The sequence below is a fragment of the Rhodococcus sp. AC861 genome (assembly GCF_979256035.1).
This window is the reverse complement of sequence record NZ_CEEDMW010000002.1, coordinates 1-230,686: the sequence shown is the minus strand read 5'-3', so window position 1 is coordinate 230,686 and position 230,686 is coordinate 1. Positions and strand designations below refer to the sequence as shown.

Sequence of the window (230,686 nt, the reverse complement as noted above, 5' to 3'; positions counted from 1 at the left end):
AGGTCTGGCCACGCTGCGCCACGCGGACGCCGACGTCTACGCCGCACTCGAGCGCAACTCCCACCGTCTGGGCACCATCCTCGGCGACGCCCTGACCGCGCAGGGCGTGACCCATCGCGTGCAGTACGCCGGCAGCATGGTCAGCGTCTTCTTCTCCGAGGATCCGGTGATCGACTACGCCGGCGCCAAGGCCGCCGACACCTGGCGGTTCCCCGCGTTCTTCCACGCCCTGCTCAGCCGCGGCGTCTACCCGCCGCCCAGTGCCTTCGAGGCCTGGTTCGTCTCCGCCGCCCTCGACGACCGCGCCTTCGAGATCATCGAGGCTGCCGCTCCCCACGCTGCGGCAGCCGCCGCCTCAGCCGAGCAGAAAGCACCGTCATGACCGACGCCACGTCAGCCGAGACCCAGCTCGGCGACCATCCCCACGCCGATACGCGCACGATCGTGCACGTGCTGCGCCACGGGGAGGTGCACAACCCCAAGGGCATCCTCTACGGACGACTGCCCAACTTCCGACTCTCCGTCAACGGTCAGGCACAGGCGCGCAAGGTTGCGGACGCCCTCGCCGGACACGACGTGACGCACGTCGTCGCATCCCCGTTGCAGCGTGCGCAGGAAACCGCGGCGCCCATCGCGTCGGCGTTCGGACTGACCATCGAGACCGACGAGAATCTCATCGAGGCCGGGAACGACTTCGAGGGCCTCAAGGTCGCCGTCGGCGACGGTGCGTTGCGACGCCCCCGTCACTGGCTCAAGCTGCGCGACCCCTTCACGCCGTCCTGGGGCGAGCCCTACCTGCAGATCGCGCATCGGATGTTGGCCGCCGTCAACACCGCGCGCGTCGCCGCCGTCGGGCACGAGGCCGTCTGTGTCAGCCATCAGCTCCCCGTCTGGACGCTGCGCCGCTTCCTGCAGGGTGACCGACTGTGGCACGACCCGCGTCACCGTCAGTGCGGTCTCGCCTCGCTCACGTCGCTGATCTATGAGGGCGACACCCTCGTCGACATCGTCTACTCCGAGCCCTCGGGGGCGTCGGACCCTCTCCAGACCGGCGCATGAGATTCGCCCGCCTGCTCGCGCCTCTGCTCGTGGTCGCCGCTGCCCTCACGGGCTGCGCCACGGGCAACGACGCGGTGGCTCAGGGCGGCACGTTCGAGTTCGTCTCCCCCGGAGGAAAGACCTCCATCTTCTACGACCCTCCGGCCGACCGCGGAACCGTCGGGAACCTGTCGGGTCCCGATCTGATGACCGAGGGCGCCACGACGTCGCTGTCGGACTACGACGGTCAGGTCGTCGTCCTCAACATCTGGGGACAGTGGTGCGGGCCGTGCCGCGGCGAGGCCGACGACCTGGAGCAGGTCTTCGAGGCGACGAAGGATCAGGGCGTCCAGTTCCTCGGGATCAACGTCCGCGACAACCAGCAGGACAAGGCGCAGGACTTCGTCGTCGACAACAAGGTGACGTACCCGTCGATCTACGACCCGCCGCTGCGCACACTGCTCGCCCTCGGATCGAACTATCCGACGACGGTCATCCCCACGACCATCGTGCTCGATCGTGAGCACCGGGTCGCCGCGGTGTTCCTGACGGAACTGCTGGCGAGCGATCTGCAACCGGTGGTGGAGCGCATCGCCGCCGAGACACCCGAGGCCTCCGATGGGTAGAACCTCCGATGGGTGAGGCGTTCCAGTCCGCGGCGGCGTCGGGACCTCTGTTCCTGGCGTTGGGCGCGTGCGTGCTGGCCGGGCTCGTGTCCTTCGCGTCGCCGTGCGTCGTACCCCTCGTCCCCGGCTACCTGTCGTACCTGGCGGGTGTCGTCGGTGCCGACGCCCCGTCCGTGACGGCCGACGAGGCAGCGACCAAGACCATGGTCCGCGGGCGCAGTCGCGTCGCGGCGGCAGCGGCACTGTTCGTGCTCGGATTCACGGTCGTGTTCGTCCTGGCGACGGCATCCGTCTTCGGGGCCATCTCCGTGCTGGCAGTCAACCGCGAGGTGCTGCAGCGTGTGGGCGGTGTGGTCACCATCGCGATGGGACTGGTGTTCCTCGGCCTGATCCCCGCGCTGCAGCGGGACACGCGCTTCGAGCCGAAGCGCATCGGGAGCATCCTCGGCGCGCCGCTGCTCGGAGGTGTCTTCGCGCTCGGCTGGACTCCGTGTCTCGGGCCTACGCTGGCGGGTGTCATCTCGTTGACCGCCGGTACCGAGGGGACGACCGCCGCTCGCGGTGTCGTCCTGATCATCGCCTACTGCCTGGGTCTCGGTCTGCCGTTCGTGATCCTCGCGTTCGGGTCGGTGAGTGCACTCCGCGGTGTCGGATGGCTGCGCAACAATGCGCGGGCGATCCAGATATTCGGTGGCGTGATGCTCGTGGCAGTCGGAATCGCCCTGGTCACGGGGGCATGGGACATGTTCGTGAGTTGGGTTCGAGACGGCGCGGTCACCGGTGTGACCCTGCCGATCTAGCACCGGTCGCACCGAGGACGAGAAAGAGTTCATGAGTACTGATCTGTCAGCCCGCCCGGACGCGGAGGCTCGCCCCCCGAGGCAGTCTCCCGCGGGCCGCGTCGTGGCGGCCGTGCGCAACACGTGGCGTGGGCTGACGTCGATGCGCACCGCCCTGGTGTTGTTGTTCCTGCTCGCCCTGGCCGCCGTGCCCGGTGCACTGTTGCCGCAACGCAGTCTCAACTCGGGCAAGGTCGACACCTACATCGCCAACCGTCCGAGTCTCGGACCGCTGATGGACCGGCTCGAGCTGTTCGACGTGTTCGGCAGCTTCTGGTTCACCGCCATCTACGTCCTGCTGTTCGTCTCGCTGGTCGGCTGCATCCTCCCGCGCTGCGTCGATCACGCGAGGGCTCTGCGCACCCCGCCCGTGGCGACCCCGCGCAATCTCGCCCGCCTCCCGCACCATCTGAGTACCGAGGTCGACGCGGATCCCGAGACGCTGATGAACGACATCGAGTCGCGCATGGGTGGGTGGCGCAAGGTCCGGCGCACCGAGGAGTCGGGCGCGCTGACGCTGTCCGCCGAGAAGGGATACCTGCGCGAGGCGGGCAACCTCGTCTTCCACCTGTCCCTCGTCGGGCTTCTGGTGGCCATCGCCGTCGGCAAGCTCTTCAGCTACGAGGGCAACGTCGTGGTGATCGCCAACGACGGCCCGGGCATCTGCACCACCTCACCGGCGCAGTTCGACTCGTTCCGCGCCGGTAACAGCGAGGACGGCACCGGCATGACGCCGTTGTGCGTGCGCGTGAAGAACTTCACGGCCGACTACCTCGAGAACGGGCAGGCGGAGCAGTTCACGTCCGACATCGAGTACCAGGCCGGCGACGACCTGGTCACGAACACCTGGCGCCCGGACACCCTGCAGGTCAACCACCCGCTGCGAGTGGCCGGAGATCGCGTCTACCTGCAGGGACACGGATACGCGCCCACGTTCACGGTGACGTTCCCGAACGGCGAGACCCGCACCGAGACGGTCCAGTGGGAGCCCACGGACGGGACGACGTTCCTCTCCAGCGGCGTCCACCGCTTCGACCCGCCCGGTGGTCTGTACCCGGACCCGGACGTGCGCCGTCAGAACCAGATCGCCATCGAGGGGCTGTTCGCACCGACCGCGTTCTTCCACGGCACCCTGCTCTCGTCGAGCTTCCCCGCTCCGAACGATCCGGCGGTGGCCATAGACATCTACAAGGGCGACACCGGCCTCGATACGGGTAATCCGCAGTCGCTGTTCTCGTTGAGCAAGGTCCTGGTCGAGCAGGGTCGTCTGGTCAAGCAGGATCGCGTGAATCTCACGCCGGGGGAGTCGACCACGCTGGCCGACGGCACGCAGGTCCGCTTCGACGGAGCCGAGCAGTTCGTCAATCTGCAGGTCTCGCACGACCCCGCGCAGACGTGGGTGCTGGTGTTCGCGCTGTCCATGATGGCCGGTCTGCTGGTGTCCCTGGTGATCAAGCGGCGTCGGATCTGGGTGCGCGTGACCGCAGGCGACGACCGACGACGTACCGTAGTAGACCTGGGCGGTCTCGCACGCACCGACCAAGCGGGGTGGGGCGACGAGTTCGACCGTCTGTCGACGAAACTCCTCGACTCGCCCACACCCGACAGTGCCCGTACAGGCAAGGAGTGACCATGCCGATCGATGCCACACTCGCACAGTTCAGTGACTGGTCGTTCCGGTCCGCGTTCGGTGTCTATCTGCTCGCGGCGGTGTTCCTGATCGCGCAGTACGCGACGCTCACCGTGACCGCGTCGGAGCGCAAGGCCGAGAAGCAGCTCGTCCCGGCAGGCAAGGCGCCGCTGCGGCCCACCGGGCCCGGCCGGATCGAGGAGGCGCCCAAGCGCCCGATGTCCGAGCGCTACGGCGGCATGGGCTACGCGCTCGTCGTGCTGGGTCTGCTGCTGACCGTCACCTCCATCGTGTTGCGCGGCTTCGCCACCGACCGGTTCCCGCTGGGCAACATGTACGAGTTCGTCACCATGGCGACTGCTGCGGCGACGGCCACCTCCGTGGTCGCGTTGCGCAAGATGCGCCCGACGCTGATCTTCGTCGTCGTGCCGGTGATGATTTTGATGTTCCTGGCCGCGACGGTTCTCTACGCGGACGCGGCCCCCGTCGTGCCGGCACTGCGCTCGTACTGGCTGCCGATCCACGTGACCATCGTCAGTATCGGCAGCGGCATCTTCCTCGTCGCCGGTGTGGCGTCGCTGCTCTTCCTGCTGCGGATGCGCTTCCCGGCAACCGAGGACGGTGCCGGTACCGGTGCGCTGGCGCGCTTCGCTCAGCGACTCCCCGACGCCCAGACGCTCGACCGACTCGCCTACAAGACCACGATCATCGGGTTCCCGCTGTTCGGGGCCGGTGTCATCCTTGGCGCGATCTGGGCGGAAGCCGCCTGGGGTCGCTTCTGGGGCTGGGATCCCAAGGAGACGGTGTCGTTCATCGCCTGGGTCGTCTACGCCGCATACCTGCACGCACGGGCCACGTCGGGATGGCGGAACACCCGCGCGGCATGGATCAACGTCGCCGGTTTCGTGGCGATGCTGTTCAATCTGTTCATCATCAACATGGTGGTCTCCGGTCTGCACTCGTACGCCGGCTTGAACTGAGTTCTACAGCGGGGGGCCGGACGTGACCGATGATCGTTGGGACGGATGGTCGGATCGACCGCACCTCGGGGAGCCGCACTTCGGGGAGCAGGACACCGACACGGCGCCCGCTGCCGGCTACACCCCACCCGATTATCAGGCCGCCGATTATGCGAGCCCGGACAGTCAGTACTCGGTTCCGCCGTCGGTAGCACCCATGCCGCAGGAGCCGGTAGTGCCGCCACCGTCGGCTCACGACCTGTCCACGTCTCGGTTGCTGCGTGCTGCGCCGCCCCCGCCGACCGGCGGGTGGCGTCGGGTGCTCTTCGACGTCACGGGCGGCCGGGTGAACGTCGGCAACAGCGCGAAGGAACAGCGTCGGCTCGCTCTGATTCGGCAGGTCGACAATCCGCTGCGTGGATGCCATCGGATCGCGATCCTGAGCCTCAAGGGCGGCGTCGGTAAGACGACGATCGCGGCGGCACTCGGCTCGACGTTCTCGGCAGTGCGGGGCGATCGTGTCATCGCGGTCGATGCGAATCCGGACCGTGGAACGCTGAGCTCCCGTGTTCCGCTGGAGACTGAGAAGACCGTCCGAGACCTGTTGCGCGATGCGCGGGATTCGAACAAGTACAGCGACATCCGAGCGTTCACCTCGCAGAACCACCATCGGCTCGAGGTGCTCGCATCGGAGTCGGATCCGGCGATGTCGGAGGCCTTCGACGCCTACGACTACGAGTCGGCCGTCGGCATCCTCGAACGGTTCTACAACGTCGTCCTCACCGATTGTGGAACGGGCCTGCTGCACTCGGCGATGCGCGCAATTCTTCGCAGCGCGGACAGCCTGATCATCGTCAGTTCGGGTTCGGTGGACGGCGCACGCAGCGCATCCGCCACGATGGACTGGCTGGATGCGCACGGCTATCGGAATCTGGTGGAGCAGTCACTCACGGTGGTCAACATGGTGCGCCCCGGTACGAAGGCCATCGACGTCTCGAAGATCGTCGACCACTTCGGGCAGCGATGCAGGGCAGTGCGCGTCATTCCGTACGACGAGCATCTCGCTCAGGGCGCAGAAGTGGATCTCGACGCGATGGCACCCGCGACGCGCACGGCGCTTCTGGAGACAGCGGCAGCCATGACCGCCGAGTTCCCGCTCTTCGTCAAGCGGTGACGGTCATGCGCTGTCCCTGCGGTGTCACTCGGTAGAGCTGGTGGTTCCCGCGTCGGGGCGGTCGGGGCCCGGTCCGCGAGACCTGTTGTTCTTGTTCATCTTCCACAGAAATTCGGGGTCGTCGTCCGGTCCTGTGACGCGTCCTCGGGGAGCTTCGGCAGCGGGGCCGAACGACTTCCAGAGGAGCACCACAACTACCGCGAGCCCGATCAGTGCCAACAGATAGATCATCTTCGTACCTCCACTACCGAGCGTAGTCGTGGTGGCGCGTCAGGGCACTCGGGTCGACATCGCAAGATCCTGAGAATCTTCCGACGATGCCCGAGTGGTCACTCGGGAGTGGGTGTGCGGACGACGATCGTCAGCGATGAGCCTCGGTGGTCAGCGAGGTCAGAAGCTGCATGACCTCGGACTCGCGGAAGCGGCGGTGACCACCCGGGGTGCGGAGAGATCCGAGACGGCCGGCGTGGGCCCACCGCGTGACCGTCTTGGGGTCGACATGGAAGAGTGCGGCCACCTGGCCCGGGGTGAGCAGGTTCTCCTGTGTGGGTGTGTATGCCGGTGCACTCATCGCGATCCTCCAAGGGACACAGTTCTTCGTCTCGATCGGCCGCGGGCGGTTCGTCCGCGTCCTCGGTGCCCATGGTGGCATCGAGACCCCCGGGTACTCGACTCTTCTCGTGTTGGTAAAGGGGAGGTAATGGACAAATCGGATACGACATGTGGCTCCCCGAGTGCCCGTGACCGCTGTCGACGACGTGCTCGGCGCGGCCGGTAGCCTGGGGCTATGACGGAATCAGTCGCCCCAGACAGCTCTCCCGGAGCCGGCTCACCCGGTGGCTCCGCCAAGGGCAAGCTCGCCCGCGACCTCGCGCTCTACACAGCGGCCCGGCTCGGGTTGATCGCGGTCGTCGCCGCGATCATCTTCTTCGGCGCGAACGCGATCGGTGTGGAGATTCCGCTGCTCGTGGCGATGGTGTTCGCTCTGGTCGTCGCGTTCCCTCTGTCGCTGGTGCTGTTCAAGACCCTGCGGCGCCGCGTGAACGAGGACATCGCCGCGGTGGACGAGAAGCGTCGCCGCGACCGCGAGGACCTGCAGTCCCGCCTGCGCGGCGAGTAGCCCTTACCCGGCGGCCCGCGCCCTGAGGGCGCGCGCCAGATGATCCCGCTGTTCGACGACGCATCGCCGGAGCGCTGCCGGAGCGGATTCATGCCCCGCGAGCCACGCGTCCGCGGCATCCGTGGACTCCGTCTGCGGGAACAGCCCGATGACGAGTCGTCGGGCGATCTCGATGCTGTTCTCGCGCCAGAACGTCTCGAGTAGATCGAAGTACTCGTCGTCGAAGCGCTCGATCGCATGCCGTGACGTGCCCGCGGTGAATCCGCGGACCATCGCGCCGACCTTCTCGTTGCTCGGACCCGCGCCGGCGCTCTTCTGCCCGGTCAGGGTCGCCCACACGTCGGCCTTGACCTCGGCGGAGGGCTGCGCCGCCACGGCCGCGGCGTACTGCACCTCGCCGGCGCCCGTGCGGTCCGACGCGAGTACCTCGTCCAACTCGGATACGTCGGCGTGACCCGTCGCCGCCAGCGCGAACCACAACGACCAGCGTTGTTCGGCGTCGAGAGCCAGTCCGTCGATCGTCGTGTCCCCGCTCAGAAGCGCACGTACGTCTGGCGCCGACGCGTCGTCGTGCGCGGCAGCTGCGGCGAAGGCGCGGAACCATTCGAGCTGCGCGTCGCTTCCCGCGGCGGCGGCGGAGAGCCGGTCGAGCGTCGTTGCCGTCCACGTCGGCCTCACCTGCTCGCGGTCGGCGCAGTAGCGCTCCACGGCGACGGCCGTGTCGGCCAGGACAGCGCCGAGGATGCCGGCGTTGCGTTCGGTCGGCGCGAACCGCGTCGCGAGCGACACGAACGTCGCGGCAGGCAGTTCTGCGTCACGCGTGGCGTTCCACAGCGACGACCAGATCAGTCCGCGACGCAGATCGTCGGGCACACGATCGAGCGATGCGGTCACGGTCTCGAGGGATGCCGGGTCGAGGCGGACCTTGGCGTAGGTGCGGTCGCCGTCGTTCGGCAGGATCACCGCCGCGTCGGGTAGATCGAGCGTGGTGTGCGCGTCGGTGATGTGCACCGAGACGGGGTCGGCGTCGACCAGGTGACCGTCGGCATCCGGCTGCAGGCAGGCGATGTCGAGTCGCTGCGGTCGCGGATCGGTCTGCGACAGGACGCCGGTAGCCCGGTCGTAGGAAATGGTCGAGACGCCGGTCGTCTCGAGCCAGGCGGCGGACCAGTCGTCCAGGGGCATGCCCGCTGCGCCGGACAGGGCGTCGAGGAGCGACGTCAACGTCGCCGTCCCGAACGCGTGGGCCCGGAAGTACGCGCGGGCACCGGCGAAGAACGCGTCGTCACCCACGAAGGCCGCCAACTGCTTGACGACGCTGGCGCCCTTCGCGTACGTGATGCCGTCGAAGTTCAACTTCGCCGCCTCGAGGTCCACGATGTCGGCGACGACAGGGTGCGTGGTGGGCAGCTGGTCCTGGGAGTACGCCCACGCCTTGCGACGATTCGCGAACGACACCCAGGCGCCGGTGAACTCCGTCGCCGCCACCGATGCGTACGCGCCCAGGTAGTCGGCGAGGGACTCCTTGAGCCACAGGTCGTCCCACCACGTCATCGTCACCAGGTCGCCGAACCACATGTGCGCCATCTCGTGCAGGATCGTGTTGGCGCGTCGCTCGTACTGGGCGCGGGTTGCGGCGCTGCGGAACACGTACGACTCGGTGAACGTCACGCATCCCGGGTTCTCCATCGCGCCCAGGTTGTACTCGGGAACGAAGACCTGGTCGTACTTGCCGAACGGGTACGGATAGTCGAACTTCTCGTGGAAGAAGTCGAGACCCGCGCGCGTGACCTCGAAGATCGTGTCGTGGTCCAGATGGTCGGCGAGCGACGCCCGGCAGTACGCGCCGAGGTCGATGACGAGGTCGCCTCCCTCGTAGCGTGATCGAGCCCGATGGTAGGGCCCCGCGACGACGGCGGTGATGTAGGTGGAGATCGGCTTCGTCGCGGCGAACACGCGGGTGGCGCCGTCCTCGGACTCGATCCGTTCGTTCGACAACACGGTCCATTCCGGCGGTGCGGTGACCCGGAAGGTGAACGGTCCCTTGAGGTCCGGCTGCTCGAAGTTCGCGAACACCCGACGCGCATCGGCCGGTTCGTACTGCGTGTAGAGGTACGTCTCGCCGTCCGCGGGATCGACGAAGCGATGAAGACCCTCGCCGGATCTGCTGTAGTTCCCCCGCGCATGCACCTCGACGACGTTGTGCGACAGAAGGTCCCGCACCGCGATGCGGGCGCCGTCGTACTCGACGGGGATCTCGGCGCCGTTGACGACGACGCGATCGACGCCGGCTCCCAGGAAGTCCAGCCACGTCCTCGACTCCCGAGACGCGAAGGTCAGGGTGGTGACCGTAGGGAACTCGGCGGCGGTCCGGGCATCGGTGAGGTCGAGCGCGACGTCGTACCGGACGTCGGACACCACGTCGGAGCGATGGGCGGTCTCGGATCGGGTCAGGTTGGCAGTACTCACCCGACCATTCCAACATCACTCGATCGGCCGCGCGCACCCCTGCCGTGCCTGACCGTCCACAACTCACCCGAATCGATGGGATCCCGTCGATCACCTCGACGTGTGGACGATCAGGCACGGTGACGGCCCCGAGATCGTCGACCCGCATGCGATCATGGCCGCATGATCCTGGTGCTCAGATTGATCGTCACGGCCTTCGCGATCTGGCTCGCCGCCGGGTGGGTGGACGGTATCGACATCGCCAGTTCGGGTCGGGGTCAGGGCTGGGACATCGTGGTGCTCATCGGCATCGCGGCGGTGTTCACGCTGGTCAACGCCGTCGTCAAGCCGATCGTCGCTCTGCTGTCACTGCCGCTGATCGTGGTGACGCTGGGGTTGTTCCTGCTCGTCATCAATGCCCTGATGCTGCTGCTGACCGCGGCGATCACGGACAGCACCGGGTACGGCCTGACCGTCGACGGATTCGGTGCCGCGTTCTGGGGCGCGGTGATCATCTCGCTGGTGAACTGGGTTCTCGGCGGCCTGGTCCCCGATCGGCGTCGCTGACCCGAGCTCAGGACAGTCGAGCGAGGAACGCGGTGAGGGTGGTGCGCACGCGCTCGACGCGCTCCTCCACGGGAGTGTCGTCGCGGTACTGACGGCCGAGTTTCGGCGATTTCAGCCGGCGCGCGTAGAGCGAACACGCCAGGTCGGTACACATGTAGATGCCGACGGTGTTGCCGCGACGACCGGACTCCCCGGTCTTGCGCGCCACCATCAGGGACACGCCTCCGCCCTGATGCGCCGTGGTGCAGACGCTGCACATCTGGGACGTGCGCGATCCGGTCTCCGAGCGCAACGCGACGCTGACGAGCCCCTCCGACTGCGGGACCGCCAGGTAGCTCCGACCCGCGTAGTCCGGATCGCTCCAGCCGAGGAAGTCGAGGTCGTCCCACGGGCGGCTGTCGAGGTCGTTCGGTACGGGGAGACGCTTGGCGTCACCCTTCGAGCAGTTGACGAACGACGCCCGGATATCCGGTTCGGTCACGGGGTCCATGCCTCGACCGTAGGGGATGGTCGTGAGCCGGAGCAACGGCTTTTCCGCTCAGGCGAGGAACAGGCCCACCGCGGTGGCCACGCCCCACACGAGCATCGCGAGTCCCGAGTCGCGCAGAGCCGGGATCAGCTCCATGCCGTGCTTGCGTGCCCGTACCGGCGCGTTGGCCCGCCATGCCAGCGGGAAGGCGACGATGCCGAGCACGGCCCACGGTGACGCGATGATCAGCACCAGGCTGACGACGAACGGGACGGCGAGGAGCGCGGCGTGCAGCCCACGGCTGCGCGCATCGCCCAGTCGGACGGCGAGAGTCAGCTTGCCGGACTCGGCGTCGGTGGGGATGTCGCGAATGTTGTTGGCCACGAGTACCGCACTGGAGAACGAGCCCATCCCGACGGCGCATCCGAGCCCGACCAGGTCGATGCGTCCGGTGAGCACGAACTGGGTGCCCAGTACCGCGACCAACCCGAAGAAGACGAACACGGCGACCTCGCCGAGACCGCTGTAGCCGTAGGGCTTCGAGCCGCCCGTGTAGTACCAGGCGCCGCCGATGCAGAGCGCGCCGATCAGGACCAACCACCATGCCGTCGTCAGGGCGAGGACGAGTCCGGCGACACCGGCCACGGCGAAACATGCGATCGCGGCGTTGCGGACGGACGACGGGGTAGCGACCTTCGAGCCGACCAGTCGCAGCGGTCCGACGCGGTCGTCGTCCGTGCCGCGGATGCCGTCGGAGTAGTCGTTGGAGTAATTGACTCCGACGATCAGTGCCACGGCGACGATCAACGCCACCGGCGCCTTCCACCACGTCACGTCCGCGAGTTGTGCCGCCGCTCCGGTCGCCACCACGACGGGTGCGATCGCGTTCGGCAAGGTGCGCGGCCGCGCCCCTTCGATCCACTGTGCTGCTGTCGCCATGAGGGGATCATCCCGCACCAGGAGTTCGGCGACGTGCTCGGTGCGGTTGTCGGGGGTCGGAACCGTGGCCTACACTTCCTCCAGCACCCTCGCCTCGAGGGTTACTCACAGGTCTGTCGTGGTCGACCGTGAACGTGGCACACGCGCGGAGCTGTACGAATGGCTCCCTGTCACACCCCGGGGATGACTCGATGGAGAGCTTCAGCACCACGGTCGCCGACGCAGTATCGGCCATGACCGCCGACGAACTGGATCGTTCGATCCGCGCCTTGACCGCCCGTCAGCGCACCCTGCTCCTCGACGGGGACCTCGACACTGCCTGGGCTGTCACCGAAGACCTCGAGCGGTGCCTCGCCGCACGGGTCGGTATCCCGAGACTGTAAGCACCGCAACCGCGATCACCGCTTGCGGTCGGACGGGCGGGGCCCCCTGCCGGGGTAGCCGGTGTCGGTGACAGGTACCGGATCCGGCTCGGACGAGAACCCGACCGGTTGGAACTCGACCATCAGGAATCGCTCGTGCGGAATGCGAGTGGCGCGAAGGTCGACCACGGTCCACCCGCCGTCGACGCGTCGCAGTCGCACGCCGGGGATCTCGACCTTCCGGTCCACCCACTCGTGCATGTGTCGATAGGCCGAGACGATCCGTGCGATGTCCTGGGGGTGCGGGGTGTCGCGCTGATCCACCTGGCCCTTCCACAGGATGTCGGGAACCGGTTCGGTCAGCCACCGTGTCAGACGCACTCTCTCCGCGTCGATCAGGGCGATAGCGGTCGGCGAGTCACGGGTCAGCGAGCGGAGGGCGAACGCCTCGAACGACGGTCCGGGGGAGACGAATTCGTCTTCCCGCAGTGCGATCGAGAGACCGTGCGTGATCCTGTCGTCCCGGGACGCCTCGTCGTGCACGGTGCGCAGGGCGATGCGGAGCGGTCGAGGTCCCCTCGACGTCCGCAGAGTGATGGCGCCGTCCCACCGCGTTCCGGGGTCGGCGTCGAACAGCGCGACCATCAGGTACATGGCGCTCTCGGCATCCTCGTTCCTGTCGAAGAACTCGAACGCCGTCGCCGACGGCCCGCGCCCGGACTCGCGAGGAACCATCCGGTCCATCTCGGTCGTGTACTCGAACAACCGGTCCGCGGACGTCCAGTCCCACCCGGTCACGTCGGGGGGCGAGGCATCCGCGTCGTTGCCGACGTAGAGGAGTACCCCGTGTACCGCTCTGCTGGGACCGGCGACGGGAACGGCGCGCAACGGAACGCGCATCCCGGGTACCGACACCGACGTCTCGACGCCGGTCTCGACGACCGAGGCCACGACGGCGCGTGCCGCGTCCGCGACACGTTTGTTGGGGACGGACCGTTGAAGGGCCGTCCATTCTTTTGCTCTGCCGTCCTTCGCGACGACGGTGCCCAGTGCTCCACCGTCGATCGGTTCGGCGAGAGTCTCCACGACGATCCATCCGTCGTGCGCGTCGGGAGGTGTCCCCGTCGCGCGCCCCGCCTTGTCCACGTGTGCCTCCGAACCCGACCCGGATGTACTGAACAAGCCTACCGACCGTGCTGTCCGAGGCGGGGTCCGCCTGCTCGGGTGGACACAGACGCTGACCTGCTGTCATTCAATCGAATGACCCCCAGTCAGGGGTTGCGTGACTCGCTGAGAAGGCGTCGGGCAGCGGTACGGTCGACTTTTCCCGGCCCGCGGAGCGGCAGCGCCGCGACCAGAACCACCTGCCGGGGCGCTGCTGCGGCACCGAGGTCGGCGGCGACACTCTCCCGTATCGACTCCGCCGTCGCGCTCGACCCGGGTCGCAGCACCACCAGCGCGCCGACGCGTTCGCCCAGTCGCTCGTCCGGCACACCGACCACGACACACTCCGCGACGCCGTCGACACGCGCTGCGGACTCCTCGACCACTCGCGGCACCACGGTGAGTCCACCCGAGGTGATGGCGTCGTCGAGGCGGCCCAGGATCTGCAGCCGTCCGTCCTGGAGTCGACCCAGGTCGTCGGTCCGGAACCATCCGGAATCGGCGAATGCGGGGTGATCGGGCAGACCTCGGTACCCGTTCGCCAGCGTCGGGCCGCCGAGAACTACCCGTCCGTCGTCGAGGCGTACGCGGACACCGTCCAGCGGCACACCGTCGTAGACACAGCCGCCACAGGTTTCGGTCATGCCGTACGTCCGGACCACCGTGATTCCCGCGTCGACCGCCCGCGCCAGCACCGGAGCCGGTGTGGCGGCGCCGCCGAGCAGGACCGCATCGAGGGATGCCAGTGCCGCCACCGCGTCCGGGTGGTCGAGCGCCTTGATCAGCTGGGTGGGCACCAGCGAGGTGTACCGGCGGGAACCGGTCATCGACGCGATCGACCGCGTCAGGTCGGCGGGATCGAAACCCGCCTGCACATCGACGACGGCGGGATCGAATCCTGCGGCCAGCGAGCGCAATACGACCTGCATGCCCGCGATGTGGTGAGCGGGCAGAGCCAGCAGCCATCGGCCGGGACCACCCAGTCGAGCGTGGGTCGCGGCGGCGCTCGCCCGCAACGCGTCGGCAGTGAGCAACGCGCCCTTGGGAACTCCCGTCGACCCCGACGTTGCCAGCACCATGGCCGTCGACGGATCGATCGGCGTGCCGGGCGCGAGCGCGTCGACGAGTCGGCGCTGCTCGCGGGCGTCGTCGGCGGGGACGGGAAGCGCCGGAGCCGCTGTCCCGTCGAGCACGGACCGCAGATGCGGAAGCAGTGCCAGCACTGCCTCGCCGCCGGGTACCGGCAGTACCGTCAGATCAGCCACGGCGTTGCGGGTGGCCGGGCGGAACCTCGACCACGACCAGGGAATTGCCGTCGGGATCGGCGATCCACATCTCCGTCAGTCCCCACGGCTCGGTCGTCGGGGGCCGCACGATGTCGACGCCGGCCGCCTCCAACTCGGCGCGTGTCGCCTCGACGTCGCGCACCTGCAGGAGGATCGTCGCTCCTTGCACAGGTTCCCCGTGCCCCGCCACCTCGATCAACGACTGCCCTGCGAAGAACACGACGCCGCCCGGGTACTCACGGAAGATGCCCAGTCCCAGCTGATCTCGGTAGAAATGCAGCGCCTCGTCGAAGTCTCTCGGGCGCAGAATGATTCGGCTTGCCAATACCTCCATGGCAGTGCGTCGCCTCTCAGAAGTACCAGGGGTAGGGAGACCAGTCCGGCTCACGCTTCTCGAGGAACGAGTCGCGACCCTCCACGGCCTCGTCGGTCATGTACGCCAGGCGCGTCGCCTCACCGGCGAAGAGTTGCTGCCCGACCAGACCGTCGTCCTGAAGATTGAACGCGTACTTGAGCATTCGCTGCGCCTGCGGGGACTTGCCGTTGATCGTGCGCCCCCACTCGATGGCGACGGTCTCGAGATCGGCGTGATCGACCACCTTGTTCACCGCACCCATCCGGTGCATGTCCTCCGCGGTGTAGGTGTCCCCGAGGAAGAAGATCTCGCGAGCGAACTTCTGGCCCACCATCTTCGCCAGGTACGCACTGCCGTATCCGCCGTCGAAGCTGCCCACGTCGGCGTCGGTCTGCTTGAACCGGGCGTGCTCACGGCTCGCGAGCGTGAGATCGCAGACCACGTGGAGGCTGTGTCCGCCGCCCGCGGCCCAGCCGTTGACGAGGCAGATCACGACCTTCGGCATCGTGCGGATCAGACGCTGTACCTCGAGGATGTGGAGCCGTCCGGCCCGTGCCTTGTCGACGGTCTCCGCGGTGTCACCGCTCGCGTACTGGTAGCCGCTGCGACCGCGGATGCGCTGATCGCCCCCGGAGCAGAAGGACCACACGCCGTCCTTCGGTGCGGGGCCGTTGCCGGTGAGCAGAACGGCGCCGACATCGGAGGTCATCCGCGCGTGATCGAGTGTCCGGTACAGCTCGTCGACCGTGCCGGGACGGAACGCATTGCGTACCTCGGGGCGGTCGAAGGCGATGCGCACGGTCCCATCGGTCACGTGGCGGTGGTACGTGATGTCCACCAGGTCCTCGAAGCCGGGGACCGCGGTCCACAGGTCGGGCTGGAACGGCGAGGTCTCATCGGTCACCTTCGACAGCCTAACGACGGGAGGATCCGGACTCCGCGTTACCGTCGTGCGATGACCGAGGATTCTCCGCAAGGCGGCTTCCCGAAATTCACGCCGGCCACGCCCGGGCCGGACTACGGCCGTCTGATCGAAGCCCTCCGCACGATCCAGGACCTGGCGGTGTCCACCGATCTGCCCGACGATCAGCTGGCACTGGCCGCTGACCAGGCCGAGAAGCTGGCGGCCACCATGGCGCCGTACGTCGTGCCCGAAGGCCGGTCTCCGGCAGGCCGCTCACTTCGACTCCCCGGCCGGGGCAGTCTGCTGATGCTCCCGTGGACGATCGAGAAGTACGGTCCCGACGGGGTGCGGTCCACCGGTGTCTTCCGACGGTTCCACCTCGGTGGCAACGGGGCGGCTCACGGCGGCACGCTTCCCCTGCTGTTCGACGACCTTTTCGGACTCGTCCAACGCGCGTACGGCCGGCCGATCAGCCGCACCGCCTTCCTGCACATCGACTACCGCGCGGTGACTCCGTTGAACGTGCCGCTGGTCGTCGAGGGCCACGTCACGAATGTCGAGGGTCGCAAGACGTTCATCGAGGCGACGCTGAAGAACACGGACGGGAAATTGCTGGCGGACAGCAACGCCCTGATGGTCCAACTCCTACCCGGCCAGCAGTGACTCTGCCGTCGTTCGAGGAGATCGCCGCCTCCGCTCGTGTGCTCTCCCTCCCGATGCGGACGCGATTCCGCGGCATCACCACGCGAGAGGTGATGCTGTTCGAGGGCCCGGCCGGATGGGGCGAGTTCGGTGCGTTCACCGAGTACGACGACGTCGAGGCGACGTCGTGGCTGCTCGCCGGCATCGAGATGGCGTGGCAGGGGCCGCCCACCGCGCTGCGGGAGTTCGTCGACGTCAACGCGACCGTCCCCGCCGTTCCCGCCGCGGAGGTCCCCGATGTGCTGGCCCGCTATCCCGGTGCCCGCACGGCCAAGGTCAAGGTGGCGGAGAAGGGGCAGTCTCTTGCCGACGACGTGGCGCGCGTCGAGGCGGTGCGCGACCTGGTCCCCACCGTGCGTGTCGACGCCAACGGCGGCTGGACCGTCGACGAGGCTGTTACTGCGCTGCGGGCGCTGACCGAGAACGGAGACCTCGAGTACGCGGAGCAGCCGTGCGCCAGTGTCGAGGAACTCGCCGAGGTGCGCGACCGGGTGCGCGGAGTGTCGATCGCGGCCGACGAGAGTATCCGGCGTGCGGAGGACCCCATGCGGGTCGTGCGGGCCGGCGCCGCGGACGTGGCCGTGGTCAAGGTTCCGCCGCTGGGCGGAATGCGCGCCGTCCTCGCGCTCGCCGAGGAACTGGCCGAGTACGGCGTGCCGGTGGTCGTATCCAGTGCGCTCGACTCCGCTGTCGGGATGAGCGCCGGCCTCGCCGCAGCGGCAGCGTTGCAGTCGGAGATGGCCTGCGGATTGGGAACGGGCGCACTGTTCGTCGACGACGTCGCCGAACCACGGGTGCTCGTCGACGGCCGATTGCGCGCCGACGTCGCCGTTCCGGATCCGGCCCGGCTCGATGCACTGGCCGCGTCGGAGGAGCGTCGTCGGTGGTGGATCGCGCGCCTCGAACGCTGTTGTAATGTCGCGGCCGACCGGTGACATACCGACTCCGTGACCGGTTCACCTCCTTTTCCCCGACGACAGGACTGTTTCGTGGCATCTCTGAAGACGACTCTCCTCGACGGCACCAACGCATCCGCCGTGCGTGCTGACGTGCGCACACTGATCGACGCGGAGGTGTCGGACAAGAAGGGCGCATCCGGCCTCGCGGTCAAGGGCGCGTACGGCGCCGTCAAGAAGATCAGCCCCAACGTGATCGACGACGCGGTGGCCAAGCTGTGGCCGAGCTTCGTCGACAAGCTCGACCCCTTCTGGGCGCAGTACTCGGCGAACCCGACGGGATCGTTCGGGGACTACCTCGTCGCCAACGGTGACGCAGCCTCCGACGCGCTGCTGTCCGTGACGGATGCGCGCATCGACGAGACCAGCAAGTCCACCATCAAGAAGGCTTACTCGTCGCTGCGTCCGTCGGCGAAGAAGAACGTCACCGAGGCCCTGCCCCGTGTCGGCGCTCTGGTGCAGAAGTACGTAGCCTGATCCGAACAGCGCCCGGTGCGCCGAACCGCGGTATCCGCGGCTCGGCGCACCGTCCTGCAGTCAGCGCCCGCGTGCTCGGGTGAACAGCGGGACGACCAGCAGCATCAGGAACACCCGCAGCACCTGGGCCGCCACGACGAACGTGACATTGACGTTGCTCGCCGCGGCGAGGGCCAGCACGGCGTAGATGCCACCCGGCGTCGTCGCGAGGTAGGCCTCGTACGGCGTGATGCCGGTGGTGCCGACCAGAATCAATCCCAGTAGAGCGCAGCCCACCGCGATCGCGACGATCAGCAGCACTGCCCACGGGATGATGCGGCCGATGGACTTCAGGCTGTCGAGGGTGAACTGCAGACCGGCCTGCCACCCGATGACGATGTAGACCAGTTGGAGCAGCAGGAAGGGGACGCCCGCACCGCCCGTCCAGCCGAGCAGGTCTGCGGCGCCCGAGATCATGAGCGGGCCGAGCAGCGCGGGTGCGGGGAGTCGAACGAGTCGCCCCAACGGGATGCCCACCAGCAGGCAGGCGGCGATGAAGAGAGCGTCGGCCCATAGCGGAGCCGACTCCGTCATCGGCGATCCGCCCTGGCCCGTGTCGGCCGAGAACACCACGGTGGCGACGAACGGCAGGGACGCGGTGACCAGCAGAACCCGCACGTACTGCACCACGGCGACCGCGCGCTCGTCGCCGCCCAGATCACGGGCGATCGCGACCATGCCCGACGCCCCGCCGGCCACCAGGGCGAGCGCGCCGGTCGTCGCATCGAGATCGCGATGCAGTCCGAGCAGCGCACCGGCCGCGATCGACAGCAGCAGCGTGCCGAGGGACACCACCAGAACCCAGATCCAGGCCGACCCGAGCGAGGACATGGTGTCCCGGTCGAGCAGGGTGCCGATCTCGACGCCGAGTATCGCCTGCGCACCCATCGACATCGGCCGGGGAACCTTGCCGGGACCTCGGTTGCACAACGCGAACACCGTCGCGACGGCGAGCGCGACGAACAGAGCAGCCGACGGCACCCCGACGCGATCCGCCAGCACGGCCACGACGGCCGTGACCAGCGCAAGTGCTGTCCAGCGGGCAGCGCGGGACCGGTCGACGGCCGGACTCAAGGCCTGTCGGGGCGCTGGATCCGTCGCACGGCCGGGGGCATGCCCCACTCGTCGCGGCCGAGCCGACTCAGGGGTGCGAGGGCGCCGAAGTCGGGCAACCCGTCCTCCGCGAGGAACTCCGGTCGCACCGTGATCATCGTGACCGCGCCCATGACGACGAACGAGTTGCCCACCTCGACCACCTGGTGCAGCGTCGCCTCGATCGAGAGCGGGGACGCGACGACACGCGGCGGGCGCACGGTCTCGCTGGGCTCGCTCTCGAGATCCACGGCCGTGTACTCGCTCACCGAGGCGTCGTAGTTCGCCGACGTCTGATTGATCTGCTCGAACAACGACTCGGTCGCGAGGTTGATGACGAACTCGCCCGTCTCCTCGATGTTGCGGAGGCTGTCCTTGCGGCCGACCGACGTGAACTGCACCACGGCGGGTGCGCTCGACGAGACGGAGAAGAAGCTGTACGGCGCCAGGTTCGGCACGCCGTCCGCGGAGACTGTCGACACCCACGCGATGGGTCTGGGCACCACTGACGTGGTGAGAAGCTTGTAGTAGTCGCCGGCGTCCATGGTCTGCGGATCGAAGTGTGTGCGCACCTGTTCATCCTGCCACCGCCCGGTGGACCGCTCTTGCGCCGCTGGAGGCCGGCCGATCAGTGAGGCGGGTGGAGCATTTGTGACACTCTGAAATGGTGAACCCGTCCACGTCTCAAGCCGTCGTCGTCGTCGACGAGATGATCCGCGGCGGCGTCCAGGACGTCGTGCTGTGCCCCGGGTCGCGGAACGCGCCGCTCGCGTTCGCGCTCGAGGCCGCCGACCGCGCCGGTCGCGTCCGCCTGCACATGCGTATCGACGAGCGAACCGCCGGCTTCCTCGCCGTCGGGCTCGCCGTCTCGGGGCGTCGTCCGGTGCCCGTGGTGATGACGTCGGGAACGGCGGTGGCCAACCTCGGGCCCGCCGTGCTCGAGGCCAATTACGCCCGGGTGCCGCTCGTGGTGCTCAGCGCGAACCGCCCCTACGAGATGTTGGGGACCGGTGCGAACCAGACCGTGGAGCAGCTCGGACTGTTCGCCGGTCAGGTGCGTGCGACCATCAGCCTCGGGCTTGCCGAGGAGTCCGACCAGGTCAACAGCCAGTGGCGATCCGCCGTCTGCCGCGTACTCGCCGCGGCCCGTGGAACTCGATCCGGCAACGCGGGCCCGGTCCACTTCGACATGCCGCTGCGCGAGCCCCTGACCCCGGACCTGTCCGACGGTCGGCCCGCGCCGGAGGGTCGCCCGGACGGCGCGCCGTGGACCACCACCCAGTACGCGACGCTCGACGTGCCGGTCGATCTGGATCTGACACCCGACACGGTCGTCATCTCGGGCCACGGTGCGGCCTACCGTCCGGAGCTCGCCGGCCTTCCCACGGTCGCCGAACCGACGGCTCCGATGCACGGTCACCCTCTCAACCCGCTGGCACTCGGTGCGTTGTCACCGCGTCAGGCGATCATCACCGGGCGTCCCACGCTGCACCGTCAGGTGTCGAAGGTGCTGGCCGACCCGGCGGTATCCGTCATCGCGCTCACCACGGGTCCGCGCTGGCCCGACGTGTCGGGCAACGTTCTCGCCACCGGTACGCGCGCACTCGTCTCGGGTGAGCCGTCCCCCGACTGGATCCGTCGGTGCGCCGAGGCGTCGTCGTCCGCCGACGCTGCCGTCCACTCCATGCTGGAGAGCGTCGGCACGTCGACCGGTCTGCACGTCGCGGCCGCGGTGTCGTCCGCGCGCCGCCCCGGTGACCTGCTCGTCCTGGGTGCGTCCAACCCGGTGCGCGACATGGCGCTGGTCGGATATCCCGCCGAGGACGTCCGAGTGCTGTCGAACCGCGGAGTGGCGGGTATCGACGGCACCGTGTCCACTGCCGTGGGTGCAGCGCTGGCCCACGACGGCCGCACCATCGCGCTCATGGGCGACCTGACGTTCCTGCACGACGCGTCCGGCCTGCTGATCGGCACCGGGGAGCCCCGCCCGAAGGACCTGACCATCGTCGTGGCCAACGACGACGGCGGCGGCATCTTCGAGTTGCTCGAGCAGGGCGATCCGCAGTACGCGGGCGTGTTCGAGCGAGTGTTCGGGACCCCGCACGGCATGGACCTCGCAGCGCTGTGTGCGGCGTATCGCATCCCGCATCGCCGCGTCGACACGGACGCTCTAGCGAAGGAACTCACCGGTCACGCCGAGGGAACTCGTGTTCTCGAGGTGACGACGGATCGGTCGGGGCTGCGCGACCTGCACGCGTCGATCCGCGCGACGCTCTAGATCTCGGCGAGGTACTCGCGTGCCTGCTTGCTCTCCGAGTGCACCATCTTGCCGATCATCTCGGTGACCATGCCCTCGATCTTGCCGCCGACGAACGGGACCTTCACCTCGGCCGTTCCCTTCAGGGTCAGGCGCGATCCGGTGCCGTGGGGAACCAGTTCGAAGGTCCCGCGCACCTTCGAGGTCAAGCCGGTCGATCCGCCCTCCAGGGTGCCGGATGCCCGGTCGCCCTTCAGCGGCCCCCAACTGTCCTTGCGGGTGATCACCAGATCACCGCGGATCACCTTGCGGACGAACCCGGGCAGCACCGACGCGCCGACTCCCTCCGAGATGACGACATCGAAGCCGCCGTCCGGACGGTGGGTGTACTCCACGCTCGCGTGATCGGACACCTCCTTGGTTCGCCTGTCCCACAACGCATCATCGGTCAGCGCGGCGTGAGCCCGCTCCGGTGTGACATCGAAGTCTTCGGTGAAATCGAATTTCCGCCCCATGGTGGACGAGGTTACCTGCCGCCGATCGTTAGCCTGTGCTGGTGAACCTCGCCGCCGAATCACGGGCTCCCGGCCCCTCGACCCGCACGCGGCGTCGACTGCCCACCGTGCTCGTGGTGATCGCGACCGTCGTCTCCGCTCTCGCGGTTCTGCTGGTGCTGGCGGCCTGGCGCAACGACCACACCATCTCCTCCGACGAGGGTGTCGCCACCGCCGAGGTGCTCTCCGCCGGACGACTGCGCTCCGCGGTCAGCTTCGTCACTCCCGACGGCGAGATGCACAACCCGAAACTCGGCGTGCTGTACCCGACCAACCTGATCGCCGGCCAACGCATCGACGTCGAGTACTCCCGGAGCGATCCGGATCTGGTGCGGGTCGCCGGTCGTGATGCGTCGGTGGCGGTGGTTCCGGCGCTGTCGGTGATCGTCGTGGCGTGGCTGATCGCGGGGCCGTCGGTGCTCCTGATCCGCCGACGAGAGCGCGCACAGACATAGGTTCGCCCGCGGTTCGCCCGTCCGTAACGTTCGCATCGCGTCGCGGTCGCCGCAGACCGGAACAGTGCACGGTGTGCGCATAGCCGTGATCGCCGAATCGTTCCTGCCCCAGGTCAACGGTGTCACCAATTCGATACTCCGGGTCCTCGAACACGCGGAATCCGCCGGACACGAGGCCATGGTCGTGGCGCCCGACACCCCGGCCGGTGTGCCGTCCGCACCCACCTCGCACGGGTCGTTCCCCGTGCTGCGGGTGCCGTCGGTGATGGTCCCCAAGGTCAGCTCTCTCCCGGTGGGCATGCCGAGCCCGGGGATGACGGCCGCGCTGCGGTCCTTCGGTCCCGACGTCGTCCACCTGGCATCGCCGTTCTCGCTCGGCGCCGGTGGGCTCGCGGCTGCACGACGGCTCGACGTCCCGGCTGTCGCCGTCTATCAGACCGATGTCGCAGGCTTCGCCGAGAGCTACGGGCTCGGACTGACCGCCCGCGCCTGCTGGGCCTGGACCCGGCGCATCCACAAGGGCAGTGCCCGAACGCTCGCGCCGTCGACGTCGGCGATGGACGCTCTCGCGGCGCACGGCATCCCGCGGGTGCATCGATGGGGCCGAGGAGTCGACACCGTGCGATTCGTCCCGTCGGCGAGAAGTGCGGAGCTGCGGGAGCGCTGGACCGGGGGAGCGGACTCCCTGGTCGTCGGGTTCGTGGGCAGGCTCGCACCGGAGAAGCACGTCGAACGTCTCGCCGTCCTCGACGGCATGCCGGGTGTGACGGTCGTAGTGGTCGGCGACGGACCGGAGCGCGCGCGCCTCGAGCGGGCGATGCCGTCGGCAGTGTTCCTCGGTCAACTCGGCGGCGACGACCTTGCACGGGCGTACGCGTCGTTCGACGTGTTCGCGCATCCGGGTGAGCACGAGACGTTCTGCCAGACCGTGCAGGAGGCTTTGTCGAGCGGTGTGCCGGTGATCGGTCCCGACGCCGGTGGCCCGCGCGATCTGGTCAGCCACTGCCGCAACGGGTACCTGCTCCCGGTCGAGCGCTTCGAGGAACTTCTTCCGAGCGCGATGCGGGCTCTCGCGGATCCCACGACGCGCGCGAGATTCGCCGCGGCCGCCCGCAAGTCGGTGCTGCATCGCACCTGGCCCGTGCTGTGCAACCAGCTCATCGGGCACTACGAGGACGTCATCGGCACGTCCGCGGTGAGCCGCCGCACTACCGCGGCCTAGGTGGGCGGAGCACACGTACTGTTCAGGTGTGGCAGCACATGGCTCCAGAGCTCAACTGGACAAGAAACCGCACGACGTCGCCTCCATGTTCGATGGAGTCGCCAAGCGGTACGACGTGACCAACACGGTTCTGTCCTTCGGGCAGGACCGCGGGTGGCGCCGTGCGACTCGTGACGCGCTGCGCCTGCGCTCCGGCGAGACGGTGCTCGACCTCGCGGCCGGAACCGGTGTGTCCACCGAGGAGCTGGGACGCTCCGGTGCATGGTGCGTCGCGACCGACTTCTCGAAGGGCATGCTCCGAGCCGGCCTCTCTCGCGAGGTACCGATGGTCGCGGGCGATGCGATGCACCTGCCGTACGGCGACGACGTGTTCGACGCCGCCACCATCTCCTTCGGACTCCGCAACGTCAGCGACCACGACGCCGGCCTCCGGGAGATCCTGCGCGTCGTGAAGCCGGGTGGGCGCCTGGTCGTGTGCGAGTTCTCGACGCCGGTGTTCCCGGTGTTCCGCACCGTCTACATGGAGTACCTGATGAAGGCGCTCCCGGCCGTGGCCCGGACGGTGAGCAGCAATCCGGATGCGTACGTGTACTTGGCGGAGTCGATCCGCGCCTGGCCCGACCAGGCCGAGCTTGCCGGTCGTATGAGATCTGCCGGTTGGGGACGCGTCCAGTGGCGGAACCTCACAGGCGGCGTAGTTACGTTGCACAGCGCTGTGAAGCCGATCGACTGACAAATGCACAAAACGTCCGCATAGGTCTCGATCAAGCGTGCTGATACGGCATGATTTGGCGCATGCCTGTTCCGGATTGGCTTCCTTACGCGACCCTCGCTGCATCGGCCGTCGCTGCCGGAGGAGCGGGGTGGGCCGTCGGCACCACGCGGATGCACCTCACCCGTGAGACGCGCCGGGCACGCGAACTGCGTACTATCCGCTCCGAGTTCACCCACGACGCCGGGCGCGACAGCGTCGAGGCGTCGTTGGTTCGTGACCAGGTCACCCAGCGGTACCAGGAACTCTCCGTCGCGTTGACGACGTTCCAGACCGCCTGGATCGAGGCCGTCCGTCGCCGCACGGCGGGCGTCGGTGCCGGGTTGCACGACGAGCTTCCCGCCGGCTCCGAACCCGACGACGGCCGACAGGCCGTCGAGGACGCGTACCGCGAACTCCTCCGGGTCTCGACCATCACCGTGGTCGTCGCCCGTCAACGCGTCGCACCGCTGCTCGAGATGCTGATGTCGCTCGATCTCCGCGTCCTGGTGCCCTACTCCACCACCGGTGCCATGCCCGGTCCGGCCGTGGAACGCCTGAACCGCGAACACGGTTTCCTCATCGAGATCCAGCGCCTGCTGCGCGATGCGATGCGCGCCGACCTGGGCCTGCTCGATGCCGGTGACCTCGGCCTGCTGATCATGGACACCAAGCGCGTCGTCGACACCCTGTCACCCGATCAGCGCTCCATCGGCTTCGGCGCGACCGAGCGCCGGATGGTCGAGTACCTCGTCGAATACGGGGTGAGCGTTCTCGCCGGCGGCAACGAGCGCGACTACACGATGGAAGCCGACCGGTTCACGTTCTACCAGTCGAAGGATCCGTCCCTCGCCGGTTCGGTGGAGGCCATCCTGGCGCTCTACGGAGCCGACCTCTCGCTTGCCGTCCACGCCGATCTGCGGGACGAAGCGCGGGTGCCGCTGCTGCAGCGGGTCGTCGCGACACTCGAGTGCGGCTTCCGGGACCGCGAGGGAGTGCGCCTCGACGACGGCACCGTCGTCTACGCCTTCCGTCGCTAGTCACCTCACATGAACGGCGGGCGGTCGTCGACCTTCACGGACGCGGTGCCGGCGGCGCGCCACGCACGCGCGACGACGTCGTGATCGGCGTCGGTGATCAGGTTGCCCATCACCCGCACGGCCACGGTCATGATCGCGCGTGAGCGCATGCCCACCGGTCCGGTGGCGGGCAGGAACCGCGGCACGGTGAGCAGCCCGGCCAGGCGTCGGGCGACGGAGAAACTCTGCCCGTAGTGCTCCCGGAGAACGGCGGGCCAGACCTCCGTCAGGTCGGCGTCGCCGAGGTGCTCGGCGATCAGTCTGCCGCCCTCGAGGCCGTAGTCGATTCCCTCTCCGTTGAGAGGATTGACGCAGGCGGCCGCGTCGCCGATCAGGGCCCAGTTGCGGCCCGCCACCGTGGACACGGCGCCGCCCATCGGAAGCAGCGCGGACTGCACGCGCTGGACTCCGCCGGTGAGACCCCACTCCGACTCCCGTTGCGATGCATAAAGATCCAGCAACGGACGCAGGGCTCCCGCGGCGGGACGCTTCGACGTCGCGAGGGTGCCGACCCCGACGTTGACCTCACCCGTCGCGAGCGGGAAGACCCACCCGTAACCGGCTTGCAGCACACCGCCCGCGTCCCGCAGTTCGAGGTGCGAGGTGATCCACTCGTCGTCGCTGCGGTCGCTCGTGACATAGGCCCGCGCCGCGACGCCGAAGGCCGTGTCGCGATGCCACGTCCGGCCCAGGATCTTGCCCAGGGGGGAGCGCACGCCGTCGGCGACGATCAGTGTCCGGCACGTGACGGACGTTCGTCCCGTCGACGTCTCGAAGATCACCTGTGCCACGCGGTCACCGCTCATCACCACGTCGACAGCCTTGGCGCCCTCGACCATCGTGGCGCCGGCCTCTACGGCGACGCGGCGGATGCGGTCGTCCAGTTCGGTCCGCGGGACCGCGCTGCCGACATCCGGGAGGGAGCCGCCCGGCCAGGGCAGCGTCAGTTCCTGGCCGAAGCCGGTGAGGCGGAGTCCGCGGTTGACCGCGCGGGAGCGCAACCACTCACCGAGTCCGAGGAGGTCCAGTTCGGCTACGGCGCGCGGCGTCAGACCGTCGCCGCACGTCTTGTCCCGCGGGAACACGGCGGCGTCGGCCAGCACGGTGTCGCGCCCTCCGCGGACGGCCCACGCCGCGGCAGCGCTCCCCGCCGGGCCCGCACCGACGACGAGAACGTCCGTGACCAGGTCCGAGCCGGCGGTGTCGGGCGCGGCGGACGTGTGTGCCGTCGGCGTCACACCTTGTCGGAGTCCATCGGTCATCCTTCCATCTTGCAGGCAGGATAGGTTGGGGGCGGACAGGGCGCCGTGCGCGGCGCAGCGTGGGCAATCGGACGACGGAAATGGGTGCGGGCACGGTGACCGACACGAGTGCGGGTACGACGAGTTCGACCGTGGTGGCGGGCGTCGACCTGGGAGATGCCGATTTCGCGGCGACGGTGCGCACATCCATGGCGGAGATCGAAGACCTCCTGGTTCGTGAGTTGTCCGACGGTGAGGACTTCCTCACAGAAGCCGCACTGCACCTCGCGAAGGCCGGCGGCAAGCGATTCCGCCCCCTGTTCACGGTGCTGACCGGGCAGCTCGGACCCAACGCGTCCAGTCCCGACATCGTCACCGCGGCCACCGTCCTCGAGATGGTGCACCTCGCGACGCTCTATCACGACGACGTGATGGACGAAGCTGCCATGCGGCGCGGCGTCGAGAGTGCCAACGCACGCTGGGGCAACAGCGTCGCCATCCTCGCCGGTGACTACCTCTTCGCCCACGCCTCGCGTCTGGTCTCGACGCTGGGGCCGTCCGCGGTGCGCACCATCGCCGAGACGTTCGCGGCGCTGGTCACGGGCCAGATGCGCGAGACGATCGGCAGCAAGCCCGACCAGGACCCGGTCGATCACTATCTGACGACGGTGTGGGAGAAGACCGGCTCGCTCATCGCGACCAGCGGCCGCTTCGGTGGAACGTTCTCCGGCGGAGACACCGAGCACATCGAGCGCCTCGAACGGCTCGGTGACGCCGTCGGTACCGCCTTCCAGATCTCCGACGACATCATCGACATCTCGTCCGTCGCGTCGGAAAGCGGGAAGACGCCGGGAACGGACCTGCGCGAAGGCGTCCACACCCTGCCCGTGCTGTTCGCACTGCGCGCCGAGGGCGACGACGGCGACCGCCTGCGGCACCTGCTCCGTGGCCCCGTCACGGACGACTCGGACGTCGCGGAAGCACTCGAACTGCTCAGCCGGTCGCCGGGTATGAGCCAGGCCCGCGCGACGCTGGACACCTACGCTCAGCGCGCCTTCACCGAACTCGACGCTCTCCCGCAGGGACCGGCGAACGACGCTCTCCGCCGGCTGGTGCAATACACCGTCGACCGCATCAGCTGACGGGAACTACCCGCGCCACCTCGTGCGTTGTCAGGGAGAACCCTGATATCGAGAGGTACGGCGAAAGACGATGAAGTTCGCGAACGGACTGAAGACGTTCGGCCTGATGGTCGGGATGTCGGCGCTGATCGTCTTCATCGGAGCCTTGTTCCAGAACTCGACGATCCTCGTGATCGCGGTCCTGTTCGCGGTCGGGATGAACGGGTACGCGTACTTCAACAGCGACAAGCTGGCGCTGAAGTCGATGCACGCGCAGCCCATCACCGAGGTCGAGTACCCGCAGATCTACGCCGTCGTCCGCGAGCTCGCGACTGCGGCGCACCAGCCGATGCCTCGCCTGTACATCAGCCCCACCAACGCCCCGAACGCGTTCGCGACGGGCCGCAATCCTCGTAACGCGGCGGTGTGCTGCACCACCGGAATCCTGGCGCTGCTGAACCAGCGTGAACTGCGCGCGGTGCTGGGCCACGAGCTCTCGCACGTCTACAACCGGGACATCCTGATCTCGTCCGTGGCCGGTGCCATGGCGGCAGTCGTGTCGGGGCTCGCCAACTTCGCCTTCTTCGCCAACATGTTCGGCGGCCGCGGGAACGGGCAGGGCGCCAACCCGCTGGCCCTGCTGCTCGTGTCGATGCTGGGGCCCGTCGCGGCGTCGCTGGTCAAGCTGGCGGTGTCCCGCTCGCGGGAGTTCCAGGCGGACCAGTCGGGCGCCGAGTTGACCGGCGACCCCCTGGCCCTGGCATCCGCGCTGCGGAAGCTGCAGAGCGGCACTCAGGCGGCACCACTGCCCCCCGAGCCTCAGTTGACCGCGCAGTCACATCTGATGATCGCCAACCCGTTCCGTGCGGGAGACCGGGCGAGCAAGCTCTTCTCCACACATCCTCCGATGGAGGAGCGCATCGCCCGGCTCGAGCGCATGGTCGGGCCCTACACCTGAGTCAGCGGTAGTTGACGTACTGCAGGGCGATGCCGAAGTCCTCGCCCTTGAGGAGCTGCTGAACGGCCTGCAGGTCGTCCCGCTTCTTGCTGCTGACGCGCAGTTCCTCGCCCTGGATCTGCGCCTTGACGCCCTTGGGGCCCTCGTCGCGGATCTTCTTCGAGATCTTCTTGGCGTTCTCGGTGGTGATGCCCTGCACCAGCGTGCCGGTGATCTTGTAGGTCTTGCCCGACTGCACGGGCTCGCCGGCGTCGAAGGCCTTGAGCGAGATGTCGCGGCGGATCAGCTTCTCCTTGAACACGTCGAGCGCGGCGACTGCGCGCTCCTCGGCGTCGGCGGTGATGACGATGGCTTCCTCGCCGGACCATTCGATGGAGGCCCCGGTGTTGCGGAAGTCGAAGCGTGTCGCCAGTTCCTTGCCCGCCTGGTTCAGCGCGTTGTCGACCTCCTGGCGGTCGACCTTGCTCACGACGTCGAACGACGAATCGGCCACGGGAAATCCTCCTGGATAAGCGATCGGTACTGCGACGACGGTATCGCGTCCTGCCGGTTTGCAATCCGGGGGTGCGGTCGTTGTATTCTGCCTATCGCACCTCGAAGGGGAAATCTCGCGGACTCACGAGAATCTTCGCCCGAGTCGTGCGATCACGGCAGATTGCCCGAGCGGCCAATGGGAGCGGACTGTAAATCCGTCGGCTTATGCCTACGTAGGTTCGAATCCTACATCTGCCACACCCGACGGACCCCGGTGAGAACCTTTGCCGGGGTTCGTCGCGTAGAACGAGGACGAAACGCCGAACGCAACGTCTGGACCAGCCAATTTGGTGCGAAGTTGCGGCACTGTGTAATGTCTTCGAAGGCTTCGACGCACGCCTGCCGTGCGCCGAACCTGCCCCCTTAGCTCAGTCGGTAGAGCGTTTCCATGGTAAGGAAAAGGTCAACGGTTCGATTCCGTTAGGGGGCTCGCGGGACCGAGCGCCTGCCGGCGTTCGGCACCGAGGCGGTGTAGCTCAGTCGGTAGAGCAAACGACTCATAATCGTTGTGTCGCCGGTTCAAGTCCGGCCATCGCTACTCGACAGGGACTCCGCCGCTGCTGCGCGCAGCGGGGTCCGGTACTCCACGACCTGCGCAGCACCCGCATCAACGTTCTACCGAAAGCAGGCATCGACGTGGCCTCCTCCACTGACGTTCGGCCCAAGATCACCTTGGCGTGCGAGGTGTGCAAGCACCGTAACTACATCACCAAGAAGAATCGCCGCAACGATCCCGATCGCCTCGAGATCAAGAAGTTCTGCCCGAACTGCGGAACTCACCGCTCGCACCGCGAATCTCGCTGATCGTTCGCACCTCGGCGCTGCCACACCCCACGGGGCGTGGCAGCGCTGACGCATGTTCGGGCGCAGTCCGCTTCGGCGCCGGTGATCCGAACTCCGCCGTGGCGATCTCGAATCCGATCGTCTCGACACCATTGTTCTCGAACTCGCCCGACAGACCCGTCAGGGAAATCGGCGGGGCCGTCAGGATCGCTGTCGGCCGACGCCCGCAGTCGCCCGTGGTGAGTTCCTCATCATCCTCGGGGGGGAAATCGACGTGACCGCCACAGCGTCCATCGAAGCAGTGTCCACGGAGTCGGGTGCAGGTCGTCCGGTCGATCCGGCAGCGCACACGGCCAGCAAGGTCGGCCATCACTACCGCATGCCCGACTTCTACGAGATCGGTCGCGAGAAGGTCCGTGAGTACTCCCGGGCCGTGCAGAACGATCACCCGGCCCACATCTCGGAGGACGCCGCAGCCGAGCTCGGGTACGAGCACCTGGTGGCGCCGGCCACCTTCATCTCCGTCGTCGGGATCATCGCGCAGAAGGCGATGTTCGACGAGGTCATCACCGGGTACGACCTGTCGCAGATCATGCAGGCGGATCAGCGGCTCGAGTTCCACCGTCCGATCGTCGCGGGAGACCGTCTGACCGTCGACGTGAGTCTGGACTCGTTCCGTCAGATGGGCGGCAGCGACATCATCATCACGAAGAACATCGTGACCGACGAGGCCGGCGACGAGGTGATGACGTCGTGGACGACATTGGTGGCACGCAGCGGCGGTGGGAGCGATCAGGATGCTCTCGACATGGCGAAAGGTGTGATGAAGCATGACGCGTAGACATTTCGACGAGGTCGCGGTCGGTCAGGATCTCCCGTCCCGGACCTACGAGCTCACGCGCGGCGATCTGGTGAACTACTCGGGCGTCTCCGGAGACCCCAATCCCATCCACTGGAGCGATCCTGTCGCGCGGACGCTGGCAGGCCTGTCCGACGTCGTCGCGCACGGCATGTTGACCATGGGTCTGGGCGCGGGATTCGTCACGGACTGGTCGGGCGATCCCGGTGCGATCACCGAGTACAACGTGCGCTTCACCAGTCCTGTGCTGGTGAAGGAGACGGAAGCGTCGAAGGTCGACTTCACCGGCAAGATCAAGTCCGTGGACGTCGAGGCGCGCACGGCCGTCGTCGCGATCACCGCGAAGTCGGCGGGGAAGAAGATCTTCGGTCGCGCTGTCGCCACCGTTCGGTTGGGCTGAGACGGCGTTCCTCGTCTGCTGATTTCGGGGGTGTCCCCGTGTGCAGTACACTGAGATTTCCGTCGGTCGTACGGCGCTCTGCGCTGTCCGTCCACGGGTCGAACCGGCTCCGGCCGGGTCGAAGGGGCGTAGCTCAATTGGTAGAGCAACGGTCTCCAAAACCGTAGGTTGCAGGTTCAAGTCCTGTCGCCCCTGCCACGTCCGGACGTTCCTCGTCCGGATCGCGGCGCAGATCAACCGAGTGCAGAAGACCTTCACGCGTAGACATCCTGGCGTGCAGCCCTGCCGATGACCGAGAGGAACGTTCGTGAGCGATCCGCGCGACAGCAGCTCCGACGGGTCCGAGGACCTCGCCGGGGGCGACGCAGTCGACGCCGGCAGTGCTGCCGGGAACGGTGACTCCGCGGCTCGTCCGTCCGGTAAGCGTGCGGCACGTCGATCACGTCCCGCCGGCGACTCGTCGCCGTCGAACACCACTGCCGGGAAGTCGGTGGCCACCGCGTCACGCGTGGCCGGTCGCACACGGGCCGAAGCGACGCCGAAGATGAACGTCTTCAAGCGCCTGCGGAAGTTCCTGCGCGAGGTCGTCGCCGAGCTGCGCAAGGTGATCTGGCCCAACCGCAAGCAGATGGTCACCTACACCGCAGTGGTGTTGGTGTTCGTGACGTTCATGGTGGCCTACATCAGTGGGCTGGACCTGGCGTTCATCAAGGGAGTCCAGTGGCTGTTCGGCTGATGCCGGACCTGCACGACGACGACCGCCCGAGAACGACCGGAACGAATACAGGAAGCGAGTGCCTTTCGTGAGCACGCCCCATAACGACGCCACCGAAGTGGCCGCCTACGACGCTCAGGTCGAGGCGACCAAGCAGGGCCTCGAAGCGGAGCAGGCCGCACAGGACCGCGAGACCGACGAGGCCATCGCGGCCGACGTGGCAGCAGCAACCGGCCAGGACGTCGACACCGACGCCGCCGAGGCTGCCGACACCGAGGATGCAGTCGTCGCGGACGACGCCCCCATCGATGCAGAGCCCGTCGACCCCGTCGCCGAGATGAAGGCTGCGCTCCGACGCGCGCCCGGCGACTGGTACGTCATCCACTCGTACGCCGGATACGAGAACAAGGTGAAGACCAACCTCGAGACCCGTGTCCAGAACCTCGATGTCGGTGACTACATCTTCCAGGTGGAAGTTCCCACCGAAGAGGTCACCGAGATCAAGAACGGCCAGCGCAAGCAGGTCAACCGCAAGGTTCTGCCCGGATACATCCTGGTGCGCATGGAACTCAACGACGAGTCCTGGGGTGCGGTCCGCAACACCCCCGGCGTCACCGGATTCGTCGGTGCCACCTCGCGTCCGTCCCCGTTGACCATCAACGAGGTCGTGAAGTTCCTCATGCCGCAGGAGGACAAGAAGAAGGCCACCGCGGGAGCCGGCACGTCCGGCGAGACCGGTGGCGACACGTCGTCGAAGCCGACCATCGAGGTCGACTTCGAGGTCGGCGAGTCGGTCACCGTCATGGACGGACCGTTCGCGACGCTCCCCGCCAGCATCAGCGAGGTCAACGCCGAGCAGCAGAAGCTCAAGGTGCTGGTGTCCATCTTCGGCCGTGAGACACCGGTCGAGTTGGGCTTCACCCAGGTCTCCAAGATCTAGCTCCGACGCCTTCCGGCGTCGAGGAGTCAAGGATCCGCGACCTCCCCGAAACTTGCAGCCGTACCGCAAGAAATCCGAGAATCACGCAACAACCTAGGAATTACAGATGCCCCCCAAGAAGAAGAAGCTAGCCGGGATCATCAAGCTTCAGATCCAGGCCGGTCAGGCCAACCCGGCACCTCCCGTGGGCCCCGCCCTCGGCCAGCACGGTGTCAACATCATGGAGTTCTGCAAGGCGTACAACGCCGCGACCGAGTCGCAGCGTGGAAACGTCGTGCCGGTGGAGATCTCGGTCTACGAAGACCGGACCTTCGACTTCAAGCTGAAGACGCCTCCCGCCGCCAAGCTGCTGCTCAAGGCAGCCGGCGTCGCCAAGGGTTCGGGCGAGCCGCACAAGACCAAGGTCGCCACGGTGACCATGGATCAGGTGCGCGAGATCGCCAAGACCAAGGCGGAGGACCTGAACGCCAACGACATCGACCAGGCCGCGAAGATCATCGCCGGTACTGCTCGCTCGATGGGCATCACAGTCCAGGGCTGATTGAGCCGACCAGCATTACGTGGGAGAGCCGGCCAGGCTCGTCAACCACGCTCGTACACAACGAACGGATATCACCATGGCAAAGCGCAGCAAGGCCTACGAGGCCGCAGCAGCGAAGATCGACCAGGACCAGCTCTACTCCCCGCTCGCCGCTGCCAAGCTGGCGCGCGACACGGCGTCGAGCAAGTTCGATCCGACCGTCGAGGTCGCGATGCGTCTCGGCGTCGATCCCCGCAAGGCGGACCAGATGGTGCGCGGCACCGTCAACCTGCCCCACGGCACCGGTAAGACCGCCCGCGTCATCGTCTTCGCCGCAGGTGCGAAGGCCGACGAGGCTGTCGCAGCTGGCGCGGACGAGGTCGGCGCAGAGGACCTGATCGAGCGGATCCAGGGCGGATGGCTCGACTTCGACGCTGCGATCGCCACCCCTGACCAGATGGCCAAGGTCGGCCGCATCGCCCGCGTTCTCGGACCGCGTGGCCTGATGCCGAACCCGAAAACGGGCACGGTCACCAACGACGTGACCAAGGCTGTCAACGACATCAAGGGCGGCAAGATCAACTTCCGCGTCGACAAGCAGGCCAACCTGCACTTCGTCATCGGCAAGGCATCGTTCGACGACGCCAAGCTGGTGGAGAACTACGGCGCTGCGCTGGACGAGATCCTGCGTGCGAAGCCGTCGTCGGCGAAGGGCCGTTACGTCAAGAAGATCACGGTCTCGACCACCACCGGACCGGGCATCCCGGTGGACCCGAACCGTACTCGCAACCTCCTCGAGGACGACGCGAACGCCTGATTCGTCTCCGTAGCCACGAAAGGCCGGTATCCCGTGAGGGGTACCGGCCTTTCGCGTTGTCGGGCCCGCCAGGCTCAGGCCTTGGCGGTGTTCTCCAGGATCGCCCCGATGACTCGGTCGACGAGGGCATTGGGGATGTCGTGAGCCATGCCGTCCACGAGCACGAGTGTGGAGCCCTTCACAGCCTTCGCGATGGCCTTGCCACCGGCCGGCCGGACGAGAGGATCGGCTGTCCCGTGGATGACGACGGTCGGGGCGGTGATCCGTTTCGCGTACTTCGCCAGGCTGCCCGTTCCCGTGATGGCGGCGAGTTGGCGCACGATGCCCGCGGGGTAGTAGCCGCGGTCGTATGCCTCGGTGGCGTCGGCGACGCGCTCCTCGCGGGTGGTGGGGAACTGCTTGCTGCCGATCGTCTGGAACGTGGTCGCCTGGTGCTCGATGATCTGCTGCCGCGTGGCGTTCTTGGGCGGCGGCTTCAGTAGCGGGGCGAGGGCGCGGATGTCCGGCGGCGGGAGGAACGGCTCGTTGGTGCTCGAGAACAGGATCGACACCGACAGGATGCGGTCGGGGTGCTGCCCGGCGACCACCTGCGTGATCATGCCGCCCATCGACGCGCCGACGATGTGAGCCTTGTCGATGCCCAGGTGGTCGAGGAGACCGACGGCGTCGCCGGCCATGTCGACGACGGTGTACGGAACCGTGCTGGGTCGCCCCAGTTCGTGGCGGATCAGGCGGAGGAGGGGGTTGCCGGTGACCCGGGCGCCCTCGATCTTGCTCGACAGTCCGATGTCGCGGTTGTCGAAGCGGATGACGCGGTAGCCCGCATCGATGAGCTTGCGGCAGAACGGCATCGACCAGGTCAACAGCTGGCAACCCAGGCCCATGACGAGCAGGACGGGCGGGTCGTTCACGTCGCCCATGTCCTCGTAGGCGATCTCGATGTCGCCCACCTGCGCTGTGCCGACTCGTACGTCGACGTCCGAATCGGCGTGGCGTCCTTCGGTCATGGTTCTCTCATTTCCTTACCAGCCGGGCTCACCGAGCAGCGGCAACGTGATGAAACTGGGGTTCTCCGGATCGATCGCGACGTCCTGTGCGCGCCACCGGGTGCGGAGGCGGTCGGGGAGTATCGGTACGAAACGCGGTGCATCGGCTGCGAAGATGTCGAGCCTCAGGCGGTGTCCGGGGTGCAGGACAGCTTCCGTCGACAGTAGTTCGATGTCCAGGACGATGCTGTCCCCAGGGACCACCGGAAGCAGGGATTCGCGGGTCAACGGGTGATGGGCGACGAGGTAGTCGCCGTCGTCCGTGAGGGTGCTCGCGTCGTCGTCGATGGCGCGACGGGAGGCGAGCAGCGCGCCGTTGGTCAGGACGGTCGGTGTTCCGTCGGGGGCGACGTCGCACAGCATCACCGCCCACATCGCCTCACGGGCGCGCGAGACGGTCCGGAGGTGGACGTTGGCCGGTCCCGAGTAGACGACCGTGTCGACGACGGGTGGTGTGGTGAACGTCAGTGCGTCGCCCTCCGCGAACCGGTTGTCGTAGGTGAATCCTCCGCCGAGCACCGCGGGCACACCGGCCAGGACCTGCGTGGTGTCGCGAGAGACGACGGTGCGGAACCCCGGTTTCACCGTCAACCGCGCCGTGTCGGTCGGCGCCTCGAAGTGCAGAGATCCGTCGTGCCGGCTGTGTGATGCGGTCCCGGACGAGTCGGCGCTCAGGTAGAGGCGCCGAGGCACGGCGGCGGGCGCCGGGAACCGGCCGTGGGCCTCCCATCCGCCGCCCTGCTGACGCAGCGTCACCGGGCCGTAGCGGTCGATGCCGTTGTCGATGCCGCGCAGCCACTTGTCGAACCATGCTCGTTCGAGCACGTCGAGACGCGGTGGGAACCCCGGTTCCCCGAAACCGATGCCCGGATTGCCGTGGTATCCGTCGCCGACGAGGAGTTGCTTGCGGCCGCGCTCCACGGTCAGCCGGTTGTACATGTCGGGGGCGGCGCCGCCGAAGATGTCGTGCCAGCACCCGTACAGGAAGGTGGGGACGGAGATGTCCTCGATGCGCGGGTCGATGGTGTCGAAGGACGGGTCGTCGTAGATCCGTGGGTCGGACCCGGTGAGGAAGCCGTTCACCAGATTGCTGATATTGGTTGCGGGAGAACGCAATCGGTCCGCGAGCCACGCTCGGCCGCCCCGTGCGAGCAGCCGCGGTGTCGGAACCCACTTGAGAGTGTTGACCGCGGTGAGCCACAGCGGGATGAACAGGGACGGAGCGCCGCCGGTCGCGAAGATCTCCCGGACGATGTCCTCGGACCCTTCTACGGCGAACACCGCGTCCGGCCCGGCGGACCCTGCGGACGCGGCCTGCAGCGAGTTGATCGCGGAGTAGGAGATTCCGGCCATCCCGACGCGGCCGTCACACCACGACGACTGACGGATCCACTCGAGGATCTCCAGGGTGTCCAGTTGCTCGCGGGGCCCGAGGGTGTCCCAGACGCCGCTCGACGAGCCCGTTCCACGCGCGTCGACGATCACCTGGACGTACCCGCTGCGTACCAGCAGGCGGTTGACCGTCAGAAGGTCGGCGGCGCCGCCCGCGATCACGCGGGTGATCTCGGAGATCCCGTCGAACGGAGTGCCGGTGAAGTCCACGGCACGCGAGGCCGACCGCAGCGCCCGGCCGATCACCGGAGCGGCGAGCACCGCGTCGACGGAGTCGAGAAGCACGGAGTTGTACGGGGTGATGTTGAGGACGACGGGAAAGCGGGAGTCCACGGCGCGGCCGGACGAATCGGCGGGCGAGATCACGATGGCTCTCAGAACCGCACCGTCGGTCATCGTGACGGAGGCGCCGCGGTCGATGTGGACACGGGCGAACTCCGGCGCAGCTGCGACGAGTTCCGCCCACGCACGACCGTCGGCGCCTCCGGAGGGGTCACGACGAGAAGGCTCGAGGGGTACGGCAGGGAGTGGGACCAGCTCGGGTTGCACGAGTGCATGGGCCGGTCGCGTCGTCATGACAGTCGAGTCAACCTCATGACCGTGACCGGCGCCCTACAACACGCCATTCCCTGCCATTCGACAACCGGCCTGCTCACCGGTCGTCGAATGTCACGAAAGGGTGCGGTATCTACTTTCCGCCCTCGGGTGTGCCCTCGCTGTCGCTGAAGAATGCCCACTCGCCGTCGTGTTCGACTTCGAGTCGCCATCCCAGTTCGGCGTCGTCCGACTTGCTCTCCTTGAACCAGGTGTGGGCATCGGTGGAGTTGGTGATCTCCTTCGTGTCGACTACGGATCCGGTGGGGTCGAGTACGCGGTAGTTGGCCATGCTCGTGGTGTTCCCGCGCGGCCGGTGTTCCAACCTCGGGAGCCTCGGCAGCGGTGATTTGGGCTGCTGTACGACCCCGGGGTACTCTTCTCGACGGACCTCACCTCGTGTGGGTTCCACCTGATCTGTTCCACCCAAGACCGTTGGTCATCGTCCGCTCTCCGGAGAAGGCGATTGAAGGTCCGGCCGAGCCGGCGACCCACGCAGGAGGACCGAGGACCAGGAATCCGTGCAGGCTTGCCCTGCATGCATTCTCACGCCCCGTGTGCCCTGCACCGGGGCGTTTCGTCTTTTCCGGGCCAGGCCGACTCGAAGTAACGAGAGGAGGCGAAGTATGGCAAAGGCTGAGAAGGTATCCGCAGTAGCGGAGATCTCCGAGCAGTTCAAGGGCGCCACGGCGGCAGTCGTCACGGAATACCGTGGACTGTCGGTCACCCGTCTGACGGAGCTCCGTCGGGCCCTCGGTGCCGGAGCTACGTACTCCGTCGCCAAGAACACCCTGGTCAAGCGTGCCGCAGCTGATGCGGGCATCGAAGGCCTCGACGACTTGTTCGTCGGTCCGACCGCCATCGCGTTCATCGATGGTGAGCCGGTCGACGCTGCCAAGGCGATCAAGCAGTTCGCCAAGGACAACAAGGCGCTCGTCATCAAGGGCGGCTACATGGACGGCCGCGCGCTGTCCGTGGACGAGGTCAACAGGATCGCGGATCTCGAATCCCGCGAGGTTCTGCTGGCCAAGTTGGCCGGTGCGATGAAGGGCAACCTGGCAAAGGCCGCAGGCCTGTTCAACGCTCCCGCATCGCAGGTCGCACGTCTCGCGGCCGCACTGCAGGAGAAGCGTGCCGCAGAAGAAGGCGCATCTGCGCCGGAAGCTGCAGCTGCCGAATAGCTGATCCGCAAGGACTGCACTCCCCGAAGGACGGCCGGTCCCCGGCTTTCCCTCATCCAACACCCTGTCCCCGGATCGGCGACAAGGACTCAACGGAAGGACCGCCACCATGGCGAAGCTCAGCACCGAAGAATTGCTCGACCAGTTCAAGGAGCTCACCCTCCTCGAGCTCAGCGAGTTCGTGAAGGCATTCGAGGAGACCTTCGAGGTCACCGCTGCTGCCCCCGTCGCCGTTGCTGCTGCCGGCGGAGCTGCTGCTCCCGCCGAGGCTGCTGAAGAGCAGGACGAGTTCGACGTCGTCCTCGAGGGCGCCGGCGACAAGAAGATCCAGGTCATCAAGGTCGTCCGTGAGGTCGTTTCCGGCCTCGGCCTGAAGGAAGCCAAGGACCTCGTCGAGAGTGCTCCGAAGGCGATCCTGGAGAAGGTGGACAAGGCTTCGGCCGACGCCGCCAAGGAGAAGCTCGAAGCTGCCGGCGCGAAGATCTCCATCAAGTGATCTAGCTCCACAGCGCGAGAGCGGCCGTACCCCTCGGGGGTACGGCCGCTTTTCTCGTTTCTCGGGACGGTGCGCCAGGTCAGCCCACGGTGGGCAGTGCGGCGCGGGCGAGAAGGTCTCCACCCGCAGCCCGGATCTCGATCTCCGCGACGTCGGGACGCAGGACCGCCGCGTTCATGCGGCAGTCGATGGTCACGGAGCTGCCGAGGAAGCTGCCCGAGGAACGATCCGCGCCGGTGCGGTCCACCAGAACCACCTCGAACGCTTCGTCGACCGGGACACCCTGCATGTCCAGGACCGTCTCGGTGCCCCACGTGTGAGCAACCAGGCCGCCGTCGACACTGACGCCGGGACTCGACGCGGTGAAGTCGATCGCCTCGAAGGCGCCCAGCTCGCCCGGTGCCCCCTCGACCTCGGGCGCGGCGACGGTGAGATCGGCGGATGTACCGGACTCCCCCACGACACTCTGTACACCGAACACCCCCGCGACCCCGACAGCGATGCCGGCGGCGACAGCGACCACGGTGGCGCGGCGTGGACGTGCCGACGACCGGACCACCCGTCGACGGAGCAGGTCGCCGGGGTGATCGTCTTCCCACACCAGTCCTGCTGCCGGGCTCAGCGATGCGACGGTCTCCCGCATGTCGCGGATCTCGTCGGCCACCGTCGGCTCGGCCGCGACCAGGGCGCGGAGTTCTTCCTTCTCGGAGTCGTCCAGATCGTCCGCCACCGCGGCCGCGATCAGTTCCTCTCGTCGCGGATGTCCCGGAGTCATCAGGTCTCCTGACCGTCGAAGTGCGCGCGCAGGGCACGCAGTGCGTAGTAGGCGCGGGTGCGCAGGGTGCCGATCGCGACGCCGGTGTCCGCCGACAGCTCCGCGTAGGACAGGCCGGTCAGGTGGATCGCCACCACCACCTGGCGATGTTCGGGCGACAAGGTGGCCAGGCCTTCCACCACCCGCATCCGGGTCAGAACGTGATCGCTGCGATCGGGTTCCACGGCATCGTTCTCCGCCACCGGGATCGACGCGACCACCGGAGTGCGGCCGCGCGCCCGCAGACTGTCCGTGACGACGTTGCGTGCGATGGCGAAGAGCCAGGTCCGGGTTCCGCCGCGAGCCTCGTCGAATCTGTCCCGCGCTCGCCACGCACGCACGAAGGTCTCCTGCACGCAGTCCTCGGCGGCGACACGATCGTGCAACACGTTCAGGGCGAAACCCAGCAGGGACGACCCGTGGGCGTCGTAGGCGGCGGCGAGGTCGAACGGTGTGCTCTCGCGTGACCGGAAGATCGTCAGCGTCGGCTCCCTCGATGTCGGGGGAGCGGTGTCGTCCGCCGGTGCCCGTGCAGGACGAACCCTACCCATCGTCGACGCCGCTGCGACCTCCATGGTGGGTGTACGTCGAGACACGCAAACTCGTTCGATCGACTTGAACGGATCGGACGTACCGGACGTATCCCCTCTCGAAGGACGTCCGCGCATCCCGATCGGAAGGTACGACCACCATGACGACACGCACTGCACGAGGAACGATCATCGTCGCCGGAGGCGCCGCGGCGTTCCTCGCGCTCACCGCGGCCCCCGCAGCAGCCGAGACACCGGTCGGCGAACCGTCGTCGTTCACCAGTGCCTTCACGGCCATGGCCACACCGGACCAGGTCCTGAACGCGGACGGCGTCGCGACGCCGGGTGAGCCCGGCGCGACCGGCACGTTCACGTTCCGCATCAACTCGGACGAGAACATCGTCTGCTACGACATCACCCTCGAGGGCGTCACCGGCGACTACATGTCGCCGGCGAAGACGGCGACGCACATTCATCAGGCAGCAGTGGGTGCTGCGGGCCCGCCGCGCATCGCATTCCCGAACCCGTCTCCGGTCGGCGACGGACCTCGCACCAGCAGCGGCTGCCTGCAGGGGCCGTTCACGACCGGCGTGATGGCGAACGGTGCCGACACCGGAACGAACTTCGATCTCGCGGCCATCGAGGCGAACGCCGCCGGGTTCGCCGCGGACAGTCACACCACCGCCTTCGCCGCCGGCGCGGTGCGCGGACAGCTGACCCCGATTCCCGTCGGCGGTGTGGAGACCGGTGCCGGTGGGTCGGTCGCCGAGTCGTCGACCGCGACCGTCGCGGGTGCCGGTGCCGCCGTGCTGGGTGTGGCAGCCCTCGTCGGGCTGGGCGTCGCCCGTCGGCGGAACTCCTGATCGACCGACGCGGATGAGATGGTCGACGCGCGCGAGCGCGTTCCTCCTGACGGGGCTGGTGGTCGCCTGCGCGCGACCACCGGCCGCACCGCCCACCGAGACAGCGGTGTCCGTGACGTCTCCCGCTGCCACCACTGCGTCCGAGACGGGGCCTCTCGTCCCGGCGCGGGTGTCGGCACCCGAGATGGGTCTGGACGAACCGTTGATCGAGCTGGGGCTGAACTCGGACAACACCATGGCGGTTCCCGAGGATTACGACGACGTCGGATGGTTCACCGGCGGCGGCCGCCCCGGGCGTCCCGGCGCGGCCGATCAGGTCGGACCCACGGTGCTGGCCGGTCACGTCGACTCGACCACGGGCCCTGCCGTGTTCTTCCGCCTCCGCGATCTGTCGGTGGGAGACGACGTCACGGTGACCACGACGTCAGGCGTCCCCGCGCGATATCGGGTCACGGATATCGGCGACTACGCCAAGTCCGAGTTCCCGACCGCACGCGTGTTCGGTGCCGTCCCGCGTGACGAGATCCGACTGATCACGTGTGCGGGAGTCTTCGACGACGACGCGGGGTCCTACGAGAACAACCTCGTCGTCTTCGGCACCCGCGTGGGGTGATGCGACACCTCAGGCCAGAGAGAAGTTCTCGCCGCGGTGGTAGGCCGCGAGGGACGATTCGGTCTCGCGGATCGACGGCGGGTGGAACGCGAACGCCGACACGACGGACTGCAGGTACGCGATGTCCGGGTCGGTGATGAACGCGATGCCGCCCAGTGCTGTCACGGCGGCATCGACCGCACGTCGCAGTGCGCCTCGGAGCGCGATGCGGCAGAACAGCAGTCGAGCCGAGATGTCGGCGCCGCGCTCACCGGAGTCCATCGCGGCCGCGACGGCCTCGAGAGCCGCGATCGACGACTCCAGCTCGGCTGCCGCCGACGTGTAGACGGAATCGGTGACCTTGGGGTGGCCGATGAGACGCTCCACCAATGCCGTTGCCGCACCGATGTATCCGGCGGAGGCGAGGATGCCGAACCACAGGAAACCCGTCAGTTCGTGTGCGCCGTCGGGGTCGTCGAGAGCGCCGACCATCGTCAGCGACACGGGAACTCGCACGTCCTCCAGGACGACTTCCTCGCTCTCGGCGCCGGCGAGCACGTGCGTGGTCCAGAACGGTCTGACCGAGACGCCGGGCATCGACGCGGGGATGAGCGCGACGGCCTTACGGGTCTTGCCGCCCTTCTTCTCCCGCGTGGCGACGCTGGCCGCGAGGAAGTCCATCGACTTCGACAGGCTGCACGGCTTCTTGCTGCCGTTGACCACGTAGTCACCGTCGTCGTAATAGGCGTCGACCGACGGGACGAGCGTGCTTCCCGCGCCTTCGGCGAACCCCGAGGCGATGATCGACTTCTGTTCGATGAGACCCGCCACGAGGGGCAGCTCGTCCTCCGGGCCCGCGAGAGCGATCTCGATGATGGTGGCGATCGACAGGTGGTGCATGGTCACGGCGGCGGCGAGGGACGGCGACAGCGCACCGATGGCGCGGTGTACCCGCAGAGCCTCGACGGCAGTGGCGCCGAGCCCACCGAGCGATTCCGGTGCGATCAGTCCGCAGCCGCCGGCATCGCGGAAGGTCGCGATCGCGTCGCTGCCGGGTGCCTCGAGGACGGACAGCGGGGTGGCCTCGAGATAGTCCGCGAGTGCGGGGAGCAGGCGCCGGAGCGTGGCACGCTCGACGAGCATGGATCGCGGGGACGTGACGTCGGAGCCGGTGCGAGGCTGCTCTGTGTCGACGAGAGTGGACATGTCGTGTCCTTTCGGGGGCTGAGAGAACGGTCGCTCGGGACGCGGCGAAGGACGCCGTCCGGCTGAGGACGTCTCTGACGTTCACAAGTATTCGGCGTCGGGATCGACCGCGATCGGGCCTTCCTCAACCGCTGTTGTATCCCACAAGAGGGCCTGTCATCGTTGGCCGCTACTCACAGTTGTCGGTGCCTTCCAGGAACAGCCCGGAACCGTAGGCTCGAACGGTAGACGACCACGCGGCGCACGAGCGCCGCGCAGAGGCGACAGCACTCGCACGTCACCTACCTCCCTCGGATCTTGGAGCGACATATGAGCTCGCAGAGAATGCTCGACAGAATCCGCCACGACAAGCGCATCTGGGCGCATCGTGTGCTGACCAAACACGATCAGAACCCGTTCTTCCGGGTCATGAAATCCGTCAACGCACCGGTGGTCGACGTCGAGGACCGTAGCGTCATCATGCTGGGGTCCAACAACTATCTGGGCCTGGCGGACCACCCCGTGGTGCGTGCGGGTGCCGCAGCGGCCCTGGACAAGTACGGCGCAACCGTCACCGGAAGCCGTTTGCTCAACGGCACCATCTCGTTGCACACCGAACTCGAAGAGGCCCTGGCCGACTGGCACGGCACCGAGCAGGCGTTGGTCTTCACCACGGGCTACCAGGCGAACCTGGGAGGCATCAGCGCGCTGTGCGGTGTCGGCGACACGATCATCGTCGACTCCGCCGCCCATGCGTCCATCTACGACGCGTGCCGGCTCTCCCGCGCGACAATTCGGGCATTCCGCCACAATCGCGTGGATCAGTTGGAGGAGAAGCTCTCTCGGTCCACCGGCGTCGTCATGGTGGTCGTCGACGGCCTGTACTCGATGCACGGTGATCTGGCCCCGCTCGACGAGATCGCGGCGGTGTGCGAGAAATACGACGCAGCGCTCTTCGTGGACGAGGCGCACAGCGTCGCCGTCATGGGCCCGAACCGCACCGGCGCCGCGGAACTGTTCGGCATCGAGAACGACATCGACGCTCGAATGGGTTGCCTCTCCAAGGGTCTCGGATCGTCGGGCGGATTCGTCGCAGGCTCCAAGGACATCATCGACGCGATGCGCGTGCATGCGCGGACCTTCCTCTTCACCACGGCAGGTGTCCCGGCGGCACTCGGTGCGGCCCTGGCGTCGGTCGAACTGATGCGCACCGACGAGGGGGCCGAACGCGCCACCCGCACGTTGGCCAACGCGCGGTATCTGCACGACGGTCTGGTGGCCGCCGGTGTCGACGTGCACGCTCCGAGCCCGCTTCCCGACGGCACGGACATGGTGTCGCCGATCGTTCCGGTGAACGTCCGCGACGATCTGCGCACCGTGAACACGTGGCGCAAGCTCTGGGACGCGGGCATCTTCGCCTCCGCCGCCATGTTCCCCGCGGTGGCTCGGGACGGCGCACTCTTGCGTCTGTGCGTGCAGCCCGACCACACGACGACCCAGCTCGACTACGTCGTGGAGCAGATGGGTCTGCTGTTGGGCGAGAACGCCGCAGGCGGCGACGAGACCCCCGCCGAGGTGGGTGCCGTCCTGGCTGCGCCCGCCGGAGTCTGACAGCGTGACTCGCCGTATCGCCGGGGGTCCGGCCGCATGACGGCGTCGGTGGACCAACGCACCACGTATCGGTGCTCGGCCTCGGTCCTGCACGCGACCTTGACGGATGCGCAGTACTGGCAGGACCGCGTGGCCGAGATCGGGGGCGGAAGCCGCGTGGTCGAGCACCGGGTCGAGGACGGGTCGGTGACGTCCGTCGTCGATCAGGCGCTCGATGCGGCTGCTCTGCCGAAAGCGTTGCAGCGCTTCGCCGGTAACTCGATGTCGGCTCGGTGCACGGAGTCCTGGAACTCGCCGCGTGACGACGGTTCCGCGGAGGGCACCTACACCCTGCGTGTCGCCAAGATGCCGGTGGTGATCGACGGCCGGCTGGAGTTGATTCCCGTCGGACCGCAGGAATGTGTCCTGCGGTTCGTCGGGACCGTCGTCGCGTCCGTCCCGGTGATGGGCCCGGTGGTGGAGAAGATCATGGTGGGCGAGATGGACCGCAGCTTCGAGACGGAGCGCGAGTTCACGGCCGCGTGGTTGGACCGCGACCGCGTCTGACCCGTCAGCCCTTCAGTGCTCGCAGGACGGCGTCGACGATCCGTCGTTGACCCCGTCCGGATGTGAGGGTGGCTCGCCGCGGAAGTCGCACCGAGGTGTAGTCCGACGTCGCGGCACACTCCAGTTTCTCGTCCCCTCGGAGGAATGCGGGGAGACGAGGTCCGCTACGTGCGGAGAGCAACCCGTCCACGCCCGGCACGGAGGACAGCGTGTCCACGCCGAGGCGGAGTCTGGACGCCGTTCCTCGGCGGCGTGTGCGGGGCACCCGGACCACGAGCACCGTCGACGGGCCGAAGTGACGGACGGCAGCCGCGATCGCGTCGGCACCGGCACGTCGGGTCGCCCGTCCACGTCGACCCGTGCTCAGTCCGTGGCCGGGTAGGTCCAGCAACGCCACGGTGGGGCCGGTGTCGGCGAGTGTGCGTGCCAGGGCGCTTCCGTAGCGAGCGTGCAGTCCGCGAGGAACGACGACGACCACGGTGGTCCCGTCGGCGCCGTCCCGAGCGTCGACCCCGTCGTGCACTTCGAGGTGGACCGATCCGGTGGGGGTGGCCACCTGGAGGTGCTCGCAGGTCTCGACGGCGCGATCGAGCTCGGCGGCGAACAGCTTCATGTCGGAATCGATGTCGCCCCAGGTCTTCACGCGCCGGGTGGAGCCGTCGACGGCGGCCTCGCACACATGGTTACGCAGCGGCGCGTGACGGCGCGCCAGAACGGGCCGCCCGCTCAGGAGCACCATGATCGACGCGGCTTCCGCGGATGTCATCGTCGGAACCCAACCGGTGGCCCTCTCGAACGCCGTCGAGTCGACCGCGGCCTCGCCGGACGAGATCCAGTGACTGGAGAAGGGCAGGATCCGTAGGGCGTAGGCGATGTCGACGACGGTGCGCAGCAGCCGGAGCGGAACGGGCAGCACGAGCTGACCCTGCATCGCGCCCAGTTCGCGGACACCCAGCCAGTCACGGGGTCCGAGATTGAACGGCCCGGTCAGAGGGATGGTGACGGCGCGGTGGAAGGCGTCGGCCAGATCGTCCTCGTGGATGAACTGGTAGCGGGACTGTGCGGGATCGGGAAACGCGACGACCGACCCGGTCAACGTATCGATACCGTCGTTGGAGAAATGGGTGCCCACGACGTAGGTCGGGCGCAGCATCGCGATCGACATCCCTCCCGGGTGCCGGCGCAGCCACCACTCGACGAAGTGCTCGACCTCCGCCTTGTCGAAGAAGTAGTAGCGCAACGGATCCGCGGTGGGGAACTCGTCCTCGGTCACCGGTACCGGCAGGTCTTCCCGACCGTAGGCGCTGACGCTCGACGCGATCACCATCGATCGGACTCCGGCGCGATGAGCACACTCGACGGTGTTGCGCGACCCCTCGAGGTTGACCTCGTGGATGGCGGCCTTGTCGCGCTGCTCCTCGACGACGAACGCCAGATGGATCACGACGTCACAGCCGGCAAACACGGTTTCGAGTTCGGGTGAGCGGATGTCCATCGAGACGGACCGCAACTTGGGGTGGCGCACCCGAGGGGTTCGTCGGCCCAGCCCGACGACCTGCTCGATTGCCGGATCCTCCAGCAACGCAGGGAGAATGACGGAGCCGAAGTCGCTGGTCGCTCCGGTGACGGCCACGACGAGGCCGCTCACGAACGATGTCGCGTCTGCTCGATCGTGCCGGACTGGTCGAGAGCGGACGGTTCCATGCGGATGACTCCTGATGTGCGGTGACGGCGGGGGAGCATGAGGGCGACGACGACGGCGCAGACGAGAACGGCCACAGCGGCGAGGTAGGACGACACCGAGGATCCCGCCATCGCGGCCTCCTTCATGGACTCCACGAGGTTGTCCCGGATACCGGCGAACATCTCGGGGATCGGGTATGCCTGGATCTGGTCGACGCTGAGGAAGCTGCCGTTCACGTACGCGCGGTCGCGATCGGACAGGATCTGATCCGGAATCGTCTCCACCAGTGGACCTATCGAGGACCGGTAGTAGGACCCGGAGATGGATCCCAGCACCGCGACGCCGAGGACACCGCCCAGTTCGCGGGTGGTGTCGTTGACCGCCGATCCGGAGCCCGCCTCGTCCGCCGGTACCGACGACATGATGGATTCGGTGGCCGGTCCCTGGATCACCGCGATCCCGACGGCGAGCACGATCATCGTCGGCAGGAGCAATCCGAGGTAGGAGGAGTCGATCCCGACCTGTCCGGCCATCACCATCCCGACGGCGACCAGGATCAGTCCCGTCACGATGACGGGCATGGTGCCGATGCGTTGCGCGATCGTCGTCGCCAGCGGCGCCGAGATGGCGAGAGCGACGGCGAAAGGGATGGTGGCGATGCCGAATTCGAGCGGCGAGTATCCGCGGACGCCCTGGAAGTACTGGGTGATCAGGAAGACGTAGCCGAACAGTGAGAAGTAGGCCACCGAGATGGCGAGTGCCGGCATCGCGAACGGGCGGACGAGGAAGAGGCGCACGTCGAGAATGGGACTGCGACTGTGGATCTGTCGAACGACGAACGCGCACAACAGAACCACGGCAACCGCGATGCCGCCGAGGGTGGTCGGCGTGATCCACCCGTGGCTCGGTGCCTCGATCAACGCGTACACCAGCAGCGAGACGCCGGAGAAGGACAGAAGCACGCCGATCACATCGAGCGAACCTACCGTCGCGGCGCGGGACTCCGGGACGACGAGCGAGATGCCGATCACCGCGATGACCGCGACGGGAACGTTGAGCCAGAACACCGCGTGCCAGTTGAAGTGCTCGATGAGCCAGCCACCCGAGACGGGTCCGATCGCGATGGCCACGCCCGCTATGGATGCCCAGATACCGATCGCCACAGCGCGATCCGCGGGAGTGCGGAAGATGTCGATGATGACGGCGAGGGTGGCGGGCAACGCGGCCGCGGCGAACACACCCATCAGTGCTCGTGAGGCGACCAACTGCGGCAGGTTGTCCGCCACGGCGCCGAGCATCGACGTGGCCGCCAATCCGACGACGCCGACGAGGAGCATGCGTCGGCGGCCGACGCGGTCCGTGACGTTGCCGAACGCCAGCAGCAGGCCGCAGAACGTCAGGATGTAGGCGTCGACGATCCACTGCAGGCTGCTGAAGTCGGCGCGTAACGCCGTGGCGATGTCCGGAAGCGCGACGTTGACCACCGTGTTGTCCAGCACGACGAGGAGTTCCACCAGACAGATGACGAGGAACGCGGCCGTTCGTCGTGGCGTCGAGAGAAGGCGCGACGACGACTCGGCCGATCGGAGCGCACGTTTCGCGGCGACCGCGGAATGGCGCCCCGTCACTGCGGGTCGGGCGTCGTCGCAGGCGTGTCGGGCGACGATGCGGTGTCCGACTCGGTCTCGGCCAGCATTCCCGTCGTGCGGTACTTCGCCGGGAACATGAAGAAGACGGCGGCGGCGCACACGAAGACCGCACCTGCCGCGACGTACGCGGCGATGGAGGATCCGCGCAGCGCAGCTTCCTTCATCTCCAGGATGAGCTGCGCGCGTTGGGGTTCGAACATCGAGGGCAGGTCGCGCTTCTGGATCTCGACGACGCTCAGCACGCTCGACTGCGCGTACCCCTTCTCGGTGTCGCTCATGATGGCCGACGGGATGGCGTCGACGAGGGGACGCACCGTCGACACGTAGTAGGAGGCGACGATGGATCCCAGCACGGCCACACCGAGGGTGCCGCCGATCTCGCGGGTGGTGTCGTTGACGGCGGCGCCCGCCCCGGCTTCGTCGAGGGGAAGCGAGGACATGATGGATTCCGTTGCGGGGCCCTGGATGATCGCGATTCCCACTGCGAGCAACAGCATCGCCGGCAGCACCAGGGTGAGGTAGGAGCTGTCGATCTCCACCCGTCCCGCGACCAGGAGCCCGGCGCCGATGAGGACGAGGCCGGTCACGAGGACGGGCATGGTCCCGATCTTCTGCGCGATGATCGTGGCGGCGGGTGAGCTGACCGCGAGGGCGGCGGCGAACGGCAACGTCGCGATACCGAAGGCCAGGGGCGAGTATTCGCGGACGCCCTGGAAGTACTGCGTGATGAGGAACAGGAAGCCGAAGAGGCTGAAGAAGCCCACGGCGATCGAGACGGCCGGCCACGCGAACGGCTTGATGGTGAACAGCCTGACGTCGAGCACCGGTGAGGTGATGCGCCGCTCGCGCTGGACGAATGCGACCAGGAAGGCGACGGCGAGCAGCAGCCCGAGCAGGGTGCGCCACGACGTCCATCCGAAATTGGGAGCCTCGATGACGACGAACACCAGGAGAGTCACGCCCGCGATCGACAGGACGACGCCGGGGATGTCGAGGGGACCCACCGACGCGGCCTTCGACTCGGGAACCACGAGGACCACGAGGACGACGGCGACGAGCGCGACGGGGACGTTGAGCCAGAAGACCGAGTGCCAGGAGAAGTGTTCGAGCAACCAGCCGCCCGACACGGGTCCGATCGCGACGGCGACTCCGGCGATCGAGGACCACACGCCGATCGCGAGGGCGCGCTCCTTGGGCGTCGGGAACAGGTTGGTGATCACGGCGAGCGTGGCCGGCAGCACCATGGCCGCGAAAACGCCCATGACCGCTCTCGACGTGAGGACGTGGGGGAGCGAGTCACCGACCGCACCGATCACGGACGCCGTTCCGAGGCCGGTGAGACCGACGACGAGAAACAGCTTGCGACCGTAGCGGTCTCCGAGATTGCCGAACGCCAGCAGCAAGCCCGAGAACGTCAGCGTGTAGGCGTCCACCACCCACTGCAGACCGGAGATGCCTGTCTGGAGCTCGATGCCGATGGACGGAAGCGCGACGTTGATGATCGTCATGTCCAGCACGATCAGCAGCTCGGCGATGCAGATGACCGCGAAGGCGCCGATCTGCCGCCGCCGCCCCGTCTGCTCGGCCATGGAGAAGCCGGTACCGGCTGCCGTCCCTGAATGAGCGCCCATGACGTGATTCCCCGTTTCCCCGACCCTGCTTCTCGTCGAAGGCTCCCTGCCCGAGAAGTCGTGCGGCGCATGTGACGGCCGAACGGCGTGCGCGAGCGCAACGCCGAGGCGTGACAACGACACATCGAACGCTATCCGCGCTCGAGCTGCGCGGGTCCGTATGTGGTCACAGAGTTGTCGCTCCGCAGCCATGATCGGGTACGACCACGCAGGTCAGCCGTGTACGAGCGTCGTAGGCGTCGGATACGTTTGCCCTCGCGTCCGTTCGGACGTCACGACCAATTCGATCGCGTCCGCTCTGTTCGGTCGTGAATCCGCCATTCATAGGTCACACTTCTACCGAAAGCTGCGGCCAGGTCGGGGGACGTGTTACTGGGCGGTAGGGTTCGTGGTCGTTGCGCCCACTCGTCTGAGTTAGAGTGACGCGACGCACACCGATGTCGACGCGTTGCGTCGTGTGCGACGAGCAGTGGGAGGGTCACAAGTGGGTGTCGAGGTTTCGGTCGAAGGATTGACCAAGTCGTTCGGTGTACAGAAGATCTGGCAGGACGTGACGATGACCTTGCCGACAGGCGAGGTCAGTGCTCTCCTCGGGCCGTCCGGTACCGGCAAGTCCGTCTTCCTCAAGTCGCTCATCGGTCTTCTCCGCCCGGAGGAAGGCTCGATCGTCGTCGACGGCACGGACATCATGGAGTGCTCCTCCAAGGAGCTCTACGAGATCCGGAAGCTGTTCGGCGTCCTCTTCCAGGACGGCGCGCTCTTCGGCTCCATGAACCTCTACGACAACACCGCCTTCCCGCTTCGTGAACACACGAAGAAGAAGGAAGACGAGATCCGTCGGATCGTCATGGACAAGCTCGAACTGGTCGGTCTGACCGGCGCCGAGAACAAGCTCCCCGGTGAGATCTCCGGCGGTATGCGCAAGCGCGCCGGGCTGGCCCGAGCACTCGTGCTCGACCCCGAGATCATCCTGGTCGACGAGCCGGACTCCGGACTGGATCCGGTGCGTACGACGTACATCAGCCAGCTGCTGCTCAACATCAATGCGCAGATCGACGCCACGATGCTGATCGTCACGCACAACATCAACCTGGCCCGCACCGTGCCCGACAACATCGGCATGCTCTTCCGCAAGAACCTCGTCATGTTCGGGCCGCGCGAGGTGCTTCTCACCTCCGACGAGCCGGCCGTCAAGCAGTTCCTCAACGGAACGATGATCGGCCCGATCGGCATGAGCGAGGAGAAGGACGAGGCGCAGATGCGCCAGGAGCAGGCCCTGTCCGACGCCGGCCACAACCTCGGTGGTGTCGAGGACGTCGAGGGCATCATGCCGCAGATGGATCCGACGCCCGGAATGCCGCGTCGTCAGGCAGTCGATCGTCGTCGCGAGCGCGTCCGCAGCATCATGCACACGCTTCCCGAGCACGCCCAGCACGCGATCCAGGAGAGCCTGGACGAGGCGGAGCGCGAGGACGGCGGTCGGCCTCAGCAGCCCGCGTACGCCGGTGCCCAGCACGGCGAGCAGACCGACCAGCAGGGTTACTCCCAGCAGGACTACTCGCAGCAGGGCTACTCCCAGCAGGATTACGGGCAGCAGGACTACGGGCAGCAGGACACGACCCGGCAGAACTACTCCCAGCAGGGCTGGAGCGAGCCCGGTCAGGACCAGAACTATGACGGATCTCCGTCGAGCGGACCTCGGGGCTAAGTACGACAATGGCTAAAACGAAGAACCCGATTCTCAAGTCGGGCACCGCAGCGCTGGCCCAAGCAGGAAACATCGTCGAGCTTCTGGTCGATGTCGCCCGCAATACCTTCCGCCGGCCGTTCCAACTCCGCGAATTCATCGAGCAGGCCTGGTTCATTGCCAGCGTCACCATTCTTCCGACCGCGCTGGTCGCCATTCCTTTCGGCGCGGTGGTGTCGCTGCAGACCGGTTCGCTGATCAAGCAGCTCGGCGCCGAGTCATTCACCGGCGCGGCCAGCGTGTTGGCGGTGGTGCAGCAGGGCAGTCCGATCGTGGTGGCGCTGCTGATCGCCGGTGCGGCCGGCTCCGCGGTGACGGCCGACCTCGGGTCGCGCACCATCCGCGAGGAGATCGACGCGATGCGGGTGCTGGGCATCGACCCGGTGCAGCGCCTGGTGGTTCCGCGCGTGCTCGCGATGATCCTCGTCGCGTTGTTGCTCAACGGACTCGTCTCGGTCATCGGCATCGCCGGTGGTTACTTCTTCAACGTGATCCTGCAGGACGGCACCCCCGGTGCCTACCTGGCGTCGTTCTCGACGCTGGCCCAGCTCCCCGACCTGTGGGTCGGTGAACTCAAGGCGGTCGTGTTCGGTCTGATCGCCGGCGTCATCGCCTCCTACAAGGGACTGCATCCCAACCCCGGGCCGAAGGGCGTGGGCGAAGCGGTGAACCAGACCGTCGTCATCACGTTCCTCATCCTGTTCTTCGCCAACCTCATCATGACGCTGGTCTACCTGCAGGTCGTCCCTGCGAAGGGAGGGTGAGATGACTATCGCTCGCGGTCGTGGAGACCGCACCCTGCTCCGACTCCGCAGTGCGGCGTCGGCTCCGCTCGGCGTCCTGGACCGTGCCGGCGAACAGATGTCCTTCTACGGACGTGCGATCGGGTGGATCCCGCGCACGGCCGTGCACTACAAGAAGGAGACTCTCCGTCTCCTGGCCGAGGTCACCTTCGGTTCCGGCGCCCTCGCCGTCATCGGCGGCACGATCGGCGTCATCCTGATGATGTCCGGCTTCACCGGTGTCGTCGTGGGACTGCAGGGCTTCGCCGCCCTGGAGCAGTTGGGCAGCCAGGTCCTGACCGGCTTCCTCTCGGCTTACGTCAACACCCGTGAGATCGCGCCCATCGTGGCCTCGCTCGCGTTGTCCGCGACGGTCGGCTGCGGCTTCACCGCCCAGCTCGGAGCCATGCGCATCTCGGAGGAGATCGACGCCCTCGAGGTCATGGCCGTTCCGTCCGTGCCGTTCCTGGTGACGACGCGCATGATTGCCGGCTTCATCGCCGTCATTCCGCTGTACATCGTCGGACTGTTGTCCGCCTATCTCGCCTCACGTCTGGTGAGCACTGTCTTCAACGGTCAGTCACCTGGCTCGTACGACCATTACTTCACGTTGTTCCTGCCGCCGGAGGACGTGCTCTATTCGTTCGCCAAAGTGCTGGTCTTCGCTTTCGTGTTGATCATGATCCATTGCTATTACGGCTACACGGCCTCGGGCGGACCGGCCGGCGTGGGTGTCGCGGTGGGTCGCGCCGTGCGCGCCGCACTGGTGACGGTCGCCGTGCTGAACTTCTTCCTGAGCCTCGCCATCTGGGGCACCACGACAACGGTGAGGGTCGCCGGATGAGCGCCACGCAACCATCGGCGACGCGTCGACGCCTTCTCGGCATCGGATTCCTTCTCGTCGTCGTCCTGTTCGTCGCGTGGAGCATCACGACGTTCAACAAGTCCTTCAAGAGTGTGGTGATGGTCGATCTGGTGACGGACACCGTCGGCAACGCGTTGCCTGCCAACGCGGACGTCAAGGCTCGCGGCATGATCGTCGGCGAGGTCCGCTCCGCCACCACCGAGAACGGGCAGGTCACGTCCAAGATCGCGTTGGAGCCCGGCATGATCGGCAAGATCCCGTCCAACGTCACGGCGCGCCTGCTGCCGAAGACACTGTTCGGCGAGCGCTACGTCGCTCTGCAGATCCCCGAGGACGCTGCCGGCGCCACACCGATCGCCGAGGGCGCAGTCATCCAGCAGGACAAGAGCGGCAACGCCGTCGAGGTCGGGCAGCTGCTCGACTCCCTCCTGCCGCTTCTCGACGCCATTCCGCCGCAGGACCTGGCCAACACGCTCGGCGCGTTGTCCCAGGCGCTGGAGGGCAACGGCGAGAAGCTCGGACTGACGATCGACCGTCTCGAGACGATCTTCGCCGGGCTGACCGACGAGCTGCCGAACATCCAGCAGGACCTCGTGGGAATCGCGGACCTGTCGGAGACGTACTCGACGGCTGCACCCGACCTGGTCGATGCGTTGGACAACCTGCGCGTCACCGGAAACACCGTGGTGGAGAAGCAGAACGACGTGACGACGCTGCTCGCCAGCGCCACCGCGTCGTCCGGCTCACTCGCCGACCTGGTCCAGACCAACGCCGAGTCCATCGTGTCCGTCGCGGCGGATTCCCGTGAGGCGCTCGAACTGCTCGCGGAGTTCTCCCCGTCCTTCGGCTGCACGTTCAAGGAGTTCGTCCGGGTCGCCGACGAGGCGAAGAAGATCCTGTCTGTCGACGCCCCGTACCCGGGTGTCCGCGCGTCGATCAACTTCGTCAATCCGAAGGGGCGCTACATCCCGAACCAGGACGAGCCGCGACTGCTCGACACGCGTGGTGCGTCCTGCTTCGAGCAGGTGACCACGCCCGGCAAGTTCTTCCCGCAGTACCCGGGCAGCGGTGTCAACGACGGCTCCTACCAGGTGCCGTCGCGTAACCCCGGCCCTGCGGTGGACCCCGGCGCGCTGCCCAACCCGCTGCAGTCGCCCGTCCCCGCGTCGTACGCAGGATCCGATATCGAACGGGACACGCTGGCCGTGGTCTACGGCGGAGGCTCCGGCATCTCCCCGGACCAGGTTCCTGCGTGGACCACCCTGGTGGGCGCTCCGGCGCTCCGCGGCACGGAAGTGAGTGTGCGATGAGAGGCCTTGCGGCACCGCTGATCAAATTGATCATCTTCGCGGTGGTGACCATCCTGGCGACGGCTGCGCTCGCGCTGACCATCGCCAACGGAGCGGGTTCGGGCAAGACGAAGTTCTCGGCGATCTTCACCGACGTGTCCTCGCTCAACGAGGGCGACGAGGTCCGTATCGCCGGCGTCCGGGTCGGCCAGGTCGAGAAGATCGCGATCGAGAACCGCGACCTCGCTCGCGTCGACTTCGCTCTGAGCGAGCGCGAGTGGCTCCCCGCCACGACGACCGCGACGATCCGATACCGCAACCTGATCGGGCAGCGCTACATCTCGCTCGACCAGGGATCCGGCGGACAGGGCGAGAAGATCACCGACGGAGCCACCATCCCGCTCGATCGCACCAAGCCGGCCGTCAATCTGACGACACTGTTCAACGGATTCCGGCCGCTGTTCCAGACGCTCACCGCGGACGACGTGAACAAGCTGTCGTTCGAGATCATCCAGGTGTTCCAGGGTGAGTCCGGAACCATCGGAGACCTCGTGCGTGACACGGCCAGTCTGACCAACACGGTCGCGGACAAGGACCAGGTCATCGGTGCCGTCATCGACAACCTCAACGGTGTCCTCGACACGGTGAACCAGCACGACAAGGAACTCGACCAGCTGATCGTCAACACCCAGCAGTTGGTGTCCGGTCTGTCGGCGGATCGGAACACGGTCGGATCCGCGGTCACCTCGCTCGCCGGGTTGACCGATGCGACCGCCGATCTGCTCGAGCCGACGCGTCCGTCGATCCAGTCGGCGATCACGTCCATCGACGGATTGTCGACCAAGATCAACAACCGCCAGGAGGACTTCGACGCCATCCTGAAGAACTTCCCGGTGAAGCTGACGAAGCTCATCCGAGTGGCCAGCTTCGGATCGTGGTTCCAGTTCTATCTGTGCGGCATCGACATCGTCGCCGGCCCCGGTTACGCACCTCAGCTCAACCTGCCGACAGGACTGCCGACCATCAATCAGCCTCTCTACACGAACTCGGCCAAACGTTGCGCGGCAGGAGGAATTCAGTGACCACGCACCGCTCGCCCGCTGTTCTGGGCGCACTCGGGATCTTCCTGATCGTGATGACCACGCTGTCCGCGTTCTTCCTCGACTCGCTGCCGATCATCGGAGCCGGGTCGAAGTACTCCGCCGACTTCTCCGAAGCCGCCGGGCTGCGCGCCAGCAACGAGGTCCGTATCGCCGGCGTCAAGGTCGGCAAGGTCACCGACGTGTCCCTCGACGGGGACAAGGTGAAGGTCGAGTTCACGGTCAACGACGCGTTCGTCGGCGACAACACCTCGGCGTCCATCCAGATCAAGACCCTGCTGGGCCAGAAGTTCCTCTCGCTCGAGCCCAAGGGCGAGGAGCGGCTGAACCCTCGCAACACGATCCCGGTCGAGCGGACCACAGCGCCCTACGACGTGATCGACGCGTTCTCGGACGCTGCGCGGACGACCGGCGACATCGACACCGCTCAGCTCGCGACGAGCATGGAGACGCTGTCGCAGGCGTTCTCGGAGACTCCGGAGAACATCCGCGCGTCTCTCGACGGAGTCACCCGCCTGTCGGAGACGATCTCCTCGCGTGACGACGAACTGAGCAAGTTGTTCGCCGCGACGAACAAGACCACCCAGGTGCTCGCCGACCGCAACCAGGAGTTCACCCGGTTGATCGGCGATGCCTCGGTCCTGTTGCAGGAGCTCAACAATCGGCAGCAGTCGATCTCGCAGCTCCTCATCGGCACGCAGCGCGTCTCCACTCAGCTGACCGGTCTGATCCGCGACAACGAGGCGACCATCGGGCCCGCCCTGCAGTCCCTCGGCCAGGTCATCGACACGTTGAAGACCAACAACCAGAACATCGCCGAGGCGATCAAGCTGTACTCGCCGTTCGTGCGGCTGTACACGAACATCGTCGGCAACGGTCGCTGGTTCGACCAGGTCATCGTCAATACATTCCCGCCCGGTCTCCCCGATATTCCGGGTTACCGTGAGCCGATCCGCACCCTCGGTGTGGATCCCGTCCGAAGCCCGGGAGCAGGCCAGTGACCGCATCCACCGCACAGGCCGAGGAGTCGAAGGGCGGCTTCTTCAGCAAGCGCAACCTCGGCATCATCGCCGCCGTCCTCGCGGCCGTCGTTCTGGTCGTCTTTGCACTGTGGTGGGCGTTCACCCGACTGGGCACCACGACCATCACCTCGTACTTCGACAAGTCCGTGGGCGTGTACGAGGGCACCGAGGTCCGTGTTCTCGGCGTCAAGGTCGGCACCGTGACCAAGGTCGAGGGTCTCGGTGACCAGGTCCAGGTCGACATGCGCGTCGATCGCGGCGTCGACATCCCGTCGGATGCCCGCGCGGTGCAGCTCGCCCCGTCGGTCGTCGCCGACCGCTACGTCCAGCTCGCCCCGGCCTACACCGGTGGCGAGAAGATGGAGTCGGGTGCGGTCATTCCGCGGGAGCGGACGGCCACCCCGGTCGAGGTCGACGAGCTCTACAAGAGTGTCGACGAACTGTCCGAAGCACTCGGCCCCAACGGCGCGAACAAGAACGGCGCGCTGTCGGATCTGGTGGCGACGGGAGCGGAGAACCTCGACGGCAACGGTGAGGCTCTCAACGATTCGCTCACGCAGCTCTCGGGTGCCGTCGAGACACTCGACTCGTACCGTGGCGACCTGTTCGGCACCATCCAGAATCTGCAGACGTTCGTCAGTGCACTGTCCGCCAACGACCAGCAGGTACGCGCGTTCAACAACCAGTTGTCCTCGCTGACAGGCTTTCTCGCCGGCGAGCGGGAGAATCTGGGGCTCGCGCTGAACCAGCTCTCCGTCACTCTCGGTGACGTCGCGACGTTCGTCCAGGACAACCGGGACCAGCTGACCACCGATCTGGACAACCTCGTCCCGACGACACAGTTGCTGGCCGACAACCGAGAGGGGCTGGCGGACACGCTGACTCTGCTGCCGTTGGCCGTCGCCAACGTCGCGAACTCGTACAACGCCGAGTCCGGCTCGCTGGATGCACGGTTGATCTTCAACGAACTGCAGGACCCGAAGACGTTCTTCTGCAGTCTCGTCGATCTGCAGAAACTGCGCCCGGGTGATCCTCAGTTCGAGGCTCTCGGACGTCAGATGCAGCCGATCGTCGACAACTGCGGCGCGATCATCGATCAGGCCGTCTCCGGTGTGAAGACGCCGACGCTGGTTCTGCCGTTCGGTCTGCTCACCGCCGACAACATCCAGCGCAACGTCGAGCCGGGCACGGTTCCCGGTGTCCAGTCGCCGCGGATCAGCGACCTGGAGCTTCCGGGCCTGTCCATTCCTCAGGAAGGGGAGTGACGATGAGAGTGCGCACTCGCGGTCTGACGGCCGCCTCCGGAGCGTGCGTCGTCGCCTTGACGCTCACCGCCTGCGGGTCCAGTGGCATCTACGGCATCCCCCTGCCGGGTGGCGCGGACGTGGGTTCCGATCCGCTCGAACTCACGCTGCAGTTCGACGACGTTCTCGACCTGGTGCCGCAGTCGACCGTCAAGGTCGACGGCGTCTCGGTCGGCCGGGTCACCTCCGTGAGCGTGCCGGGAGACTCGTGGATCGCCGACGTGCAGGTGGAGGTCGACCCGTCGGTCGATCTGCCGGCCAACGCGATGGCGTCGGTCCAGCAGACCAACCTGCTGGGTGAGAAGTTCATCCAGCTCAGCGTTCCCACCGACGAGGCCGCCGCGGCACGGTTGCAGAGCGGGGACACCATTCCCGTCGAGCGCACCCGTCACGCGACCGACATCGAGCAGGTCCTCGGCGCGTTGTCGATGCTCCTCAACGGTGGCGGCGTGGCGCAGCTGGCTCCCATCGTCAAGGAACTGAACACTGCGTTCAGCGGCCGCGAGGATCGCGTGCGCAGTCTGCTCGAGCAGGCGAACACGTTGATCGGTGGTCTCGAGGAGCAGAAGACCGACATCACGCGAGCCATCGACGGTCTCGACGTGCTCACCGGCACGCTGAACCAGCAGACGGAGAAGATCGACCGCATCCTCACCGATCTGCCGGTCGCGACCCAGGTGCTCGAAGAGCAGCGTCCGCAGTTGACGCAGCTCCTCGGACAGCTCGATCGTCTCGGCACGGTCGGCACCGATGTCATCGAGCGGTCGAAGGACGACCTGATCGCGGATCTCCGCGCTCTCCGTCCCACGCTGCAGGAGTTGTCCACCTACGGCGACGAGCTGGTCACCGACCTGGCATTCGTTCCCACGTTCCCGTTCCCGGACGGTGTGGAGAAGATCGCCCAGGGCAACGCGGTGAACCTCTTCCTGAGCGTCGACCTGCAGATCGGCAACCAGTTGACCGCGTTGGGTGTCGGACAGGGCAATCCGATCTACAGCGCACCGCGCAACGGCGATCCGAAGCCACGGGTCGATCCGTCGAACCCGTACTACAACGGCAACGGTCCGCGTCCGTCGTTCCCGACCATCTCGCTGCTGCCGTTGCCGCCGATCATTCCCTCTCCTACACCGCCGCCCGGCGTGCCGGCAGCGGCGCCGTCGGCGAATCCGCTGGACGGGATCCTGCAGCAGTTCGGTATCGCCACCCCGGGTACTCAGAATGAAGGTGGACAGTGAGATCAAAGCTGGTCAGTACGCAGCTGATCCTCTTCGTCGTGATCGCTGTCCTGGGCTTGGTCTACGTGGGCGCCAAGTACGTCCGCGTCGACCAGCTGTTCGGGTTCGGTCAGTACACGGTCACCGGTCAGTTCACCGACTCGGGCGGCATCTTCAGCAACGCCGAAGTGACGTACCGCGGTATCCCTGTCGGCCGTGTCGGCGCCCTGAACCTGACCGACGACGGCGTGGACGTCGAACTGAAGCTGGAGAAGTCCGCACCGGACGTGCCGGCCGACACCATCGCTGTCGTCGCGAACCGCTCCGCCATCGGCGAGCAGTACGTCGACCTGCAGCCGCGCACCGATCAGGGTCCGTTCCTGCAGGACGGTGACGTGATCGCCCAGCAGAACACGTCCATCCCGACACCGGTCGAGAGTCTGCTGAAGAACGTCAAGACTCTCGCCGACTCGGTCCCGGTGGACGATCTGCACACCGTGGTCACCGAACTGGGAACAGGCTTCGCCGGTACCGGTGACGCGCTGCAGGGTCTGGTCGACTCCCTCGACACGTTCTCCGAGGACGGCCTGACCAATCTTCCGCAGACGCTCACCCTGATCCGGGACAGCCGGGTCGTCCTCGACACGCAGTCCGAGCAGTCGTCGTCGATCCAGCAGTTCAGTTCCGACCTCGACCTGGTGACCGCTCAGCTGCGGTCGAGCGATCCGGACATCCGACGTCTCATCGACAACGGGATTCCGGCCAGCGATCAGGTCGGAGCGCTGGTGCAGCAGGCGGGACCGGCCCTGACGAGCAACCTGGGGAACCTGGCGGCGGTCGCGGATTCGCTCAGTCCCCGGACGTTCGCGCTGCGGCCACTGCTGCAGTTCCTGCCGGCGTTGGCGCAGGGCGCCAAGTCGGCGAGCCCGGGCGACGGCACGATCCACTTCGGTATCGCGCTCGAGGTCAACAACCCGCCGTCCTGCACGCAGGGCTACGAGGGGACTCAGGCCATCCTGGATGCCGAGTACGCGAAGAATCCGGACTTCGATCCGTCGCAGCAGGACTTCCCGATCAACCTCGACGCCAATTGCACGGTTCCCCAGGGATCGCTGACCAACGTTCGCGGAGCCAACAGCGTCCGCTTCGCCGATCCGCAGACCGTGCAGCCGTGGGACGACAAGCCGAAGGTGGCACCGGACCCCCTCGACCTGAACCCGATCGCCACACAGCTCGCAGCGCTGCTGGGTGTCACGGTTCGCCCCTGATACAGACGCTCGTCCGACAAGCCCGGCCCCGAGGCACCAGCCTCGGGGCCGGGCTTGTCCGGTGTGTCCGCGATGCCCCGCGAGGTGTACGGAGGCGTTGGCCGCGGGAAGTTACCTACCGGTACTGTGGCCGCTGTGACGCCAACCACCTCTCCCGACCCGGACGTGACCGACGACGCGAACGAGGGTGACGACACGGAGCTCACACCGTCGCCCGCGCCCCGTCGCACCTCGCCGATCGCTCTCGCCATCACGGCCGCCGCTGCGGCGATCGCACTGGTCGCGGCCATCGTGCTCGGTGTCTTCTGGTTCTTCGCGCATCAGGAGTCCTCCGCGGCATCTCTGCGTGACGACGCGCTCGCCGGTGCACGCCAGGCTGCGATCAACCTCAACTCCGTCGACTCGAACGACCTCGACAAGACGTTCGCGGACATCGAGTCCTCGATCACGGGCGACGAGCTGACCAACGGTCTGAACGACACGCGGGAGCAGTTCCGGCAGCAGTTCGCCGAGTCCGGAGTCGTCACCACCGCTGCGGTGCAGCACGCCACGCTGGTCGGCTTCAGCGAGGACGAGGGCACCGCCCAGTCGCTGATCGTCATCACGACCGACACGGCCAAGCCCGACGGCAACGAGCGGTACCAGAGCACGTTGCGTCTGGAGCTGCAGGACGTCGACGGCACCTGGAAGGCCACGCGCATCCAGCCCATCGGTCAGCGCATCCCTCTCGAGCTGCCCACGGACCCGAACGCCGCGACGGATCCCAATGCCGCGACGGATCCCGCTGCGCCCACGGATCCGGCCGCTCCGGTGGATCCCGCTGCGCCGGTGGACCCGGCCGCACCCGTCGATCCTGCCGCTCCGACCGACGGCGGTCAGTGACACGGCGTCGCCCGTGCCCACCGCCTCGTTCGTCACGCACCTCAGCTAGGAGAACCACAAGATGCCTCCCGCACGTCGTAGACCGCCCGTAGGCGCCGCCCGTCCCCCTGCCGGCAGCATCCGCCGTCCCAAGGTGGCAGGGAGGGCCGCGTCGGCACCCGGCGTCGAGAACGATGCCGTGGCGGACGACGCGACCTCCACGACGCCGACCACCGGCTCGGTCGACCTGGAGAAGTCGCCGACCGCCGCGACGACGGAGTCCGGAACGGATATCGCCGACACCGTCGAATCCTCCGAGGCGACCGATGCCGCGGAGCCGACCACCGGTCGGGACACCGCGTGGTGGACGCCGAAGACGATGCTCCTCGCGGCTCTCGCCGTCGTGTTCGCCGTCGTCGCGCTCCTGGGCATCATCCGCCCGGGAACGTCCGAGGTGAGCAATCAGGCGTGGGTCGACACGGCGGCCACCCAGGAGGTCACCTCGGCCGGACGAGATGCGTTGCAGACCGTCTTCTCCTACAAGTTCGACACCATCGATCAGGATCAGGCGGCGGCTCGCGCGGTGCTGAACGACGAACGTCGCGGTGAGTACGACTCGACGGCCGAACAGACCAAGCAGGGCGTCATCCAGACGCAGACCACGACCAACGCCGTCGTCACCGACATCGGTGTCACGCTGCTCGACGGTGACCGCGCCGAGCTCCTGGCCAGCATGGACATCGCCGCGACCCAGGACACGGTCGATCAGGGAACGGTGCAGACTCCGGTCTCGCTGACGATGGAACGCGTCGACGGAAAGTGGCTCCTGGCCACGATCGACAACCGCTGATCGTCGGCATCGACGGAACTATCGGAGACGAAACGCCGCTCGCGCTCTTGACGCGAGGGCTTCGGGAGTCCACTCTGATTACCGGATTCATCGAGTGCGGCCACGGTCTCGCTGTTCGATCGGATCCGACGCCGGAGCAAATGGAGGCACCGGGCGTCGGAGTGATCGTCGGTCGGCGGACTGTCCGTCGGTGAGTCCCGGCCCGTGGTCCGTCCGGGTCGACTGCGCTCTCCGCGCGGCCGCGGTTGCCATATCCGCCGCGTTGGGGTACTTTTGGACGTTGCGCTGGGTGCCTCCTGTCCACTTCCAGACTTTGCCTGAATCGACACGTGTGTCGATCTCTGCTGAGCGAGGACTTCGTACGGGTCGTGACCAGCGAAGTTCCCACACACAAAAGCAGATTAGCGACGGTCGCGCATCACGGTATGCGGCCCGCGTGAGGTGCTGGAAGGACGCATCTTGGCAGTCTCCACCCAGTCCAAGGAAAACGCCGGAACTCCCGGAGCCCCGAAGAGGGTGTCGTTCGCGAAGATTCGCGAACCCCTCGAAGTACCGGGGTTGCTCGATCTTCAAACCGATTCGTTCGAATGGCTCGTCGGTACGCCCGAATGGCGCGCACGTGCGGAAGCACGTGGCGACAACGCGCGCAGCGGTGGTCTCGAGGACATCCTGACGGAACTTTCTCCCATCGAGGACTTCTCCGGTTCGATGTCGCTGTCCTTCTCCGACCCACGCTTCGACGAGGTCAAGGCCTCGATCGACGAGTGCAAAGACAAGGACATGACCTACGCGGCGCCCCTGTTCGTCACCGCGGAGTTCATCAACAACAACACCGGTGAGATCAAGAGCCAGACGGTCTTCATGGGCGATTTCCCCATGATGACCGGCAAGGGCACGTTCATCATCAACGGCACCGAGCGCGTCGTCGTCTCGCAGCTCGTGCGTTCCCCGGGTGTCTACTTCGACCACGCTGTCGACAAGACCACCGAGAAGGACCTGCACAGCGTCAAGGTCATCCCCGGCCGCGGCGCATGGCTCGAGTTCGACGTCGACAAGCGCGACACCGTCGGTGTCCGCATCGACCGCAAGCGTCGTCAGCCCGTCACCGTGCTCCTCAAGGCACTCGGCTGGACCACCGAGCAGATCACCGAGCGCTTCGGCTTCTCCGAGATCCTCATGGCCACGCTGGAGAAGGACAACACGGCCGGCACCGACGAGGCGCTGCTCGACATCTACCGCAAGCTCCGTCCGGGCGAGCCGCCCACGAAGGAGAGCGCGCAGACCCTGCTGGAGAACCTGTTCTTCAAGGAGAAGCGCTACGACCTCGCACGCGTCGGTCGTTACAAGATCAACAAGAAGCTGGGCCTGAACTCGGGTCTGCCCATCGAGGCGTCGACGCTGACCGAAGAGGACATCGTCGCCACCATCGAGTACCTCGTGCGTCTGCACGCGGGCGAGAAGTCGATGACGGCACCCGACGGCGTCGAGGTTCCCGTGGAGGTCGACGACATCGACCACTTCGGCAACCGTCGTCTCCGCACGGTCGGCGAGCTGATCCAGAACCAGATCCGCGTGGGCCTGTCCCGCATGGAGCGTGTGGTCCGCGAGCGGATGACCACCCAGGACGTCGAGGCCATCACGCCGCAGACCCTGATCAACATCCGTCCCGTGGTCGCTGCCATCAAGGAGTTCTTCGGAACCTCGCAGCTGTCGCAGTTCATGGACCAGAACAACCCGCTGTCGGGTCTGACCCACAAGCGTCGTCTCTCCGCGCTGGGCCCCGGTGGTCTCTCGCGTGAGCGCGCCGGCCTCGAGGTCCGCGACGTCCACCCGTCGCACTACGGCCGCATGTGCCCCATCGAGACTCCGGAAGGCCCGAACATCGGCCTGATCGGTTCGCTCTCGGTGTACGCCCGTGTGAACCCGTTCGGCTTCATCGAGACGCCGTACCGCAAGGTCGTCGAAGGACAGGTCACCGACGATGTCGACTACCTGACCGCGGACGAGGAGGACCGCCACGTCGTGGCGCAGGCCAATTCGTCCATCGACACCTCGGGTCGCTTCGTCGACGAGAAGATCCTCGTTCGTCGTAAGGGCGGAGAGGTCGAGTTCGTCTCGTCCCTCGACGTCGACTACATGGACGTCTCGCCTCGTCAGATGGTCTCCGTGGCCACCGCGATGATCCCGTTCCTCGAGCACGACGACGCCAACCGTGCCCTGATGGGCGCGAACATGCAGCGTCAGGCCGTTCCTCTCGTGCGCAGCGAAGCTCCGCTCGTCGGAACCGGCATGGAACTGCGTGCCGCTGTCGATGCCGGCGACGTCATCGTCAACGAGAAGTCCGGTGTCATCGAGGAGGTGTCCGCCGACTACGTCACCGTGATGGCGGACGACGGCACTCGCAACACGTACCGGATGCGTAAGTTCGCCCGCTCCAACCAGGGCACCTGCGCGAACCAGCGTCCGATCGTGGACGAGGGTGCTCGCGTCGAGGCCGGCCAGGTCCTGGCCGACGGTCCCTGCACCGAGAACGGCGAGATGGCGCTGGGCAAGAACTTGCTCGTCGCGATCATGCCGTGGGAGGGCCACAACTACGAGGACGCGATCATCCTGTCGCAGCGCCTCGTGGAAGAGGACGTCCTGACCTCGATCCACATCGAGGAGCACGAGATCGATGCCCGCGACACCAAGCTCGGTGCCGAGGAGATCACTCGTGACATCCCGAACGTCTCGGACGAGGTCCTCGCAGACCTCGACGAGCGCGGCATCATCCGTATCGGTGCCGAGGTTCGTGACGGCGACGTCCTGGTCGGAAAGGTCACGCCCAAGGGCGAGACCGAGCTGACCCCGGAGGAGCGCCTGCTGCGCGCCATCTTCGGCGAGAAGGCCCGCGAGGTCCGCGACACGTCTCTGAAGGTTCCGCACGGCGAGAACGGAAAGGTCATCGGCATCCGCGTGTTCTCACGCGAGGACGACGACGATCTGCCTCCCGGCGTGAACGAGCTGGTCCGCGTCTACGTGGCCCAGAAGCGCAAGATCCAGGACGGCGACAAGCTCGCCGGCCGCCACGGCAACAAGGGCGTCATCGGCAAGATCCTCCCGCAGGAGGACATGCCGTTCCTGTCCGACGGCACCCCGATCGACATCATCCTGAACACGCACGGCGTCCCGCGTCGTATGAACATCGGTCAGATCCTCGAGACACACCTCGGTTGGATCGGTAAGACCGGATGGAACATTCAGGTTGCTACCGACGGAGTCCGTCCCGACTGGGCCGCGACCCTGCCCGAGGAGATGTTGGCCGCCGAGGCGGACACCAACATCGCCACCCCGGTGTTCGACGGTGCGAAGGAGGACGAGCTCACCGGCCTGCTGGCGAGCACGATCCCGAACCGTGACGGCGAGCGCATGGTCGGCGCCGACGGAAAGGCCACGTTGTTCGACGGCCGTTCCGGAGAGCCGTTCCCGTACCCGGTCTCCGTGGGCTACATGTACATCATCAAGCTGCACCACCTCGTCGACGACAAGATCCACGCTCGTTCGACAGGCCCGTACTCGATGATCACGCAGCAGCCCCTCGGTGGTAAGGCGCAGTTCGGTGGACAGCGCTTCGGCGAGATGGAGTGCTGGGCCATGCAGGCCTACGGCGCTGCCTACACGCTGCAGGAGCTCCTCACCATCAAGTCCGACGACGTGGTCGGCCGCGTGAAGGTCTACGAGGCCATCGTCAAGGGTGAGAACATCCCGGAACCCGGTATCCCCGAGTCCTTCAAGGTGCTCCTCAAGGAGCTCCAGTCGCTGTGCCTCAACGTGGAGGTGCTGTCCTCGGACGGCGCAGCCATCACGATGGCGGACGGCGACGACGAGGATCTCGAGCGTGCCGCGGCCAACCTGGGAATCAACCTCTCCCGCAACGAGTCCGCGACCGTCGACGATCTCGCGCAGTAATCGGTGACAGGCCGGCGCGAGGCGACTCGCGTCGGCCCACACCCGATCACTCGTAGCAGCAGAAAACTATCCCTGAGAAGGGGAAAGGAAGTACGACGTGCTGGACGTCAACTTCTTCGATGAACTCCGCATCGGTCTCGCGACCGCGGACGACATCCGCAATTGGTCCTACGGCGAGGTCAAGAAGCCGGAGACCATCAACTACCGCACGCTCAAGCCCGAGAAGGACGGCCTGTTCTGCGAGAAGATCTTCGGACCTACTCGCGACTGGGAGTGCTACTGCGGCAAGTACAAGCGCGTGCGCTTCAAGGGCATCATCTGTGAGCGCTGCGGCGTCGAGGTCACTCGCGCCAAGGTGCGTCGTGAGCGCATGGGCCACATCGAGCTGGCCGCACCGGTCACGCACATCTGGTACTTCAAGGGTGTCCCGTCGCGCCTCGGCTACCTGCTGGACCTGGCGCCGAAGGATCTCGAGAAGATCATCTACTTCGCCGCCTACGTCATCACGTCGGTCGACGAGGAACTGCGCCACAACGAGCTCTCCACTCTCGAAGCCGAGATGGAGGTCGAGAAGAAGGCTGTCGCCGATCAGCGTGACGCCGACCTCGAGGCCCGCGCCCAGAAGCTCGAGGCGGACATCGCCGAGCTCGAGGCCGAGGGTGCCAAGTCCGACGTGCGTCGCAAGGTCAAGGACGGCGGCGAGCGCGAGATGCGTCAGCTCCGTGACCGTGCGCAGCGTGAGCTGGATCGTCTCGAGGAGATCTGGACCACCTTCACCAAGCTGGCGAAGAAGCAGCTCATCATCGACGAGCTCATCTACCGCGAGCTGATCGACCGCTACGGCGAGTACTTCACGGGTGCGATGGGCGCGGAGTCCATCCAGAAGCTCATGGAGACCTTCGACATCGCGGCCGAGGCCGAGAGCCTGCGCGAGACGATCCGCAGTGGCAAGGGCCAGAAGAAGCTTCGTGCACTGAAGCGTCTCAAGGTCGTCGCCGCGTTCCAGTCCACGGGCAACTCGCCCATGGGCATGGTCCTCGACGCCGTGCCGGTGATCCCGCCGGAGCTGCGTCCGATGGTGCAGCTCGACGGTGGACGTTTCGCGACGTCCGACCTCAACGATCTGTACCGCCGCGTCATCAACCGCAACAACCGCCTCAAGCGACTGATCGACCTCGGTGCTCCCGAGATCATCGTCAACAACGAGAAGCGGATGCTGCAGGAGTCGGTCGATGCCCTGTTCGACAACGGCCGTCGTGGACGTCCGGTGACCGGACCGGGTAACCGCCCGCTCAAGTCGCTGTCCGATCTGCTCAAGGGCAAGCAGGGTCGTTTCCGTCAGAACCTGCTGGGCAAGCGCGTCGACTACTCGGGCCGTTCGGTCATCGTCGTCGGCCCGCAGCTCAAGCTGCACCAGTGCGGTCTGCCGAAGCTCATGGCACTCGAGCTGTTCAAGCCGTTCGTGATGAAGCGTCTGGTCGATCTGAACCACGCGCAGAACATCAAGTCGGCCAAGCGCATGGTCGAGCGTCAGCGTGCACAGGTGTGGGACGTCCTCGAAGAGGTCATCGCCGAGCACCCCGTGCTGCTGAACCGCGCACCGACCCTGCACCGTCTGGGCATCCAGGCATTCGAGCCGCAGCTGGTCGAGGGCAAGGCCATCCAGCTGCACCCCCTCGTGTGTGAGGCGTTCAACGCCGACTTCGACGGTGACCAGATGGCAGTGCACCTGCCGCTGTCCGCCGAGGCGCAGGCCGAGGCACGCGTGCTGATGCTGTCGTCGAACAACATCCTGTCGCCGGCATCGGGTCGACCGCTGGCCATGCCGCGTCTGGACATGGTCACGGGTCTGTTCCACCTGACGCGTCTCGACGACAAGGCTCTGGGCGAGTTCCAGGCCTCGACGTCCGATTCGGCAGAGCTGGGCATCTACGCCAGCCCCGCCGAGGCACAGATGGCCGTCGATCGTGGCGTCCTGACCGTGCAGTCGCAGATCAAGGTGCGTCTGACGCATCAGCGTCCGAGCCGCGAGATCGAGTCGGAGCTGTTCCCCGACGGGTGGACCCCGGGCGATGCCTGGACCGCCGAGACGACGCTGGGCCGCGTGCTCTTCAACGAGCTGCTCCCGACGAACTACCCGTTCGTCAACGAGCAGATGCCGAAGAAGCGCCAGGCGACGATCATCAACGATCTCGCCGAGCGGTACCCGATGATCGTGGTCGCGCAGACCGTCGACAAGCTCAAGGACGCCGGCTTCTACTGGGCCACGCGTTCGGGTGTCACCATCTCCATCTCCGACGTCCTCGTGCCGCCGGAGAAGCCGCAGATCCTCGAGGAGTTCGAGGCTCAGGCCGATCGTCTGGAGAAGCAGTACCAGCGTGGCGCTCTCGACCGGACCGAGCGCAACTCGGCCCTGGTCAAGATCTGGCAGGAAGCGACCGAGCAGGTCGGCAAGGCCATGGAGGCCCACTTCCCCGACGACAACCCCATCCCGATGATCGTGAAGTCCGGCGCCGCCGGAAACATGACTCAGGTGCGGTCGCTCGCCGGCATGAAGGGCCTGGTGACCAACCCGAAGGGTGAGTTCATCCCGCGCCCGATCAAGTCCTCCTTCAAGGAGGGCCTGACGGTCCTGGAGTACTTCATCAACACGCACGGTGCGCGTAAGGGTCTGGCCGACACGGCGCTTCGTACCGCCGACTCGGGCTACCTGACGCGTCGTCTGGTCGACGTCTCGCAGGACGTCATCGTTCGGGAAACCGACTGTGGCACCGAGCGCGGCATCACCACCACGATCGCCGAGCGCCTGGCGGACGGTTCCATGATCCGCGACGCGCACGTCGAGACCTCGACGTACGCCCGCACCCTGGCCGCCGACGCGGTCGACGCCGACGGCAACGTCATCGTCGAGCGTGGACACGACCTGGGCGACCCGGCCATCGACGCACTGCTCGCAGCGGGCATCACGTCGGTCAAGGTTCGATCGGTGCTCACCTGCACCACCGGAACCGGCGTCTGCGCCACCTGCTACGGCCGTTCCATGGCCACCGGCAAGCTCGTCGACATCGGCGAGGCCGTCGGTATCGTCGCGGCACAGTCGATCGGTGAGCCCGGCACGCAGCTCACGATGCGTACCTTCCACCAGGGTGGTGTGGCCGGCGACGACATCACCGGTGGTCTGCCCCGAGTGCAGGAGCTCTTCGAAGCTCGTGTGCCCAAGGGCAAGGCGCCCATCGCGGACGTCTCGGGTCGCATCCAGCTCGAGGACGGTGACCGTTTCTACAAGATCACCATCGTCCCGGACGACGGCGGCGAAGAAGTCGTCTACGACAAGCTCTCCAAGCGTCAGCGTCTGCGTGTCTTCAAGCACGACGACGGCACGGAGCGTCTGTTGTCGGACGGTGACCACGTCGAGGTCGGTCAGCAGCTCATGGAAGGTGCTGCCGATCCGCACGAGGTCCTGCGAGTCATGGGCCCGCGTCAGGTTCAGATCCACCTCGTCAACGAGGTCCAGGAGGTGTACCGCAGCCAGGGTGTGTCCATCCACGACAAGCACATCGAGACGATCGTTCGTCAGATGCTCCGCCGCGTGACCATCATCGATTCGGGCTCCACGGAGTTCCTGCCCGGATCGCTGACCGAGCGCAGTGAGTTCGAGTCGAGCAACCGTCGCGTCGTGTCCGAGGGTGGCGAGCCCGCGGCCGGACGTCCGGTGCTGATGGGTATCACCAAGGCATCGCTGGCGACCGACTCGTGGCTGTCCGCGGCGTCGTTCCAGGAGACCACCCGAGTGCTGACCGACGCGGCGATCAACTGCCGCTCGGACAAGCTCATCGGTCTCAAGGAGAACGTGATCATCGGAAAGCTGATCCCCGCCGGCACCGGCATCAACCGGTACCGGAACATCACGGTTCAGCCCACCGAGGAAGCACGTGCCGCGGCCTACGCGGTGCCGTCGTACGACGACCAGTACTACAGCGCGGACGGCTTCGGCCAGAACACCGGTGCTGCAGTGCCGCTCGACGACTACGGTTTCTCCGGCGACTACCGCTAGAGACGAGCAACACCGAGCCCCATCCCGCTTCGGCGGGGTGGGGCTCGTGTCGTTTCCAAGCTGCTCGCGCCGCTCGGCTGGGTTGCGCCGCGCGCTGCGCACGGTGGTGTGCGCAGGTTGCAGAGTGCGCTGACGGCCGGGCGCAGCGCACGGCCGTCCCGGTGCAGCAGCCGCGATGAGTTCCGGGCCACCGCGGAGTCCGCACCTGTATGACCGAGACTCCCAGCACCATCACGAACATCGGCGTGGCCATGTTCACCGTTGCCGACCAGGACAAGGCCCTCGACTTCTACACGCGTGTACTCGGATTCGAGGTGCGCGGAGATACGCGCTTCGGTCCGAACCAGGAGTACCGCTGGCTGGAGGTGGCGCCGCCGGGGTCCACAGCGCGCCTGGCGCTGAACCCGCCGATGTACGATCAGCCGGGCGGCTCGTCCATCGGTGTGGAGACGTCGGACGTCCGGGCCGAACACGCACGCCTGAGTGCCTTCGACGGGTTCGAGATGGAACCACTGGGTAGCGACGACGATCCGAACGTGCCGCCGATGTTCATGCTGAAGGATCCCGACGGCAACGTCATCACCGTCGTGCAGGCGTGATCCGTTCCCTCCCGGCTCAGCGCAGAGCGAGGGTCGGGAGGGACAAGCTCACCAGCATCAGTGCGAACAGCAGCCAGGCGGCGCCCTGCCAGACGGGCCACGTCCCGCCGTGGCGGTAGGAGCGGTAGCCGATCCACAGTGCGCCGAGCCCGCCGAGCAGACAGATACCGGGGACGAGCGCAGCGATCACGACACTGGACTCGCCCGCTGCGAGGAACACGGCCACCGCGACGGCAGCGATGCCGATCACTGCCCCGTCGTACGTGGCCGCGTGCCGGATCGCGCGCGGATCGCGCCACCGCTTCTCGACGTCGCGTCTGCCCATCTCTCGCTTGTCGTCCATGTCGTCTGCGTACCCGATTCGGGTGGCTTCAGCGCGAGTCCTCGCGCGCGTCGCCTCCGATCCACACGGAGTTTCCTTTCGAGGGGCACCGTTCGGTTCATGAGCCGTCGTGATCTCGTCATCGGTGCCGATCGTTCTCTGCGAGCCGGCACCACGCGTCGTTCGTTCCTCACGTGGACCGCACTGGTCGGTGCGCTCGCGATGACTCCGGAACTGTCGAGCGCGACGGCGCACGCGCAGCCGCAACGCGGCACCCCGGCCGACTACCCGTTCCGCCTCGGCGTCGCGTCGGGGGATCCGCTGCCGTATTCGGTGGTGCTGTGGACTCGTCTCGCGGTCGATCCCCTCGCTCCGGTCGGCGGTATGCGGCCGGGTGTGGTGCCGGTGCGGTGGGAGATCGCCGACGACGAACGGTTCGGGCGGACGGTGAGCCAGGGCATCGAACTGGCATCCGACGCGGACGGCTGGTCGGTGCACGTGGACGTGCGAGGTCTGGCTCCGGCGCGAGAGTACTTCTACCGTTTCATGGTCGGTCCACACGTGAGCACCGTCGGACGGACGAGGACGGCGCCCGCACCGGGATCACCCCTCGCGTCACTGTCGTTCGCGTGGGCGTCGTGCCAGAAGTGGGAGGACGGATTCTACGGTGCCTACGCCGATCTCGCGGCGAGTGACCCGGACGTCGTGTTCTTCCTCGGCGACTACATCTACGAGTATGCGATCCCCGGCACGGGCGCCCGCGCATCGCTGCCACGGCCCGAGTCCGCGGGACGAGAAACGTTGGTACTGAACGACTATCGCGATCGATACGCACTGTACAAGTCCGATCCCGACCTGGCGTCGGCGCACGCGGCGGCGCCGTGGATCACCACCTTCGACGATCACGAAGTGGATAACAACTGGGCCGGGGCGATCGGCCAGGATGCCGGCACCGCCGCTCCCGGCGATCCTGCGGGTGATCCGAGGTTGTTCCTCCTGCGCCGCGCCGATGCGTTCAAGGCGTGGTGGGAGAACACTCCTGTGCGGATGGCCCAGCGACCGACGGGACCGGATCTGACGGCGTACCGCCGCTTCAGTTTCGGTGACCTGGTGGACTTCTCGGTGCTCGACACCCGGCAGTACCGCAGCGATCAGGCCAACGGCGACGGCGAACACGCGCAGAACGCGGAGACCGCAGACCCGAGTCGCACCATCACCGGAGCGGCGCAGGAGAAGTGGATCCTCGACGGCTTCGGGTCCGGCGCCACGTGGAAGTTCCTCGCACACCAGACGGTGATCTCCGACCTCGCCCGCATCAGCGACGGCGAGCGGAAGGTCGGGATGGACCCGTGGAGTGGGTACGAGGCGTCACGGCACCGCATCCTCGACGGCGCCCGCGACCGGGGCATCACCCTCGCGTCCATCGTGGGCGACATCCACCGCACCATCGTGTCGGAACTGCGCCGCGACTATCAGGACGACTCCGCCCCGGTGGTGGGCGTCGAGATCGCGTCGACCTCCATCGCCTCGGGCAAGGACGGTGCCGACGTCGACGCGGCCGGTGCGGACATCGCGGCCGCGTCACCTCACGTCAAGTTCGGCAATGCCCGACGCGGCTACCTGCGTGCGACGCTGACGCCGACGGAGTGGCGGTCCGAGGTCCGGGTCCTGGACGCGATCTCGGTTCCCGGCGCGCCGGTCCGCACGGCAGCGACCGTGACGGTGCCGGAGGGTCGGCCGGAGATCGGCCTGGCCTAGATGACGACCGGGTACGCCTAGCCTCCGGCGGCGATGACGGCCGCGATGTTGCGCTCGGCGAGCGCGGTGATGGTGAGAGACGGGTTGGCGGCGCCCGTGCTGCCGGGAACGAGAGCTCCGTCCATGACGTACAGGCCGGGGTACCCCTTCACTCGTCCGTACGCATCGGTGACGTCGCCCAGGACCGCACCGCCGAGGGGGTGCGCGGTGAAGGTGTCGTCGACGTCGCGAGTGAACGGCTCGGCGGAGACGACGGTGCGGCCGGCCTGTGCCATCCGGTTCTGCACCGCGCGCAGTGCCTCCACGGTGTCGCGGCTGCCGCCCTTGGGCCAGGTCAAGCTCATCCCGTCGGTGGCACGGTCGTAGCGGAAATCGGCCCGCAGCGGGTCGATGGTCATACCGAGCGATCCGAGGAAACCCATCTCGGTGGGAACGCCCGGGACGTACCAGTTCTCGACGCTGAGAGGCAGGCCCGTGTCGTCGACGATGCGCGAGGCGCACGGCGCTCCCTGCGGTCCGCCGCCGATGGGGCCGAGCGAGCGGGTCATGAAGGCGTCACCGTTGGTGCCCCATCCGCGTCCGACGAACTCGTTGAGCTCGGGAAGCGCGCCGGTGGCCTGTGCGCGGACCAGCAGTTCGGTGGTTCCGATGGAGCCGGCGCCGAGAATCAGTGAGTCGCAGGTCAGCGTGCGCGTCTCGAGTGCGTTGCCCTCGGGATCGAGGCGCCGCACCTCCACGCGGTAGCGGCCACCGCTCTCGGTACCGATGGCGACGACCTCGTGGCTGTGACACACCACGGCGTTGCCCGTGGCCTCGGCCTGCGGGATGTAGTTCTGCGTCAGGTCGTGCTTCGCGCCGTTGGAATTGCCGAACGTGCTGCAGCCGACGGTGGCGGAGGGCCGGGACCGACCCGACATCTCGTCACGCAGCACGTTCCAGTTCCAGCCTCCGTCGACGCGCTGCGGGTCGAAACCGGCGCGGCGGGCGTGGTCGTCCCACGTCCTCGAGTGGGCGAACCCGGGGGAGGCGTAGATGTCGTCGGGCATGGTCGACGGCCGGAGCACCGAGCGAGCCTTCGGGTACCACTGCAACGCCATCTCGTCGTAGTCCACGCGGCCACCGAAGGAGAGGTCGAAGAAGCGTTTGTCCGGGGCGATGCTCACACCGGTGTAGACGACGGAACCGCCGCCCACCGCGGCTGCGCGCCACACCGACAGGTTCTCGTACCGGGTGGTGTCGAGGACGCCGTTGAACCAGTCGACGGGCCCGACAGGCATGCCGGTGAGGTTGGTGAACGAGCGCTGATGCCACAGGCCGCGCCCGTCGGCCGTCATGTCGGCGGTGAAGATGTCGCGGAACGGATCGCGCGGCCAGCGGAGTCCTCGTTCGAGCACGGTGACCGACGTACCGGCCTGCGCGAGCCGCAACGCCGCGGCGCTGGCTCCGAAGCCCGATCCGATGACGAGGGCGGGTGAGTGGTCCGGTGGACGCGGAGGGTCGGCGAACAGTTCGGGCAGGAGGTTCCGGATCGAGGGGACGCCGAGCGGGAGTGCGGACGCCGTCGACCGGGTGATCGCGGGCGGGACCGCGAGGCCCACCATTCCTGCTGCGGCCAGTTGCAGCAGTTGCCTGCGCTTCACGTGCACACCCACCATCGATCGAGAACAGTCGAATGGTCAGTGTCCCGTGAATGGTGCCCGTAGTGGAACCACTCGACCGGATTGTATGACTGTTACCAATCTCCGTGCTTGTTTCTCGGGAGTCAACGGAGCGGAACAGCGTGAAGCCCGCGGCGGTTGTGCAGAGTATGCGTCTGTCCCTTCTCGATCGCTCCCGTACCCGCACCGATCGGTCTGCCGCTACCGCGGTGTCGGACTCGATTGCGCGTGCACGGTGGGCCGAGGCGGCGGGCTACGAGCGGTTCTGGGTGGCCGAGCATCACGCCGTCCCCGGCATCGCGAGCGGCTCACCCGCGGTGCTGCTCGCCGCGATCGGCGCGGCGACGTCGCGGATCCGGCTGGGGTCGGGCGGCGTCATGCTGCCGAACCACTCGCCCATCGTCGTCGCGGAGCAGTTCGCGATGCTCGACGCGCTGTATCCCGGCCGGGTCGACCTCGGTGTCGGCCGGTCGCTGGGGTTCACGCCGCCGGTGCGCAAGGTGCTGCGGGCGGACACGGAGGACGCCGAGCGCTTCGCCGACGACCTCGCGGATCTGCAGGACTTCCTGCTCGGAACCGGTCCGGTGACCGTGCAGCCCGCGCCCGAGCGACTGATCCCGATCCACGTTCTCGCGACGGGTCACGGGCTCGCGATCGCCGCGCAGCGCGGGCTTCCCGTCGTGGTGGGCGGTCCGATGCTCACGGGTGACCTGGCTCCGCTGGCGGCGTATCGACGCGAGTTCGTTCCCTCGGCCTTCGCGGCGCAGCCGTCCGTGACGGTGTCGCTCGACGTGCTGGTCGCCGACACCGACGCCGAGGCCCGCGGGCTCGCCATGGCGGAGGCGGTGGCCATGGCGGACTCCCGCCGTACCGGGGAATTCCCACCGCTGCGGGCGGTCAGCGAGATGCCCGACGGTCTCACTCCGCGAGCTCGGGAGTCGGCTCAGCGCTCCCTCGACGGGAGCGTGCACGGCAGTCCGGCGACGGTGCGCCGCCGGCTCGAGGACCTCGTCGACCGCACCGCCGCGGACGAAATCCTGTCCTCGGCGTCGACGTTCGACCGCGACGCTCTGCGTGCGTCCGACGAGGCGTTGGCCGCACTGCTGCGCTGACGGGTCAGACCTGCAGGTCCACCCACACCAATCTGTGATCGCTCGCCGACAGCAATTCGGCGCCCGGCTCGCCCGGCGCGGGCCAGAAGACCCCCGATCCGGTGACCGTCAGATCGGTGCTCGGCAGGACGTAGTCCACCCGCAGATCACCCGGCACGGGATCGGCGAAGTCCGCCGTGTCGGTGCCGGCGGTCGGCGAGGTGGGCGTCGGGTCCTGCAGCGCCGGGCTGTCGAGGAGTTGCGCGATGGCGCCCGGGTAGGAGTCCCCGTCGACCGGATCGCTGTTCTGGTCCCCCAACACCACGAACGAGGAGCCGTTCGGCAGGCCGCCGGCCAGTCCGGTGTCGTCGACGAGGTAGTCGGCGCCGGCGACGTAGTCCGCGGTGAGCCGGATCTCGTCGTGATTGCGTCGGCCGTTTCGGTCCTCGGGCCCGTCGAAGGAGGGCGGCGTGGGGTGCGAGACGAGCAGGTGGATCACCCGCCCGTCGATGTCCACGGGCACGTCCCAGTGCGACTTGCTCGACAGGCGCAGCGCATCCGAGTTCGCGCCGTAGTACTCGCGCGGCAGCAGGTTGTCGGGCATGTCGGCCCAGCGGAAGGTCTGGAACGTGCGGACCGCGGCGGCGTCGAGCGGGAACTTGGAGAGGACGACCATGCCGTACTGGCCGGGGAACTGCCCGAAGCCCCAGGCGTCGTTCGGTCCGTCGGACCGCCCGTCGCCGTCGAGGTCGAGCCCGGACGGCTCGCCGGTGTTGACGGGCGCCGTGTATGCGAACGGGTAGTCGATCGGTGCGTCGCCGACGGCGAGGTAGTTGTCGCGGAAGAGGTCGACGGCGCCGTCGGAGTAGTCGAACTCGTTGAGCAGCAGCATGTCCGGGGCGTTGCGCTGAACGACGTCGGCCACCGACCGGATCTGCGGATCCGTTCCGGACCGCAGTGCGGCGACCAGATCGCCGGCGGCGGGGCGGTTCATGCTGGCGTTGTACGTCGCGACGCGGACGGTGCGTGGGTCACCGGGCGGCTCGTCGGCGGCAGGCGCGCTGCAGGCGGTGATCGTCAGGACGGACGCGGCGAGAAGCACGCGGGTGAGTCGCATGGTGCGGGACGCTATCGCGCCGTCCTGACAGACGGGCGAACACGAGGGGGCGGGCAGGGGCGCGTCAGGCCACGCCGTCCAGCACGCGCTGCGCGTCCGGCGACACGTACGGGTAGGCGCAGAGGGCGAGCACGCCCCCGATCAGCAGCAGGGGCAGCAGGGGCAGCATGCCGGTGGTGAGGGAGCCGTACGCGTCGGACACCGCGCCGACGAGGAGCGGTCCGACGGCGCCGCCCACCGTCGCGGCGATCTGCAGCAATCCGTAACCCAGTCCGCGGTCGCGCGGCGCGAGCACGTCGGCGACACACGAGGTGAGCGTCGGGATGGCCCAGGCGGTGAAGAACCCGAACACGGTGAGCAGCACGGAGAAGGGCAGCCAGCTCTCGGAGGCCAACGCCCCCGCCATGGCGGCGGTACCCAGCAGGATCCCCGAGCCGCCGACCAGGACTCGCCACTGGGACGGCGTCGCGATCGGAGTGCGTCGGGTGAGCAGCGAGCCCACGAGGGTGCCGCCGACGATGCCGACGAGCGTCAGTCCACCGCCCGCGGAGGCGGCGGCCGCCTCGCCCAGGCCGAAGCGACGTTGCAGCAGGCTGGGCACCCAGAACGTCAGGCCACCGACCGCGAGGCTCATGACGGTGAGAGCGCCGCCGGTGAACCACAGCGTCCGGATCGGTGCGACGCGGCGAAGTTGGACCGGCATCGGATCGGTGGTGGCCTCCGGCGCGGGCGTGTCCGCGCTGCCCGCGGCCAGTCTGTCGGCGTACCCCCGTTCGGGTTCCCGCACTCGCGACATCAGGACGGCGACCACCACACCGGGAATCGCCATGACGAGGAAGGCGCCGCGCCACCCGAGCCACTCGGCGAGTACGCCACCCAGCACGATCCCGGCGCCGCCGAGGTAGGCCGCGGTGCGCCACCAGCCGATGGCCGTCGGGCGGGTCGCGGGCGGGTGGAAGTCGGCGAGCATGCTGGCGCTGGCCGGGTTGTCGATGGCCTCGGCGGCGGCCAGGCCCATGCGCACGAGGTAGAAGATCGCGAAGGTCGGTGCGAGGGCCGATCCGACGGTGGCCAGGGCCCACAGGAAGACGACGACGGTGATGATGCGTCCGCGGTCGTGGCGGTCGGCGAGGTAGGCGGCGGGCATCGCGAGCAGGCCCGCGGCGACGGCGGCCGCGGTGGGGATCGAGCCGGCGGCCGTGTCGCCGAAGCCGAACTCCGCCTGCAGCTGCGGCAGCACGGCGGCGACCAGGCTGAACTCGATGCGGTCCACGAGCGAGACCAGCACCAGCACGATCGCGGGTCCCCACCCGTACGGGAGTGTGAAGGAGTCGCGCCGCGCGCCGATCGTGCGCCACCGCGGTGCTCGCGTCGCCGCCGTACCGCGCTCGGTCCGATTCTCGGTCTCCGTCACTGCCGCCCCCGTCCGACCGGCATGCCTGCCGACTTCGGCGCAGCCTAATCCGGCGAATCGCCCGGGAGCGGCCCTCGAGAGAAGGTTGGGCGGACCCACCATCGGGCCCGCCCGGACCCTTGCTCAGCCCACAGGCAACTGCTGCACGGACCACCTGTTGCCGTCCGGGTCGGCGAAGTAGGTGAACAGACCCCACCCCTCGTCCTTCACGGGGGTGGCCTCGACTCCGGCTGCCAGCAACATCTCCCGCGCGGCCTCCGCGTCCTGCACGACGACGAGCATCCCCTCGACGGAGCCGGGGACGGCGGTCGTGATGTTCTTCCCGATCGCGATCGAGCATGCGGAGCCCGGTGGGGTCAGCTGCACGTAGCGCATGTCAGGGAACGGGCTCGCGTCGTGGTCGGCGTGGAAGCCGATGCCGGTGTAGAACGCTTTCGCCCTGTCGACGTCGGCGACGGGAAGCATGACGAGTTGGATCTCCATGGTCAGCGTTGCGGTCATGACTGCTCCTGGCGGTGTGTGCGGGTGATGACGAGTACCTTGCCGCGGATAGAGGACAGCTACAGTCCTCTGGTCCGACATTCTTAGGTGCAAACCGGAGTAACAGGTACTGTGACCCGCACAACTCGTCACAGGAGGACTTCTCATGGTCAGCATCGGCAACAAGGTCGTACTCATCACCGGCGCAGGACGCGGTATCGGTGAGGCGACCGCACGGGCACTCGCCGCCAAGGGTGCTCGGCTGGTCCTGACCGATGTCGACGAGGCCCCCCTCGCTGCGCTGGTCGCCGACCTCGGAGACATCGCTGTCGGCGTCCGCGCCGACGTTCGTGATCTCGCACAGATGCAGCATGCGGTGGACACCGGCATCGAGCGTTTCGGTGGCATCGACGTCGTGCTCGCCAACGCCGGCATCTCGAGCTACGGATCGGTGCTGAACGTCGATCCCGAGACCTTCAAGCGCGTCATCGACATCAACACGACCGGCGTCTTCCACACCGTCCGGGCAGCGCTGCCGTCGCTGATCGAGCGCAAGGGATACGTGCTCGTCGTGTCCTCGCTCGCCGCCTTCACCGCCTGCCCCGGACTCGCCTCGTACAACGCGAGCAAGGCGGGAGCCGAGCACTTCGCCAACGCGTTGCGACTCGAGGTGAAGTACCAGGGAGTCGACGTCGGCTCCGCACACATGGCGTGGATCGACACCCCGTTGGTGCAGGACGCCAAGTCCGACCTGTCCGCGTTCCAGGATCTCCTCGCGGTCCTGCCCTGGCCACTGGGCAAGACGCTGCCGGTCGAGGCGTGTGTCGACGCGTTCGTCCGCGCGATCGAGAAGCGGTCACGCCGCGTCTACGTTCCCGGCATCGTCGGCGGTATCGGCTGGGCGCGGTCCGTCCTGACGACGCGCCTCGGCGAGTACACGACGCTGCGCCACGTTCCCCGCATCCTCCCGAAGATGGACGCCGAGGTGAAGGCCCTCGGACGCTCCGAGAGTGCCCGCAACCGAGCGGTGGTCGAGAAGGATCAGTCGACGCGGAGTGCGTGAGTCAGGCGAGCGCCGCCGCGGCCGAGGTCCGTCCAGTCGCCGGTCGTCTCGAGGACGGCCATCGCCGACGTCGGGAAACCCGACCTGATCCAGCGGCCCGCCTCGGAATCCACATCGTCCGCGAGTTCCAGTGCGGTGAAGGGGATTCCGGGTGCGTGCCCGACCACCAGCACGATCCTTGCCGACGCGTCCGCGGTGGTGATCTCACCGAGGATGTCGTCGGGCGATCCGCCGTACAGCGAGCCCTCGAACCGCACGTCCGCGGTGACACCGGTCCGCTCGAGGGTCTGACGTGTGCGGATGGCCGTCGAGCAGATGACGGCGTCGACGGTGCCCACAGTTTTCCGGATCCAGTCGCCCGCCGCCGCCGCTTGACGACGCCCACGATCGTCCAGCGGTCGGTCGTGGTCGTCCACCCCGTCGGGGTACGAGGACTTGCCGTGGCGCATCAGGATCAGGGTGCGGGTGTCGGGCATCGTCCGATCGTAGAACCTTCGGGTGTCCAGTCGAGGAGGCCGCGCTCGCGGAAGGCGGTCAGCCAGCCCAGCATCGGCCAGTGCCCCCAGCGGCGGTGGAAGACGGCGGCGTTGGTCACGATGTCGTCGAGGTGTTCGACCGGTGGCGACGACACCGGATGCCACTGGTGGTAGGCGTGGGCGCCGCCGATCCACAGCAGGTCGTGGCCGGACCGTTCGGCGACTCGGCCGAAGTCGGTATCCTCGCCGCCGTAGCCGGAGTACTCCTCGCAGAAGCCGCCGAGGGTGGTCCACGTGGTCGCGGTGACGGCGAAGGACAGAGACCAGAACAGGTCCCAGTTCGTGCCGCGCTCGACGTGCCCCGGCGCCGGATCCGGCCGGGCTGCATGGGGATGGGTCCACGGGCCCAACGCGTCGGCTCGAACGCTGGCGTCAGGCAGGTAGGTCACGGGCCCGCCGAGCACGGCGCCGTCACGCGCATGCTCGGCGTAGAGACCGATGAGGTCCGGCCCCGGTATGCAGTCGACGTCGAGGAACACCAGCACGTCGGCGCCCGCGTCGATGGCCAGCCGGGCGCCGGTGTTGCGTGCTTGCGCGAGGGGAAGAGGCCGGCCGGTGCGCGGAACGGTCACGGTCGCATCGAGCACCGAGGGGTCGCCCATTGAGACCACGACGTGCGCATCGGCCGGTCGGGAACTCAGGGCGAGTCCGCGGCGCTGCGCGGCCAGATGCTCTGCCCGCCCGGACACGATCGTGATGACTGCCGTCGTCATGCAAGAACCTCGTCGACGGCCGCTGCGGCACGGGCGGCTGCGCCGTCGATACGTGTGGCGGTTCGGATGTCGCCCGACATCGAGCGGACTCGGTCCATGATGTCGGGCCACTCGTCGGGAGCCGGCCAGGCCTCGAGCGCCACCGCGAGACCGGCCTGCCCGAGGGCGCGTGCCGTGGCGAGTTGCTCACCGTACGGGCGGTTCTCGGCGATCACCACGGTCGGTGCGCCCGATGCCGCCACGTCGGCGACGGCGTTCTGCCCGGCATGGGTGACCACGACCCCGGCCGATGTCAGCGTCGGCCAGACGTCGTCGACCCACGGCGTTCCGGGGATGCCGATGCCGCGCCACGACAGCTCGGGGGTGTGGTTCCCGACCAGATCGAGGTAGTCGGTGGTGACCTGCGAACCGCCGGCGCCGGCCAGGACGGCCACCGATGCGTCGTCACGCGTCGTCGCCCCGTCGGTGCGGTCGGCGTGCCGGCTGATGGATCCCGTGTAGGTCGTCTTGTCGTCGACGTCGGCGAGCCAGTCGGGGCGGTACACCGCGTCCGACCACGGAGCGACGATGCGATCGGCGATGCGGTAGGCCATGAGGTGCGGTGCATCGGTGCGCTCTCCCGGCATCGCGAACACGACCACGGGAATCCCCATGAGCCGCACGAACATCGACACCTCGACGGAGACGTCGACGACCATGGCGGCGGGACGATGGTTCCCGACCCACTCCGCAAGCAACGCCATGCGGGACGTCATGCCCGGCACGCGGGTGGGCGCCCAGTGCAGCACCCCGCCCGCAGTCGGATCCGACGCGTCGTCGCCGGTGTCCATCGGCAGGTCGACCCAGTCGGCGAACGGGGTGATGTCGGCCGGGCGCGGACGGGACGACAGCACCGTCACGGGCCCGGACAGGTGCTTCGCGACCGACCGCGCTCGGGTCAGGTGACCGACTCCGTGGTGGTGGACGTAGTACCCGATCACACCGGTACGCGCGCTGATTTGCTCGACGCGTCGAGCACGCTGCGATAGAGGTCGAGGTAGCTGTCGACCATCCGGATGTCCGAGCACACCAGCTCGGCGCGTGCCCGCGCCGCGGATCGCGGAAGAGCCGCAGCGGCGTCGATGGCGTGGGCGAGAGCATCGATGTCGTCCGCGGGCACCATGCGTCCGCAGGTCTCGTCGAGGATCTCGGGGATGCCGCCGCGCTCGAAGGCGGCGACGGGGGTGCCGCAGGCCAGGGCTTCGGCGACGACGAGTCCGTACGGCTCGTCCCACTGCGGCGTCACCAACGCCACCGAGGCGCCGCCGACGAGGTCGGCGAGTTCCTTCTGCACGAGGTGGCCCTCGTAGGTCACCCCGTTGCCCAGGCGCGGCTCGACGGCGGTGCGGAAGTAGTCCTCGTCGGACGCCGGACCGGCGATGCGCAGGTGGTATCCCGCGCGGCGCGCCGCGTCGATCGCGAGGTCGACGCCCTTCTCGGGCACCAGTCGGCCGGTCCAGACGGCGTAACCGCCGCTCCCGGATCCCACCGGCCACCGGTCGAGAGCGATGCCGTTCGGCACGACGGGTATCCGTCCGGCAACGGGGTGCCACTGCTCCGCGGTGTACTCGCTGACCGCGGCATATCCGGTGTCGGGGTTCAGCGGTACGGCGGCGGCGGACTCGAGCCAGGCGAGGGGCGGCGTGTGCAGGGTGGTGAGCATCGGGACAGGCACCATCGACGACATCGCGATCGGGAGGTAATGCAGGCTGTGGTTGTGGATGATGTCGAACGAATCACCCAGTGGCCCGGCCAGTTCGAGCATCACCGACAGGTACGCATGATGCTCGTGCACCACCCACGACGGACCCATGTGTTCGGTCCGGGCGTGGGGACTCATGCGGAAGGTGTGCACCTCGATGACGTCGCGCGCGACATCCGTGGACGTGCCTTCGGCCCCGAACAGCGTCACGTCGTGACCACGCTCGGTCAACGCGTGCGCAAGATGCCACACGTGCGCCTCGAGACCTCCGGCGAACGGCTGTGCGATAGGGAATCTGGACGAACCCAGGAGAGCGATCCGTAAGGGACGGTCGGAGGGCTGGTGCGTCACGCGAGCACCACTCCGTCCCAATGTCCGGAGGCCAGGGGGGAGGCGAGACGGCGATAGATCGCAGCGTGCTCGGCCGCGATCGCAGACTGCTGGTGCCGGCGGTAGTCGGCGAGTCCGCTGACGTCCGGGCGGGTCCGGACGGCCTCGCCCACCGCGGCTTCGAGCGTCGACGGATCGAGCAGGTCCGGACCGAAGACATAGGTCGGGCACGGGAACTGGTCGGCGAAGTGCCCGCTGTCGGGAACCACGGGGACGACCCCGAGATCGCGGCACGCTTCCATCCAGCCCGAATGCGTACCGAAGCGGTACGGGAGGACCGACACGTCGATCTCGGAGAAGTACTGCCACAGTTCGGCGTCGGTGAAGCGGCGATGGACCCGCACGTCGACGTCGGGATGATCGCGGAAGGCCAACAGACGCTCGCCACGTTCCGGCGCATACCAGTGGCTTCGGTGATCGAAGACGTCGTCGTCGATGTCCAACCGCACGACGGCGTCGTGAGCCGCAGCGGCCGCCACCACAGCGGGCATGACTGCTTCGGGGTCCATGTTGGCGCGCAGCGACTTCGCATGCACGGCCACGACACGCGGGTCGGTGCGCTCGCTCCGGTCGACGGCGGCGATGACGTCCAGCGGCGCGACGTGCGGGTGCGGGATCACCTGTGCCGACCGTCCCCACAGACGCTCGATCTCACGGGCGGCCCGGTCGGTCAGCGTGATCACGATGTCGGCGGCATGGATCAGCACGTCGAGCTGGGCGCGGTGCATGGCGTAGTCGGGGAAGTGCGGGTTGTGCAGGTCGTGCACCGTCAGCACGAGCGGGGTCGCCGACTCGTGCAGGACGGACACGACGTCTGTCAGGCGGTCCGGTGTGGCTGCGTCGAACCCGAAGTGCAGGTGCACCACGTCGATCTCGTCGATGTGGGCCCGCAGATAATCGGGCTCGAGGAATCGTGGGGGCCACCACTGGCCGGCGGTCGTCGCCTCGAGTGGTCGGGGGTCCTCGAGAAGGACGATGTCGTCGCCGGTGGGGGTGATTCCGACGACGTACGGGTGCGCAGCAGGGATGGAAGCGACGGCGATCACGGCTCGGGTCTTCCTCTCGGGAGCGGGCAGACGCACTCACCGTCGGATGACACGGGCGGCACGTATGCACAAGTGGTGACAGGCCGCCTTCTTGACCTCGACGCGATAAGGATGCCCCGGGGGGGCCCGACACAAACGCCGGTGTCGTGCAGGTCTCCTCCGCCCGGGGGCCTCCTGCCGCTTCGCCGACTCACCGTTCGGGTAGACGCTGGTATGTCCACGTCACACGCTCGGCAGCCGGACGGCCGCACTCGCCACTACGGCGAGTTCTACGGGCTCGATCCGGTGCCCACCGACCTGCCGCTGTGGCTCGTTCTCGGGAACTGCCAGGCAGAAGCCCTGCGGGTCATGCTCGACACCGTGCCGGACGTGCCGTTCCGCACCGTGCGGATGCCGCCGGTCCACGAGCTGGAGTCCGCGGATCTGGTGCACCTCACGGAGTTGGCCGGCCGGGCCTCGGTGCTTCTGGCGCAGCCGGTGCGGGACGACTACCGGGACCTGCCGATCGGGACATCGCAGGTCGCCGGGCTGCTGCCGGACGGGGCTCGGGTGGTCCGCTGGCCGGTCTTCCGGTACAGCGGCCTGTACCCGTTCCAGGTCATCGTCCGACATCCCAGCGACCCCTCGGCCACCCCGGCCGGCGCTCCGTACCACGACCTCAGGACAGTTCTTGCTGCTCACGTCGGCATGACGGACGCGGAGGTGCCGCCCGGCGCCGTTCTCGCCAACGCGGAGGCGAGCATCGCCGAACTCGCGCGACGTGAGCGCCGGGACTGCGATGTCGCGATCTCCGACGTCGTGACGCGCCATGGCGCCGAGGCCGCCCACACGATCAACCACCCCGGTAACCCCGTGCTTCTCGAGCTTGCGACGCGTGTGCTCGGCGCAGCCGGAGCGGATGTTGCGCCGACCGATCCCGGGCGGGTGCTGCTCGACTCGGTGCACACACCGCTGGAGGCAGATGTCGTCGAGGCGTTGTCCCTGGGTGTCCCGCCGCGTCCGGACTGGACCATCGGCGGCGAGACCGTCGCCGCGGAGGAGATCGAACGACAGCAGTTGCAGTGGTACGAGGAGCACCCGGTGTTCGTCGACGCGGCGCTGACCCGTCATGCCGACACCCTCGACCTGCTTTTTCCCGGAGCGGTTCGATGACCGCGGTGACGAACCTCGTGGTGGGTCCGGATCGCCACGGTGTCGTGCAGTTCGCCCTGCGGATCAGGGAGGGAGTGTCGGCCGCCGGTCTCGACACCGCGCTGGTGCGCGTCGAGTCGGCCGAGCAGGACACGCGGCTTCCCGACGCCGACGTCGTGCACCTGCACGTCACGGATCGCCTGTTCGGATCCCCTGCAGGAAAAGCGGCGGACGTCGTCGAGAACCTCGGAGCGCGGGTGCACGCGGCGGGTGCCGCGTTCGTGGTCACGCTGCACGACCTGCCGCAGCCGTCGGACGGGCGATCCGCGCAGGCCCGGATCGACTGCTACTCGCGGGTGCTCGGGTGCTGCGACACCGCGATCGTCAGCAGCGAGCACGAACGTGCGCTGCTGGCTGCCGCAGGAATCGCCGCGGCAGCACCGGTGGCGGTGATTCCGCTGCCGGTGGCGACGGGAACCGGTGTGCGCTCGGTGCCCGACGACGTGTCGGTCGGCGTCTTGGGATTCCTGTACCCGGGCAAGGGCCACGCCGAAGTACTCGACGCAGTGCCGGCCGGCGCACGGATGGTGGCTCTGGGCACTCCCTCGCCCGGCCACGACGACCTGGTCACCGACCTCGAGAAGGCCGCGGCCGACCGCGGGATCGGGCTGCAGGTCACCGGATACATCGACGACGTGGATCTGCCCGACGTGCTGAGCCGGGTGACGGTGCCGGTGGCGCACCACCGCCACATGTCGGCGTCGGGATCGATCAACACCTGGATCGAGCACGGCCGTCGGCCGCTGGTCGTGGCCGGTCCGTATACCCGGGAGTTCGCACGCAGGTCGCCGGGAACGGTCACGGTGTACGACGAGGGCGACCTGGCCGGGGCTCTGCAGCGCGCATCGCTGGACCCCTCGTCGACGTGGATCGAGGACGGCGTCGTCGCACATCCGACGCTTCTCGAGGTCGGCGTCGCGCACGTGGATCTGTACCGCACATCGACCGGTGGACGATGACGGCGCACGCGCTGTCCGTCGACGGGACGTACACCGTACCGGGCAATCGCTGGGACCTCGTGGCGAACGTCGGTGCACCGCCCCGCACGGTCAGTGTGGTGGTGCCGTACTACGAGCAACCCGAGCAACTGTCGATGCTGCTGACCGCGCTCGAGCAGCAGACGGCGGCGGTGACGGAGGTGATCGTCGCCGACGACGGATCCCCGACGCCGCCGGTGATCGAGTCGCCGTTGACCGTCGTCGTGGTGCGGCAGGAGGACGACGGGTTCCGCGCTGCCGCGGCGCGCAACCTGGGTGCTCGGGCCGCGTCGGGAGACATCCTGTGCTTTCTCGACGCCGATACGATCCCGGAACCCGGATACATCGAGGCTCTGGTGCGACTGCCCTCGCTGATCCCCGACGCGGTGACCGTCGGCAGGCGTCGGCACGCGGACCTGACTGCGCTGGGCCATCTCCCCGGCCCGGGGGACGACGTTCTCGACGAGCCCGGGTGGTTGGTCGACGCATACCGGGGATCACGGAACCTGCTCGACGCCGACTACCGGTCGTACCGCCACATCATCAGTGCCGTGATGTGTTGTACAGCAGCGTTCTTCGACGAGATCGGCGGATTCGACGAGTCGTTCACCCGCTACGGCGGGGAGGACTGGGAGCTGGCGAACCGCGCATTCCTGGCCGGTGCGGTGCTGGCCCACGTGCCGGACGCCGTTGCCTGGCACGACGGTCCCGACTGGGCCGGCCGCGCCACGGCCGAGCGCACGCAGCACAAGAACGCCGAGGCTCTGTCGCTGCTGCCGCTCGTCACCGATCCTGTGGCTCGGACACACGGCGTGCGCTACGCCGTCCCGGACGTCACGGCCGTCGTCCACGCCGACGGGCACAGCGCGGCGTCCCTGCTGGCAACGGTGGGATCAATTCTGGCGCACGGCGATGTGACGGTATGGATCGACGGCACGGATGCCGACGACCTTCTCGCGCAGTGGGGTCTGGACGACTCCCGCATCGCGCCGGGACGCCCGACCGAGGACGACGTGCGTCGCAGCCGATTCGGACTCGAGGTACACGGCAGAGTCGTCTTCGGTGCCGACGCGCTGCGCCGACTGGAGAGTGCGACGCCGGCGAACGGCCCCGCCTGCGCCCGTATCGCGCGTCCCGACGCGTCGGTCACGTGGTGGTCCTGGCGCGGCGTCCGCCGTGCGCGTAGATGGTCACCCTTGTTGAACGAACCCGAGAACGACGTACTGGCAACTCTTTTCGGCATCGTCGAGCCCGACGACGTCGACGTCACGATCGGGCCGGCGCAGCCGGACCTGTCGTGGTGACACCCGGACAACGAGGAGACCCCATGACACCCCAGCGAGACATCGTCGTCATCGGCGGCGGCAACGCCGGGATCAGCGCCGCGGCCCGATTCCTGAACAAGGGAATCGACGACGTCACAGTGATCGAACCGCAGACCGTGCACACCTACCGCCCGCTGCTGTCCTACGTCGGCGGCGGACAGGCATCGCTCCGCAGCGCGCAGCGGACACAGCGCAGCGTGACGCCCAAGGGGTGCCGGTGGATCCAGGACTCCGTCGTGTCCATCGACCCGGTGAACCGCACGGTCCGCTGCGAGTCGGGAACCGAGGTGGGCTACCGGGACCTCGTCCTGGGGCCCGGCCTGGTGCCGGACCACGACGCCCTGCCGGGAATCGATGCTGCCCTGGCCACGGCGTCGGTGGCCAGCAACTACCTCGACGAGGCAACGCGCACATGGCATCTGGTGCAGACGATGCCCGCCGATGGGCACGCTGTCTTCACGGTTCCGCGCGCGCCGGTCAGTTGCACGGGCACCACCCTGAAGCCGTTGTTCCTCGCCGCGGCGCACTGGCAGAAGACCGGGCGATCACCGTCGATCACGCTGGTGGTCGATCGGCGCGGGCTCGTCGACGTTCCGGCGCTCGACGAGCGCCTCGAGGTGCGGCTGCGTGAACTCGACGTGCGCGTCCTGCACGACACCGCCGTCACCGCGCTCGATCCCGGGGACCGCTCGCTGACGGTCACCGGTCCCGCCGGTGCGGAGTCGATCTCGTACGACATGCTCCATCTCGTCCCGCCGTATCGGGGACCGAAGTGGCTCGAGAACTGCGGCCCGGACTTCACCGCGGCGCACGGCCTGGTGAACATCGATTCCCGGACGTTCCGGCATCGCGTCCACGACAGCGTGTGGGCAGTGGGGGACGGCGCGGCCATCGACACCGATCCGTCGGGCGGCGGACTACGACAACAGGTGTCGATCATGGTCGACAACGTGCTGGCATCGCGGAACGGCGGCACCTTCGGCGAGTACGACGGTTACACGGTGGCGCCGATCCCGGTGCGTGCGCGTTCCTTGATCGCCGCCGAGTTCGACCGGACCGGCGAGGTGACGTCGTCGCTGCCGTCGTTCCTCGATCCGCTGAAGCCGCGCCTGCTGTCCTGGGCCGGTGACCGCTACGGCCTTCCCGTCGCCTACTGGAACCTGCTTCTGAAGGGGCATCTCTGAGTCAGCTGGTCGGGCGCAGCATTCCGGTGACGAAGAGCTGCGCTGCCGCGTCGACGATGTCCTCGGGCGTTGCGGCGACGTGGCCCTGCAGGAGGGCGGACACGAGCTCGGAGCACGCGCCGATGAACATCAGCGCCATCAGCCTGTCCTGCGGTGGGGAGGGCGCCCGGTCGGCCCACAGTTCGTGCGACTGCTCGAGGACGACGTCCGCCACCGCGTCGATCGTCGACTGACGTCGGGCGCGCAGCGTCGGTGACGCCATCGACTCGACGAAGGCGACTCGGCCCTTCCTCGGGTCGTCCACCAGGATCGACACGACCGCGGTCAGGGCTGCGTGCACACGGTCGGTGATGTCGCCGTCCGTGGTGGTGACCGCATGCAGCGCAGCGTGTCTGACCTCGGCGGCGACACCGTCGAGGACGGCGACGAACAGGTCGGCCTTGGTCTTGAAGCTCTCGTAGAAGTAGCGCTCGGTGAGGCCGGCCGCCGAGCAGACCGCGGTCATCGTGGTCTTCTCCGTTCCGGTCGACGCCATCAGGTCCAGACCCGCCTCGAGCAGTGCCGCGCGCCGTCGCTCGACGCGGTCGGTGGCGTCCATCCCGCCGTAGGTCCTGCGTGCGGGGTCCGTCATACGGCCAGTCTGTCAGGTCTTGACGCGGCGGCTCGTGTGACGCAGACTACATCTGACAGGACGCCCTGTCAGATACGAGGAGGCCTCATGGCTCGCGCTCTCGCCACCCCGCCCGCCGGCACCCACCTGCGGCCCGTCATGGGCGGCGGGGGGATCCCGTACGTGGGTCGGTCGATGGAGTACATCCGGGATCCGCTCGCACTCTGGCGGAGCCAGGAGCGTAAGTACGGCCGCGTCTCGTGGCACACGATGGCCGGGCGGCGCGTGGTGCTCGTGCTCGGTGCGGACGGATGCGAGGAGATCCTCACCAACCGTGACAAGGCCTTCAGCAACGCGCTGGGGTGGCGGCCGCTCATCGGACCGTTCTTCGACAACGGGTTGATGCTGATGGACCTCGGCGAGCACCGGCAGAACCGGCGGCTGCTGCAGCAGGCGTTCACCAAGGAACGGCTGGCGTCGTACGCGTCGACGATGGAACCGCTGATCGAGAAGCGTGTCCGCGCGTGGGAACCGGCCGACGCGTTCCCGGTGTATCCGGCGGTGAAGTCGTTGACTCTGGGGCTGGCCACCGAGGTCTTCATGGGCGGAGTGCGTGACGACGACACCCGTCTGGACGCCGTCAATGCCGCGTTCGTCGACTGCGTGCAGGCGGCGACCTCGATCGTGCGCGTCAACGTTCCGGGTGGTCGTTGGCGACGCGGTCTCGTCGGCCGTCGGTACCTCGAAGCCTTCCTCCGCGACTACCTGCCGGAGCGTCGACGCGGCGACGGGCACGACTTGTTCACCGTCCTCGCGCACCTCGAGGACGAGAACGGGGAGCGCTTCTCCGACGACGCGATCATCGACCACATGATCTTCCTGCTCATGGCGGCACACGACACGTCGACATCCACGATCTCGACGATGATCGACCAGTTGGGACGATCGCCGCAGTGGCAGGACGAGTGTCGCAGGCAGTCTCTCGCAGTGGGATCGGACATCTCGTCGCCGGAGGTCAGAGCGTCGTTGACGGCGCTCGACTGCGTCATGAAGGAATCGCTGCGCATGTTGGCGCCGCTACCCACGATGGCGCGATGGACGGTGCGCGACACCGTGATCGGCGGCCACCATGTTCCGGCCGACGTCATGGTCGTGGCCACCCCGCACTACTCCCATCACGACGCGGCGCTCTGGACGGACCCGGAGACGTTCGACCCCACCCGGTTCGACGGCCGGGCACTCCCGCACAAGTACGCGTGGCAGCCGTTCGGCGGCGGCGTCCACACGTGTCTCGGCCAGTTCTTCTCGGCCATCGAGATCACGATGGTCGTGCATCATTTGCTGCGGAACTACACGTGGACGGTGTCGTCCGATCGGCAGACGCCGATCGACTTCACCTCGCTGCCTTTTCCCAAGGACGGACAGCCCGTGAGGTTGCGGCGGCGCAACTGAAGGTGCCCAGACCCGTTGTCGCCGCGGCGATGCTGTGCACGAGCAGCACCATGCCCCACGGCCCGGCCACCCAGATCGGCCACGGGTACAGCATCGATCCCGAGGCGACGCAGGTCATCACGTAGATCACGCTGCACAGCGCGACGACCGCCGCCCATGTCAGCCACGACGCCGCCAGTCCCGCGCGGGCGGGACGCGGAACGGGTGAGGGTCGCGGGAGATCGCGGACGGTGGCGTCCAGTTCCTCGGCGGTGCGTGCGGCGACGACGGCCTCGGAACGGCGATCGAACTCGGCCAGCGTGAGGTGACCGTCCCCCACCGCGGCGGTGAGGACTGCGAGTGCCTGCTCGTGCGTCTGCGGTGCGGTCATCGATCACTCGATTCGTCAGGTGACAGTCCACTGTGGACTGTCCTGCCTCAGCGTGCACCGTCCACTGTGGACTGTCAAGATGTGCGACGATGTGGCCATGGCAGAGACGAACGCGACCGCGGCGTCGCTGCTGGGATTCCTGCACAAGGGCCCGATGTCGGGATGGGACCTCGTGGCCACCGCAGAACTCTGCATCGGAGGGTTCTGGTCCGTCACGCGATCGCAGGTCTACCGCGAACTGTCGAACCTGGCGGCAGCCGGGCTGGTCGAGGAACTCGAGACCGAGGCCCGCGACCGCAAGCCGTACCGCATCACCGAGGCAGGCCGGGCCGCGTTCGCCCGCTGGATCTCGGTGCTGCCCGAGCCCGAGGTCATTCGTCATCCGTTGCTGCTGATGATCTCGTTCGGCGAGCACGTGCCGGCGTCGCTGCTCGGGGAGGCGGTGGCGGCGCACCGGAAAGCCCACGAGGAGAACCTGCGCCGGTATCGCGAGCAGAAGGACGCCGCGCTCGACGATCCGTTCGCCGCAGCCACCCTCGACTTCGGCATCGCCTACGAGGAGATGGTGCTGAGCTGGCTCGACGAACTGCCCTGGCAGCGCTGACTACCGCGGGTTTCTTTGCTCCCCTCGCGCCGCCTGCGAACGGGATCCCGCCGAATCAGTCGGCGAGAGGAGCAGAAACGCCACCCACCACGCGGGCGATGGTCCGCACCGCGCCGTCGACCATGAACCACACCGTCACGGCTTCGGCACCGTCCACCAGGTGACGACGCCACCGCAGCGTCACGTGGTCCGGCGCCATGATGGGGGAGAGGTACTCGATGACGGCGCGGTGCGGTCCGCCCGTGATCTCACCGGGTGTCGACGACTCCGCCCGAGCCAGCACTTCCTCGACGGCCTGCCAGTACGCGGCATTGTTGACGTGGTTGAACGCGTCGATGTCGGTGATGCGCAGCGGGAAGAAGACGTCCGTCGGAGACTCTTCGGGCGCGGGGTCGCGCAGCCACTGCTTCCACTTGAGCCGTGTCTCCTCGGCGGTGCGGGTCAGCAGCGTCAGGCCCTCGTCGGAGATTCTGGTGGGCATGCCGGACGTCGAGGAGATGCTGATCCAGAATCCCTCGGTGCGGATGTCCGCGCCCTTGTCCCCGGTGATGTCGACACGCATGTTCGACCACCGCGTCGACAAGCCGGAGCACCAGCGGCGCAACGAGATCCGTTCGGGCCACACGGACGGTCGGATCACGTCGATGACGGTGCGGCGCACGATCCAGAAGGGATCCGTCTCGCCCAACCCCGACGCGTCGAGATTGTCGGAGCCGATGTCCTGGAGGTAGCGGGCGACCGAGTCGTACCGCAGTCGATTGGCGGTGTCGACGTCGCCGGCGCGGATCGGCCAGGCCGTCTCGAATCCTTCGCCTGCCGGCGGCTGGGAGCCGAGGGCGTACTCGGTGACGGGATGACGTGTCGGTTCGGTCATGAGCGCGCGCAGATCTCGTCGACGGCGTAGCCGTACCCGCGGATGCCGCACCCTGCGATCACCGCGACCGCGACGGGAGAGACGAAGCTGTGGTGCCGGAACTCTTCTCGGGCGTGGATGTTCGAGATGTGCACCTCGACGACGGGAATCTCGGGGATCACCAGGGCGTCGCGCAGGGCCACCGATGTATGGGTGAGGCCGCCGGGGTTGATGACGATTCCCGACGCCGTCCCGCGCGCCTCGTGGATCCAGTCGATCAACGCGCCTTCGTGGTTGGACTGTTCGGCGCGCACGGTGCGCCCGTGCCGTTCGGCGGCGGCGCGGCACAGCTCCACCACGTCGTCGATGCTCTCGTGGCCGTACACCTCGGGCTGGCGTGTACCCAACGTGTTCAGGTTGGGGCCGTTGAGGACCAGGATGGGAAGCGGGAAGGCCGGAGGCCGGTCGGCATCGTGCGGTGTGGCCGGACCATCTGTCATACGCCCGGACTCTACCCGGGAGACTGGGCACCATGCGCGCGTGGATCGTCTGGGGTACCGGTGTCCTCGCGTACGTGATCGGCGTTCTGCACCGCACATCGTTCGGTGTCTCGGGCCTGGATGCGGCGGATCGTTATGCGGCCGGCCCGTCGGTGTTGTCGTCGTTCGTGGTGCTGCAGGTGGTCGTCTACGCGGGGATGCAGATCCCGGCGGGAGTGCTGCTGGATCGAGTGGGTCCTCGGGCGATGATCGTCACGGGTGCGATGGTGATGGCGTCGGGCCAGTTGGTGTTGGCGTTCACCGAGTCGCTGCCGCTCGCCGTCGCGGCGCGCGCCGTGGTGGGCGTGGGCGATGCGTTGACGTTCATCTCGGTTCTGCGTCTGGTGCCCAAGTGGTTCGCTCCGCGACGGGTTCCGTTGCTCTCGCAGCTGACGGGCATCCTGGGGCAGATAGGACAGGTGCTGTCCGCGGTGCCGTTTTTGACGTTGCTGCACGGAGCAGGCTGGTCCGCGGCGTACGGCGCCGCCGCCGCGACCGGTGTCCTGGTGGCGGTGGCGGCGTTCGTGGCGGTGTCGAACTCGCCCGATACGGGTGTCGAGTCCGGTCCGGCGCAGCAGGCGTCGACGTTCCGGGAAACCGTGCGCGGCATCGGGGTCGTCTGGTCGAGGCCCGGAACCCGTCTCGGGTTCTTCTCGCACATGGGCACCCAGTTCTCCATCACGGTGTTCGCGCTGATGTGGGGAGTTCCGTACCTGACGTCGGCTCAGGGTGTGTCGTCGTCGGTGGTGGGCGCGTTGCTGACGACGTCGGTGGTGTCGGCGATCGTGTCGGGCATCGTCGTCGGCATCCTCACGGGTAGGTATCCGATGCGTCGGTCGTGGATGGTGCTGGCGATCATGGCGAGCAACGCCCTCATGTGGGGCATCGTGCTGGCATTGCCGGGCCCGGCGCCGACATGGTTGCTGTTCGTCCTCGTCGTCGTGATCTCGGTGGGCGGCCCCGGGTCCGCGATCGGGTTCGACTACGCGCGCACGTTCAACCCGTCGGTCGCCCTGGGCACCGCGCAGGGGATGGTGAATATCGGCGGATTCCTCGCATCGCTGCTGGTGATGCAGGCCATGGGCGCCATCCTGAACGCGATGGGCGGGTACACCTTCGACGCGTTCCGGGTCGCGTGGCTCACGCAATACGCGGTCTGGACGATCGCGGCGACGGGTGTGCTGGTGGCCCGCCGCAAGACCCGTCGCGACGCGGGGATCTCGCCCCGGACCTGGCGCGAGGTCAGGGAGCGGATGCGGTCGCAGGCTCGCTGACGCGGTCCTGACTCGGCGCGGTGAACGCGGAGCGTCCGAGCAGCACTCCGATCAGGGCCGCGAGCATCGACGCCGCGGCGACGATCAGCACCACCGTGATGGAGGAGGCGTCGACGATCCCGCCGCCCACGAGGGCGCCGGTCGCGATGGCGACCTGGAACGTGACGACGTAGACGGCGGACGCCCGGTCGGCTGCAGCCCCGGCGGGTGCCGAGTGCAGCACCGCCGACTGGATGCAGACCGGGATGGTCGTGAAGGCCATGCCCCACAGCGCGACGCACACGATTGCGAGGACGGGCGATCCCGTCGAGAGGGCGAGTACGAGCCCGACCAGTGCGGCCGTCACCGATCCGAGCACGACGATGGTCGACACCCACGGTCCCCGGTCGTAGGTGCGCCCGATCAGCCAGATCCCGGCGACTCCGGCCAGGCCGTAGACGAACAACATGGTCGACAGCACGACGCCGGACGTGCCGATGCCGTCCGCGACGATCAGCGCGAAGTACGTGTAGCCGGCGAAGTGCCCCAGCGCGGCGAGGAACGTGATGCCGCACAGCAGGGCCAACACGGGACTCACGCGCGCACGTCGACGCGGCGCGGCGGTCGGCGCCGGAACGGGCAGCGGGGGGAGCAGGCGCGTCAGGGCGATCGTGATCGCCAGCGCGACCAGTCCGAGCGTGGCGGCGGCGATGCGCCAGTGCGTCCACTGACCCAGTGCCGCGGTGAGCGGGTTGCCCGCGACCAGGGCGAGCGAGGTTCCGGCGTAGACGAGGGCGATGGCCTTCGCGCGTTTCCCCGGGGCGGCGAGCGACGCCGCGACGGGTGCCACGACGGCCCAGAACACGCCGTGGGTGGCGGCGCAGATCAACCGCGCTCCGACGAGCATCGGATATCCGACCGACACCGCGGACACCAGCTGGGAAACGGCGAGTGCGGCCGCGGTGATGACGACGACCTTCCGACGGTCCCACGTCGTCACGGCAGCCATCAGCGGGAGCGTGATGACGGCGACCGCGTAGGCGTAGAAGGTGAGCAGCAGGCCGATGGCCGATTCGCCGACGCCGAGGTCGGCCGACATCTCGGGGAGCAGGCCCACGGGCAGGGTCTCGGCCGTGACGTAGATGAACGCGGTGGCCCCAAGGACCAGCAGGGCAGGGGTGTTCGCGCGTTCCGTGGACATGGTGTGTAACGATACACACGTCGTCGATATCACGATAGAGTCGTCGGTGATGACCCAGCACACACGCGTCACCATGGCCGACGTCGCGGCCGCTGCCGGCGTCTCGGTCATGAGCGTCTCCTACGCCTACGGCCGCCCGGACCGTGTCTCGGAGGAGACCCGCGGCAAGGTCTTCGCCGCGGCCGAACGCCTCGGTTACACCGGCCCGCACCGAGGTGCACAGTCACTGCGCAGCGGGCGCAACAACAACCTCGCCGTCGTCCTGACCGAGAAGTTGACGTACGCGTTCGACGATCCCCAGGCACGCCGGTTCCTGTCGGGAGTCGCTGACGCCTGCCTCGACACCGACACCGGACTCGTCCTGCTCCCCAATCGGTCCGTCGATGCCGACGCCGACCGCGTGCGCGACGCTGCCGTCGACGGCTATGTCTTCTGGACGACCGTGACCGGCGACCCGCTGCTGGACGTCGCCGTCTCCACGGGACGACCGGTCTGCGTCCAGGGCGGCCCACAGCACGCCGGCACCACGTTGATCAGCATCGACGACGTCGCGGCCGCGGAGGCGATAGCCCGCGTCGCCCTGACCGGAGCCCGGCGACCTCTGGTGTCGGCCTTCCCGTCGGACAAGCACCGCGAGCGCCGGCTCGAGTACGGACCCGATCCCGAGGGGGTCGAGTTCCCGGTGACCCGGAACCGGCTCCGCGGATACCGGGCAGCGGTCATCGCGGCGGGTCTCGACTGGGCCGACGTCCCCGTGGCGTTCGGCACCGGTAGTTTTCGCGCCGAGGGTGTGCGGGCGATGCAGGACCACGGCCGTGCCCTGCGTGCCGACGCCGTGCTCGCGATGAGCGACGAGGTGGCACTCGGAGCACTCGAGGTGGTGCACGAGGACGGGCTCGTCGTGCCCGGCGACATCGCGATCGTCGGGTGGGACGACACCGAGGATGCCGCGGGCGCCGGCCTGACCACCGTGGCGCAGTCGCTGTACGAGCAGGGGCGCAGTGCCGCGCGCGCCGTGCTGGGCGGAGATGCGGTGGCGACGCCGCAGTGGCGCGTCGTGCGGCGGACCTCGACGCGGTGAGGCGTGCGCAAGGTGCACACGAGCTACTGTCGCGCGGCCTGATGTGTTGATTCGTCACGGCCTGTGTGCAACCGGGGTACAGCGCTTCTGACCGTGCAGTAAGTTGCGATGCATGAGTGGCCCCCATCACACCGATCGCCGGGATCCGGAACTGCAGGACCAAGCCGAACGCGTCGCGGCTGCCGCGCGGATGAAGATGAAGGACAAGCGCGACGACGCCGAGGGTGGCCTCGGCGGCATCGTCGCGTCACGTGCGGGCGACTGGGACCTCACCGATCAGGACGTCGACTCGATGCGTCGGCAGGAGAAGTTCTGGAACCCGTTGGTCGACAAGTACTTCCGAATGGAAATCGACGGGTGGGAGACCATCCCGCCGCCGCCCGTCCTGCTCGTCGGCGTGCACAGCGGAGCCCCGTTCGTGTGGGACGCATGGACGGTCGGGGCGCAGTGGTGGCGTCGGTTCGGGCCGAGCCGCACCCTGCACGGCACTGCCCACGACGCGCTGATGGCGTTTCCCGTCATCGGCAAGGTCTTCCGCTCCATGGGCGTCCTGCCGGCCGCACCCGACTCCATGTCGACGGCCCTGGCAGCGGGCCGCGATGTCATCGTGTGGCCGGGCGGCGAAGTCGACTCGCTGCGGCCGTGGAGCGAACGCGACGTCGCCACGCTCGGTGGGCGGACCGGCTTCATCAAGCTCGCCATCCGGACCGGGGTGCCGATCGTTCCCATCGCCACCGTCGGGGGTGCCGACGCCATGCCGGTACTCGTGCGCGGAGACCGCTTGTCGAAGGCGTTGAGGCTCGACAAGATCGCCCGGCTCAAGGTGTTCCCCATCGCCGTGTCGTTGCCGTGGATCATCGCTCCGGCGGCGCTGCCGCAGATCCCGCTGCCCGCCAAGATCCGCACCCGCTTCATGCCGCCGGTGGAGGTCGACCACGATCTTGCACTCGTCGACGACGACGCGTACGTGGAGGCGAAGTACGAGGAGGTGCGGGCTTCCATCCAGTCCGGCATGGATGCGCTGGCGACCAAACGGAAGTTCCCCGTCTTCCGGTGATGGCTACGCTGATCGGGTGAGCCACAGCATCGCGGAGGCGTCCGCGCAGACCGGGCTGAGCATCGACACGTTGCGGTACTACGAGCGTGACGGCCTGCTGCTGCGCCCGGTGCCGCGCTCGTCCACCGGCCAGCGTCGCTACGACGACGAGGACGTCACGTGGATCGTGCTCATCACCCGCCTCCGTGCGACGGGGATGTCGATCGCCGAGGTGCGTCACTACGCCGAGCTGGTCCGCCAGGGTGAGGGCACGCAGCAGGAGCGACTCGATGCGCTGCGCGCTCACCGCGAGCGGGTGCTGGCGCAGCTGGAGGAAGTGTCCGGCCACCTGCGGGCGATCGACGACAAGATAGCCCTCTACGTCGGCAGACTTGACCTGGAGCGCACTCCAGCACGTTGAGTGGAGGCATGACCCTCACTTCACGCACGCTCGGCACACAGTCACCGCTCACCGTGTCCGCACTGGGACTCGGCTGCATGGGCATGTCCGAGTTCTACGGCGACACCGATCGCGCGTCCGGCATCGCCACCATCCACCGCGCCCTCGACCTCGGCGTAACCTTCCTCGACACGGCCGACATGTACGGGCCGTTCGTCAACGAGGAACTGGTCGGCGAGGCGATCCGCGACCGTCGCGACCAGGTGGTCCTGGCGACCAAGTTCGGCAACGAGCGGCTCGCCGACGGCACGCGCCTCGGCATCAACGGCACTCCCGAGTACGTGCGCGCTGCCTGCGACGCGTCGCTGTCACGGCTCGGCGTCGACCACATCGACCTCTACTACCAGCACCGCGTCGACAAGTCGGTTCCGATCGAGGACACCGTCGGCGCGATGGCCGAGCTCGTCCAGGCCGGCAAGGTCCGTCATCTCGGCATGTCCGAGGCGTCGGCCGCCACGATCCGACGCGCGCATACCGTGCATCCGATCACCGCGGTGCAGACGGAGTACTCGCTGTTCACGCGTGATCTCGAGGAGACCGTGCTGCCGACGCTCCGCGAGCTGGGAATCGGCCTGGTGCCGTACTCGCCGCTCGGACGCGGACTGCTGACCGGTGCGATCTCGCACGAGTCGGAGCTGGCGGGACAGGACTCGCGTCGCACCGCCTACTTCCCCCGTTTCCAGGGTGAGGCGCTGAAATCGAACCTCGAACTGGTCGGCAGGATCCGGGCGATCGCCGACGGGTTGGACTGCACTCCCGGCCAGCTGGCGTTGGCGTGGGTGCTGGCGCAGGGCGACGACGTCGCACCGATCCCCGGTACGAAGCGGGTGAAGTACCTCGAGGAGAACGTCGCGGCGCTCGATGTCGCCGTCACACAGGAGATCCTGGACGAGCTGGAATCGGCCGTGCCGGCCTCCGCCGTCACCGGTGCGCGCTACGGCGATATGTCGAGCATCGACGAGTAGAGCGTCTCACCCCCGCGAGTACGTCCATATCGTCGTGAATCGTTCCGTGATCGCGACACTTCGGACGTACTCGCGGGGCGAGGGGAGGGTCAGGACTGGTCGAGCCGCACGGCGCGCACGAAGGTGTACAGCAAGGCGGGAAGGGCCACGATGAGCGACATCACCGGTGCCCACACGACCAGCGCGCCGAGCGGCGGGACGTCCTGGAACAGCAGGTTGTAGCCGATGATGGCCGTGACCAGGGTGCCCGTGAGCCCGATGTGGGTGAGCAGCATCCAGCGGTCCAGGAAGACGCCGGCGAACAGGCCGAGCACCACGAAGAACGCGGTCTTGCCGACGGCATAGGCGGGCGGCATGTTCGCGCTCATGTTCGCCGCCGCGATACCCAGGTCGGACAGGATGACGAAGCCGAACGCGGTGCGCAGCCGTGGCCACGAGGTCACGGTCCACCACAGTGCTGCGGTGAAGGCGAAGACGGCGGAGCCGATCTGCACGCCCAGGGCGATCGGGTTCGTCGCGCCGAAGCCGTACAGGATCTCGAGCGTCGCGCAGACACCCATGGACGCGGTGAAGAAGGCGATGATCCAGCGCACCAGGCGCTCGTCCGTGAAGGACGACATCAGCCCGACGATCCACTCGTAGCGGCGTTCGAGTTCGCCGAGGTCCTCGTCGGCGTCCATCTCGTCATCGGGGGAGTAGTAGTTCTCATCCGACGGTCGGCCGGGGGCGGCCAGGTGGGGCGAGTACTCCGCCCGCGGTCCCGATCCGGGTGTGAATGCCGTCGTGAAGGCTGCGCCGTATGCCTGTTGTGCCGGGTAGGTGCCGCTTCGGCCGTCTCGTGCAGTCGCCATGGTCCGGTCCTGTTCCCTTCGGACCCTCACGGATGGAGGGTCTTCCTCGTGTCACCCGGCGCGTCGCGGGCTTCGTGTCGGGTGGCGTGAGGTAAAGAGTCGTTCCCCCCGATGGGAACACCGTAAGCCAGGCTTTCGTACCTGAACGGCGGATGGATGGTAGCCCGTGCTTGTTTGTGCTGCATCACAAAGGGAACAAGCAAGCGTGCTTGCTTTTTTCTCGGGCTGATGCGACTGTTCTCGGCATGGCAGATCTGGATGCACTTCTGGCCGACCTCCGTGCGGAAGGCGACGCCCTCGATGCCCTCGTGACCGACGCCGGAGAAGAGGGATGGCGCTCCGACACCCCCGCGGCAGGCTGGACAGTCGCGCACCAGATCGCGCATCTGCACTGGACCGACCATGTCGCGGCCCTGACCACGGCCGGCGCCGGCGGTGACGAGGAGGCCACGACGGCCTTCGACGCGGTGATCGCCGACGCGTGGGGCAACCCCGCGTCGTTCGTGGACACCGCCGCCGCGGAACTGGCCGCCGAGCAGACCAGCACGCTGCTGTCCCGGTGGCGTCTGGGACGAACGCAGCTGCTCGACGTGCTGCCGCAGGTCCCGGCAGGGGTGAAGATCCGCTGGTTCGGTCCACCGATGAGCGCGGCCTCGATGGCGACCGCTCGCATCATGGAGACCTGGGCTCACGGCCAGGACGTCGCCGACGCTCTCGGCGTCGTCCGCGAACCCACGGACCGGCTCCGTCACGTCGCCCACATCGGAGTCCGCACTCGCGACTTCGCCTACGCCGTCCGCGACATCCCTGCACCGACCGCGCCCTTTCGCGTCGAGCTCGCCGCACCCGGTGGGGACGTGTGGACCTGGGGGCCGGAGGACGCGGAGCAGCGCGTCACCGGAACCGCGCTCGACTTCTGCCTCCTCGTCACCCAGCGGATCCATCGTGACGACACCGACCTGACCGCCGTCGGCGACGACGCGTCCACCTGGCTGACCCTCGCGCAGGCATTCGCCGGTGCGCCGGGCAACGGTCGCGCCAAGCGGGTCGCGTCATGACGGACGTGATCAGGGTCGGGAACTGCTCGGGTTTCTACGGTGACCGCCTGTCGGCGATGCGCGAGATGCTCGACGGGGGAGACCTCGACTACCTGACGGGCGACTACCTCGCCGAGTTGACGATGCTCATCCTCGGCCGCGATCGGATGAAGGACCCGGCCAAGGGGTACGCGAAGACGTACCTCCGCCAGCTCGAGGACTGCCTGGGCACGGCCATCGACAAGGGCGTCACCTTGGTGAGCAACGCGGGCGGTCTGGCACCGGCCCACCTCGCCGCGGAGATCCGCGCATTGGCCGAACGGCTCGGGCTCGAGGTGTCCGTCGCCCATGTGGAGGGTGACGATCTCCACGCCCGTGCCGACGAGCTGGGACTGGGATCGCCGCTCACCGCCAATGCGTACCTCGGAGCGTTCGGCATCGCACGGTGCCTCGACTCGGGCGCGCAGGTCGTGGTCACCGGCCGCGTGACCGACGCGTCCGTCGTGGTCGCCCCCGCGATATCCCGGTTCGGCTGGGGCCGCGAGGATCTGGACCCGCTCGCGGGCGCCGTGGTCGCCGGCCACGTCATCGAATGCGGCACCCAGGCCACCGGGGGCAACTACTCGTTCTTCACCGAGATCGCCGATCTGCGGCACCCGGGATTCCCGATCGCGGAAATTCACGCGGACGGCTCCTCGGTCATCACCAAACACGAGGGAACGGGCGGGGCGGTCAGCATCGGCACGGTCACCGCGCAGCTGATGTACGAGGTCACGGGTCCCCGCTATCTCGGCCCGGACGTCACCGCGCGGCTCGATACGGTTCGGCTGTCCGACGACGGGCCCGACCGCGTGCGTATTTCCGGTGTACGGGGTGAGGCGCCGCCGTCGACGCTGAAGGTCTCCCGGAACACGCTCGGCGGGTTCCGGAACGAGATGACGTTCGTGGTGACGGGCCTCGACATCGCCGCCAAGGCCGAGTTGGTGCGCGGCCAGATGACGGCCGCGATGACCGCGCCTCCGCGCGACGTCGAGTGGACCCTCGCGCGTACCGACCACGCCGACGCGGACACGGAAGAGGCTGCGAGCGCTCTGCTGAGAGTCGTGGTCCGGGACTCCGATCCGAAGAAGGTCGGCCGCGCGTTCTCCTCCGCCGCAGTCGAACTCGCACTGGCCAGCTACCCCGGATTCTGTGTGACGGCACCGCCCGCCGAGGGCTCGCCGTACGGCGTGTTCGAAGCCGGCTACGTCGATCAGGCGGTGCCGCAGCACGTCGCGGTGCTGGCTGACGGAACCCGCGTGGACATCGACCCACCGTCGGTGACAGTCGAACCCGCACCCGAGGAGTCCGTCCCGACGGAGCCGGCCGAACCGATCGTCGAGCCCACGCGCGACCTGCCGCTCGGCACCCTTGCGGCGGCGCGCAGTGGCGACAAGGGCGGTAACGCCAATGTCGGCGTCTGGGTCCGGACGGACGCCGAATGGGACTGGCTCCGCGCCATTCTCACCGGCGACCGCATCGTCGCCCTGCTCCCCGAGGCCGCGGCGTCGACCGTGCGCCGCTACGAGTTCCCGCACCTGTGGGCCGTCAACATCGTCATCGAGGGGATTCTCGGGGAGGGCGTCGCATCCGGCGCCCGCTTCGACCCTCAAGCCAAGGGGCTCGGAGAGTGGCTGCGCTCGCGCCACGTCCCGATCCCCGCATCACTGCTTCCCGTATCCGACCGTGCAGAAAGAGGAATCGCATGAGTGCCTGGGGTGGACCCGACCGTCAGCAACTCCGCAAGACGGTGCGCGGCTTCGTCGACCGCGAGGTGCTCCCGCATCTCGCAGAGTGGGAGCGCGACGGCGAGATCCCCCGCAGTCTGCACCGCACGGCCGGTGAGCTGGGGCTCCTCGGCGCTCCGTTCCCGGAGTCCGTCGGCGGTGGAGGCGGCACACTCGTCGACGCCACCGTCATCTGCGAGGAGATGCACGAGGCGGGCGCATCGGGCGGAGTGTTCGCATCTCTCTTCACCTGTGGAATCGCGTTGCCGCACATGGTCGTCGCGAACAACCCCGACCACATCGCGAAGTGGGTCACCCCGACGATCGAGGGCGAGTTGATCGGCTCGCTCGCCATCACCGAGCCGGGCGGCGGATCCGACGTGGGCCACCTGCGTACCCGTGCGGTCCGCGACGGTGACCACTACGTCGTCAACGGATCCAAGACGTACATCACCTCGGGCTGCCGGGCGGACTTCGTCGTCACCGCCGTGCGGACCGGGGGAGACGGCGCCGCCGGCGTCTCGCTGCTCGTCGTCGAGAGGGACACACCGGGATTCGAGGTGTCTCGCAAGCTCGACAAGATGGGGTGGCGGGCATCGGACACCGCCGAGCTGTCCTACACCGACGTGCGGGTTCCGGTCGAGAACCTGGTCGGCGCAGAGAATTCCGGCTTCGCCCAGATCGCGCAGGCGTTCGTGTCCGAGCGTGCCGGTCTCGCGGCGCAGGCGTACGCCTCCGCGCAGCGCTGCCTGGACCTCACCGTCGCGTGGACGCGGGACCGGTCGACCTTCGGCAAGCCACTGATCGCGCGTCAGGCAGTGCAGAACACTCTCAGCGAGATGCATCGCAAGGTGGACGTCGCACGGACCTACACCCACGCCCTGGTCGACCGGTACGTCGAGGAGGGCGACGACTGCATCGCCGAGGTGTGCTTCGCCAAGAACACCGCGGTCGAAGCCGGTGAATGGGTGGCGTCGCAGGCGGTACAACTCTTCGGCGGACTCGGCTACATGGCCGAGAGCGAGGTCGAACGCCAGTACCGCGACATGCGCATCCTCGGCATCGGCGGAGGTACCACCGAGATCCTGACCTCGTTGGCCGCGAAGAGGTTGGGGTACACCGCATGACGACACTCGTCTCACGTCTCGACACGGTCGGCGACGCCTACGCGTCCGCCGCCGAGACGATGACGTCCAAGCTCACCGAGGTCGAGGCCGAGCACGCGAAGGCACTCGGCGGCGGCGGCGAGAAGTACGTCGCCCGTCACCGCGGACGCGGCAAGATGACGGCCCGCGAGCGCATCGAGCTTCTCGTCGACGCGGACTCCCCGTTCCTCGAACTGTGTCCTCTCGCGGCATGGGGTACCGACTTTCCGGTCGGCGCCAGTGTCGTCACCGGCATCGGCACCGTCAGCGGCGTCGAATGCTTGATCGTCGCCAACGACCCCACCGTACGCGGCGGAACGTCCAACCCGTGGACCCTTCGTAAGACATTGCGCGCGAACGACATCGCGATGCAGAACCGGCTCCCGGTCATCTCGCTGGTCGAGTCCGGCGGCGCCGATCTGCCGACCCAGAAGGAAGTCTTCATCCCGGGCGGCCGCATCTTCCGCGACCTCACACGCCTGTCGGCGGCAGGTATTCCCACCGTCGCGCTGGTGTTCGGTAACTCCACCGCCGGCGGTGCCTACATCCCCGGCATGTCCGATCATGTCGTCATGATCGAGGAACGCTCGAAGGTGTTCCTGGCCGGTCCTCCGCTGGTCAAGATGGCTACCGGCGAGGAGACCGACGACGAGTCCCTCGGCGGCGCGCGGATGCATGCACGCACGTCCGGTCTGGCGGATCACCTCGCGGTCGACGAACGCGACGCGATCCGCATCGGCCGGAACATCGTGTCCCGCTTGAACTGGCGCAAGCAGGGTCCGGCGCCGCGCGCGGAGGTGCTGCCGCCGCGCTACTCCGAGGAGGAACTCCTCGGCATCGTGCCCGCGGATCTCAAGGTGCCGTTCGACCCGCGCGACGTCATCGCGCGCATCGTCGACGACAGCGACTTCGACGAGTTCAAGCCCCTCTACGGGTCGTCGCTGGTCACCGGGTGGGCCGAGTTGCATGGCTACCCGGTCGGCATCCTGGCCAACGCCCGCGGAGTGCTCTTCAGCGAGGAATCGCAGAAGGCGACGCAGTTCATCCAGCTGGCCAACCGCTCGAACACTCCATTGTTGTTCCTGCACAACACCACCGGGTACATGGTGGGCAAGGAGTACGAGGAGGGCGGGATGATCAAGCACGGAGCGATGATGATCAACGCCGTCTCCAACTCCACCGTCCCGCACATCTCCGTTCTCCTCGGTGCCTCCTACGGCGCCGGCCACTACGGCATGTGCGGTCGAGCATTCGATCCGCGCTTCCTGTTCGCGTGGCCCAGTGCCAAGTCGGCGGTCATGGGCGGGGCTCAACTCGCCGGTGTCATCTCCATCGTCTCCCGCGCCTCCGCCGAGGCTCGCGGACAGGCGTTCGACGAGGAAGCCGACGCCGGGATGCGTGCGATGATCGAGCACCAGATCGAGGCCGAGTCGGTGCCCATGTTCTTGTCCGGGCGTCTCTACGACGACGGCGTCATCGACCCCCGAGATACCCGCACGGTGGTGGGGATGTGCCTGTCGGCCATCGCTTCCGCCCCGATCGAAGGCACCGCCAACTTCGGTGTCTTCCGGATGTGACCGTCATGACCATTTCGTCAGTACTCGTCGCCAACCGAGGCGAGATCGCCCGCCGCGTGTTCACCACCTGCCGCGCCGAGGGCATCGACACGGTCGCCGTGTTCTCCGACCCGGACTCCGCCTCACCGCACGTCGCCGACGCCGACGTCGCCGTCCGGCTACCGGGGTCCGCGTCGTCGGAGACGTACCTGCGGGGCGACCTGGTCATCGAGGCTGCGCAGCGCGCCGGCGCCGATGCCATCCACCCCGGCTACGGATTCCTCTCCGAGAACGCAGGATTCGCGAGAGCCGTCATGGACGCGGGTCTGACATGGATCGGTCCGCCGGTGAAGGCCATCGAGATGATGGGCTCCAAGGTCGAGTCCAAGATCATGATGCAGAGGGCCGGCGTCCCGGTGCTCGACCGCCTCGACCCCGAGACCGTGACCGCCGACGACCTGCCGGTGCTGGTCAAGGCCTCCGCGGGCGGCGGCGGCCGGGGCATGCGCGTGGTGCGCGAGCTGGCGTCGCTGCAGGACGAGATCGATGCGGCGTCGCGGGAAGCGTTGTCCGCCTTCGGCGATGCCACCGTGTTCTGTGAGCGGTACCTCGAGACGGGCCGACACATCGAGGTTCAGGTCATGGCCGACCGACACGGAACGGTGTGGGCGGTGGGAGAGCGTGAGTGCTCGATCCAGCGTCGTCACCAGAAGGTCGTCGAGGAAGCTCCGTCACCCCTCGTCGAGCGGGTGCCGGGCATGCGCGAGAAGCTGTTCGACGCCGCGCGCCTGGCCACCGAGGCACTCGACTACGAGGGCGCCGGAACAGTCGAATTCCTCAGCGACGATCGAGGCAACTTCTACTTCCTCGAGATGAACACCCGCCTGCAGGTGGAGCACCCGGTCACCGAGTGCACCACTGGGCTCGACCTCGTCGCCCTGCAGATTCACGTCGCATCCGGGGGTGCCCTGCCCGCCGAGCAGCCGGAGTCCCGCGGTCACTCGATCGAGGTCCGCCTCTATGCCGAGGATCCGTCCAAGGACTGGCAACCGCAGAGCGGCATCGTCCATCACGTGGACTTCGGTTCCGCCGCGGAGTTCGAGGTGCTGGACCGCACCGGCATGCGGGTCGACTCGGGCATCGTGAGCGGCAGCGTCGTCGGAACGCACTACGACCCCATGCTGGCCAAGGTGATCTCGTTCGCGCCGACGCGCGAGCAGGCGGCTTCCATCCTGTCGAAGGCGTTGTCACGCGCTCGGATCCACGGTGTCCGCACGAACCGGGACCTCCTCGTGACGGTGCTGCGGCATCCGGCTTTCCTGGCGGGCGACACCGACACCGCGTTCTTCGCGACCCACGATCTGGCCGTCCTGGCCGAACCTCTCGTGGACGAGCGCGGAGTGCGACTGTCCGCGCTCGCGGCCGCCCTGGCCGACGCCGCAGGAGCACGCGCGAGCGCACCTGTCGGCCGGTCGCTTCCCAGCGGCTGGCGCAACATGCCGTCGGTACCGCAGCGGAAGGCCTACACCGTGAACGGGACCGAGATCGTCGCCGAGTACCGACTGGCCCGCACCGGCCTGGTCACCGACCTCGCGGAATGCGAGCTGGTGGAGTCGAGCGCCGATCACGTGGTGCTGGTCGCGGACGGGGTGCGCCGCACGTTCGACGTCGCCGCGTACGGAGGCGACGTGTTCGTCGATTCCTCGCTGGGGCCGGTACGGCTGGAGCGGGTGCCGACGTTCGTCGATCCGAGCGAGATCGTCGCGGCAGGGTCGCTGCTGGCGCCCATGCCCGGCAGCGTCGTGCGTGTCGGTGCGGCCGTCGGCGACACGGTCACGGCGGGGCAGCCCCTGCTGTGGCTCGAGGCCATGAAGATGGAACACACGATCACGGCCCCGGCAGCAGGTGTGGTGACGGAACTGAACGTCACGGTGGGACAGCAGGTGGAAGTCGATGCGGTGCTCGCAGTCGTGAGCGACGCTCAACCAGAGGAGAACGAGTCATGAGCTTCATCGAGACCGACGAGCAGAAGAGCCTCCGTGCCGCGGTTGCCGGGCTGGGCAAGCGTCACAACTACATCGACTATGTCCTGCCCAAGGCGCGCAAGGGCGAAGCCCTCACCGAGCTGTGGCACGAGGCCGGCAAGCTCGGCTTCCTGGGTGTCAATCTCCCCGAGGAGTACGGCGGCGGCGGTGCCGGCATCTACGAGCTCGCGCTCGTCCAGGAGGAGATGTCGTCCTTCGGTGCAGGTCTGCTGCTCGTCGTCGTCAGCCCGGCCATCTGCGGCACGATCATCGCGAAGTACGGCACGGCCGATCAGAAGCAGTCGTGGTTGCCGCGCTTGTCGGACGGGTCCGCGATCATGGCCTTCGGCATCACCGAGCCCGACGCCGGATCCAACTCTCACCAGATCACCACCACCGCGCGTCGCGACGGCGACGACTGGATCGTGCGCGGAAGCAAGATCTACATCTCCGGTGTGGACCAGGCGGACGCGGTGTTGATCGTCTCGCGCACCGAGGACTCCAAGACCGGCAAGCTGAAGCCGGCGCTGTTCATCGTCCCGACCGACGCGCCGGGGCTGAACAAGGCGCAGATGCGCATGGACATCATCGAGCCCGACCACCAGTTCACGCTTTTCCTCGACGACGTCCGGCTGCCCGCCGACGCTCTGGTCGGTGAGCCCGACGCGGCGCTGATGCAGCTGTTCGCCGGCCTGAACCCCGAGCGCATCCTCGGTGCGGCGATGGCCGTCGGAATGGGCCGTTACGCACTCGACGCCGCCGTGAAGTACGCCAACGAGCGCACGGTGTGGAAGAGCCCGATCGGTGCGCACCAGGGCATCGCCCACCCGCTCGCGCAGTGCAAGATCGAACTCGAACTGGCCAAGCTGATGATGCAGAAGGCCGCGGCGCTCTACGACAGCGGCGACGACTTCGGTGCCGCCGAGGCCGCCAACATGGCCAAGTACGCCGCCGCCGAGGCCAGCATCAAGGCCATCGATCAGGCGATCCAGACGCACGGCGGCGCAGGCCTCACCGAGGAGTACGGCCTGGCGTCGATGCTGGGCGCGGCGCGCATCGCCCGTGTCGCCCCGGTCAGTCGAGAGATGATCCTCAACTTCGTCTCCCAGCACTCGCTGGGCCTGCCGAAGAGCTACTGATGGCGGTAGATGCGCAGACGGTGGACGCCGTCACCACACTGACTCTCGACACTCCGCGCAACCGCAACGCCCTGTCGACGGCATTGGTCACCGAACTCACCGACGGGTTGAGGGAGGCGGGGGCGGATCCCGGCGTCCGAGCCGTCGTCGTTACGCACACCGGCGGAACCTTCTGTGCCGGAGCAGATCTGAGCGAGACCGGTTCGTCGGTCGAGTCGCGGACCGGTCTCATGGTCACCGTCATGAGAGCCGTCCTCGAGACACCGAAGCCGGTGATCGCGAAGATCGACGGCCACGTGCGCGCCGGCGGTATGGGACTCGTCGGCGCCTGCGATCTGGTCGTCGCCGGACCGAAGAGCACGTTCGCGTTGACCGAGGCGCGGCTCGGTCTCGCACCGTCGATCGTCTCGCTCACCCTGCTTCCGCGGATGACCTCGCGCGCGGCGAGTCGTTACTTCGTCACGGCCGAGACGTTCGGTCCGCACGAGGCGGAGGCCATCGGGCTTATCACCGAGGCGGCGGCCGACACGTCCGTGACGGTCGCCGAGCTTCTCGACGCGATCCGTCCGTCGTCGCCGCAGGGTCTGGCGGAGTCGAAGCGGCTCACCACCGCGCCGATGCTCGCCGATTTCGATCTCCACGCCGACCGCCTCGCGGAGCAGTCGGCCGGGCTGTTCGCATCCGACGAGGCGCGAGAGGGGATGATGGCCTTTCTCCAGAAACGTCCGCCCGCGTGGGCGGCGCCCCGTGCGGAAGGATCGTGAGACTCGCAGTGTCGACACTTCCCGCCAGCCGACGGACGAGTGACGCACGCGGTCCGAAGCAGGACCGCAGCCGGGCGACCAGGCTCAAGCTGCTCGAGTCGACCATCGATGCGCTCGCCCAGGACGGGTGGAGTGCCACCACGGTCGCGGTGGTGGCCGAGCGTGCCGGGGTCTCCCGCGGCGCTACGCAGCACCACTTCCCGACGCGGGAAGACCTGATCACCGCGGCGCTGGAGTACATGTTCGACACCCGCATGGCCCAGGCGCGGGCCGAAGCGGTGGCGTTGCCGCAGGGGCCCGGCCGCACCGAGGCCGTCGTCACGCGGTTGGTGGACTACTACACGAGCCCGATCTTCCGGGCCGCGCTGCAGGTGTGGACCGCGGCCGCCGCGGATCCGGAGATGCGGGCCCGCGTTCTCCCGCTGGAGGAGAAGTTCGGTCGCGTCGCGCACCGCACGGCGGTCGACCACCTCGGCGCCGACGACAGTGACCCCCGCACCCACAGGCTGGTGCAGGCCACTCTGGACCTGGCGCGCGGGCTCGGCCTCGCCGACGTGCTCAGCGACGACTCCCGTCGCCGCGGCGAGATCGTCAAGGTGTGGGCATCGGTTCTCGACGCCTCCCTGTCCGTCGACGCCCCCTGACCGGATCCCCTCTCGGATAGAGTCGCAGCCATGACCTCCGCCCGCCTCGCAGTTGCGATCGCGGGTGCGGTGGTCGCTCTCGCAGGCTGCTCGGGAGCGTCGGGAGACACGACGTCCGACACCCTGGCCACCACCGCGTCGGAAGGTCCCGGCCCGTTCTTCGGAGTGTGCGGCGGCCTCACCGACGACGAGGTGCTCGCCGCGTTCGCCGTGCCGGCTTTTGCTGTCGTGACCCGTAATTCGGTGGGATGCGAGTGGGAGACGTCAGGTCCGACGGGTCCGTCCGTCAGCTTCTCCTGGTACCGCGGCAGTCCCATCGGGCGCGAACGCATGGGCTCCGAGCTCATCGGTCGCCCGGCCGAGGACATCGAGATCGACGGCAAGCCCGGGTTCGAGGCCAGGTCGGAGAACGCGACGGGCGAGACCTATCTGTGCGAGAACGGGCTGCAGTACGGAGACGACTTCGTGCACTTCTCGGTGATGTACGCGGACAGCGTTCCGACGGCCGATCCGTGCGCCGTCGCACGGGGTCTGCTCGAGACCGTCGCGGAGCGTGCTCGGTGAAGAGGATCGCTGCGATGCTGGCCGGCGCCGCGCTGGTGCTGAGTGCATGCGGCACCACCATCGAGGGTCGTGCGGTGGCCGAGGGGATCGACACCGACGGCGGCGAGTTCCAGTCACTGCTCGAGGAGTGCAACACGGTCACGCCGGAGCAGATCGCCGACGTGGTCGGCGGCGACGCGATCGACCAAGGGTTCATCGGCGCCATCTGCCGGTGGGACCTGACCGGCCCGGGCGGCGCGGTGAAGGTGACCTTCGACTGGTTCGAGACCGGATCGCTGGCCGCGGAGAAGGACGCCAACGAGCGGATGGGGTGGACGGTGACCGACGTCGAGGTGTCCTCGCGGAAGGCCCTCGAGATCCGTCAACCGGACGACCTGGCGTCGTGCGGCGTCGCGGCGCAGTCGCCGAATTCCGGGGTCATCGGCTGGTGGGTGCAGTACCGGCCGGGCAATCCCACCGATCCGTGTCAGGCGGCGACGAAGTTGATGCAGCTCTCGCTCAACCTGTCGGCCTGAGAGTTCATACTGTCGACAGCGCGCACGCGTTACCCGATGCCGGGTCGTTTTGACCATCAGGCGCGCCGCCGGGTACCGTTACAGGTCGTGCCCGGCCTAGCCGGTACGTCTGTGTGCCTATGCGAGGTACAGCCGTGCTCGTGTTCCTATCGAGCAAGCAACAACGGCTGCCGTGTGGGGGTATGCGACACACCCGACCGCGGGGTGCACGATCCCGCGGAAGCACTACTGGGTGAGGGGCAGCGTTCTCTTGCCCCAACTGCTGGATCCCTGATCATCGACACGAAGAAAGCCGGTTCATGCCAACAATCAACCAGCTGGTCCGCAAGGGTCGCACCGACAAGGTCGCGAAGCTGAAGACCGCTGCCCTCAAGGGCAGTCCGCAGCGCCGTGGTGTGTGCACTCGCGTGTACACCACCACCCCGAAGAAGCCGAACTCCGCTCTCCGTAAGGTCGCGCGCGTCCGCCTGACCACCTCGGTGGAGGTCACGGCCTACATCCCCGGTGAGGGTCACAACCTGCAGGAGCACTCGATGGTGCTCGTTCGCGGCGGTCGTGTGAAGGACCTCCCGGGTGTGCGTTACAAGATCATCCGTGGCTCGCTCGACACGCAGGGCGTCAAGGCTCGCAAGCAGGCTCGCAGCAAGTACGGCGCCAAGAAGGAGAAGAGCTGACATGCCACGTAAAGGCCCAGCACCCAAGCGCCCGCTGATCAACGATCCCGTCTACGGGTCCCCGCTGGTCACGCAGCTCGTCAACAAGATCCTGATGGACGGCAAGAAGTCCACCGCAGAGCGCATCGTGTACCAGGCTCTCGAGCAGGCACGCGAGAAGACGGGCACCGATCCCGTCGTCACGCTCAAGCGCGCACTGGACAACGTCAAGCCGGCCCTCGAGGTCCGCAGCCGTCGTGTCGGTGGCGCCACCTACCAGGTCCCGGTCGAGGTTCGTCCGGGCCGCTCCACCACGCTGGCTCTGCGCTGGCTCGTGTCGTTCTCCCGCGCTCGTCGCGAGAAGACGATGGTCGAGCGCCTGGCCAACGAGCTCCTCGATGCCAGCAACGGTCTCGGCGCAGCAGTCAAGCGTCGCGAGGACACGCACAAGATGGCGGAAGCCAACAAGGCATTCGCGCACTACCGCTGGTGATCGCGTTTCGGGGGCGTCGGGAAACATCCGACGCCGCCCGAGCGTTGACACTTCGACTCACTTCTCTCAACACCAAGGCGGGATGAATTCGTGGCACAGGACGTGCTGACCGACCTGAACAAGGTCCGCAACATCGGCATCATGGCCCACATCGATGCCGGTAAGACCACCACTACCGAGCGCATCCTCTTCTACACCGGTATCTCCTACAAGATCGGTGAGGTCCACGACGGCGCAGCCACCATGGACTGGATGGAGCAGGAGCAGGAGCGTGGCATCACCATCACGTCTGCTGCCACGACGTGCTTCTGGAACGACAACCAGATCAACATCATCGACACCCCCGGGCACGTCGACTTCACCGTCGAGGTGGAGCGTTCGCTCCGCGTCCTCGACGGCGCTGTCGCGGTGTTCGACGGCAAGGAGGGCGTCGAGCCCCAGTCCGAGCAGGTGTGGCGTCAGGCCGACAAGTACGACGTGCCGCGCATCTGTTTCGTCAACAAGATGGACAAGCTCGGTGCGGATTTCTACTTCACCGTGCAGACCATCAAGGATCGCCTCGGCGCCAAGCCGTTGGTCATCCAGTTGCCGATCGGTGCCGAGGACAGCTTCGAGGGCATCGTCGACCTGATCGAGATGAACGCGAAGGTCTGGCGCGGAGAGACCAAGCTCGGCGAGACCTACGAGACCGTCGAGATCCCCGAGGAGCTCAAGGAGCGGGCCGAGCAGTACCGCACCGAGCTGCTCGAGACCGTCGCCGAGTCGGACGAGGCACTGCTGGAGAAGCACTTCAGTGGTGACGAGCTGACCATCGACGAGGTCAAGACGGCCATCCGCAAGATGACGGTCAACTCCGAGCTGTACCCGATCCTGTGTGGCTCCGCGTTCAAGAACAAGGGCGTCCAGCCCATGCTCGACGCGGTCATCGACTACCTCCCGTCCCCGCTCGACGTCGCCGAGACCATCGGTCACGCCGTCGGTGACGAGGAGAAGGAGATCAAGCGTCTCCCGTCGGCGGACGAGCCCTTCGCGGCTCTGGCCTTCAAGATCGCCACGCACCCGTTCTTCGGCAAGCTGACGTACGTGCGCGTGTACTCGGGCAAGGTCGACTCCGGCTCGCAGGTCATCAACTCGACCAAGGGCAAGAAGGAGCGTCTGGGCAAGCTCTTCCAGATGCACTCCAACAAGGAGAACCCGGTCGCGACCGCGAGCGCCGGCCACATCTACGCCGTGATCGGTCTGAAGGACACGACGACGGGTGACACGCTCTGCGATCCGCAGAACCAGATCATCCTCGAGTCGATGACGTTCCCGGACCCGGTCATCCAGGTGTCGATCGAGCCGAAGACCAAGTCCGACCAGGAGAAGCTCGGCACGGCGATCCAGAAGCTGGCCGAAGAGGATCCCACGTTCTCGGTCAAGCTCGACGAGGAGACCGGCCAGACCGTCATCGGCGGCATGGGCGAGCTCCACCTCGACATCCTCGTCGACCGCATGCGTCGCGAGTTCAAGGTCGAGGCCAACGTCGGCAAGCCGCAGGTGGCCTACCGCGAGACCATCACCAAGACGGTCGAGAAGCAGGAATTCACCCACAAGAAGCAGACGGGTGGCTCCGGCCAGTTCGCGAAGGTCATCATCGCCCTCGAGCCCTTCATCGGCGAGGACGGCGCGACCTACGAGTTCGAGAACAAGGTCTCCGGCGGTCGTATCCCGCGCGAGTACATCCCGTCCGTGGATGCCGGCGCGCAGGATGCCATGCAGTACGGCGTTCTCGCCGGCTACCCGCTGGTGAACGTCAAGCTCTCGCTTCTCGACGGTGCGTACCACGATGTCGACTCGTCGGAAATGGCGTTCAAGATCGCGGGCTCGCAGGCCTTCAAGGAAGCTGCCCGTAAGGCCGGTCCGGTCATCCTCGAGCCCCTCATGGCTGTCGAGGTGATCACGCCCGAGGAGTACATGGGCGACGTGATCGGCGACGTGAACTCCCGCCGTGGCCAGATCCAGGCCATGGAGGAACGCAGTGGTGCCCGTGTCGTGAAGGCGCTGGTTCCGCTGTCGGAGATGTTCGGTTACATCGGTGACCTGCGGTCTCGCACCCAGGGTCGCGCGAACTACTCCATGGTCTTCGATTCCTACGCAGAGGTTCCCTCGAACGTCTCGAAGGAGATCATCGCGAAGGCCACCGGAGAATAAGTCTCCGAAGCTGGACCAGGTACCACTCGTCACACCGCACCACCCGTAAGTACATCCGTAATGCTGCATAACGCAGGCAATAACAGTCCAGGAGGACACAGTGGCCAAGGCGAAGTTCGATCGGACCAAGCCGCACGTCAACATCGGCACCATCGGTCACGTTGACCACGGTAAGACGACACTGACGGCTGCAATCACCAAGGTTCTGCACGACAAGTTCCCGGACCTGAACGAGGCGTCGGCCTTCGACCAGATCGACAAGGCTCCGGAGGAGAAGGCTCGTGGTATCACGATCAACATCTCCCACGTCGAGTACCAGACCGAGAAGCGTCACTACGCACACGTCGATGCTCCCGGCCACGCCGACTACATCAAGAACATGATCACCGGCGCGGCACAGATGGACGGCGCGATCCTCGTCGTCGCAGCAACCGACGGCCCCATGCCCCAGACGCGCGAGCATGTCCTGCTCGCTCGCCAGGTCGGCGTGCCGTACATCCTGGTTGCACTGAACAAGGCCGACATGGTCGACGACGACGAGATCATCGAGCTCGTCGAGATGGAGGTGCGCGAGCTCCTCGCCGCACAGGAGTTCGACGAGGACGCTCCCGTCATCAAGGTCTCCGCACTCAAGGCCCTCGAGGGCGACGAGAAGTGGGGCGAGTCGGTTCTCGAGCTCATGCAGGCAGTGGACGACTCGGTTCCGGACCCCGTCCGTGAGACCGAGAAGCCCTTCCTCATGCCCGTCGAGGACGTCTTCACCATCACCGGTCGTGGCACCGTCGTCACCGGTCGTATCGAGCGCGGCTCGGTCAACGTCAACGAAGATGTCGAGATCGTGGGCATCAAGGAGAAGTCGACCAAGACCACCGTCACCGGTATCGAGATGTTCCGCAAGCTGCTCGACTCGGGCCAGGCGGGCGACAACGTCGGCCTCCTCGTCCGCGGCATCAAGCGCGAAGATGTCGAGCGTGGACAGGTCGTCGTCAAGCCCGGAACCACGACTCCCCACACGGAGTTCGAGGGCCAGGCATACATCCTGTCGAAGGACGAGGGCGGTCGCCACACCCCGTTCTTCAACAACTACCGCCCGCAGTTCTACTTCCGTACCACGGACGTGACGGGCGTCGTGACCCTTCCCGAGGGCACCGAGATGGTCATGCCCGGTGACAACACCGAGATGTCCGTCAAGCTGATCCAGCCGGTCGCCATGGACGAGGGCCTGCGGTTCGCCATCCGTGAGGGTGGACGTACCGTCGGCGCCGGACGCGTCACGAAGATCAACAAGTAACACCTGCTCCACACACCGAACGGCGCTCACCCTCGCGGGTGGGCGCCGTTCGGCGTTTCAGCGGTCAGGGCTGGACGACGAGATCCGCCGGGAACCGGGCGTCGATCTCGTAGTGGTCCTCGTACTGGCTGCTCATGCCCGTCACCTGGACCACCGACCCCACTTGCACGGCGGACGTGTCGATACCGGTCTGCGTGTTGATGTAGACGGTGGTCTCACCGCTCTGGTCGGCGATGGTGAACTTCCGACCGAACGGCAGGTCGTCGAGGACCGGGGAGGTCACCCGCCCGACGGTGGTGACCAGTGACGACTCGGTCGACTCTCCGATCACCCGCGTGACGACGCGTCGCGGGGCCACCGGATCGGCCGGCCCGATCGGCGTGATCGCGGTGGGCTTCACCACCAGCAACCCGGATTGATCGGCGAGAGTCCCCGTCACGGTGACGGCTGTTCCGATGGCGAGGGTCGATCTCTCGGCGGCGCTGATGTAGATGCCGGCCGTCCGGTCTTCGACGGCGAACCCGACGTCGAAGAAGCTGGACTCGAACGCGCCCGGGGGCGTCGTGATCGTCCCCGACACGGTGACCGTCGCTCCCACGCCCTGCGCGCGTGCCTGCGCGATGGGCGGAGCGCCCGGCGGAGCGGCGGTGGCGGTCGGCGCGAGCATCACCGCCGACGTCGCGACGACGGTGAGTGCAGAGCCGACGATGCGGCCTACGGACCCGATGATCATGATTGTCCTCTCGTCCGATGCGCCGATCCCGTTCGGCGCATCGGATCAACACTGGTCGTGAAAGCTGCTGTGCAGCAACCCGAGTTGGAGAGGTTCCAGTCAATCGACGGTGAGGTCCTCCACCGTCACGACGACGGGTGTGCGGACCGTGCGGGCGAGGGTTTCCTGGACCGCGAGTGCCACGGCATCGGGATTTCCGGGGTAGCGCACGATGATGTGCACCGAGCACGACTCGTGACCGACGACGACGCCGTCGATACGGCGGCCGGGCAGCACTGTCACGGCTTCGCCGAAGATGCCTGCGTGCAGTCCCGCGACACCGGGAACCTCGAGGACGGCCGCGGCGATCAGGTCGGCCTGTTCGGGTTCGAGCGGTGCAGTCATCGATACAGTCTGCGCGTTGCGCGGCCGCGGCGCTCACCTGCGCCGTTCCGGTGCGACGGGACCGGTAGATTGAGGGCCGTGAACGTCGCACTGATCGACTCGGGGCTGGGGTCGCTGCCCACGGCAGCGCACCTGCGTCGTCTGCGTCCGGGTCTCGATCTGCACCTCTACCTCGACCCGGACAACGCACCGTGGGGGCCCAAGCCCGCCCAGTGGACGCTGGCGCGAGTCGTGGAGACGGCCGTGCGGGCCGTCGCGGAGGGTGCGGACGTCGTGGTGCTGCCGTGCAACACGGCCAGCGTCATCGCGCTCGACGGGACCCGTGCAGCGTTGGGGTCGGTACCCGTGATCGGCACCGTTCCCGCGGTCAAACCCGCTGCACGCGATCATGACTCGATCGCCATCTGGGCCACGGCCGCCACGACGGCCTCCGCGTACCAGGCGCGGTTGGTGCAGGAGTTCGCCGGATCCGCATCCGTCGCGGCGATCGCCTGCCACGGTCTCGCCGACGCCATCGACCGCGGTGATCTCGACGCGATCACCGCGTCCATCGCCTCGGCCGCGGAGCGCACACCGGACGACGTCCAGGCCATCGTGCTGGGATGCACCCACTACCCGTTGGTCGCCGACCAGATCATGGCATCGTTCGACCCGTCGGTCCGCATGTTCGACAGCGCCGAGGCCGTCGCCGCGCAGACGCTCCGCCGGCTCGACGAGGTCGACACTCAGCATGAAGGATCAGGGTCGCTGTCGGTGACGCTGTCCGGCCGCGCCGGCACCCTCCCCGAGAGCGCCCTGCGGTTCGCCGCCGGCCGCGCACTGCTCGCACCCGCAGGAATCTGACCGAGTCGGGAATCAGGACGGGGTCCGGCCGGTTGACCCCGACGGTTACCCGAGCAAACGACTGCGTCGGGGTGCCGCCACGGAAGGGATTCTCGATGACGGTGCGTGACGAAGCAGTGGTCGACAAGGCCGACGTCGGCACGGTCGGACCTCGATGGATGACCAGGACACGCGGCTTCTGGGTCGTCGCGATCGTCTTCTTCGCCGTGATGGCGTCGTCCGCGGCTCCGTCCCCTCTCTACCCCGTCTACCAGGCGCAGTGGGGTTTCGGCGCCTCCACGTTGACCATCGTCTTCGCGGTGTACGTGTTCGCGCTGCTGGCCGCGTTGCTCACGGTGGGATCGCTGTCGGATCACCTCGGTCGCAAACCCGTCGTGGTCGCATCGTTGCTGCTGCTCGTCGCCAGCCAGGTCGTCTTCGTCGTCGCCGACGGCGTGGGGTGGCTGATCGCTGCACGGATCGTGCAGGGTCTCGCCGCGGGTGCGGCCATGGGCGCGCTCACCGCCGCCATCATCGACCTGCAGCCGACGGACACGCTCGGCCCGCTCGTCAGCTCGGTCGCCCCGGCGTTCGGTCTGGGCGCGGGCGGCATCGGCGCCGGACTGTTGGTGCAGTTCGCCCCGGCACCGACGACGCTGGTCTACGTGCTCATCGGCGCGGCGATCCTGGTGTTGACGGCGCTGATCGTCGCCGTCCCCGAGTCCGCTGTCCGGTCCGGCTTCACCGACCGTCGACACGTCGTGCGGGTGTTGACTCCCCGCGTCGGACTGCCCTTCTCGATCCGCTCACGGTTCTGGCCGGTGATTCCCGCGCTGGTGGCGACGTGGTCGCTCGGTGGCTTCCACCTGTCGCTGGGGCCCTCCATCATGGGGTCCGTCTTCGGATTCCGCGGCGCGGTCGTGGGTGGGTTGGACATCTTCGCCATGTTCACCGCCGGAGCACTCGGCGCCGCATCGGCACGCCGGCTGCGCCCTCGGACGGCGATGATCGCCGGAGCGTCGACCCTTGCCGTCGGCATCGTCCTCAACGTGATCGGACTGCACATCGCGTCCGCGCCGCTGTACTTCGTCGGAACCTCGGTATCCGGTTTCGGGTGGGGCGCGACGTTCCTCGGCGCCATGAGCATCATCGGACTGATCGCGCCCGCAGAGCATCGGGGCAGCGTCTTCGCCACGACGCTGGTCCTGAGCTACCTCGCCTTCAGCGTGCCCGCGATCGTCGCGGGTGTCGCCATCCATTCCGCGGGCCTGCTCGTCACGGCCACCGTGTACGGCTCGGCCGTCGTGGCGCTGGCTCTCGGCGCCGTCGTGACGACGACCCTGCGGTCGGACCGACCCGCCTGACCCCACTCGGCGAACGGTGCCCGGATAGGGAAGTATCGGGCCGGTGGATACGGACCTTGCGGTAGGTGACGTGACGGGTCGTGCACGCGTCACGCGCGACGAGATCCCCCGCCTGCTGGGTATGGCGAGCGTGCTGGTTCTTCTGCACGTGATCGGCTGGGGCTTCTTCCTCCATTACGACTCCATCCCGACGATCCACGGACTGACCGGTTCCGACGGTGCCGTGGTCTACGCGGGCGCCGGGGCGCTGGCCTACACGCTCGGCATGCGCCACGCGTTCGACGCCGACCACATCGCCGCGATCGACGACACGACGCGTTTCCTGTTGCAGAAGGGCAAGCGCCCTCTCGCCGTCGGGCTGTTCTTCTCCCTCGGGCACTCGACGGTCGTCTTCGTCTTCGTCGCGGCCATCGCGTTCGCGGCGTCCCGCGCGACGGCGTTCCAGGAGGCGTTCGCGGGAACGGGCGGCATCATCGGAACGCTCGTGTCGGGGACGTTCCTGTACGTCGTCGCCGCACTGAACATCGCGGTGCTCCTCGGCATCGTGAAGGTGTGGCGGACAGCGAGATCGGGGCAGATCTCCACGGAGACACTGGATCACCTGCTGGCCAAGCGTGGCCTGATGAACCGCATCTTCCGGGGTCGTTACGACACGATGATCGATCACTCGTGGCAGATGTACCCGCTGGGCCTGCTGTTCGGTCTGGGATTCGACACCGCCACCCAGGTGGGTCTCCTCGCCGTCGCGGGCACGACGGCCATCGCCGGCGGGCTGCCGCCGATGGCGATCATCGCGCTGCCGGTCCTCTTCGCTGCAGGTATGTCCACGATGGACACCCTCGACGGCGTCTTCATGTCCAAGGCGTACGGCTGGGCCTTCGTCACCCCGGTGCGCAAGATCTACTACAACATCACGATGACGAGCCTGTCGATCTTCGTGGCACTGGTCATCGGCAGCGTGCAGATCCTGACGTTGCTGGGCGACGAGTTCGGGCTCACCGGCGGTGTCTGGGACCTGGTCGCCGCCATCGATCTCAACCTCGCGGGACAGGTGGTCGTCGTCACGTTCGTGGTCGTCTGGATCGGATCCCTGACCTACTACAAGGTGGCACGTATCGACGAGCGGTTCCAGCGCGACACCTGACCGGGTCAGCGCAGGGTGGCCGGCGTGAGCGCGACGATGGCGTCGTGGAGTTCGGCGCGGTCGTCGAAGTACACCGAGGTGCCGCCGAAGTGCTGCCAGGTGTCACTGCCCCGGCCGGCGACGACCACCGTGTCGCCGTGGCCTGCCGACGCCACGGCATGCTCGAAGGCGGTGCGACGATCCGCGACCTCGACCACTCGCACCCCGCGGCCGACCGACCGCACACCGCGGAGGACGTCGGCGCGCAGCGCGGCGGGATCCTCACCGTTGGCACTCTCGTCGGTCACCACGATGTCGTCGGCGTACCGGGCTGCGGTCGCACCGATCTCGAACCGCTTGCCGACGTCGCGGTCACCGGTCGCACCGATGACCAACACCAGCCGACCCGCCGTCGTGCTGCGGAGGTAGGGGAGGATCGCGTGCTGGCCGGACACGTTGTGCATGTAGTCGACGACGGCGGCGAAATCCTGCCCGGCCGCGACGACCTCGCACCGACCCGGAATGCTGTGCAGCGCCGAGATTCCCGCCGCGGCGCGGTGGGTGTCGAGGCCGCCCGAGATGAGCGATGCCAGCGCGACGAGAGCGTTGGACACCTGGTGCGGACCGAGCACCTGGAGTGACATCGGAATGTCTGCGATGGGGGTGTGGGCGACGAACCGCGTCCGGTGGCTGGTGCAGTCGATGCGGTCGGCGACGTAGTCGGCACCCGGGTCGATCGTCGAACACGTCACCGACGGCACCGCGCACTCCGAGGCGAGACGGCGTCCGTGGTCGTCGTCGATCCCGATCACGGCACGCCGGGTGCGGTCGGGCGCGAACAGTGACGCCTTGGTCCGGTAGTACTCCTCCATCGTCGTGTGGAAGTCGAGGTGGTCGCGTCCGAGGTTGGTGAACGCTGCGACCTCGAACTCGACTCCGTCGATGCGATGCTGGGCGACGGCGTGCGAGGACACTTCGAGCGCCGCCGCGCTGCATCCGTTGTGCACGAAGGTCGACAGGGTGCGCTGCAGCACCGTGGCCTCGGGGGTCGTGCGGACGGGAGTCTCGTCCGTGCCTCCGCCGCTGACGGCGACACCGGAGATCACCCCGGCGTGTACTCCCGCTGCTCGTAACCCGGCGTGCAGGAAGTGCGTCGTGCTGGTCTTACCGTTCGTGCCGGTCACGCCGAACATCGTCAGCGCGGTCGACGGGCTGCCGTGGAACCAGGCCGCGAGCGGACCGACGACGGCGCGCGGGTTCGGCACGACGATGGTGGGCAGCGACGACGCCGGTCGATCGCTGAGCACCGCGACAGCTCCGGCTCGAACGGCGTCCTGTTCGAAGTCCAGGCCGTGCCACGTCGCGCCGGGCAGCGCCACGTACAGGTCGCCCGGCTGGACTGCGCGCGAGTCGTCACATAGATCGTTCACCGTGGCGGACTCGACAGGAGAGGTGAAGCGGCCGCCCGCCGCGTCGGCGACGGCGGTGAGAGATCTCTCGGGGCGTGCGCCGGACGGCCGCTCCGGGCGGCGTGACAGTGCGCTCACAACTGGGTAAATACCCGGAAGTGGACACGTCAACCATCGGAGCACCGCTCGTCGGCGCGTCGCGAGGCCACCCGGGACACTGGAACCGTGAGCAGCCCGAACCGCGCCGACGTGTCCTTGGCCCCGATGGCCGCCGATCGCCTTCCCGCATGGATCGAGGAGAGCAAGAGTGAGTACCGGGCCGACCGTGTGCGTTCCGGCGAGACGCTCGAGCAGGCCACCGACAATGCGGAGCAGAGTTTCACGGCGTACTTCGCGGCCGGAGAACCCGCTCCCCACCACCACGTGTTCGACGTGATGGAACGGGACGAGCGCGTCGGGTCGCTGTGGATCGGTCCGCAGTCTCTCGGCAACACCACCGACTGGTGGGTATGGGACATCGCGATCGACGAGCCCCACCGCGGACGAGGTCTGGGCCGTGCCGCCATGCTGCTGGCCGAGCAGGAGGTCGCCGCGTTCGGCGGAACCGTGTTGGGGCTCACCGTCTTCGGGTTCAACACGGCGGGTCGACGGCTGTACGAATCGCTCGGCTACGAGACCTCGTCGATACGCATGCAGAAGGTTCTCACCGAGGGCGCACGATGAGCGCAGCGGAGCCGGCACTGTCCGATCTCGTTGCTGCGCGTGAGGATTTCACCCGGTTCATGATGTCCTACCAGTTCGGCATGAACGAGCTGACCACCAAGATCGACATCCTGAAGGAAGAGTTCACGCATCTGCACTCCTACAGCCCGATCGAGCACGTGGTGTCGCGGCTGAAATCGCCGCGCAGCATGGTGCAGAAGGCCGTTCGCAAGAACATCCCGCTGACGTTCCCCGCCCTACGCGCGGGACTGTTCGACATTGCCGGCGTCCGGATCACCTGCAGCTTCATTGCCGACACCTACCGGGTCAAGGACATGCTGGCGTCGCAGAACGACGTCCGAATCCTCGACTTCGAGGACTACATCGCCGACCCGAAGCCCAACGGGTACCGGAGCCTGCATCTGACCGTCGAGATCCCGGTGTTCCTGTCCGACCGGGTCGAGCACGTCTACGTCGAACTGCAGATCCGCACCGTTGCCATGGATTTCTGGGCCAGCCTGGAGCACAAGATCTTCTACAAGTACGACGGCGAGGTGCCCCGGTCGATCCGCGACGAATTGCAGGACGCGGCCGACGTCGCCAATCGTCTCGACGTCACCATGGAGCACCTCCACGCCGAGGTGCGGGGACTCGATGCCCAGCCGCCGAGGACGACTCGGGGCGCACCGGGTGTCCAGGAGTTGTTCCTGCGATCACTCTTCGCCGGTGGTGAACCCGGCCAGTAGGCCGGTGTACGTCTTCGGGAGAGGCTGCGCGAACTCGCCGCGTCGGGACGTCCGCAGTCCCAGTGTCACCAGCGACTGGACGAACAGTGTTGCGGCGGAGACGCCGTCGACGACGGGGACGCCGATCTCGTCGGAGATGTGCCGACACAGGTCTGCCATCCCTGCGCATCCGAGGACCACCGCGTCGGATCCGTCGACCTCGACGGCCGTACGGCACGCTTCGGTGATGATCTTCAGGGCATCGGGATCGGTCTCGAGGTCCAGCACGGCGATCTCGCAGGCATGAATCCCGCGGCACGCCCGCGCGAATCCGTGGTGGTCGGCCAGATCCTGTGCGCGACCGACGGTGCGCCCCAACGTGGTGACCACGCTGAAGCCCCGCCCGAGAAAACTGGCGGCATGCATGGCGGCCTCGGCGATTCCGACGACCGGTCCGCTCGCGAGCTCCCTCGCTGCATCCATCCCCGGGTCACCGAAGCAGGCGATGACGTATCCATCGACTCCGTTCTTCTCGCCTTTCGCTATCTCGTCGAGAATTCCGGGGACGGACAGAGCCTCGTCGTAATGACTTTCGATGGATGCCGGTCCCATCGACGGGCTGACCGCCTCGACGCGTGTGCCCGGGCCGACGACGGCCCGGGCACACTGTTCGATCGTGGCGGTCATCGACCACGTGGTGTTGGGGTTGATGACCTTGATGAGCACGTCGTGATGCTAGCTCGACACGGGTGCGTCGAAGTTGGTGACCGCGAGCTTCGTCTTGGTCGCCAGCACGTAGTAGACGACGAATCCGAGGCCGCAGCCGATGAACCAGCTGTACTTCGACGCGGTGGACATGCCGGCGATCTCCATACCCTCGAGTGCGCCGTTGAACAGCACCGTGAACATGGCGACCACGGCGCCGACGACGGTGGCGTACACGGCAGCCGGGTTGTATCCCTTGGAGTACCAGTACTGTCCGGTCTTCTCCATCGAGAACAGTTCGTCCACGGTCACCTTCTGCTTGCGGACCAGGTAGTAGTCGGCGATGAGGATGCCGAACAGTGGTCCGATGAACGCCCCCAGCGTCTCGAGAGTCAGGTGGATGACGTCCGGGTTGTTGTAGAGGTTCCACGGCGTGATCAGCACCGACCCGACCGCGGCGATCATGCCGCCGGCGCGCCAGCTGATGCGCTGCGGATCGACGTTGGAGAAGTCGAAGGCCGGGGAGATGAAGTTGGCGACGATGTTGATGCCGATGGTGGCGATCGTGAACGTCAACGCGCCCAACACGATGGCGAAGGTGCTGTCGATACGGGCCACCGTCTCGACCGGGTCGGTGATCAGTTCGCCGAACACCGGCACGGTCAACGACGCCGTGACCACGACGAGAATGGAGAAGACGAGGAAGTTGACGGGCAGTCCGAGGAAGTTGCCGCGCTTGACCGCTCCGTACGACTTCCCGTACCGCGAGAAGTCACCGAAGTTGAGCATCGGACCCGAGAAGTACGACACCACCAGGGCGATCGCGCCGAGCATCACGGGCACCGAACTCCACCCCGTGTGGACGACACCGCCGAGGTTGAGGTCGATCGCGCTCCACCCTGCTTTCCAGATCAGGTATCCGCAGAGCAGGAACATGACGACGTAGACGGCGGGACCACAGAAGTCGATGAACTTGCGGATCGACTCCATGCCGCGCCAGAACACTGCCGCCTGGACCACCCACAGGAACAGGAAGCTCGCCCAGCCGAGCAGCGAGAGTCCCAGGAAGCCGTAATCGCCGACGACGGCATACTTTCCGAGGCTGGGAAAGAGTTTGATCAGCACGATGTCCAGCGCGGCGGACGCCAGGAATGTCTGGATTCCGTACCAGGCGACGGCGATCAATCCGCGGATGATGGCGGGAATATTGGCGCCGAGGACCCCGAAGACGCTGCGGCACATGACCGGATACGGCACTCCCGTCACCTGAGACGGTTTGGCGACCAGATTGCAGAAGAAGTAGACGATCGAGATACCCACGAGCAGCGAGATCAGAACCTGCCAGCTGGCGAGACCGAGCGCGAAAAGACTACCGGCGGTGACGTATCCGCCGACGGAGTGCACGTCCGACATCCAGAACGCGAACAGGTTGTACGAGCTCCACGTCTGCTTCTTCAGCGGCGCGAGATCGTCGTTCGTCAGGCGTGGGTGATAGCTGTCCTTGATCAGACCCCCGCCGACAGGGTGGCCGGCTGCTTCGACCAGATCATTGGCTCCCGGCTTCGCGCCGGGTGGCGGGTCGAAAGGACCCGAATGCGGAACGGTCTGCGTCATGTACTTCTCCTGATCACCGAAGATGCGGAGTGCGAATGACGTAAAAGTAGTGCCGAAGTATTTCGCATTCGTGACGCCGGCGATATATCTTCGCGACTGCCGTCAGGGGTCGGGACGCAGGCCGGCCTCGTCTCCGATCCGGGAGATCACCACGTTCAGGCGGTCGTGGTGACGCGACGCGGCGGCGAGCAGTGCCGGGGTGTCCCGCGCGACGAACGCGTCCAGCATGTCCTGGTGATCGGCGTGCAGAGCAGCCCTGTCGGCACCGGCCACGTGCACCATCGGCTGCAGCGGTTCGGTGATGTTCCATGCCGCACCGAGCATATGGAGGAGTCGACCCATTCCCGACGGGCGCGCGAGAGCCATGTGGAACTCGCGGCTGAGCCGGTGGTACTTCGACGGATCGTCGATGGAGCCGCGAAGTTCCGCGTCGACAGCGACGGCCAGCGCGTGGTCCTCCTCGGTGGCCGTCTGCGCCGAGGCCGCGAGTGCGGCAGTCTCCAACACCTCGCGGACGATGTACATCTCGCGGAGCTCCGCCGACGTCAACTGCGCCACCGTGTATCCCGCGTTCGGGCGGTGGTCGACCAGCCCTTCGCCGATGAGCGTCTTCAGCGATTCACGCACCGGGATCCGGCTGACCCCGAAGAGCTCGGCCACCTCACCGAGCGGGATGGGCGTCCCAGGCGGCGCGTCACCGGACAGCACGACGCGGCGGAGCTCGTCGAGAATGACGCTCTGGGACCCGCCGGGAGCATCGATCGTCAGCTGCGCGAGCAGGACTGATCGGCGGCGGGCGGGCACGCGTCGGACTCTAGGCCCAGTCCGTCGGCGCCGCAGGACGGACCGCTGTCCTCTGGTGAGTGCTCACGGTTGCGTCGGGTCGTCGTGGCGGACTTCTTCCGGGTGCCGGCGGGGTCCTCCGCGGCGGCCCGATCCGAGGGCGAGTCGTCACCGGGAATGCCGGCGGCGAAGGTCGTCACGGCCGCCGACCCCGGGGCCTGCTCGGCGCGAACCTCATGTCTCGCTTGAGAGTCGAGACACGCGGCGATACTCCTGCGCGTCCACGGACGTGTCGTCGATACCGTTCCTGCGTCGGTGTCGGTCGTTCGGGGGACAGCCCGATCCCGGGCCGGCGCCACGTGATCTGCGCCGACGATCGGGTTCACCACCGATAGTGGCCGACTTATGACAAATACCCGGGGCGCCCCTTACGATGACCCGATGCGCGACGGTCGTCTACCCGATGGATTCGGAGTGCGTATCGACCCACGGGTAAGGACCCTCTCGGGCGGTCGGGTTCTCATCGGCGGCTCGCCGACCCGGATGATCACACTCGCTCCCGCGGCGGCCGCGATGATCGGCGACGGGTTCCTCCGCGTCTCCGATCCCGACTCCGCCACCGTGGCTCGGCGCCTCCTCGATTCCGGTGTCGCGAACCCCCGGCCGATGAGCACGCCGTCGGCCGCCGATGTCACGGTGGTCGTGCCGGTCCGCAACAATCACGAGGGTCTGCTCCGACTCGTCCGGGCTCTGCGCGGTCTGCGCGTGGTCGTCGTCGACGACGGGTCCTCGGTGCCGGTTCGACTGCCCGAGACTGCGGGCACCGATCTGTGCGCGGCGGTGACGATCATCCGACACGAGATGTCGCGTGGGCCGTCCGCTGCGCGCAACACGGGCCTGGCCGCCGCCACGACCGACTTCGTCGCATTCCTCGACTCGGATGTGGTTCCACGCAAGGGATGGCTCGAGGTCGTGCTCAGTCATTTCTCCGATCCGTCGGTCGGCTTGGTCGCGCCCCGCATCGTCGCGCTCGAACCGGAAGGCAGTGCTCTCGCGCGCTACGAACGATCCCGGTCGTCGCTGGATCTCGGGCGCCGCGAGGCACCGGTGTCGGCGGGTGGCCCCGTGTCCTACGTTCCCAGCGCGGCCGTCGTCGTGCGTCGGCGCGCCATCCTCGACTCGCACGGTTTCGACGAGGCGATGCACGTCGCCGAGGACGTCGACCTGTGCTGGCGCCTCCAGGACGCGGGATGGCGGCTGCGGTACGAGCCGGTCGCGCGCGTCGCCCACGATCACCGTGTCACTCTTCGAGAGTGGTTCGGCCGCAAGCTCTTCTACGGAACCGGTGCCACCGCGCTGGCAGCTCGGCACCGCGGCAAGGTTCCCCCCGTCGCGATGTCGCGCACCACTCTGCTGGCCCTGCTGCTGACCGCGTCGGGAACCCGTGCGGGACTGCTCGGCGCGGTCGCCACTCTCGCCGTCACGATCGTGCGGCTGCGTCGACTGTTCGTCGGTCTCGATCACCCGACCCGTTTGGCAGCAGTCTTCGCCGCTCGTGGGTTCGTCGGTGGGGCGTGGCAGTTGGCGTCCGCCGCGGTGCGTCACTACTGGCCTGTCACGGTGCTCGCCGTGCTGTGCTCGCGGCGGATCCGGCGGCTCGCGATGGCCGTCGCGATGGCCGAGGGCGTCCGCGACTGGGCCGAGCATCGCGAGCCCGGCGGGCTGGGGCCACTGCGGTACTCCGCGTACAAGAGGATCGACGACGTCGCGTACGGCACAGGACTGTGGATGGGCGCGGTGTCGAACCGGGACGCCCGCGCGCTGGTTCCCCGGCTCGGGTGATCGAGGCCCCACCGAGCGGAGTGTGAGCTGAGTTACAGTGGACCTCACATCCTCCAGGAAGAGAAGTCGGGTGAACAGGTGAGTGCTGGTCGGCGCGAACGGGGACGGGCATGACGCTCAGTCCCTGGGTCGCCATGCGGAACGGCGACGATGCCGCGACACTCGCCCGGTCCGTCTCCCGCGCCCACGAAACGTTCGTCGGGCACCCGCTGCGTCGCCCCTCCGACTCCGACGACCCGGTCCGTTCCGTCGTCCTCGACTCGTGGCACCGCAGCCGTGACATGGGAGTCGACCCGGATCGCGGTGCCGACAACCTCCTCGACGACGTCACGCTGGCGCAGTACCGCGCCGACCACCCCATGTCGGTCATCCGGCCCGTCGTCCGGAAACTGCTCGTCGAGGATGCTGCGGACACCGGTCTGCTCGTGGCCATCACCGACGCGTCGGGACGCCTGCTGTGGGTGGAGGGCGACTCCGCCGCCAAGGACCGCGCGAACGTCATGAACTTCACCGAGGGCGCCGACTGGAGCGAGAGCCGGATGGGCACCAATGCTCCCGGCACCGCGCTGGCCATCGACCACTGTGTGCAGATCTTCGCCGCCGAGCACTTCTCGCGTCCCGTGCACGAGTGGAGTTGCAGTGCCGCTCCCGTGCACCACCCGGTCACGGGTCGCATCCTCGGCGCCATCGACATCACAGGCGGCCCCCGCGTCGCCGTTCCCGAGGTGCTCTCCCTCGTGCGTGCGACCGTCGCCGCGGCCGAGTCGGAGCTGCGCCTCCATCTGCTCGAGTCGCCGCGTACCGGCATCGACACGCGACTACGCCTCGAGGTGCTGGGCTCCGGGAGGCCGGCCCTTGTGCGCGGGGGAGAGCGGATCACGCTGTCCGGCCGTCACGCCGAGATGTTGCTGCTCCTGCATGCGCACCCGGAAGGTCTCAGCTCGGACCACCTCGCCGTACTCCTCGACGAGAACGACCTGGACTCGGTGACCGTCCGCGCCGAGATGTCCCGTCTGAGAAAGGTTTTCGGTGCCGACGGGCTCGCATCGCGCCCGTACCGACTGGTCGCCGAACTCGCGTCCGACGTCGAGGACGTCCGCGCAGCGCTCGATCGCGGCGACGTCGACTCCGCGCTGCGCTCGTACGTCGGCGTCGTGCTGCCGTCGTCCTACGCACCGGGCATCGAAGAGATTCGCGAGGAGTTGCGGGTGCGCCTGCAGGCGGCGCTGCTGCGGTCGGGCGACCCGGTACTGCTCGCGCGCTGGACAGCGTCGGTGCACGGCCGCGAGGACGCCACGGCGTGGTCGGCCTATCTCCGCACTCTCGACCCGTCCTCCGTCCTGTTCTCGCAGGTGCAGGCCCGTCTCGCGCTGCTGGGGCGCTGACGCAACGTAGTTGCAACTGTCCGCGTTCTAGTGTTCCGCATCACAGCCCCCGATCACTCGGGGGCGTATCACCGATGAAGGAGCACGTTCGATGACTGTCTACGCTCGCCCGGGTACACCCGATGCCGCCATGTCATTCGAGAGCCGCTACGACAACTGGATCGGCAACGAGTGGGTCGCGCCGGTCAAGGGTCAGTACTTCGAGAACCCGACTCCCGTCACGGGCCAGAACTTCTGCGAGATCGCCCGGTCCACGGCCGAGGACATCGACCTCGCTCTGGACGCCGCCCACAAGGCAGCGCCGGCATGGGGCAAGACCTCGCCCGCCGAGCGCGCTGTCATCCTGAACAAGATCGCCGACCGCATCGCGGAGAACCTCGACTCCATCGCGCTCGCCGAGGCCTGGGACAACGGCAAGCCGATCCGCGAGACGCTGAACGCCGACATCCCGCTCGCGATCGACCACTTCCGCTACTTCGCCGGATGCATTCGCGCGCAGGAGGGTTCGCTGTCCGAGATCGACAGTGACACCGTGGCGTACCATTTCCACGAGCCCCTCGGCGTCGTCGGCCAGATCATCCCCTGGAACTTCCCGATTCTCATGGCCGTGTGGAAGCTCGCGCCCGCACTCGCCGCCGGCAATGCCGTCGTCCTCAAGCCGGCCGAGCAGACTCCCGCGTCGATCATGTACCTGATCAGCGTCATCGGTGACCTGCTGCCTCCGGGCGTGCTCAACATCGTCAACGGCTTCGGCACCGAGGCCGGCAAGCCGCTCGCGTCGAGCCCCCGCATCAAGAAGATCGCGTTCACCGGTGAGACCACCACCGGGCGCCTGATCATGCAGTACGCCTCGCAGAACCTCATTCCGGTGACGCTCGAGCTCGGCGGCAAGAGCCCCAACATCTTCTTCTCCGACGTGCTGTCCCAGAACGACGACTACCAGGACAAGGCACTCGAGGGCTTCACGATGTTCGCCCTCAACCAGGGCGAGGTCTGCACCTGCCCGTCGCGTTCGCTGATCCAGGAGGACATCTACGACGACTTCCTCGCACTGGCCGCGATCCGCACGAAGGCTGTGCGCCAGGGTGATCCGCTGGACACCGAGACGATGATCGGCGCCCAGGCCTCGAACGACCAGCTCGAGAAGATCCTGTCGTACATCGAGATCGGCAAGGGTGAGGGCGCCAAGATCGTCACCGGCGGTGAGCGCGCAGAACTCGGCGGTGACCTCAACGGTGGCTACTACGTGCAGCCCACCATCTTCACCGGCAAGAACAACATGCGCATCTTCCAGGAGGAGATCTTCGGACCCGTCGTCTCGGTCACCTCCTTCACCGACTACGCCAACGCCATCGAGATCGCCAACGACACGCTCTACGGCCTCGGCGCCGGTGTCTGGTCCCGCGACGGCGGCGTCGCCTACCGGGCCGGCCGCGACATCCAGGCCGGTCGCGTGTGGACCAACACGTACCACCAGTACCCGGCCCACGCGGCCTTCGGCGGCTACAAGCAGTCGGGCATCGGCCGTGAAAACCACAAGATGATGCTCGACCACTACCAGCAGACCAAGAACCTGCTGGTGAGCTACGCCCCGAAGGCTCAGGGCTTCTTCTGATGCTCCCGAGACTCAAAGCAACCGCCGGGGCGATGGAGCTTCTCCGTCGCCTCGGTGGTCTTCACGGCGCGCTGATGATGCATCAGAGCGGTGGATGCTGTGACGGGTCGTCGCCGATGTGTTATCCCGCAGGCGAATTCATCGTCGGGGACCGCGACGTCCTGCTCGGCATCCTCGATCTGCGGGCGGAGGTCGGCACCGTGGCCGACGACCTCCCGACCGGCAGCGACCTGGTTCCCGTGTGGATCTCGGGGTCGCAGTTCCAGGCATGGAAGCACACCCAGATGGTGCTCGACGTGGTGCCGGGCCGTGGTAGCGGCTTCTCCCTCGAGACGCCGGAGGGGCTGCGGTTCCTCAGTCGTGGCCGCGCCTACACCCCCGAGGAGAACGCGGAACTCGAGGCTCAGGAACCCCTCACCGGTGCGCAGTGGGAGGAGGGCGCTCGCCCGCCCGTCCCCACCGAGTCCATCGTCGTCGCCGAGGCAGCGGACGCCTGCCCGGTGCCGGGGATGGCGATACAGGGTTGAGTCGGGTGCGCTGAGCCGCGGTTACCGCGGTTCAGCGCACCGTCCGAGCGTCGCTCGGACTTCGGCGATCACCTCGTCGGGTCTCTGTGTGAGGTCGCGCCAGGTGTATCGCAGCACCGTCCACTCCTGAACGACGACGTTCTGCCGAGTTCGGTCTCGGTGAAAGGCGGTGGGGTCCGAATGGAAGGCCCAGCCGTCGATCTCGATGCAGACGCGTTCGTCGAGGAACACGAAGTCCAGCACGTAGCCGCGCCACGGAAAGTTGACCAGGAACCCCGTGATGCGGCCGTCGCGCATCACGGCGACGAAGAGGCGCTCGGCTTCCGACCGGGTTCCTCCCTCCGCTGCCACGAGAAGCTTCTCGGCCGCGGGGGCGCCACGTCGCCGAGGGTTCCGATCGTGTGCGCGCCGGAGCACGGACGGCGACATCCGCCCACGCAGGGCGACGTCGACGATGCCCATCCCCATCTCCTCGGACGCTTCGAGAACCGTGAGACCCGTCGCTGTGACCCGGATTCCGCGGATCGCCACCACATCGGCGGGGTCGAGGTTCCGGCGCCGCACCCGAACACCCGACGGTGCCCTACTCCGTCCTCCGCGCGGGACCGTGACATCGACGATGCGTGGTGCAACCGAAACGAGTCCGTGCCAGTACGCGGCACTGACCGATGTCACCACGGCCCCGTCGCCGGCCCAGTACGCGGCGCACCGCACACGGGCGGCATCCGTCCACGGTCTGTCACAGGCGACGTAGACGCCTCGCGTGACGCGACGCCATCTGCCGGCTCGGACGCGTCGATCGATCGCGTCCTGGCTCACCCCGGCGTCGTGAGCTTGCTTCGCGGTGATGACACCGTCGTGGAGCGCGAGAAGTCGATCGATCACAGGCGTTGGACGGATGCGTCGGCACTCCTGGTTCCGCCGGGTGCGCGCAGCCGCGGTTCCCGCGGGTCAGCGCACCGTCCAGTGGAAAAACAATCGCAACGTCCCCGCAACACGGCAGTCCTAGCCTCACCTCACCACCCGCCCACACTCCGAAAGAGGCTCACCCATGGCCGTGAAGGAACCGCGCCCCGTAGCGTCCGATTCTCAGGCAGAATCGTCCGACTACCTGGCCAAGCGCACGCTCAAGACCGGCAGTGCGGGGTGGGTGCTGCTGGCAGGGTTGGGCGTCAGCTACGTCATCTCGGGTGACTATTCGGGGTGGAACTTCGGGCTCGAGCAGGGTGGTTTCGGTGGTCTGCTGATCGCGGGCATCCTGATCGCCGGCATGTACCTGGCGATGGTGCTGGGCATGGCGGAGATGTCGTCGGCGCTCCCGGCCGCGGGCGGCGGGTACACGTTCGCCCGGCGCGCGCTCGGACCGTGGGGTGGGTTCGCTACCGGCACAGCCATTCTCATCGAGTACGCGATCGCCCCCGCGGCCATCGCAACGTTCATCGGTGCGTACGTCGAGTCGCTCGGCTTGTTCGGGATCACCGACGGGTGGTGGGTGTACCTCGCCGTCTACGCCATCTTCATCGGCGTGCACCTCGCCGGTGTGGGCGAGGCGCTGAAGGTCATGTTCGTCATCACCGGCATCGCCCTCGTCGGCCTCGTCATCTTCGCCGTCGCCGCGGTCTTCCAGTTCGACGCCTCGAACCTCACCGACATCGCCCCGACGGACGCCGCGGGCGCGTCGAGCTTCCTGCCGATGGGCTACCTGGGAATCTGGGCCGCCGTACCGTTCGCCATCTGGTTCTTCCTCGCCATCGAGGGCGTGCCGCTCGCTGCCGAGGAAGCGAAGGATCCGGCGCGCAACGTGCCGCGCGGCATCATCGCGGCGATGGCAGTTCTGCTGGTCACCGCGACCGCGATGCTGATCCTCGTGACGGGCGCCGGCGGTGCCGACGCGATGCAGGCGTCGGGCAACCCGTTGGTGGAGGCGCTGGGGGACAGCGGCGCCGCGACGGTGGTCAACTACATCGGTCTCGCCGGTCTGATCGCCAGCTTCTTCTCCATCATGTACGCCTACTCCCGGCAGCTGTTCGCGCTGAGCCGCGCCGGCTACCTGCCGAAGTCGATGTCGGTGGTCAACAGCCGGAAGGCGCCGACGCTGGCGCTGATCGTGCCCGGCATCATCGGCTTCGCCCTGACGTTCACCGGCAAGGGCTCGATGTTGTTGAACATGGCCGTCTTCGGGGCAGCGCTGAGCTACGTTCTGATGATGGTGAGCCACATCGTGCTCCGTCGCCGCGAGCCCGACATGCCGCGCCCGTACCGCACCCCGGGCGGCACGGTCACGACCGGATTCGCGCTCGTCATCGCCGCCTTCGCCGTGATCGCGACGTTCCTCGTGGACAGTCAGGCGGCGCTGTGGTGCCTGGTCGTGTTCGCGCTCTTCATGGTCTACTTCGGCGTCTACAGCCGCCACCACTTGGTGGCCAACTCTCCGGACGAGGAGTTCGCGGCGCTCGCCGCCGCCGAGGACGAACTCGGGTGAGCACCTACCACCAGCAGATCTCGGGAACCACGTACACCTTTCACGGACTCGTCGAGGTGATGGCGAAGGCCACCCCGGCGCGATCGGGCGATCAACTCGCAGGCTGCGCGGCGGAGTCGGACGCCGAACGTGCCGCCGCCGCGTGGGTTCTGGCGGATCTGCCGCTCCAGACGTTCCTGGACGAGCAGGTGGTGCCGTACGAGAGCGACGAGGTCACCCGTCTCATCATCGACAGCCATGACGCGCAGGCGTTCGACGCGGTCTCGCATCTGACGGTGGGTGGCCTGCGCGACTGGTTGCTCACGGTCGCAGCGGAACCCGACCGTGCCCGCAGGTTGCGGGACGTCGCGCCCGGCCTCACCCCGGAGATGGTGGCCGCGACGAGCAAGATCATGCGTAACCAGGATCTGATCGCGGTGGCGAAGGCGGCGACGGTCATCTCGGCGTTCCGCACGACCATCGGCCTGCCCGGCACGATGGCGACGAGGCTGCAGCCCAACCACCCGACGGACGACCCGCACGGTATCGCTGCAGCCACTCTGGACGGTCTGCTGATGGGATCGGGCGACGCCGTCATCGGCATCAACCCGGCGACCGACTCACCCGCTGCGACAGCCGATCTGCTGTACCTGCTCGACGAGATCCGGCAGCGTTTCGAGATCCCGGTGCAGTCGTGTGTGCTGTCCCACGTCACCACCACCGTGGATCTCATCGGCAAGGGCGTTCCGGTGGATCTCGTGTTCCAGTCCATCGCGGGAACCGAGGGTGCCAACTCCAGTTTCGGGGTGACGGTGCCGATGCTCCTCGAGGCCAACGAGGCGGGAAGGTCGTTGCACCGCGGCACCGTCGGAAACAACGTCATGTACCTGGAGACGGGGCAGGGTTCGGCGCTGTCCGCCAACTCGCACTTCGGTGCCGGCGGCAAGCCCGTCGATCAACAGACCCTCGAGACCCGCGCGTACGGGTTGGCCCGCGCGCTCGATCCGCTGTTGGTCAACACGGTGGTGGGCTTCATCGGACCCGAGTACCTCTACGACGGCAAGCAGATCATCCGCGCCGGCCTCGAGGACCACTTCTGCGGCAAGATCCTGGGCCTGCCGATGGGTGTCGACGTCTGTTACACCAACCATGCCGAAGCAGATCAGGACGACATGGACACGCTGTTGACGCTGCTCGGTGCCGCGGGCGCCGCCTTCGTCATCGCCGTGCCCGGTGCCGACGACATCATGCTCTGGTACCAGAGCCTGTCCTTCCACGACGCCCTCTATGTTCGACAAGTGTTGGGCCTCAAGCCCGCTCCCGAGTTCGAGGCGTGGATGCACCGGCTGGGAATGACCGACGACGCGGGACGGGTGCTGCCCATCGACGCATCCACCTCACCCCTTCGAGCATTGACGACGCCGGCATGAGCACCCCGGACTTCTGGACCGACCTCCGCGTGACGACGCAGGCGCGCATCGGTCTCGGTCGGGCGGGGGATGCGTTGCCGACGACGCGGGTGCTCGAGTTCCGTGCCGCCCACGCCGCGGCAAGGGACGCGGTCCACATGCCGCTCGACACCGACAGCTTCGCTCGGGAGATCGCCGCGGTCGGACTCGGGGATCCGGTGGTGGTGTCCAGCAAGGCGTCCACCCGCGGCGAGTACCTGCGCCGCCCCGATCTGGGGCGGCAACCCGAGGACCTGTCCGGAATAGACACGGTCGACGCGGATATCGGAATCGTGTTGTGCGACGGGCTCTCCCCGCGTGCACTGATGGATCACGGCGCAGGGTTGCTCGCTGCGCTGAAGGACTCGCTGGGCACGTTCACGATCGCACCTCCGGTGATCGCCACCCAGGCGCGGGTCGCGCTGGGAGACCATGTTGGAGCAGCACTGGGCGTGTCGACGCTCATCGTCGTCATCGGTGAACGGCCGGGACTCTCGGTCGCGGACAGCCTCGGCATCTACCTGACGCACGGTCCGAAGCCCGGGCGCAACGACTCCGAGCGCAACTGCATCTCGAACATCCACCCACCCGGCGGCATGCACTACGACCATGCCGCGAGGGTGACGGCGTCGCTGGTGGCGGGAGCACGCACGCTCGGACGGTCGGGTGTCGATCTGAAGGATTCGTCTCGCGAACTGACCTGACTAGAGTTCCGGGCGTGCTTGTTCAGCGTGTGCGGGTCGATCCCGCGCGGGACGCCCTGTCGGACGTCCGTATCACCGGTGACACGGTCACCGAGATCTCCCGACCCGGCGAACGACTGCCGTCGATCACGGGGGAGGAGGTGGTCGACGGTCGCGGTGGTGTGCTTCTGCCGGGCTTCGTCGACGGGCACGTGCACATGGCGCAGTGGGCTCTCGCGCGGCGCCGTCTCGACGTCGGCGCGGCCACCGGGGCGCGTCACCTCGTGGACCTGCTGGTGGCGTCGGGTGCCACGGGAGATGTTCGTGCGCAGGGGTTCCGGGGCGCACTGTGGGCGGACGCGCCGCACAAGGATCTGCTGGAGTCGGCGCTGCCCGGTGTTTCGGTCGCGGTGACCAGCATGGACCTGCACACGGTGTGGTTGTCCCCCGCGATGATGTCCGAGCTCGGTGTCGACCACCCGACCGGAGTATTCCGCGACCACGAGGCCATCGCGATGGGGAGTGCTATCGACGCTCGGGTCGGGAGCGACGTGCTCGACGGCTACATCTGCGACGGGACCGTGGATCTGGCGGCGCGGGGTGTGACCGAAGTGCTCGACTTCGAGTTCGACGACAACATCACGGCGTGGACGCGACGGTTCGCGGCCCGTGAGCCCGCGGTGCGGGTCAGTGCGTCGACATGGCCCACGTGGCTCGAGCAGACGCTCGCGGCGGGACATCGCACGGGTGACGTCGCACCGGACACCGGCGGTGGGCTGCGGATGGGGCCGCTCAAGATCATGGCGGACGGATCGCTGAACACCAGGACCGCCTGCTGTCACGACGCCTACCCCGACTCGGTCGACGAGGAGGAATCGCACGGTCTGCTGCTGGTCGATCACGAGGAGCTGGTTCGGTTGATGACCCGCGCCGCCGCCGGCCACATCGCGTCGGCGGTCCACGCGATCGGGGATCGCGCGAACACTGTCGTTCTCGATGCGTTCGAGACGGTGCGGGACTCCGCGGCGGCGGGGCTCCATCCCCCGGTCGGTGGACGCGTGGAGCACGCCCAGCAGGTGCGTCCGGAGGATCTCGACAGGTTCGCCGAACTCGGTGTCGTCGCGTCGGTCCAGCCGCAGCACGCGGTCACCGACCGCGACGTCGCCGACACGTTGTGGCGTGGCCGACGCTCACGGGCCTATCCCTACGGTTCGCTGCACTCGCACGGCGCGAGACTGCAGTTCGGGTCCGACGCGCCGGTGTCGCCGCCCGACCCGCGCTCGGCGATCGCCGACGCCGTCTTCCGCACCGACGACGGGCGGCCGTCCTGGACACCGGCGGAAGCAGTACCGATGGACGTCGCGCTGGCGGCGGCGTCGGGTGGCCGGTCGGGTGTGTCGATCGGTTCACCGGCCGACCTGGTGGTGCTCGCCGAGTCGCCGTACGTGGTGTCCAATGCGGACCTGCGCGCCGTCCCCGTCGTCCTCACCGTCAGCGGCGGGCGCGTCACGCACCGGGGACACTGACCTTCGCGCGACGGCGCGGTGTCCCTACCCGGCGGTAGTGTCGAAGCGTGGTCACGGTCCAGGAGAACTTCCCGTTCGCAGGAGCGCGAATGCTGCGCACGCGAGGTCGTGGAAACGCCGCAGAAGCGGGTAGACGGACCGTTCCGAGCGTTGTTTTCCAGCGGTTCACCCCCTCTGACATGCGGTCCGAGCTTCGGTGCCGCGACACGAATTCGGATGCACCCGTCTGCGTCAACTAGCATGGAAGGCTGCCTGACAAACGAAGGGATCACTATCAACCTCGCCGGATCATCGTCACTACTCACAGGTGTGGCGCATGGGTACTGCATGTCCCTGTCCCGCGACGACGCGCTCTTCGGCGCCGGCGTCACGAGTGGATACCGGAGTGCAGACGCGGGGTGCAGCGACAGAATCAACGGCAGCAGTACCGAGTGTTCGGGGCGAAACGGGGGAATCGCACCGAACGGATCGTCGACGACGGTCGGCTCGGACAGCTGGGACCACGCGATCGTTCGCGGTGTCACGAGAGAACACGGGGAGTAGAACGTGGACGACGATTCGCGCTCGGGCGGCGACGATGCACGCCCGGACAGTGCCGAGGGCACCGAACCCGGACAGGTCGAGTCGACGCTTCCGGAGGGGGCTTTCCCTCTCTCCGGTGCCCAACGAGGAATCTGGTTCGCGCAGCAGTTGGCGGGCGACGTCCCCATCGCGATCGCGCACTACGTCGAGCTGAACGGTGAGCTCGACCTCCAGCTGTTGAACGACGCGCTCGATCGCGCCGGTCGGGAGTTCGGATCGGGCTACCTCCGTCTGACCGAGGTCGACGGCGAGCCGTTCCAGTACGTCGACCTGAGCATCGACGACCACGTCTCCTACCTCGATCTGCGGTCGGAGGACGACCCCGAGGCCGCGGCCATGGCCTGGATGACGCGCGAGTACAGCGCGCCCGTGGACATGCTGGTGGATCGACTCGTCGTCTCGCACGTCCTGCAGCTGTCCGACAAGCGCTGGTTCTGGTACTCCCGCATCCACCACGTCGCTCTCGACGGGTTCGGCGCGATGACGATGATCCAGCGCACGGCCGCGCTCTACTCGGCCGCTGTCGACGGCGTGGAGGTCGAACCGTCGAAGGCGGTCGATCTGCACAACCTGTACGAGGACGATGCGAAGTACCGCTCCTCCGAGCGCTTCGAGAAGGACGGCGCCTACTGGGCGGAGAAGGTCCGCAGCCTGCCCGACCCGCCGTCGCTCTCGCCGATCACGGCGCCGCCCACCTCGCCCGCCCTGATCGCCGGCGGATACGTGTCGGAGGACCTCGCCGAGCGGCTGGACGCCCGCGTGACCGAGCTCGGCACCGCGTCGGCACCCTTCGTCGTGGCCGCGTTCGCCGCCTTCGTCGCCCGGATGACCGGCACCGAGGACGCCGTGCTGAGCCTGCCCGTCTCCGCGCGCACCACCGCCGTGATGCGGCGCTCCGGCGGCATGGTGTCCAACGTCGTCCCGCTGCGTATCGCGCTGCCTCCCAGTTGCACGGTCGCCGAGTCCGCGTCGCGTGCCCAGCTCGAGCTGACCGGGGCGTTGCGCCGTCAGCGGTATCGGCACGAGGACATCCGCCGCGACAGCGGTGAATCCGTCACCCAGCGTGGACTGTTCGGCCCGTCCATCAACATCATGTTGTTCCACGACGATCTGCGCCTCGGCGACATGCACGGGTCGTACAACGTTCTGACCACCGGTCCCGTCGAGGACCTCGCGCTCAACATCTACCCGGGTGCCGACGGCCGCGAACTGCGTATCGACTTCGAGGCCAACCCGTTGCGTTACACACAGGAGCGGCTGAACGCGCACCGCGCACGGTTCGTCACCTTCCTCGATGCGCTGATCGAGGCGTCCCCGGATGCGCCGATCGGATCGCTCGATCTGCTCACCGAGGACGAGCGTGAACGCATCGTCCCGGCGCTGGGAGCCGAGAGCTTCCCGCAGATCACCTTCGCCGAGATCATCGCGCGCGCAGTCGATTCCGCACCCGACCGTGTCGCCGTCACGTGCGGCTCGGAGTCGGTCACGTACGCCGAACTGGACGCTCGCTCGAACCGTTTCGCCAGGTTGCTCACCTCGCGCGGAGTGGGCCCGGAAAGTGTCGTCGCGGTGGCACTCGGCCGTTCGGTCGAGATGATCCACGCGACGTGGTCGATCGTCGCCTCCGGTGGCGCGTTCCTCCCGATCGATCCCGCGTATCCGCTCGACCGCATCGTGCACATGCTGGGCGACTCGGGAGCCCGCGTCGGTGTGACGACGCGTCGGCACGTGGACTCGCTCCCCGACACCGTCGAATGGCTGGTCATCGACGATCCGGAGCTGTGCGGAGATCTCGAGGTCTGCTCTCCGGCGCGGATCACCGATGCCGACCGCTCCACCCCGATCCGCCCCTTCACCGCTGCCTGGATGATCTACACGTCGGGCTCGACGGGACTGCCCAAGGGCGTGGTCGTCGGCCACGACGGACTCTCCAACATCATCGGCGAGATGACGGTGTCCTACGGGGTCTCGTCCGACTCGGTGATCCTCGGCGTGGCATCACCGAGCTTCGACGCGTCCATCTTCGAGCAGCTCATGGCGCTCTCCGCGGGCACCACGCTGGCACTGGCTCCGTCCGGCGTGTTCGGCGGCGAGGAACTCGCGGACTACATCCGTGAGAAGAACGTCACGCACGTGGTCATCACGCCCGCCGCGTTGGGGTCGTTGGACCCGGACGGTCTCGAGCAGATCGAGAGCATCATCAGCGCCGGCGAGGCGCTGCCGTCGGAGGTCGCCGCCCGCTGGACACCGCGCACCGCACTCCGGAATGCATACGGCCCCACCGAGACCACGATGATCGGGTCGATCTCCGCCCCTCTCGAACCCGGTGCCCCCGTCACCATCGGATCACCCATCCGTGGCACCCGGCAGGTCGTGCTGGACAACAGGCTCCGTCCCGTCCCGATCGGCGTCGTGGGTGAGCTCTACCTCGCGGGCGTCGACCTGGCCCGTGGGTACGCCAACCGCGTCGGTCTCACGTCGACACGGTTCGTGGCCGGCCCGTGGGCGGAGCCGGGCGGCCGCATGTACCGCACCGGTGACCTGGTGCGGTGGACCGACGACGGCGACATCGTCTACGTGGGACGCGCCGATTCGCAGGTCAAGATCCGCGGCTTCCGCATCGAGCTCGGTGAGATCGACGCGGTGCTGGCGACCCATCCGAGCGTCCGGACGTCCGTCACCGTCGCGCACCGTCAGGCCTCGGGTGCCACCGTCCTTGCCGCGTACGTGGTGTTGCGGCCCGGGGTCTCGCTGGATCACACCGAGCTGCTGCGCCATGCATCGCACCAACTTCCGTCCCACATGATCCCGTCTGCGGTCGTCGTGCTCGACCAGCTGCCGGTCACGGTCAACGGCAAGATCGACCACCGCCGTCTGCCGGAACCGGTCCTCGCCACCCGCGAGTTCCGTGCTCCGACAACCGTTGTCGAGGAGATCGTCGCCTCCGTCTTCACCCAACTGATGGGTGTGGAGAAGGTCGGTCTGGACGACGACTTCTTCGCGCTCGGCGGCAATTCACTGATCGCGACGCGCGCGGTATCGCGGCTCGGCGCGGCGCTGGGAACCCAGGTCTCGGTCCGCACACTGTTCGAGGCTCCCACCGTGGAGTCGCTCGCGTCCCGTCTGCAGCAGGGCGGGCACGGAGTGTCGCGGGCGCCGTTGGTGCGCCGAGAACGCACCGGCCCCGTCCCGCTGTCGCTCGCGCAGCGCCGCATGTGGTTCCTCAACCAGTTCGATCCGTCGTCGGTGGCCTACAACATCCCGCTGGCGCTGCGACTCGAGGGAGACCTCGACATCGCCGCCCTGCAGGTCGCGATCATGGACGTCGTCGACCGTCACGAGGCGCTGCGCACGTCGTACCCCGACACGCAGGACGGCCCGGTGCAGGTGGTCCACGATCCGGAAGCAGTCGTTCCCGATCTGACTCCCGTGCCCGTCACCGCGGAGGACCTGCCCACGGCACTGTTGTCCTTCGCGATGACGACGTTCCAGGTGACCGAGCACGTTCCGTTGGTGGGCAGGCTCTTCCAGATCGACGAGACCCATCACGTGCTGGCCATCGTCGTGCATCACATCTCGTCCGACGGTGCCTCGCTCACGCCACTGGCCCGCGACCTCATGGCCGCCTACAGCGCCCGCATCGCCTTCTACGCGCCCACCTGGACGCCACTTCCGGTGCAGTACACCGACTACACGCTGTGGCAGCGCGAGGTGCTCGGCTCCGAGGACGACCCCACGTCGTTGATCGCCCAACAGGAGCGGTACTGGGTCGAGACGCTGCGCGATGCACCGGATCTGCTCCCGCTGCCGCTCGACAGGGCGCGCCCGACGCGGTCGTCGCTGAGCGGTGGACTGCACTCGTTCGACATCGACCCCGAGCTGCACCGCGCGATGATCGAGCTGGCCTCCCGGAACCGCACGACGCTCTTCATGGTGGTCCACGCGGCGCTCGCCGTGACGTTGGCGAAGATCAGCTCGACCGACGACATCGTCATCGGAACGCCCGTCGCCGGTCGTGGCGACGCCGCGATCGACGACCTGGTCGGCATGTTCGTCAACACGCTGGCGCTGCGGACGACGGTGCCCGGACGCCAACCGTTCGACGCGCTGCTCGAGCACGTCCGCGAACGGGATCTGCAGGCGTTCGCCAACAGCGACGTCCCGTTCGAGCGGCTCGTCGAGGTGCTGTCCCCGGCGCGCTCGGAGTCCCGCCATCCCATCTTCCAGGTCATGCTGGCCTTCGAGAACCTGGGCCGGTCGACGGTGGAACTCACCGGATTGCGGCTCTCCACAGTCGATCTCGACCTCCATGTGGTCAAGTTCGACCTGCAGCTGACGATGACCGACCGGATGGACGACGCCGGCCGCCCCGCGGGCATGCCGGCCACGTTCTCCTACGCCTCCACACTGTTCGACGCGTCCACCATCGAGGCGATCGCGCGTCGGTTCGAGCGCGTGCTCCGCACCATCGTCGCCGAACCGTCCACCCGCGTGGGCGACATCGACGTGCTGGACGACAGTGACCGCATCGTGGCCGAGCAGTCGGTGCAGCGTGTCGCGCAAGGTGTGTCCGTCGGCGACGACACCATCGTCTCGCGCGTGCTGGACCACGCCGCGTCGTCACCCGATGCGTGCGCGGTGCGCTTCGGCACGTCGTCGATCACGTACGGCGACATGGACATCCGCTCCGCTGCGGCTGCGGCTCGACTCCACGAGCTGGGTGTCGGCGTCGGTGATCGCGTGGCCGTCGTCGCGGATCGTTCCGTCGATCTGGTGGTCGTGCTGTTCTCGATCATGCGCGCCGGCGCCACCTACGTGCCCATCGATCCCGAGTACCCCGGTGACCGCGTCGACTACGTCGTCGCGGACTCGGGTGCGCGGTTCGCTGTGGTGTCCTCGCGCCTCGAGGAGCGGGTCCGCCGTGACGGTCTCACCGTCATCGTCGACACCGATCTCGCGGCGCCCCCTGCCGAGGGTGTCGTCCTCGATCCCGCTGCGCTGCTCCCGTTCTCGCAGCCCGGCGATGTCGCGTACATCATCTACACCTCGGGATCGACGGGTAACCCCAAGGGCGTCGCGGTGCCGCACACCAACGTCGTCACGCTGCTGAGCAACACCCAGCAGTACTTCGAGTTCGGTCCCGACGACGTGTGGACGATGTTCCACTCGTACGCCTTCGACTTCTCCGTGTGGGAACTCTGGGGCGCCCTCACCACGGGCGGCAGCGTGGTCGTCGTCGATCACTGGACGGCTCGCTCGCCCGGCGACTTCCTCGACATGCTCGCCGAGCGCGGCGTGACGGTGCTGAACCAGACTCCGTCCGCGTTCTACCAACTGGCCGAGGCGGAACGTGACCGCGCCGGCACGGCCCTGTCGCTGCGTCACGTCGTGTTCGGCGGCGAAGCGCTCGACCTCTCGCAGCTGCAACGGTGGTACGCACGGCATTCCGACGACAGTCCGCGTCTGGTGAACATGTACGGCATCACCGAGACCACGGTGCACGTGACCTACCAGGCGCTGACCGCGGCCTTCGCCGCGTCCGCCCAGGGCAGTGTCATCGGTACCCCCGTGCCCGGCCTCGGCGGCGTCGTCCTGGACAGCTCGCTGCGGCCCGTCCCGGTCGGTGTTCCGGGTGAGCTGTACGTCATGGGTGACCAGTTGGCCCAGGGATACGTAGGACGTCCGGACCTGAACGCCACCCGCTTCGTGGCCAATCCGTACCTCGGTGGGCAGCGCATGTACCGCTCCGGCGACGTCGTGCGCTGGAACCGCGACGGCGCGTTGGAATACCTCGCACGCGCCGACGCGCAGGTGCAGATCCGTGGGTTCCGCGTGGAACTCGGCGAGATCGAGACCGTCGTCGCCTCGGCGCCGGGCATCGCCGGTGCGGCCGCATCCGTGGTCCGCCGTCCCGCCGGTGACGTCCTCGTGGCCTTCGTCGTCCCCGAGTCGGGGTCGTCCGTCGACGCCGGTGAGATCACGTCCCACGTAGGAAACATGTTGCCGGCCTACATGGTCCCGGCTCGCATCGTCGAGCTCGACCGTCTGCCCCTGACCGTGAACGGCAAGCTCGACCGCAAGGCTCTGCCCGAGGTGTCCGACGACTCGGACCGTGAGTACCGCGCGCCGTCGACGAGAGTCGAGAAGGCCATCGCGGGAGTCTTCGAGGACATCCTCGACGTGACCCCGGTGGGGCTCGACGACGACTTCTTCGCCCTCGGCGGCAACTCGCTGATCGCCACCCAGGTGGCGTCTCGCATCGGCACCGAGCTGGGCGTCCACGTCCCGGTCCGTGCGGTCTTCGACGCCACCACCGTGCATCGCCTCGCCGCCGTGGTTGCCGACCTCGGCGCATCCGACCGCCCGGCGCTCGTGCCGATGCCGCGTCCCGACGAAATTCCTCTGGCGCTTGCGCAACAGCGGATGTGGCTGAGCAACCGGCTGGACCCCGCGTCGCCGATGTACAACCTGCCGTTGGGTATCCGGCTCGAGGGCGACCTCGACGTCGAGGCACTCCGGCAGGCCATCCGTGACCTGGTCACCCGCCACGAGATCCTCAGGACGATCTATCCGCACACCGACGGAGTTCCGCGGCAGGAGATCCTGACCGTCGAGCAGGCCGGGGTGGACCTCGCGGTCGAGTCGGTGCCGTCCGCACAGTGGATGGATCACTTCGTCGCGCTCGCGACGCGGGGATTCGACGTCACCACCTCGGTCCCGCTGCGCGTGGCGCTCCTGCGTGATCCGGCTGCGCCGTCGGAGGCGGTCCTCGCGATCGTCGTCCACCACATCGCCGCCGACGGTGTCTCACGCGTCGCGTTGACCCGTGATCTCGTCAGCGCCTACCTGGCGCGCGCGTCGGACACCGAACCGACCTGGGCGCCGATGCCCGTGCAGTACGCCGACTACGCCCTGTGGCAACGCGACGTCATCGGCTCGCCCCGGGACGCGGACTCGGTGGCCGCCGCGCAGATCGCCTTCTGGAAGCAGGCGCTCGAGGGAGTGCCGGCGGAACTTGATCTGCCCCGCGACCGTGAACGCCCCGCGGCGCCGACCCGTGAGGGAGCATCCGTCCACTTCGCGATCGACGGGTTCGCCGCCGACCGCGTCGAGGCGCTCGCCCGCGATCACAACGCGACTCGGTTCATGGTGGTGCACGCAGCACTGGCCGTTCTGCTCTCGCGCCTGTCCGGAAGCACGGACATCCCGATCGGAACGGCCCTCGCCGGCCGCGGGGAGCCCGCGTTGGACAACCTGGTCGGCATGCTCGTCAACACCGTGGCCCTGCGCGTGCGGATCGACGAGGACCGGACGTTCGCCGACCTGGTCGACGCCGTCCGCCGTGTCGACGTCGACGGATTCGCCAACTCGGAGGTGCCGTTCGAGACCGTCGTCGACGCGGTGGCGCCGCAGCGCACCTCCTCGGTGCCGCCGATATTCCAGACGGCACTGGCGTTCCGCAACATCACGCCCGCCAGGGTCGAGCTCGACCGGATCACCGTCTCCGAACTCGAGAACCCGTTCGAACCGGCCAACTTCGACCTGCTGCTCACCGTCGACGACGACGGGTCGCGCAAGCCGGGCGGCGACATGACGATGATGTTCACCTACTCCACCGAACTGTTCGACGCGTCCACCGTCGAGACGTTCGGAAAGCATCTGGTGTCGCTGTTGCGGGCCGGGGTCACCGAGCCCACGCGTCTCGTCGCGGACCTGCCGATGGCAGAGGTCACGGCCGTGGTCGTGCCCGAGACCGGCCCGTCCGAGACGGCCTCCTTCGACGGACCGTCCTTCGTGTCGTCCTTCGAATCCGCCGTGGAGTCCGATCCCGATGCGCCCGCCGTGGTCGTGGGGGACACCGACGTCACGTACGCAGAACTCGACGCCCGATCGAACCGCACCGCACGATGGTTGTCCGCGAACGGCGTCGGCGCCGGGTCCCGCGTCGTGGTCCGGTCGGCGTCGGCGGACGGCAACCCCGACGTGCTCGCGCTCTGGTGGGGCGTGTTCAAGGCGGGTGCGGCCCTCGACCTCAGCGGGCAGTCCGCCGACGTCGTGCTGCTGGCCGGCGCACCGCAGAACGGACAGGTCGCCCCGCTGGTCCTGTCCGTCGACGACGCGTCCGCCGAGATCGCGGCGCAGAACGCGCGCCCGGTCACCTACGCAGACCGCGTCCGACCGCAGCGCGGAGACGACCCTGCGTTGGTCCTGGCATCGGTCGACGGATCGGCACGCGTCCTCGGCCTCGACGAACTGTCCCGCGTGGTGTCCACCGAGGCCGAGCGTCTCGCCGTGGACTACGAATCACGGTTGTTCGCGACGCCGACGGTGTCCTCGACCTCGCGCGCCCTGCGGGCGCTGGTCGCGGGCATCGCCGGAGCCGCGGTGCTCGCTCCCGACGAGGCGGCACCGTCGCTGACCGACGTCCTCGTCGATCAGTGGGTGACGCACCTGTTCGCGACGCCGCCCGATCTCGAGACCGTGGACGTCGAGTCGTTGGAGGACCTGGCCGTGGTGGTCACCGACCCCGGTGCGGGATCACCGACAGCGGGAGTCGACGGCTCGGAGTTCGCCGACGGAACGGACATCGAGGTCGTCTCGATCTCGTCCACAGGAATGGGTATCCATGGTTCCGGACCTGCTGCGCGGAGCTCGTGACGACACCACCGGCCCGCACCCGGGTCCGCGATACGGCGCAGCGCGCTCTCGTTAAGGTTGATCGGATGGAGCGACGCTCCATGAAGCACGCGTGCACGCGCCCTCGGGGAGTGATGCGGGTACGCAGCGGGATCGTCGGCGGGCAACCGCGGACGAGGCTCGGTATTTACACACGAGGAGTACGACGATGACGGATAGCACTCCCACAGGTTCCGAGGATTCCGAAAACTCCAAGGGTTCCGAAGAGACCACCCCGAACGGTGGACGTGCACGGAAGGCGCGCCCGACGCGGGAGCGCCCGCGTCGCCGTCAGCGCCCGCGCGCGGCGACACTCCCGCAGATCCTCGCTGCCGCCGTCGAGGTCGACCCCGATCGCGACGCCATCGTTCTCGTCGACGCCGCCGGCACGTCGCACGCATGGACCTACCGTGAACTCGATACCGCGTCGTCGAAGCTCGCCCGTGAACTGATGGACCGCGGTGTGGGCGCCGAGGACGTCGTCGCCCTCGCCGTGACCCGGTCCGCGCAGTCCATCCTGTCCATCTGGGCCGTCGCCAAGACCGGCGCCGCCTACGTTCCCGTCGATCCGAAGTACCCGGCCGATCGCATCGAGTACATGCTCACCGACTCGGGCGCGAGCATCGGGATCACGACGGCCGAGTACCGGGACGCCCTCCCGGCGTCCGTCGACGTGCGCTGGCTCGTTCTGGGAGACTCCGACCTCGACGCTGCCGTCGAGGCTCGCTCGGGTGATCCGGTCACCTATGCGGACCGCGTGCGCGTCCTCGGACCCGCGAACACCGCGTACATGATCTACACCTCGGGTTCGACGGGTCGACCCAAGGGCGTCGAGGTCACGCACGCCGGTCTGTCGGGACTGGTGGCCGAACAGCGCGAGCGCTACGGCATCGACTCCTCGTCGCGGACCCTCGCCGTCGCGTCCCCGAGTTTCGACGCCTCCGTCTTCGAGCTGCTCATGGCCGTAGGTTCCGGTGCCACCTTGGTCGTGTCCCCGCCGGAGGTCTTCGGCGGCGACGACCTGACCGCACTGATGCGCGCGCAGCGGGTGACGCATGCCGTCATCACGCCGTCGGTGCTCGCGTCGGTGACGCCGTCCGAGCTCCCCGACCTCCGCGTCGTGGTCACCGCGGGTGAGGCCTGCCCTCCCGAACTGGTGTCCCGCTTCGTGACCGACTCCCGCCGGATGTTCAACGGCTTCGGTCCCACCGAGGCCACCATCATGACCAACGGCGCGGAACTGTTCCCGGACGCACCCGTCTCCATCGGCGGCCCGATCCGCGACTTCCGCACCCCTGTCCTCGACGGGCGTCTCCGCGACGTCCCTGCCGGGGTGGCAGGCGAGCTGTACGCCGCCGGACCGGGTCTGGCACGTGGGTATCACGGACGCCCGTCGCTGACCTCCGAGCGTTTCGTCGCCGACCCCTTCGGCGAGCCCGGATCGCGCATGTACCGCACCGGCGACCTCGCGCGCGTACGGGCCGGTGGCGCAGTCGACTATCTGGGCCGTTCCGACTTCCAGGTCAAGGTCCGCGGTTTCCGCATCGAGCTCGGCGAGATCGACGCCGCGCTGAGCGCACACCCGGATGTCCGCTTCGCCGCGGCAGCCGGCCACCAGTTGGCCGACGGGTCCACCGTCCTGGTCGCCTACGTCCAGCCGGAGCCGGGCCACGAGGTCGACGTCGCCGACGTCACCGAGTTCGTCGGCCGCAGCCTCACCGCCTACATGGTGCCGTCCGAGATCATCGTCATCGACGCGGTCCCGTTGACGCCGGTGGGCAAACTCGACCGTGCTGCACTGCCGCAGCCGACGATCGGTACCTCCACCAAGGAGTACCGGGCGCCCCAGTCCGCGACCGAGCGGACCGTCGCGGACGTCCTGTCCGACCTCCTCGCGGCCGAACGAGTGGGCCTCGACGACACCTTCTTCGAGCTCGGCGGCAACTCGCTGCTGGCCACCCAGGTCGTCGCGCGCATCAATCAGGCGGCGCAGTCCCGCATCGCGGTCCGCGACGTCTTCGAAGCGACATCCATCGCGGATCTGGCTGCACGAGTGGATCTCTCACTCGGTGCCCCCGAGCGGCCCCCGCTGGTCCGTCGTTCACGCGACGCCGAACTGCCGCTGTCCTACGCGCAGCAGCGCATGTGGTTGACCAACCAGTACGACGTCAGCTCTCCCGCATACAACCAGCCCGTCGTCCTGCGCATGACGGGAGCGCTGAACATCGAGGCGCTCGGCCGCGCGTTCGAGGACCTGATCACCCGGCACGAGACGCTCCGCACCGTCTACCCGCAGACCGAGAGCGGTCCGGTGCAGCGCATCGAACCCGCCTCGTCGGTGTCGGTGGTGCTCGAACCGGAGCGCATCGACGAGTCGACGGTGTACGAGCGACTCACCCCGGTGGTTCTGGACGGATTCGACGTGTCGTCCTCGGTCCCGTTCCGCGCCAAGCTGTTCCAGATCGCCGACCAGGACTACGTCCTCGCGGTGGTCATGCACCACATCGCCAGTGACGGCGGGTCGCTCGCCCCTCTCGTGCGCGACCTGACGACGGCCTATGTGGCGCGCAGCGCCGGCTCCGCGCCGGACCTGCCGGAGCTCGAGGTGCAGTACGCGGACTACGCCATGTGGCACCGCGAGCTCCTCGGCGACGAGAACGATCCGGAATCGCTGAGCGCCAAGCAGATCGCGTTCTGGACACGCGCGCTGGCGGGCACGCCGGAGGTCATCGAACTGCCGACCGACCGCACCCGCCCGGCCCAGCCGTCCTCGCGCGGCGCGACCGTGACCTTCCGTGTGGAGTCCGATGTCGCGGAGGGTCTGAACGAGCTGGCCCGTCGCACGAACTCGACGATGTTCATGGTGGTCCATGCCGCGCTGGCGGTCCTGTTGTCGCGCATGGCGGCGACGGACGACGTGTCGGTGGGTACGCAGATCGCCGGGCGCGGCGAGCAGGCTCTCGACCCGCTCGTCGGCATGTTCGGCAACACCCTCGTGCTGCGGTCCTTCGTCACCCCGGACGAGTCGTTCGAGGACTTCCTCGTCCGCACGCGCACCGCGGATCTGGACGCGCTCGGCAACTCCGACCTGCCTCTCGACCGGCTGGTGGAGATCCTGCGCCCGCAGCGGTCGCTGGCGTACGCGCCGCTGTTCCAGGTGCTGCTCATGCTGCAGAACTTCGAGCGCACCGAGATCGAACTCCCCGATGTCACCATCGGTCTGCTCGACTCGGACGTCCCGGTCGCCAAGCTGGATCTGACCGTCACCCTCATGGAGCAGGTCGATCCCGACGGCTCGCCCGGTGCGATCGACGGATCTCTGCTGTACGCGACCGATCTGTTCGACGAGGGCACGGCCGCCGCGATCGCCGAGCGCTATGTCGGCATTCTCGCCGCCGTCGTGGCCGACGCGTCGACACCGGTCGGCGATCTGCCGTTGACCACGGCGGGGGAGCAGGACCGTCTCGACTCCCTGCGGGGCGTGGATGCACCGTTGCCCTCCGAGACCCTCGTCGACATGTTCCGTCGCGGTGCCGCGATCGACCCCTCGGCCACCGCGGTGGTGTACGAGGGCGAGTCGCTGACCTACGCCGAGTTCTCCGAGCGGGTCAACCGACTGGCGCGTCACCTTCTCTCCTTGGGCGTGGGCCCGGATACCCGTGTCGCGGTCGGCATGCGGCGATCACTCGAAATGATGATCGGGATCTACGCGGTCCTCGAAGCCGGGGGCGCGTACGTCCCCGTCGATCCGGATCACCCGGCCGAGCGCACCGAGTACGTCCTCGACAGTGCCGCCCCCGTCGTGCTGCTGACCACATCGCGCGATCACCGGGATCTTCCGGAGCACAGCAACATCATCGACGTCGACACGGTCGACCTGTCGGGAGTGTCCGCGGATGCTCTGACCGACGACGAGCGCACGGCCGCTCTGCTGCCGTCGAACATCGCGTACATCATCTACACCTCGGGATCGACCGGACGCCCCAAGGGCGTTGCCGTGTCGCATCACTCGGTGATCAACCAGATGCTGTGGATGCACGAGACCTACGATCTGACTGCCGGCGACACGATGCTGCAGAAGACGCCGGTCACCTTCGACGCGTCGGTGTGGGAGTTGTTCCTGCCGCTGCAACTCGGCGCGACGCTGGTCGTGGCCCGGCCCGACGGCCACCTCGACGTGCAGTACCTGCTCGACCAGGCTCGGACGCACCGCATCGCGATCCTCGAGTTCGTGCCGTCCATGCTCGAGCTGTTCATGTCGGACGCCGGTCTGGCTCTGCCGGATTCGCTGCGGTACCTCTCCGTCGGTGGTGAGGCGCTGTCCGCGGACCTGGTCCGACGCTTCGCCGCCTCCTCCGCGGCCGAGCTCGACAACACCTACGGCCCCACCGAGGCCACGGTCACCTCGACCCTGCACCGGACCACCGAGGCCGACGTCCGCACCGTCCCGATCGGTCGTCCGATCCGCAACACCGGTGCGCGCGTGCTCGATTCGCGTCTGCACGACGTCCCGGTCGGTGTCCCGGGAGAGCTCTATCTCACGGGTGCTCAGTTGGCGCGGGGCTACTTCGGACGTCCGGACCTCACGTCCGACCGGTTCGTCGCCGATCCTCGCACCACCGGTCTGCGGATGTACCGCACCGGTGACCTGGTGCTGCGCACGGCCGACGGCGAGCTGGAGTTCCTCGGCCGCACCGACTTCCAGGTCAAGCTCCGCGGTCTGCGCATCGAGCTGGGCGAGATCGAGTCCGCCCTGACGGCTCATCCGGACGTGGCACGCGCAGTCGCCATCGTTCATTCCGACGAGCGCACCGGCGAAGCCTTGGTGGCGTACATCGTGCCGGAAGCCGGGCGCGCACCGGATCTGGCGAGCGTCCTCGACCTGGTGGGCGAACGCGTTCCCGCCTACATGGTCCCCTCGCACCTGACGATCCTCGACGAGATCCCGCTGAGCCCCAGCGGCAAGCTGGACCGCCGTGCGCTCCCCGAGCCCGTCGACGTGTCCGGTCCCCGCGAGTACCGCGCCCCCGAGACGGTGTCCGAGAAGGTCGTCGCCGACGTCTTCTCCGCGCTGCTCGACGCGCCGCGTGTGGGCATGGACGATTCTTTCTTCGAGCTCGGTGGCAACTCGCTGGTCGGCATGCGAGCGGTGGCTCGTGTCAACGAGGCGCTGGGCAGTTCCATCGGTGTCCGCGACCTGTTCGAGAAGCCCAGCGTCGCTGCGCTCGCCGCGCGGATCGACGCCGCGGCGCAGACCGGACGCACCCGCCCGGTGCTGGCACCGCGGGAGCGTCCCGAGCGGATCCCGCTGTCTCTCGCCCAGTCCCGCATGTGGTTCGTCAACCAGTTCGACACCGAGTCCGCGGCGTACAACATCCCGCTGGTGATCACGCTCCGCGGCGCCCTGGACGTCGACGTGCTCCGGGCTGCCGTCGGCGACGTGCTGGAGCGTCACGAATCCCTGCGCACGCTCTACCCGCAGGTGGACGGCACGCCGTACCAGGTCATCCTTCCGGCCGAGCAGGTCTCCTCGCAGTTCTCGGTCGTCGACGTGACGTCCGACGCCGTGCAGAGCCGCGTGATCGACATGGTCACGTCCGGGTTCGACGTCACCGCCGAGGTACCGCTGCGCGGCGCCCTGCTGCGGATGTCGGACACCGATTCCGTGCTGGCCTTCGTCGTGCACCACGTCAGTGCCGACGGCTTCTCGATGGGGCCGCTGGCCCGCGACGTGATGACCGCGTACGCGGCACGTCAGGCGGGTTCGCCGGCGTGGAGCGAGAACGGCCCGCTGCGTCCGCTCGAGGTGCAGTACGCGGACTTCTCCCTGTGGCAGCGCGAGATGCTCGGGTCCGAGTCGGACCCGGAGTCGCTTGCCTCGCAGCAGGAGTCGTACTGGGTGACCCAGCTGGACGACCTGCCCGAGGTTCTCACCCTCCCGTCCGATCGACCGCGCCCGGCCGTGTCCACCGGCGGCGGCGCCGCGGTGAACCACGTCATCGGAGCCGATGTCCACGCCCGCGCCGCGGATGTCGCGCGGGCGCACGACGCCACCCTCTTCATGGTCGTGCACAGCGCGTTGGCCGTCGTGCTGGCGAAGCTGTCGAACACCACCGACATCGCCGTCGGTGCGCCCATCGCCGGCCGCGGTGAGGAAGCGCTCGACGACCTGGTCGGCATGTTCGTCAACACCTTGGTGCTTCGCAGCCATGTCTCACCGCACGCGTCGTTCGCCGAGTTGCTCGCCGAGACGAAGTCCGTGGACCTGAACGCCTTCGGCAACGCCGACGTGCCCTTCGAACGACTCGTCGAGGTGCTCGCCCCCGAGCGCTCGACGTCGCACAATCCGCTGTTCCAGGTGGCTCTCGCCTTCCAGAACCTCGAGCGCACCACGTTCGAACTCGGCGGACTCGAGGTCGCGCGCTACGACGCCGGGGTGCACTCGGCCAAGTTCGACCTCTCCATCGAGATCACCGAGACCGTCGACGAGTCCGGCGCACCGGCCGGTCTCTCGATCGAGGTCACCTACGCCACCGACCTGTTCGACGCTCCGACCGTGTCGCTGTTCTGCGAGCGACTCGAGCGGGTCCTGGCGGCAGCGATCGATGCTCCGGATCGTGCGGTGGGCGACATCGCGTTGCTCGAACCCGCCGAGGCCGCCGCTCTCGCTCCCGTCACCGGCGACGACCCGGTCGACGAGCGGATCCTCGGCGACCTGCTCGTCGAGGCCGCGGAAATCAACCCGGACGGCCCGGCGCTGGTCTTCGACAGTGCCGTGCTGTTCGAGGGCACCTCGGCGACCTACCGCGAGGTCGCGGACTTCACCGCCCGTCTCGCACGCATCCTCATCGCCCGCGGTATCGGCAGCGGATCCACTGTCGCACTGTCGGTCCCGCGGTCGGCGGAGTCCGTCGCCCTGATGTGGGCGGTCACCCGCACCGGCGCGGCCTTCGTGCCGATCGACCCCAACTACCCGGCCGACCGTATCGAGCACATGGTCACCGACTCGGGTGTCCGCGTCGGTCTCACCCTGGGTGCCCACCGTGGATCTCTGCCCGACGACATCGACTGGCTCGTCGTCGACTCCGACGACCTGCGCCGCCAGGTTTCCGAGGCGTCCTCGGCACCGATCACCGACGCCGAGCGTCTGCGTACCGTGACGCCGTCCGATCGTGCGTACATCATCTACACCTCCGGTTCCACCGGTCTGCCCAAGGGCGTCTCGGTCTCGCACCGTGGCCTGAACCAGCTCGGAGTCTCGCAGCGCGAGCAGTACCGCGTCGAGCGTGACTCGCGGGTCATGCATTTCGCGTCGCCGAGCTTCGATGCATCACTGCTGGAGCTGCTGCTCGCGGTTCCCGCCGCGGCCGCTCTGGTGATCGTGCCGACATCCGTGTACGGCGGCGAGGAGCTGGCGCAGTTCCTGCGTCGTCACGAGGTGACGCACGCCTTCATCACGCCGGCCGCGCTGGCGTCGGTGGATCACACCGGTCTTCCCGCGCTGCAGACCATTTCGGTGGGCGGCGAGGCGTACTCCCAGGATCTGGTGACCAGGTTCGCCCCGGGCCGGCGCATGCTCAACGTGTTCGGACCGACCGAGACCACCATCGTCTCGCACATCGGCAAGCCGATGGTTCCGGGTGGCCCGATGCCGTTCGGCGGCCCGATCCGCGGCGGCCGGGCGATGGTCCTGGACGCTCGGCTCAACCCCGTCCCCGTCGGTGTTCCCGGCGACCTCTACACCGCGGGACCCGGTGTGGCGCAGCACTATCACGAGCGTCGCGCACTGTCCTCCGAGCGGTTCGTCGCCGATCCGTACGGCGACCCCGGTACGCGCATGTACCGCACCGGCGACGTGGTGCGGTGGTGGAAGCGTCCCGAGACGGGCGACCTCGAACTCGAGTACGTCGGTCGCGGTGACTCGCAGATCAAGATCCGCGGCTTCCGCATCGAGCCGGGTGAGATCGACGCGGTGGTCTCCTCCCACCCGGAGGTCCAGTTCGCGCTGACCACTCCCTTCACCACCGCTGCCGGCTCCAAGGTGCTGGTCACCTACGTCACGCTGACCGCGGGATCGCTGCTGCGGGAATCCGACCTGACCGAGTGGGCGGCGGAATCGCTACCGACGCACATGGTTCCGTCGGCGATCGTGGTCATGGACGAGGTGCCGCTCGGTGCCACCGGCAAGGTGGACCGCCGGGCGCTGCCCGCACCGGAGTTCGGTACCGACACCGACACGTACCGCGAACCCGCCACCGAGACCGAACGCGCCCTGGCATCGGTCTTCGCCGACGTGCTCGGCGTCGACCGGGTCGGCGCGGACGACGACTTCTTCGCTCTCGGTGGAGACAGCATCGTCTCCATCCAGCTGGTTTCCCGTGCCCGCGCGGCCGGGCTGTCGCTCAGCCCGCGCGACGTCTTCGAGCGGCGCACGGTGTCCGCACTGGCGGCCGTCGTGTCGACGGGGGAGAACGCCGTCCGCATGTTGCCCGAACTCGAGGGCGGCGGCGTCGGAACACGGCCGCTCACACCTGTCGAGCACTTCATGACCCAGCGCGGCGGCGCGTACGAGCGCTTCTCGCAGAGCGTCGTGCTCGACCTGCCGGCCGGCATCGACGAGGTCCGCCTCGTGGCCACGCTCCAGGCCGTCCTCGACCGGCACGACATGTTCCGCGCGCGGCTGCTCGGTTCCGTCGACGACGGGTTCACCATCGAGACCGCCGCCCCGGGCGCCGTCGACGCGGCGTCCCTGCTCACCCGCGTTCCGTTCGACGCCGACCTGACCGGCGACGACCGCGAGAAGGCCTCCCGCGCAGCGCTCGACGCGGCCCTCGACCGCCTCTCGACCGCCGACGGCCGTCTCGTCCAGTTCGTCTGGCTGGACACAGTCCGGCTGAACACCGAGGCAACCTCCGACGCGAACGGCTACCTCGTCGTCGCCGGCCACCACCTCGCCGTCGACGGCGTCTCCTGGCGCATCATCGTCCCCGACCTGGTCACCGCCTGGTTCGCCGTCTCGACGGGCACCGAGCCGCAGCTGCAACCGGTGGGCACCTCCATGCGGACCTGGGCGCACGCCCTGACCGATCAGGCTGCGTCGCGTCGCGACGAACTGCCGTTCTGGACGTCCGTCGTCCGGTCCGAGGACCTCCTTCTGGGTGACCGCGATCTGGACCCGTCGATCGACGTGCAGAACACGCTCGACAAGATCCGGGTCACCGTCCCGGCGGACGTCACCACATCCGTGGTCACCACGCTGCCGCAGGTGTTCCGCGGCGGCGTCAACGACGGATTGCTGTCCGCTCTCGCACTCGCCGTGGCGAAGTGGCGTCGCGAGCGCGGCACCGAGTCCGACTCGTTGCTGCTGCGACTCGAGGGTCACGGCCGCGAGGAAGACGTGCTCGGCGACGCCGGACTCGCGGATCTCTCGCGCACCGTCGGCTGGTTCACGGCCATCTTCCCCGTGTTGCTGAACCTTGCCGACGTCGATCTCGACGACGCGTTCGCCGGAGGTCCGGCGGCGGGTCGAGCGGTCAAGGCCGTCAAGGAGCAGTTGCTCCGAGTTCCCAGCCGCGGCATGGGGTACGGCATGCTGCGCTACCTGGACGACTCGGGCCGGTCCGTGCTGGGCACGTCCGTCGGACAGATCAGCTTCAACTACCTCGGTCGCCTGTCCGCCGGCGAACTCCCCGAGGGCGCAGAGGGACTCGGGTTCCTGCCGTCGTCGGACATCCGCACGCTCGCCGACGTGCCGCTCGACGCGGACATGCCCGCCATCGCCGTGTTGGACATCAACGCGGTGCTCGCGGACGATCAGCTCGGCGCGACGTTCGCGTTCCCCCGGGGGATCCTGTCCTCCGAGGACGTCGAGGTGCTCGGCCGGTACTGGGTCGACGCCTTGACCGCACTCGCGGGCCACGTCGACAGCTGTGAGGCCGGCGGCCTGACGCCGTCCGACATTCCGTTGGTCCCCGTGTCGCAGACGGACATCGAGGTCTTCGAGAACGACGTCCCGGATCTCGGGGACGTCTGGTCGCTGGCACCTCTGCAGGCGGGTCTGCTCTTCCACTCGTCGATGCAGCCGGCCGACGCTGCGGACGTCTACGTCATGCAGGTCGTTCTCGATCTGACAGGTGAGGTGGATCGAGACCGCTTCGTCGCGGCTGCCGACGCTCTGCTCGCTCGCTACGACGGGCTGCGGACGTCGTTCCGCACCACCGCCGACGGTCGTGCTGTGCAGCTGGTTCCCGATCGTGTCGAGGTGCCGTGGGTCGATGTCGACCTGCGCGGCACCGAGGACCTCGAGAGTGCACTGCGCACCGAGCTCGAGACCGAACGCGATCGACGCTTCGCGATGGACGACGCACCGCTGGTGCGGTTCCGGATGATCCGGACCGCCGACGACACGGTCACGCTGTCGTTCATGGCGCACCACATCGTCATCGACGGCTGGTCGATGCCGCTGGTGCTCAAGGACTTGTTGACGCTGTACGCGTTGCGCGGTGACTCGTCGCTGCTTCCCGAAGTGCGTTCCTACCGGTCGTTCCTTGAGTGGCTGTCCGTCCGTGACCGCGCCGTCTCCGTCAAGGCATGGACCACCGCGTTCGCCGGTGCGGAAGAGCCGACGCTGTTGTCGGGCATCACCGATACGTCCGGTGTCTCCACCGACACGGGCCGTGTCGAGGTCGTCATGGACGAGAAGGTCACGTCCGAGCTCACCGACCTCGGCTCGCGCCTCGGTGTCACGTTGAGCACGATCGTCCAAGCCGTGTGGGGTCTGGTCCTGGCTCGTCAGCTGGGCCGCGACGACGTCGCGTTCGGTGGCACCGTCTCCGGGCGTCCCGCGGACCTCGACGGCGTCGAGACGATGGTCGGACTGTTCATCAACACTCTCCCGGTCCGCGTGCGTATCGACGAGTCCGAGCACATCGAATCGTTCCTGCTGCGACTGCAGGAGGAACAGACCGCGCTCCTCGATCACCACTACCTGGGCCTGGCGGACATCACGACCGCCGTCGGACCCGGTGCGGTGTTCGACTCGATCACCGTCCTCGAGTCCTACCCCGTCGACGAGGAGGGCCTGAAAGCCGCCGCGTCGATCGACGGCATGGCTGTCACGGGCGCACAGGTGCTCGACGCGACGCACTACCCGATCAACGTGGTCACGTTCGCGGACACGCAGATCCGGATGACGCTGCGCTACCTGCGAGACCTGTTCTCCGACGACGACATGGCCGACCTCGGCAGCCGTCTGCAGGCCGTCTTCAGCACCTTCGCCGGTGCCCCCGGGACACCTGTCGGACGCGTCGAGACGCTGCTGCCGTCCGAGCGGGAAGACCTGCTCAGCCGTCGCGGATCGGCCGACGTCGATCAGCGCACCCTCGTCGACATTCTCGAATCGGCTGCCGATCGTGCGCCGAACGGCGTTGCTGTACAGCAGGGTTCGCTCCGATGGACCTACACCGATCTGGACGCGCGGGCCTCGCGATTGGCCCGCGTCCTCGTCGACCGCGGCGTCGGACCCGACGTCGTGGTGGCCGTGGCAGTTCCGCGATCGGCGGAGTTCGTCCTGTGCGTGTGGGCCGTCGCGAAGGCGGGCGGCTACGTCGTGCCCGTCGACCCCGCGCATCCCGCCGAGCGCATCGACTACATGGTCCACGACTCGAGTGCTGCGCTCGGCATCACCACCGTCGCCGACCGTCCCGCCGACGTCGAGGGACTGTCGTGGCTGGTCCTGGACGACGAGCAGGTCGCGTCCGAGGTCGACGCGCGCTCGTCCGAGCGGATCACGGACGCCGAACGTCTCGGCTCGATCCGCCTGAACAACGCGTCGTACATGATCTACACGTCCGGCTCGACCGGACAGCCCAAGGGCGTCGTCGTCTCGCACACGGGCCTCGCGAACCTCGTTGCGGCGCAGACGGACAGCCTCAAGATCGACGAGCGGTCCGTCGTTCTCGCCGTCGCCTCGACCAGCTTCGACGCATCGATCTTCGAGATCCTGCTCGCTGCGGGCAATGCAGTTCCGCTGGCTCCGGCGCCGGCCGGGTTCTACGGCGGACCGGACCTGGCCCGGTTCGTGACCGACGAGGGCGTGACCCACATGGTCATCACCCCGTCGGCGCTCGCGACGGTCGAACCCGACGCGGTGCCGTCCGTCCGTGCCGTGATGCCCGTCGGCGAGGCACTCCCGCCCGAACTGATGGCGACGTGGGCCGAGTCGGGCCGCACCGTCGTCAACGGCTACGGCCCCGCCGAGACGACCATCATGATCAACGCGTCGTTGCCGCTGGCCGCCGGTGATCGGATCACCGTCGGTCGCCCCAGCAAGGGCACCACCGAGTACGTCCTCGACGGTCGGCTCCGGCCGGTTCCGGTCGGCGTCCCGGGTGAGCTCTATGCCGGAGGTCCCGGAGTCGCGCGTGGGTACTTCGGTCGCTCGACGCTCACGTCGGAGCGCTTCGTCGCCGACCCGTACGGTCCCGCGGGAAGTCGCCTGTACCGCACCGGTGACGTCGTCCGCTGGACCGAGGCCGGAACGATCGAGTACATCGGCCGCAGCGACTTCCAGGTCAAGATCCGCGGCCAGCGCATCGAGCTCGGTGAGATCGATGCGGCTCTGTCCGCGCACCCGGACGTCGACTTCGCCGTCACGGTGGGTCACCGATCCGCCGGCGGTGTCACCGACCTCGTCTCGTACGTCCTGCCCCGCGAGGGTGTCGACCTCGACATCGCCGCCGTGCACGCGTCGGTCAAGGCGAGTCTGCCCGCGCACATGGTGCCCTCGGTGATCATGCCGCTGACGTCGGTGCCGCTGAACCCGGTCGGCAAGCTCGACCGCGCGGCGCTCCCGGAACCGACACTGGTCCGGTCCCGCGCCGAGTACCGCGCTCCCGAGACCCCCGAGGATCAGGCCGTCGCGGAGGTGTTCGCCGACCTCCTCGGCGTCGAGCGCGTCGGTGTCGACGACAGTTTCTTCGACCTCGGTGGCAATTCACTGGTCGCGACCCAGGCCGTCGCCCGCATCAACGCGGCGCTCGATGCGCACATCGGCGTCCGCGACATCTTCGATGCCTCCACGGTGGGCGAGCTTGCCGCACGGGCACTCTCGGCCGGCGTGGGCGACCGTCCCCGGTTGGTGGCGGGGGAGCGACCCGATCCGGTCCCTCTGTCGTTGGCGCAGCGCCGCATGTGGTTCCTGAACCAGTTCGACACCAGCTCACCGGCTTACAACATCCCGCTGGCGGTCCGGCTCACCGGCTCGCTCGACGTCGAGGCGCTCGAGGAGGCCGTCCGCGACGTCCTCGCCCGCCACGAGACGCTGCGCACGGTCTACCCCGGATCGGAAGACGGTCCGTACCAGGTGATCCTGGGTGTCGACGCGGTCCCGCTCGAGCTCGCACCTCGGCCCGTCGAGACCGACGGCGTCCCCGGCGCCCTGTTCGAGTTCATCGCGGGCGGTTTCGACGTCACCGAGGCAGTGCCCGTCCGCGGTGTGCTTCTGGAGATCGTCGACCCGGCCGGAGACAAGGCCGAGTACGTCCTGTCGATCGTCGTCCACCACATCTCCGCCGACGGCTTCTCTCTCGGACCGCTGGCACGCGACGTCATGGTCGCCTACTCGGCGCGCATCACCGGTGCGGCGCCGGAGTGGGCCCCACTGCCGGTCCAGTACGCCGACTACGCGCTGTGGCAGCGCGCGGTGCTCGGATCCGAGAAGGATCCGGACTCGCTGACCGCCCAGCAGATCTCCTACTGGAAGCAGCAGCTGGTCGGTCTCGACGATCCTCTCGAGCTCCCCTCGGATCGTCCTCGCCCGGCCGTGCAGTCGATGCTGGGCCACTCGGTGCAGTTCTCGCTGACACCGGAGCAGACCGCCGGTCTGCGTGCCGTCGCCGCATCACGTCAGGGCACGCTGTTCATGGCCGTGCACGCTGCATGGTCCGTCCTGCTCGCGACGCTGTCGGGTTCGCGGGACATCGCCGTCGGAACCCCGATCGCCGGTCGTGGTGAACGCGAGCTGGACGACATGGTGGGCATGTTCGTCAACACGCTCGCCCTGCGCCTCGACGTCGATCCGGACGCGTCGTTCGCCGATCTGGTCGCGGCCGCACGGTCGGTCGACCTGTCCGCGTTCGGTCACGCGGACGTGCCGTTCGAGCAGTTGGTCGAGGCCGTCGATCCGCGCCGCTCGACGGCGTACCACCCGATCTTCCAGGTGGGCTTCTCCTTCCAGAACCTCGCACCCGTGACGTTCGAACTGCCGGACCTCACCGTGGGCGACGTCGGCATCGAAGCGGCTGTCTCGCAGTTCGATCTGCACCTGATCGTCAGCGAAGGCGCGGAGGACGGCTCGTTGCAGTCCGTCCTGACGTTCGCCGAGGCACTGTTCGACAAGGCGACCGCCGAGTCGTTCACGCAGCGGTTCTCGCGCGTCGTCGACGCCGTGATCGCCCGTCCCGAGGCCCCCGTGCGGTCGGTCGACGTGCTGAGCGAGGACGAGCGTCGCGCGATCCTCGTCGACGTCAACGACACCGCGGTGTCCGGTGCTCCCACATCGGTCGCGCGGATGTTCGCCGACCGTGTCGCCGAGCGCCCGGACGTTCTCGCCCTCACCGAGGGCGAGGTGTCGATCACGTACGCCGAGTTCGGCTCCCGCGTGGCACGTCTGGCACGCGCGCTGCTGGCGGACGGCGTCCGCACCGGCGACCTGGTCGCGGTCGCCATGCCGCGGTCGATCGACTCCATGGTCGCGATGTACGCGGTGGTCCAGGCCGGTGCCGCCTACCTGCCCATCGATCTCGATCATCCGGCCGAGCGCACCGAGTACGTGCTGGGCAATGCTCGACCGTCGCTGATCCTGCTGGGCGGCCGGGAACTGTCCGCGCCGACCGACGTGCCGACGATGGACGTGCTCGCGGCGGAGCTCTCGGAATTCTCCGACGGCCCCGTCACGGACGAGGAGCGCACGCGTCCGCTTCTCGCGGAGGACCCCGTCTACGTCATCTACACCTCTGGCTCGACGGGGCGCCCCAAGGGCGTCGCGCTGCCGCATCGTGCTGTGGCGAACCAACTCTGGTGGATCCAGAACGAGTTCGCCCTCACGGCCGACGATGCGATGGTGCAGAAGACACCGTCCACGTTCGACCTGTCGGTGTGGGAACTGTGGTGGCCGCTCACCGCCGGCGCCCGTCTCGTCATCGGTTCCCCGGAGGCGAATCGGGATCCCGCCGAACTGGCGCGTCTCATGCGCGAGCAGAACGTCACCGTCGCCGACTTCGTGCCGTCGCTCCTCGGGGCATTCGCCTCGGTGGCGACGTCCGAGGACGTCGCGTCGCTGAGGGCCGTCCTGTGCATCGGCGAGGCGCTTCCGCGTGACGTCGTCACGTCGTTCGCCCGGCTGTCCGATGCCCCCGTGGTCAACCTGTACGGCCCGACGGAAGCTGCCGTCTCGGTCACCGTGCACCACATCGCGCCCGACGAGAGCGGCCCGGTGTCCATCGGTGGACCCGAGTCGAACGTCCAGGTGTACGTCCTCGACAGTCGCCTTCGACCGGTCCCGGTCGGTGTCGCAGGTGAGCTCTATCTCGCGGGCAACCAGCTGGCGCTCGGATACTTCGGCAACACCGCTCTCACCGCGGAACGCTTCGTGGCCGACCCCTTCGGAGCCGGACGTCTCTACCGCACCGGTGACGCCGTCCGCTGGGTCACCCGTGGAGACGCCACGGTTCTCGAGTTCGTCGCACGCACCGACGACCAGGTCAAGGTTCGCGGCTTCCGTATCGAGCTCGGCGAGGTCGAGGCCGCGCTGACATCGGCTGCCGGAGTTGCTGCAGCCGCGGCCGCCGTCGCTCGGACCGCCGGCGGAGAGCTCCTCGTCGGGTACGTCGTCGCGGAACCCGACACGACCGTCGATGTCGACGCCGTGCGCGCCGCGGCAGGGGAGTCGGTGCCGGGCTACATGGTGCCGTCCCGCATCGTCGTCATCGACGAGCTGCCCCTCAGCGTCAACGGCAAGCTCGACCGCCGTCGTCTGCCGTCGGTCGATCTGGACGTGGCGCGCGAGTACCGCGCACCCTCCACCCCGGTCGAGGAGATCGTGGCCGCTGCCTTCGCCGCGGTGCTCGGTGTCGACCGAGTCGGTATGGACGACAACTTCTTCGAGCTCGGCGGCAACTCGTTGTCGGCGACGCAGGTGGTCGCCCGCGTCAACGCACGGTTGAACACCCGCATCGGGATCCGCGAGATGTTCGAGTCCGCGGACGTCGCGACCTTCGCCGCGCGCGCCGAGTCGGCGTCGACCGCCGAGACGCGTGCTCCGCTGGTGCCGATGGAGCGGCCGGCGCACGTGCCGCTGTCGCTGGCGCAGTCGCGCATGTGGTTCCTGAACCAGTTCGACACGTCCTCGCCCGCGTACAACGTTCCGCTCGCGATCCGGCTCCAGGGCCGGCTCGACCTGGACGCGCTGACCCTGGCGGTCCGCGACGTCCTCGAACGCCACGAGTCTCTGCGAACGGTCTACCCGCAGACCGACGACGGGCCCGCGCAGGTCGTCCTGCCGGCGCGTGACGTTCCGCTGGACCTGCACGCGGAGGACGTCACCGAGGAGAACGTCGCCGCGCGGTTGTTCACGTTCGTCTCCGGCGGATTCGACGTCACGGCCGAGGTTCCGGTCCGTGGACTGCTGCTGCAGATCACCGACGCCCCGGAGGGCGATCCGGCCTACGTCCTCGGCATCGTCATCCACCACGTCTCGTCCGACGGCTTCTCGCAGGGTCCTCTCGCGCGGGACGTCATGGTGGCCTACACCGCTCGGGTACGCGGTGAGGCACCGTCGTGGACGCCGTTGCCGGTGCAGTACGCCGACTTCGCGCTGTGGCAGCGCATGGTTCTCGGCTCGCTCGACGACGACACCTCCGTCGTCAGCAGGCAGGTCGCGTACTGGAAGACCCGCCTCGCCGGGCTCGGGGACGCGTTGGCGCTGCCGACCGATCGACCCCGCCCCGCGGTGCAGTCGTTGCAGGGCAAGTCGATCCGCTTCGAGATCTCGGCCGAGACGACGGCCGCACTGACGTCGATCGCGCAGGAACGGCGCGCCACGCTGTTCATGGCGATGCACGCCGGTTGGTCCGTCCTGCTGTCGGCGCTGAGCAGCAGCCGGGACATCGCTGTCGGTACCCCGATCGCGGGCCGCGGCGAGCAGGAGCTCGACGACATGGTCGGCATGTTCGTCAACACACTCGCTCTGCGCGTCGACGTGAACCCTGACCTGACGTTCGCCGATCTGGTCGAGTCGGTCCGCGAGAGCGACCTGGCGGCCTTCGGCAACGCCGACGTGCCGTTCGAGCAGTTGGTCGAGGCGCTGAATCCGGTGCGCTCCACCGCGTACCACCCGCTGTTCCAGGTCGGCTTCTCCTTCCAGAACCTGTCACCGGTGAGCTTCGAGCTTCCCGATCTGACGGTGTCGGACGCCGGCTTCGACTTCGACGTGTCCCAGTTCGACCTGCACCTCATCGTCAGCGAGAGCGGCACCGATGCCGGGCAGATCGCGATGCTCACCTATGCCACGTCGTTGTTCGACGAGTCCACGGCACAGGTGTTCGTCGAACGGTTCCTGCGCGTTCTCGACGCCGTCGCGGCGCGACCGGATCAGCGCATCGCCGCCGTCGACGTCCTGTCGACCGACGAGCGTCAGCAGATCCTGGTGCAGCGCAACGACACCGACGTCGCCGGTGTGCCCGAGCTGCTGACGGACATGTTCGCGGCCCGCGTTGCCGCGGCGCCGGATTCCACGGCGCTGACGTACGGCGACGAGTCGATCACCTACGGGGAGTTCTCCGAACGTGTGTCGCGCCTGGCCCGCTACCTCGTCGGCGAGGGTGTCCGGACAGGCGATCTGGTCGCCGTCGCGGTACCGCGCTCGTTCGATTCCATGGTCGCGATGTACGGCGTCGTCGCTGCCGGTGCCGGATACCTCCCGATCGACCTCGATCACCCGGCGGAGCGCACGGAGTACGTGCTCTCCAGTGCCGCTCCGTCGATGGCGATCATCTCCGGCACGCCGCTTCCCGTGGAGACGACGATCCCCACCGTCGACCTTTCGACGGTCGACATGTCGTTGTTCGACGGCTCTCCGATGACCGACATCGACCGCAGTCGACCCCTGCTCCCCCAGGACCGCGCCTACGTCATCTACACCTCCGGCTCGACCGGACGGCCGAAGGGCGTGGCGCTGCCGCACCGTGCCGTCGCCAACCAGATGGCGTGGATCCAGAACGAGTACCACCTCACGTCCGAGGACGCGATGGTGCAGAAGACGCCGTCCACGTTCGACCTGTCGGTATGGGAACTGTGGTGGCCGCTGACCGCGGGCGCCCGGTTGGTCCTGGCCTCCCCGGAGGGCAACCGCGACCCGTCCTACCTCGCACGCCTCATGCGGGACGAGCGGATCACCGTGGCCGACTTCGTGCCGTCGCTCCTCGGCGCCTTCTGCGCCCTGGCATCGCGGGAGGACGTGGCCACGCTCCGCGCGGTGCTGTGCATCGGTGAAGCCCTGCCGCGCGACGTCGTGACAGCATTCGAATCCCTGTCGGACGCAACGCTCGACAACCTCTACGGCCCCACCGAGGCCGCGGTCTCCGTGACCTCGCACCGCACCGTGCGCGGCGCCAATGGGTCGGTGCCCATCGGCTCACCCGAGGCCAACGTCCGGGTCTACGTACTCGACGATCGACTCAGGCCGGTACCGACGGGCGTCGGCGGCGAGCTGTACCTCGGCGGCACCCAGCTCGCGCTGGGATACGTCGGCCGAGCCGACCTCACGTCGGAACGGTTCGTCGCGAACCCGTTCGACGCCGACGGCTCACGCCTGTACCGCACCGGCGACGCCGTCCGCTGGAACGCCGGCGGTGAGCTGGTCTTCCTCGACCGCACCGACACCCAGGTCAAGGTCCGCGGCTTCCGCATCGAGCTCGGTGAGATCGAAAGCGTTCTCGTGGGCGACGATTCGGTCGCGGCAGCAGCGGTGGCGGTGTCCACCACCGGTGGCGGAGACATGCTCGTCGGCTACGTCGTTCCTGCCCCGGACCGGTCCGTCGATGTCGACGCCGTGCGCGCTCACGCGTCGGAAAGCCTTCCGTCGTACATGGTTCCGCAGCGGATCGTCGTACTCGACAGTCTGCCGCTGTCGATCAACGGCAAGCTGGACCGTCGGCAGTTGCCGTCGGTCGGCGTCGATGCCGGCTCGACCTACCGCGCACCGTCCACCCCGGTGGAGGAAGTGGTGGCCGGTGCCATCGCGTCGGTGCTCGGCGTCGAGCGCGTCGGCGTGGACGACAACTTCTTCGAGCTCGGTGGCAACTCGCTGTCGGCGACACAGGTCATCTCCCGGGTCAACGCGGCACTCAACGCTCGCGTCGGCATCCGCGAGATCTTCGAGGCACCCACGGCCGCGGGGCTCGCAGTGCGTGCGGAACGTGCGGTCGAGTTCGGTACACGCGTCGCCCTGGAACCGCGGGAACGTCCCGAGGAGATCCCGCTGTCCCTCGCGCAGCAGCGCATGTGGTTCCTGAACCGCTTCGACACCTCCTCCGCGGCGTACAACATCCCGCTGGCGATCAAGTTGACGGGTGATCTGGACACCGTCGCTCTCGAGCAGGCGATCACCGATGTGATCGGTCGGCACGAGGTGCTGCGCACGGTGTACCCGGAGGGCGAGAACGGCCCGCACCAGGTGGTGCTCCCGGTCGATCGCACCAACCTGTCGTTGACCGTCGAGGACGTCGATCCGGCACGCATGCGTGCCCGACTCTTCGCCTTCGTCACCGACGGCTTCGACGTGACCCGTGAGGTTCCCGTCCGAGCAGCCATCCTCAGGACGGGTCCGTCCGAGCAGGTGCTCGCCTTCGTGATCCACCACGTGTCGGCGGACGGGTTCTCGCTCGGCCCGCTGGCCCGCGACGTCATGGTGGCGTACTCGTCCCGCATCGCCGGCAATGCTCCGATCTGGGCGCCGCTCCCGGTGCAGTACGCGGATTACACGCTGTGGCAGCTCGAGGTCCTCGGCGACGAGTCGGATCCCACGTCGATCCTGGCCCGACAGCTCGACTTCTGGCGCACCGCTCTCGGCGGTATCGACGGCCCGATCGAGCTGCCGTTCGACCGTCCGCGGCCGGAGATCCAGGCCATGGAGGGTGAATCGGTCCGCTTCCGCATCTCCGCGGATCAGGTGCAGGCACTGAATCGGGTGGCCACCGCGTCCGGTTCCACGCTGTTCATGGCGATGCACGCTGCCTTCGCTCTCACGCTGGCGAAGTTGTCGGGCTCGCGCGACATCGTCGTCGGCACGCCGATCGCCGGTCGTGGAGAGCAGGAACTCGACAACCTCGTCGGTCAGTTCGCCAACACTCTCGGCCTGCGCCTCGACCTGGACCCGGACATGTCGTTCGGTGAGCTGGTCGAGCAGGCACGGGCACGGGACCTCGCCGCCTTCGGCAACGCCGACATCCCGTTCGAGCGGCTCGTCGAGGCCATCAACCCGGAACGGTCGACGGCTCATCACCCGTTGTTCCAGGTGGGCTTCACGTTCCAGAACCTCGAGCAGGTGTCCCTGACGCTGCCCGGGCTCGAGATCTCGGACCTGGGTGTGGAAACCGGAGCCGCGCAGTTCGACCTGCAGCTCCTCGTCGGCGCCGAGGAAGGTGGCGACGGTGTCACCAGTGCGCTCGAGTGCGCCCTGACGTTCTCCACCGCCCTGTTCGACCGCAGTACCGCGGATGCGATCGTCGAGCGTCTTCACCGCGTCATCGACACGGTCATCGCCGACCCGACGGTTCCGCTCCGCGCCGTCGACGTCCTCTCCGAGGACGAGCAGCGTGAGCTGCTGGACTCCGTGAACGCCACGGACCGGTCCGGCGCGCCGCTGCTGGTGACCGAGATGTTCACGGGCCGCGTCGCGGCGTCGCCCGACGCGGTGGCGATCACGTTCGAGGGCGAGTCGTCGACCTACGCCGAGCTGGGAGCTCGTGTAGCCCGCGTCGCCCGCCACCTGATCGCATCCGGCGTCGGTACGGGAGACCTCGTGGCCGTCGCGGTTCCGAGGTCCGTCGACTCGATCGTCGCTCTGTACGCGGTCGTTCAGGCGGGTGCGACCTACCTGCCGATCGATCCGGATCATCCCGCCGATCGCACCGAGTACGTCCTCGGTGACGCCCGCCCGACCCTCGTGATCACCGGCCCCGACGGGTTGGCGGTGCACACCGACGTGCCGCAGGTGGATATCACGACGGTCGACCTGTCCGGGTACTCGGACGCCCCGGTCACCGACGCCGAGCGGTCGCGCACACTGCTGCCCGACGACGCGATCTACGTCATCTACACCTCCGGATCGACCGGTCGACCCAAGGGTGTGGCCCTGCCGCACCGCGCCGTGGCGAACCAGATCTGGTGGATGCAGCAGGAGTTCGAGCTCACCGAGGCCGATGCGATGGTGCACAAGACGCCGTCGACCTTCGACCTGTCGGTGTGGGAACTGTGGTGGCCGCTCACGACGGGCGCCCGCCTGGTCGTGGCGAACGCGGAAGGTAACCGCGACCCGGTCTACCTGGCGCGACTGATGCGCGACGAAGCCGTCACCGTGGCGGACTTCGTGCCGTCCCTGCTGGGCGCCTTCACCGCCGTCGCCACGCGGGAGGACATCGCGGCGCTGCGCGCGGTCGTCTGCATCGGTGAGGCATTGCCGCGCGACGTGGTCACGGCGTTCGCACGCCTGTCCGATGCTCCCGTGGTCAACCTGTACGGACCGACCGAGGCTGCCGTCTCGGCCACCGTGCACCGCATCACGGCGGACGAGACGGGTGTCGTGCCCATCGGCGCCCCCGAGGCCAATGTCCGCGTCTACGTGTTGGACGACCGTCTGCGGCCCGTTCCGCAGGGCGTCACGGGAGAGCTGTATCTCTCGGGAGTCCAGCTCGCCCGCGGGTACTACGGTCGCTCCGGCTTGACGGCCGAGCGGTTCGTCGCGAATCCGTACGGCGCGGGGCGCCTCTACCGGACCGGCGACGCCGTGCGGTGGAACACCCGCACGGCCGGGACGGGACCGGAACTCGAGTTCGTGGCGCGAACGGACGATCAGGTCAAGGTCCGCGGCTTCCGCATCGAGCTCGGTGAGGTCGAGTCCGCTCTCGCGACGCACGAGAGCGTGTCCGCCGCCGCCGCCGCGGTCAAGAAGGTTGCCGGTGGCGATCTGCTGATCGGCTACGCCGTTCCGCACGAGGACCGCACCGTCGACGTCGACGCGGTCCGCGAGACCATGCGGACGCTCGTGCCGGCGTACATGGTGCCGGCACGGATCGTCGTGATCGACGCACTGCCGCTGAGCGTCAACGGCAAGCTCGATCGCCGACAGCTGCCGTCGGTCGACGCCACCGCCGGGCGCGAGTTCCGGGCACCGTCGACGCCGGTCGAGGAAGCCGTCGCGGACGCGTTCGCCTCGGTACTCGGCGTGGATCGGGTCGGAGTGGACGACAACTTCTTCGAGCTGGGCGGAAACTCGCTGTCGGCGACACGGGTGATCGCCCGCATCAATGCGCGTCTCGGCACCACCGTCGGCATCCGGGAGATGTTCGAGACGGCGGATGTCGCAGGATTCGCCGCACGCGTGGAATCCGCCACGTCGGGTGCTCGGATCCCGCTGACGCCGATGGTGCGGCCGGACCGTATCCCGCTGTCGCTGGCTCAGCAGCGGATGTGGTTCCTGAACCAGTTCGACACGGTCTCTCCCGCGTACAACGTCCCCCTGGCCGTGCGGCTCACCGGGGATCTCGACGTCGACGCCCTCGTCCGCGCAGTGCAGGACGTGGTCGCGCGGCACGAGGCGCTTCGCACGCTGTACCCGCAGGACGAGTCGGGGCCGTTCCAGAAGATCGTGCCGCCGTCGGATCACGTACTGGACTTCGAGCGGGACTCGGTGTCGGAGGACGCCGTCCGATCCCGTCTGGTGTCCTTCGTCGCCCGCGGATTCGACGTCACCGCGGCAGTTCCCATCCGGGGTCTGCTGCTCGGCACCGGCCCGGATTCGCACGTGCTGATGATCGTGATGCACCACATCTCGGCGGACGGCTTCTCCATCGGACCGCTGGCACGGGACGTCATGGTCGCCTACGCGTCGCGCTCCGAGGGGAACGAGCCCGTCTGGCGTCCCCTCGAGGTGCAGTACGCGGACTACACGTTGTGGCAGCGTGAGGCACTCGGTTCGGTCGAGGACCCCACATCGGTTCTCGGCGAACAGATCTCGTACTGGAAGTCGACCATGGCCGGTCTCGACGGCCCGCTCGAGCTGCCGTTCGACAGGCCGAGGCCCGAGGTCCAGTCGATGTCCGGCAAGGAGATCGGCTTCTTCCTGCCCGCCCGCGTCATGGACGCCCTCCAGGAGGTCTGCCAGGGGTCGCGCGCCACGCTGTTCATGGGCGTCCACTCGGCGTTCTCGGTGCTGCTGTCGAAGTTGGCCAACAGCCGGGACATCGTGGTCGGCACACCGATCGCGGGTCGCGGCGACGAAGCGCTCGACGACCTGGTGGGAATGTTCGTCAACACGCTCGCCCTGCGTCTCGACGTCGATCCCCACCAGTCGTTCCGCGATCTCGTCCAGGCCGCCTCGGCAGTCGACCTCGGCGCGTTCGCGAATGCCGACGTGCCGTTCGAGACGGTGGTCGAAGCAGTGGATCCGGAGCGGTCCACGGCGTTCAACCCGCTGTTCCAGGTGGGCTTCTCGTTCCAGAACCTCGCCCCGGTGCAGGCGAGCCTGGCGGGTCTCGAGGTCGCGGCACTCGATCCGGGGGCCGAGATCTCGCAGTACGACCTGCATCTCGTGGTCGCCGAGGGCGGCGAGAATTCCGAGCGTGGGCGCGGGCTCGAACTCGCCTTCACCTACGCGACGTCGCTGTTCGACGAGGCCACGGTGCAGTCGTTCGCCGACAGGTTCCTGCGTGTGCTCGAGACCGCGGCGTTCGCACCGGACACGATGGTGCGCGACATCGAGATCATGAGCAGCGTCGAGAAGCGTCTCGTCGTCGAGGACCGCAACCGGACCGCCATGCCGGGGGTTCCGTCGACGGTCACCGAGATGCTCGATCACCGATTCGCTGCGTCACCCGACGAGGTCGCGATCGTGGCCGGCGACGTCTCGCTCACGTACCGCCAGTTCGACGAGCGCGTCGACCGGTTGGCGCGGTACCTCATCGCGCACGCCGTCGGACCCGGTGACCTGGTCGCCGTCGCGATCCCGCGATCGTTCGACATGATGATCGCTCTGCACGCCGTGGTGAGGTCGGGGGCCGCGTACCTGCCCATCGATCTCGAGCACCCGGCGGAGCGGACGAAGTACGTGCTCCAGAACGCCCGGCCTCGCGGAGTGCTGACGGTGTCGCCGATCGTCCTCGATCTCGAGGACACGGGGTGCACCCGGGTCGACGTGGACGCGCTCGACCTGTCCGAGTACTCGGGCGGGCACATCGAGGACCACGAGCGGACGCGTCCCATCACGGGCGACGACCTGATGTACATCATCTACACCTCGGGCTCGACGGGCCGTCCCAAGGGCGTCGCCGTCGGTCACTCCGCGGTGGCGAACCAGCTCGCGTGGATGACCCGGGAGTACGGGTTGTCCACGGCCGACGCCGTCGTGCAGAAGACGCCGGTGACGTTCGACGTCTCGGTGTGGGAACTGTGGTGGCCGATCACCGCCGGTGCGACGGTCGTGCTGGCCAAGCCCGGTGGGCAGAGCGATTCGCTGTACATCGCGGATCTGATCCGGACGCAGAACGTCACGATCGCCGTGTTCGTGCCGTCCCCGTTCGTGGCGTTCCTGACGGTCGTGGAGGCGGCGGACGTGGCATCGGTCCGTGCGGTGCTGTGCGCCGGCGAGGCACTGCCTCGGGACAGCGTCGATGCGTTCGGTCGCATCAGCGACGCACAGGTCGACAACCTGTACGGACCCACCGAGGCGGCCGTCACGGTCACACGCTTCTCGGGTGCCTACACGGGTACGTCCGCGTCCATCCCGATCGGCAAGCCGGCGGCCAACACCAGCGTCTACGTCCTCGACGGTGCGCTGAAGCCCGTTCCCGACGGGGTCGCCGGTGAGCTGTACCTGGCCGGTGATCAGCTGGCCTGGGGATACTTCGGTCGGTCGGATCTGACGTCGGACCGTTTCGTCGCGAACCCGTTCGCGCCGGGACGGATGTACCGGACCGGTGACGCTGTGCGCTGGTCGAGCACCGGTGACATCGACTACCTCGGTCGAACCGACGACCAGGTCAAGGTGCGCGGTTTCCGCATCGAGCTCGGCGAGGTGGAGAAGGTTCTCGCGTCGTTCCCCGGCATCACCGTCGCCGCTGCGGCGGTGAAGAAGTTCGGTGGCAGCGCAGCCCTGATCGGCTACGTCGTGCCCGAGGAGGGGACGACGGTGGACCTGATCGACCTCGAGGAGTTCGCCGCGACCAGGTTGCCGTCCTACATGGTGCCGAGTCGGACCGTCGTCATCGACTCGATCCCCCTCGGCGCCAGCGGGAAGATGGATCGCAAGTCGCTTCCCAGTCCGGACGCGGGTGTGCAGCGCGACTACCGTGCGCCGTCGACACCGCTGGAAACGGCATTCGTCGACGTCTTCGCGAGTGTGCTGGGCGTCGATCGTGTGGGAGTCGACGACAACTTCTTCGAGCTGGGCGGCAACTCGCTCAGTGCGACCAAGCTGTTGTCGGCGGTCCGTGCGTCCGACGTCATCGACCTCGACGTCCCGTTGCAGTGGATCTTCACCTCGCCCACCCCGGCCACCCTCGCGGCGCGGGTGGAGGCCGGTGCGATCGACGACGACAAGGATGCGCTGGGCGTGCTGCTGCCGATCCGGACGACCGGGAGTCAGCCGGCGCTGTTCTGTTTCCACCCGATCGTCGGACTGGCGTGGAGCTTCACGGGCCTGGCCTCGAGGTTGGATCCGGAGATCCCGATCTACGGCATCCAGACGCCGGCGCTCTCGGGCGACGACACGCTCGAGGAGTCGGTGTTCGCGGTCGCGCAGCGCTACCTCGACGAGATCCGGACCGTGCAGCCCGAGGGCCCGTACCGATTGCTCGGGTGGTCGTTCGGCGGCACCGTCGCGCAGACCGTCGCCACGATCCTGCGTGAGGCGGGGGAGAGCGTCGAACTGCTCGCCGTCCTGGACTCGCGAGGTGGTCCCGCATCCACCGAGTCGGAGACGGAGGAGAAGGCGCTGTCGCTGTCGGAGCTGCTCGGAGCGGTGGGTGTGAGCACCGAGGGTGTCCCCGACGTTCCGTTGGCGAGCTTCGAGGATGCCGCGCGCATGATCGCGTCGGCACCCGCCGTGGCGGCCGTCCTCGACGAACGCACGGTCGAGTTGATGCTCCGAGGTGCGGCGCACAACGGTGTGCTGATGGAACGGCATCACCCGAACCGTTTCGACGGTCGGATGCTGTTCTTCGCCGCGGCCGCCGACGATCCGACCGGACGTGTCTACGCGGACTCGTGGCTGCCCTACGCCGACGTCGTGGACGCGTACTCGGTCCCGGTGACGCACTGGTCGATGACGACCGACGCAGCGTGGGACGTCATCGTTCCGGCACTGCGCAGGGCATTGGGGAACTGACGACGCCGGTCACCACAGCAACACGCTGCGGTGACCGGTCAGGCCTCGCGCTCGAGGCGGTCGACGGCCTCGCGGATCAGGGACATGTAGTGCTCGATGTCGGGCATCGCGCGAGCGTTCGAGGCGACGGACATCGAGATGGACGATCCGACCGACCGCACGGAGTGGGTGAGGTGGACGCCCCGCACCGCGGGGAGGACGCCGTAGCAGCCGACGACGGGTGCGCCCAGCAGTTCGAGCGGACCCCGCCCGTAGCTGACGTTGCTCAGCATGGTCGTGGTCGGTGAGGTCGTCGGCTTCTCGGGAGGGGTCGGGCTGAGGGCACCGACGATCGGGACGACGACCGACGGCATGGCGGTCAACGGATGCGGTGGGCCGGTCCGTGAGGCGGAGCGGACCACGGCCTCCTTCGCGTCGATCAACGACGCGTGGATCGCATGGAGTCGCTGTCCCGCGTCGGGGATGTCGGTGTGCAGATCCACCGTCATCGGGGTCAGCTGGTTCGCGGTGGAGGCATCGGTGAGGGAGCGGGTGCTCATCGGCATCGAGATCGACAGACTCGCCTCGGGCAGTTCGCCGTGCTCGTCCAGATACGAGGACAGGGCCAGCGAGATGATGGCGGTCATGAGGTCGTTGACGGTCGTCTCGGCGTAGCCGGCCTTGATGCGGCGGATGCGGTCGAGATCGAACCAGGTCAGGTCCCAAGCCATGTCGGGTTCGATGTCGCCGTTGAAGCGTGTGGCCGGCACCGCCCCGGGTGCGGCCGGCCGTGGTACGGGGGCGGTCGGGCGTTTCCTGGTGGCCCAGCGGAGTGCGGTCGCGCCCAGGAGTACCAGATCCTTCGGGACGGCGGCCAGCGCGCGCGGCGTCGACGGGGCGGGAACCTCCGGGGCGGACGGCCTCGGCTCGGCGGGGGTCGGCGACAGCATCCGGGAGATGAGGTCGGACGCGCTCACGCCGTCGATCGCGCTGTGGTGGAACTTCGCGATCATTACCGTTCCCCCGTCGGGAACGCCGTCGACACCGTGCAGGTCGACGAGGAAGTGGAGCTGCCAGGCGGGGCCGGTGCGGAAGTCGAAGAACTCACGGGACAGCTCCACGGTCCGGCGGCGGACGATGTCGGTCTCACCCGGTTGCTGGGTGGTGACGAACACGTGGGAGCCGACGTCCGTCGTCGGGTCGTCCACCCAGAACGGATAGTGCACGTCCCTCGGATACCGGTGAAGTTTCTGCCGGAAGATCGGATCGAGGTGGACGATCGACCGGGCGTAGTCGACGGCGTCCTGATGGTTACGAATGCCCGGACCGGTCCCGGCCGCGACATCGACGACGAAGGCGTGGATGAGGATGGCCGAGGTGTGGGTGGTCTCGAGGTACAGGTTCAGTGCGTCTCGCGAGGTCATGGGACGGCCTCGCGGAGCGGGCCGTCTGGTCGAACGCCGGAATGTGTTCACGCAGTCTCCTGGGACGGGTCGCATCGATTCTGGTGCTGCAGCAACGATATTTGTGGAATATGGGTGAGAGCTGGTCCGTATTCGGTGCTGTATCCCGGAACGACCGGTTTGTAACTGTGTAAAGTCTCGGTCGGCGTCGAAACGGTGACACCATCGACAATCGCCGTGTCGTAGGGTCCGGTCCACCGTATCGGGCGCCGTGAACGGGTCGGGTGTGCAGACTGTTCACCTTGTCGAGGTTTTACGGTCTGTGAAAGACTGAGTAACCGGAACGAGGACCGATCACGAGGGATCACACGGCGACAGGTCGCGGGCCCTCGCGGGAAACGTGCGGCGCGAACAGCGTGCCGCCAGTGGAGTCGGAGGTCCAGTCCGTGCAGTCGTCCGACATCGAGGTTGTCGCACCCGACTCGAACGTCGGTACACCGGACGCGACCGATCCGACGGCTCTCCAGCCCATCCCGTTGACCGCCGCGCAGCGCGGCATCTGGTTCGCCCAGCAGCTCTCCGGCACAGTTCCGGTCTCCATCGCTCACTACGTCGATCTGAACGGCCCGGTCGACGGTGACGCCCTCGAAGCGGCGATGATCGCCGTCGGCACCAGGTTCGGCTCGGGCTTCGTCCGGATCGTCGAGACCGACGGTGTGCCGGAACAGGTGGTGGACCTCACGATCACCGACACGATGCGCCACCTCGACCTGCGTGACGACGCCACCCCGGTGGAGACCGCGATCGAGTGGATGCGCAACGAGTGCGCCTCCCCGATCGACCTGGTGAAGGACCGGTTGGTGGTCACCTACCTCATCCGCGTCGCCGACGAACGGTACTTCTGGTACTGCCGCATCCACCACATCGTGCTGGACGGCTTCGGCGCCATGACGCTGCTGCGGGACGTCGCAGCCCACTACTCGGCCCTGGTCCGCGGTGAGGTCCCGACGCCGACGCGTGCGGAGGATCTGCGCACCATCCAGCAGGACGACGTCGCGTACCGCGAGTCCACCCGATTCGAGAACGACCGGCGTCACTGGGCGGAGAAATTCGAGTCCCTTCCCGACGCGGTCTCGTTCGTCGACACCGCAGCGCCGGTGTCCGTTCCGTGCCGGTCCGCGTCCGGCCGTACCCCGGTGGACGTCGCCGAAGCCCTCGCCAAGGGTGTCGACTCGTTGGGAACCACGACGGCGACCCTGGCCATCGCAGCCTTCTCCGCGTACGTCTCCCGCATGACCGGCGCCACGGATGTCGTTCTCTCCCTCCCGGTTTCGGGTCGGTCGAGTGCCATCCTGCGTCGTTCCGGCGGCATGGTCTCCAACGTCGTGCCGCTGGTCGTGCGTGTCGACGACACCGCCACCGTGGCCGGAACGGTCGACGCGGTGCAGCGTGAACTCACCGGCGCGCTGCGACGGCAGCGGTATCGCCACGAGGACATCCGGCGCGACGCGGGGGAGCTGACCAACACCCGCGGGCTGTTCGGGCCGACGGTCAACCTGATGATGTTCGACAACGAGATGGTGCTGGGCGAGGTACGCGGGTCGTACCACGTGCTCACGACCGGGCCGGTCGAAGACCTCGCGATGAACCTGTACCCGGCGCCCGGCGGGGACAACGAGCTCCAGATCGACCTCGAGTGCAACCCGAACCTGTACTCGCAGCGCGCGGTGGACGACATCCGGTCGAGGTTCCTGACGTTCCTGCGCCGCTTCTCCGAGGCCGGCGCCGACCGTGCCGTCCTGGACATCGAGCTGCTCGCGCCCGAGGAGCGGTCGAACCTCGTCCCCGCCCGCGGCACGCCGTCCGTCTTCCCCCGCCGACTCGTCGACGTCATGGACGACGCCGTCGCGACCGATCCCGAGGCCGTCGCCATCGACACGGCGCAGGGCGTCGTCACGTACGCACAGCTCGACGCGTCCGCCAACCGGATGGCGCGGATGTTGATCTCGCGGGGCGTGGGTCCCGAGAGCATTGTCGCCGTGGCGTTGCCCCGGTCGTTGCACACGATCCTGTGCATCTGGGCGGTGGCCCGCACGGGCGCAGCGTTCCTGCCGATCGATCCCGCGCTTCCCACCGCGCGCATCCAGCACCTGGTGTCCGACTCGGGTGCCCTGATCGGTCTGTCCGATACGCGTCGAGCGGCGCTGCTCCCCGACTCGGTCGAGTGGATCGCCGTCGACGCGGCCGAGACCGACCGGACCGCAGCCGAGTTCTCGCCCGACCGCGTCACCGACGCCCACCGTCTCGGACCGATCCACCTGCACACTCCCGCCTGGGTCATCTACACCTCCGGCTCGACCGGCCTGCCCAAGGGCGTCGTGGTCGGCAACGGCGGCGTGGCGAACCTGACGCGCCACATCGAGTTCGCCCTGCAGGTCCAGCCGTCCTCACGCATCCTGGCGCTCGCGTCGCCGAGCTTCGACTCGTCCCTGTTCGAGATGCTGTCGGCGCTCTCCCGGTCCGCCACCCTGGTCGTGTCACCGGCGGACGTCTTCGGCGGCGAGGACCTCGCGGACTACGTGACCGAGAAGCGCGTCACGCACATGACCATCACGCCCGCCGCTCTCGCGTCGCTCGACTCCATCGGTCTCGATCACGTCCGACACATCGTCACCGCCGGTGAAGCGTGCCCCGCCGATCTGGTCGCGAAGTGGGCTCCCGGCCGCCGTATGTACAACGCGTACGGGCCCACCGAGATCACGATGATCAGTCATATGTCGACGGCCATGACCGCGGGAGATCCGATCACGGTCGGCACGCTCGTCCGCGGTGCGTCGTGCCTCGTGCTCGACAAGTGGCTGCGGCCCGTTCCCACCGGCGTCGTCGGTGAGCTCTACCTCGCCGGACCGTCGCAGGCCCGCGGCTACGTCCGAGCGCCCGGCGTGACGTCGGGACGTTTCGTCGCGTCCCCGTACGACGCCGGCAGCCGCATGTACCGGACCGGTGATCTGGTCCGCTGGACGGCCGACGGGGAGATCGCCTACGTCGGTCGCGCCGACTTCCAGATCAAGATCCGCGGCATCCGCGTCGAGCTCGGTGAGGTCGACGCCGTGCTGTCCATGCACGAGAGCGTGCGGTCGTCGGTCACGGTCGCGCACCGTCAGACGGCAGGCGTGGTCACGCTCGCGTCCTATGTCGTCCTCGAGGACGGACGGACCGTCGACAGCGACGAGATCCACCGCTTCGCCGTCCAGAGTCTGCCCTCGCACATGGTGCCCTCGTCGGTGATGGTTCTCGACGCGTTGCCGATGACGGTGCAGGGCAAGATCGACCGAGCGTCGCTGCCCCAGCCCGTCATCGAGGTGCACGAATTCCGGGCACCGAGCATGCCCGTCGAGGAAATCGTCGCGTCGGTGTTCGCGGAGCTGCTCGGCGTCGACCGCGTCGGTCGGGACGACGACTTCTTCGCGCTCGGCGGCAATTCGCTCGTCGCCACGCGGGCCGTCGCCCGCCTCGGTGCCGCGCTGGACACGACCGTGACCGTACGGACCTTGTTCGAGGCTCCCTCGGTGTCGGCCCTCGCGGCGAAGTTGCAGTTCGGCGACGCTGTCGCGGCGCGGCCGCCACTGGTCCGTCGTGCCACGGCATCCGCCGACCCGGAGTCCCTCGTCGATGCGCCGCCTCTGTCCTACGCCCAGCGGCGCATGTGGTTCCTCAACCGCTTCGATCCGTCGTCCGCCGCGTACAACATCCCCTTCGCCGTCCGGCTCGTCGGAGATCTCGACGTCCCCGCCCTGCAGGTGGCGATGCTCGACGTCGTCGACCGGCACGAGTCGCTGCGCTCGCTGTACCCGGACAGCGCGTCGGGACCCGTGCAGATCGCGCGCATGGCGGAGTCCGTCGTCCCCGACCTCACCCCCGTCGACATCCGCGAGTCCGACCTGCCCGCCGCGGTGGCCAAGCTCGCATCCCGCGCCTTCGACGTGACCGTCGAGGTGCCCGTCGCCGCGACGCTGTTCCGCACCTCGCACGACACCCACGTGCTCGCGGTCGTCGTCAATCACATCTCGGCGGACGGCGCTTCGATGGCTCCCTTGGCCCGCGATCTGATGGCCGCGTACAGCGCGCGGATCGCGTGGTTCGCCCCCGCCTGGGCACCGCTTCCGGTGCAGTACTCGGACTACGCGGTGTGGCAGCGCGACGCCCTCGGCGACGAGAACGATCCTGAGTCGATCATCGCCCGGCAGGAGCAGTACTGGCTCAGCGCGCTGGCCGATCTTCCGGACGAGCTGCCGTTTCCACGGGACCGTTCGCGCCCGACCGAGCCCACCTATGCGGGCGCCACGGAACAGTTCGTCATCGACCCGGAACTCCATGCGCGTCTCGTCGACGTCGCACGGGCCAACTCGTCCACCCTCTTCATGGTGGTGCACTCGATCCTCGCCGTGGTGTTGGCGCGGCATTCCGGAACCGACGACATCACCGTCGGCACGCCGATCGCGGGCCGCGGAGACGCGGCCATCGACGACATGATCGGCATGTTCGTCAACACGCTCGCGTTGCGCACACGCGTCGACACGACCCAGAGCTTCGACCGACTCCTCGCTCACACGAGGGAGCAGGATCTGGCCGCGTTCGCCCATGCCGACGTGCCGTTCGAGCGGCTCGTCGAGGTGGTCGATCCGCCGAGATCTCGTGCGCGGCACCCCATCTTCCAGGTCATGCTGGCGTTCCAGAATCTCGGGCAAGCGCACTTCGAGCTCACCGATCTACGCCTCGAGACGCTGGAGTTCGACCTCGGTGTGGTGAAGTTCGACCTGCAGTTCACGCTGGTGGACTCGGTGACTCCCCTCGGCGCCCCCGACGGACTCGCGGCCACGATCGGCTACGCGACAGACCTGTTCGACAAGGAAACGGCCGTCGCTCTCGGTGAGCGCTTCCTGGCCGTCGCGCACGCGGTGGCCGAGAACTCGACCGTCGCGCTGGCCGACATCGACCTCGTCGGCGACGTCGAGCGCGGCCGCATGGTCCGGCGGTTCGAGCCGGAGCCGACTACCGGCGCGGTCACCGTGCTGTCCCGGTTCCGCGATCGAGTGCTCGAGACGCCGGACGCCAGGGCCGTCGCCGACGACGAGAACGACTACACCTACGGCGAGTTCGCAGCACGTGTCGACCGTGTCGCGCGAGCGCTGGTCCGTCGCGGCGTCGGACCGGAGTCCGCCGTCGTCGTGGCGCTCCCACGATCCGTCGACGCCCTCGTCGCGGTGTACGCCGTGCTCGAGGCCGGCGGCGCATACGTACCCGTCGATCCCGACCAGCCCACCGCCCGCATCGAGACCATCATCGAGGCCACGGCGCCCGTCTGCGTCGTGACTGCGGGAGACGTGGGCGGGCCACTCGCCGTGCTCCTGTCGGAGCTCGAGGACGAGTCGCTGCCGTCGGGACCCCTCACCGACGAGGAACGGCTCGGGACCGTCCACGCGGGCACCACCGCGTACATCGTGTTCACCTCCGGCTCCACCGGTGTCCCGAAGGGCGTCTCCGTTCCCCACGGCGCCGTCGCGCACCACACCGACTGGTTCGCGGACGCTTTCTCCATCACCTCCGACGACGTGGTGCTGGCCAAGACGCCGATGACCTTCGACGTCTCCGTCTGGGAGATGTTCGTGGCACTTGCGGTGGGCGGAACCGTCGTCGTCGCGGAGCACGACGGGCACCGCGACCCGGAGTATCTGTTGCGCAGCATCGCTCGCCACAAGATCACGGCCATCTCGTTCGTCGCGTCGATGTTCGCCGTCTTCACCGAAGCTGCCGACAGCTACGCCTGCAAGTCGCTGAGGGTCGTGTTCCTCGCCGGCGAGGCGCTCGGCCGCGCCGTCGTCGATGAGTTCCGCGAGACCTGCGACATCGACGTCCACAACCTCTACGGTCCGACGGAGTTCACCGTGCACGCCACGGCTCATCCCGTGGGACGCGGCGAACCGCCCTCGGTCCCCATCGGTGTTCCGGTGGACGGGACCTCGGCGTTGGTGCTCGACGCCGCTCTGGCCCCCGTTCCCGACGGTGTGGTGGGTGAGCTGTACCTCGCCGGAATCCAGAGTGCGCGCGGTTATCACGGTCGACCGGACCTCACGGCGGACAGATTCGTCGCGGTTCCCGGACACGACGGCGCGCGGATGTACCGCACCGGTGACCTGGCGCGGTGGAACCACCACGGTGCACTCGAGTTCGCCGGTCGCGTCGATCATCAGGTCAAGCTGCGGGGATTGCGGATCGAACTCGGCGAGGTCGAGGCGGCGGTTTCCACATCCTCCCGGGTTGCGCGAGCCGTGGCCATCGTCCGCGACGACACCCTCGTCGCCTACGTCGTTCCGGCGCCCGGGGTCACGGTGGACACCGACATGGTGCGTGCCGATGCCGCTCGCGTGCTCCCCGCGTACATGGTTCCCGTCGTCGTCGTGCTCGACGCGCTGCCGCTCGGTGTCAGCGGAAAGCTCGACCGCGCAGCACTTCCCGATCCTGTGGTCGATCCGCGCCGCTTCCGCGAACCGCGGACGCTGGAGCAGCGTGTCGTCGCGGAGGTGCTCTCCGAACTGCTCGGGGTCGAGCGCGTGGGGCTGAACGACAACTTCTTCGCCCTCGGTGGCAACTCGCTGGTCGCCACCCGCGTGGCCGCGAGAATCGGTGCTGCTCTGGGTGTCCGGGTTCCGCTGCGCACCATCTTCGACGCCACCACGGTGGCCGATCTGGCCAACAACCTGGACGTCGACGGTGCGTCGCGGCGCCGGCCGACGGCGATATCGCGTCCGGAGGTGCTGCCGCTGGCACCCGCGCAGCAACGGCTGTGGATCGCCAACCGAGTCGATCCGGACTCGGCGAACTACAACCTCCCCATCGGGCTCCGCCTGCGTGGACCTCTGGATGTGGACGCTCTGCGGACCGCTGTGCAGGACGTCATCGCCCGGCACGAGACTCTGCGGACGGTCTACCCGGACGTCGACGGCCACGGGCGACAGGTCGTGCGCGAGATCGACGAGGTCGACCTCGAACCGATATCGGTCTCCGACGAGGACCTGCCGCACCGCATCCTGGCGGTCGCCACGACCGGTTTCGATGTCACCACCGAGGTCCCGCTGCGCGTGCGACTGTTCCGGTTGGCCGAGGATCATCACGTCCTTCTCGTCGTCGTCCACCACATCGCCGCGGACGGATTCTCGCTCGCGCCGCTGACCGTCGACGTCGTGACGGCGTTCGCCTCCCGGTCGGCGGGTGTCCTGCCCGCCTGGTCGCCGTTGGACGTCCAGTACGCGGATTACGCTCTGTGGCACCGTGATCTGCTCGGTGACCCGTCCGACGACGACTCCCTCGCGGCACGTCAGCTCGCCTACTGGCGGGACACGCTGGCGGGCATGCCCGCCGAGCTGTCCCTGCCGCAGGATCGTCCGCGTCCGCCCGCGGCGTCGGGTATCGGTGCGTCCGTCCGATTCGAGATCCCGGCGGAGACGTACGAGCGAGTGCGCGTCCTGGCTCGCGAACGTCGCGCGACACCGTTCATGGTCGTGCACGCGGCGCTGTCGGTCGCCTTGTCGCGCATCAGTGGTACGTCGGACATCACTGTCGGGACCGCGGTGGCCGGACGAGGAAGCGCGGAACTCGATCCCATGGTCGGCATGCTGGTGAACACACTGGCGCTGCGCCTGCGGATCGACGAGAACGCCACGATCACCGATCTCGTCGACGACGCCCGAGGCGTCGCGCTGTCGGCCTTCGCCCATGCGGACGTTCCGTTCGATGCCGTGGTCGACGTGGTCGAGTCGTCGCGTTCGGCGGACCTGTTCCGCGTCGCGTTGGCCTACCAGAACACCGACTTGTCCGAGATCGACCTGTCCGGGTTGCACGTCCAGCAACTCGAGACGCCGTTCGACCCGGCGCAGTTCGATCTGACTCTGACCGTGGAGGATCGACCGCACCGGCAGGTCGGGGACGACGTCTCGGCGTTCTTCACCTACGCGACCGACTTGTTCGATGCCGCCACGGTGTCGACGTTCGCCGATGTGTTCTCCGCCGTGCTCGACGCCGTCACCGACGATCCCGGCCGCGTCATCGGCTCGGTCGACATCGGCTCTGCTGCGGCAGTATCCGTACCGAACCCGCGTCCGGACGTGGTGCGCCCGAGCGTTCCGACGCGCTCGATCGCCGCGTCCATCGCGTCGTCCGTCGAGGCGGACCCGGGTGCCCCCGCGTTCGCGGCGGGCGACCTCGAGGTGAGCTACGCCGAGATGGACGCGCGATCCAATCGCCTTGCTCGAGCGCTGCTCGCGGACGGCGCAGGCCCCGGAACCGTGGTGTCGACGACGGCGAGTGATCCCGCGTCGCTCGTCGCGGCCACGTGGGCGGCGGCGAAGGTGGGTGCTGCGCTCACCGGACGCGCATCCGATCGATCCGTCGCGCTCCACGGCGATGCGGGGTCGACGGGCCATGGCGGGCCCCTGTCACCGTCCGACGGCGTTCGGTCTCCGGATCAGGACACCCCGGCAGTGGTCACGGACGACCGCACGATCACGTTCGGAACTGTCGGCGCAGCTGTCGCCACCGATTCCTTCGGCGTGACGTACGAATCGCGAATCGCCGTGGGCGAGAACGCTGCTCTCGACTGGTCGGTGTTCGCGATCGTCTCCGCGGCGGCGGCGGGTGCGACAGTCGTCGGGCTGGACGAATCCGTCGACCTGACGGACGCACTGGCCGACGAGTGGGTGACGCACGCCGTGGTGAGTCGGGCGCAGATCACGAACCTGGACGTGGAGTCGCTCGACGATCTACAGACGCTCGTCGTCCACGACGGTGCCGACGCGCTGCCGACGGTCGCCGACCACGTCACCGTCCTGGGAGCTGATGTCCTGACGCGGTAGGACTCTCCGCGCGCGTCAGACCGTGTCGGCGACAGCCGGGACAGGCGTCGACGCAGGCTCGGCGGCGAGTGCTGCTGCGCCCTCCATGACGACGAGGGCGTCGTCGAGGTACCGCATGTAGCGGTCGGGGTCGGGGTCGGCCATCATCGTCGAGTCCACGGTCACGGTCACGCTGACTCGTCGGCCGAGCGAGGTGACGTGGTGTATCAACCCCATCCCGTCCACGGTGGGCATCGGCATGAACGCCGACACCGCCGGTGCTCCGAGGAACCACAGGGCGTCGTTGCCGTGGGGCATGTTCGACACGACGGTGTTCGACGGCACCGTCGGCCGGTCGTGCGGTGCCATCGTGGAGAGCGCCCCGATCACCCGTAGGACCGACGCCGGTGCGACGTCGAACGGTCCGACCGTGTGCGTGTCGAGCATCGCCTTCACGCGGTTCTTCGCCTCCGATGCGGATCCGTGGACCGCGCGGAGTCGCTGCATCGGCTCGGGTTCGGTGGTGTGGAGGTCGACGTCGACGAACGTCGTCCGGTTCGCGGCGGGGGAGTCGACGGCACCGTCGATGTCCAACGGCATCGTGGTACTCAGCGTGGCCACGGGTTCCTCGCCCTTGTCGTGCAGATACCTGCTCATCGCGAGGGACACCGCGGTCAGCAGGATGTCGTTGACCGTCACCTCGGGAACGGCGCGCTTGATCGCCCGGATGCGGGGCAGGTCCAGGAAGAGCACCCTGATCCGATGATCGAGCGTGATGCGGGAGTTGAACCGCGTCGCGGGGCGCGGTGGGTGGGCGCGTGGCGCCATCGCACGCCGTGATGCGGACATGGCGCGGACGAAGGCGATCGCCCGCGGCACGCTCGACGCCGCCTCCCTCCAGAGCGGGCGCATCATCGTGGGTGCCGAGCCGCCGCGCGGGGTGGAGGTGGCACCGCCGTGCGCCATTCCGGGATCCGCGAACAGCGCGCGCATGACGGATACCAACCCTAGCCCGTCCATCGACGAGTGATGAACCTTGACGACGACGACGGTTGCTCCGTCCGGTACGCCCGCGACGTCGCGGATGCCGGTCAGGAAATGGATCTCCCACGTCGAACGCTCGAGCACCATCGGTGTGGCCATGACGTGCGCGATGTGTCGCTCGACGCCCGACCATCCGGGCTCGGTGATCCGCTCGACGACGACGTGGTCGGCGACGTCGACCTCTCGGTCGGTGATCCAGAACGGGTCGCCCAGATCGGCGAAGCGACGTCGCATGCGGCGCCGGAACACGGGGTCCACATCGAGTCGAGCCCGCATCCATGCGCAGGCGACGTCGTGCGTGAGGTCGGCAGCGTCCGTCCCGGCTGCGTCCACGACGAGAACGTCGACGAGGTTGGCGATGACGTGGTCGCTCTCGGCCAGGACATTGATCGCGTCGCGGGGTGGTACCCGGACTCCGATGCGTGGCATCCTTCGGACCCCGATGCGTGGCGTTCCGGCAGTCGACATATCAGGGTCCTCACGACATGCGCAGGCTTCCCGTGGACCGCGCTCTTGCGGTGGTTATAGCCCCGACTCGCCATTGTGTTACGCCGTTCCGACAAGTGTTACGCCGTTCCGACAACGGCTGCCGAGCCGTTGTCGGAACGCACGGATGTCAGAAGGACTCGGCGGCCCGTCGATATCCGCGGATCGCCGGAACGACGAAGACGGCGAAGAGTCCGACAGACCAGGCGAGCGACTGGAGGAGGGGAGAGGTAACCGGTCCGCCGAGCGTGAGGCCCTTCATCGCATCGACCGCACACGAGATGGGATTGTGCTCGACGAACGGCTGCAGCCACGTGGGGTACGCGCGAGTGGGAACGAAACCCGAGTTGAAGAACATGAGGATCGTGAACACCATGCCCACGCTCTCGACCAACGGGAACGTCGTGGTCACGATGGCCGTCGAGGTGACGAACACGGCGAATCCGATACCGAATGCCAAGGGCACCAACATCGCTGCGACTCCGGCGATCGGCCCCTGGTCGAAGCGGAACCCGAGCAGGAACCCGACCACGATGATGAGCACGGTGGTGGTCACGATGCGGGCGGTCTCCGCCAGCAGGCGTCCCATCAGGCCGGCCGCACGGTGGACCGGAAGGGTCTGGAACCGGGACACCAGACCCGCTGCGCGCTCTCGTCGCAAGCCGACCGCACTGGCGAGAGAGCCCGACATGGCCGCGACCATCGAGATCAACGGGACGGTTCCGAAGATGCTGTTCTCACCCGTGGCGGACGAGATCGAATTACCCAGTACGGTCCGCAGCATCAACAGGAAAAGAATGGGATAGATGACGGCTTGAATGATCGTGAGAGGGTCCCGAGCCCACCGTCGCAGCAATCTCCCGCAATGAAGAGCGCTCTGCGAGGACAGGGCGACCGGGCTCAGCTCACTGAGCATCCGATCGGGTTCCGGCAGCGCTCGGAGATCCAGAACGGTCTCGCCGGCGCGGTCTCGTGTGCTCATGCTCGCCTCGTGCTCGCCCACACGGCAAGCGGGACGAGGACGACGATCAGGCCGACCGCCCACGCTATCGCCGGCCACAGGCTGGTTGCGTTGACACCGCCGTCCGCCATGTCGCGCATGGCCTTGGAGAACAGTGAGATGGGTTGGTTCCTGACGAAGGGGCGGATCCATTCGGGGAAGCCCGTCTCGGGGACGAACCCGGAGGACAGCATTCCCAGGATCAGCTGCGGGAGCGTCAAGGCCTGGCTGGTGGCCTCGGGTGACCGCGACAGCGACCCGATGGCGTCACCGCCCGTCGTCAGAGCGGCGCCGACGAGGAGGGCGAACAACACGAAGATGGCGGCATCGTCGAACCCGGCCTGGAATCGGAACCCGATCAAAGACCCGTACACCAGGGCCGCCGCCAGCGACAGCGACGCGTGGACGAGGTTGGCCGTGGCTCTCGACAGCAGCGGCACCCACGGCGTGACCGGCATGGTCTGCAGTCGGGTGGTCATTCCGGACTGGCCCTCGATCGCGGCGCGCTGTGCGGCCGAGATCGCGGTGAAGGCCATCGCCTGCAGGCAGATGATCGGCATCAGGAACTGGGCGTAGTTCAAGCCCTGGAACTGCATGACGAGTCGCAGAGGGAGGTAGAAGCCCACCGTGTAGACCGCGGGCGCGATGATCGCCACGACGAGACCGCCCGAGCGTGCCATCGAGCCCAGCGAGCGTCCCGACAAGCTGGCCCACTGCTTGAAGGCAGTGGGTTCGGGAGCGCGGTGCGAGGCTCGACGCGTCTCGATCGACGAGGTCACGCGGGCCGCCCGGACTGCAGCGGTGCGTCGGCGGTCGCGGACCCGTCGTCGGCGGGATCGACGTCGCTTCGTCCCGTGAGGGAGAGGAAGACGTCGTCCAACGAGGGGCGGCGCAAGCCGATGTCGGACAGAGCGATACCTGCGGCGTCGAGACGTTTGAGAGCCTCGGCGAGCGTTGCCGGGCCGTCCGGCGCCGGGATGGTCAACGTGTCGGCGTCGAGGTCCGCGGCACTGAAGCTGGGCGGAAGCATGCCGACGAGGGCATCGGCGGCGCGGCGCATCTGGGTCGGATCCACCGGAACGATGTGGCAGTAGTTGCCGCCGGTGGTGGCCTTCAACTCGTCCGCGGTGCCCTGCGCGATGACCCGGCCGCTGTCGATCACGATGATGCTGTCACTGAGGACATCGGCTTCTTCGAGGTACTGAGTCGTCAGAAGCGTGGTGATGCCCTGTTCGCGCAGGGACGACACCAGCGACCACACGGCCTTGCGGCTTCGGGGGTCGAGTCCGGTGGTCGGCTCGTCGAGGAACACGACCTTCGGCCTGACGACCAGTCCGCACGCGATGTCGATACGACGACGCATACCGCCCGAATATCCGCGGACCTGACGGTCGCCGGCCTCGAGCAGGTCGAAGTCGTGCAGAAGGTCCTCGGCGCGCACTCGCGCCGACTTCTTGGTCAACCCCATGAGCCGACCGAACAAAATGAGATTTTCGCGGCCCGAGAGAGCGTCGTCGAGCGCCGCGTACTGACCGGTCATCAGGATGGAGCGGCGGACGGCGGCAGGATCGCGGGCGACGTCGTATCCCGACACCACCGCGCGGCCTCGGTCCGGCTTGATCAGCGTGGCCAGAACCTTGACGGTGGTCGTCTTACCGGCACCGTTGGGCCCGAGGATTCCGAGGATGGAACCCGCCGGGACACTGAAATCGATGCCCTTCAGAGCCTCAACCGTTCCGAAGGACTTGTGAACGTCCTCGACGAGTACGGCTGTGTCATCTGATGGCATGAGTCTCCACTGTCGTCGGCATGTGCAACATCGTTCTGACGGACGGCTCTGGTGACACGCATTCCTCGCGTGCATTCGGTGCACGAAACGAGCGCGTATCAACCCTCCGAAAGGCGGCACTGTAGAAGAACATCCCACGAGCCGCCGTCGATGTTACGCATCGACCCGCTTCGATCGGGCCCGGGCGCGCCTCCACAGCGACTGTTTCACGCCGGAAGAATGTCAGCGCGTCGCAGTCGCTGCAGGTCGAGTGATGTGCGGGGACCGCTGCCGACAGCGGGGATGGGGCGTGCCGTCAGGCGACATGTCCGACTGAGGCGAGACCGCGATCGTCCAGGCGGGTGAATCCCTGCCCGGCCGTCGCCTGGAGCTCGGCGAGAGAGTTCTGCATTTCCGCGGCGAACTCCGGCGCGGTGATTCCGGCACTCGGGTGTACCTCGATGTAGACCACCAGAACTGCACTGCGATCCTGCACTGCGGGCGTCGTCGACAACGTCAGACTGACCGCGGCGCTCCGCACCCGCTCGTGCGGACCGAACGTTCCCAGCACACGCGACGACCCGACACGGACGAATTCCCGCTCCGCGACGTGCACGACTTCGATGTCCTCGATCGCGACATCGCTCAGGGGACGCGGGGCAGTGTCCGGGACGAGCGCCGGACGAGCGCTGCGACGCCACGCGGCCGAAGCGATGCCGGCCACGACGTCACCCACACCGACCTGGCCGAACGACTGAGCCAGGCTGTCCAGATCCGCCATACGTACGCCGATCGCGATCGAATCGCCGGGCGTGGCCGTGCGCATCCGCGGCGCACCGGGTCCGTCGCCGAACTCGTCGACGGCGCGCAGTGTCCGCGCCAGGAGATCGGTGCCCGCAGCAGTGACGGCGAGTGTGGACCGGACGTCGTCGTCGACGAGGACGTCGTCGATCAGATCGACCAGCTCGGCAAGCGCCACGGCATCGGGGCCGTTGTAGACCACGACGGCGGATCCGGTCGGCACGGAGGGAGTGGACTCGACACCGAAGACGATATCCATGCTCGTGATGCCGGAAACGGCGTCCCGCTCCAGTAGATCCAGAATCACCGCGTTCGAGTCGGCGGAGTCGGTGTGAAACGACACCGACCACGTCACGCCGTCGAACGGTGACCCGGGACGGCGGCTGTACCGCTCCAGCGCTGACGTGAAGCTTTCGACGCTGACGAGAGAGGCGGACCTCGCCACGTCTGCCGGAGCGACGGACAGTGCGTGCGCCCGGACTACCGCAGCGGCCCGGTGCCAGCGCGCGCGCGGTCGCGAAGTCTGAGCAAGGGACGTGCGGTGCCGTGGTGCCATCGGACTGACCTCGTCGGTTTCGTTAGGTAATGAAATCCGATCGAACACTTACGATCGTCGAATTCTGACCGGAACCGATTCTATTCGCTCAAACAGACTTTGGGTAGGTTTATTCGCTACGTTCGCGTTGCAACTTCGTTGCGTCCCGTTCATGTCGACCGCCATCGGCGAGGAGATCGTTCGCGAGCCGGTCGACGGCCGATTCGATGTGCAGAACGTACGCCGCCGGGTCCGGAAGCGCAGCGCGAACGGATGCGACCGACACGAACATCGACGTGCCGAAGGTCGAGATCGAATGTGCGAGGTAGACGCCCTGCACGGTGGGAAGTGGACCGAAAACGCCCACCATGGGAGCACCGAACAGAGTGAGCGGTCCGCGGCCGTACGGGACGTTCGTGATCATCGTGTTCGTCGCCACGGCCGTGGGTCGGCGCGACGGAGCACGCATCGCCACGCTGATCGCTTTGAGGAACGGGGCGGGGGTCACCGTCAGCGGCATGGCAGGGAGGTGCGTCACCGCGTCGGTGGTCTTCTTCTTCGCCGCGGATGCCGATGCGTGCACCGCGAGGAGTCTGGCCGTGGGGCTCTCGATGTCCGTGTGCAGGGGAAGGGTGGCGATCGCGATGCGGTTGGCGTTCGTGCTGTCCGCCATCGCTCTCGTGCTCACCGGGATCGTCGTGCCGAGCGACCGGTCGGGTATCTCACCGATCGCGTCCAGATAGAACGACAGGGCGAGCGAGACGACGGTCAGCATGACGTCGTTGACCGTCACGCCCGGATAGGCGTTCTTCATCGCCCTGACCCGTGCGAAGTCGACGCTCAGAAAGGCGTACGTCATCTCGTCCGGGCCGTCCTGATGGACGCGGGCGTCGTAGTTGAATCGTGTTGCAGGATAGGGAGTTCGGTGAGGCGCACTGCTCGGGGTGCTCCCGCGCTTCGACGCGGACTTCGTGGCCGATCGGCGGCGTGCCACCGCGCTCACGAGGGCTCCCACGTCGCGAGGCAGCGCCCGCAGTGCACTCCACACGCCCGGCACGGCAACCGCCCGGTCCGACTCGCCACGCGCGACGGGCTCGTCGGAGAGGATCCGATTCAGCATCTCGACGACGCCCATCCCGTCGATCGCGCTGTGGTGACTACGGAAGATCGCGACGGTGCCGCCGTGCGGAACTCCCTCGACGCCGACCACGTCGAGAATGAAGTGGAACTGCCACGGCGGAAGATCCCAGTCCAGCGGCACCGTCGAGAACTCGACGATCTTCGACACCAGGAACTCACGAGATCGATCGGGCGCGGGCGTGTGGACGAAGACGTGGCGAGCCACGTCCACGTCCACGGTCACCCAGTGCGGGAAGGCGAGGTGCCCCGGGACCTTCTGCAGACGGCGTCGGAAAACGGGGTCCAGCCCCAGGATCTTCTCGCCGAACTCGAGGGCATCGGCATGTGTCCGCAGCGGAGAGGTGACGCCGGCGACGTCGAAGGCGTAGCAGTGGACTACCGAGGCGGACGTCCGTGCACTTTCGAAGTAGTAGTTCAGCGCGTCCCGCGCATGCATGGGAACCCCGACTGTTTTCGGATGCATCGCGCGTCACTGCCTTCGGATGTGTGCGTGCGCGGACGGGGAGTTCGCGCGCTGAGGAAACCGACGGACGTCGGGAAATATGCCGGGATTGATGCAAAGTACGGCCCGACCGGGGCTGTGACAAGGCATCGGTCCGTTTTTAGACCGATCGAATGACGACCGTTCGCGTCCGGTGCGAACTACCCGGCGACCCGACTCGAGGAGAGGACCGCGTCGTCGAGACGGTCGAGCGCCGACGTGAGGCAGGCGATGTACCGGCCGATGTCGGGCATCAGGTTCCGGTCCGACACGGCCGTCAGGCACATGCGGCGGCCTGTCGTCATCACCACGTGGGCGAGTTGCACGCCTTCCACGACGGGAAGAGGGGCGAACACACCGACCACGGGCGCGCCCAGTACCTCCATCGGGGCGTTGCCGTACGCGATGTTCGAGATCATCGTGTTCGTCGATGTCGTCGTCGGTGTCGCGGGTCGCCGCGGCATGGCGGCAGCGAGCGCCGCCAGGACGGGCGCCGGTGCCGAGCTCAAAGGGTGCGGCGGAAGCGTCTGCACCCGACGGGTCAGTTCAGCTTTACGGGCGCGCGCAGCGGAACTGACATCGGTGAGGCGTTGCAGGGGATCGGACACGTCCGTCGCGAGGTCGACGACGGCGATCGCGAGCTGGTTGGCGGTGTCGTCCGTCTGCGACACCGGCCGCACATTGACCGGGAACGATGCGCCCAGTGTGTCTGCGGGCATCTCGTCGGCCAGATACTCCGAGATCCCCAGGGACACGACCGTCATGACGACGTCGTTGACGGTCGCGCCGTCCACCGCGGACTTGATCCGGCGCACGCGGTCGAGGTCGAACCACATCAGGTCGAACGTCATGTCCGGGGACGTGTTGTTGTTGAATCGCGTCGCCGGGTACTTGTGGGGCTGCGGGCGGTCGGCCGGTGCCAGACGGCGCACGGCGGATGCACGCGCGACCGATGCGCGGCCGAATCGCAGAAGATCTCGGGGGAGCGCGCGGAGCGAGGACCAGGTCGTCGGTACCGGTGCGGTCGACCGCCGGAAGTCGTCCGCGCGGAAGGCTTCCACATCCATGTTCGCGGGGGCGAGCATCCGGTGCACGAGGTCTGCGGTGCCCATTCCGTCGATCGCACTGTGGTGAACCTTGAACAACAGCACCGTGCCGCCGTTCGGAACTCCGGGAACGCCGTGGAGATCGGTCACGAAGTGCAGTTGCCACGCGGGCGCGTCGAAATCGACGGGAGTCCTAGACGCATCGACGACTCGGCGACGGAGGAACTCGTGATCGTCGGTGCCTGTCGCCCGATGAACGAACACGTGGTCGGCGACGGCCACCTCGCACTCCACCCACAGCGGGAACGCCAGATTCGCCGTGACCGTCTGCAATCGGCGACGGAAGAGGGGATGGAGGTCGAGGACGGCGTTCGCGAACGTGACGGCGTCGTCGTGCGTGCGGACGGACCGCATGGACCGGGAGGTGTCGACGACGAGGCCGTGGACGATGGTCCCGGGCGTCCTGTCCGACTCGAAGTAATAGTTCAGCGCGTCGCGCGCTGCCATGGGTTCTCCCGAGAGGGGACGTCCGTGTCGTGTCGACATGGCTACCACCATTCTGTTCCGAGGCCCGACCTCGTCGAACCATACCCAAAGATTGGTTTACGCACGGGAGAAGACCGATAAATGCGCTTCGGACGCGCTATCCGATGATTCGACGCGTCAGGGCCGCGATATCCGATCCATCGATCGGTGAGCGCGCCGCGTTACGAGTTCTCGGCTCGGACGGCGTGCAGTCGACGCGACTCGCCGCGCCGCGCGGTCCTTTACAGTGAGCACGAGTTGTGACTGGTGGGACGAGGGAGATACTTCAATGACGTCGACACGACACCGACCGGTAGGTCGGTTCGCAGCACAGGGTCGCGCCGTCGCCGCCGGCATCGCCGTGGTCGCTGCGACGACCCTGCTGCCGTTCGCTCCCGCCGTCGCCACGGCCGCGCCGGTCGAGCCCGTCACCGACGTCACCACGGCATCCGGTGCCAGGGTGGAGAGCGTCGAGCACGTGGGCGGTCTCGAGTACCTCGTCACCGTGTACTCCCCGTCGATGGACCGCTCCGTCCCCCTGCAGGTCTTCAGGCCCGCGGACACCTCGGTGCCCCGTCCGACCTACTACTTGCTCAACGGCGCCAGCGGCGGCGAGGACCCCTCCAGCAACTGGCCGGATCAGGCCGACGTCGCCACGTTCTTCGGAGATAAGAACGTCAATGTCGTCATCCCCCGCGCAGGTGCCTTCAGTTACTACACCGACTGGGTCGCCGACGATCCCGAGCTGGGGCGCAACAAGTGGGAGACGTTCCTGACGCAGGAACTCCCGCCGCTCGTCGACGAGTCCCTGGGGACCACCGGAACCCAGGCTGTCGGTGGCATCTCGATGGCAGCCAGCGCCGTACTCATGCTGGCCGCCGACAACCCGGGGTTCTACTCGTCGGTCGCGTCCTTCAGCGGGTGTGCGGGCACCTCGGACGATCTGGGGCGCGCCTTCGTCAAGCTGGTCGTCGAAGCCCGCGGGGGCGGCGACACGGAGAACATGTGGGGGCCCGACGATGGCCCCGAATGGGCAGCCAACGATGCGTTGCTCAACGCCGACAAGCTCAGAGGTACGCCGATGTACATCACCACCGGCAACGGTCTACCGGGGTTCGACGAGACGCTGCAGTCCGCGCGCATCGCGGGTGATGTGCCGGCGCTGGTCAATCGTGTGCTCGTCGGTGGGGGTATCGAATCGATCACCGCGACGTGCACCCGGACATTCGCGGAGCGTCTCGCGCAGCTGCAGATCCCGGCGACGGTGAAGTTCCGGGACAACGGAACGCATTCCTGGGCGTACTGGCAGGAAGACCTGCACGAATCGTGGCCGACGGTCGCTGCATCACTGGGGATATGAATTCCAGGTGACGTTCCGACGGGTGGCGTGGCCCATTCGTGAGGAGTCGACTCTCGCGTTATCGTGAATGCGTGAAGAGACGTGATCGCGCATGAACGGCATCGGCAACGACACCACGATCGTCATTCCCGTCCTCGACGAGGAGGACTACATCGGAGCATGTCTCGACCATGTTCTCCCGCAGATCGAGCAGTTGTCCGAGGTCATCGTCGTCGACAACGGGTCGACGGATCGCACGGTGGAGATAGTCGAGAAGTATGCCGCGTCGGAACCGAAGATCCGCCTGGTGCACGAACCGCGAAAAGGATTGTTCTTCTCGCGGAATACCGGTTTCAGGGAGGCGAAGTCCGACATTGTCGGACGTATCGACGCCGACACCAGGATAGGTGCGGGATGGGTCGATGCGGTGAAGTCGACATTCGCCGAAGCGGATCCGTCTCTCAATCTCGGGGGTATCACGGGATTGAGTGCGCCGTACGATTCGCCGTTCAGTCGGTCCAAGAAGATGCTCGTCGACGTGCTGGTCCGGGCCAAGATGCTGGGCAACAGCATGAAGATCGACAACATGCACGGCGCCAACATGGCCGTGCGCCTCGACGCGTGGAACGCGGTGCAGGACAAACTGACCTCACGCGCCGACGTCCACGAGGACATCGACTTCGCGCTGTGCCTGATCGAGGCCGGGTACTCCATCGTGCAGCCGACCGAGATGTGGGCGGACATCTCGCCGCGCCGGGCGCTCACGCCTCCGTTGAAGTACACGTCGTTCGTCAAGGCGGGTATCACGAGCTTCGAGATCCACGGTCGATCGAACTGGTCGCTGAGGTGGCTCGTCGCGCCGGTGACGTGGCTGTCGCACGCGGTGTTCTGGTTCCCCTACCGGGCCTACGATCCGGTCACGGGTTCGTTCTCCCCGAAGCGGCTGGTCACCGAGCAGGACTTCCGGCCGGCGGCGCTGTCGGAAGCGCCGTCGGACCGCTGAACGTCCGCGACGACTACTTCGCGCTGATCCAGATGGTGATGTCGGCGCGCACGACCTCTGCACCGGAGGTATCCCGCAGGCTGACCGGAACCACGAGTTCGCGGCCGGCGGCCACCTCGTTCCACTCGGGGACTTCGGCGAGCTGGGCCGTCGCCGTCAGTGATGTCCGCCCGGGAGCGAGGTACTGCACGGTCATCGCCTTCGGAATCCATCGGTGGGTCGTGGGGACGGTGGCCTCCGCCAGCATTCCCATGGCGACCTCCGCCAGGTTGCACGCCGCGATGGCGTGGAACGTCCCCAGGTGGTTGTGTACGCCGAACCACTTCGGTCCCGACACCACGCAGCGTCCCGGTTCGAGTTCGCGGACCCGGGGGAACACGGCCGCGAAGAACGGGACTCGCGCGCACATGCCCGCGGAGAACGCGACGGATCTGACGGGTGCGGGCAGTCGCTTCCAGAGCGCGTAGGTAGCGGTGGTCGAGGCCGACGAGATTTCACTCATGGGCGCACCTTACTCGTCGGTAAGATGAAGGGGCGGACGTCGGCGGCGGCCTCGATTTGAACTCCGGCGGCCCGGTGGGTCATACTGTTCGGGTTGCCTCGACCGAGGTGATCGCTGTCGTGCGTCTCGCGCGCTTCGGCATCGTCCCGGTTGTGGCTAGCGACAAGAACGACAAGCAGTGATCGCGCCGGCACGATGGGCGCATCCGGTCCGCTGTTTCACCACCCGGTCGAGTTCGGCCGAGCGGGAGAATCATGTGCGGGAATGCGACACGCCCGACCGCGTGGACCGGAGAACCATGACAGATGAACAGCGGCAACGGATTCCTCCTGGCCACGCGTATGCGTGGATGCGAGAGTTCGCCACGTTCGTCCTCATGGATGCGCCTCGCGCCCGGCACCACGCCGGCGTCGGGTCAGCACACTGCCGGGTTCTCGGATCGACATCCGGGAACGAGAGACCTGACCAACGGTTAACCAGGGCAAGGAAGAGGACATAAGCGTGGCGGGACAAAAGATCCGCATCAGGCTCAAGGCCTACGACCACGAGGCGATCGACGCGTCCGCGCGCAAGATCGTCGAGACCGTGACCCGCACCGGGGCACGCGTGGTCGGACCTGTGCCGTTGCCCACCGAGAAGAACGTGTACTGCGTCATCCGTTCGCCGCACAAGTACAAGGACTCTCGCGAGCACTTCGAGATGCGCACGCACAAGCGACTCATCGACATTCTCGACCCGACACCGAAGACGGTCGACGCGCTCATGCGCATCGACCTGCCGGCAAGCGTCGACGTCAACATTCAGTGAGCGCGGAGACAACCATGACTGACAACATCAAGCGTCCGGCCAAGGGAATTCTGGGCACCAAGCTCGGCATGACCCAGGTCTTCGACGAGAACAATCGCGTCGTCCCGGTCACCGTCATCAAGGCGGACCCGAACGTCGTCACCGCGATCCGTACCGAGGAGCGCGACGGCTACAGCGCCGTCCAGGTCGCCTTCGGTGCCATCGATCCCCGCAAGGTGAACAAGCCGGTCTCCGGCCAGTTCACCAAGGCCGGCGTCACTCCCCGTCGCCACCTCGCAGAGCTGCGCGTCGCCGACGCCGCAGGCTACGAGATCGGCCAGGAGCTCACCGCTGCCGAGTTCGAGGACGGCGCATTCGTCGACGTCACCGGAGTCAGCAAGGGCAAGGGCTTCGCGGGAACGATGAAGCGCCACGGCTTCAAGGGCCAGGGCGCGAGCCACGGTGCGCAGGCTGTCCACCGCCGCCCCGGTTCCATCGGTGGCTGCGCGACCCCCGGCCGTGTCTTCAAGGGCATGCGCATGTCGGGTCGTATGGGTAGCGATCGCATCACCACGCAGAACCTCTCGGTCCACAAGGTGGACGCCGAGAACGGTCTGCTGCTGATCAAGGGCGCGATCCCGGGCCGCAAGGGCGGCGTCGTGATCGTCAAGAGCGCAGTGAAGGGTGGTGCGCGAGCATGACCAGTCTCGAAAAGAACTCCACGACCAAGTTGACGCTGGACGTCAAGGAGGCCGGTGGCAAGACCAACGGCACCGTCGATCTCCCCGCCGAGATCTTCGACCGCACCGCGAACATCGCGTTGATGCACCAGGTCGTCGTCGCGCAGCTCGCTGCGGCACGTCAGGGCACGCACTCGACGAAGACTCGTGGAGAGGTCCGCGGCGGCGGCAAGAAGCCGTACCGCCAGAAGGGCACCGGCCGCGCACGTCAGGGCTCGACCCGCGCACCGCAGTTCGTCGGCGGTGGCACGGTCCACGGCCCGCAGCCGCGTGACTACAGCCAGCGCACCCCCAAGAAGATGATCGCCGCAGCACTGCGCGGTGCACTCTCCGACCGGGCGCGCAGCGAGCGCATCCACGTGATCACCGAGCTCGTCGCAGGACAGGTGCCCTCCACCAAGGGTGCCCGCACGTTCCTGTCCGAGCTCACCGATCGCAAGAAGGTTCTGCTGGTCATCGGCCGCGCAGACCTGGCCGCATGGAAGTCCGTCCAGAACCTCGACGGCATCCACCCCATCGCGCCGGACCAGCTCAACACGTACGACGTGCTCGAGGCCGACGACGTGATCTTCAGCGTCGAGGCACTGAACACGTTCGTCGCCGGACCGGCCAAGGCAGCAACGGATTCACAGGAGGAGGACAAGTGAGCACCATTGCCGATCCCCGCGACATCCTGCTGGCCCCGGTCATCTCGGAGAAGTCGTACGGGCTCATCGAGCAGGGGACCTACACGTTCATCGTGCACCCCGATTCGAACAAGACGCAGATCAAGATCGCTGTCGAAAAAGTCTTCGGCGTGACTGTGACCAGCGTGAACACCGCCAACCGGCAGGGCAAGCGCAAGCGGACCCGTTTCGGCTACGGCACGCGTAAGAGCACCAAGCGCGCGCTCGTGACCCTCTCGGCCGACAGCAAGCCCATCGAGATCTTCGGAGGCCCGGTCGCGTAAGCGACCGGAGCTCAGAGGGTCCTCGAGGATCAAGGGACGAGACAAACATGGCAATTCGTAAGTACAAGCCGACCACTCCCGGTCGTCGTGGCGCGAGTGTCTCCGATTTCGCGGAGATCACGCGCTCGACACCGGAGAAGTCGCTCATCCGCCCGCTGCACGGCCGCGGTGGCCGCAACGCACACGGCCGTATCACCACCCGTCACAAGGGTGGCGGTCACAAGCGCGCCTACCGGCTGATCGACTTCCGCCGCAACGACAAGGACGGCGTGCCGGCCAAGGTCGCTCACATCGAGTACGACCCCAACCGCACCGCCAACATCGCACTGCTGCACTTCGCCGACGGTGAGAAGCGCTACATCATCGCGCCGAAGGGCATCGCTCAGGGTTCGCCCATCGAGCAGGGCGCTACCGCGGACATCAAGCCCGGTAACAACCTCCCGCTGCGCAACATCCCGACGGGTACCACCATCCACGCGGTGGAACTGCGTCCCGGTGGTGGAGCCAAGATGGTCCGCTCCGCCGGAGCCGGTGCACAGCTGCTCGGTAAGGAAGGCGCCTACGCCACGCTGCGTATGCCGTCCGGTGAGATCCGTCGAGTCGACGTGCGCTGCCGCGCAACCGTCGGCGAGGTGGGCAACGCCGAGCAGTCGAACATCAACTGGGGCAAGGCCGGCCGTATGCGCTGGAAGGGCAAGCGCCCCACCGTCCGTGGTGTCGTCATGAACCCGGTCGACCACCCGCACGGTGGTGGTGAGGGTAAGACCTCCGGTGGACGCCACCCGGTCAGCCCGTGGGGACAGCCCGAGGGCCGTACCCGCAAGAGCAAGCCCAGCGATCAACTGATCGTCCGCCGCCGCCGCACCGGCAAGAACAAGCGATAAGCAGGAGGGAGTAGCAGATGCCACGCAGTCTGAAGAAAGGCCCGTTCGTCGACGACCACCTCCTGAAAAAGGTGGACGTTCAGAACGAGAAGGGCACGAAGCAGGTCATCAAGACCTGGTCACGCCGTTCGACCATCACCCCCGATTTCATCGGCCACACCTTCGCCGTCCACGACGGACGCAAGCACGTGCCGGTGTTCGTCTCGGACGCCATGGTGGGACACAAGCTCGGAGAATTCGCGCCGACGAGGACCTTCAAGGGTCACATCAAGGACGACCGGAAGGCGAAGCGGCGATGACCAACTTCACCCCCACCGACAACCCGATCGCACGGGCCACGGCCAAGCACGTTCGCGTGACGCCGATGAAGGCACGTCGCGTCGTGGACCTGGTCCGCGGAAAGAGTGTCGAGGATGCCCTGAACATCCTCAAGTTCGCACCGCAGGCCGCCAGCGAGCCCGTCGCCAAGGTCGTTGCCTCGGCAGCGGCCAACGCGGAGAACAACCTGGACCTCGATCCGAGCACGTTGATCGTCTCGGCTGCATTCGTCGACGAGGGCGCAACCCTCAAGCGTTTCCAGCCTCGTGCCCAGGGTCGTGCGTTCCGCATTCGTAAGCGCACATCTCACATCACGGTCATCGTGGAGAGCCTGCCCAAGACCGGCGGCTCGACACGTGGTCGCCGGAAGGGAGCTCAGTAGTGGGCCAGAAGATCAACCCGCACGGCTTCCGCCTCGGCATCACGACCGACTGGAAGTCCCGCTGGTACGCAGACAAGCAGTACGCGGAGTACGTCAAGGAAGACGTGCAGATCCGCAAGCTCCTCGCCACGGGCATGGAGCGCGCCGGCATCGCCAAGGTGGAGATCGAGCGCACCCGTGATCGGGTTCGCGTCGACATCCACACCGCGCGTCCGGGCATCGTCATCGGTCGCCGCGGCGCCGAGGCCGATCGCATCCGTTCCGAGCTCGAGAAGCTGACCGGCAAGCAGGTCCAGCTGAACATCCTCGAGGTCAAGAACGCCGAGTCCGAGGCTCAGCTCGTGGCTCAGGGTGTCGCAGAGCAGCTCAGCAACCGCGTTGCTTTCCGTCGTGCGATGCGCAAGGCCATCCAGTCGGCCATGCGTCAGCCGAACGTCAAGGGCATCCGCGTCCAGTGCTCCGGTCGCCTCGGCGGCGCGGAGATGAGCCGCTCCGAGTTCTACCGCGAAGGTCGCGTTCCGCTGCACACGCTGCGTGCGGACATCGACTACGGCCTCTACGAGGCCAAGACCACCTTCGGTCGCATCGGCGTGAAGGTCTGGATCTACAAGGGCGACATCGTCGGTGGCAAGCGTGAAGCTGTTGCCGCCGCTGCTCCGGCAGGCGATCGTCCCCGTCGCGAGCGTCCGTCTCGTCCGCGTCGCAGCGGTGCCTCGGGCACCACGGCGACCAGCACCGAGGCCGGCCGCGCAGCGACAGCAACCGCTGATGCACCCGCTACGACCGAGCAGAAGGAGGGCTGACGCATGTTGATCCCCCGTCGGGTCAAGCACCGCAAGCAGCACCACCCCAAGCGTTCGGGTGCCGCCAAGGGCGGAACTCAGGTGACCTTCGGTGAATACGGCATCCAGGCTCTCGAGCCCGCCTACATCACCAACCGTCAGATCGAGGCCGCCCGTATCGCCGTCACCCGGCACATCAAGCGCGGTGGCAAGGTCTGGATCAACATCTACCCGGACCGCCCGCTCACGAAGAAGCCTGCCGAGACCCGCATGGGTTCCGGTAAGGGTTCGCCGGAGTGGTGGGTCGCCAACGTCAAGCCCGGCCGCGTGCTCTTCGAGCTCAGCTACCCGGACGAGCAGATCGCTCGTGAAGCATTGACTCGCGCAATCCACAAGCTGCCGATCAAGGCACGCATCATCACGAGGGAGGTTCAGTTCTGATGGCTACCGGTACCCCGGCTGCCGAGCTCCGTGAGCTCGGTGACGAAGAACTGATCACCCGCCTTCGTGAATCGAAGGAGGAGCTGTTCAACCTCCGCTTCCAGATGGCCACCGGTCAGCTGGACAACAACCGTCGACTGCGCGTCGTCCGCCACGAGATCGCGCGCATCTACACCGTGATGCGCGAGCGTGAGCTCGGGCTCGCCGCAGGTCCTTCCGAGGACACGGCAGGTGACGCAGCATGAGCGAGGAAACAGTGACCACTGAAGAAGCACGCAACAGCCGGAAGACGCGTATCGGTTACGTCGTCTCCGACAAGATGCAGAAGACGATCGTCGTCGAGCTGGAGGACCGTGTGAAGCACGCCCTCTACGGCAAGATCATCCGACGCACCACCAAGGTCAAGGCCCATGACGAGAACGGAGTCGCCGGCGTCGGCGACCGCGTTCAGCTCATGGAGACCCGCCCCCTGTCCGCCACGAAGCACTGGCGACTGGTCGAGGTCCTCGAGAAGGCCAAGTAAGACCTGCAGCACTCGAACGGCCCCGCACTCCTCGTGAGTGCGGGGCCGTTCTGCGTCCGGCCTCTTCGCTACGATGGCCGTCACGAGGAGGCCGCATGGATGCAGTTCTGCAGTTCGCCGCAAGCTACTGGTGGCTGTGGTTCGTCTTCGGCGGGTCCATCGCGGGGGCGGCCAAGGCGGTCAGCGCCGCGAACGAGCGACGTGCGGATCGTCGACTCGAGCGGTACCGCATCAAGCAGGAGGCCAAGGTCGCGGCGCTCGAACTGACCAAGGCCTCGACACAGGATGCGGACGCGCAACGTCGGTCCGTCGAGAAGGCGCTCGCCGAGCACGACGACGTGAATACGCGGTGGTTCGCCTACGAGACCGACGTAATCAACCTGCTCGAGTTTCCGATGATGACGAACATGCGCGATCCGATGACGGTGGCCTTCCACCGCACCAAGCTCGACGCGGACTCCTTGCGGCCGGCATCGTCGGACGAGCTGGTCGGCGATCCGGAGGCGCAGCGGCTCTACCGCTCGGCTGTGCACGACTATGCGGTCGCGTTTACCGCCGCTGAGTCCGAGGCCAAGCGTCGTCGCCGCGGAAACTTCAGTGAAGCGGAGCAGAACCGACTCACCCGCGCGCAGTCGTTGCTGCGCATGGCCTTGGACGGCGCTTCGACCCCCGCCGAGCGCCAGGCGGCGTATCGCAAGGCACGCTCCGAGATCGACGGTCTGGTGACGCTGCCGACAACGGCGTACGCACAGATCGAGCAACGCATCGCGGGGGCGTTGGAGGCGTAGGCGCGGTCAGCGCGTGACATCCACGTCGTCGACGACCACGGTCTCGCCTCGGCGATGAGCCATGTAGTCCCGCAACTCCCGCTTCACGACGGGGAGAAGCAGATACAGGCCGATGATGTTGACGAAAGCCAGGGCGAACAAGGCGGCATCCGCGAAATCGAGCACGGACCCCAGTGAGAGAACCGTGCCGATGACGGTGAACGTGCAGAAGATTATGTTGAAACTGTGCTTGGCGACGGCGCTGCGGCCGAAGAGCGACGTCCACGCCTGCGAACCGTAGTAGGCCCACGTGATCGCTGTGGACAGTGCGAAGAGTGCGACCGCCACGGTCAGGATGTACGGGAACCAGGGGAGCACCGTCTCGAAGGCGTCCGAGGTCAGCGTGACGCCGCCGGCGGGGAGCGAGCCGGTCTCCGCGACGATGGCGCGCTGGTCCTGCCAGGACTGCGTGTTGGCGATGACGATGGTCAGCGCGGTGGCCGTGCAGATCACGACCGTGTCGATGAAGGGTTCGAGCATGGCCACGAAACCCTCGGTGACCGGATGACGCGTCTTGACTGCCGAGTGCGCGATGGAAGCCGATCCCAGCCCCGCCTCGTTGGAGAACGCGGCGCGCTGGATGCCGATGATCATCACCCCGAGTACGCCACCCGCTACCCCGGTGGGAGAGAAGGCACCCGTCACGATCGCGTTCATGGCGCTGGGGACCTGCTCGATGTTGACGGCGATCACTACGGCGCACCCGAGAACGTAGACGATGGCCATGGCCGGGACCAGCTTCGCCGTCACCGCGGAGATGGACTTCATTCCGCCGATGATGACCAGACCGATCACCACCGCCACGACCAGTCCGAAGCCGAACTTCGCGCCGTCCGAGGCGAGGAAGCCCTCGTCGCCACCGGTGACACTGCGAACCTGTGCGTAGGTCTGGTTCGCTTGGAACATGTTCCCGCCGGAGATACCGAAGAAGATGATGATGACGGCGTAGACGGTGGCCATGATCTTGCCGACCCTGCTCATCCCGCGCTCGGCGAGCCCCTTAGTCAGGTACTTCATCGGGCCGCCGGAGACGGTGCCGTCCTCGTGGACATCGCGGTACTTCACGCCCAGGGTGCACTCGACGAACTTGGTGGCCATGCCGAGGAATCCGGCGAGGATCATCCACAGCGTGGCGCCGGGGCCACCCAGGGTGACCGCGACCGCCACACCGGCAATGTTGCCCAGTCCGACGGTGCCCGACACAGCAGCTGTCAGCGCGCGGAAGTGGCTCACCTCGCCGGGCGCGGTGGGATCGTCGTGCTTCCCGCGAACCAGCTCGACGGCGTGCTTGGCGCCTCTGACCTGGAGGAACTTGAAGGTGACGGTGAAAATGATCGCGGCGGCCAGGAGCCAGAGCACGACCAGTGGTACCGACGCGCCGCCGATGTCGACGGAGAAGAAGACGACGGTGGTCACCGCGTCGGTGACAGGTTCGAACGTCGAGTTGATGGCGTTCTCGATGGTGGTGAGAGTGCCGCCATCGGCTGCGAGAATCCGGGGTGGAGGAGTCATATCTCATTCGACCCCGGTACCCCGGATCCCGCTCGTCTTCGGACGGATCTGACCGATCCTTTACCTGATCTTGACCTCAGGCCAGTCGCGTCTCGGGGCTCTTCGTCTTGCTCGGGTCCTTCTCGACGATGTCACCGAGTGCCTCGTCGATCTTCGTGAGCACGTCGGCATCCAGCGTCACATCGGCGGCCTTGACGTTGTCGGCGATCTGCTCGGGACGGGAGGCGCCGACCAGTGCCGCGGCGATGTTGTCATTCGCCAGTACCCACGCGATGGCGAGCTGCGACATGGTGATCGACAGGTCGTCGGCGATCGGCTTCAGCTTCTGCACGCGCGTCAGGGTCTCGTCGTTCATGTAGCGCGAGATCATGTCCGCGCCGCCCTTGTCGTCGGTCGCGCGCGAGCCCTCGGGAAGCGGCTGTCCGGGAACGTACTTGCCCGTGAGGACGCCTTGAGCCAGCGGCGACCAGACGACCTGCGAGATGCCGAGTTCCTTGGACGCCGGGACCACGTCGGACTCGATGACGCGCCACAGTGCCGAGTACTGAGGCTGATTGGAGACGATGGAGAATCCGCGCTGCCGGGCGAGTGTCTGCGCTTCGCGCAGCTGGTCCGCGGTCCACTCGGACACGCCGATGTACAACGCCTTGCCCTGCTGGACGACGTCACCGAAGGCGGCGATGGTCTCCTCGAGCGGCGTCTCGTGGTCGTAGCGGTGTGCCTGGTACAGGTCGACGTAGTCGGTGCCGAGGCGTCGGAGCGAGTTCTCGATGCCCTCGAAGATGTGTTTGCGCGAGAGCCCCGTGTCGTTCGGGCCCTTCTCGCCGACCGGGAAGTACACCTTGGTGAAGATCTCGAGACCTTCACGACGTTCGCCCGCCACCGCCTTGCCCAGCACCGTCTCGGCCGCGCCGTTGGCGTACACGTCCGCGGTGTCGAACGTCGTGATGCCGGCGTCGAGAGCTGCCTTCACGCAGGCGGTCGCGACGTCGTTCTCCACCTGCGACCCGTGTGTGAGCCAATTGCCGTAGGTGATTTCCGAGACCTTGAGTCCACTGTTTCCGAGGTATCTGTAAGCCATGCGATCAACGCTACTCGCGGGCCAGCGCGAGGACTTCCTCCTCGGTGGGAGGACTCTTGGGGTGGTAGGTCAGGCACAGGGGAGTGGCGGTGCGCCGGAACTCCGAGCCCTCGACCGCCGCGTAGAACTGGCCCGCGGGCAAGCGGCCGACGTCGGGAACCGACCCGCCCTTCGCGCGGGCCATCTCCTGTGCGGCCTGAATCTGTGCGGGGCTGTTGAGGAGTCCGTAGAACTGTGTCGCCGCATTTCCGGCGATGCGGTTGTGCAGTCCCTTGGGCGCCTGCGTCGCGAACACCAGACCCAGGCCGTACTTGCGGGCCTGCGACGCCAGCGCCAACGTGCTGTGGGTAGCGGGCGTCGCCTTGTCGGACGGTGCGTAGTTCTGGGCCTCGTCCATCACGAACAGGCCGCCCAGAGGCCGATCGCCGGCCGGGTTCTTCTTGATCCAGGCGAACAGCCCCATCTGCAGCTGGTTCACGAAGCTCTGTTTCTGCTCTTCCGTCGTCAATCCCGAGAGGTTGATGACGGACACCCGCGCCTTCTTCCCCTCCGCCGGAGTCAGGAGCACTCCGGGATCGACCGGGGTGCCGGACCCGGCGAACATCGGGTCGTTGGTCATCGCGGCCTTGAGGTTCTCCGCGAGGTCCGCGGCGATGCGCACCGCGTCCCGCATCTCGCTCGCATCCGCAGGCAGATTCTCCAGCAGGTCGATGAAGTCGGACATGTCGCCCGCCGAACGCCGGCCGAAGCCGTCCAGCGCAGCACGCAGCACGGCCTGGCGGTGCTTCGCCTTCTCGGTGGTTCCCGTGGCGAGTGCGGCGGGAGCGAGAGCGGCGAGCCCCGACTCGACGGACGCATCGAACTCGTCCCGGTCACCGATGACGCTCGCGAAGTCGGGAAGTGGTTGGAAGCTCAGCGGACGCCCGGACGACTTCCGGGGTGTCCAGACCACGACGTCCGTATCGCGGAGGTACGCAGCAGCTTTCGCCTCGTCGCCCGGCGGCCACGTGCGTTCGTCCTCGGGCCACGCCGTACCCAGGCGGGCGAGGTCGTTGTTGATGTCGAGCACGATGGACGACACTCCGTGCAGCGCACACTCCTCGACGAGTCGGCGGATCAGCACCGTCTTACCGCTGCCCGATCCGGCGAAGATCGCCGTGTGCTTGCGCAGTGCCTCGAGCGGAATGCGAACCTCGGCGTTGGTGCTGAGTTCGGTGCCCATCTCGATGTGCTCCCGGCGCGGAACGGCGGCGACAGGTGCCTGCGCCGCTTCCGGTTCGATCAGAGCTTGATCGTCGTCGACGACGCTCGCATCGGGCAGGACCGTCCGGAACAGCTCGATCTCGTGAGCAGGCTTGCGGGCCAGCAGCCACGACGTGAGCGCTGGGGAGTTCTCCGAACGCAGCGCCCCGAGAGCGATCAGCGAGCGCCGGTCGTCCTCGCTCAGCGGGACCTCGACGCCGCCGGCGCGGTGCAACGCTGCCACCGTCTGCTCGGTCTTCGCGCCCTTCGGCCACGACGAATTGCGGATGAGGATCAGCCGTCGACGCGGCATGTCGATGTGCAGACCCGCTGCGGTGACGGCACGTTCGATCCGGGCGAGCGCCGCTCGTGCATTCGAGGACGTGACCGCGCGGAAGCACCAGTGCTCCTCGTCGTCGGTGTCGCTGTCGACGGTGTGCCTCAGCCGGGCGTGCAGCGCAGGCCGCCCGCTGGGGGGTGGGTCCTGGGCGAGACTGTCGTCGGACGACTGATGCTCGTGGATCCACGCGTCGAGACCCGCCGAGAGCAGTGCCGGGACGAGGCTGTCCTCGGTGCCGGGCTCGAGAGGTGTCGACACGTCCGCCGCGCTCCGCAGCTCAGCGAAGCGCTCGTCCAGTGCCTCGAGTTCGGATCGTTTGGCGGTCGGCAGTGACGGGGCATCGGATCCTCCTCCGCTCGAAGCGAAGTCGGTCAGCTCGGTCGCGACACCGGTCTCGAGGCAGTGACGGATGTGCTTGTCGACGGCGATGAGCAGCTGTCGTGGAGTGAAGTCGGGCGCCTTGTCGAAGGCGTCGACAGCCACCGGCCAGGTCGGGTGAGGAGTCTCGAATCCCACCTCGCGGAAGCATGCGCCGAGTCGACGTTCGAGCAGCAGTCGACCCACGTCGGACGATGGAATCGGTTTGAGCCGCTGCGTGACTCGGAACCGGTCGCGCATCGGTGCGACACCGCGTGCAGCGATCAGATCCCATGCGCTCGACAGCGCCGACAACACGGATGCGGTGCGAGGCAACGTCTCCCGCAGCGTCATCAGACCGTGGGCGAGTTGCTCGACCACCTTGTCTTCCTGCTCGTCCGCGTAGTCCTTGTCCGCACCGGTGCGAGCCTGGGCGACGAGGGTGTCGATCTGGTCGATGGCGAGAATCGTGGGCCCCGTGATCGCTAGCAGTCGGGAGATGTTCTCCGCGATGCCCTGATGCCCGAGCTCTGCCCGGCGGATACCCCACGAATCGAACTCGTCGGCGTCGACGTCGTCGATCGACTGTAGGTAGGCATCGCCGATGTCCTGCACGGCGGCATCGGGCGCGATGGACAGAACGAGGGCGCGGAGGGTGTGCTGCGACGTCCGACGGTGCCGAGGGTGCGCCTTGTAGACGCCGGTGACGAACTCGTTGAGCACGTCGGGCTCGATCATGCTCTCGCCCATGATCTGACGACGCTGATCGTCGCTCACGCCGGCGATGTCGCAGAGTCGACGCAGCACCAGCCGGAGCTGACTGTCGTCACCGCGACCGGACGGACGGTTGAGATCGTCGAGCATGCCCATCAACGTCGATCGCCAGAAGCCGGCCGCGTCGAGAAGCCGGATGAGGAAGAAGTAGCCGCCCCGCGACTGGACCTCCTCGCGGACCTGGCCCAGGAGGTGTGTCTTGCCGGACCCGGCAGGTCCCTGTACGACGACGCCCAGAGGGCTTGCGTCGTCGGAGTTCTCGGCATCGGTGTAGGCGCTCATGACCTCGGTGAACACACGCTCGTGCATGCCGGGTACGTGCACGTCGGACTGCGAACGCCAGACGTCGTCAGGAGTGGGTGCCCAGCTCAGTCGCACCGATTCGAGCGCGCGGATCTGTTCGGACTTGGTGGTCGTGGTCGCCATGGTGGAGCCGCCCGTCACTGTTCGATCGCCAAGAGATGGTTCTGCTGATTGCCGACGTCGACGGCCGCCGCACGGTCCTCGTCGGTCAAGGTCTTCTGGTTCTCCTCGGGAATGAGGGAGACATCCGACGCGCGGCGCAGGCGCGCCAACGCGTCGTCCAGGTCGGCGCGAGGAATGTCGGCGAGCGCCGGCCGCAGCCGCGACAGCCGCACCCACGCACCCGGCTCGCGGGCGAGTTCGGTGTACGTCTCGCGGATGCGCGTCTCGACGTCGAGCGACGCGCGAACGCTCGGCGTCACAACGGCGTTCGGCGGAGTAGGCGGGGCGGCGATGGTCGCCGGAGTGTCGCGGGGAAAGAAGACTTCGGCGGGCCGCACGTCGTCGCGCTGGAACCACCGACCGAGCCCTGCCATGACGGTGAACAGCGCCTTGCTCGGCCCGGCGGCGCCCTTCGGCGGCGGCGTCCCCATCAGATCGGAGCAGTGCTTCCATCCCTTGTCGGTGAGTTCCAGGGTCATCGAGCGACCGTCCTTGCCGACCTCGATCAGACCCTGCGACGACAATCGGTCCCGCTGAGCCTTCTTCAGTTCGGGACCGAGCACCGCCAGATCCGGATTCCGCACCGCCCGCGCCTCGGCCATCAACACCATCAGCACGGATACCTCGGTGCCGGTCAACTCGTTCGCGCTCACGTTGCAGTCCCCTTCGTACGTCGTCGGTGCAGAGTCTGTTCGATCATGGCCACGACACGTCCGTGGTCGGTCAGCATGTCCTCGTTGCAGAACCGCAACACGATGTATCCGTGCGTCTGCAGCAGGTTGTCGCGGGAGCGGTCGTCGGAGAACATCGCTCGGGCGCGGTGCTCGGGTCCGTCGATCTCGACGGCCACCTTCTCCTCGTCCCACAGCACGTCGATGGTGAACGGCCGACTCAACTCCGACAATTTCACGACGCGATTGTGCACCCGCCCGGCAGCCCATTCGCGAGCCGACAGGAGACGGAACAGGAGAGCTTCTGCTGCACTGGCCGCATGGGGGCGACCCTCGACGGGCGGATACCCCAACGGGCGGAACCTGTCGACGATGGTGCTGACATCGGCGGGCGCGGGCGGTGCGTCGACGCGTATCGACGGGAAGCGTTCCACCGCACCGGCGCCGGTGAGCCAGACCCCGATACCGGTGCCGCACAACCACTCCGCAGCCGCCGACACGGCATCGACGTCGGCGTCGACCGGGATGTCGACGATCAGGACCGCGGACCGACGTCCGTTCGCCTGCGCGACGACGCGTCCGGCTCCGGTTGCTCTGGTCTCACGGGAGTACGCGTCGTCACGCGGGGGTCGACCGGAGACGTAGGCGTCGGCCAGGTGGGCGAGGTAGGGGCCGAAGTGGTCGGTGGTCGCCGCGACCTCGAGCGCCCTGGCACGGGCGCTGCCGCGAGCCAACGACGAGTGGTCGTCCGCGTCCACCGCACCGGGCAGCCACTGCGGGACGAGATCCAGCGCGGCACGTTCGAGCGCGTCGACGACGGCGTCCACGATCTGCGACGCGGTACCGCCCGACAAGCCGAAGAAGAGCACTGCCGGCGCGCTGTCCGGTAGGGGATCCACCGATTCGGCCAGGTCGCGGAACCGCGGTCCGTGCAATCGGACGACACGGTCGAGGGGAGCGTGCTGCCACCACGACGTGGTGGTCGACGAGTCGGCATACGTCATTCAGGCCTCACCCCCTCCGCACCGGAGATAGCGGTCGCACCGACGGTTACCATCCCCGAAACCGTACCCGGGGACGGGATCGAGTGTCGCGCGGGTCACCGTCCGAGCAGGCCACCGAGCGCGCCGCCGACTCCGGCCTGCTGTCCGCCACCGGTGCCGCCGACGAAGCCGCCCGGGGGCTGCTCGGACGGCTGCACCACGACGAATCCCTGCCCGGAGAACTGCAGCGTGAAGCGCTCGCCGGTGCTCCGGCCGATCAGCGTTCCGAAGTTCAGCTGGTCGTTGCTCTTGACCGACGTCTGCAGACTCGACGACCACGCCACCGCCGCCTGAGGGTCCGCGAACGTCGGCTGATCGACGTTCAGGACGACGGGGTGACCGTCGGTCGTGATGGCGATGCGGCCCTGACCGGTGAAGATGCAGTTGAACAGCCCCGCGTTGCTGCTCGCGGCCGCTCCCTGGACGCGACCGATGCGGTACGTCAGAGTCGAGTCGAAGGCCAGCACGTTGGCGCCGTTGATGGTCAGGCCGTCACTGCCGTCGAGGTCGATGATGTGCACGTCCTGCGCCGCGTTCGCGAGGAACAGGTCACCGCGCCCCGACACCTTCATCAGCGGCACGCCCTCGCCCGTCATGGTGCGGCGGATCATGTTGCCGATACCGCCGGATCCCTGCGCCTCGAATTTCAGGTCGCCCTGGTAGGCGACCATGGAACCCGAGCGGGCCATGATCTCGCCGTTCATCGCGACGCGGGCCAACTTGCTGCCCTGCTTCTGGATGCCGGCGCCCTGGACCTCGGCATTGCTGGGGGCGAACAGTTCACTTCTCACGGCCAGTGCTCCCTGGATCGGTACGGGTGATGGTGCCCGGGTGGGTGCTGCAGGTGTCTGTCGCGGTGCTGCGACCGGCGGTGGCGTCTGCGCGGGTGCGGGTTCGTCGTCGACGCTGATCCCGAAATTCGTCGCGATGCCGGCAAGTCCGTCGTCGAACCCCTGCCCGACGGCGCGCACCTTCCAGCCGTCTCCGCGTCGGTAGATCTCGACGCACACGACGGCGGTCTCACTGGTGAGGCCGGTCATGTCGAAGACGAGGTCGCTGCCGACGCTGATGCGTAGAGGCAGACCGGCGAACGTGGTGGGACCGGATCCGTCGAGGCTCGCGGTGACCGCCACCGTCTCGATGTCGCCAGGGACCGCCCGCGTGTCGACGCGGATACCGCCGGCGCCGTACGTGACACCCGGCCCGACAGGGTTGTTGAAGAAGACGAGGTCCGAATCCGACCGCACCTTTCCCGACCCGGTGAGCAGCAGCGCGGACACGTCCACGGCAGCCCCGGCGACCGTGATGTCGAGACCTTCCGACGGTGCGGGGCGGTTCTCGCCCCTCGCTAGGCTGTACACGAGGGACAGTCTGCCACCGGAGCCCGACACGGGTGGTCGACAGCGGACCGGCAGGGAACGCGATTTGGTTCCCACCCGCGTGTTCCCTACACTAGAGCGGTTGCCCGTGGTAGACGCATGCGTCCGCCCGGTCGACGAGACCGCGCGTGTCGGGTCGGTATCCGGCACGTACGTACATCCAGGTCATCAAGGAGACCCATGATTCAGCAGGAGTCGCGGCTTCGCGTCGCCGACAACACGGGTGCCAAGGAAATCTTGTGCATTCGCGTTCTCGGTGGTTCGTCACGCCGTTACGCCGGGATCGGCGACGTCATCGTCGCCACCGTCAAGGACGCGATCCCCGGTGGAAACATCAAGAAGGGCGAGGTCGTCAAGGCCGTCATCGTCCGCACCACGAAGGAGCGTCGCCGCGCCGACGGTTCGTACATCAAGTTCGACGAGAACGCTGCCGTTCTCATCAAGCCTGACAACGACCCCCGCGGTACCCGCATCTTCGGCCCGGTCGGCCGCGAGCTGCGCGAGAAGAAGTTCATGCGCATCGTGTCGCTGGCCCCGGAGGTGTTGTGAGATGAAGGTGCACAAGGGCGACACGGTCATCGTCATCTCGGGCAAGGACAAGGGAGCCAAGGGCAAGGTCATCACGGCCTACCCGGAGACCTCCAAGATCCTCGTCGAGGGCGTCAACCGCATCAAGAAGCACACCGCTGTCTCGGCCAACGAGCGCGGCGCATCCTCGGGCGGCATCGTCACGCAGGAAGCCCCCATTCACGTTTCGAACGTCGCGGTCATCGACTCGGACGGCAACCCCACTCGCGTGGGCTACCGCACCGACGACAACGGCAAGCGCGTTCGGATTTCCCGTAAGAACGGGAAGGACATCTGATGACGACCACCGAGAACAAGATCGTTCCGCGCCTGAAGACTCGCTACCGCGAGGAGATCAAGGACGCGCTGAACACCGAGTTCGAGTACGCGAACGTCATGCAGATCCCCGGCGTCGTCAAGGTCGTCGTCAACATGGGTGTCGGCGACGCCGCTCGTGACGCGAAGCTGATCAACGGTGCGGTCGCAGACCTCGCCGCGATCACCGGCCAGAAGCCCGAGATCCGCAAGGCTCGTAAGTCCATCGCGCAGTTCAAGCTCCGCGAGGGAATGCCCATCGGCGCGCGCGTCACGCTGCGCGGCGACCGTATGTGGGAGTTCCTGGACCGTCTCGTGTCCATCGCGCTTCCCCGCATCAGGGACTTCCGTGGCCTGTCGGGCACGCAGTTCGACGGCAACGGCAACTACACGTTCGGCCTGAACGAGCAGTCGATGTTCCACGAGATCGACGTCGACAAGATCGACCGCCCTCGCGGTATGGACATCACCGTCGTCACGACTGCAACCAACAACGACGAAGGCCGCGCGCTGCTCAAGCACCTCGGCTTCCCGTTCAAGGAGATCTGAGCGTATGGCAAAGAAGGCACTGGTCAACAAGGCCAACAAGAAGCCGAAGTTCGCGGTCCGCGCCTACACGCGCTGCCAGCGGTGCGGTCGCCCGCACTCGGTGTTCCGCAAGTTCGGTCTCTGCCGCATCTGCGTGCGCGAGATGGCGCACCGCGGAGAGCTTCCCGGAGTGCACAAGAGCTCCTGGTGATCTGATCCCCACCCGAAAGGCCCGAGCCGTCACGGCTCGGGCCTTTCGGCGTTCAGGACCGGAGTTCTGCCAGCGCCTTTGCCAGTCGCGCGGCGCGGGTCTCCGGCTTCCTGGCGCCGGTCAGTCCCACCGCTACCTGGTTCTGCTTCGTGTAGGACCATGACTTCCACGTCGCAGCGGCACTCGTGTCCGCAGCGAGGGCGTCCGCGAGATCCGACGGCACGTCGACGGTACGAACGGCGTCGTCGAGGACGATGTCGAGGTCGTACTCCTGGCCGGGTTCGATGCCGGCGTCGCGGCGTCGATCCTGACTCATTCCCAGCCAGTACTCGTCGCCCATGCGCGCGATCGACGAGCGGTAGGTGAAACCCGAGACGGTCACCGCCACCTTCGGGCGCTTTCCGCCTCCCAAGGCCTCCACCGCCTCGTCCGGAATCCGGAATCCGGCGGTATTTCCCCCGGTCGACACCAACTCGGTGCGTAGCTTCATGGTCCCAATCCCTTCTGCGTGTCCGCACCATATGCCGCGCGCGGACACGGCGTCGGGCTTAGGGTTGCGCGACGGGGGAGTGAGCGGAGGAATCATGACTCAGATCGCGGAGACCGAGACGTCGGAATCGCCGGAACTCAAGCGAGTCCTCGGACCCGGACTGCTGCTGTTGTTCATCGTCGGCGACATTCTGGGCGCCGGTGTGTACGCGGTCACCGGCGACATGATCTCGAACGTGGGCGGAATGGCGTGGCTGCCGTTCATCCTCGCGTTCGTCGTCGCGACGTTGACCGCGTTCTCCTACCTCGAGCTCGTGTGCAAATATCCGCAGGCGGCCGGCGCCGCGCTGTACACGCACAAGGCGTTCGGTGTGCACTTCGCGACGTTCCTGGTGGCTTTCGCCGTGATCTGTTCCGGCATCACCAGCGCGTCCACGTCGTCGAACGTCGTCGCGGGCAATCTGCTTGCGGGACTGCATGAGACGTTCTCCACCGAGGACGGCGTCGGATGGTTCGACGTGCCCACCGGTGACACGGCCCAGCTGGTGGTCGCCCTCGGATTCATGGTGCTGCTGGCGGCGATCAACCTGCGCGGCGTCGGCGAATCGGTGAAGTTCAATGTCGTCCTGACGATCATCGAGATGGCAGCGCTCGCCATTGTCATCGCCATCGGATTCGTTGCCGTGGGAAGTGGTAGCGCCGAAGGTGACATCGCCAATCTGGTGGTGTTCGACGACGCCAACGAGAAGGGCTGGTTCCTGGCCGTCACCGTCGCGACGACGATCGCGTTCTTCGCGATGGTCGGCTTCGAGGATTCCGTCAACATGGTCGAGGAGACCAAGGAACCGGAGAAGATCTTCCCGAAGATGATGCTCTCCGGTCTCGGAATCGCTTGCCTCATCTACGTTCTGGTAGTCGTCGCCGTGATCGCGGTGCTACCGCTCGACTACGACTCCGGCAGCGAAGGCATCCTGCTCCACGTCGTGCGACTCGGTGCGCCGGGACTCCCGATCGACGAGATCTTCCCGTACCTGACGGTGTTCGCCGTCGCCAACACCGCCCTGATCAACATGCTGATGGCGAGCCGGCTGATCTACGGACTGGGCCGGCAGCGGATCCTGCCGAAGTCGCTCAGTGCCGTGCTGCCGACGCGTCGCTCGCCGTGGGCCGCCATCGTCTTCTCGACGGTCATGGCACTGGTCCTGATCGTCGTGGTGAACCAGCTGCAGGGAAACTCGGTCGTCAGCGCACTGTCCGGAACGACCGGACTGCTGCTGCTGTGCGTGTTCGCAGTGGTCAACGTCGCCAACCTGGTTCTCAAGCGCAAGAAGGAGACGACGGGCTTCAGCGCGCCGCTCTGGGTCCCGGTCACCGGAGGCACCCTGTGCCTGTTCCTCGTCGGACCATGGGCCCGTACCGATGCGCAGATGATCCAGTACCGCATCGCCGGCGCGATGCTGCTGCTCGGTGTGGCGCTGTGGGTGGTGACGTTCTTCGTCAACCGCGCTACCCAGGGCAAGTCGCGCTTCATCGACGTCGAAGCTTTGGACCGCGACGAGAAGGCGAATCTCGGTGACCGGGTGCGTGACAGGGGAGACGGCAAGGACTGAGCTCGTGGAAAGGTGCAAATCCCTAGCGTGAAGCGCACACCCCTTATGGCCGACTGCAGCGGGTGCACGCTCGCCAGAAGGGGTGCGCACACCCCGTGCGGCTCGGGAATTCGTTGCGCCACCGGCGACCCTCATGCGGCTCTGAATTAACGCCGCGCCGAATGAAGCGCGCACCCTCTTCGTGAAACGCGCACCCCTTACAGCCGGCTGCAGAGGGTGTGCGCTCACCTGAAGAGGTGTGCGCACTCCGTTCAGCTCCGGAGCGCACAGCAGTCCGGCGTCGCGCCCCCGAACGCATACTGTCTCGTCGGGCGCACACCCCGTGCAGCTCGGGAATGTGTTGCACCACCGGGCGACCCGTGCGGTTGTGGAATGCGCCGCGCCGGCGAAGCGCACACCCTCTCCGTGGAGGGCAAACCCTGTACCGCCGGCCGCAGAGGGTGCACGCTCACCTGAAGGGGTGTGCGCACCCTGTGCAGCCCACGAACACAGCGCAGACCAGCGCCGCGCGTGCGTAGTGCACACCCTTCCGGTGAAGCGCACACCCCCTACTGCCGACTGCAGAGGGTGCACAGTCACCAAAAAGTGTGCGCACACCCTGTGCAGCTCCGGAACTCACCGCGGTCCGGCGTCACGCCTCCAAGCGCACGCTCTCTTCGTGGAGCGCTCACCCGTGCGGCTCGGGAAAGCGTTGCCCCACCGGCGACCCCCGGTGCGGATCTGGAATGCGCCGCGCCAGCGAAGCGCACACCCCCTCCGTGAAGCGCACACCCTCTACCGCCCGCTGCGGAGGGTGTGCGCTCACCAGAAGTGGTGTGCACACCCCGTGCAGCTCGGCAATGCGCTGCAGTCTGGCGTCACATCACCAAGCGCGCACCCCCTCCGTGGAGCGCACACCCGGTGCAGCTCACGAATGCCGCGCGGACCAGCGCCGCGCCTGCGAAGCGCACACCCTTTCCGGGAGGCGCACACCTCTTGCTGCCGGCTGCAGCGGGTGTGCGCTCACCTGAAGAGGTGTGCACACCCCGTGCAGCCCCGGAACCCACCGCGGACCGGCGTCACGCCCCCGAGCGCACACCCTCTCCGTGACGCGCACACCCTCTACTGCCGACTGGAGAGGGTGCACACTCACCAGACGTGGTGTACACACCCCCTGCCGCACGCCCCCCACGCGCCAGCACCCCTCCAACCTGCACCGATTTGGCCACCGGAAGGTCGCTCCTCTACACTTGACCGGTTGCCCGGGTACCGTCATGCCTGCATACGACCCGAGCTACTCAGGTTTCTTGCCATGATGCTCGAAACACCCGCCAGTGCTCACGTCTGCACTGGCAGGAGCGCAACCCCTGACCGGCAACAGTCGGTCAGGACAGAACACTTCGCTGTAGGCCCACGACGGGACGAGTCAGGCCCTGCTACCAGGGCACCAGCTCGCACGTGCTGTATGGGAACCGCTGCGAGAAAGGGCCATGAACTCTGTCATGACCATGACCGACCCGATCGCAGACTTCTTGACACGTCTGCGCAACGCCAACTCGGCGTACCACGATCAGGTGAAGCTGCCTCACTCGAAGATCAAGGCGAACATCGCCGAGATCCTCAAGCGTGAGGGCTACATCTCCGAGTACCGCACCGAGGACGCCGAGGTGGGCAAGACCCTCATCGTCGACCTCAAGTACGGTCCCAGCCGCGAGCGCAGCCTCGCCGGTGTGCGACGGGTGTCCAAGCCCGGACTGCGTGTGTACGCAAAATCCACCAATCTGCCCAAGGTGCTCGGCGGCCTCGGCGTGGCGATCATCTCCACGTCCACCGGCTTGCTGACCGATCGCCAGGCGGCCAATCAGGGCGTCGGCGGCGAAGTCCTCGCGTACGTCTGGTAAGGGAGGCCACCACTATGTCGCGTATCGGAAAGCTTCCTGTGACAGTTCCCGCCGGAGTCGATGTCACCATCGCCGGCCAGGATGTCACCGTCAAGGGCCCCAAGGGCACCTTGAGTCTCACCATCGCAGAGCCGATCACCATCGCCAAGAACGATGACGGATCCCTCTCGGTTTCTCGGCCCGACGACGAGCGTCGTAGCCGCTCGCTCCACGGCCTCTCGCGCACTCTCGTCGCGAACCTCATCACGGGTGTGACCACCGGTTACACCACGAAGATGGAGATTCACGGCGTCGGTTACCGCGTGGCACTGAAGGGCAGCGACCTCGAGTTCGCTCTCGGCTACAGCCACCCGGTGCCGATCACGGCGCCCGACGGCATCACCTTCGCAGTCGAGACGCCCACCCGATTCTCGGTTTCGGGTATCGACAAGCAGAAGGTCGGCCAGATCTCTGCCAACATCCGTCGTCTCCGTCGTCCCGACCCGTACAAGGGCAAGGGCGTTCGGTACGAGGGTGAGCAGATCCGCCGCAAGGTCGGAAAGACAGGTAAGTGATGAGCAACTCTGCACCAACTTCGAACCCGAAGCGCATCCCGCTGGGCAAGGACGCCTCCACGCGTCGTCGCCTGTCCAAGACGCGCCGTCACTTCCGCCTGCGCAAGAAGGTGTCCGGCACTGCCGAGCGCCCTCGCCTCGTGGTCAACCGCTCGTCGCGTCACCTGCACGCACAGCTCATCGACGATCTGACCGGCCGCACTCTCGCGTCCGCGTCCAGCATCGAAGCCGATGTGCGTGCGACGGAGGGCGACAAGAAGGCCCGCGGCGCGAAGGTCGGCGCACTCATCGCCGAGCGTGCCAAGGCAGCCGGCATCGACGCTGTGGTCTTCGACCGCGGCGGCCACGGTTATGCCGGACGCATCGCGGCACTCGCCGATGCAGCTCGCGAAGGCGGGTTGAAGTTCTGATGACCAACGCAGCGAAGATTCAGCTCATCAACGGAAGGACAGCCTGATGCCGGGACGTCAACGGCGTGACGGCGGAAGCGGACCCGCCGGAGCCAACAGTGGACCCAATGCGGCCGGAGGTGACAACCGTGGCGGTGGAGACAACCGCGGCGGCGGTCGCGGCGGTCGCGACCAGCGTGGCGGAAACGCCCCGGAGAAGAACAACCTCGAGCGCGTAGTCGCGATCAACCGCGTCTCCAAGGTCGTGAAGGGTGGTCGTCGCTTCAGCTTCACCGCCCTCGTGATCGTCGGAGACGGCAACGGACTGGTCGGCGTCGGCTACGGCAAGGCCAAGGAAGTTCCCGCAGCCATTCAGAAGGGTGTCGAGGAGGCTCGCAAGAGCTTCTTCCGCGTCCCGCTGATCGGTAGCACGATCACGCACCCCGTCCAGGGTGAGGCTGCGGCCGGTGTGGTCATGCTGCGCCCGGCAAGCCCCGGTACCGGTGTCATCGCCGGTGGCGCGGTGCGTGCCGTGCTCGAGTGTGCAGGTGTCCACGACATCCTCGCCAAGTCGCTCGGTAGCGACAACGCGATCAACGTCGTGCACGCCACCGTTGCAGCTCTCAAGAGCCTGCAGCGTCCGGAAGAGGTCGCGGCTCGTCGTGGTCTGCCGATCGAGGACGTTGCTCCCGCCGGCATGCTGCGCGCTCGCGCCCAGGCAGCAGCAGCAGCAGGGAGTGCAGCACATGGCTGAGCTCAAAGTCACCCAGATCAAGAGCACCATCGGTCAGAAGAAGAACCAGCGTGACAGCATCCGCACGCTGGGCCTCAAGAAGATCCGCCAGTCGGTCATTCGCGAGGACACCCCGCAGACACGCGGTCTGATCAATGTGGTGCGTCACCTCGTCACCGTTGAGGAGGTCACCAAGTGACCATCAAATTGCATCACCTTCGCCCGGCACCGGGTTCGAAGAGCGCCAAGATCCGCGTCGGTCGCGGTGAAGCCGGCAAGCGCGGTAAGACCGCCGGTCGCGGTACGAAGGGTACGGGCGCTCGCAAGAACGTTCCCGCACGCTTCGAGGGTGGACAGATGCCGCTGCACATGCGGCTTCCGAAGCTCAAGGGCTTCACCAACCGCAACCGTGTCGAGTACCAGGTCGTGAACCTGGTCGACATCGAGCGTCTGTTCCCCGAGGGCGGCGAGATCTCCAAGGACGATCTCGTGGCCAAGGGTGCAGTGCGCAAGAACCGCCTGGTCAAGATCCTGGGCGACGGCGACTTCTCGGTGAAGGCGAACATCACCGCCGACAAGTTCACCGGCAGTGCCAAGGAAAAGATCACCGCAGCCGGTGGGTCCACCACCGAGTTGTGAGTGACGTCGGTGTCGCCCGCACAGGGTGAACGCCACTGATACGGACCGATGGCCGTGGTACGACTTCGTGCTACGGCCATCGGCCTTTCAGCGTCCCGAGAGTGTGCTGCCCGGCTGGGTAGGACTCCGTGCTCGCGGGCGCTGTTAGAGTTCGACGGGGCGCTGCTGCGCCCCGACCATCTCCCTCGTTAGTCACCCCGTCCAGGAGGATCGTTGCTTTCCGCCTTTGTGTCGGCCCTCAGGACACCTGACCTGAGACGGAAGATCCTCTTCACGCTCGGCCTGATCGCTCTCTATCGGTTCGGCGCGACGCTTCCGTCGCCCGGTGTCGACTACGGCAACGTCCGCCAGTGCATCGATCAGGTGTCCGGCGGCGACTCCGCCGGTATCTACTCGCTGATCAACCTGTTCTCGGGTGGCGCGCTGCTCCAACTCTCCGTGTTCGCGATCGGCATCATGCCGTTCATCACGGCGAGCATCATCGTCCAGCTCCTCACCGTGGTCATCCCGCGGTTCGAGGAACTCCGCAAGGAGGGCCAGGCCGGCCAGGCGAAGATGACGCAGTACACGCGCTATCTGTCCATCGCGTTGGCGATCCTGCAGGCCACCGGTCTGGTGGCTCTGGCCTCGCGCGGTCAGCTGCTGCAGGGCTGCAACCTCGACATCATCGCCGACCCGTCGATCTTCGGGTTGGTCACGATCGTGCTGGTCATGACCGCGGGTGCTGCCCTGGTCATGTGGTTCGGCGAGATCATCACCGAGCGCGGCGTCGGCAACGGCATGTCGCTCCTGATCTTCGCCGGCATCGCCTCGCGTATCCCGTCCGAGGGCAAGTCGATCCTCGACAGCCGCGGCGGCATCGTGTTCGCGCTGGTCTGCCTCGCAGCACTGGCGATCATCGTCGGCGTCGTCTTCGTCGAGCAGGGCCAGCGTCGTATCCCTGTGCAGTACGCCAAGCGCATGGTGGGTCGTCGTATGTACGGCGGGTCGTCCACCTACCTGCCGCTGAAGGTCAACCAGGCCGGCGTCATCCCGGTGATCTTCGCGTCCTCGCTGCTGTACCTGCCCAACCTCATCGCTCAGCTGACCAATGCCAGCACGGCGGCGGACCCGAGTTGGTGGCAACGCGCCATCAACACGTATCTGGTGAACCCGGCGAACCCGGTGTACATCGCGATCTACTTCGGCCTCATCGTCTTCTTCACCTACTTCTACGTCGCCATCACGTTCAACCCCGAGGAACGTGCCGACGAGATGAAGAAGTACGGCGGATTCATCCCGGGCATCAGGCCGGGACGTCCGACGGCCGACTACCTCAATTTCGTTCTCAGCCGCATCACGCTGCCCGGTGCGATCTACCTCGGCACCATCGCTGTGCTTCCCAACCTGTTCCTCGACATCGGTAACTCCGGTGGCGCCCAGAACCTGCCGTTCGGCGGAACCGCGGTGCTCATCATGGTGAGCGTGGGACTGGACACGGTGAAGCAGATCGAAAGCCAGCTGATGCAGCGCAACTACGAAGGGTTCCTCAAGTGAGACTCGTCCTCCTCGGTCCTCCCGGAGCCGGCAAGGGCACTCAGGCGACGCTGTTGTCCGAGAAGCTCGGTATCCCGCACATCTCCACCGGCGACCTGTTCCGCGCGAACATCGGCCAGCAGACCCCGCTGGGCATCGAGGCCAAGAAGTACCTCGATGCAGGCGACCTGGTTCCGAGCGAGCTGACCGTCGACATGGTTCGCGACCGTCTCGCGGAGCCCGACGCGGTCAACGGCTTCATTCTCGACGGGTTCCCGCGCTCGACCGGACAGGCGGATTCGCTGTCGTCCATCCTCGAAGACGCCGGCACGTCACTCGATGCCGTCGTTTCCTTCGTCATCGACGAGGACGTCGTCGTCGAGCGGATGCTCGCTCGTGGCCGCGAGGACGACAAGGAAGACGTCATCCGCAACCGGATGAAGGTCTACCGCGACGAGACCGCTCCGCTGCTCGAGTACTACTCGGGTCACGGCCGCCTGGTCACTGTCGACGCTGTCGGCGAGGTCGACGACGTCAACAAGAAGGTCATCGACGCGATCCAGGGCGACGACTGACCCATGGGTTTCGGACGCAGACGCAAGGTGGTCCCGTTCCGCAGCGCCGGTGAGCTCGATGCCATGGCTGCGGCAGGGGCTGTCGTCGGTGCAGCGCTGGTCGCGGTTCGTGACGCAGCGAAGACCGGCGTCTCGACGCTCGAGCTCGACCGGGTCGCGGAAGCCGTGATCCGCGACGCGGGCGCCGTGCCCTCGTTCCTCGGTTATCACGGTTTCACCGGCAGCATCTGCAGCTCCGTCAACGACCGCGTCGTCCACGGCATCCCGTCGGCCGACGACATCCTGGCCGAGGGCGATCTCATCTCCATCGACTGCGGAGCCATTCTCGACGGATGGCACGGCGACTCGGCATGGACGTTCGGCGTCGGCACCGTCATCGAGGCGGACGAGATGCTGAGCGAGGCCACGCGGTTGTCGATGGAGGCTGGTATCGCGGCGATGCTTCCCGGGAACCGCCTTACCGACGTCTCCCACGCCATCGAGCAGGGAACACACGCAGCGGAGAAGGCACACGGCCGCGCGTACGGCATCGTCGACGGCTACGGCGGGCACGGTATCGGACGCGAGATGCACATGGAGCCGTTCCTGGCCAACGAAGGGGCGCCCGGCAAGGGGCCCGAGCTCGTGGTCGGATCGACTCTGGCGATCGAGCCGATGTTGACTCTGGGTACCTACGAGACCCGCGTGCTGGACGACGACTGGACCGTCGTGACCACCGACGGCTCGCGCTCCGCACACTGGGAGCACACGGTCGCGGTCACCGAGGACGGTCCGCGGATCCTCACTCTCCGTCCGTAGCTGCCCCCTCGGGCCGACGGTCACCGGCGTGCGCCGCGGTACCCCACGTCCGTCGGTTCGAGGTCGCCGAGGTGTCCGAGACCCAGTCTCACGACCATGGACGTGTCCAGGTTCGTCGGTCGCACCGGCGTGGTTCCGACGTACGCGTGGACAGCGCCGGACACCAGGCGGTGGATCGCCGGTGACGGATCGGGAAGATCGTGCACCGTCCGCAACTGCGGAGGACAGACCGCCGACAGGATCTGCGGTGCACTCCCGCGCAGTCGCGAGGGGAGAATGCGCGCAGCGAAGGCGTCGGTGAGTGACCGTGCGACGGCTCGCCCCTCCGGACTCGGTGCGTACTCCCGCGTCTCGTAGTCGGCAGCCCACCGTTCCATCTCCGCGCGGGACGTCGGAATGTGCTGCAGGCGTTGCAGTTCCGCCGTCGTACGCCAGAAGTTCCAGTGCGCGTCCAGCTCGGCCGTGGTGAACGGTGATCGGGCGAGGTCGGAGGTGATGCGGTGTGGATCGAGCGCGAGTGTGGCCAGCGTGTACAGAGCATCGTCGTTGCGTATCGGGAAGTGATCGTGGATCGCATTGAGCCGACCGATCCACGCCCGCCCCACATCCGACTCGGGTCCGTGGTCGAGGAGACGGGCAAAGAACAGCAGAGTGTCGTCGTTCCGCGTGACCGGATCGGTCATGATGTCGCCGGTTCCTCGCCGATGAAGGATGCGTGCCATCGACGGGACTGCCACCTGCTTCATGAACGCGACCGTGAATAGGGCGTACGTCAGCGCGGGTGAGCCGTGAAGCACCACGAGCGAGAGTCGCGCGATCTCGGCGGAGTCGCGATCGGGATCGAGATGTCGGATCCTGCGGGTGACGGCGGCACCGGGCCGACGCGTCACCACGTCGGGTCCAGACGAACGGCGGTGCGACCCGCGAGATCGACCTGCACTCGGGCGCGGCCGTCGTCGTCGGACTGGACGGCCTCGGTCACCGCACCGCGCACCCGATACGTCCGTCGCGGCACCAGCCGATCGACGACGAGGGTGACCCGGCTGCCGGTCGCTCCCGGAAACAGGACGAGGTCCAGGTCTCGGCCGTCGCTGACCGCACGCGCGACGAGGACGTCCGGGTAGGGGGCTTCGGCGAGTTGCGGACCGGTGAGCCACTGTGTCGGGAGACCCGCGCCGACCAGATCGCGGTTCGCAGCGGGTCGTGAGAAGCGCGCCATCAGTGCGTACAGGTTTCCCTGCGTCGACAGTCCTTCGTAGCGCGCGACGCCGTCCTGATCGCTGCGGCGTCCGACCGAGTCGACGTAGTCCAGAGCATCGTCGGCCACCTCGATGTCGCCGACCTCGCGGGCGGTCAGTGCGAGGAAGACGTGGGCGAACGCGTCGCTACCGAACGAGTAGTCCCCGGCATCGCACCGGGTCGCTGCCGATCGTGGCAGTCGGTAGTGGTGTCCGTCGTGGGTCAGTGCGTCGCGTCGTGTGAGCCACCACGATCGGTGCGAGAGATCGGGGGCGAAGGCACCCAGCCAATAGGTGGTGGGGAGTGTGACACCCTGCCCGGCCCAGATGTTCCAGGACATCCCGAGGGTTTCGTTGCGCACCCCGATGGATCGTCCGTCGGGTCTCTGGAACTCCATCTCGTAGCTGCGGTGGATGTCGTCCTGCAGGTCGGCGACGTACTCGGTTCCGTGTAGCCGGTCCGACAGTTGCATCGTGATGACGCCGAACGCGTTGCACACCGGATAGATCCACCTCGGCTCGCACGAGAAGAGCGTGAACGGCGACGCCGTCATGTTGCGGTGGATCGACGCGGCGAGGGCGGGAAAATCGTGGTCGTACCGGACGTCGTCGGACCACACATAGCTGAGCCCGCCAGGACGGGAGAAGCGGTCGTCCCCGAAGCTCTCGTACATTCCCACCGCAGCCCCCTGCCACCCGGTGAGCATGACGTTGTCGCGGTTTCGCACCGGATCGCGTCCGACGGAAAATCGCCCCCAGGCGTTCTCGAGCGGCCAGTACCCCCACACCCGGCGATCGCCCATCTTGACGACGGCATTGCGCTGCGCCTCGGCGAGGTAGCCCGAGAACGCCGGCGTGTGCGTGTACCGGTACATCGAGAGGGCGTAGCCGAGAATCGACAGTTGGTAGCGCAGTGCCGCTTCACGGAACTGGTCCCGGTGGTCGAATCCGTCGAAGTTCTCGAGGGGCTGCAGTCCCAGATCGAGTGCGAGGCGCAGGTGTGCGAGATCGGCCTCCGATGCGGTGCGTACGTCCGGTTCGCTCGTCGACGGCAGCGCGGTCTCGAACCACGTGACCGACTCCAACTCGTCGTTGAGGCGATATGCGGTGGACATCTGCCGGCGGTGCCGCACGAGGTGGATAGCGCCGGCGATAAGCACTGCGCCGGGCACGACCAGGGCAGGACCCACGATTGCGGCGTGATGGTGGCCTTCGTGGAGCGCTGCGGTGCTCACGATCGACAGCACGTAGACCGCGATCGGTGCCACGGCGGCACCGACCATCCACCACACGAGCAGCGACACGGCGAACGCTGCGAGTGTGATCAGCGCGTGTACCGGGTGCCCGGCGGCGAGGTGACCTGCGCCCGGCCAGAACGCACCGATCGCGGCGAGACGCAGTGGACCGTGGGACGTCGCGGCGACCACGACCGCGACGACGAGGATCCCGCTGTAGACGTACGCGGTTCGGCGGAGCCTCGAGGCGGTGGCGGGAGGGAGGACGGGCCGCGAACTGGGCAGCAAGCGCGCCGGTCGGATGCGGCCGAGCCGGGTAGGCGACGAGACGCTCATGCTGCGACTCCGACCGTCACGGTGTCCTTCACCGTGCGCGTGGCGACCGGGGGTCGCCGGGCAGGCGCGGACGTCGATCCGCCGAGGAGGGCGTTCCACGCCCGCGAGGCGACGCGTATGCCGACCATGACCAGGACCGGGAGGACACAGCAGAGCATGAGCCACCTCTTTCGAAACCGGAACGTACCAGTTCCGGAATGCTAGGTCGGGTCGGTGGTGGTGTCAACGCCCACCAGCGAACCGGCATGGCACCATGGCGTCGTGACCACGCCGAACAGCGACCGCCCGTACGGCGGCGCGAGCGCGGAGGAACGGCGCTCCGCCCGGCGGCGCCGCGTGAGCACGGCGGTGCTCGATCTCGTCGACGAGCGGGGCATCTCGGCGCTGACCGTGGGAATCGTCTGCGAACGAGCGGCGGTATCCAAGCGGCATTTCTACGAGACGTTCGACAACCTCGACGACGCGGCCGGCAGCACCCTGTCCGACGTGTTGGAGGACATGGCCACACGGATCGGCGTGGTCTCGGTCGACACCGGACAAGGCTCCGATCTCATCGAGGTAACCGTGCGAGCCGTGCTGTCGGCCTTCGACGACAAGCGCCTTGCTCGGCTGTACCTCGAAGCGCCGGGCAACGACGGCTTACGGTCCGCCCGTGACCGTGCTGTCGCTCGGTTCGTCGACGGCTTCCTGTCCACGCTCGCCGTGGGCGCCGTGGACGACCCTCGTGCTCGCCTCGTCGCCCACCTCCTGGTGGCAGGGTCCACCGAGGTCGTCGCGATGTGGTTGCGCGGCGACGTGGCCCTTTCTCGTGACGACGTCGTCTCGACACTCGTCGAGTTGGGCACGGACGCACTGGTCAGGATCCGGGCGTCGGGCCGCCCCGACTAAGCCCAGTGCTCGGCCGGGACCTGCTCCGACGCCTTCGGTGCGTCCGGGGGAGTCCCGTCACCGAACGGTCGGCCGCCCAACGCCTCTCGGCCGTGCGGGCTGAGCCAGCTCGACAGGTCCGGACCCTTGGGAACGATGCCGGTCGGATTGATGTCGGTGTGCACCTCGTAGTAGTGCGACTTGATGTGGGCGAAGTCGGTGGTGTCGCCGAACCCCGGCGTCTGGAACAGGTCCCGGGCGTACGCCCACAGCACCGGCATCTCGGACAGCTTGCTGCGATTGCACTTGAAGTGGCCGTGGTACACCGGATCGAACCGGGCCAACGTCGTGAACAGCCGCACGTCCGCCTCGGTGATGGTGTCGCCCACCAGGAACCGCTGGTTCTCCAGTCGTTCGCTCAACCAGTCGAGCCGTGAGAACAAGGCGTCGTACGCCTTCTCGTACGCGCTCTGCGAGCCGGCGAAGCCGCACTTGTAGACGCCGTTGTTGACGTCGTGGAAGATCAGCTCGGCGACCTCGTCGATTTCCCCGCGCAGCGCTTCCGGGTAGAGATCGGGTGCGCCCTCGCGATGGAACTGCGTCCATTCCGTCGAGAAGTCCAGCGTCATCTGCGGGTAGTCGTTGGTCACGACCTGGCCGGTGGACACCTCCACCATCGCCGGGACCGTGATGCCGCGCGGGTAGTCCGGGAAGCGCGCGAAGAAGGCGTCCTGCAGGCGCGGGACCTTCAGGACGGGATCGAGTCCGTCGGGGTCGAGATCGAACGTCCAGCTCCGCTTGTCGTGGGTGGGTCCGCACACACCCATCGAGATTGCGTCCTCGAGGCCGAGGAGTCTGCGCACGATGATCGCGCGGTTGGCCCAGGGGCATGCGCGAGCAACGACGAGGCGGTAGCGGCCGGCTTCGACAGGGTAGCCGTCGCGCCCGTCCGCGGTGATGCGGTCTTCGATGTAGTTCGTGTCGCGGTCGAAGCCGCCCTTTTCCACGTAGGACGGGGTGCCGCTGTCGGTGCTCATGGTCGTAACCTACCCGGGTGGAGTCAATTCCATCCCGATGCGCACGCCGAGCTCGGTGAACCCGAGCGACCGGCCGAACAGACGAGCCGGCGCGTTGTCCACTGGAACTGCCCACTGGGGGATCAAGCCCGCGTCGATGGCCTCGTTCGTAGCCAGGCGCGCCGCCGTCGCGCCGAAGCCTTGTCGGCGGTACGACGGTGTCGTCACCGCGACCGTGTCCGCGAGGAATCCGCGCCACTCGACGTATCCGGCCGTCGCTGCCGGGGTCGCGTCCGACTCGCCCATTGCGTCGTCGAACACCGTGAACCACGAGTCGACGCCGAAGGACCTGATACCCGCGGCATCGTCGGGCGGTACGGAGGCGACGACGCGGTCGGCGTCGGCTCCCTCGTGCGAGATCAGGGGATGTCCGACGCGGATCTCGTCGCGACTGTCGTCGAGGTAGGCGAGCACGATCGGGCCTCCGCATCGCCCGCGCCGTGACCCTGCGACGTCCGCGAGACCGTCCCTCGTGGCGAGGACGTCGTTGGAGACGCCCTCGGCGCGTTCGATGATCTGCTCCGGTCCGACGAGGACGGCGTGGCCGTCGAGGACGACGAACATGACGCGGTCGGAGTCGTCGTCGACGACGTGGAGGCGGCCTGCGTCGTCCAGCGAGGCATCGTCGGGCAGTCCGAGTTCGCGTGCCCAGGCGAGCCGGACGATGTCGATCTGGTGGGTATTCATCGGCGTCCACGGTAGTCGGGCCGTTTGCGTCGCCAGTATTCGGCGCCGTATATTCCAACTGGAATATACGAGACGGCGGGGGTGAATCGTGGGAACGCAGGTGAGCACTCTCGGGATCGCCGTCCTGGCGTGCTTGTTCGAGCGGCCGATGCACCCCTACGAGATGTATCAACTCCTGCTCGAGCGGAACGACGACAGGCTGATCAAGGTCAGACCCGGATCGCTGTATCACGCAGTGGACCGCCTGGCGGCCGCAGATCACATCGTCGCGGTCGGCACGGAGCGTGAGGGCAATCGGCCGGAGCGCACCACCTACGACGTCACGCCGTCGGGGCGTGAGGCCCTGACATTTACGCTTCGCACCCTTCTCGCGACTCCGGTTCCCGAGTACTCGCAGTTCACGCTCGCCCTGTCGGAGTCGCACAACCTGCCCGCCGCCGAGGTGTCCGCGCTGGTCCGGGAGCGGATCGCGCATCTCGGGAAGGACCTCGACGAGATGCGCATCATGACCGCCTCGATCACCGCGCGGCATTCCCCGAGACTCTTCTCCGTCGGCCTGGAGTACACCGTCGCACTCCGCGAGGCCGAACTCGCCTGGCTCCGGGCATTCGTCGACGACATCGACACCGGACGCCTTCCCTGGCTCGACGCGATCATCGCCGAGAAACACCACCACATGACACGACAGGATCGATGATGACCAGCACCACCGTGCCCACTGCGAAGGAGGCGTCCCCCTGGGTCGCACTCTGGACGCTCTGCCTGGGCTTCTTCATGATTCTGGTCGACACGACCATCGTCGCCGTCGCGCAACCCGCGATCCTCGAGGGACTGCAGACCGACATCTCCAACGTGATCTGGGTGACCAGCGCGTACCTCTTGGCCTACGCGGTGCCACTACTGGTCACCGGTCGCCTGGGTGACCGCTTCGGACCCAAGAACCTCTACATCGCGGGACTCGTCGTCTTCACGCTGGCGTCGCTGTGGTGCGGAGTGTCGGGATCGATCGAGATGCTGATCGCGGCTCGTGCCGTCCAGGGTCTCGGTGCAGCGATGATCACGCCGCAGACGATGGCCGTCATCACGCGCATCTTCCCGAAGGACAAGCGCGGAGCGGCCATGGGCGCCTGGGGTGCCGTCGCAGGTGTCGCCACGCTGGTCGGTCCCTTGCTGGGCGGCGTCCTCGTCGACGCGTTCGGCTGGGAATGGATCTTCTTCATCAACCTCCCGGTCGGTGTCGTCGCCATCGCGCTCGCCGTCAAGTTCGTCCCCACGCTCCCCACCAACGAGCACAAGTTCGACATCCCCGGCGTCGTGTTGTCCGCCGTCGGTCTGTTCTTCATCGTCTTCGGATTGCAGGAGGGACAGAAGTACGACTGGAACGGGTGGATCTGGACCTCGATCGGCGCCGGCATCGTCGTGTTCGCGGCGTTCATCGTGTGGCAGTCACGTAATCGCAACGAGCCGTTGGTGCCGCTGGGACTGTTCCGCGACCGTAATTTCTCGCTGTCCACCATCGGCATCGCGGCGATGGGCTTCGCCATGACCGGCATGATGCTGCCGATCATGTTCTACGCCCAGAGCGTGACCGGCTTGACCCCCACTCGGTCGGCCTTGCTGTTCGTGCCGATGGCCGTGCTCACCGGCGTCCTCGCTCCCAATGTCGGTCGCCTGGTGGACCGCGTGCATCCCCGCTACATCGCGGGATCGGGTCTGACTCTGCTGACCGTCGCGCTCGTGTGGCTGGCGATGGAGATGACCCCCACCGCCTCCATCGTCCGACTGCTGATGCCGATCGCGCTGATGGGCGTCGCCAACGCGCTGATCTGGTCCCCGCTGGGCGCCACGGCAACCCGTAACCTGCCGATGTCGCAGGCCGGTGCCGGCAGCGGCGTCTACAACACCATGCGCATGATCGGATCCGTCCTCGGCAGTGCGGGCATCGGTGTCCTGATGCAGTCACGTATCTCCGCGGAGGTGCCGTTCGCCGGTGCTGCCGGGGCGTCGGCCGAGTTGTCGGCGGGTCGCATTCCGGCCGAGGTGGCAGCCCCCTTCGCCACGGCACTCGGCCAGTCGCTGTACCTGCCCGCGGCCGTGCTGCTCATCGGCGCCGTTGCCACCGCGTTCTACGCCCGCCCGTCCTTCGGCGGTGCACCTGTCGTCGACAAGCCGGTCGCGTCCCGAGAAGCGGAACCGGCCGTCCCGGTGGGTACGACGCCCGTGTCATGATTCGGCGATGAGCGAGAAGCCGACCAGACTCGAACGCACGACGACCGACGCCGGTGCGGAGGTCGCCACCCTGACGTTCGCGCACGGTCCGCTGAACCTGTTCGACCAGGCCATGTTCGACGCCGTCACCGCCGACATCGCCGATCTGGTGGCCAGCCCTCCCCGCGCAGTTCTGCTGCGTGCGGAGGGCAAGGTCGTCTCCGGCGGCGTCGACGTGCATGTGTTCGACGGGTTGTCCGAAGCCGAGGGAACGCAGTTGTGGGAAGGGTTGTTCGAGGCGATCGCCCATCCCCTCGAGTCGCTGCCCTGCCCGGTGGTCTTCGCGGCCCACGGCCTGACGCTGACGGCCGCCCTCGAGATCGCGTTGGCATGCGACATCATCCTGGCGTCACCGAAGGCCAAGTTCGGGCTCGTGGAGACCGTGGTGGGCCTGACCCCGTCGATGGGCGGACCGCAGCGGATGGCGGAGCGCGCCGGCAGCGGCCGCGCCCGGGAGTTCGTCATGACCGGCGACCTGTACTCGGCGGAGACGCTGCGCGAGTGGGGTGTGGTCAACCAGGTCCACGACGACGTGGACTCCGCAGCGCGGGCACTGGTTGCACGGCTGGCCGACGGACCCACCCGTGCCCACGCCGCGACGAAGGAGATCATCGGAGCCTGGCGGTCGGGCGGTGTGCGACACGCTGATTCGATGACGTCCGCGGTCTCGGGTGCACTGTTCGAGACCGAGGATCTGCAGGGCGCGGTGCGCAGTTTCCTGGACCTCGGCCCCGGCAACGCGACCTACACCGGCCGCTAGCTGTTCTTCGCGGGGAGGTTGTGGACGGTGAGTCGCTCGATGGGTGACTTGCCGTCGATGCCTGTGTGGGGTCGGTGG

General features: G+C 67.5%; 191 protein-coding genes and 4 tRNA genes (1 of these 195 cut by a window edge). 127 read left to right on the top strand and 68 right to left on the bottom strand.

Features of this window, described 5'->3' with window-relative positions; genetic code table 11:
• The 7 genes in view from hemL to AC0IX4_RS06395 are tightly spaced (at most 31 nt apart) and all read left to right on the top strand, a layout consistent with a single transcriptional unit that may run on beyond the window.
• Positions 1-382 carry the end of a glutamate-1-semialdehyde 2,1-aminomutase gene (gene hemL / locus AC0IX4_RS06425; protein ID WP_042574087.1) on the top strand. Its footprint begins 956 nt before the window's first position, so only the last 382 of its 1,338 coding nucleotides appear in the window; its start codon lies off the left edge, out of view; the stop codon is at positions 380-382.
• Positions 379-1,059 (top strand): histidine phosphatase family protein, encoded by a 681-nt coding sequence (locus AC0IX4_RS06420; RefSeq protein WP_471828448.1) that lies wholly within the window; start codon positions 379-381, stop codon positions 1,057-1,059. The genes hemL and AC0IX4_RS06420 overlap by 4 nt, the downstream gene beginning before the upstream one ends.
• Positions 1,056-1,664: a TlpA disulfide reductase family protein gene (locus tag AC0IX4_RS06415; RefSeq protein WP_471828447.1), complete on the top strand. Its 609-nt coding sequence runs from the start codon at positions 1,056-1,058 to the stop codon at positions 1,662-1,664. The genes AC0IX4_RS06420 and AC0IX4_RS06415 overlap by 4 nt, the downstream gene beginning before the upstream one ends.
• A gap of 8 nt (positions 1,665-1,672) precedes the next feature.
• Positions 1,673-2,464, top strand: coding sequence for a cytochrome c biogenesis CcdA family protein (locus AC0IX4_RS06410; protein WP_471828446.1), 792 nt, complete (start codon positions 1,673-1,675; stop codon positions 2,462-2,464).
• 31 nt (positions 2,465-2,495) lie between these two features.
• Positions 2,496-4,133, top strand: coding sequence for a cytochrome c biogenesis protein ResB (gene resB / locus AC0IX4_RS06405; protein ID WP_471828445.1), 1,638 nt, complete (start codon positions 2,496-2,498; stop codon positions 4,131-4,133).
• Positions 4,134-4,135: 2 nt separating this feature from the next.
• The gene (ccsB, locus tag AC0IX4_RS06400; RefSeq protein WP_471828444.1) at positions 4,136-5,113 is read left to right on the top strand and encodes a c-type cytochrome biogenesis protein CcsB; all 978 of its coding nucleotides are present in this window, start codon (positions 4,136-4,138) and stop codon (positions 5,111-5,113) included.
• Positions 5,114-5,135: 22 nt separating this feature from the next.
• Positions 5,136-6,266 carry a MinD/ParA family ATP-binding protein gene (locus AC0IX4_RS06395; RefSeq protein ID WP_471828443.1) on the top strand — a complete coding sequence of 377 codons (1,131 nt, stop codon included), beginning with the start codon at positions 5,136-5,138 and terminating at the stop codon, positions 6,264-6,266.
• 24 nt (positions 6,267-6,290) lie between these two features.
• On the opposite strand, the gene AC0IX4_RS06390 is transcribed toward AC0IX4_RS06395, so the two are convergent.
• Positions 6,291-6,497: a hypothetical protein gene (locus tag AC0IX4_RS06390; RefSeq protein WP_042574082.1), complete on the bottom strand. Its 207-nt coding sequence runs from the start codon at positions 6,495-6,497 to the stop codon at positions 6,291-6,293.
• 130 nt (positions 6,498-6,627) lie between these two features.
• Positions 6,628-6,837 (bottom strand): BldC family transcriptional regulator, encoded by a 210-nt coding sequence (locus tag AC0IX4_RS06385; RefSeq protein ID WP_042574081.1) that lies wholly within the window; start codon positions 6,835-6,837, stop codon positions 6,628-6,630.
• Positions 6,838-7,053: 216 nt separating this feature from the next.
• Between AC0IX4_RS06385 and AC0IX4_RS06380 the strand changes: the two genes are divergently transcribed.
• Complete coding sequence (locus AC0IX4_RS06380) at positions 7,054-7,386, top strand: DUF4229 domain-containing protein (RefSeq protein WP_042574080.1); 333 nt, start codon at positions 7,054-7,056, stop codon at positions 7,384-7,386.
• Positions 7,387-7,389: 3 nt separating this feature from the next.
• Here AC0IX4_RS06380 and pepN read toward each other — a convergent pair whose 3' ends face one another.
• The gene (pepN, locus tag AC0IX4_RS06375) at positions 7,390-9,855 is read right to left on the bottom strand and encodes an aminopeptidase N (protein ID WP_471828442.1); all 2,466 of its coding nucleotides are present in this window, start codon (positions 9,853-9,855) and stop codon (positions 7,390-7,392) included.
• A 162-nt stretch (positions 9,856-10,017) separates the two neighbouring features.
• Between pepN and AC0IX4_RS06370 the strand changes: the two genes are divergently transcribed.
• A complete protein-coding gene (locus AC0IX4_RS06370) occupies positions 10,018-10,401 on the top strand; it encodes a phage holin family protein (RefSeq protein WP_042574078.1) in 384 nt (127 codons plus the stop codon).
• Between the two features lie 7 nt (positions 10,402-10,408).
• Here the strand turns inward: AC0IX4_RS06370 and AC0IX4_RS06365 are convergent, their stop codons facing one another.
• Both AC0IX4_RS06365 and AC0IX4_RS06360 read right to left on the bottom strand, forming a co-directional pair.
• A complete protein-coding gene (locus tag AC0IX4_RS06365; RefSeq protein ID WP_042574077.1) occupies positions 10,409-10,891 on the bottom strand; it encodes an FBP domain-containing protein in 483 nt (160 codons plus the stop codon).
• A 48-nt stretch (positions 10,892-10,939) separates the two neighbouring features.
• Complete coding sequence (locus AC0IX4_RS06360; RefSeq protein WP_471828441.1) at positions 10,940-11,809, bottom strand: 1,4-dihydroxy-2-naphthoate polyprenyltransferase; 870 nt, start codon at positions 11,807-11,809, stop codon at positions 10,940-10,942.
• 191 nt (positions 11,810-12,000) lie between these two features.
• Here AC0IX4_RS06360 and AC0IX4_RS06355 point away from each other — a divergent pair, with 191 nt between their 5' ends.
• The gene (locus AC0IX4_RS06355) at positions 12,001-12,192 is read left to right on the top strand and encodes a hypothetical protein (RefSeq protein WP_056073850.1); all 192 of its coding nucleotides are present in this window, start codon (positions 12,001-12,003) and stop codon (positions 12,190-12,192) included.
• Positions 12,193-12,207: 15 nt separating this feature from the next.
• Here AC0IX4_RS06355 and AC0IX4_RS06350 read toward each other — a convergent pair whose 3' ends face one another.
• The 4 genes from AC0IX4_RS06350 to AC0IX4_RS06335 form a co-directional block, all read right to left on the bottom strand.
• Positions 12,208-13,353 (bottom strand): GAF domain-containing protein, encoded by a 1,146-nt coding sequence (locus tag AC0IX4_RS06350; protein WP_471828440.1) that lies wholly within the window; start codon positions 13,351-13,353, stop codon positions 12,208-12,210.
• 89 nt (positions 13,354-13,442) lie between these two features.
• Positions 13,443-14,600 (bottom strand): o-succinylbenzoate--CoA ligase, encoded by a 1,158-nt coding sequence (gene menE / locus AC0IX4_RS06345; protein WP_471828439.1) that lies wholly within the window; start codon positions 14,598-14,600, stop codon positions 13,443-13,445.
• Complete coding sequence (locus AC0IX4_RS06340; RefSeq protein ID WP_471828438.1) at positions 14,593-14,955, bottom strand: VOC family protein; 363 nt, start codon at positions 14,953-14,955, stop codon at positions 14,593-14,595. Before AC0IX4_RS06340 ends, menE begins: the two co-directional genes overlap by 8 nt.
• Positions 14,956-14,971: 16 nt before the next feature.
• Positions 14,972-15,880, bottom strand: coding sequence for a 1,4-dihydroxy-2-naphthoyl-CoA synthase (locus tag AC0IX4_RS06335; protein ID WP_442971135.1), 909 nt, complete (start codon positions 15,878-15,880; stop codon positions 14,972-14,974).
• A 51-nt stretch (positions 15,881-15,931) separates the two neighbouring features.
• Between AC0IX4_RS06335 and AC0IX4_RS06330 the strand changes: the two genes are divergently transcribed.
• The 3 genes from AC0IX4_RS06330 to AC0IX4_RS06320 are packed head-to-tail and all read left to right on the top strand — an operon-like array spanning position 15,932 to position 18,015.
• Positions 15,932-16,543, top strand: coding sequence for a hotdog domain-containing protein (locus AC0IX4_RS06330; RefSeq protein ID WP_471828437.1), 612 nt, complete (start codon positions 15,932-15,934; stop codon positions 16,541-16,543).
• Entirely contained in the window at positions 16,540-17,517 is a 978-nt protein-coding gene (locus AC0IX4_RS06325) for an o-succinylbenzoate synthase (protein ID WP_471828436.1), read from the top strand. Before AC0IX4_RS06330 ends, AC0IX4_RS06325 begins: the two co-directional genes overlap by 4 nt.
• A gap of 54 nt (positions 17,518-17,571) precedes the next feature.
• Positions 17,572-18,015 (top strand): DUF6918 family protein, encoded by a 444-nt coding sequence (locus AC0IX4_RS06320; protein WP_471828435.1) that lies wholly within the window; start codon positions 17,572-17,574, stop codon positions 18,013-18,015.
• A 60-nt stretch (positions 18,016-18,075) separates the two neighbouring features.
• On the opposite strand, the gene AC0IX4_RS06315 is transcribed toward AC0IX4_RS06320, so the two are convergent.
• Positions 18,076-19,128, bottom strand: coding sequence for an AbrB family transcriptional regulator (locus tag AC0IX4_RS06315; RefSeq protein WP_471828434.1), 1,053 nt, complete (start codon positions 19,126-19,128; stop codon positions 18,076-18,078).
• A complete protein-coding gene (locus tag AC0IX4_RS06310) occupies positions 19,125-19,718 on the bottom strand; it encodes a flavin reductase family protein (RefSeq protein WP_056073838.1) in 594 nt (197 codons plus the stop codon). The genes AC0IX4_RS06315 and AC0IX4_RS06310 overlap by 4 nt, the downstream gene beginning before the upstream one ends.
• Positions 19,719-19,813: 95 nt before the next feature.
• On the opposite strand from AC0IX4_RS06310, the gene menD reads away from it, so the two are divergent.
• Positions 19,814-21,424: a 2-succinyl-5-enolpyruvyl-6-hydroxy-3-cyclohexene-1-carboxylic-acid synthase gene (gene menD / locus AC0IX4_RS06305; protein ID WP_056074344.1), complete on the top strand. Its 1,611-nt coding sequence runs from the start codon at positions 19,814-19,816 to the stop codon at positions 21,422-21,424.
• Here the strand turns inward: menD and AC0IX4_RS06300 are convergent.
• Positions 21,421-21,918, bottom strand: coding sequence for a DUF2505 domain-containing protein (locus tag AC0IX4_RS06300; RefSeq protein WP_082518412.1), 498 nt, complete (start codon positions 21,916-21,918; stop codon positions 21,421-21,423). The two genes, menD and AC0IX4_RS06300, sit on opposite strands and share 4 nt — an antisense overlap.
• Positions 21,919-21,959: 41 nt before the next feature.
• Here AC0IX4_RS06300 and AC0IX4_RS06295 point away from each other — a divergent pair, with 41 nt between their 5' ends.
• The 4 genes from AC0IX4_RS06295 to AC0IX4_RS06280 all read left to right on the top strand — a co-directional run bounded on the left by AC0IX4_RS06295 (position 21,960) and on the right by AC0IX4_RS06280 (position 25,425).
• On the top strand, positions 21,960-22,412 hold the full coding sequence (locus tag AC0IX4_RS06295; protein WP_042574126.1) for a DUF3592 domain-containing protein: 453 nt from the start codon (positions 21,960-21,962) through the stop codon (positions 22,410-22,412).
• Positions 22,413-22,485: 73 nt separating this feature from the next.
• Positions 22,486-23,634: a glycosyltransferase family 4 protein gene (locus AC0IX4_RS06290; RefSeq protein ID WP_471828433.1), complete on the top strand. Its 1,149-nt coding sequence runs from the start codon at positions 22,486-22,488 to the stop codon at positions 23,632-23,634.
• A gap of 28 nt (positions 23,635-23,662) precedes the next feature.
• Positions 23,663-24,367 (top strand): demethylmenaquinone methyltransferase, encoded by a 705-nt coding sequence (locus AC0IX4_RS06285; RefSeq protein ID WP_082042977.1) that lies wholly within the window; start codon positions 23,663-23,665, stop codon positions 24,365-24,367.
• A gap of 62 nt (positions 24,368-24,429) precedes the next feature.
• Positions 24,430-25,425 (top strand): hypothetical protein, encoded by a 996-nt coding sequence (locus tag AC0IX4_RS06280; protein WP_042574065.1) that lies wholly within the window; start codon positions 24,430-24,432, stop codon positions 25,423-25,425.
• Between the two features lie 5 nt (positions 25,426-25,430).
• On the opposite strand, the gene AC0IX4_RS06275 is transcribed toward AC0IX4_RS06280, so the two are convergent.
• Positions 25,431-26,726, bottom strand: coding sequence for a geranylgeranyl reductase family protein (locus AC0IX4_RS06275; protein ID WP_471828432.1), 1,296 nt, complete (start codon positions 26,724-26,726; stop codon positions 25,431-25,433).
• 80 nt (positions 26,727-26,806) lie between these two features.
• Between AC0IX4_RS06275 and AC0IX4_RS06270 the strand changes: the two genes are divergently transcribed.
• Positions 26,807-27,847, top strand: a complete 1,041-nt coding sequence (locus tag AC0IX4_RS06270; protein WP_056073833.1) for a polyprenyl synthetase family protein — start codon at positions 26,807-26,809, stop codon at positions 27,845-27,847.
• A gap of 70 nt (positions 27,848-27,917) precedes the next feature.
• On the top strand, positions 27,918-28,784 hold the full coding sequence (htpX, locus tag AC0IX4_RS06265) for a zinc metalloprotease HtpX (RefSeq protein ID WP_471828431.1): 867 nt from the start codon (positions 27,918-27,920) through the stop codon (positions 28,782-28,784).
• Position 28,785: 1 nt separating this feature from the next.
• Here the strand turns inward: htpX and AC0IX4_RS06260 are convergent, their stop codons facing one another.
• Complete coding sequence (locus AC0IX4_RS06260; RefSeq protein ID WP_471828430.1) at positions 28,786-29,277, bottom strand: YajQ family cyclic di-GMP-binding protein; 492 nt, start codon at positions 29,275-29,277, stop codon at positions 28,786-28,788.
• Positions 29,278-29,433: 156 nt separating this feature from the next.
• Between AC0IX4_RS06260 and AC0IX4_RS06255 the strand changes: the two genes are divergently transcribed.
• From AC0IX4_RS06255 to rplA, 11 genes are all read left to right on the top strand, one after another.
• Positions 29,434-29,516 (top strand) — tRNA-Tyr (locus AC0IX4_RS06255).
• A 159-nt stretch (positions 29,517-29,675) separates the two neighbouring features.
• Positions 29,676-29,748: transfer RNA gene (locus AC0IX4_RS06250), tRNA-Thr, on the top strand.
• Between the two features lie 35 nt (positions 29,749-29,783).
• Positions 29,784-29,856: transfer RNA gene (locus tag AC0IX4_RS06245), tRNA-Met, on the top strand.
• Positions 29,857-29,954: 98 nt separating this feature from the next.
• Positions 29,955-30,122 carry a 50S ribosomal protein L33 gene (gene rpmG, locus AC0IX4_RS06240; protein ID WP_042574060.1) on the top strand — a complete coding sequence of 56 codons (168 nt, stop codon included), beginning with the start codon at positions 29,955-29,957 and terminating at the stop codon, positions 30,120-30,122.
• A gap of 253 nt (positions 30,123-30,375) precedes the next feature.
• Positions 30,376-30,942: a (3R)-hydroxyacyl-ACP dehydratase subunit HadA gene (gene hadA, locus AC0IX4_RS06235; RefSeq protein WP_042574059.1), complete on the top strand. Its 567-nt coding sequence runs from the start codon at positions 30,376-30,378 to the stop codon at positions 30,940-30,942.
• Positions 30,932-31,360: a (3R)-hydroxyacyl-ACP dehydratase subunit HadB gene (gene hadB / locus AC0IX4_RS06230; protein ID WP_056073830.1), complete on the top strand. Its 429-nt coding sequence runs from the start codon at positions 30,932-30,934 to the stop codon at positions 31,358-31,360. Before hadA ends, hadB begins: the two co-directional genes overlap by 11 nt.
• A 122-nt stretch (positions 31,361-31,482) precedes the next feature.
• A tRNA-Trp gene (locus AC0IX4_RS06225) sits at positions 31,483-31,558 on the top strand.
• A gap of 109 nt (positions 31,559-31,667) precedes the next feature.
• Positions 31,668-32,096: a preprotein translocase subunit SecE gene (gene secE, locus AC0IX4_RS06220; RefSeq protein ID WP_042574057.1), complete on the top strand. Its 429-nt coding sequence runs from the start codon at positions 31,668-31,670 to the stop codon at positions 32,094-32,096.
• 67 nt (positions 32,097-32,163) lie between these two features.
• The gene (gene nusG / locus AC0IX4_RS06215) at positions 32,164-33,015 is read left to right on the top strand and encodes a transcription termination/antitermination protein NusG (RefSeq protein ID WP_042574056.1); all 852 of its coding nucleotides are present in this window, start codon (positions 32,164-32,166) and stop codon (positions 33,013-33,015) included.
• A gap of 106 nt (positions 33,016-33,121) precedes the next feature.
• Complete coding sequence (gene rplK / locus AC0IX4_RS06210) at positions 33,122-33,556, top strand: 50S ribosomal protein L11 (RefSeq protein WP_042574055.1); 435 nt, start codon at positions 33,122-33,124, stop codon at positions 33,554-33,556.
• Between the two features lie 76 nt (positions 33,557-33,632).
• The gene (gene rplA / locus AC0IX4_RS06205) at positions 33,633-34,352 is read left to right on the top strand and encodes a 50S ribosomal protein L1 (protein WP_042574054.1); all 720 of its coding nucleotides are present in this window, start codon (positions 33,633-33,635) and stop codon (positions 34,350-34,352) included.
• Positions 34,353-34,426: 74 nt separating this feature from the next.
• On the opposite strand, the gene AC0IX4_RS06200 is transcribed toward rplA, so the two are convergent.
• From AC0IX4_RS06200 to AC0IX4_RS06190, 3 genes are all read right to left on the bottom strand, one after another.
• Entirely contained in the window at positions 34,427-35,359 is a 933-nt protein-coding gene (locus AC0IX4_RS06200; protein ID WP_082518409.1) for an alpha/beta fold hydrolase, read from the bottom strand.
• A 15-nt stretch (positions 35,360-35,374) separates the two neighbouring features.
• The gene (locus AC0IX4_RS06195; protein ID WP_471828429.1) at positions 35,375-37,366 is read right to left on the bottom strand and encodes a CocE/NonD family hydrolase; all 1,992 of its coding nucleotides are present in this window, start codon (positions 37,364-37,366) and stop codon (positions 35,375-35,377) included.
• 112 nt (positions 37,367-37,478) lie between these two features.
• Positions 37,479-37,676 (bottom strand): hypothetical protein, encoded by a 198-nt coding sequence (locus AC0IX4_RS06190; RefSeq protein ID WP_042574053.1) that lies wholly within the window; start codon positions 37,674-37,676, stop codon positions 37,479-37,481.
• A gap of 334 nt (positions 37,677-38,010) precedes the next feature.
• Here AC0IX4_RS06190 and rplJ point away from each other — a divergent pair, with 334 nt between their 5' ends.
• The gene (rplJ, locus tag AC0IX4_RS06185; protein ID WP_042574052.1) at positions 38,011-38,565 is read left to right on the top strand and encodes a 50S ribosomal protein L10; all 555 of its coding nucleotides are present in this window, start codon (positions 38,011-38,013) and stop codon (positions 38,563-38,565) included.
• Between the two features lie 109 nt (positions 38,566-38,674).
• On the top strand, positions 38,675-39,061 hold the full coding sequence (gene rplL, locus AC0IX4_RS06180) for a 50S ribosomal protein L7/L12 (protein WP_027504561.1): 387 nt from the start codon (positions 38,675-38,677) through the stop codon (positions 39,059-39,061).
• Between the two features lie 79 nt (positions 39,062-39,140).
• Here the strand turns inward: rplL and AC0IX4_RS06175 are convergent, their stop codons facing one another.
• The gene (locus tag AC0IX4_RS06175) at positions 39,141-39,836 is read right to left on the bottom strand and encodes a hypothetical protein (RefSeq protein WP_471828428.1); all 696 of its coding nucleotides are present in this window, start codon (positions 39,834-39,836) and stop codon (positions 39,141-39,143) included.
• Positions 39,836-40,471: a sigma-70 family RNA polymerase sigma factor gene (locus AC0IX4_RS06170; RefSeq protein ID WP_235579578.1), complete on the bottom strand. Its 636-nt coding sequence runs from the start codon at positions 40,469-40,471 to the stop codon at positions 39,836-39,838. The genes AC0IX4_RS06175 and AC0IX4_RS06170 overlap by 1 nt, the downstream gene beginning before the upstream one ends.
• A 95-nt stretch (positions 40,472-40,566) precedes the next feature.
• Between AC0IX4_RS06170 and AC0IX4_RS06165 the strand changes: the two genes are divergently transcribed.
• Positions 40,567-41,268: a CHRD domain-containing protein gene (locus AC0IX4_RS06165; RefSeq protein WP_056073823.1), complete on the top strand. Its 702-nt coding sequence runs from the start codon at positions 40,567-40,569 to the stop codon at positions 41,266-41,268.
• A gap of 13 nt (positions 41,269-41,281) precedes the next feature.
• Positions 41,282-41,881 (top strand): class F sortase, encoded by a 600-nt coding sequence (locus AC0IX4_RS06160; RefSeq protein WP_471828427.1) that lies wholly within the window; start codon positions 41,282-41,284, stop codon positions 41,879-41,881.
• A 9-nt stretch (positions 41,882-41,890) separates the two neighbouring features.
• Here AC0IX4_RS06160 and AC0IX4_RS06155 read toward each other — a convergent pair whose 3' ends face one another.
• On the bottom strand, positions 41,891-43,066 hold the full coding sequence (locus AC0IX4_RS06155) for an acyl-CoA dehydrogenase family protein (RefSeq protein ID WP_471828426.1): 1,176 nt from the start codon (positions 43,064-43,066) through the stop codon (positions 41,891-41,893).
• 309 nt (positions 43,067-43,375) lie between these two features.
• On the opposite strand from AC0IX4_RS06155, the gene AC0IX4_RS06150 reads away from it, so the two are divergent.
• Together AC0IX4_RS06150 and AC0IX4_RS06145 are read left to right on the top strand one after the other, a co-directional pair.
• Complete coding sequence (locus AC0IX4_RS06150; protein WP_042574049.1) at positions 43,376-44,656, top strand: aminotransferase class I/II-fold pyridoxal phosphate-dependent enzyme; 1,281 nt, start codon at positions 43,376-43,378, stop codon at positions 44,654-44,656.
• Positions 44,657-44,692: 36 nt separating this feature from the next.
• Positions 44,693-45,202, top strand: coding sequence for a DUF2505 domain-containing protein (locus AC0IX4_RS06145; RefSeq protein ID WP_056073820.1), 510 nt, complete (start codon positions 44,693-44,695; stop codon positions 45,200-45,202).
• 4 nt (positions 45,203-45,206) lie between these two features.
• On the opposite strand, the gene AC0IX4_RS06140 is transcribed toward AC0IX4_RS06145, so the two are convergent.
• The 3 genes from AC0IX4_RS06140 to AC0IX4_RS06130 are packed head-to-tail and all read right to left on the bottom strand — an operon-like array spanning position 45,207 to position 50,166.
• Positions 45,207-46,850, bottom strand: coding sequence for an NAD-dependent epimerase/dehydratase family protein (locus AC0IX4_RS06140; protein WP_471828425.1), 1,644 nt, complete (start codon positions 46,848-46,850; stop codon positions 45,207-45,209).
• The gene (locus AC0IX4_RS06135; protein ID WP_471828424.1) at positions 46,847-48,514 is read right to left on the bottom strand and encodes an MFS transporter; all 1,668 of its coding nucleotides are present in this window, start codon (positions 48,512-48,514) and stop codon (positions 46,847-46,849) included. The genes AC0IX4_RS06140 and AC0IX4_RS06135 overlap by 4 nt, the downstream gene beginning before the upstream one ends.
• Entirely contained in the window at positions 48,511-50,166 is a 1,656-nt protein-coding gene (locus AC0IX4_RS06130; RefSeq protein WP_442971134.1) for an MFS transporter, read from the bottom strand. The genes AC0IX4_RS06135 and AC0IX4_RS06130 overlap by 4 nt, the downstream gene beginning before the upstream one ends.
• Before the next feature lie 484 nt (positions 50,167-50,650).
• Between AC0IX4_RS06130 and AC0IX4_RS06125 the strand changes: the two genes are divergently transcribed.
• The 14 genes from AC0IX4_RS06125 to AC0IX4_RS06060 all read left to right on the top strand — a co-directional run bounded on the left by AC0IX4_RS06125 (position 50,651) and on the right by AC0IX4_RS06060 (position 71,069).
• Positions 50,651-51,874: an ABC transporter ATP-binding protein gene (locus AC0IX4_RS06125; protein WP_042574046.1), complete on the top strand. Its 1,224-nt coding sequence runs from the start codon at positions 50,651-50,653 to the stop codon at positions 51,872-51,874.
• An 8-nt stretch (positions 51,875-51,882) separates the two neighbouring features.
• A complete protein-coding gene (locus tag AC0IX4_RS06120) occupies positions 51,883-52,677 on the top strand; it encodes an MlaE family ABC transporter permease (protein WP_042574045.1) in 795 nt (264 codons plus the stop codon).
• 1 nt (position 52,678) lies between these two features.
• Positions 52,679-53,539, top strand: coding sequence for an MlaE family ABC transporter permease (locus AC0IX4_RS06115; protein WP_042574044.1), 861 nt, complete (start codon positions 52,679-52,681; stop codon positions 53,537-53,539).
• Positions 53,536-54,870: an MCE family protein gene (locus tag AC0IX4_RS06110; protein ID WP_471828423.1), complete on the top strand. Its 1,335-nt coding sequence runs from the start codon at positions 53,536-53,538 to the stop codon at positions 54,868-54,870. Before AC0IX4_RS06115 ends, AC0IX4_RS06110 begins: the two co-directional genes overlap by 4 nt.
• Positions 54,867-55,931: an MCE family protein gene (locus AC0IX4_RS06105; protein ID WP_056073816.1), complete on the top strand. Its 1,065-nt coding sequence runs from the start codon at positions 54,867-54,869 to the stop codon at positions 55,929-55,931. Before AC0IX4_RS06110 ends, AC0IX4_RS06105 begins: the two co-directional genes overlap by 4 nt.
• Positions 55,928-56,950, top strand: coding sequence for an MCE family protein (locus AC0IX4_RS06100; protein WP_042574041.1), 1,023 nt, complete (start codon positions 55,928-55,930; stop codon positions 56,948-56,950). The genes AC0IX4_RS06105 and AC0IX4_RS06100 overlap by 4 nt, the downstream gene beginning before the upstream one ends.
• A gap of 62 nt (positions 56,951-57,012) precedes the next feature.
• Positions 57,013-58,236, top strand: a complete 1,224-nt coding sequence (locus tag AC0IX4_RS06095) for an MCE family protein (RefSeq protein ID WP_471828794.1) — start codon at positions 57,013-57,015, stop codon at positions 58,234-58,236.
• Between the two features lie 2 nt (positions 58,237-58,238).
• Complete coding sequence (locus tag AC0IX4_RS06090; RefSeq protein WP_042574039.1) at positions 58,239-59,510, top strand: MCE family protein; 1,272 nt, start codon at positions 58,239-58,241, stop codon at positions 59,508-59,510.
• Positions 59,507-60,757: an MCE family protein gene (locus AC0IX4_RS06085; RefSeq protein WP_471828422.1), complete on the top strand. Its 1,251-nt coding sequence runs from the start codon at positions 59,507-59,509 to the stop codon at positions 60,755-60,757. Before AC0IX4_RS06090 ends, AC0IX4_RS06085 begins: the two co-directional genes overlap by 4 nt.
• Positions 60,758-60,892: 135 nt before the next feature.
• On the top strand, positions 60,893-61,639 hold the full coding sequence (locus tag AC0IX4_RS06080) for a hypothetical protein (RefSeq protein WP_471828421.1): 747 nt from the start codon (positions 60,893-60,895) through the stop codon (positions 61,637-61,639).
• Positions 61,640-61,772: 133 nt separating this feature from the next.
• Positions 61,773-62,468, top strand: coding sequence for a hypothetical protein (locus AC0IX4_RS06075; RefSeq protein WP_471828420.1), 696 nt, complete (start codon positions 61,773-61,775; stop codon positions 62,466-62,468).
• 441 nt (positions 62,469-62,909) lie between these two features.
• Positions 62,910-66,416 carry a DNA-directed RNA polymerase subunit beta gene (gene rpoB, locus AC0IX4_RS06070; RefSeq protein ID WP_042574035.1) on the top strand — a complete coding sequence of 1,169 codons (3,507 nt, stop codon included), beginning with the start codon at positions 62,910-62,912 and terminating at the stop codon, positions 66,414-66,416.
• Between the two features lie 97 nt (positions 66,417-66,513).
• Entirely contained in the window at positions 66,514-70,470 is a 3,957-nt protein-coding gene (locus AC0IX4_RS06065) for a DNA-directed RNA polymerase subunit beta' (protein WP_042574034.1), read from the top strand.
• Between the two features lie 209 nt (positions 70,471-70,679).
• The gene (locus AC0IX4_RS06060; RefSeq protein WP_471828419.1) at positions 70,680-71,069 is read left to right on the top strand and encodes a VOC family protein; all 390 of its coding nucleotides are present in this window, start codon (positions 70,680-70,682) and stop codon (positions 71,067-71,069) included.
• A 16-nt stretch (positions 71,070-71,085) separates the two neighbouring features.
• Here the strand turns inward: AC0IX4_RS06060 and AC0IX4_RS06055 are convergent, their stop codons facing one another.
• Positions 71,086-71,412, bottom strand: coding sequence for a hypothetical protein (locus tag AC0IX4_RS06055; protein ID WP_052493175.1), 327 nt, complete (start codon positions 71,410-71,412; stop codon positions 71,086-71,088).
• A 99-nt stretch (positions 71,413-71,511) separates the two neighbouring features.
• Here AC0IX4_RS06055 and AC0IX4_RS06050 point away from each other — a divergent pair, with 99 nt between their 5' ends.
• The gene (locus tag AC0IX4_RS06050) at positions 71,512-73,149 is read left to right on the top strand and encodes an alkaline phosphatase D family protein (protein WP_471828418.1); all 1,638 of its coding nucleotides are present in this window, start codon (positions 71,512-71,514) and stop codon (positions 73,147-73,149) included.
• Positions 73,150-73,166: 17 nt separating this feature from the next.
• Here AC0IX4_RS06050 and AC0IX4_RS06045 read toward each other — a convergent pair whose 3' ends face one another.
• Positions 73,167-74,789: a GMC oxidoreductase gene (locus AC0IX4_RS06045; protein WP_056074338.1), complete on the bottom strand. Its 1,623-nt coding sequence runs from the start codon at positions 74,787-74,789 to the stop codon at positions 73,167-73,169.
• A gap of 167 nt (positions 74,790-74,956) precedes the next feature.
• Here AC0IX4_RS06045 and AC0IX4_RS06040 point away from each other — a divergent pair, with 167 nt between their 5' ends.
• Entirely contained in the window at positions 74,957-75,919 is a 963-nt protein-coding gene (locus tag AC0IX4_RS06040; RefSeq protein ID WP_471828416.1) for an MsnO8 family LLM class oxidoreductase, read from the top strand.
• Between the two features lie 4 nt (positions 75,920-75,923).
• On the opposite strand, the gene AC0IX4_RS06035 is transcribed toward AC0IX4_RS06040, so the two are convergent.
• From AC0IX4_RS06035 to AC0IX4_RS06025, 3 genes are all read right to left on the bottom strand, one after another.
• Entirely contained in the window at positions 75,924-77,015 is a 1,092-nt protein-coding gene (locus tag AC0IX4_RS06035) for an endonuclease/exonuclease/phosphatase family protein (protein WP_056073805.1), read from the bottom strand.
• A 64-nt stretch (positions 77,016-77,079) separates the two neighbouring features.
• Positions 77,080-78,429 (bottom strand): MFS transporter, encoded by a 1,350-nt coding sequence (locus AC0IX4_RS06030; protein ID WP_471828415.1) that lies wholly within the window; start codon positions 78,427-78,429, stop codon positions 77,080-77,082.
• A gap of 123 nt (positions 78,430-78,552) precedes the next feature.
• The gene (locus AC0IX4_RS06025; RefSeq protein WP_056073801.1) at positions 78,553-78,930 is read right to left on the bottom strand and encodes a VOC family protein; all 378 of its coding nucleotides are present in this window, start codon (positions 78,928-78,930) and stop codon (positions 78,553-78,555) included.
• Positions 78,931-79,075: 145 nt separating this feature from the next.
• Here AC0IX4_RS06025 and AC0IX4_RS06020 point away from each other — a divergent pair, with 145 nt between their 5' ends.
• Positions 79,076-79,972: an SDR family oxidoreductase gene (locus AC0IX4_RS06020; RefSeq protein WP_056073799.1), complete on the top strand. Its 897-nt coding sequence runs from the start codon at positions 79,076-79,078 to the stop codon at positions 79,970-79,972.
• On the opposite strand, the gene AC0IX4_RS06015 is transcribed toward AC0IX4_RS06020, so the two are convergent.
• The 5 genes from AC0IX4_RS06015 to AC0IX4_RS05995 are packed head-to-tail and all read right to left on the bottom strand — an operon-like array spanning position 79,951 to position 84,398.
• Complete coding sequence (locus AC0IX4_RS06015) at positions 79,951-80,448, bottom strand: SixA phosphatase family protein (RefSeq protein ID WP_471828414.1); 498 nt, start codon at positions 80,446-80,448, stop codon at positions 79,951-79,953. The two genes, AC0IX4_RS06020 and AC0IX4_RS06015, sit on opposite strands and share 22 nt — an antisense overlap.
• On the bottom strand, positions 80,427-81,221 hold the full coding sequence (locus AC0IX4_RS06010) for a glycosyltransferase family 2 protein (RefSeq protein WP_471828413.1): 795 nt from the start codon (positions 81,219-81,221) through the stop codon (positions 80,427-80,429). The genes AC0IX4_RS06015 and AC0IX4_RS06010 overlap by 22 nt, the downstream gene beginning before the upstream one ends.
• Complete coding sequence (locus AC0IX4_RS06005; protein ID WP_471828412.1) at positions 81,218-82,201, bottom strand: glycosyltransferase; 984 nt, start codon at positions 82,199-82,201, stop codon at positions 81,218-81,220. Before AC0IX4_RS06005 ends, AC0IX4_RS06010 begins: the two co-directional genes overlap by 4 nt.
• Complete coding sequence (locus AC0IX4_RS06000; RefSeq protein WP_056073791.1) at positions 82,198-83,313, bottom strand: glycosyltransferase; 1,116 nt, start codon at positions 83,311-83,313, stop codon at positions 82,198-82,200. Before AC0IX4_RS06000 ends, AC0IX4_RS06005 begins: the two co-directional genes overlap by 4 nt.
• Positions 83,310-84,398: a glycosyltransferase family protein gene (locus AC0IX4_RS05995; RefSeq protein WP_052493174.1), complete on the bottom strand. Its 1,089-nt coding sequence runs from the start codon at positions 84,396-84,398 to the stop codon at positions 83,310-83,312. The genes AC0IX4_RS06000 and AC0IX4_RS05995 overlap by 4 nt, the downstream gene beginning before the upstream one ends.
• A gap of 213 nt (positions 84,399-84,611) precedes the next feature.
• Here AC0IX4_RS05995 and AC0IX4_RS05990 point away from each other — a divergent pair, with 213 nt between their 5' ends.
• Genes AC0IX4_RS05990 through AC0IX4_RS05975 form a run of 4 tightly spaced genes read left to right on the top strand, consistent with a single transcriptional unit; the run spans position 84,612 to position 89,075 of the window.
• A complete protein-coding gene (locus AC0IX4_RS05990; protein WP_056073786.1) occupies positions 84,612-85,550 on the top strand; it encodes a WcbI family polysaccharide biosynthesis putative acetyltransferase in 939 nt (312 codons plus the stop codon).
• Positions 85,547-86,548, top strand: a complete 1,002-nt coding sequence (locus AC0IX4_RS05985) for a glycosyltransferase (protein WP_471828411.1) — start codon at positions 85,547-85,549, stop codon at positions 86,546-86,548. The genes AC0IX4_RS05990 and AC0IX4_RS05985 overlap by 4 nt, the downstream gene beginning before the upstream one ends.
• Positions 86,545-87,870 (top strand): glycosyltransferase family 2 protein, encoded by a 1,326-nt coding sequence (locus AC0IX4_RS05980; RefSeq protein WP_471828410.1) that lies wholly within the window; start codon positions 86,545-86,547, stop codon positions 87,868-87,870. The genes AC0IX4_RS05985 and AC0IX4_RS05980 overlap by 4 nt, the downstream gene beginning before the upstream one ends.
• A gap of 23 nt (positions 87,871-87,893) precedes the next feature.
• The gene (locus AC0IX4_RS05975; RefSeq protein WP_471828409.1) at positions 87,894-89,075 is read left to right on the top strand and encodes an NAD(P)/FAD-dependent oxidoreductase; all 1,182 of its coding nucleotides are present in this window, start codon (positions 87,894-87,896) and stop codon (positions 89,073-89,075) included.
• A 1-nt stretch (position 89,076) separates the two neighbouring features.
• Here the strand turns inward: AC0IX4_RS05975 and AC0IX4_RS05970 are convergent, their stop codons facing one another.
• Positions 89,077-89,706 carry a TetR/AcrR family transcriptional regulator gene (locus AC0IX4_RS05970; protein ID WP_471828408.1) on the bottom strand — a complete coding sequence of 210 codons (630 nt, stop codon included), beginning with the start codon at positions 89,704-89,706 and terminating at the stop codon, positions 89,077-89,079.
• 87 nt (positions 89,707-89,793) lie between these two features.
• Here AC0IX4_RS05970 and AC0IX4_RS05965 point away from each other — a divergent pair, with 87 nt between their 5' ends.
• Positions 89,794-91,137 carry a cytochrome P450 gene (locus AC0IX4_RS05965; protein WP_471828407.1) on the top strand — a complete coding sequence of 448 codons (1,344 nt, stop codon included), beginning with the start codon at positions 89,794-89,796 and terminating at the stop codon, positions 91,135-91,137.
• Here the strand turns inward: AC0IX4_RS05965 and AC0IX4_RS05960 are convergent.
• Positions 91,079-91,507: a DUF1707 SHOCT-like domain-containing protein gene (locus AC0IX4_RS05960; RefSeq protein ID WP_052493173.1), complete on the bottom strand. Its 429-nt coding sequence runs from the start codon at positions 91,505-91,507 to the stop codon at positions 91,079-91,081. The two genes, AC0IX4_RS05965 and AC0IX4_RS05960, sit on opposite strands and share 59 nt — an antisense overlap.
• A gap of 97 nt (positions 91,508-91,604) precedes the next feature.
• On the opposite strand from AC0IX4_RS05960, the gene AC0IX4_RS05955 reads away from it, so the two are divergent.
• Positions 91,605-92,111: a PadR family transcriptional regulator gene (locus AC0IX4_RS05955; RefSeq protein ID WP_231568640.1), complete on the top strand. Its 507-nt coding sequence runs from the start codon at positions 91,605-91,607 to the stop codon at positions 92,109-92,111.
• 55 nt (positions 92,112-92,166) lie between these two features.
• On the opposite strand, the gene AC0IX4_RS05950 is transcribed toward AC0IX4_RS05955, so the two are convergent.
• Positions 92,167-92,985: an acyl-[acyl-carrier-protein] thioesterase gene (locus tag AC0IX4_RS05950; RefSeq protein ID WP_042574018.1), complete on the bottom strand. Its 819-nt coding sequence runs from the start codon at positions 92,983-92,985 to the stop codon at positions 92,167-92,169.
• Positions 92,982-93,464, bottom strand: a complete 483-nt coding sequence (gene aroQ / locus AC0IX4_RS05945; RefSeq protein WP_471828406.1) for a type II 3-dehydroquinate dehydratase — start codon at positions 93,462-93,464, stop codon at positions 92,982-92,984. Before aroQ ends, AC0IX4_RS05950 begins: the two co-directional genes overlap by 4 nt.
• Before the next feature lie 32 nt (positions 93,465-93,496).
• Here aroQ and AC0IX4_RS05940 point away from each other — a divergent pair, with 32 nt between their 5' ends.
• The gene (locus tag AC0IX4_RS05940; protein WP_471828405.1) at positions 93,497-94,777 is read left to right on the top strand and encodes an MFS transporter; all 1,281 of its coding nucleotides are present in this window, start codon (positions 93,497-93,499) and stop codon (positions 94,775-94,777) included.
• Here the strand turns inward: AC0IX4_RS05940 and AC0IX4_RS05935 are convergent.
• Positions 94,746-95,957, bottom strand: coding sequence for an MFS transporter (locus tag AC0IX4_RS05935; protein WP_471828404.1), 1,212 nt, complete (start codon positions 95,955-95,957; stop codon positions 94,746-94,748). The genes AC0IX4_RS05940 and AC0IX4_RS05935 overlap by 32 nt on opposite strands.
• A gap of 49 nt (positions 95,958-96,006) precedes the next feature.
• Between AC0IX4_RS05935 and AC0IX4_RS05930 the strand changes: the two genes are divergently transcribed.
• The 4 genes from AC0IX4_RS05930 (at position 96,007) to AC0IX4_RS05915 (ending at position 99,499) form a co-directional block, all read left to right on the top strand.
• Positions 96,007-97,038 carry a substrate-binding domain-containing protein gene (locus AC0IX4_RS05930; protein WP_471828403.1) on the top strand — a complete coding sequence of 344 codons (1,032 nt, stop codon included), beginning with the start codon at positions 96,007-96,009 and terminating at the stop codon, positions 97,036-97,038.
• Between the two features lie 112 nt (positions 97,039-97,150).
• Positions 97,151-98,095, top strand: coding sequence for a lysophospholipid acyltransferase family protein (locus AC0IX4_RS05925; protein WP_471828402.1), 945 nt, complete (start codon positions 97,151-97,153; stop codon positions 98,093-98,095).
• A 16-nt stretch (positions 98,096-98,111) separates the two neighbouring features.
• A complete protein-coding gene (locus AC0IX4_RS05920) occupies positions 98,112-98,495 on the top strand; it encodes a MerR family transcriptional regulator (protein WP_042574013.1) in 384 nt (127 codons plus the stop codon).
• Positions 98,496-98,503: 8 nt separating this feature from the next.
• Positions 98,504-99,499 carry an aldo/keto reductase gene (locus AC0IX4_RS05915; RefSeq protein WP_471828401.1) on the top strand — a complete coding sequence of 332 codons (996 nt, stop codon included), beginning with the start codon at positions 98,504-98,506 and terminating at the stop codon, positions 99,497-99,499.
• Between the two features lie 89 nt (positions 99,500-99,588).
• Here the strand turns inward: AC0IX4_RS05915 and AC0IX4_RS05910 are convergent, their stop codons facing one another.
• Positions 99,589-100,350 carry a hypothetical protein gene (locus tag AC0IX4_RS05910; protein WP_052493172.1) on the bottom strand — a complete coding sequence of 254 codons (762 nt, stop codon included), beginning with the start codon at positions 100,348-100,350 and terminating at the stop codon, positions 99,589-99,591.
• A gap of 245 nt (positions 100,351-100,595) precedes the next feature.
• Here AC0IX4_RS05910 and AC0IX4_RS05905 point away from each other — a divergent pair, with 245 nt between their 5' ends.
• From AC0IX4_RS05905 to tuf, 14 genes are all read left to right on the top strand, one after another.
• Positions 100,596-101,408, top strand: coding sequence for a TIGR03084 family metal-binding protein (locus tag AC0IX4_RS05905; RefSeq protein WP_056073759.1), 813 nt, complete (start codon positions 100,596-100,598; stop codon positions 101,406-101,408).
• The gene (locus AC0IX4_RS05900) at positions 101,405-103,135 is read left to right on the top strand and encodes an acyclic terpene utilization AtuA family protein (protein WP_471828400.1); all 1,731 of its coding nucleotides are present in this window, start codon (positions 101,405-101,407) and stop codon (positions 103,133-103,135) included. Before AC0IX4_RS05905 ends, AC0IX4_RS05900 begins: the two co-directional genes overlap by 4 nt.
• A complete protein-coding gene (locus AC0IX4_RS05895) occupies positions 103,132-104,280 on the top strand; it encodes an acyl-CoA dehydrogenase family protein (RefSeq protein WP_471828399.1) in 1,149 nt (382 codons plus the stop codon). The genes AC0IX4_RS05900 and AC0IX4_RS05895 overlap by 4 nt, the downstream gene beginning before the upstream one ends.
• On the top strand, positions 104,277-105,875 hold the full coding sequence (locus tag AC0IX4_RS05890; protein WP_056073753.1) for an acyl-CoA carboxylase subunit beta: 1,599 nt from the start codon (positions 104,277-104,279) through the stop codon (positions 105,873-105,875). Before AC0IX4_RS05895 ends, AC0IX4_RS05890 begins: the two co-directional genes overlap by 4 nt.
• A 5-nt stretch (positions 105,876-105,880) precedes the next feature.
• Positions 105,881-107,860 (top strand): acetyl/propionyl/methylcrotonyl-CoA carboxylase subunit alpha, encoded by a 1,980-nt coding sequence (locus AC0IX4_RS05885; protein ID WP_471828398.1) that lies wholly within the window; start codon positions 105,881-105,883, stop codon positions 107,858-107,860.
• A complete protein-coding gene (locus tag AC0IX4_RS05880) occupies positions 107,857-109,017 on the top strand; it encodes an acyl-CoA dehydrogenase family protein (protein ID WP_471828396.1) in 1,161 nt (386 codons plus the stop codon). Before AC0IX4_RS05885 ends, AC0IX4_RS05880 begins: the two co-directional genes overlap by 4 nt.
• Positions 109,017-109,781 (top strand): enoyl-CoA hydratase family protein, encoded by a 765-nt coding sequence (locus AC0IX4_RS05875; RefSeq protein ID WP_471828395.1) that lies wholly within the window; start codon positions 109,017-109,019, stop codon positions 109,779-109,781. Before AC0IX4_RS05880 ends, AC0IX4_RS05875 begins: the two co-directional genes overlap by 1 nt.
• Entirely contained in the window at positions 109,778-110,425 is a 648-nt protein-coding gene (locus tag AC0IX4_RS05870) for a TetR/AcrR family transcriptional regulator (protein ID WP_235579577.1), read from the top strand. Before AC0IX4_RS05875 ends, AC0IX4_RS05870 begins: the two co-directional genes overlap by 4 nt.
• A gap of 30 nt (positions 110,426-110,455) precedes the next feature.
• Positions 110,456-110,989, top strand: coding sequence for a DUF3558 domain-containing protein (locus AC0IX4_RS05865; RefSeq protein WP_471828394.1), 534 nt, complete (start codon positions 110,456-110,458; stop codon positions 110,987-110,989).
• A complete protein-coding gene (locus tag AC0IX4_RS05860; RefSeq protein ID WP_471828393.1) occupies positions 110,986-111,504 on the top strand; it encodes a DUF3558 domain-containing protein in 519 nt (172 codons plus the stop codon). Before AC0IX4_RS05865 ends, AC0IX4_RS05860 begins: the two co-directional genes overlap by 4 nt.
• 299 nt (positions 111,505-111,803) lie before the next feature.
• On the top strand, positions 111,804-112,178 hold the full coding sequence (gene rpsL / locus AC0IX4_RS05855; protein WP_042574003.1) for a 30S ribosomal protein S12: 375 nt from the start codon (positions 111,804-111,806) through the stop codon (positions 112,176-112,178).
• A 1-nt stretch (position 112,179) separates the two neighbouring features.
• Positions 112,180-112,650, top strand: coding sequence for a 30S ribosomal protein S7 (gene rpsG, locus AC0IX4_RS05850; RefSeq protein ID WP_042574002.1), 471 nt, complete (start codon positions 112,180-112,182; stop codon positions 112,648-112,650).
• A 90-nt stretch (positions 112,651-112,740) separates the two neighbouring features.
• Complete coding sequence (gene fusA, locus AC0IX4_RS05845; RefSeq protein ID WP_042574001.1) at positions 112,741-114,843, top strand: elongation factor G; 2,103 nt, start codon at positions 112,741-112,743, stop codon at positions 114,841-114,843.
• A gap of 100 nt (positions 114,844-114,943) precedes the next feature.
• Positions 114,944-116,134: an elongation factor Tu gene (gene tuf / locus AC0IX4_RS05840; protein ID WP_042574000.1), complete on the top strand. Its 1,191-nt coding sequence runs from the start codon at positions 114,944-114,946 to the stop codon at positions 116,132-116,134.
• Between the two features lie 64 nt (positions 116,135-116,198).
• Here tuf and AC0IX4_RS05835 read toward each other — a convergent pair whose 3' ends face one another.
• On the bottom strand, positions 116,199-116,867 hold the full coding sequence (locus AC0IX4_RS05835; protein ID WP_471828392.1) for a hypothetical protein: 669 nt from the start codon (positions 116,865-116,867) through the stop codon (positions 116,199-116,201).
• A gap of 99 nt (positions 116,868-116,966) precedes the next feature.
• A complete protein-coding gene (locus tag AC0IX4_RS05830; protein WP_042573998.1) occupies positions 116,967-117,251 on the bottom strand; it encodes an Asp23/Gls24 family envelope stress response protein in 285 nt (94 codons plus the stop codon).
• 78 nt (positions 117,252-117,329) lie between these two features.
• On the opposite strand from AC0IX4_RS05830, the gene AC0IX4_RS05825 reads away from it, so the two are divergent.
• From AC0IX4_RS05825 to nicT, 3 genes are all read left to right on the top strand, one after another.
• The gene (locus AC0IX4_RS05825) at positions 117,330-118,094 is read left to right on the top strand and encodes a glutamate racemase (protein ID WP_471828391.1); all 765 of its coding nucleotides are present in this window, start codon (positions 117,330-117,332) and stop codon (positions 118,092-118,094) included.
• 95 nt (positions 118,095-118,189) lie between these two features.
• Complete coding sequence (locus AC0IX4_RS05820) at positions 118,190-119,437, top strand: MFS transporter (protein WP_471828390.1); 1,248 nt, start codon at positions 118,190-118,192, stop codon at positions 119,435-119,437.
• A 70-nt stretch (positions 119,438-119,507) separates the two neighbouring features.
• On the top strand, positions 119,508-120,581 hold the full coding sequence (gene nicT / locus AC0IX4_RS05815; RefSeq protein WP_471828389.1) for a Nickel transporter NicT: 1,074 nt from the start codon (positions 119,508-119,510) through the stop codon (positions 120,579-120,581).
• A gap of 5 nt (positions 120,582-120,586) precedes the next feature.
• On the opposite strand, the gene AC0IX4_RS05810 is transcribed toward nicT, so the two are convergent.
• Complete coding sequence (locus AC0IX4_RS05810) at positions 120,587-122,107, bottom strand: UDP-N-acetylmuramoyl-L-alanyl-D-glutamate--2,6-diaminopimelate ligase (protein WP_471828388.1); 1,521 nt, start codon at positions 122,105-122,107, stop codon at positions 120,587-120,589.
• Positions 122,108-122,194: 87 nt separating this feature from the next.
• On the opposite strand from AC0IX4_RS05810, the gene AC0IX4_RS05805 reads away from it, so the two are divergent.
• The gene (locus AC0IX4_RS05805) at positions 122,195-122,692 is read left to right on the top strand and encodes a GNAT family N-acetyltransferase (protein ID WP_471828387.1); all 498 of its coding nucleotides are present in this window, start codon (positions 122,195-122,197) and stop codon (positions 122,690-122,692) included.
• Entirely contained in the window at positions 122,689-123,417 is a 729-nt protein-coding gene (locus AC0IX4_RS05800; RefSeq protein ID WP_471828386.1) for a GTP pyrophosphokinase, read from the top strand. Before AC0IX4_RS05805 ends, AC0IX4_RS05800 begins: the two co-directional genes overlap by 4 nt.
• On the opposite strand, the gene AC0IX4_RS05795 is transcribed toward AC0IX4_RS05800, so the two are convergent.
• From AC0IX4_RS05795 to AC0IX4_RS05780, 4 genes are all read right to left on the bottom strand, one after another.
• Positions 123,385-124,122 carry an aspartate/glutamate racemase family protein gene (locus AC0IX4_RS05795; protein ID WP_471828385.1) on the bottom strand — a complete coding sequence of 246 codons (738 nt, stop codon included), beginning with the start codon at positions 124,120-124,122 and terminating at the stop codon, positions 123,385-123,387. The genes AC0IX4_RS05800 and AC0IX4_RS05795 overlap by 33 nt on opposite strands.
• A gap of 9 nt (positions 124,123-124,131) precedes the next feature.
• Positions 124,132-125,715: an NCS1 family nucleobase:cation symporter-1 gene (locus AC0IX4_RS05790; protein ID WP_471828384.1), complete on the bottom strand. Its 1,584-nt coding sequence runs from the start codon at positions 125,713-125,715 to the stop codon at positions 124,132-124,134.
• Positions 125,716-125,817: 102 nt separating this feature from the next.
• Complete coding sequence (locus AC0IX4_RS05785; RefSeq protein WP_471828383.1) at positions 125,818-126,519, bottom strand: GntR family transcriptional regulator; 702 nt, start codon at positions 126,517-126,519, stop codon at positions 125,818-125,820.
• Positions 126,480-126,698: a hypothetical protein gene (locus AC0IX4_RS05780; RefSeq protein ID WP_471828382.1), complete on the bottom strand. Its 219-nt coding sequence runs from the start codon at positions 126,696-126,698 to the stop codon at positions 126,480-126,482. Before AC0IX4_RS05780 ends, AC0IX4_RS05785 begins: the two co-directional genes overlap by 40 nt.
• A gap of 241 nt (positions 126,699-126,939) precedes the next feature.
• On the opposite strand from AC0IX4_RS05780, the gene mftF reads away from it, so the two are divergent.
• The 4 genes from mftF (at position 126,940) to AC0IX4_RS05760 (ending at position 131,867) form a co-directional block, all read left to right on the top strand.
• Entirely contained in the window at positions 126,940-128,340 is a 1,401-nt protein-coding gene (gene mftF, locus AC0IX4_RS05775; RefSeq protein WP_471828381.1) for a mycofactocin biosynthesis glycosyltransferase MftF, read from the top strand.
• 110 nt (positions 128,341-128,450) lie between these two features.
• Entirely contained in the window at positions 128,451-129,725 is a 1,275-nt protein-coding gene (locus AC0IX4_RS05770) for a sigma-54-dependent transcriptional regulator family protein (RefSeq protein WP_471828380.1), read from the top strand.
• 91 nt (positions 129,726-129,816) lie between these two features.
• Positions 129,817-131,340 carry an aldehyde dehydrogenase gene (gene adh, locus AC0IX4_RS05765; protein ID WP_042573990.1) on the top strand — a complete coding sequence of 508 codons (1,524 nt, stop codon included), beginning with the start codon at positions 129,817-129,819 and terminating at the stop codon, positions 131,338-131,340.
• 32 nt (positions 131,341-131,372) lie between these two features.
• Positions 131,373-131,867: a DUF779 domain-containing protein gene (locus AC0IX4_RS05760; RefSeq protein ID WP_056073725.1), complete on the top strand. Its 495-nt coding sequence runs from the start codon at positions 131,373-131,375 to the stop codon at positions 131,865-131,867.
• 21 nt (positions 131,868-131,888) lie between these two features.
• Here the strand turns inward: AC0IX4_RS05760 and AC0IX4_RS05755 are convergent, their stop codons facing one another.
• Positions 131,889-132,752 (bottom strand): type IV toxin-antitoxin system AbiEi family antitoxin domain-containing protein, encoded by an 864-nt coding sequence (locus AC0IX4_RS05755; protein ID WP_471828379.1) that lies wholly within the window; start codon positions 132,750-132,752, stop codon positions 131,889-131,891.
• A 166-nt stretch (positions 132,753-132,918) separates the two neighbouring features.
• On the opposite strand from AC0IX4_RS05755, the gene eat reads away from it, so the two are divergent.
• The 6 genes from eat (at position 132,919) to AC0IX4_RS05725 (ending at position 173,902) form a co-directional block, all read left to right on the top strand.
• Positions 132,919-134,349 (top strand): ethanolamine permease, encoded by a 1,431-nt coding sequence (gene eat / locus AC0IX4_RS05750; RefSeq protein WP_056073721.1) that lies wholly within the window; start codon positions 132,919-132,921, stop codon positions 134,347-134,349.
• Positions 134,346-135,758 carry an ethanolamine ammonia-lyase subunit EutB gene (locus tag AC0IX4_RS05745; RefSeq protein WP_471828378.1) on the top strand — a complete coding sequence of 471 codons (1,413 nt, stop codon included), beginning with the start codon at positions 134,346-134,348 and terminating at the stop codon, positions 135,756-135,758. Before eat ends, AC0IX4_RS05745 begins: the two co-directional genes overlap by 4 nt.
• Positions 135,755-136,480, top strand: coding sequence for an ethanolamine ammonia-lyase subunit EutC (gene eutC, locus AC0IX4_RS05740; RefSeq protein WP_471828377.1), 726 nt, complete (start codon positions 135,755-135,757; stop codon positions 136,478-136,480). The genes AC0IX4_RS05745 and eutC overlap by 4 nt, the downstream gene beginning before the upstream one ends.
• A 14-nt stretch (positions 136,481-136,494) precedes the next feature.
• Complete coding sequence (locus AC0IX4_RS05735) at positions 136,495-137,985, top strand: amidohydrolase (RefSeq protein WP_471828376.1); 1,491 nt, start codon at positions 136,495-136,497, stop codon at positions 137,983-137,985.
• A gap of 546 nt (positions 137,986-138,531) precedes the next feature.
• The gene (locus AC0IX4_RS05730) at positions 138,532-147,225 is read left to right on the top strand and encodes an amino acid adenylation domain-containing protein (RefSeq protein ID WP_471828375.1); all 8,694 of its coding nucleotides are present in this window, start codon (positions 138,532-138,534) and stop codon (positions 147,223-147,225) included.
• A gap of 187 nt (positions 147,226-147,412) precedes the next feature.
• Positions 147,413-173,902 (top strand): non-ribosomal peptide synthetase, encoded by a 26,490-nt coding sequence (locus AC0IX4_RS05725; protein WP_471828374.1) that lies wholly within the window; start codon positions 147,413-147,415, stop codon positions 173,900-173,902.
• A gap of 38 nt (positions 173,903-173,940) precedes the next feature.
• On the opposite strand, the gene AC0IX4_RS05720 is transcribed toward AC0IX4_RS05725, so the two are convergent.
• Entirely contained in the window at positions 173,941-175,305 is a 1,365-nt protein-coding gene (locus AC0IX4_RS05720) for a wax ester/triacylglycerol synthase domain-containing protein (RefSeq protein ID WP_042575421.1), read from the bottom strand.
• 425 nt (positions 175,306-175,730) lie between these two features.
• Between AC0IX4_RS05720 and AC0IX4_RS05715 the strand changes: the two genes are divergently transcribed.
• A complete protein-coding gene (locus tag AC0IX4_RS05715; protein ID WP_471828373.1) occupies positions 175,731-184,193 on the top strand; it encodes an amino acid adenylation domain-containing protein in 8,463 nt (2,820 codons plus the stop codon).
• A 15-nt stretch (positions 184,194-184,208) separates the two neighbouring features.
• Here AC0IX4_RS05715 and AC0IX4_RS05710 read toward each other — a convergent pair whose 3' ends face one another.
• The 7 genes from AC0IX4_RS05710 to AC0IX4_RS05680 all read right to left on the bottom strand — a co-directional run bounded on the left by AC0IX4_RS05710 (position 184,209) and on the right by AC0IX4_RS05680 (position 192,980).
• Complete coding sequence (locus tag AC0IX4_RS05710) at positions 184,209-185,645, bottom strand: wax ester/triacylglycerol synthase domain-containing protein (RefSeq protein ID WP_471828372.1); 1,437 nt, start codon at positions 185,643-185,645, stop codon at positions 184,209-184,211.
• Between the two features lie 187 nt (positions 185,646-185,832).
• Complete coding sequence (locus tag AC0IX4_RS05705; RefSeq protein ID WP_042575444.1) at positions 185,833-186,684, bottom strand: ABC transporter permease; 852 nt, start codon at positions 186,682-186,684, stop codon at positions 185,833-185,835.
• The gene (locus tag AC0IX4_RS05700; RefSeq protein ID WP_056073702.1) at positions 186,681-187,481 is read right to left on the bottom strand and encodes an ABC transporter permease; all 801 of its coding nucleotides are present in this window, start codon (positions 187,479-187,481) and stop codon (positions 186,681-186,683) included. Before AC0IX4_RS05700 ends, AC0IX4_RS05705 begins: the two co-directional genes overlap by 4 nt.
• Entirely contained in the window at positions 187,478-188,491 is a 1,014-nt protein-coding gene (locus tag AC0IX4_RS05695) for an ATP-binding cassette domain-containing protein (protein ID WP_471828371.1), read from the bottom strand. The genes AC0IX4_RS05700 and AC0IX4_RS05695 overlap by 4 nt, the downstream gene beginning before the upstream one ends.
• A 295-nt stretch (positions 188,492-188,786) precedes the next feature.
• A complete protein-coding gene (locus AC0IX4_RS05690; protein WP_471828370.1) occupies positions 188,787-189,827 on the bottom strand; it encodes a hypothetical protein in 1,041 nt (346 codons plus the stop codon).
• Positions 189,828-189,936: 109 nt separating this feature from the next.
• Positions 189,937-191,409 carry a wax ester/triacylglycerol synthase domain-containing protein gene (locus AC0IX4_RS05685; protein ID WP_471828369.1) on the bottom strand — a complete coding sequence of 491 codons (1,473 nt, stop codon included), beginning with the start codon at positions 191,407-191,409 and terminating at the stop codon, positions 189,937-189,939.
• 179 nt (positions 191,410-191,588) lie between these two features.
• On the bottom strand, positions 191,589-192,980 hold the full coding sequence (locus AC0IX4_RS05680) for a wax ester/triacylglycerol synthase domain-containing protein (protein WP_471828368.1): 1,392 nt from the start codon (positions 192,978-192,980) through the stop codon (positions 191,589-191,591).
• Positions 192,981-193,287: 307 nt separating this feature from the next.
• On the opposite strand from AC0IX4_RS05680, the gene AC0IX4_RS05675 reads away from it, so the two are divergent.
• Positions 193,288-194,358, top strand: coding sequence for an alpha/beta hydrolase (locus AC0IX4_RS05675; RefSeq protein WP_471828367.1), 1,071 nt, complete (start codon positions 193,288-193,290; stop codon positions 194,356-194,358).
• A 91-nt stretch (positions 194,359-194,449) separates the two neighbouring features.
• Positions 194,450-195,340, top strand: coding sequence for a glycosyltransferase (locus AC0IX4_RS05670; protein ID WP_042575429.1), 891 nt, complete (start codon positions 194,450-194,452; stop codon positions 195,338-195,340).
• Between the two features lie 13 nt (positions 195,341-195,353).
• Here the strand turns inward: AC0IX4_RS05670 and AC0IX4_RS05665 are convergent, their stop codons facing one another.
• Complete coding sequence (locus AC0IX4_RS05665) at positions 195,354-195,842, bottom strand: hotdog fold domain-containing protein (RefSeq protein WP_042575430.1); 489 nt, start codon at positions 195,840-195,842, stop codon at positions 195,354-195,356.
• A gap of 501 nt (positions 195,843-196,343) precedes the next feature.
• Between AC0IX4_RS05665 and rpsJ the strand changes: the two genes are divergently transcribed.
• The 12 genes from rpsJ (at position 196,344) to AC0IX4_RS05605 (ending at position 202,435) form a co-directional block, all read left to right on the top strand.
• Entirely contained in the window at positions 196,344-196,649 is a 306-nt protein-coding gene (rpsJ, locus tag AC0IX4_RS05660) for a 30S ribosomal protein S10 (RefSeq protein WP_003938093.1), read from the top strand.
• A gap of 14 nt (positions 196,650-196,663) precedes the next feature.
• Complete coding sequence (gene rplC / locus AC0IX4_RS05655; RefSeq protein WP_042575445.1) at positions 196,664-197,329, top strand: 50S ribosomal protein L3; 666 nt, start codon at positions 196,664-196,666, stop codon at positions 197,327-197,329.
• On the top strand, positions 197,326-198,015 hold the full coding sequence (gene rplD / locus AC0IX4_RS05650) for a 50S ribosomal protein L4 (RefSeq protein WP_042575431.1): 690 nt from the start codon (positions 197,326-197,328) through the stop codon (positions 198,013-198,015). The genes rplC and rplD overlap by 4 nt, the downstream gene beginning before the upstream one ends.
• Positions 198,012-198,317 (top strand): 50S ribosomal protein L23, encoded by a 306-nt coding sequence (gene rplW, locus AC0IX4_RS05645; RefSeq protein WP_027504648.1) that lies wholly within the window; start codon positions 198,012-198,014, stop codon positions 198,315-198,317. Before rplD ends, rplW begins: the two co-directional genes overlap by 4 nt.
• A 47-nt stretch (positions 198,318-198,364) precedes the next feature.
• The gene (gene rplB, locus AC0IX4_RS05640) at positions 198,365-199,201 is read left to right on the top strand and encodes a 50S ribosomal protein L2 (protein WP_042575432.1); all 837 of its coding nucleotides are present in this window, start codon (positions 198,365-198,367) and stop codon (positions 199,199-199,201) included.
• Positions 199,202-199,218: 17 nt separating this feature from the next.
• The gene (rpsS, locus tag AC0IX4_RS05635) at positions 199,219-199,500 is read left to right on the top strand and encodes a 30S ribosomal protein S19 (RefSeq protein ID WP_042575433.1); all 282 of its coding nucleotides are present in this window, start codon (positions 199,219-199,221) and stop codon (positions 199,498-199,500) included.
• Positions 199,497-199,901 carry a 50S ribosomal protein L22 gene (rplV, locus tag AC0IX4_RS05630; protein ID WP_027504651.1) on the top strand — a complete coding sequence of 135 codons (405 nt, stop codon included), beginning with the start codon at positions 199,497-199,499 and terminating at the stop codon, positions 199,899-199,901. The genes rpsS and rplV overlap by 4 nt, the downstream gene beginning before the upstream one ends.
• Entirely contained in the window at positions 199,901-200,704 is an 804-nt protein-coding gene (gene rpsC, locus AC0IX4_RS05625) for a 30S ribosomal protein S3 (RefSeq protein ID WP_027504652.1), read from the top strand. The genes rplV and rpsC overlap by 1 nt, the downstream gene beginning before the upstream one ends.
• Positions 200,705-200,707: 3 nt before the next feature.
• Positions 200,708-201,124, top strand: coding sequence for a 50S ribosomal protein L16 (rplP, locus tag AC0IX4_RS05620; RefSeq protein WP_027504653.1), 417 nt, complete (start codon positions 200,708-200,710; stop codon positions 201,122-201,124).
• Complete coding sequence (rpmC, locus tag AC0IX4_RS05615) at positions 201,124-201,369, top strand: 50S ribosomal protein L29 (protein ID WP_027504654.1); 246 nt, start codon at positions 201,124-201,126, stop codon at positions 201,367-201,369. Before rplP ends, rpmC begins: the two co-directional genes overlap by 1 nt.
• Complete coding sequence (gene rpsQ, locus AC0IX4_RS05610; RefSeq protein WP_042575434.1) at positions 201,366-201,647, top strand: 30S ribosomal protein S17; 282 nt, start codon at positions 201,366-201,368, stop codon at positions 201,645-201,647. The genes rpmC and rpsQ overlap by 4 nt, the downstream gene beginning before the upstream one ends.
• A gap of 95 nt (positions 201,648-201,742) precedes the next feature.
• Positions 201,743-202,435 (top strand): hypothetical protein, encoded by a 693-nt coding sequence (locus tag AC0IX4_RS05605; RefSeq protein WP_042575435.1) that lies wholly within the window; start codon positions 201,743-201,745, stop codon positions 202,433-202,435.
• 6 nt (positions 202,436-202,441) lie between these two features.
• Here AC0IX4_RS05605 and AC0IX4_RS05600 read toward each other — a convergent pair whose 3' ends face one another.
• The 6 genes from AC0IX4_RS05600 to AC0IX4_RS05575 all read right to left on the bottom strand — a co-directional run bounded on the left by AC0IX4_RS05600 (position 202,442) and on the right by AC0IX4_RS05575 (position 211,329).
• The gene (locus tag AC0IX4_RS05600) at positions 202,442-203,986 is read right to left on the bottom strand and encodes an alanine/glycine:cation symporter family protein (protein ID WP_056073683.1); all 1,545 of its coding nucleotides are present in this window, start codon (positions 203,984-203,986) and stop codon (positions 202,442-202,444) included.
• A gap of 76 nt (positions 203,987-204,062) precedes the next feature.
• On the bottom strand, positions 204,063-205,067 hold the full coding sequence (locus AC0IX4_RS05595; RefSeq protein ID WP_471828366.1) for an aldo/keto reductase family protein: 1,005 nt from the start codon (positions 205,065-205,067) through the stop codon (positions 204,063-204,065).
• A gap of 10 nt (positions 205,068-205,077) precedes the next feature.
• Entirely contained in the window at positions 205,078-208,206 is a 3,129-nt protein-coding gene (locus AC0IX4_RS05590; protein ID WP_471828365.1) for an ATP-binding protein, read from the bottom strand.
• A gap of 14 nt (positions 208,207-208,220) precedes the next feature.
• Positions 208,221-208,898 (bottom strand): hypothetical protein, encoded by a 678-nt coding sequence (locus tag AC0IX4_RS05585; protein WP_471828364.1) that lies wholly within the window; start codon positions 208,896-208,898, stop codon positions 208,221-208,223.
• Complete coding sequence (locus AC0IX4_RS05580; RefSeq protein ID WP_471828363.1) at positions 208,895-209,920, bottom strand: endonuclease domain-containing protein; 1,026 nt, start codon at positions 209,918-209,920, stop codon at positions 208,895-208,897. The genes AC0IX4_RS05585 and AC0IX4_RS05580 overlap by 4 nt, the downstream gene beginning before the upstream one ends.
• Positions 209,921-210,015: 95 nt before the next feature.
• Positions 210,016-211,329, bottom strand: a complete 1,314-nt coding sequence (locus AC0IX4_RS05575) for an AIM24 family protein (RefSeq protein ID WP_471828793.1) — start codon at positions 211,327-211,329, stop codon at positions 210,016-210,018.
• Between the two features lie 189 nt (positions 211,330-211,518).
• Here AC0IX4_RS05575 and rplN point away from each other — a divergent pair, with 189 nt between their 5' ends.
• The 4 genes from rplN to AC0IX4_RS05555 are packed head-to-tail and all read left to right on the top strand — an operon-like array spanning position 211,519 to position 212,959.
• Positions 211,519-211,887 carry a 50S ribosomal protein L14 gene (rplN, locus tag AC0IX4_RS05570; RefSeq protein ID WP_027504662.1) on the top strand — a complete coding sequence of 123 codons (369 nt, stop codon included), beginning with the start codon at positions 211,519-211,521 and terminating at the stop codon, positions 211,885-211,887.
• A 1-nt stretch (position 211,888) separates the two neighbouring features.
• On the top strand, positions 211,889-212,203 hold the full coding sequence (gene rplX / locus AC0IX4_RS05565; RefSeq protein ID WP_042575440.1) for a 50S ribosomal protein L24: 315 nt from the start codon (positions 211,889-211,891) through the stop codon (positions 212,201-212,203).
• Entirely contained in the window at positions 212,203-212,769 is a 567-nt protein-coding gene (gene rplE, locus AC0IX4_RS05560) for a 50S ribosomal protein L5 (RefSeq protein ID WP_056073676.1), read from the top strand. Before rplX ends, rplE begins: the two co-directional genes overlap by 1 nt.
• A gap of 4 nt (positions 212,770-212,773) precedes the next feature.
• On the top strand, positions 212,774-212,959 hold the full coding sequence (locus AC0IX4_RS05555; RefSeq protein WP_027504665.1) for a type Z 30S ribosomal protein S14: 186 nt from the start codon (positions 212,774-212,776) through the stop codon (positions 212,957-212,959).
• Positions 212,960-213,011: 52 nt separating this feature from the next.
• Here the strand turns inward: AC0IX4_RS05555 and AC0IX4_RS05550 are convergent, their stop codons facing one another.
• Complete coding sequence (locus tag AC0IX4_RS05550) at positions 213,012-213,449, bottom strand: DUF1905 domain-containing protein (protein WP_056073674.1); 438 nt, start codon at positions 213,447-213,449, stop codon at positions 213,012-213,014.
• Positions 213,450-213,543: 94 nt separating this feature from the next.
• Here AC0IX4_RS05550 and AC0IX4_RS05545 point away from each other — a divergent pair, with 94 nt between their 5' ends.
• The 10 genes from AC0IX4_RS05545 to map all read left to right on the top strand — a co-directional run bounded on the left by AC0IX4_RS05545 (position 213,544) and on the right by map (position 222,141).
• Positions 213,544-215,058, top strand: coding sequence for an APC family permease (locus AC0IX4_RS05545; RefSeq protein ID WP_471828362.1), 1,515 nt, complete (start codon positions 213,544-213,546; stop codon positions 215,056-215,058).
• Positions 215,059-216,539: 1,481 nt separating this feature from the next.
• Positions 216,540-216,938, top strand: a complete 399-nt coding sequence (rpsH, locus tag AC0IX4_RS05540) for a 30S ribosomal protein S8 (protein ID WP_027504667.1) — start codon at positions 216,540-216,542, stop codon at positions 216,936-216,938.
• Positions 216,939-216,952: 14 nt separating this feature from the next.
• A complete protein-coding gene (gene rplF, locus AC0IX4_RS05535; RefSeq protein ID WP_042574890.1) occupies positions 216,953-217,492 on the top strand; it encodes a 50S ribosomal protein L6 in 540 nt (179 codons plus the stop codon).
• Positions 217,492-217,902 (top strand): 50S ribosomal protein L18, encoded by a 411-nt coding sequence (gene rplR, locus AC0IX4_RS05530; protein WP_042574889.1) that lies wholly within the window; start codon positions 217,492-217,494, stop codon positions 217,900-217,902. Before rplF ends, rplR begins: the two co-directional genes overlap by 1 nt.
• A 46-nt stretch (positions 217,903-217,948) precedes the next feature.
• Positions 217,949-218,635, top strand: coding sequence for a 30S ribosomal protein S5 (rpsE, locus tag AC0IX4_RS05525; protein WP_042574888.1), 687 nt, complete (start codon positions 217,949-217,951; stop codon positions 218,633-218,635).
• A complete protein-coding gene (gene rpmD / locus AC0IX4_RS05520; RefSeq protein ID WP_042574887.1) occupies positions 218,628-218,813 on the top strand; it encodes a 50S ribosomal protein L30 in 186 nt (61 codons plus the stop codon). The genes rpsE and rpmD overlap by 8 nt, the downstream gene beginning before the upstream one ends.
• Entirely contained in the window at positions 218,810-219,253 is a 444-nt protein-coding gene (rplO, locus tag AC0IX4_RS05515; protein WP_042574886.1) for a 50S ribosomal protein L15, read from the top strand. Before rpmD ends, rplO begins: the two co-directional genes overlap by 4 nt.
• A 213-nt stretch (positions 219,254-219,466) precedes the next feature.
• On the top strand, positions 219,467-220,789 hold the full coding sequence (gene secY, locus AC0IX4_RS05510; RefSeq protein WP_042574885.1) for a preprotein translocase subunit SecY: 1,323 nt from the start codon (positions 219,467-219,469) through the stop codon (positions 220,787-220,789).
• Positions 220,786-221,343: an adenylate kinase gene (locus tag AC0IX4_RS05505; RefSeq protein WP_471828361.1), complete on the top strand. Its 558-nt coding sequence runs from the start codon at positions 220,786-220,788 to the stop codon at positions 221,341-221,343. The genes secY and AC0IX4_RS05505 overlap by 4 nt, the downstream gene beginning before the upstream one ends.
• A gap of 3 nt (positions 221,344-221,346) precedes the next feature.
• Positions 221,347-222,141 carry a type I methionyl aminopeptidase gene (gene map, locus AC0IX4_RS05500; protein ID WP_471828360.1) on the top strand — a complete coding sequence of 265 codons (795 nt, stop codon included), beginning with the start codon at positions 221,347-221,349 and terminating at the stop codon, positions 222,139-222,141.
• 20 nt (positions 222,142-222,161) lie between these two features.
• On the opposite strand, the gene AC0IX4_RS05495 is transcribed toward map, so the two are convergent.
• From AC0IX4_RS05495 to AC0IX4_RS05485, 3 genes are read right to left on the bottom strand one after another with little or no spacing between them, the layout of a single operon-like run.
• The gene (locus AC0IX4_RS05495; protein ID WP_471828359.1) at positions 222,162-223,034 is read right to left on the bottom strand and encodes an oxygenase MpaB family protein; all 873 of its coding nucleotides are present in this window, start codon (positions 223,032-223,034) and stop codon (positions 222,162-222,164) included.
• Positions 223,028-224,950, bottom strand: a complete 1,923-nt coding sequence (locus AC0IX4_RS05490; protein WP_056073669.1) for a linalool dehydratase/isomerase domain-containing protein — start codon at positions 224,948-224,950, stop codon at positions 223,028-223,030. The genes AC0IX4_RS05495 and AC0IX4_RS05490 overlap by 7 nt, the downstream gene beginning before the upstream one ends.
• Positions 224,947-225,108: a hypothetical protein gene (locus tag AC0IX4_RS05485; protein WP_156388360.1), complete on the bottom strand. Its 162-nt coding sequence runs from the start codon at positions 225,106-225,108 to the stop codon at positions 224,947-224,949. The genes AC0IX4_RS05490 and AC0IX4_RS05485 overlap by 4 nt, the downstream gene beginning before the upstream one ends.
• A 103-nt stretch (positions 225,109-225,211) precedes the next feature.
• Between AC0IX4_RS05485 and AC0IX4_RS05480 the strand changes: the two genes are divergently transcribed.
• Entirely contained in the window at positions 225,212-225,838 is a 627-nt protein-coding gene (locus AC0IX4_RS05480) for a TetR/AcrR family transcriptional regulator (protein ID WP_471828357.1), read from the top strand.
• Here AC0IX4_RS05480 and AC0IX4_RS05475 read toward each other — a convergent pair.
• A complete protein-coding gene (locus AC0IX4_RS05475; RefSeq protein WP_471828356.1) occupies positions 225,835-226,854 on the bottom strand; it encodes a glutathione S-transferase family protein in 1,020 nt (339 codons plus the stop codon). The genes AC0IX4_RS05480 and AC0IX4_RS05475 overlap by 4 nt on opposite strands.
• A gap of 9 nt (positions 226,855-226,863) precedes the next feature.
• Positions 226,864-227,580, bottom strand: a complete 717-nt coding sequence (locus AC0IX4_RS05470) for a GNAT family N-acetyltransferase (protein WP_056073663.1) — start codon at positions 227,578-227,580, stop codon at positions 226,864-226,866.
• Positions 227,581-227,680: 100 nt separating this feature from the next.
• On the opposite strand from AC0IX4_RS05470, the gene AC0IX4_RS05465 reads away from it, so the two are divergent.
• Genes AC0IX4_RS05465 through AC0IX4_RS05455 form a run of 3 tightly spaced genes read left to right on the top strand, consistent with a single transcriptional unit; the run spans position 227,681 to position 230,608 of the window.
• Positions 227,681-228,277 (top strand): PadR family transcriptional regulator, encoded by a 597-nt coding sequence (locus AC0IX4_RS05465; RefSeq protein WP_471828355.1) that lies wholly within the window; start codon positions 227,681-227,683, stop codon positions 228,275-228,277.
• Positions 228,277-229,809, top strand: coding sequence for an MFS transporter (locus AC0IX4_RS05460; RefSeq protein WP_471828354.1), 1,533 nt, complete (start codon positions 228,277-228,279; stop codon positions 229,807-229,809). The genes AC0IX4_RS05465 and AC0IX4_RS05460 overlap by 1 nt, the downstream gene beginning before the upstream one ends.
• Positions 229,810-229,816: 7 nt before the next feature.
• Positions 229,817-230,608, top strand: coding sequence for an enoyl-CoA hydratase/isomerase family protein (locus AC0IX4_RS05455; protein ID WP_471828353.1), 792 nt, complete (start codon positions 229,817-229,819; stop codon positions 230,606-230,608).
• The last annotated feature ends 78 nt before the right edge of the window (positions 230,609-230,686 follow it).

What these genes read in the sequence shown, in the direction of transcription:
- rplF (WP_042574890.1), top strand. Translation starts at nt 216,953, where the DNA reads ATGTCGCGTATCGGAAAGCTTCCTGTGACAGTTCCCGCCGGAGTCGAT.
- AC0IX4_RS05460 (WP_471828354.1), top strand. Translation starts at nt 228,277, where the DNA reads ATGACCAGCACCACCGTGCCCACTGCGAAGGAGGCGTCCCCCTGGGTC.
- AC0IX4_RS06280 (WP_042574065.1), top strand. Translation starts at nt 24,430, where the DNA reads ATGCCTGTTCCGGATTGGCTTCCTTACGCGACCCTCGCTGCATCGGCC.
- AC0IX4_RS05485 (WP_156388360.1), bottom strand. Translation starts at nt 225,108, where the DNA reads ATGCTCTGCTGTGTCCTCCCGGTCCTGGTCATGGTCGGCATACGCGTC.
- AC0IX4_RS06015 (WP_471828414.1), bottom strand. Translation starts at nt 80,448, where the DNA reads ATGCCCGACACCCGCACCCTGATCCTGATGCGCCACGGCAAGTCCTCG.
- AC0IX4_RS06330 (WP_471828437.1), top strand. Translation starts at nt 15,932, where the DNA reads ATGACCGAGGATTCTCCGCAAGGCGGCTTCCCGAAATTCACGCCGGCC.
- rpsQ (WP_042575434.1), top strand. Translation starts at nt 201,366, where the DNA reads ATGAGCGAGGAAACAGTGACCACTGAAGAAGCACGCAACAGCCGGAAG.
- AC0IX4_RS06120 (WP_042574045.1), top strand. Translation starts at nt 51,883, where the DNA reads ATGGCTAAAACGAAGAACCCGATTCTCAAGTCGGGCACCGCAGCGCTG.
- AC0IX4_RS06175 (WP_471828428.1), bottom strand. Translation starts at nt 39,836, where the DNA reads ATGACTCCGGGACATCCGCGACGAGAGGAACTGATCGCGGCCGCGGTG.
- AC0IX4_RS06110 (WP_471828423.1), top strand. Translation starts at nt 53,536, where the DNA reads ATGAGCGCCACGCAACCATCGGCGACGCGTCGACGCCTTCTCGGCATC.
- AC0IX4_RS05830 (WP_042573998.1), bottom strand. Translation starts at nt 117,251, where the DNA reads ATGACTGCACCGCTCGAACCCGAACAGGCCGACCTGATCGCCGCGGCC.
- AC0IX4_RS05790 (WP_471828384.1), bottom strand. Translation starts at nt 125,715, where the DNA reads ATGACGCAGACCGTTCCGCATTCGGGTCCTTTCGACCCGCCACCCGGC.
- AC0IX4_RS06355 (WP_056073850.1), top strand. Translation starts at nt 12,001, where the DNA reads ATGGAGAGCTTCAGCACCACGGTCGCCGACGCAGTATCGGCCATGACC.
- AC0IX4_RS06390 (WP_042574082.1), bottom strand. Translation starts at nt 6,497, where the DNA reads ATGATCTATCTGTTGGCACTGATCGGGCTCGCGGTAGTTGTGGTGCTC.
- adh (WP_042573990.1), top strand. Translation starts at nt 129,817, where the DNA reads ATGACTGTCTACGCTCGCCCGGGTACACCCGATGCCGCCATGTCATTC.
- AC0IX4_RS06275 (WP_471828432.1), bottom strand. Translation starts at nt 26,726, where the DNA reads ATGACCGATGGACTCCGACAAGGTGTGACGCCGACGGCACACACGTCC.
- AC0IX4_RS05900 (WP_471828400.1), top strand. Translation starts at nt 101,405, where the DNA reads ATGACGGACGTGATCAGGGTCGGGAACTGCTCGGGTTTCTACGGTGAC.
- AC0IX4_RS06105 (WP_056073816.1), top strand. Translation starts at nt 54,867, where the DNA reads ATGAGAGGCCTTGCGGCACCGCTGATCAAATTGATCATCTTCGCGGTG.
- AC0IX4_RS05910 (WP_052493172.1), bottom strand. Translation starts at nt 100,350, where the DNA reads ATGGCGACTGCACGAGACGGCCGAAGCGGCACCTACCCGGCACAACAG.
- AC0IX4_RS05970 (WP_471828408.1), bottom strand. Translation starts at nt 89,706, where the DNA reads ATGACGGACCCCGCACGCAGGACCTACGGCGGGATGGACGCCACCGAC.
- AC0IX4_RS06055 (WP_052493175.1), bottom strand. Translation starts at nt 71,412, where the DNA reads ATGGACGACAAGCGAGAGATGGGCAGACGCGACGTCGAGAAGCGGTGG.
- resB (WP_471828445.1), top strand. Translation starts at nt 2,496, where the DNA reads ATGAGTACTGATCTGTCAGCCCGCCCGGACGCGGAGGCTCGCCCCCCG.
- hadB (WP_056073830.1), top strand. Translation starts at nt 30,932, where the DNA reads ATGACGCGTAGACATTTCGACGAGGTCGCGGTCGGTCAGGATCTCCCG.
- AC0IX4_RS06165 (WP_056073823.1), top strand. Translation starts at nt 40,567, where the DNA reads ATGACGACACGCACTGCACGAGGAACGATCATCGTCGCCGGAGGCGCC.
- rpsE (WP_042574888.1), top strand. Translation starts at nt 217,949, where the DNA reads ATGCCGGGACGTCAACGGCGTGACGGCGGAAGCGGACCCGCCGGAGCC.
- rpsH (WP_027504667.1), top strand. Translation starts at nt 216,540, where the DNA reads ATGACCATGACCGACCCGATCGCAGACTTCTTGACACGTCTGCGCAAC.
- AC0IX4_RS06130 (WP_442971134.1), bottom strand. Translation starts at nt 50,166, where the DNA reads ATGGGCGCTCATTCAGGGACGGCAGCCGGTACCGGCTTCTCCATGGCC.
- AC0IX4_RS06415 (WP_471828447.1), top strand. Translation starts at nt 1,056, where the DNA reads ATGAGATTCGCCCGCCTGCTCGCGCCTCTGCTCGTGGTCGCCGCTGCC.
- rplL (WP_027504561.1), top strand. Translation starts at nt 38,675, where the DNA reads ATGGCGAAGCTCAGCACCGAAGAATTGCTCGACCAGTTCAAGGAGCTC.
- AC0IX4_RS06195 (WP_471828429.1), bottom strand. Translation starts at nt 37,366, where the DNA reads ATGACGACGCGACCGGCCCATGCACTCGTGCAACCCGAGCTGGTCCCA.
- AC0IX4_RS06365 (WP_042574077.1), bottom strand. Translation starts at nt 10,891, where the DNA reads ATGGACCCCGTGACCGAACCGGATATCCGGGCGTCGTTCGTCAACTGC.
- rplN (WP_027504662.1), top strand. Translation starts at nt 211,519, where the DNA reads ATGATTCAGCAGGAGTCGCGGCTTCGCGTCGCCGACAACACGGGTGCC.
- AC0IX4_RS05925 (WP_471828402.1), top strand. Translation starts at nt 97,151, where the DNA reads ATGAGTGGCCCCCATCACACCGATCGCCGGGATCCGGAACTGCAGGAC.
- AC0IX4_RS06200 (WP_082518409.1), bottom strand. Translation starts at nt 35,359, where the DNA reads ATGACCGAAGGACGCCACGCCGATTCGGACGTCGACGTACGAGTCGGC.
- rplE (WP_056073676.1), top strand. Translation starts at nt 212,203, where the DNA reads ATGACGACCACCGAGAACAAGATCGTTCCGCGCCTGAAGACTCGCTAC.
- rplV (WP_027504651.1), top strand. Translation starts at nt 199,497, where the DNA reads ATGACCAACTTCACCCCCACCGACAACCCGATCGCACGGGCCACGGCC.
- rplK (WP_042574055.1), top strand. Translation starts at nt 33,122, where the DNA reads ATGCCCCCCAAGAAGAAGAAGCTAGCCGGGATCATCAAGCTTCAGATC.
- rplR (WP_042574889.1), top strand. Translation starts at nt 217,492, where the DNA reads ATGAGCAACTCTGCACCAACTTCGAACCCGAAGCGCATCCCGCTGGGC.
- AC0IX4_RS06270 (WP_056073833.1), top strand. Translation starts at nt 26,807, where the DNA reads ATGGGTGCGGGCACGGTGACCGACACGAGTGCGGGTACGACGAGTTCG.
- rpmD (WP_042574887.1), top strand. Translation starts at nt 218,628, where the DNA reads ATGGCTGAGCTCAAAGTCACCCAGATCAAGAGCACCATCGGTCAGAAG.
- AC0IX4_RS06090 (WP_042574039.1), top strand. Translation starts at nt 58,239, where the DNA reads ATGAGAGTGCGCACTCGCGGTCTGACGGCCGCCTCCGGAGCGTGCGTC.
- AC0IX4_RS05670 (WP_042575429.1), top strand. Translation starts at nt 194,450, where the DNA reads ATGAACGGCATCGGCAACGACACCACGATCGTCATTCCCGTCCTCGAC.
- AC0IX4_RS06145 (WP_056073820.1), top strand. Translation starts at nt 44,693, where the DNA reads ATGACGGCGTCGGTGGACCAACGCACCACGTATCGGTGCTCGGCCTCG.
- AC0IX4_RS05695 (WP_471828371.1), bottom strand. Translation starts at nt 188,491, where the DNA reads ATGCCATCAGATGACACAGCCGTACTCGTCGAGGACGTTCACAAGTCC.
- AC0IX4_RS05550 (WP_056073674.1), bottom strand. Translation starts at nt 213,449, where the DNA reads ATGAAGCTACGCACCGAGTTGGTGTCGACCGGGGGAAATACCGCCGGA.
- eutC (WP_471828377.1), top strand. Translation starts at nt 135,755, where the DNA reads ATGAGCACCCCGGACTTCTGGACCGACCTCCGCGTGACGACGCAGGCG.
- AC0IX4_RS06060 (WP_471828419.1), top strand. Translation starts at nt 70,680, where the DNA reads ATGACCGAGACTCCCAGCACCATCACGAACATCGGCGTGGCCATGTTC.
- AC0IX4_RS05980 (WP_471828410.1), top strand. Translation starts at nt 86,545, where the DNA reads ATGACGGCGCACGCGCTGTCCGTCGACGGGACGTACACCGTACCGGGC.
- AC0IX4_RS06115 (WP_042574044.1), top strand. Translation starts at nt 52,679, where the DNA reads ATGACTATCGCTCGCGGTCGTGGAGACCGCACCCTGCTCCGACTCCGC.
- AC0IX4_RS05975 (WP_471828409.1), top strand. Translation starts at nt 87,894, where the DNA reads ATGACACCCCAGCGAGACATCGTCGTCATCGGCGGCGGCAACGCCGGG.
- AC0IX4_RS06160 (WP_471828427.1), top strand. Translation starts at nt 41,282, where the DNA reads ATGAGATGGTCGACGCGCGCGAGCGCGTTCCTCCTGACGGGGCTGGTG.
- AC0IX4_RS05880 (WP_471828396.1), top strand. Translation starts at nt 107,857, where the DNA reads ATGAGCTTCATCGAGACCGACGAGCAGAAGAGCCTCCGTGCCGCGGTT.
- AC0IX4_RS06155 (WP_471828426.1), bottom strand. Translation starts at nt 43,066, where the DNA reads ATGTCCACTCTCGTCGACACAGAGCAGCCTCGCACCGGCTCCGACGTC.
- AC0IX4_RS05955 (WP_231568640.1), top strand. Translation starts at nt 91,605, where the DNA reads ATGGCAGAGACGAACGCGACCGCGGCGTCGCTGCTGGGATTCCTGCAC.
- AC0IX4_RS05665 (WP_042575430.1), bottom strand. Translation starts at nt 195,842, where the DNA reads ATGAGTGAAATCTCGTCGGCCTCGACCACCGCTACCTACGCGCTCTGG.
- rplD (WP_042575431.1), top strand. Translation starts at nt 197,326, where the DNA reads ATGACCAGTCTCGAAAAGAACTCCACGACCAAGTTGACGCTGGACGTC.
- AC0IX4_RS05725 (WP_471828374.1), top strand. Translation starts at nt 147,413, where the DNA reads ATGACGGATAGCACTCCCACAGGTTCCGAGGATTCCGAAAACTCCAAG.
- AC0IX4_RS06050 (WP_471828418.1), top strand. Translation starts at nt 71,512, where the DNA reads ATGAGCCGTCGTGATCTCGTCATCGGTGCCGATCGTTCTCTGCGAGCC.
- AC0IX4_RS05930 (WP_471828403.1), top strand. Translation starts at nt 96,007, where the DNA reads ATGACCCAGCACACACGCGTCACCATGGCCGACGTCGCGGCCGCTGCC.
- AC0IX4_RS05965 (WP_471828407.1), top strand. Translation starts at nt 89,794, where the DNA reads ATGGCTCGCGCTCTCGCCACCCCGCCCGCCGGCACCCACCTGCGGCCC.
- rplJ (WP_042574052.1), top strand. Translation starts at nt 38,011, where the DNA reads ATGGCAAAGGCTGAGAAGGTATCCGCAGTAGCGGAGATCTCCGAGCAG.
- rpmC (WP_027504654.1), top strand. Translation starts at nt 201,124, where the DNA reads ATGGCTACCGGTACCCCGGCTGCCGAGCTCCGTGAGCTCGGTGACGAA.
- AC0IX4_RS05470 (WP_056073663.1), bottom strand. Translation starts at nt 227,580, where the DNA reads ATGAATACCCACCAGATCGACATCGTCCGGCTCGCCTGGGCACGCGAA.
- rplP (WP_027504653.1), top strand. Translation starts at nt 200,708, where the DNA reads ATGTTGATCCCCCGTCGGGTCAAGCACCGCAAGCAGCACCACCCCAAG.
- AC0IX4_RS06035 (WP_056073805.1), bottom strand. Translation starts at nt 77,015, where the DNA reads ATGCGACTCACCCGCGTGCTTCTCGCCGCGTCCGTCCTGACGATCACC.
- AC0IX4_RS05580 (WP_471828363.1), bottom strand. Translation starts at nt 209,920, where the DNA reads ATGACGTATGCCGACTCGTCGACCACCACGTCGTGGTGGCAGCACGCT.
- AC0IX4_RS06025 (WP_056073801.1), bottom strand. Translation starts at nt 78,930, where the DNA reads ATGACCGCAACGCTGACCATGGAGATCCAACTCGTCATGCTTCCCGTC.
- AC0IX4_RS05545 (WP_471828362.1), top strand. Translation starts at nt 213,544, where the DNA reads ATGACTCAGATCGCGGAGACCGAGACGTCGGAATCGCCGGAACTCAAG.
- AC0IX4_RS06370 (WP_042574078.1), top strand. Translation starts at nt 10,018, where the DNA reads ATGATCCTGGTGCTCAGATTGATCGTCACGGCCTTCGCGATCTGGCTC.
- AC0IX4_RS06150 (WP_042574049.1), top strand. Translation starts at nt 43,376, where the DNA reads ATGAGCTCGCAGAGAATGCTCGACAGAATCCGCCACGACAAGCGCATC.
- AC0IX4_RS05455 (WP_471828353.1), top strand. Translation starts at nt 229,817, where the DNA reads ATGAGCGAGAAGCCGACCAGACTCGAACGCACGACGACCGACGCCGGT.
- AC0IX4_RS05595 (WP_471828366.1), bottom strand. Translation starts at nt 205,067, where the DNA reads ATGGCTTACAGATACCTCGGAAACAGTGGACTCAAGGTCTCGGAAATC.
- AC0IX4_RS06360 (WP_471828441.1), bottom strand. Translation starts at nt 11,809, where the DNA reads ATGGCGACAGCAGCACAGTGGATCGAAGGGGCGCGGCCGCGCACCTTG.
- AC0IX4_RS06410 (WP_471828446.1), top strand. Translation starts at nt 1,673, where the DNA reads ATGGGTGAGGCGTTCCAGTCCGCGGCGGCGTCGGGACCTCTGTTCCTG.
- AC0IX4_RS05890 (WP_056073753.1), top strand. Translation starts at nt 104,277, where the DNA reads ATGACGACACTCGTCTCACGTCTCGACACGGTCGGCGACGCCTACGCG.
- AC0IX4_RS05940 (WP_471828405.1), top strand. Translation starts at nt 93,497, where the DNA reads ATGCGCGCGTGGATCGTCTGGGGTACCGGTGTCCTCGCGTACGTGATC.
- AC0IX4_RS05490 (WP_056073669.1), bottom strand. Translation starts at nt 224,950, where the DNA reads ATGAGCGTCTCGTCGCCTACCCGGCTCGGCCGCATCCGACCGGCGCGC.
- AC0IX4_RS06340 (WP_471828438.1), bottom strand. Translation starts at nt 14,955, where the DNA reads ATGGAGGTATTGGCAAGCCGAATCATTCTGCGCCCGAGAGACTTCGAC.
- AC0IX4_RS06385 (WP_042574081.1), bottom strand. Translation starts at nt 6,837, where the DNA reads ATGAGTGCACCGGCATACACACCCACACAGGAGAACCTGCTCACCCCG.
- AC0IX4_RS06040 (WP_471828416.1), top strand. Translation starts at nt 74,957, where the DNA reads ATGCGTCTGTCCCTTCTCGATCGCTCCCGTACCCGCACCGATCGGTCT.
- map (WP_471828360.1), top strand. Translation starts at nt 221,347, where the DNA reads ATGGGTTTCGGACGCAGACGCAAGGTGGTCCCGTTCCGCAGCGCCGGT.
- AC0IX4_RS05475 (WP_471828356.1), bottom strand. Translation starts at nt 226,854, where the DNA reads ATGAGCACCGACAGCGGCACCCCGTCCTACGTGGAAAAGGGCGGCTTC.
- AC0IX4_RS05985 (WP_471828411.1), top strand. Translation starts at nt 85,547, where the DNA reads ATGACCGCGGTGACGAACCTCGTGGTGGGTCCGGATCGCCACGGTGTC.
- rplB (WP_042575432.1), top strand. Translation starts at nt 198,365, where the DNA reads ATGGCAATTCGTAAGTACAAGCCGACCACTCCCGGTCGTCGTGGCGCG.
- AC0IX4_RS05705 (WP_042575444.1), bottom strand. Translation starts at nt 186,684, where the DNA reads ATGAGCACACGAGACCGCGCCGGCGAGACCGTTCTGGATCTCCGAGCG.
- eat (WP_056073721.1), top strand. Translation starts at nt 132,919, where the DNA reads ATGGCCGTGAAGGAACCGCGCCCCGTAGCGTCCGATTCTCAGGCAGAA.
- rpsS (WP_042575433.1), top strand. Translation starts at nt 199,219, where the DNA reads ATGCCACGCAGTCTGAAGAAAGGCCCGTTCGTCGACGACCACCTCCTG.
- AC0IX4_RS05905 (WP_056073759.1), top strand. Translation starts at nt 100,596, where the DNA reads ATGGCAGATCTGGATGCACTTCTGGCCGACCTCCGTGCGGAAGGCGAC.
- AC0IX4_RS05690 (WP_471828370.1), bottom strand. Translation starts at nt 189,827, where the DNA reads ATGGCACCACGGCACCGCACGTCCCTTGCTCAGACTTCGCGACCGCGC.
- AC0IX4_RS05770 (WP_471828380.1), top strand. Translation starts at nt 128,451, where the DNA reads ATGACGCTCAGTCCCTGGGTCGCCATGCGGAACGGCGACGATGCCGCG.
- AC0IX4_RS05835 (WP_471828392.1), bottom strand. Translation starts at nt 116,867, where the DNA reads ATGATCATCGGGTCCGTAGGCCGCATCGTCGGCTCTGCACTCACCGTC.
- rpsG (WP_042574002.1), top strand. Translation starts at nt 112,180, where the DNA reads ATGCCACGTAAAGGCCCAGCACCCAAGCGCCCGCTGATCAACGATCCC.
- AC0IX4_RS05885 (WP_471828398.1), top strand. Translation starts at nt 105,881, where the DNA reads ATGACCATTTCGTCAGTACTCGTCGCCAACCGAGGCGAGATCGCCCGC.
- AC0IX4_RS05990 (WP_056073786.1), top strand. Translation starts at nt 84,612, where the DNA reads ATGTCCACGTCACACGCTCGGCAGCCGGACGGCCGCACTCGCCACTAC.
- AC0IX4_RS05950 (WP_042574018.1), bottom strand. Translation starts at nt 92,985, where the DNA reads ATGACCGAACCGACACGTCATCCCGTCACCGAGTACGCCCTCGGCTCC.
- AC0IX4_RS06190 (WP_042574053.1), bottom strand. Translation starts at nt 37,676, where the DNA reads ATGGCCAACTACCGCGTACTCGACCCCACCGGATCCGTAGTCGACACG.
- rplC (WP_042575445.1), top strand. Translation starts at nt 196,664, where the DNA reads ATGACTGACAACATCAAGCGTCCGGCCAAGGGAATTCTGGGCACCAAG.
- AC0IX4_RS06420 (WP_471828448.1), top strand. Translation starts at nt 379, where the DNA reads ATGACCGACGCCACGTCAGCCGAGACCCAGCTCGGCGACCATCCCCAC.
- AC0IX4_RS05685 (WP_471828369.1), bottom strand. Translation starts at nt 191,409, where the DNA reads ATGCATCCGAAAACAGTCGGGGTTCCCATGCATGCGCGGGACGCGCTG.
- AC0IX4_RS06300 (WP_082518412.1), bottom strand. Translation starts at nt 21,918, where the DNA reads ATGGGGCGGAAATTCGATTTCACCGAAGACTTCGATGTCACACCGGAG.
- htpX (WP_471828431.1), top strand. Translation starts at nt 27,918, where the DNA reads ATGAAGTTCGCGAACGGACTGAAGACGTTCGGCCTGATGGTCGGGATG.
- AC0IX4_RS05600 (WP_056073683.1), bottom strand. Translation starts at nt 203,986, where the DNA reads ATGACTCCTCCACCCCGGATTCTCGCAGCCGATGGCGGCACTCTCACC.
- aroQ (WP_471828406.1), bottom strand. Translation starts at nt 93,464, where the DNA reads ATGACAGATGGTCCGGCCACACCGCACGATGCCGACCGGCCTCCGGCC.
- AC0IX4_RS05590 (WP_471828365.1), bottom strand. Translation starts at nt 208,206, where the DNA reads ATGGCGACCACGACCACCAAGTCCGAACAGATCCGCGCGCTCGAATCG.
- AC0IX4_RS05960 (WP_052493173.1), bottom strand. Translation starts at nt 91,507, where the DNA reads ATGACCGCACCGCAGACGCACGAGCAGGCACTCGCAGTCCTCACCGCC.
- AC0IX4_RS05875 (WP_471828395.1), top strand. Translation starts at nt 109,017, where the DNA reads ATGGCGGTAGATGCGCAGACGGTGGACGCCGTCACCACACTGACTCTC.
- AC0IX4_RS05895 (WP_471828399.1), top strand. Translation starts at nt 103,132, where the DNA reads ATGAGTGCCTGGGGTGGACCCGACCGTCAGCAACTCCGCAAGACGGTG.
- AC0IX4_RS05800 (WP_471828386.1), top strand. Translation starts at nt 122,689, where the DNA reads ATGAGCGCAGCGGAGCCGGCACTGTCCGATCTCGTTGCTGCGCGTGAG.
- AC0IX4_RS05680 (WP_471828368.1), bottom strand. Translation starts at nt 192,980, where the DNA reads ATGGCAGCGCGCGACGCGCTGAACTATTACTTCGAGTCGGACAGGACG.
- rplX (WP_042575440.1), top strand. Translation starts at nt 211,889, where the DNA reads ATGAAGGTGCACAAGGGCGACACGGTCATCGTCATCTCGGGCAAGGAC.
- rpsL (WP_042574003.1), top strand. Translation starts at nt 111,804, where the DNA reads ATGCCAACAATCAACCAGCTGGTCCGCAAGGGTCGCACCGACAAGGTC.
- rplA (WP_042574054.1), top strand. Translation starts at nt 33,633, where the DNA reads ATGGCAAAGCGCAGCAAGGCCTACGAGGCCGCAGCAGCGAAGATCGAC.
- ccsB (WP_471828444.1), top strand. Translation starts at nt 4,136, where the DNA reads ATGCCGATCGATGCCACACTCGCACAGTTCAGTGACTGGTCGTTCCGG.
- AC0IX4_RS05935 (WP_471828404.1), bottom strand. Translation starts at nt 95,957, where the DNA reads ATGTCCACGGAACGCGCGAACACCCCTGCCCTGCTGGTCCTTGGGGCC.
- AC0IX4_RS05760 (WP_056073725.1), top strand. Translation starts at nt 131,373, where the DNA reads ATGGAGCTTCTCCGTCGCCTCGGTGGTCTTCACGGCGCGCTGATGATG.
- AC0IX4_RS06380 (WP_042574080.1), top strand. Translation starts at nt 7,054, where the DNA reads ATGACGGAATCAGTCGCCCCAGACAGCTCTCCCGGAGCCGGCTCACCC.
- AC0IX4_RS05555 (WP_027504665.1), top strand. Translation starts at nt 212,774, where the DNA reads ATGGCAAAGAAGGCACTGGTCAACAAGGCCAACAAGAAGCCGAAGTTC.
- AC0IX4_RS06010 (WP_471828413.1), bottom strand. Translation starts at nt 81,221, where the DNA reads ATGACGACGGCAGTCATCACGATCGTGTCCGGGCGGGCAGAGCATCTG.
- AC0IX4_RS05820 (WP_471828390.1), top strand. Translation starts at nt 118,190, where the DNA reads ATGACGGTGCGTGACGAAGCAGTGGTCGACAAGGCCGACGTCGGCACG.
- AC0IX4_RS05675 (WP_471828367.1), top strand. Translation starts at nt 193,288, where the DNA reads ATGACGTCGACACGACACCGACCGGTAGGTCGGTTCGCAGCACAGGGT.
- AC0IX4_RS05865 (WP_471828394.1), top strand. Translation starts at nt 110,456, where the DNA reads ATGACCTCCGCCCGCCTCGCAGTTGCGATCGCGGGTGCGGTGGTCGCT.
- AC0IX4_RS06020 (WP_056073799.1), top strand. Translation starts at nt 79,076, where the DNA reads ATGGTCAGCATCGGCAACAAGGTCGTACTCATCACCGGCGCAGGACGC.
- AC0IX4_RS05710 (WP_471828372.1), bottom strand. Translation starts at nt 185,645, where the DNA reads ATGCCACGCATCGGAGTCCGGGTACCACCCCGCGACGCGATCAATGTC.
- AC0IX4_RS05605 (WP_042575435.1), top strand. Translation starts at nt 201,743, where the DNA reads ATGGATGCAGTTCTGCAGTTCGCCGCAAGCTACTGGTGGCTGTGGTTC.
- AC0IX4_RS05915 (WP_471828401.1), top strand. Translation starts at nt 98,504, where the DNA reads ATGACCCTCACTTCACGCACGCTCGGCACACAGTCACCGCTCACCGTG.
- mftF (WP_471828381.1), top strand. Translation starts at nt 126,940, where the DNA reads ATGCGCGACGGTCGTCTACCCGATGGATTCGGAGTGCGTATCGACCCA.
- AC0IX4_RS05720 (WP_042575421.1), bottom strand. Translation starts at nt 175,305, where the DNA reads ATGACCTCGCGAGACGCACTGAACCTGTACCTCGAGACCACCCACACC.